The organism is Enterobacter sp. SCRI0065, from assembly GCF_059766475.1.
This window is the reverse complement of the sequence record NZ_JCBAJB010000003.1, coordinates 113129-343814: the sequence shown is the minus strand read 5'-3', so window position 1 is coordinate 343814 and position 230686 is coordinate 113129. Positions and strand designations below refer to the sequence as shown.

Sequence of the window (230686 nt, the reverse complement as noted above, 5' to 3'; positions counted from 1 at the left end):
ACGTTGCGGCACCTAATCACCCGATTCATCAGGAGGCTGAGCCATTATCCGAAGTGACCCGCGTGAAGTATCGCGGCGTGGCGGTGGCGGATACCGCGCGCGAGCGTCCGGTATTGACCGTACAGCTATTGGATAAACAGCCGCGTTTGACGGTCACCTCGCTTGAAGATAAACGTCAGGCGTTGTTGGCGGGCTTAGGTGTGGCGACGATGCCGTATCCGTTTGTCGAAAAGGATATTGCTGAAGGGCGTCTGCGGGTGGTCAGCCCGGAATACAGCAGCGAGGTGGATATCATTATGGCCTGGCGTCGCGACAGCATGGGCGAGGCAAAATCGTGGTGTTTGCGCGAAATCCCTAAGCTGTTCGCCAATAAGTAGTGCGCAAAGTCGGCCCGGCGATCGGTGTGCCGCCGGGCGATTCATCAGGCATTTAATTTTGGATCCGGTCCAAAACGATTTTCACCGGGGGTGCCGTTCTGGCAGTTAAAAATCAGGATCACCAGCCAGCCGATCACCGGGATCAACAGCAACAGCAACCACCAGGCCGAACGGTCGGTATCATGAAGTCGACGGAAAACCACCGCCCATGAGGGCAGAAACACCAGTATTGCGTAAATTGTGGTCAGAATGCCTTCACCACCGGCGCGCTCCCAGCCCAGGATCCTGTCGATAATTCCCAGCACCATCGCGAGGATGAAGTTCACCAGAATGAACATCCAGTACTCTTTGCGGCGGGCGCGGCCACCAAAGCCAACGTAGTTTCTCAGAACTTTTAAATACCAGTCCATATTCCCTTACCTCGATAATCAGTCAATCACTTGTTTTTAAAGCAATCAAGGTAAGGATAGATGCAAATTGTGAATTTAAAAAGGGCATCAATTGATGCCCTGAATAATTAACCGAAACGAACGTCGCGGCCATGCGGCTCATCAAGATCCTGCCAGGGTCCAATCGAAATGATTCCCGTCGGGTTAATGGTTTTGTGGCTGCGATAATAGTGGGTGCGGATATGGTCAAAATCGACAGTGTCAGCGATGCCGTCCATCTGATAAATATCGCGCAGGAAACCGTAAAGATTGAGGTAATCGCTGATGCGGTGTTTGTCGCATTTGAAATGGGTGACATAAACCGGGTCGAAGCGTACCAGCGTGGTCCACAGGCGAATATCTGCCTCTGTCAGGCGATCGCCCGTCAGATAGCGATGCTGACCCAGGATTTGCTCCAGACGTTCAAGCGATTCAAATACTTTCTCGACCGCTTCGTCGTAGGCTTCCTGGCTTGTTGCAAAACCCGCTTTGTAGACGCCGTTATTCACGTTGTCGTAGATCCAGCTGTTTATCTCGTCGATCTTATCGCGCAACGCTACCGGATAGTAATCTCCGGCGCGGGCACCCTGTGCGTCGAATGCAGTATTGAACATGCGGATGATTTCCGCCGATTCATTACTGACAATGGTCTGGTTTTTCTTGTCCCACAACACGGGAACAGTGACGCGCCCGGTGTATTGCGGGTCAGCACGCAAATAGAGCTGATAGAGAAAATCATGATGATAAAGGTCATCGCCGGTAGCCGCCGGGAAATCGCTGTCGAAGGTCCAGCCGTTTTCCAGCATCAGCGGATTGACGACGGAGACAGGAATCAAGGATTCGAGTCCTTTGAGTTTGCGCACGATCAGCGTGCGATGGGCCCACGGGCAGGCGAGGGAAACGTACAGATGGTAACGATCTTTCTCAGCCGCAAATCCGCTTTCACCATTAGGGCCCGGCGCGCCATCGGCTGTAAGCCAGCTGCGGAAGGCCGAAACGGAACGCTTGAAACGTCCTCCAGTGGATGTGGTGTCATACCAGGTATCTTGCCAAACGCCGTCAACGAGTTGTCCCATTTTTTTCTCCTCTGGAAAGCAAAAAGCGAGGAGAAATCTCCTCGCTTTGTTTAATCAGTATAGCGTGATTACCACTTTTTATTCAGTACACGGTCGATGCTGAACGCGCCTGGACCGGTGATAGCCAGCAGCAGGAAACCGCCTGCGATGGTCAGGTTTTTCATGAACATCAGGGAGTTCATGCCTTCCGCAAAGTTGCTGTGGAAGATAAACGCGGTCAGCAGGGTGAAGCCTGCGGTAAACAGCGCGGTGGTGCGGGTGAGGAAGCCGAACAAAATCGCCAGACCGCCGCCGAACTCAAGCAGAATGGTCAGCGGCAGCAGGAACCCCGGAACGCCCATTGCTTCCATATATTGTTGTGTACCTGCGTAACCGGTGATTTTGCCCCAGCCTGCGGTAATGAACAGAATAGGCATCAAAATGCGCGCGACCAGTACACCAACATCTTCTAATTTTTTCATTTTACTCTCCAGGGAACCACAATGGCTGCTGATTTTTATTTGTGTGCAAAACCGGGGGGATACCGAGTGTTTGCTGTCGATGGAGAGGATAATAAACGTGACGAGTGATAATTGTTAGCAAGGAAAACTGTCAATCTTCTTCAAAGATATTGAGTGAGTGCGCGCAAAACAAAAAACGGTAACCTGAGTTACCGTTTTGCTTTTATCACCGCAATTGCTGCTGACGCATTGTGGCTTTCACCAGCCGCCAGGCGCTCCAGGCACCGAAACCACGTCTGGCCCAGCGGACAAACATGCTGGGATGACGTACCGTCCAGATAGCCATAACGCTACTGCCAACCAATGCCCACGAGCGTAAGCTGAGAAGCGTGCTCCAGCCACGATCGTAAGAACGCGTCACTTCGAGCCAGTCGCGACGACTGGCTGACAGATCCAGCCGCTGTTGCTGTATCTGGCCTAACAACTGCGCTTTACGCTTTCGAAGCTCGATTTTGCTGCTCACGGCTTGTCGTCCTCCAGCAGTGTCCGGTCATTGGCCAGCTCTTGACGAGTGTGGCGCAATAACGTTGAACTGCGCGCTTTTCGCATGGTCCAGATCCCGCCAATCAATGCCGCAACCAATAGCACAACGGTGGTGGCTATCATCGCGTTTAAACGATATTGCGGATCGATGGCCCAGATGATTAATACCATCAGGCTCATCAAACCAAACGCGGCGAAGAGCATGGTGAGTCCTAACATCAGCAGCATCTGGAAGAGGTTAGCTTTCTCCTCTTCCAGCTCGACTACCGCCAGCCGGACGCGCGTTTCGGCAATACCAACCAGCGTGGTTAACATACGCTGGCCGATGCCGAGGACGTTTTTTGCAGGCCCCTGTGCGTGACGAGGATCTTCCATAATCAGCGACGCGTCAGCAGAACGCCCAGTACCACACCCACTGCGGCACCAATGCCAACACCCGTCCACGGGTTATCGCGAACGTATTCGTCAGCGCGTGCTGCGGCTTCGCGGGTCTGTTTCGCCAGCGCATCACCGGTTTCACCCAGGCGATAGCGGCTATCTTTCAGCGCACTTTCTGCTTTGCTGCGCAGTTTGCTCAACTCTTCTTTCGATTTATCGGTTGAAGAGTTCAGCACCTCTTCCAGGGTATCCGCCAGGGATTTCAACTCAGCGCGCAGGTGTTCTGAAGTAGTATCTTTAGACATGATTTTCTCCTGTGTGATTTCCGTTAACTCAATAATCGCGAGCTTCAAGGGCTTTAAGTTCTTCCTGAGCCTCTTTCAGCTTTTCCTCGCGCTTGGCAATCTTATCCGCATCACCTTTCTCTTTTGCTTCTTTCAGATCCTGACGACGTTCTTCAATTTCGTCTTTTTGCTCAGCGATTTTTTCCTTATGTTCGGCGCGTAACTTGCTGTCCGTACAGTTGGATTTCACTTCGCTAAGTGCCTTTTTCAGGCCGTCGATGCGGTGCTGATTGTTATGCTTCTCGGCATAACCGATCTCGCGCTGGATTTCCTGCTCCTTTTGCTGACACAAAGTGTTAGCGAAGGATGCGGTGCTGATTGAAAAAAGGGCTATGGCAAGAGTAATGCGGTATTTCATTATTGAAACCTTCCATTGTGTTAGGGCATTCCCGAAGAAACACCGCTATTCCAGTCACTACGCGGAGAACATCTGTCGGTGCTCCGCGTACTTAAGCATAGTAAGTAAACGGCAAAATCACCAAAGTGAGTGAAAATATTCAGAATCTTCGTAATTAACCGAATCGATGCGAAGTATCGCGCAGACGCGTTAACCACAACGCCGTCCGGCTATCGTCGTCCTGCAACGCAATAATGTAACCGTGAGGTAAGGAGCTTTCTAAAACGACTTTTGCTGCCGCACTTTGCGCGCTGGAGTCAAATTTGATCAGTAAGATATCGTCTTGCGGCGTAATGCTTTTGAAACGGATGCCGTTGGCATCAAGATGGTGCCAGACAGAAAACCCATCCGGCACGCTGACACCCTGACCAATCGGACGAATGGCCAGCGTGGACTCCTGATGCTGAACCGCTGTCCATACCAGAATTGTTGCACTCAGGATCAGCAGCGCAATTAAGGCATAGGACAAACGGCGCACGGAGAGAGGCGTGATGACCATGTTAACCCCGGGTCCCGTATTTCTTTTTCAACAGGACGTACAGCGAACCGAGCAGCCCAAAGACCAGCAGCACAACAGGCAGTAGCATCAGGCATGACATCAACTGGTCCTCGTATTTCAGGAATACCGGGGTTTTGCCCAGCAGATAACCCAATGAGGTCAGAATCAGGACCCACAGCAGGCCGCTCATCCAGTTAAAGAACTGAAAGCGCGCGCTGCTCAGGCCGGACAGGCCCGCGATGGTCGGCAGCAGGGTGCGGACAAAAGCGATAAAACGGCCAAGAAGGAGTGCGGAAAGGCCGTGCTTATGGAAAAGATGATGCGCGCGCTGATGATAATGTGCAGGAAGATGCGAAAGCCAGTTCTGGACGATACGCGTATTGCCCAACCATCGCCCCTGGATATAGCTCACCCAGCAACCAAGGCTTGCGGCAATCGTCAGCAGAATAACCGTTTGCGGAAAGGCCATTGCACCTTTAGCACACAACACACCCACCAGTACCAACAGGCTATCGCCAGGCAGAAACGCGGCAGGAAGCAGTCCGTTCTCAAGGAACAGAATCATAAACAAGACGAAATAGAGCATGCCAATCATGGACGGGTTGGCCAGGGTTTCAAAATCCTGAGCCCATAAGGCATTAAGCAGTTGGGTCAAAAGTTCCATTCAGTATTCCTGGAAATCGGTTAACGTTTTGCCTGTTATCCGGGTCATACAGCACAGCGACGTTGTTTTATGATTTCATTATGGTCGCTAGCGGACACATTGTGGTGGCCAGAACTGTTCCGTGTTAAATGGCTAGGTAAGCAAGCACTAACTAAAGAAAATGCATTTTGCATCCAATTGTAACAAAGCCCAACGTTCTGCGTCAGACAATTTGCATTCTGCCGGGTAAATGATTTTGGCTTAACAAACGGAAGGGACGCGAGGTTTTTTACACAGGCTGACACTATATATGTTTGCTTACCCACATACAGTAAAGGGCGCATCGGTGCGCCCGGCAGCGTAAAGGGGAACTATTTTGCCTGACTGGAGGCGGTATCGAGATGAACAACCGGATTATCGGCAAAAAGATAGCGGTCCGCGTTGAATTCGAAGTCGTCGCTCGTTTCATTGAACAGCATCAGCTTGGTGTTCTCAAGGTGCTGCCACATCGCCAGTTTCGCGGCGTGCGGATCTTTACGAATCAGCGCTTTAAGAATCTGGTCATGGTCGTCACACCAGTTATCTACGGTGCGCAAATCGATATGATCGTGCAATTTCTTCCAGTACGGGTTGTGAACGCGCTGAGTCCACATTTTTTCAACGATTGCCGCCAGCGCCGTATTTTGCGTCGCCAGTGCAACCTGAACGTGAAACTGTAAATCCCATTCTGAATCGCGGAAGCATTTTTCCTTGCGCGCATTATCCTGGATTTCCATCAGCTTCATGATGTCCTGCTTGGTCACCTGAGTCGCCGCAAATTCCGCAATATTACTTTCGATTAACTGACGCGCCTGGAGCAGTTCGAAGGGGCCGTAGCTGGCAAACTCCAGATTCTCATCCGGGACCGGAGAATGTTTTGGAATATTGGAAATCACATGGATGCCGGAACCTTTGCGCACTTCAACATAGCCTTCGACTTCGAGCATGATAATCGCTTCACGAACCACGGTGCGGCTTACGCTCTTCTCATCAGCAATAAAGCGCTCGGCCGGCAGTTTGTCACCGACAAGATAGACGCCTTGCTCGATGCGATCTTTCAGCTCGGCAGCAAGTTGCTGATAAAGACGACGGGGTTCAGTGATTTCCATATGCGCTCCAGGCAGGGTACGGCGGATTATTTGTTATACCACTTTTGTGCGCCAGTCTCCAGATTTCCCCATGAAAAAAGCCGCCCTGCGGCGGCTTCCTTCGAGTACGGTAAAAGCGCTAACTTTGTGTCGCAGGCCTGCCGAGCGACTCCCGTTCGAGCTCTTCCGCTGACTTGCTTTTCAGCACCGTCCAGATGACCACTGCCCCCATCAAGTCGAAGATAGCCAGTACGGCGAACAGTGGGCTAAAGCCAATGGTATCAGCCAGCGCACCGACGACCAGCGCGAACATGGTGCTGGCGGTCCAGGCGGCCATTCCGGTCAGACCGTTTGCCGTCGCCACTTCGTTACGACCAAATACGTCGGAGGAGAGCGTAATCAGCGCACCGGACAGGGACTGGTGAGCAAAACCACCAATACACAGCAGGCCAATCGCGATGTATGGGCTGGTGAACAGACCGATCATGCCTGGGCCAATCATCAGCACTGCACCCATGGTGACCACTAATTTACGCGAGACAATCAGGTTCACGCCAAACCAGCGCTGGAACAGCGGTGGCAGGTAGCCGCCGACGATACAACCCAGGTCAGCAAACAGCATTGGCATCCAGGCGAACATCGCGATCTCTTTCAGGTTAAAGCCGTAGACTTTAAACATGAACAGCGGGATCCAGGCGTTGAATGTCCCCCAGGCCGGTTCTGCCAGGAAACGTGGCAGCGCGATGCCCCAGAACTGACGGGTGCCCAGAATCTGCCAGACCGTCATTTTCTTGCCATTGTTGGTCTGATGCTGAGATTCCTGACCGCTAATGATGTAATCGCGTTCTTCATCAGACAATTTCTTCTGATCGCGCGGGTGTTTGTAGAAAATCAGCCAGGCCATAGCCCAGGCAAAGCTCAGCACGCCGGAGATAATAAACGCCAGCTGCCAGCTGTGCATCACGATAGCCCACACCACCAGCGGTGGAGCAATCATCGCACCAATAGACGAACCGACGTTGAAGTAGCCGACCGCGATAGAGCGCTCTTTCGCCGGGAACCACTCGGAGCTGGCTTTCAGACCCGCAGGGATCATTGCGGCTTCTGCCGCACCGACCGCACCACGCGCCAGTGCCAGTCCACCCCAGCTTCCTGCAAGCGCGGTGGCACCACAGAAAATTGCCCAGGTCACTGCGAAGACGGCGTAGCCCACTTTGGTGCCCAGCACGTCCAGAAGGTAGCCCGCAACGGGCTGCATGATGGTATAAGCCGCGGAGTAGGCCGCGATAATGTATGAGTATTGCTGTGTGGAGATATGCAGCTCTTCCATTAGCGTTGGCGCAGCCGCGGCTATGGTGTTACGCGTCAGGTAACCCAGCACGGTGCCGAGCGTCACCAGTGCAATCATGTACCAACGTAACCCTTTAATTTTACGCATGTAAAACCTCATCGTTATATTATTGCCGCGCCGGAGCACGGTAACATCTCGACCGTTTCCGGGAGCTGTCTTGTAACGGGAGGGCGTAACGGGAAGTCAATCCCGGAACGGCCCGAACCTTGCCATAAGTAATCGTGCATAAGTCGGTATCCGTACCGCTAATTCCGATGTTTAAACACCGGTAACGCATTCCGTCGGCTTATATGTTGCGACGGCGAAAAGATAACTTGTCATACAACTTTAAAAGGTGAGTGACATCACAAAAGTGTGAATCTTTGTGTGGGCATTATTAACGTTACGCGGAGCCAGAGGTGGCGCGGGTTGGGGAAGGGTTTACTCCTTTGAGGGTAATTTATTTGTCGACGTTTATTGATCTAACTCACGAAAAAAACTTCGGCCGCTGGAAATTGGTGTGATAACTTTGCAGCATCTGAACATAAGCTTTAGCTTTCTGACGCTCTCGTTATAGAGGAAGACGATAATGACGCCGTTTATGACCGACGATTTTCTATTAGATACCGAATTTGCCCGCCGTCTGTACCACGACTATGCAAAAGACCAGCCAATTTTCGACTACCACTGCCATTTACCGCCGCAGCAGGTTGCCGAAAATTACCGTTTCAAAAACCTGTATGACATCTGGCTGAAAGGTGACCACTACAAATGGCGCGCGATGCGCACCAACGGCGTGGCCGAGCGCCTGTGTACCGGCGATGCAACCGATCGTGAGAAGTTTGACGCGTGGGCAGCGACGGTTCCGCACACCATCGGTAACCCGCTGTATCACTGGACGCATCTGGAGCTGCGCCGTCCGTTTGGCATCACCGGCAAGCTGCTGTCTCCGTCCACCGCAGATGAAATCTGGAACCAGTGTAACGATCTGTTGGCGCAGGATCAGTTCTCCGCGCGTGGCATCATGAAGCAGATGAACGTCAAAATGGTTGGCACCACCGATGACCCGATTGACTCTCTGGAGCACCACGCGGTTGTCGCGAAAGACACCTCTTTTGACGTCAAAGTGCTGCCGAGCTGGCGTCCGGATAAAGCGTTCAATATCGAACAGGCAACTTTCAATGACTATATGGCGAAGCTGGCCGAGGTCTCTGATACCGATATTCGTCGTTTCAGCGATCTGCAATCTGCGCTGACCAAACGTCTGGATCACTTTGCCGCTCATGGCTGTAAAGTGTCTGACCATGCGCTGGACGTCGTGCTGTTTGCTGAGTCAAACGAAGCGGAACTGGACAGCATTCTGGCGCGTCGCCTGTCTGGTGAAGCATTAAACGAGCATGAAGTCGCGCAGTTCAAAACCGCCGTGCTGGTGTTCCTCGGTGCGGAATACGCCCGTCGCGAATGGGTACAGCAGTACCACATTGGCGCGCTGCGTAATAACAACCAGCGTCAGTTCAAGCTGCTGGGCGCTGATGTCGGCTTTGACTCCATCAACGACCGTCCACTGGCGGAAGAGCTGTCAAAACTGCTGAGCAAACAGAACGAGCAAAACCTGCTGCCAAAAACCATCCTCTACTGTCTGAACCCGCGCGACAACGAAGTGCTGGGCACTATGATCGGGAACTTCCAGGGCGAAGGGATGCCGGGCAAAATGCAGTTCGGTTCCGGCTGGTGGTTTAACGATCAGAAAGACGGTATGGAACGTCAGATGACGCAGCTGGCACAGCTGGGCCTGTTAAGTCGCTTTGTGGGCATGCTGACCGACAGCCGTAGCTTCTTGTCTTATACCCGCCATGAATATTTCCGCCGCATTTTGTGCCAGATGATTGGCCGTTGGGTCGCTGCGGGTGAAGCGCCAGCAGACATTCAACTGCTGGGCGATATGGTCAAAAACATCTGCTTTAACAATGCGCGCGACTACTTCGCCATTGAACTGAACTAAGGCCGTTTGAGGTTGATATGCAATACATCAAGATCCATTCGCTGGATAACGTTGCCGTAGCGCTGGCAGATTTGGATGAAGGTACAGAAGTGACCTTCGATACTCAGTCGGTTACGTTACGTCAGGCCGTTGGGCGTGGGCACAAGTTTGCGCTGATCCCCATCACCAAAGGGGAGAACGTGGTGAAGTACGGTTTGCCCATTGGCCACGCGCTGGCGGATATTGCCCCGGGTGAATACATTCACTCCCACAATACCCGCACCAATCTCAGCGATCTGGACGAGTACAGCTATCAACCTGACTTTCAGGCAGAAGTTGAGCAAGCGGAAGATCGTGACGTGCAGATCTACCGCCGTGCCAGCGGTGAAGTTGGGATCCGTAACGAACTGTGGATCCTGCCAACCGTTGGTTGCGTGAACGGGATCGCCCGTCAGATTCAGACGCGTTTTCTGAAAGAGACGAATGATGCCGAAGGTACCGACGGCGTGTTCCTGTTTAGTCACACCTATGGTTGCTCGCAGTTAGGCGACGACCACATTAATACCCGTACCATGCTGCAAAATATGGTGCGCCACCCGAACGCGGGCGCGGTGTTGGTGATTGGTCTGGGCTGCGAGAACAACCAGGTTGATGCCTTCCGCGAAACGCTGGGCGATTTCGATCCCGATCGCGTCCACTTCATGGTGTGTCAGCATCAGGACGATGAAGTGGAAGCCGGTCTGGAGCAATTGCATCAGCTGTATGACGTGATGCGCCACGACAAACGTGAGCCGGGCAAGCTCAGCGAGCTGAAGTTTGGCCTGGAGTGCGGCGGGTCCGATGGCCTGTCTGGCATTACCGCAAACCCTATGCTGGGACGCTTCTCGGACTACATGATTGCGAACGGCGGCACCACGGTATTGACCGAGGTTCCGGAGATGTTCGGCGCAGAACGCATCCTGATGAGCCACTGCCGTGACGAAGAGACGTTTGAAAAAACCGTCACCATGGTGAACGACTTCAAACAGTATTTCATCGCGCACAATCAGCCGATTTACGAGAACCCATCGCCGGGTAACAAAGCGGGTGGGATCACCACGCTTGAAGAAAAATCCCTCGGCTGCACGCAAAAAGCGGGCGCAAGCCAGGTGGTCGACGTGCTGCGCTACGGCGAACGTTTGAAAACCCACGGACTAAACCTGTTAAGCGCACCGGGGAATGACGCCGTAGCCACCAGTGCGCTGGCGGGCGCGGGCTGTCATATGGTGCTGTTCAGCACCGGTCGCGGAACGCCTTACGGTGGCTTTGTACCGACGGTCAAAATTGCCACCAACAGCGAACTGGCGGCGAAGAAAAAGCACTGGATCGATTTTGATGCAGGCCAGCTTATTCACGGTAAGGCCATGCCGCAGCTGCTGAATGAGTTTGTTGAAACGATCGTAGAGTTTGCCAACGGCAAGCAGACCTGTAACGAGAAGAACGACTTCCGTGAGCTGGCAATCTTTAAGAGTGGCGTGACGCTGTAAGTCGTTATGTTTAAAAAAAACGGCGTTTCCCTATGGAACGCCGTTTTTTTATGGTTATTAACGCTGAAATCAAACCCCTACCCCCGTAGTGGGACTAGGTAAAGTGATTTCAGTCGCAAAATGGGACTGTCAGGACTAGCCGCGCAAAGCATTCTTCGCTAAACGCGCATCTTCCGCCTGGCACACCGCGGCGGTAAACATCACGTCGGTCGACGAGTTAATGGCGGTTTCGCAGGAGTCCTGCAATACGCCGATGATGAAGCCTACGGCCACGACCTGCATGGCGATTTCGTTCGGGATGCCGAACATATTACAAGCCAGCGGGATCAACAGCAGCGAGCCGCCGGCCACGCCGGATGCACCGCAGGCGCACAAGGCCGCCACTACGCTCAGCAGCAGCGCAGTCGGAATATCCACTGGAATACCCAGCGTGTTCACTGCCGCCAGCGTCAACACCGTAATGGTGATTGCTGCGCCCGCCATGTTCACCGTTGCGCCCAAAGGAATGGATACGGAGTAGGTATCGCGGTCCAGGTTAAGCTTCTCGCACAGCGCCATGTTCACCGGGATATTTGCCGCCGAACTGCGGGTGAAGAACGCCGTCACGCCGCTTTCGCGCAGGCACAACATCACCAGTGGATACGGATTGCGGCGAGTTTGCAGGAACACCAGCAGCGGGTTAATCACCAGCGCCACCACCGCCATACAGCCAACCAACACCAGCAGCAGCTGGGCATAGCCCCACAGCGCGGAGAAACCGGTGGTGGCGAGCGTGGAAGAGACCAGGCCAAAAATACCAATTGGCGCAAAGCGAATCACCAGCTTCACGATAAACGTCACCGCGTCGGAAAGGTCATTGATCAGATTTTTAGTGGTCTGATTACTGTGACGCAGGGCAAAGCCCAGGCCCACGGCCCACACCAGAATGCCAATGTAGTTGGCATTGATCAGCGCGTGAATCGGGTTGGCAACAACGCTCATCAACAGACTATGCATCACCTCAACAATGCCTGCGGGTGGCGTAATATCGGTCGCGCCCGTCGCCAGTTGCAGCGTGGAAGGGAAGATAAAGCTGACCACTACTGCGGTCAGCGCCGCAGAGAATGTGCCCAACAAATACATCCACAGAATAGGGCGGATATTGGTTTTTTGTCCGTGCTGGTGGTTGGCAATGGAAGCCATTACCAGCGTTAACACCAGTATCGGTGCCACCGCTTTCAGCGCGCCAACAAATAACGTGCCGAGCAGGCCGGTGGCGATGGCGGCAGGTTTGGATACCAGCGCCAGCAGGATGCCCAGTACCAGGCCGATCAGGATTTGCTTCACGAGGCTGCCTTGCGCCAGGCGCTTGAACAGACCCGAAGATTGCACGGTCATAGTGATTCCTTAAGTGAAATTGTGTTCCATCCTGGATGTGCTCGATGTCACATTTATGTCCGGATGTAAGTAAATGTTTGCCTGAATGAGTATAAGGAATGCGGGCGGAGGGGGAAGCGTAAAATGCTGGATTTTACGAGTTGCATCATATTATTTAACTGTTAGTTTACATATTTGCCGGTTGGCATGCTTTAAAAGCCCGGCAAGCGAAGCGCCGCCGGGCAAAAGCAAACTTACTGAATCTGCTGTTTCTTGTCGTTACGATGGTTAACCCATGCGTTAATCACCAGCGTCAGCGCCAGAATACCAAACACGATACCCAACGAAATGGCGATCGGAATGTGGTAGAAATCGACGATCAACATCTTGATACCGATAAACACCAGAATCACCGAAAGACCGTATTTCAGCATCGTGAAGCGCTCCGCCACGCCAGCCAGCAGGAAGTACATCGCACGCAGGCCGAGGATCGCAAACAGGTTAGAGGTCAGCACGATAAACGGATCGGTGGTCACCGCGAAAATCGCCGGAATACTGTCGACCGCAAAAATCACGTCGCTCAGTTCGACCAGAATCAGCACCAGCAGCAGCGGCGTGGCAAACAGCAGGCCGTTTTTGCGTACGAAGAAATGCTCGTTATCGATAGTGTCGGTCATGCGCAGATGGCCGCGGATCCACTTCACCAATGGCTTCTCGCCAATACCGGTTTCGTCCTCTTTCGCCAGCGCCATCTTGATACCAGTGAACAGCAGGAACGCGCCGAATACGTACAGCAGCCATTCGAACTGGGTAATCAGCCAACTGCCGGCAAAGATCATGATGGTACGCAGGATAATCGCACCCAGCACGCCGTAGACCAGCACGCGACGCTGCAGGGCAGCAGGAACGGCAAAGTAGCTGAACAGCATTAACCAGACGAAGACGTTATCGACGGCGAGGGCTTTTTCAATCAGATAGCCGGTGAGGAACGCCAGCGCCTGAGGATCGGCCACCGCGCGGCCTTCGGTTGAGGCCAGATACCACCAGAAGGCGGCACAGAACAGCAGAGAGAGGGTGATCCACACCAGTGACCAGGCGGCGGCCTGTTTCATGGTCATGCCATGTGCGCCGCGACGGCCCTGCAAAAAGAGGTCGATCGCCAGCATGATGACCACGACCACTGCGAATCCGCCCCATAACATTGGAGTGCCGACAGAGTGCATATTTTTTTCCTTACGCGTAAAAAACAAAACGGCTAACGTCAGAAGACGATAGCCGTTGCGTTTTTTATGCAGGGACCTCGCCTTCCGGCAAGGTCTCACTTACAACTAAAAAGAACACGATAGCGTGACTCTCTTTCGTTGCCCGGCGACCGGATGCGGTATAACACGCATCGTAATGACGACCCACCGGCAATGAAGTTACTCCCCTTTGCAGGTAACAAAATATGTCAGATCATGAGTTTCGTCAATGCCTGACAGGATCCTATTACACAGCTTTACGCGATTGCTTCCGCGCTCACGCCATCTGCCGGGAAGACTACGCCAGTCTGGCGACGGATTTCCGTTTGCAGTTTGGCCGTGGTGCGACTCACGGCAAGCCCAGGGTGATTCACTTCATTGTTCTCTACCAGACGCGCGAAGACCTCTGCCTCATAGAGCATAGTGTTAATATGCTGAGGCTGCGTCAGCTCCTGTGGCTTACCGCCGCGTGGTACAAAGCTGACCTTCTGGCATTCAGAGATTTTCTCGATAACCATTGAACCAGCTTCGCCCTGAATCTCGCTCGGTAACACCGAATCGCTGACTTTGGAGTGTTGTAGCGTGACGCTGAAATCACCGTAATCCAGTACCACGACACCGTGCGCGTCTACGCCACTGTCCAGCAGGCTGGCCGTTGCACTCACGCCGTGCGGCTCACCCCACAGCGCCACAGCGGACGCCAGGCAGTAAAAACCGATATCCATAATCGACCCGTTAGAGAAGGCCGGATTAAAGGTATTGGGATTTTCGCCGTCCAGATAGCGCTGGTAGCGCGAAGAATATTGGCAGTAGTTAATAAAGGCTTTACGCACCTTGCCGAGTTTTGGCAACGACTGCTGCAACAGCAGGAAGTTAGGCAGGCTGGCGGTTTTGAAGGCCTCGAACAACACCACCTGATTTTCGCGCGCCAGCGCAATGGCGGCTTCGACTTCCTGAATATTTGATGCCAGCGGTTTCTCGCAAATCACATGTTTTTTATGTGCGAGGAACAGCAAGGTTTGCTGAGAATGCAGTGAATTGGGGCTGGCAATATAGACCGCGTCAATCGCATCGCTTTGAGCCATCTCATCAAGCGAGGTAAACAGATGCTCGACGAGATAATCGTTCGCGAAAGTCTGCGCCTGTTCAAGGCTGCGAGAATAAACTGCGGTGAGCTTATATTTGCCGGTTTCATGGGCGGCGTCGACGAACTGGCGTGTTATCCAGTTTGTACCAATAACTGCGAAACGTATCATAAACGTTTACGTACTCCGTAGCGGGGAACCTTTTGTCACTGTAGCACGTGTTTTTTGCAAAACCAGTGCGCTATTCCGCATTACCTTTTAACGATAAATGCGTTAGCCACAACCGCGTATCAAACTCCAGCTGGTGATACTGTGGCTCCATATGACAGCATAAAGAATAGAACGCCTTGTCGTGTTCTTTCTCTTTCAGATGCGCCAGCTCATGCACCACAATCATGCGCAAAAATGCTTCCGGTGCGTTGCGAAAAACGGTCGCCACGCGGATCTCTGCTTTGGCCTTCAGCTTGCCGCCCTGCACGCGCGAAATGGCGGTGTGTAAACCTAGCGCGTTTTTCAACACGTGGATCTTGTTGTCATACATCACTTTATTGATTGGCGGGCCGCTCTTCAGATATCGGTTTTTCATATCCTGCGTATACTGCCAAAGGGCCTTATCGGTCGCGAAATCGTGGGTGCCTGGATAGCGTTTTTCCAGCACTGTTCCCAGCTTTTGCTCGGTGATTAACGTGCGAACCTGAGTCAGTAAATTCTCCGGATAGCCCTGGAGATAAGTTAGTTGGTTCATCAAAGCCCCAAATGAAGATGAAAACGGGTATACTCACGCACCCTTTTCAGGGATACGCCAAATTTTACCATTCAGGAGGGCCGATGAGCCACTTAGACAACGGTTTCCGTTCACTCAACCTTAAACGTTTCCCGGAAACGGACGACGTTAACCCGCTGCAGGCGTGGGAAGCGGCGGATGAATATTTGCTGCAACAGTTGGATGACACCGAAATCAGCGGCCCGGTTCTGGTCCTGAATGATGTTTTCGGCGCGCTGGCCTGTGCGTTAGCCGAGCATACACCTTACAGCATCGGCGATTCTTATCTCAGTGAACTCGCCACCCGCGAGAACCTGCGCCATAACGAGATTGCTGAATCCAGCGTCAAGTTCTTAGACAGTACTGCGGAATACCCGCAGGCGCCGGGCGTAGTGCTGATTAAAATCCCTAAAACGCTGGCCCTGCTGGAACAGCAGCTGCGCGCACTGCGTCTGGTCGTGACGCCGCAAACGCGCATTATCGCAGGCGCAAAGGCGCGTGATATTCACAACTCCACGCTGGAGCTGTTCGAAAAAATTCTCGGTACCACCACCACTACGCTTGCCTGGAAAAAGGCACGTCTGATCAACTGTACCTTCAGCGAGCCTGCGCTGGTTGATGCACAGCAGATGTTAAGCTGGAAGCTGGAAGGCACCGACTGGACGATCCACAACCACGCGAACGTCTTCTCCCGCACCGGGCTGGACATTGGCGCGCGCTTCTTCCTTGAAAATCTGCCTTCTAACCTGGAAGGCGAAATTGTCGATCTCGGCTGCGGTAACGGCGTGGTCGGCCTGACGCTGCTTGAGAAAAACCCGGAGGCGAGCGTCCTCTTTACCGATGAATCGCCAATGGCCGTTGCCTCCAGCCGTCTGAACGTTGAAACCAACATGCCAGAAGCGTTGGATCGCTGCGAGTTTATGATCAATAACGCGCTGTCAGGTGTAGAGCCGTTCCGCTTTAACGCCGTGCTGTGTAACCCACCGTTCCACCAGCAGCATGCGCTGACGGATAACGTCGCGTGGGAGATGTTCCACCACGCCAGACGCTGCCTGAAAATCAACGGCGAGCTGTACATCGTGGCGAACCGTCACCTGGATTACTTCCACAAGCTGAAGAAGATCTTCGGTAACTGCACCACGATCGCCACCAACAACAAATTCGTGGTGCTTAAAGCCGTGAAGCTAGGCCGTACTCGCTAGATTTCCAGCGCTAAACGGGTGCCCTGCGCAATCGCGCGCCGGGCATCCAGCTCCATCGCCACGTCGCACCCGCCAATCAAATGCACTGTTTTGCCCGCCCTTAACAGCGGCTCCGCCAGCTCACGACGCGGTTCCTGCCCGGCACACAAAATCACGTTATCCACGCGCAGTAACTGTGGTTCTCCGCCGATCAACACGTGCAATCCTTCATCGTCGATCTTCTGATAGCTCACCGCTGGGATCATCTTCACACCGCGTGAAAGCAGGGTGGCGCGGTGGATCCAACCGGTGGTTTTGCCCAGTCCATCGCCCGGCTTGCTGGCTTTGCGCTGGAGCATCACAATCTGACGCGGGCTTTTTGGCAACTGTGGCCCTTCCGGGCGCAGTCCGCCCGCCTGATTCAGGCTGGTATCGATACCCCATTCCACGCAAAACTCGGCGATATTCTGGCTGGTGGCCTCGCCCGGCTGGCTTAAGTACATTGCGGTATCAAAGCCGATCCCGCCGCAGCCGATAATCGCCACCTTCTCGCCCACCGGCATTTTGTCGCGCAGCACGTCGAGATAGCTCAGTACCTTTGGATGATCGACACCCTCGATCTCTGGCGTGCGCGGTGCGATCCCGGTGGATAAGATCGTTTCATCGAATTCGGCCAGATCGCTGGCGGTGACAAACTGGTTAAGACGCAGATCTATGCCCGTCAGCTCGATCATGCGGCGGTAATAGCGCAGCGTTTCGTAAAACTCCTCTTTGCCGGGGATCTGCCTGGCGATAGTAAACTGCCCGCCGATCTCGGCTGCGGCGTCAAACAGCGTCACCGAATGGCCGCGTGACGCAGCGTTGACGGCAAACGCTAACCCTGCCGGACCCGCACCGACTACGGCCAGGCGTTTCTTTGTCATCGCGGGAACAATGGGCATTTTCGTTTCATGGCAGGCACGCGGATTCACCAGGCACGAGGTCACTTTGCCGGCGAAAATCTGATCCAGACAGGCCTGGTTACAGCCGATGCAGGTGTTGATCTCATCCGCCCGGCCGCTCTGCGCTTTGGACAGCAGTTCCGCATCAGCCAGGAACGGGCGCGCCATTGACACCATATCGGCATCACCGTTTGCCAGTAGATCTTCCGCTACCTGCGGATCGTTAATCCGGTTGGTAGTGACCAGCGGGATCGACACTTTGCCTTTCAGCTTGCGCGTCACCCAGCTAAACGCCGCGCGCGGCACGGCGGTGGCGATGGTCGGAATGCGCGCCTCATGCCAGCCGATGCCGGTGTTGATGATGGTGGCTCCGGCGGATTCAATCGTCTGCGCCAGCTGCACGGTCTCTTCAAAAGTGCCGCCGCCCTCGACCAGGTCGATCATCGACAGGCGAAACACGATGATAAAATCGATGCCGACACGCTCACGCACCGCGCGTACCACTTCAACGGCGAAGCGCATTCGGCGTGCATAATCGCCACCCCAATCGTCGTCGCGGTGGTTGGTACGGGCAGCCAGGAATTCGTTAATCAGATAGCCTTCAGAACCCATCACCTCGACGCCGTCGTAACCCGCTTCACGCGCCAGCGCGGCGCAGCGAGCGAAATCGTCGATGAGCGTCAGGATCTCGTCATGGGTCAGGGCATGGGGTGTAAAGCGGTTAATCGGTGCCTGAATGGCGGACGGTGCCACCAGATGCGGCTGATAGCTGTAGCGCCCGGTATGCAGGATTTGCAGCGCGATTTTGCCGCCTTCTTTGTGTACCGCGTCGGTCACCATTCTGTGATGGGGTAACTGTGCCACATCGTTAAGCACCGCACCGCCCTGCATGGTCACGCCGGACGGCGCGGGCGCGACGCCGCCGGTGACGATAAGCGCTACGCCGTGACGGGCGCGCTCGGCGTAAAATGCCGCCAGACGCTCGGCCCCGTCGGGACGTTCTTCCAGTCCGGTATGCATCGAGCCCATCAATACACGGTTTTTGAGGGTAGTGAACCCTAGATCGAGCGGGGCAAACAACGACGGGTAGCAGCTCATAATCTCTTCCAATGTAAAATTATTGTTATGTGGTCGGATGAGTTATTAATTTAGCCAGTCGCGAGGAAAAGGGAAAAGGGGAGTGTGGTGAATGTGATGGGATTCAAAGATTGGGTGCGGTCTGGGCCCCTCACCCTAACCCTCTCCCCATGTCCCCGGACCGTACACCCCAAAGGGGAGAGGGTTAGGGTGAGGGGCGAATGGCACGCACCAGCCCCGGAGCCTGCCACATCGACGTGGTTAGCCCGCTGTCCACCAGACCGAGCTGGTCGGCGTACACCGCCTGCCATTTTTGCATCATCCCGTCGTACAGGTCGCGGTGTTCAAGATTCGGCGTAAACTCCCGGCTCCATTTCACCAGTCGTTCTCCTGTGCTGGCCATATCGCTGAACAGTCCAGCGCCCGTACCTGCCGCGATCGCGCAGCCCAGCGCGGTGGCTTCTTTTACTTCCGGTACGCGCACCGGCAGACCGGTGACGTCGCTCAGAATCTGACTCCACAGCGCGCCTTTTGCGCCGCCGCCAGCGAACACCAGGCCTTCAAACGTCACGCCGGAAAAACGCGAAATCTGCGTCAGATTACAGGCCGAGACAATCGCTGCGTTCTCTTCCAGCGCACGGAACAGCGTGGCTTTGTTGCATTTTTCCGGGTCGATGGAGAGGTTAATAAACGACGGCGCGGCGTGATACCACTGCTTAAAATGCATCGCATCGGAAAATATCGGCATCACGCCGTGAGAGCCTGCGGGAACCCGCGCGGCCATCTCTTCGAGCAGGGCATAGGCGTCCATCCCCATCCGCTCGGCAATCAGTTTTTCTTCCGCGCAAAAGGCGTCGCGGAACCAGCGCATCGTCAGCCCGGTAAAGAAGCTGATCGACTCTGCCTGCGCCATGCCGGGGATCACATGCGGATTCACGCGGATGTTCATCTCCGGATCGGTACGCACCTGCGGCAGATTCACCACCTGCTGCCAGAAAGTGCCGCCCAGCACGGCGGTTTGGCCCGCGCGTACCACGCCCAACCCCAGACAGCCCAACTGCACGTCGCCGCCGCCCATGACGACCGGCGTACCTTCACGCAGGCCGCATTGTTGCGCAGCCGCCTTCGTCACCGCACCAAGAACCGTGCCCGTTTCTTTTACCGGAGAGAGAATATCGGCGCGAAGCCCAGCCATATCCAGCAGGGCTGGTCGCCAGTCGCGGCTGAACAGATCGAGCATCCCGGTGGTGCCTGCGTTGGACGGATCGACAGCCAGCTCGCCGGAAAGCTTCGCCGCCAGCCAGTCGCTAATCATGGTGATGGTGGCGGCCTGGCGATAAATATCCGGGCGATGGTGCGCCAGCCACAGCAGGCGCGGCATGGCGCTCAGGGCTAGCGTCTGGCCCGACACGTCATACACTTCGGATTCAAAACGGAAGTCGTGGATCTCTTTAAGCTCCGCGACCTCGCGGCTGGCGCGCGCATCCACGTTGGCGCAGGCCCAGATGGCATCACCGTTACGATTATATAAAACGATACCTTCGCGCATGGAACAGCAGGCAACGGACTGAATATCCGCCGGGCTCAGGCGCGCGCGTTCCAGCGCCTGATAAATGCACTGGCAGGCCAGCCGCCAGTTGGTGTCGAGATCGAACTCCATCGAGCCGGGGACATTCTCTACGCTCAGGTGCTTCCATTCCGCCTGGCCGACGGCAATCTGGCTGCCGTGTAAATCAAAAATCACAGCGCGAACGCTGCCCGTCCCTGCATCTAACGCTAAAAGGTAACTCATGAGCTTGCCTCGTAGTTGGCACAGGGCGGGCGGCTTATTTCGCCAAATCCAGCACCGCGCGGGCTGTCGTCTCCTCCGTCACCAGGCCGTTGATCAGGCGGCCTTTCAGTGCGGCATAAATCGCCTCTGTTTTTTCTTCCCCTCCGGCCACGCCAACGATGGTGGGCAATTGCGCCAGTTCATCGAGCGTGACGCCCAGTAATTCACGGTGAATATCCAGATCCTCAACGCGTTCACCCGCTGCGTTCAGGAAATAGCCGAGGATATCGCCGACCGCACCTTTGCGCGCAAACATCAGCTGTTCACCTTCGCTGATATAGCCGGAGCGCAGGATAGTGGCATCATGGTGCTGGTTTATCGCACCAATGCCGACCACGGCCACATCGGCGGCGGTGGCGGCGAGGATCACATCCCGCACGCTGGTCTCACGACGCAAAATCCCGGCGACTTCTGCTGACGACACGCGCAGCGGCGCGGGGATCATGCTCACGCGACAGGCCGCATCCAACTGACCAATCCCGGTCATATAGGGGCCAACGCCGCCCGAGAGCGTCACCAGCCGTACCTGCTGAGAGCTAATAAAGCCGCTTAAGTGCTGCAAACAGCTCATGGTGGTTTCACCAAATCCCACTGCCAGCAGCTGGCCCGGCTCCAGCACGCCCATCAAAGACTGCGCCGCACCGATGCCCAAACGCACGTTCATCGGCGGCGTGTTGAGCGCCGGTAAGACGCGCGCCAGCTTCAGCCCAAAGCGCTGTTGCAGCTCGGTTTCCAGCGCCAGACAGCCCTCGTAGCGAGAATTTATCTGCACGCGGATCACGCCCGACTGGCGTCCTTTTTCCAGTAAACGAGAAATCTTGAGGCGTGGCAGACCTAAGCGCTCACCAATATCGTTCTGCGTCAGGCCATCGTGGTAGTAACACCACGCCACACGAGCGACCAGTTCCTCTTCTGCCAGCGCCAGCCCGGCAAACCGGCTCTCCTCTGCAATGCGTTTATCGCTCATATTTGAACTCTTATAAAAATTTAGATCATATGTTCGTGTTGACGCGGGCTGAAAATGTGAGCCACGCGGCAAATCGGATCTTTTAAAATGATTCTGCTCTATCTGGATCTTAATCGATGAAACTGTGATCCCTGCACGGTTGTAAATATAGTTCACCGTCTACGCTTTTGAACATTATTAAATTAAAAAATCATTTGTTCAAAAGCGGAGCGATGATGACGGCACTGATTGAGGCTCGCGGTATCCACAAACAGTTCTCGGGGATACCGGTACTGAAAGGCATTGATTTCACGCTGCTTTCCGGGCAGGTCCATGCGTTGATGGGCGGTAACGGTGCGGGTAAATCGACGCTGATGAAAATCATCGCCGGGGTGGAAAACGCCGACGACGGTGAACTTTACGTCGAGGGCAAGCCTTTTGCGCGTCTCAAGCCCGGTCAGGCGCATCAGTTGGGTATCTACCTGGTGCCGCAAGAATCCATGCTGTTTCCCAATCTGACCGTGCGCGAAAACATCCTGTTTCGCCTGCCACGCGATAAAAACCTCGAACAGCGCCTCGGCGATAAACTCCAGCAACTTCAGTGCCAGCTCAATCTTGACGCCTCTGCCAGCACCTTAGAAGTGGCGGATCAGCAGATGGTGGAGATCCTTCGCGGGCTGATGCGTGAGGCCAGGATCCTGATCCTCGACGAACCCACGGCTTCTTTAACGCCCGGCGAAACCGAACGCCTGTTTCGCCAGATCCGTGCGCTACAGGAGCAGGGTGTAGGAATTGTATTTATCTCGCACAAATTGCCCGAGATCCGCCAGCTTGCCAGCCACGTCTCGGTGATGCGCGACGGGGCGATCGTGCTAAGCGGGGAGACCGCAAAGTTTGATGACAACGCGCTGATCGCCGCCATGACGCCGGTCAGCCGGGAGCAGGGTCTGAGCGATACGCAAAAGCTGTGGCTCGCGCTGCCGGGTAATCGACGCACGCAGGCGCAGGACTTCCCGGTTCTGCGGGTTGAGGATCTAACGGGCGAGGGGTTTATCGATCTGAGTCTTGAGATCTACGCGGGTGAGATCGTTGGCCTTGCCGGGCTGGTAGGATCCGGGCGCACTGAATTTGCTGAAACGCTGTACGGGCTGCGCCCGACGCGCGGCGGGCGAATCTGGCTGGAAAATCAGGAGATCGGCGGGGATTCGGTGCTTTCGCGGCTGGAGAAAGGTCTGGTTTATCTGCCGGAAGACAGGCAGGTTTCCGGCTTGTTCCTCGATGCGCCCATTCGCTGGAACACCGTTGCGCTCAATGAACCCTCCGTATGGCAGCAACGTCAACGCGAGGCGGCGGTGGTTGAACGTTATCACCGCGCACTAGGGATCAAGCTCAATCACCCGGATCAGCCCGTGCGCACGCTGTCCGGCGGCAATCAGCAGAAGGTGCTGCTGGCACGCTGTCTGGAGGCCAATCCGCTGCTGTTGATCGTCGATGAACCCACACGCGGCGTGGATGTCTCCGCCCGGGCAGATATCTATGCGCTTCTCAAAAGCGTGGCGGCGCAGAACGTGGCGGTACTAATGATCTCAAGCGATCTCGATGAATTCCCCGGCCTGGCCGACCGCGTGCTGGTGATGCATCAGGGGGTGCTCAGCGGTGAACTGCCGCGCCACGCCGTTAGCCTTGACCGCATGATGGCGCTGGCCTTCGGAGGGCAACCATGAAGACGTTACTGAAAAATCGTGAACTGAGCGCTTTCCTGGCCATTCTGGCGCTATTCGGCGTGCTGGTGGCGCTGAACCCGGCTTATTTGAGCTTTCAGACGCTGGGGATGATCTTTGCCAGCTCGCAGATTCTGATCCTGCTGGCACTGGGTGCGACGCTGGTGATGCTGACGCGCAACATCGACGTGTCCGTAGGATCGACCGTCGGGCTGTGTGCGATTGCGGTCGGGGTGGCGCTAAACAACGGCTATAGCCTGCCAATTTCGATGCTGTTTGCGCTGTTGATTGGCGCGCTGGCAGGAGCCTTTAACGGCCTGCTGGTCGTCGGCTTGCGTATTCCGGCGATTGTCGCGACGCTCGGCACGCTCGGGCTGTATCGCGGCGGCATGCTGCTGTGGACCGGCGGAAAATGGATTGAAGGATTACCGCCCAGTCTGAAATCGCTTTCGGAGCCGATTGCGGTCGGCGTGTCGCCGCTCGGTTGTTTGGTGCTGATCCTGTCCGGCGTTAGCGCCTGGCTGTGGTCGCGCACCGCCTTTGGCCGGGATTTCTATGCCGTCGGTGATAACCTGGCCGCCGCGCGCCAGCTCGGCGTGGCGGTGAACCGCACGCGCATGATCGCCTTCACGCTGAACGGCATGCTCGCCGCCTGCGCGGGGATCGTCTTTGCGTCGCAAATCGGGTTTGTGCCCAACCAGACCGGCAGCGGCCTGGAGATGAAAGCCATCGCCGCCTGCGTGCTGGGCGGCATTTCCTTGCTCGGCGGCACGGGCACGCTTGTCGGCGCGTTTCTCGGCGCATTCTTCCTCACCCAAATCGATACCGTGCTGGTGCTGTTCAGGCTTCCGGCGTGGTGGAACGATTTTATTGCTGGTTTAGTCCTGCTGGGCGTCCTGGTGCTCGACGGGCGATTGCGTCAGGCGTTGACGCGTCATCAGCGGGCGCTGAAGTACAGCCGGTTCCAGCCGGGCAATAAAGGGGGGAAGCACGTCACCCCGTTTCCCAAACGCAAAAAAGAGGTGGCGTAAATGAAGCTTAACTGGGAAATCACGCTGCTGATATTGCTGGTGCTGGAGATCCTGCTCTTTGGCGCGATTAATCCACGGATGCTGGATATCAATATGCTGCTGTTTAGCACCAGCGATTTTATCTGCATCGGCATCGTGGCGCTGCCGCTGACGCTTGTGATTATCAGCGGCGGGATTGATATCTCTCTGGGTTCTACCGTCGGCCTGTGTGCGATTGCGCTGGGCATGATGATGCAGTCCGGTCTGCCGATGATGATTGCCGTCCCGCTGACGCTACTGCTCGGCCTGCTGTGCGGATTGTTTAACGCGGCGCTCATCCACTACACCGGCATCAGCCCGCTGGTGATAACCCTCGGTACGCTGTATCTCTACGGCGGCGGGGCGCTGTTGCTTTCCGGCATGGCTGGCGCAACCGGATACGAGGGCATTGGCGGCTTCCCGGACCGCTTTACCGCGTTTGCGAATCTCACCGTTTTGGGCCTGCCAATCCCGCTGGTGCTGTTTGCGGTTATCACGTTCTTCTTCTGGCTCATTACCCATCGCGGGCGCTTTGGTCGACATCTGTTCCTGATTGGGCAAAACCCGCGCGCGGCGCGCTATGCGGCGCTGTCGGTCAACGGCATGCCGTATGCGCTGTATGGGCTTGTTGGCGTGGCGTCGGCGATTGCTGCGCTGGTGATGGTCTCCTATTTCGGCTCGGCGCGATCGGATTTGGGGCGCGACCTGTTGATGCCGGCGCTCACCGCTGCTGTGCTTGGCGGGGCCAATATTTATGGTGGTTCAGGTTCGGTAATCGGTACTGCACTGGCGGCGCTGCTGGTGGGGTATTTGCAACAGGGTTTACAGATGGTCGGCATTCCTAACCAGGTGTCGAGCGCGCTGTCAGGGGCGCTGCTGGTTGTCGTGGTCATGGGACGCTCTCTGAGCTTGCACCGCGAATGGGTGCGTACTTTCCTCACAAAACATACCCGGAGCTTAAGATGAAAACAAAACTGATAGTGCTGGCGATAGCGCTTAGCGTGGCGTCGGCCCAGGCCGCGGATCGTATTGCGTTTATCCCGAAACTGGTTGGCGTCGGCTTCTTTACCAGCGGCGGTAACGGTGCAAAAGAGGCAGGCAAAGATCTGGGCGTGGATGTGACCTACGACGGCCCGACCGAGCCGAGCGTGTCCGGGCAGGTGCAGCTCATCAACAACTTCGTTAACCAGGGCTTCAACGCCATTATCGTCTCCGCCGTATCGCCAGATGGCCTGTGTCCGGCGCTCAAGCGCGCGATGCAGCGCGGCGTGAAGGTGCTGACCTGGGATTCTGATACCAGGCCTGAATGTCGCAGCATTTACATCAATCAGGGCACGCCGGAACAGCTTGGCGGCCTGCTGGTGGAAATGGCCGGAAAGCAGGTGACTAAACCGAATGCCAAAGTGGCATTTTTCTACTCCAGCCCCACCGTTACCGACCAGAATCAATGGGTGAAAGAGGCGAAGGCCAAAATCGAAAAAGACCATCCTCAGTGGCAGGTCGTGACCACCCAGTTTGGCTATAACGACGCCACCAAATCCCTGCAAACCGCCGAAGGGATCTTAAAAGCCTATCCGGATCTGGATGCGATTATCGCGCCGGATGCCAACGCGCTGCCCGCTGCGGCCCAGGCGTCAGAAAACCTGAAGCGCGAAGGGGTGGCGATTGTGGGCTTCAGCACGCCTAACGTGATGCGCCCTTACGTCGAGCGCGGCACGGTCAAAGCCTTCGGCCTGTGGGACGTGGTGCAACAGGGCAAAATTGCGGTCAATGTCGCCGATCGTTTACTGAAAAAAGGCGATCTTAACGTGGGCGACAGCGTGGACGTAAAAGGCGTTGGCGTGCTGAAAGTCGAGCCGAACAGCGTGCAGGGCTACCAGTATGAGGCGAAGGGCAACGGCATCGTGCTGCTGCCGGAGCGCGTGGTGTTTACCAAAGAGAATATCGACAAATACGACTTTTGACGGGGGACAAAATGGCTGATTTAGACGACATCAAAGACGGTAAAGATTTTGGCATCGGCACGCCGCAGCAGAACGTGCCGTTCACCCTGAAAGGCTGCGGCGCGCTGGACTGGGGCATGCAGTCCCGGCTGGCGCGTATCTTCAACCCAAAAAGTAACCGCACGGTGATGCTGGCCTTTGACCACGGTTATTTTCAGGGGCCAACCACCGGGCTTGAGCGTATCGATCTCTCCATCGCGCCCCTGTTCGCCGAAACCGATGTGCTGATGTGTACGCGCGGTATTTTACGCAGTCAGGTGCCGCCCGCGACTAACAAACCGGTGGTGCTGCGCGCATCCGGCGGTAACTCCATTTTGGGCGAGCTGTCGAACGAGTGCGTGGCGGTAGCCATGGAAGATGCCCTGCGCCTGAACGTCTGCGCGGTGGCGGCGCAGGTCTATATTGGCAGCGAGTTCGAGCATCAGTCGATCAGCAACATTATCAAGCTGGTGGACGCGGGTAACCGCTACGGTATTCCGACCTTGGCCGTCACCGGCGTGGGCAAAGAGATGACACGCGACGCACGTTATTTCTCGCTTGCCAGCCGCATCGCCGCAGAAATGGGCGCGCAGGTGGTGAAAACCTATTTCGTTGAGGAAGGATTCGAAAAGGTCACCGCCAGCTGTCCGGTGCCAATCGTGATTGCCGGGGGCAAAAAGTTGCCGGAGCACGAGGCGCTGGAGATGTGCTTCCGCGCTATCGATCAGGGTGCATCCGGCGTGGATATGGGGCGTAACATCTTCCAGTCCAGCGCCCCGCTTGCCATGCTCAAGTCGGTAAAAAAAGTGGTACACGAGAACATGAGCGCCCGCGAGGCGTTCCAGTTCTGGCAGGAAGAAAAACAAGGAGAGGTGAAATGAACGTGACGTTAGTCGAAATCAATATTAAGCCGGAGCGCGTGGACGAGTTTCTGGACGTGTTTCGTGCCAACCACGAGGGAGCGATCAAAGAGCCGGGCAACCTGCGCTTTGACGTATTGCAGGACCCGCGGGTGAAAACCCGGTTCTTTATTTACGAGGCCTACAAAGACGACGAGGCGGTACTGGCTCATAAGAAAACGCCTCACTACCTGGCGTGTGTCGATAAGCTGGAAGCGCTGATGTCGGAGCCGCGCAAGAAACGCAGCTTCGTGGGGTTGATGCCGGAGTAGGTTAATCCCCGATGACGTGCTTTCGCTCGTCATCGGGGAGAGGAAATGTTGGATTCAACCTTTGGCTTTCTGGATCGCCATGATTAATGCATCGGAGGATATTTTTCCAGACATAACGCTAATTCTCTGAATAACGGGGTTTTCTTCCTGAGGCAGGACAATAAACGCAGGTATATTTGTAAACCCGACCTGCTTGAGTAGCATCATATTGTCCTGGAATGCTTTTTCTGAAGATCCGGCCGCAGGCAATTTTTTAAATATAAAACGGACATCCGGGTTGGCATCAATGAGCGCTTGTGTAACGTTGCAGTTCACGCACTTTTCGTCCACGAAAGAAACCACGACAGCTTTCGCTTGCTTAGGCCCGACATCGGGGTCGCCGGCGGCAAGTAACCGATCGCGATGGATAACGACATTTTGCACGATAGCCTGCTGTTGCGCTATCTGCTGACGCTGGCGCAGACTTTCACCGGCGGCAACCAAAAACTCAGGATGTTCGGCAAGATACGTCGCGATGGTTTCCCCGATTTGCTCCGGGTGGGCAGCAAAATACGCTTCCGCTAATTTTCCTGTTTGTTCTACCTGAATCGGCGTGGCGGGTTCTGCACGCGTGATTGCGGGAAATGCGAGCATGGCGAACAGCAGCGGTGAAACACGGCAGAGGAAGGTTGAAACGTTCATGATGTTATTCCGTCAAAAGGGGGAGAAGTCGCTGACTACGGCACAAGGGTTTGCGTTTTTACAGGCATAATGCGGCCGTAATCATTAATCGTTTGCCAGCGAATCTGGCATGTTTTCGTGGTCTGACAACCGTCCAGTAAACGCTGGCTGAAGGGCGCAACGATTCCTGCATCATCGATACTTTTGTCCCCGATCCTCAGGTTAAACAGCGTGATGTAATAGGGGGTCGGGTTGTTAATTGTTACCTTCGACTGGCTTCTCGACCAGCTTATGGCCTTCCAGGCATCATCTGGTGGTCCGGTCAGCCCGGCGGGGCGATAAAAAAGCTTGAAGCGTGAGCGCACTGCCATTTGCACGCCTGTCGAGTGGTTGTTGCTGGAAGGGATCGCAGCAACGATCAAGGTGAATAGCGTCTCACGATCGGCGGGCAAACCTCCGCCGGTAAAAATCAGTCGTACCGTATTCTCCCGCGCTGGATGTACCGAGAAAAGTTGCGGGGTGGCCACGAAGGCGGTGTGTATTGACGGCGGTGCATCTGCCCCCTGCCATGCTCCACCGGGTTCGACTTTGGTGTATATCAGATAGGATTGCTGAGAGGGGTTACGTACCGAAAAGCTGATGGACTTTTCCCCTTCGGGATAGACAAAACGCGTTCCACCGATCGTTACGCCTGCATGAACCTGGAGGGCTACAGTCCATAAAAGCACGGCAAGAATTCCCGTTCTCACGATGGCGGTGTTATGCATAGTTCAGGATAAAGGTTGACGTGGCGTTTGCTGTTCCGGTTGTTACGGTGTCTCCCGTGGCAATATAACGGGCGTAAAAGTGGAGAGCAGCCTCGTTTTGTCCGGGCATAATCAGGGTATCCTGGCTTTTGTTGCCCATCGGAATCATTGTTTTATCCTGGTTATAAATCCCTACACCGATGCCCGTTGCATAGGCTTCACCGCCAATTAATGTCAGTAAATTCGGGTTATTCTCGTCAGGTATCCCTTCGAAGCTCACACTGATTGAACCTTCTGTTCCCGCACAGTTTTCGACGTTAATGGTAAAGGGATGATAATCGGCCCCCATGCCGGCCTCTGTGAAGTAGGTGCCTGGTACACTGTCCATCGTCACCGTCAGGTTTTGCGAGTCTGGCGAAATACTGCATGTTTTTTTGGTGATAATACCCGTAATATTAATTGTGCCGTCGTGAGCCAGTGTACATTCAGGCAAGAGTGACGCCACCATAAGAGCGGTGAATAATATTTTTATGTAGTCTTTCATTTCAGCAACCTACTGATAAAGTAAATCAAAATACATAATGGCAGTGGCGTTTCCTGGCGTCACTTCGGGTAGCGTTGATTTATAACGAAGATAAAAGGTTAAGATGTTGGTGCCCTGAACAAGAGGGTAAACGCTGGACTCCTTATTATTAATGCTGACAGGCTGATTATCTGTATCAAGAATTTCCACGCCAACGCCAGTGGCCATTTCGCGCTCTGTCCCTCTTCCAGTATCTCTCAACATTAAAAGATCGGGATTATTAATGTCCGGCGTGCCGCTAAACCAGACTTTTGTTCCGTTAATGGCTCTGGAACAATTATTTAGATCTATTGTGAAGGGCGTTGGCGACGTTGTTGTGCCCGTTGTTGGAAATTCACTGAGATCAAACGCACCAAGGTAAACAGTTTGTTCTTTACTGTTTACATCCACTTCACATGATTCGCCAATAATGGTGCCGAATATTTGAAGATTCGTCGATAAACTGTCATCGGCCTGTGTCGTAGGTAGCCATAACATTATTGCCATGGCGGAAATAAAAGTAAAAATTCTCATTTTATGGCCTTACGCAAAATCAATTCGCAGGCAGGCAAGGGCAGTGAATACACCTTCTGCTGGGGTATTACCCGTTGTGCTGATGGGGTAGGTTTTTAATGTCACATCTGCATGGCCTGAGTCATCGGTAATGAAATCAGCAGTGCTGGAGGTATCATTAGGTATCATGACCGTGCCATCTTCCTTCGCCACCACGACGCCCACATCCGCATTGTCCGTCGCCAGCGCGTCACTGATGCGGCTGTCAGCGTTGGCAACCAGGCGTAGTGTGAGATGAGCCGGTGAGATCACGTCTGCATTGCATTCAATAGGAACATTGAACGTTTTCACAGGGGCGTTAGTGGGTTTTTGTCCTGCCGCGTTAAAGGCAGAACTGTTTAGCTTCCCGAGATCTACAGTAATCGTTTGTCCGGCATTAATGACACAGTTTTGCGGCACGGTGACCGCGCCGCTGTACGTTATTTGATACACAATCGTGTTTAGTGGATCAGTGTTCGTGGTGGTGACATACACACTGAACATCACTTTTTTAGGGATAATCACGGTACCAATAAAGGGTTTGATTATTTTAATTCTGAACACAAGGTTGGAGTCGTAAACAGGGAAGGGAGTATGTGTATCTTCCATATCTACTCTGGCATCTATCCCCATGTGAACATAATCTGCGGGCGGGTAAAAAATGCCGATGTCGGAGTCGGTGATGCGCATTGCACCTGCAATATAAACCGGGTCAAGGTTCATATATTGCCACTGATCTTCAGTAAAGATAACGGGGAACGTCGTTCTATAAGAACGCCAGGTACGTTGATCGCCGTTAGAGTGTGAGGCGCATATGGCATTAACGTTAACATCTTGGGATTTTACCAGCTCTACCGCCTGCCCCATTTGGTTTTGCTCTTTTGTTAATGTCGTTGTTAGATCGTAATTAACCGTCGAGACGGTGCCCGTATAGTTACGGCAAATTACCGCCAGGCAGCTTGACGAAGATGCAAGGGTCAATAAAAAAAGAAAGATACGCAACTTCACTTATCTGCACTCCGCTTTTAAACGCAACAGGGGCTGCTTAGTTTCAGGTAATTGGTAGACGGCAACGCATTTCTTATCGTTGGATTCTCCCCATTGCACATTCAGAGATCCTTGTGTACCCATTCCGGAAAGATAGGCCTCACCGTTATCACCCACAATGGTATCGCCACCCTCATCACTGCGAGCCACGATAGCGCCAAAGGGTACCGGCTGGCCATGATGCATCAGTGTGATGAGCGCGCGTGTTCCGGTTCGGGCTTTAAACGTCGCACGGACAAGCGCCCCCTGGGTTGGGACGACGTGCGTCACCGCCTCATCAATATCAAGGTCATCGCTGAGAGAATTGGTATTCAACGCCATTCGGTTACGATGATAGGCGCTGGCATAAGGCACGACGGCATAACCTCGCCAGTCTGTGTGGATGCCGGGGCCATCTTCAATTTTAACGTTGCTTGCGCCTGGCGCAGCGATCAGAACGTTAGTGTCACCTAACGGCTGGCTGAACGTAATTCCATTCCGGTGAGCGACAATACCACCGCTGAGTCCGTAGTTGACCTGCTGGTAATCACCGTTATCGCTGTAGTTGTAGCCCAGATTCGCATTCCCATATGCGCTGTCATATTCCACGTTGGCTGTACCGCTGGCACCTGCCCCCTGATTTTGATAGCCCTGCTGAAGGCTATAGCTCATATTGTTATCTTCAAGCAGCGTACCGTTGAGCCCGGCGGTATTGGTTACCCTGCCGTCGTTATCGGAACTCATTCCATAGGTGGCATAAATGCTATTGAGTCTTTTGGTGACATCACCACCAGGATGCAGCCACAAGCTCAGTGGGAACGAGAGTGTGAATGAATATATTCGGTCACTTCCACTCATTCCTGGCGCTTTGTTGTAGTTATAGGTCAGGTTATAACTCACTCCCTTAACCGTTCCGCTGTAGCCTAACTGAATCAGCGTGTTTTTTTCGTCAGTGTGCCAGTACGTTTGTTGGCTACCGTTGACAAACACTGAGCCAGCATTGCCAAATTGTTGAGAGATGTTTGCCTGGATTTTCCCTCGTTTTGTGTAATAGAGGTTGTAGTAATCCGTCCAGATAGGGGTGTCATCTTCGTTCTGTTCGTTTGGATTATCCTGACCGACGTAGCCCTTCATCTGCTTGTACGTCGTTTCGTCGAGGGTGTAAAAGCCTGACGTTGAGTAGCGATACCCGAGTAGCTGGAAGTTTGTGCCAAGGTTGTTCAGCGATTTGGCATATAAAAAACGCACGGACTGCCCGCTGTGTGAGCTTCCATCCGCAAGTTCACTTTGTGCGTTAGTGATATCTGCCGAAACGGCACCAAAGTTCCCCAGGTTAACGCCCGTTCCGACTGCAAACGCGGTGTATTTTTCTGTCAGCTGGGTGCCGCCGTAGGCTGTAAAACCTTTAGGAAGGCCCCAGATCAGCGAACCTTGTATGAAGTTGGTATCGTCTTGCTGATCGCTGTTACTGCGATAGCGAGCCACGGTTGCTGAATATTTAATGCTGCCTTCACGTTGTAAAACGGGCACGGCGGAATAGGGGATCGAGTAGGTGTCCACGGTGCCATCAGATTCTTTTACCTCAACGACCAAATCCCCGCTGGAAGAGGTGGGGAACAAGTCATTAATGGCAAAAGCACCAGGAGGAACGTAGCTCTGGTAAATGGTGTAGCCATTTTGTTTGATGGTGACCTGAGCATTTGATTTAGCAATGCCGCGAATCGTCGGCGCGAACCCTTTCATGCTGTCTGGCAGCATATTGTCATCGGAATTAAGCTGCATGCCCCGGAATGGCAAGCTGTCAAAAACCTCTGACGTCGTGTAATTCTCACCGATCGTCAGTTTGCTTTTGAGTTGGATGATGGCGCGTTCCACGTACGTTTTAATGTGTTGCCAGCTGCTGTAGGTCTTAGATCCACTGCCGCTGTAGCTCCAGGTTGAAAAATCCCGCAGACGCCAAGGTCCGAGATTTAATCCACTGTTCAAGCCAAGGAAGTAGTTATCGGTGGTGGACCCGTAATCGCCATCATTGCGGCTATGCGAGCCGGTAAAGTCGTAATTTAGCATCAGGGCGTTGATGCCTTCGTCCCACTGTTCTGGTGGAATATAACCCCGCGCGTTGTTTCGTAAAGCCGCCTGCGGAATGCTGATATCCAGACGCTGATGTTCAAAATCGAACATCGTGCTGGCCGCTGGAATAAGAGAAGAAATATCAACGCAGCTATTTGCGCCGTCACCTTTTAATGCCGGGAAGGCATCGGTATTCACACCCATCGTATCGAGCGCTTTTAGCGTCAGGCAGGGCGACAAGCCGGTATCATCATCCGTCGGTTTTGACGTCTTACGCACGTTGAATGTCATATCGCGCGAGGCCAGAAAATTTTCATTCAGCCATACGTCAATCCGATAGACCCCAGGTGCTTGTCCGGCAGCGCTAAAACGTGATAAATCAGCCACCGCAGAAGGGTCGCTTGAGAGAAACGCGGGGTTAAAATAATAACTTGCGCTTGCGTTGAGGGATGCCATAGCACCCAGCATAGCCAATGTGAGAGAGGCTAACCGGTGAAGGACAATCCTTGTCTTCTGCTTTTTAGACTTCATATGTTTCAGCCTGCTGTAACCCGCTATGATCTAAATTCTTCCTGAAAAACGTTATGCGCCAGGGCATGCCTGAACAGGGGTAATGGCCCCAAAATCATTCACTGTCTGGAAACTCACTTTGCCGCTTTGACCGGCAGGGATATCCACAATCAGGTTGTTCATTGGTGCAACCATCGTGTTGGCTAACTTCGAGGCACCTGCTTTGAACTGCACCAGCGAGACGTAGTAAGGCGAAGGGTTGTTGATGGTGAGTTTTCCATTCGTCATCTGGCAGCGCAGGGTTTTGGGGGCATCAATTGAAAGTGTTGGCAGCTTTTTAGGTCGAATAAAAAGCTTAATGACACTTTGCGTGGCAATTTGCAGCGTATTCCCTTGCAGCTTACTTTTATCCACAGAGGGTATTGCTTTACTGTTGAAATAAAAAACACTTTCTCTGTCTGTTGGTAGATTAGGACCGACATACATGATACGCACGGTGTTTTCTTTCTTAGGATGCATAACAAAAAGAGGAGGGGTGATAATAAAGTCCGAAGACTTGCTTTGGTCTGCATTAGTAACCCATGACTGCACCAAAAAAACGTTACTTTCAGAGGTGTTTGTAACTGGAAGCGATATCTGTTTATCCCCCTGAGGGTAGATAATTCGCGTTGCACCCAGCCCAATTCCTCCTGCTTGAGCCGTTGTCGTCACAGTCGCCGCAATGAAAAGAGTATTTGTTATTAATGTACTCACAAAAGTTTTTCGGGTGAATCGTGTCATTTATTAATCACTTAATTGAATACGTTGGATAAAAAGCTAGGTGACGCCTATGTATTTAATCTATATGAACTGGGTTGAATGCATTAATATGATGAATCTCCTTCGCAAATACATGCGAAGGAGATGGTGGTAATAAGTAATACCAGATTAGGAATAAACCATCTGGAAGGTTGCGGTAGACGCGACATTACCTGGTGTTGCTTCACCTGTTGCGATGTAGTCAACGCTCAGTGGGATAATGTTCTCACCGTTAATTAAACCGACAGCGGAAGAGGTCGTACCCAGATTCAGATTTTTGCCATCTGGTCCAAACAGTTGCAGCGCGACGTTCAGGGCAGAACCTGCACCCGCCGTGTTTGCCATGGCGCCAGGTTGAGTTGCATCCTGCTGTGCGTTAAAGATAACGGCTGCGTTCTGGCTAATTGAGGTATCGCAATCTTCCAGCTTAATATGGAAATCTTCTTTCTGATTCGCCAGCATACCGGCTGCGGTCAGTTTTACGGTGCGTACCTGGCTCAGGATGACGGTTTGGTCAACAGAATCTGCTGCGACTGAACACGCGGCATTAACCACCTGACCAACGAAATTAACGGTACCACCACTTACTGTTGTGCTTTCCGCCTGCGCACTCATGACCATGCCGTTTGCCATAACGGCAGCAACAACCATTGCTAAAACATGCTTTTTCATACAAGTCCTTTTAAGTTAATATTTTTCTGCCAAACTGAAACAATCAATGCCATTCCCGGAGTGTTTGCGTCTATGATGTGTAAAATCAATTTTATTAAGAAATAATTCAACTCGTGTAAAGGTGATTAATAAATAGTGATTTTTGATACACATTAGATTTGCGGTGTTTATTTTAAGGGTATAATAATATTATATCAAGGTATTGCCATGGTATTTGGCATTAGGAATTCTTAAATAGACTTTAACCAATGATTCATAGTTGTCAGTTATGAATATTTCAATTTTACGCCAGTAATGTGGTTTTTTTGAACATTTAAAAGGTTGTTATAAGGTAAAAGCTATTTTTATTAATATAATATTAATTATCTTTTTTATTTTTTTAGGCCATTTTTGATAGTGCCTGATGATGATTTTTTATTACATATACAATATTATCAAGGTTGAAATAAACGCCCCTGTGCATAAGGGGCGTTGAGATCACGCTTCTTCCACGCTCACCCGCAGTGCTGCCAGCGCTTTACGTGTTGCTTTCAGCACCTGCTCACACTGCTCAATGGTCAGCGTCAGCGGCGGTTCGATGCGAATGGTTTTGGAGTTATTAAGCGTTCCCGCGACCAGAACCCGCTGGCGGAACATCTCGCTTGCGAAGCTATAGCCGGTTTCGTTATCGACAAACTCAATTGCCATCAGCATGCCCTTACCGCGCGCATCCTGTACCAGATCCGGATATTCACGGCCCAGTTGCAGAAAACCATCCAGCAGCATGTCGCCTTTTTGCTCGGCTTGCGCAGGCAGGTTTTGATCAAGCAACACGTTGATGGTCGCCAGCGCCGCCGCGCAGGAGAGCGGGTTGCCGCCGAAGGTGGTGGTGTGCAGGAAAGGGTTATCGAACAGCACCGAGAACACCTCTTCGGTGGCGACCGTTGCGCCAATCGGCATCACGCCGCCGCCGAGCGCTTTGGCCAGACAGAGAATGTCGGGGTGAACGTTCTCGTGCTCGCAGGCAAACATCTTGCCAGTGCGGCCCATCCCGGTTTGCACTTCATCCAGGATCAGCAGCGCACCAAACTCATCGCACAGCTTGCGCACCGCGGGCAGATAGCCCAGCGGCGGCAGGATCACGCCGCCTTCGCCCTGAATCGGCTCCAGGATCACCGCCGCGACATCATCGCCAGTTTTACGGCATTCGGTCAGCAGGGTGCGCATCGCGTTAATATCGCCAAAAGGCACATGGCGGAAGCCCGGCAGCAACGGCATAAACGGTTTGCGGAAGGTGGATTTGGCAGTGGCCGACAGCGCGCCCAGCGATTTACCATGGAACGCGCCGCTGGTGGCCACAAAGGTGAATTTGCCGCGCGGCGACTGGTACGCTTTGGCAAGCTTAAGCGCCGCTTCGACCGATTCCGTCCCACTGTTGCTAAAGAAGCTGTATTTCAGTTTGCCAGGCGTCAAGGCTGCTAGCGTTTTCGCGAGCATAGCGCGAAGCGGGTCGAGCAATTCCTGGCTGTGAAGGGGTTGTTTGGCGAGCTGATTCTGTACGGCGGAAACCACAGTTGGATTACGGTGCCCCACGTTGAAAATTCCAAAACCACCCAGGCAATCTAAAAACTCTACTCCCTGAGTGTCGACAAGCGTATTCAGACTTCCCGCTTGCCACTCTACGGCTCCGTAATCCCCGCCAGCGGTAACAGATTTTCGATACTCTAAAAACCCTGGATTCACATGCTCTTTAAAATACTCAATCACCTCTCGGTTAAGTTGTTTCATCTCCTCATGATCAAGCGTTTGCTTTTCAATGAGATTCAATGCGTGCGCGGTACAGGCAAGAGCCGAGGCGCTGGAAGGTAACCTGTTCAAAATAAGCTCCGGGGAATCGCGTATCACATGATACTGATTTAAGTATTGCAGGGATTACGCCACCTTCGATGACTTAACGAAAATCAAGATAAACGCCTGCGCAACCCAATATTGCGCAAAATTTAATCGTGCCGGGAGTGGGAACAGAAGCGTTGCCGCTGGGCTGGCGCGATCGGCTTCTGCGCTCGATTGGGTCAAGTGCACTGATGTGGTGCGTCACATGCTTATTAAGGAGGCGTTAACAGGTAAAGCTTTGTAGGTAATTTCTTAGAGAAAGTATTTCAAATCAATCAATTAGAAAAGCGTACAAAAAGTGCGGTTTAACTGGAATTTGCGATCTCGATCGGATTTAACAACTAAAGATAAACTGTTCACCGCCGAAATAAGATTAATCCACAAAATTAACATTCAAATAACCTGCAAGGGATGCCGATAATGTCCTCTCAACCGTACGTCACTCAGCGCGAGTATCCTCTGAACGACGATACCACCTTAATGTCCACCACCGATCTGCACAGCGTGATGACCCACACGAACGATACCTTTGTGCAGGTGAGCGGTTATCAACTCGATGAACTGCTGGGGCAACCGCACAATCTGGTGCGCCATCCGGACATGCCGAAAGCGGCATTTGCCGACATGTGGTACACGCTCCAGCAAGGTGAGCCGTGGAGCGGCATCGTCAAAAATCGCCGTAAGAATGGCGATCACTATTGGGTGCGCGCGAACGCCGTGCCGATGGTGCGTAACGGTCAGATGACGGGTTACATGTCGATTCGCACGCGCGCTACGGCTGACGAAATCGCGGCGGTTGAGCCGTTGTACAAAGCCCTGAACGAAGGGCGCTGCAAGAAACGGGTTCATAAAGGACTGGTGGTGGGTAAGGGCTTGCTCGGCAAAGTGCCCGCGATGCCGCTGCGCTGGCGGGTGCGCAGCGTGATGGCAGGCCTGTTTGCGGTGCTTGCCGCGACGCTTGTTGCGAGCCATGCGGGATGGGTGGCGCTTGTCGCCAGTGCGGTGGTCATGCTGCTGGGGACGATGTTATTCGAACAGCAAATCGTCCGCCCCATTGAGAATGTGGCACGTCAGGCACTAAAGGTGGCGACCGGTGAGCGCAACAGCGTGGAACACCTTAACCGCAGCGACGAGCTGGGTTTAACGTTGCGCGCGGTTGGCCAACTGGGCCTGATGTGTCGCTGGTTGATCAATGATGTGTCGAGCCAGGTGGTGAGCGTGCGTGACGGCAGCGATAAGCTGGCTAAGGGCAATGAAGATCTTAATGACCGTACCCGCCAGACCGTCGCCAACGTGCAGCAGACGGTGACTACCATGAATCAGATGGCGGCCTCTGTGCAGAGCAACTCTGAAACCGCCGTTGCCGCCGACAAGCTTTCTATGGCGGCGAGCGGGGCGGCAAGTGAGGGCGGTAACGCGATGCAGACCGTGGTGAAAACGATGGATGAAATCGCCGACAGCACCCAGCGTATCGGTTCAATCACCAAACTTATCAATGACATTGCCTTCCAGACCAATATTCTGGCCCTGAACGCGGCGGTGGAAGCTGCGCGAGCGGGTGAGCAGGGTAAAGGTTTTGCGGTCGTCGCGGGCGAGGTGCGTCATCTGGCCAGCCGCAGCGCCAACGCAGCGAATGATATCCGTAAGCTAATCGATGCCAGCGCCAGCAAGGTGCAGTCTGGTTCCGATCAGGTTCATGCGGCGGGACGTACGATGGATGACATTGTCGAGCAGGTGCAAAACGTCACGCGACTGATCGCTCAAATCAGCCATTCGACGTCTGAACAAGCGACGGGTCTCTCCGATCTGACTCGCGCGGTGGCTGAGTTAAACAGCATCACCCAGAAAAACGCCGATCTGGTGGAAGAGAGCGCCCGCGTCTCGGCGATGGTGAAACACCGAGCCGGGCGTCTGGAAGATGCGGTGACTGTGCTCCACTGATTCAATAACGTTCCAGTAAAGCCGTTTATTTCGTTGGGAATAAACGGCTTTTTTATTTCATTTTATGTCTGAATAATGATCGCACATTGTTAAATTAATATTAAATAACTAAAGTAATCGTCAAAGTTATTTATAACAACCTAAGGCAATTTCACCTAATTGTGTTTTGAGATACTTGTCGCAGAGGCTATATAACGATCGATGCGGATAATTCAATAGGTGTGGCCTATCCATAATATGATTATTAAATAAAAAAACGATCAATCTCATAAAGTTAGCGAATCTGTTACCGATAACGAAGATCGTCTGAGAAATAATCACATTGATGGAGTATATATGTTCTTACATGACGTAAAGATCGGCACAAAATTATTTCTGGCCTTTGGGTTCTTTATTGTCTTGATGGTGGCAAGCGCGAGCTTGTCCCTTTTGAGCCTGAATCGGGCCAATAACGGTATGCAATCCATTATTTCCGACGACTACCCCACGACGGTAAAAGCTAACCAGCTGGTCGATAATTTTCAGGAATTTGTCAGCACTCAACAGCTCATGCTACTGGATGACCAGGGAACCTATGCCGGGGAGTCGCAGCAGCGTCTGAAGGCGATCAGCGGGCAGATCACACTCATTCTCAAAGATTTGAACCGGGATTTGCAGGATAAAAAATCACAACAGATCCTGGCCGGGATCGGTGAAGTGCGTCAGCAGTATCTCGACTCTCGCTATCGCATTCTGCAAGCCGTGCAGAACAACGATCGCGCAGGAGCGATTCAGGAGATGATGACCAACACCGTTAACCTGCAACGCGCTTATAAAGCCAAGGTGCAGGAGCTGATCGCAGTACAAAATACCGAGATGCAAAGCGCGGGTAAGCAGGTTGATAGCGACTTCAGCACTAATCGCTTGATGCTGATTTTACTCACGCTGATAAGCGTGGTGGCCGCAAGCGCGATGGGTTGGTTTATCGTCCGTTCGATTACGCGTCCGCTGGGAGAGGCGGTTTCCTTCGCGGAAGCCATCGCGGAAGGGGATTTAACCCGTAATATTTCCACACGCTCCAAAGACGAAACGGGCCTGCTACTGCACGCCTTAATGGAGATGAAAACCCGTCTGCTGGAAATTGTGCAGCAGGTGCAATCCGGCTCGGAGAATATCTCCAGCGCGGCGGCGCAGATTGTGGCAGGCAACCAGGATCTGGCCGCACGAACCGAGGAGCAGGCGAGCTCCGTTGAACAAACCGCAGCCTCGATGGAACAGATTACTGCGACGGTGAAAAATACCGCCGCGCATACGGGAGAAGCGACCACGCTCTCGGCAGATGCTGCCACCGTAGTGAAAAACAACGGCGAGATGATGAAGCAGGTCACGCAAAAAATGCGCCTGATTAATGAAACCTCTAACCGCATGTCTGACATCATCAACCTGATCGATTCCATTGCCTTCCAGACCAATATTCTGGCGCTGAACGCGGCGGTGGAAGCGGCACGTGCCGGTGAACATGGGCGCGGATTTGCCGTCGTTGCAGGTGAGGTGCGTCAACTGGCGCAGAAGAGTGCCTCGTCGGCCAGCGAAATTCGCCAGCTGATTGAAAGCTCAACCAGCCAGACTCAAGACGGGATGAACCTGGTGGAAAAAGCCAGCGGGCTGATTAACGGCATGGTTGGGAACGTGGAGGAGATGGATATGATTCTGCGTGAAATCCGTCAGGCCAGCCACGAGCAGACCGAGGGCATTTCGCAGATCAATAGCGCGATTGGCCTGATTGATTCCACCACCCAGCAGAACTCTGCGCTGGTGGAAGAGTCCGTTGCCGCAGCGGCCTCGCTTAACGATCAGGCGATGCACTTAAAAGAGCTGGTGAAAGTCTTCCGCGTGCGCGGGGACACGCTGGCTTAATCGAGCTGGGCTATCTCCAGCGATGCGCGGTCGATAACACCGATAATGTGTTTGAGCTGCACGTCGCTGAGTCCTTCCTGGTTAACCTTCATATCCAGAACGGCTTTGAAATTATCTAATGCCCGCTTCATCTGCGGGTTTTTGCGTAACTGGAATCCCACGCAGCGGGCTTTTATACGTGCCTGAATGTTCTCAAGCTGTTCCAGGTTTTCATCCAGCCAGTGCTGTCCGGCAACGGTGATGGCAATCTTTTTACGCCCGTTCTCTTCTTCCGTAATGGTAATAAAGGCCTGATCCTGCAGGAAATCGAGCGTCGGATAGATAACGCCAGGACTCGGCGCGTAGTTGCCCTGAGTCATGCTTTCGATCTCTTTGATCATCTCGTAACCGTGGCTGGCACTGCGGGTCAGAATGTCCAGGATAACCAACCTGAGCTCACCGTGACCAAAGAAGCGCTGACGGCGTCCGCTGCCTTCGTGGGAATGTCGCATGTCTTTTCTCTTTAATTTGATATATCTAATTTATATCTAAAATATATTTAGATGCAATCTAAAAATTCTTGCAATCTTGATTATTAGCAATCATTATCATTTAAAACTAATTTAGATATATCGTATTCACTGCATGAAGGGATAAAAATGACCTCTACCCGTTACCCACAGCGTGTCCGTAATGCGCTGCGTTTTCGCGAGCTAAACGTGCTCCGCGTCGAGCGTGTGAGCCCCGGTTTTCAGCGCATCGTCTTAGGCGGCGAGGCGTTGGACGGCTTTAGTTCACAAGGTTTTGACGACCACACCAAAGTCTTTTTCCCGGCACCCGGTGCCACCTTTGTACCGCCGGTTGTCACCGATGAAGGCATTGACTGGGGCGAGGGCGTTCGCCCGCAGGCGCGCGACTATACGCCGCTGTACGATGAGGCGCGTCACGAACTGGTGCTCGATTTCTTCGTTCATGACGGCGGCGTCGCCAGCAACTGGGCGGTGCAGGCAAAAGTGGGCGATAAGCTGACCATCGGCGGGCCGCGTGGTTCTTTGGTGGTGCCGGAAGATTATGCGTGGCAACTGTACGTGTGCGATGAGTCCGGTATGCCCGCGCTGCGTCGCCGTTTAGAAGGGATAGCTACGCTGGCGGTGCGTCCTGAGATCCATGCGGTGGTCACCATAGGCGAAGAAACTTATAAGGACTATCTGGCACATCTGAGCGACTTCCCTATCACCTGGATTGTGGGCCACAGCGAGCAGGCGATTACAGACCATCTGGTGCGGTTAAGCGTACCGGCTGAGGATTACTTTATTTGGCTGACCGGCGAAGGGAAGGTGGTTAAAAATCTAAGCCGTCAGTTTGAAACCGACGCGATTGATCAACACCTGGTGCGTGCCAGCGCATACTGGCACGCGAAGTAGACGCTAAAATTCAGGCTGCGGAATCCAGCTGCGCTTCGCTCACCTGATGTTCGAGCGCGGCGCGCACATCGTGCAGCGCCTTCTCCTGCTGGGCAAAATAGGCTTCCATATTGTTCAGCGAGGAGACCAGCAGCCAGGACTCTTCTTTTTCCAGCTCCGCCAGTTCGTTGACCAGAGTGTCGATTTGTTCGCGCACCTGCGTCATTTTTTTGCGAATACGCTCCAGATCGTTCAGCCTGTCGCTTGCCATCAGTGGTTCGAACCCCTTTTGCAGACGGGCCACCAATGAACGGATCGCTTTTACATCTCCACGCTGTTTGGCCTGGTTGAGCTGCACCATCATGGTATTGGCTTCATCTTTCAAATCGTCGGCCACCAGATCCGGATGGCAGAGTTTGCTCGCCTGACGCCAGAGCCGTTTCAGCTCGTTGCGATCCTCTTCCGAGAGATCTTTGCCCTTACGCAGACGGACTTCGGCATCGTGATGCTGCTCGCGATATTTCTCGTACTCTTCGTTGGCCTCATCTCGCGCTTGTCGGGCGGGTTCTTCTTCACGCGTCAGGCCATTTTCCAGCTCCTGCGCCTCATCCAGCAAATTAGCAATCAGGTTGCTTTGCTGATGAAGCTGCTTGCGAACCTCGCTGGCCTGGACTGAATCAGCGGGAAGGTTGCGCCAACGCTGCGTGAGCGTTGCCAGCACTTCCACTGCCTGTGCCATATATTGCTGGCAACGGCGATAGTCTTCTTCCCGGTGGCGTGCTTCTGCCTGCTGACGGCGCAAATTCAGCTCTGCAAGGGTCTTGCGTAGAGAGAGGATCTGCTTCATCAGTGGACCAAGACGCGAGAAATAGAGATCGTTGAACTCATCAAGCTGCTGTACGCGCGCGTTGCGGCGATCAATCAGATCGCGCAGACGCTCTTCCAGCGCTTTCAGCTCCAGTTTGCTGGCCGCCACTTGCGGATCGCGCCACTGGGTTATCGCCCGCTGGCTCTGCAACCAGTTGACGATGGCGGTGATGGCAGCGGTGTAGTTTTTACTCTCAAGCGCCGTGACGATTGCCTGTAGCTCATCGCCAAACGCTTCGCTTTTCAGCCGTGCCAGCTGGCTCAGGATGATGTCGTCATCTTCCAGCTCGATAGCATTTTTAATGATTTCTAGCCGTTTGATCGGTGTGCTCATGATGCCTTTCGCTTTGGCGCTTAAGTATTTGAGTTAAGGTTAGTTGTTGCCACTACTACAGGAAATAATACACACGGATGATGATCGGCGCGATGGGGGATTTCTTTAGTTTTGACATGCGTTTTGTCTAAGGTGACGAAGGTAGTCGCAGGGCAGGTCGATTTCTTTGCCCGACAGAATCAAAACACCGCCTCTTTTCTGAGAGGAAAGTGTAAAAGTGTTAACGGTCTCGTGGAATTGTCAGCCAATTTAGGTCATACAAGAATCTTATTCGTTACGTGGTTAATTTTAAGGATAAGACTATGCCGGCAGTAATTGATAAAGCTTTGGATTTCATCGGTGGTATGAATACATCTGTGTCAGAGCCACAGTCAATGGACGAAAGTACCGCGAAGGGGATGTTGAAGTATCTGAAAGAGCTAGGTGTGCCCGCAAGCGCAGACGATGTAACAACTCGTGGTGTCCAGGAAGGATGGGATACCGGTTTTACAAATAAGGTGGCTGGCTGGGCTGAAAAGATCGAGTCTGGTCGTCACATTGTTATCAAAAATCCCGAATACTTTTCTTCCTATATGCGTGAGCAACTCCGCGAATTAGTGTGAGTTGAACTGCTACTGATAGTCATCCATCTGGACGCTTTTTATAGCGTCCATTTCATTTTTATTGCTGCCCATTTTGCCTGGCTTGGTAAAAATCTTAAAAAGCGCAGAAACAATCTGATTTTCATTTACTGACATTTACACCATTTACTTTTTGACATAAGTTGCTCGTTTTTTGACAGTCAAGTTTGAAAACGGACTTTGGGCAGGAGCTACGGTGGTGTTAGGGAAAACGTCGGTAATAATCGTGCTGGCAGGCCTTGGCCTGATAGCGTCTTGTGTTGCGCAGGCAGCCCCTTTGTCGCCAGCAGACAGAAATACTATCCAGCAACAGCAGCAGCAACTTCTGAACGAGAACCAGCGTCAGCGCGAAGAGCTAGAACGCAGCGTGGTATTACCGCGCCAGGTTAAGCCAGACGAGGCCACTGCAGCCCAGGGTCCGTGTTTCGTTATTAAACGTATCGAACTGACTGGCACCACTCTGATTACCCCCTCTGCCGCCGCCCGGCTTACTGCACCGTGGATCAACCAATGTCTGGATTTGGCGCGGCTTAATACGCTGACTCATTCCATTTCCGACTGGTATATCAGCCGGGGCTATATCACCAGCCGCGCGTTTTTAACGGAACAAGATCTCTCTACGGGCGTACTGCATCTTGCCGTACTGGAAGGCAAACTCCAGCAAATCCGCCTTGAAGGCGTGCCTGAGCGTACCCTGAAAATGACGTTCCCAGGGCTTGAAGGCAAGATCCTGAATCTGCGGGATATCGAACAAGGTATGGAGCAGCTCAATCGGGTTCGACAAACACCGGTTGAGATTGAAATTTTGCCGGGTGAAAACCCTGGTTACTCGGTCGTTAATTTGACGGCGACGCCCGAATTTCCCCTCAGCGGCTCGGTGAGTTTTGATAATAGCGGGCAAAAAAGCACCGGAACCGGACAACTGAACGGCGCTTTATTCGGCAATAACGTGCTGGGGCTGGCGGATAAGTGGTTTGTGAGCGGCGGAAGGAGTAGCGATTTTTCAAACCGTCAGGATGCGCAAAACTTCGCGGCAGGCGTTAGCCTGCCCTATGGATATGGGCTATTTGATTACAGCTACAGCTGGAGCAACTATCTCAGCACCCTCGACAACCGGGGTTATCTCTGGCGGTCCACTGGTGATAACGAAACGCACCGCCTGGCGGGTTCATGGGTGCTTTTCCGTAACGGGGATATCAAAACCAGCGCCGCTATCGGCTTTACCCACCGCATCAACCATAACTATCTCGATAACGTGTTGCTGGCGACCAGCAGTCGCAGGCTCTCCAGCATTTCGTTTGGCATTAACCACACGCAGAAAATTATCTCGGGCGTTGCCACCTTCAATCCGACCTTCACTCAGGGCGTGCCGTGGATGGGCGCGGAAGATGACCACGATAAGCACGGCGATGTGCCGAAAGCGGAATTTCGCAAATGGAGCGTCAACGGCAGTTATCAGCAACCCATCACGGCCACATTAAGCTGGCTCTCCAGCGCCTATTTCCAGTGGTCACCAGACCGACTGTACGGCAGCGAACGCTTAACGCTGGGAGGCGAGGCGTCCGTGCGCGGTTTTAAAGAACAGTATATTTCCGGCGATAACGGTGGTTACTGGCGTAACGAACTCAACTATTCGCTCTTCTCGTTGCCCTGGATTGGGCAGATCGGGGCTTTGGCGGCATTCGATGGCGGCTGGCTTAAAAAAGACGGCTTTGATCGCTACGCCTCTGGCACGCTCTGGGGCGCTGCGGTTGGGCTGACCAGTGCTAACCGTTGGTTCTCCAGCCAGTTCACGCTAGGAATACCGGTGGATTACCCGGCGTGGTTAGCACCGGATCATCTGAATATTTATTACCGCGTGGCGGTGGCTTTTTAAGGGACAGGGAAGATGGAAAAGGATCAGGTTTGTTTTTCACAGCGCGTGTTGAGCGCGTTGCTAAGCGCGCTGTTAGCCACACAGCCACTGCTTCCCGCCGTCGCGGCGACGCTCACCCCCACCGGAACGACGCAACTGGATAAGGCGGCAAACGGTGTGCCGGTTGTGAATATCGCAACGCCTAATCAGTCCGGGATTTCCCACAACAAATATAACGATTACAACGTCGGGAAAGAGGGACTGATCCTTAACAACGCCACCGGGCAGCTTAATCAGACCCAGCTTGGCGGCATCATCCAGAACAACCCGAACCTGAAAGCCGGGCAGGAAGCCAAAGGCATTATTAACGAAGTGACCGGCACAAACCGCTCGCAGCTTCAGGGCTATACCGAAGTGGCGGGCAAAGCAGCGAACGTGATGGTCGCTAACCCTTATGGCATCACCTGCAACGGCTGCGGGTTTATCAATACGCCGAATGCCACATTGACCACCGGTAAACCGGTACTGGGCACTGATGGCACTTTGCAATCGCTGGATGTCACCAAAGGCAGCATCACCATTGAAGGTGCTGGTCTGGATGGCAGCCAGAGCGATGCTGTCGCCATTATTTCTCGTGCCACCGAGATTAACGCCAGTCTGCATTCAAAAAACCTGAACGTCATTGCCGGGTCCAATCGCGTGGCGGCAAACGGTAGCGTGAGTGCGATGAAAGGTGAAGGTGCCGCACCGAAGGTGGCGGTCGATACCGGCGCGCTGGGCGGGATGTACGCCAACCGCATTCATCTGGTCTCCAGCGAAAAAGGGCTGGGGGTAAACCTTGGCAACCTGAACGCGAGGCAGGGGGATATCAGTCTTGATGCCAGCGGCAAGCTGGTGGTGTACAACAGCCTGTCCAGCGGGGCGTTCACGGCGAAGGGCCAAAGTCTTACCCTGACAGGCGATCACAAAGCGGGTGGCGACATCGTTGCGATCGGACAAGAGGCGCTGGTTCTGAATGGCGCTCAGATTTCTGCGGGTCAGGATCTTCAGTTATCCAGTAGTGGGGGGCTCTCACAGAATGGCGGGTCGCTTTCTGCCGGGCGGGATACGACACTACGCGCAAAGCAACTCACCCAAAGCACAGAGGCTCAGGCCGGGGCCGGGCGTAATCTTGCTGTCACCGCGACGCAAAGTGCGATCTTTGACGGCTCGTTGGTGGCCGGAAATCGGCTCTCGGCGGAAGGTGGGGCGATCACCCAGCGCGGAAATCTGAGCGCCACGGATGTTGCATTAAGCGGTCAGTCTCTTACCCAGGAAAGTAGCGGGAAAACCAACGCCAGCGGTAACGTCACGCTGAATGCGACCGGTAATGCCGCGCTCAACGGCAGCACCGTGGCCGGAAAATCACTTTCATCCACAACGGGTAGCCTCAATACGCGGGGTTCGCTGTCCGCAGGCTCGGATGTCGTCCTCAATACCGGGGTTTTCACCCACGACGGTACCCTTCAGGGCAACACGCTGAGCATCGCGGGGACCGACATCAACAGCACCGGTTCCATGACGAGCGGCAGCACGCTTGTGATTGACGGTCGTAATGTCACCCTGAAAGGTGACACTGGCGCGAAAAGCAACGCCACGATTGTCGCCAGCGGCAAGCTGGATAACAGCGGGAAACTGGTCAGTGACGACATCCTGAACCTGAGTGCCGCGCAACTCAACAACAGCGGTACGCTTTCGGGGGCGAAAGGACTGACCGCAACGGCGGGGACATTCACCACTGGCGCGACGTCGGTCACGCACAGTGACGGGGACCTCACGCTCAATGCCGAAAGCGCATCGCTTGCCGGAGAAACCAGCGCGGGCGGGAAGACCACTGTGAAGGGCCGCGCCCTTCATACCGCGACGACATCCCAGCTTCAGGGCCGGGACGTTACCATTGAAGTACAGACAGCAGAGCTAAACGGCACTCAGAACGCCGTCGGTAATCTTACAATGGCGGCACGCGACGGCCTGACGCACGCGGGTAAAACCTCAGCGGCAACGCTGGTAGCAAACAGCACGACGCTCAGCAACAGTGGTGTACTGACGGCAAACTCACTGCACTTGAATGCGCCGCATATCATCAATAGCGGACTGCTCCAGGGGCAGACAACCTTATCCCTGGTTGCCACCCTGCTGGAAAACCAAAGCAGCGGGATGATCTATTCCCCCTCTGCGCTCTCTTTTGCCCTACAGGATTTGAGAAACGCCGGGATCATCACCAGCGACGCGGGGCTCTCGCTTTCCGGCGCTCAGTTGACCAACAGCGGAGAGTTGAGCGGCAAGTCACTGCTCCTGGACGTCGGCTCACTGAATAATACGTCGGGCGGGCTTCTGCTGGCGCAGGATGCTAACGACATGACGGCGATGTCCCTGACCAACGTGGGAACCGTGGCAGGTAACGCCCTGTCGCTGAAGGCCGATCGGCTTGATAGCCGCGGTTTGCTGCAGGGCGATAACGCTATGACGCTGACGGCGGGCATACTTAATCTTCTGGCGGGTTCACGCAGCCTGACCAACGGCGCACTAACGCTTTCCTCAACCGCCCTCACGACTGCAGGCCAGGTACAGGGAAAAACCCTTAGCCTGACCACAGAGAACTGGCAGCACAGCGGCACCCTGTTGACAACGGGAGCGATGAAAGCGACGGTCAACGACGCGCTTGTCACCACCGGTGACATCATGAGCCAGGGCAATCTGGAGATGAGCACTGCCTCGCTGGATAACCGGGGAAACCTGCTTTCTACCAGCGATGTTAGCGTATCTGGCGTATCAGTCACCAACAGCGGCGTGATGCAGGGCAATACCCTGACCGCTCGCGCCGACACCCTCACGAACAGCGGTACCCTGACGGGTATTGCCGCCCTGACGCTGGCCTCTCGCCTTGAGATGGCTGCTCCATTGTTAACGCTGACCAACAGCGGCAGCGGTGCGTTGCTGACGACCGGTAAGCTAACCCTGTCCTCTGGCGTCATGAATAACGCCGGGCAGTGGCAGGGGCAGCAGATTTTGCTTACCGCCGGTACGCTGAACAACACCGGGGCTATTCAGGCCGAATCGTCACTGAACGCGACGCTGACGGGCAACCTGACCTCAGTGGCAGGGAGTAAAATTACCTCCAACGGCAGCCTGGCGTTATCCGCGTTAAGCATGATTAACGCAGGGCAATGGATTGCCAAAAACCTCACCCTGAAGGCGAATACGCTGACCAGCAGCGCAGAGATAACCGGCGTAGATACGCTTGATCTGACGCTGGCTCAGCGCCTGGAAAACCAGGCCGGGAGCAAATTACTGAGCGCCGGTGCGCTGACGCTGAATGCGAACACTATCGTGAACGCCGGACAAATTCAGGGCAGTGCAACCCGACTGACCGGCAGCACGCTTGATAACAGCGGGCGTGTGCAGGGCGACATCCTGAGCCTGAGTGCCAGTAACTCGCTCAATAACGCGACGGGTGGCGTGCTGGTAAGCCAGAACAGGCTGGAGGTGACTTCGCCGGTGGTGATTAACCGGGGTACTCTTCAGGGCGCTGACACAGCGGTGACTGCCGCGACCATGCTGCAAAACGACGGCAATATCCTTTCTGCGGGCGCGCTCACGCTGAATTCTTCTGAGCTGACTAACGGCGGGCTGATTCAGGCGGTAAAACTGCTCGCTGCGGTAGTGAAGGCCGTTAACACTGGTCGCTTCATTGTGGCTGATAGCGCCGAACTGCGCGGGACCACACTTACCAACAGCGGCACCTTGCAGGGAGCAGACCTGCTTCTGAATTACCAAAATATCGCCAACAGCGGTACGGTGCTGGGCACCTCTTCGCTTGGGGTTAACAGCAATGAGGTGAACAACACGGCCAGCGGCAGGCTCTTCAGTGCGGGCAATCTCTTGCTCGACAGCAGTACGATGCGCGGCGACGGGCAAATTGTCGCCCTAGGGGATGTTACGCTGAAGCTGGTGAGTGCGCTTAACCACGCCAGTACTCTGGCGGCGGGTAAAACGCTGGCGGTCACCTCTCAGGGTGACATTATCAATACCGGCGTGATGCAGGGGAACGGCCTTACGATTAATGCTGGCGGCAAGTTTACCAACGATGGTCAGCTCACCGCAGGGAACGCCAGCAGCACATTCAGCGGGCAAAACATTCTGCTTAACGCTGCCGGAAGTCTTTCGGCGGGCGGCGATGTGGCCTTTACCAGCCTGAGTGACATGACGGTTAACGGTTTCACCGGCACGGCGGGTAGCCTGACGATGACGGCGGCGGGCACCTTGCTCAATACCGCGCTGATCTACGCCGCGAACGACATGCGCCTGTATGCCGATCGTATCCATAACGTCTACGGCGATATCCTGGCGGGTAACAGCCTGTGGATGCAGAAGAACGCGGCGGGCGCAGCGAACAGTGAGGTGGTTAACACGTCGGGGAATATTGAGACGCTGCAAGGCGATATCACTATCAAGACCGCGCATCTGTTGAATGAGCGGGACGGAAGCCATTCAAATACGCAGGTTATTGCTCTCGATAATCCGACCTGGGTGGGGAACGACTCTATTTACCTCAGCCTTGAAGATATGGATAAGGACAGTTTTGCTGTAGTCAAAACCCGAACGCAGGTCCATGTCGGTAGCTGTATGAGCATCTCGATGTATCCTGGCGCCTGCACCATGGACGAGCCTTTCTTCACCACCTCCTGGCGTTTTACGGATGCGGGGAAAACTAAGCGTTTTGCGATTAAAAAAACGGAGGTTGATGTCACTAGCTCCGGAAACGTGGCACGTATCGCGTCAGGCAAAAATTTAGTCATCGCAGCAATGATGCTGGACAATAACGGCAGCACCATTCTGGCTAACCGCGATATCCTCCTGCAGGGTGAACAACTCAATAACCAGAGCTATCAGGCCAGTTCCGAAACAGAATATCTCGTCTATTCGGCATCAACCATCACCTCGGGTGGCGCAACGTATGTACTCTCCGGGCGTGAAATTGAGTCGGACTCCACGGGCGCGGTCGTGCGTGCCGTTATCCAGGCTGGTGGCAATATCACCGCTAACTTCACCCGTGATATCAGCAATACCCTGACTACCGCCAACACGGACGGCTTCAGCAATACGCTTTCCGCGCCAACCCTGAACACACTCAGTAATCAGACCATTGCCAGCGGTGAGCAGGCGCAATCGCTTATCGGCCTGGATTCGCTCGATATCACCACGCCGCAGTGGCGGGATGCTGTGACGGATGCCCTGAAAGATCTCAGCGGCGGCACCTCGCTCGATAACACCACTGGCAAAGGCAGTGATACCAGCGCATATCCGCTGCCTTCCGGCAACAACGGTTATTTTGTGCCCTCCTCCGATCCTGATAGCCCTTATCTCATCACCGTTAATCCAAAACTCGACGGCCTGGGCCAGCTTGATGCTGCGGCATACGATGACCTGTATGCCCTGCTGGGGATGGAGCCGGGCGATGCCCCGCGTGAAACCAACAGCGCATATACCGATCAGAATACGTTCCTCGGCTCGTCCTATTTCCTTGATCGGCTAGGGCTGAACCCGGACCGCGATTACCGTTTCCTCGGTGATGCGGCGTTTGATACCCGCTATGTCAGCAATGCCATTCTCAACCAGACCGGCAGCCGCTACATCAACGGGATTGGATCGGACCTGGATCAGATGCGCTATCTGATGGACAGCGCCGCCGCACAGCAGCAGACGCTGGGCCTGCAGTTTGGTGTGGCCCTGACGGCAGCCCAGATTGCGGCCCTGGACAGTAGCCTGCTGTGGTGGGAAACGTCTTCCATCAATGGCCAGACGGTAATGGTGCCTAAAGTGTATCTGTCACCGAAGGATGTCACCGTTCAGAACGGCAGCGTTATCAGCGGCAACAATGTGCAGCTGGCGGGTGGCAATATCACCAACAGCGGCAGCACCCTTGCGGCATCGAATCAGCTTTCCCTCGACGCCAGCAACAGTATCAGCAACCTGAGCGCGGGACTCATCAACGCTGGAGGTAACCTGAATCTGAGCGCCATTGGCGATATCAATAACATTGGCTCCGCCATCAGCGGTAAGACCGTTGGGCTGGAGAGCGTAACGGGGAGTATCAACAACATCACCCGCGCGCAGCAGTGGAATATTGATGCGGGTAATGTACATATTGCCGGTACCGATGTGGGCGATACCGCGTCCATCACAGCGACTGACGGGCTGGCGATGCGCGCCGGGCAGGATATCAACATCACCGGTGCCAGCGTGTCGGCAGGTAACGGTCTTGGCATGGTGGCGGGGAATGATATCAACATTGCCTCCAATGAGATTGCAACGAGCGAAAGTCGTTCGGGGCGCGGCGTAACGGCAACCGGAACGTCGTCCACCACGAATCAGGGCAGCAGCATTACTGCGGGCGGGGATGCTGTGATGCAGGCGGGTAATAACCTTACCGTGTCAGCGAGCGCCATCGACGCAGGTAAAACGGCCCAACTGGTGGCAGGCAATGACCTGAACCTGAACGCGGCGGGCAACGGACAGACCAGCCGCACGGGCGGCAGCGAAAGCCATCAGAGCAGCGTAGACAGAACCACGATTTCAGCGGGTGATAACGTGACGCTGGTTGCCGGGCGGGATGTCACCAGCCAGGCGGCAGGCATTGCGGCAGAAGGGAGTGTTGGCATCCAGGCAGGGCGGGACATCAATCTGCTGGCAGAGGCGACCACGACAGGGAGCAGCAGTCACAGCAGTAAGAAAACCGTCATCGACGAATCCGTACGTCAGCAGGGCACAGAGATTGCCAGCGGCGGCAACACCACGATGATTGCCGGGCGCGACGTCAATACCGAGGCAGCACAGGTTACCGCCAGCGGCGACATCGGCGTGGCCGCAGGACGGGATGTGAATCTGATTACCGCCACGGAAAGTGACTACCACTACAAAGAGCAGACGAAAACCAAGAAAGGGTTCCTCAGCAGCAAGAAGACCCACACGATAGAAGAAGACAGCGCCACACGCGAAGCGGGCACGCTGCTTTCAGGGGATAACGTCTCCGTGCAGGCGGGCAATAACCTGCTGGTGAAAGGCTCCTCGGTGGCGGGTGACAATACCGTGGCGCTCGGCGCAGGTAACGACGTCGATATTGTGGCGGCCACCAACACCGACTCCTCATGGCGCTTTAAGGAAGAGAAAAAGAGCGGCCTGATGGGCAGCGGGGGGATCGGGTTTACCATCGGCAGCAGTCAATCCACTCACGACCTGCGTGAAGCGGGTACCACCCAGAGCCAGAGTTTCAGCACCATAGGTTCAACGGGCGGTAACGTAACGATTTCGGCCGGAAACCAGGCGCACATTGGCGGGGCAGACCTGATAGCCGGAAAGGATTTAAGCCTGAGCGGCAGCAGCGTCATCATTGATCCTGGTCACGATAAGCGCACCCGTGACGAAACCTTTGAGCAGAAGAAGAGCGGCCTGACGGTGGCGTTGTCCGGGACTGTAGGCAGCGCGATCAACAATACCGTTACGACAGCTCAGAGCACTCATGAAGAAAGTGACAGCCGCCTGAAGGCATTGCAGGCGACCAAAACGGTTCTGTCCGGCGTGCAGGCCGGGCAGGCGGCTGACATGGCCTCGACGAAGGGCGACCCGAACGCGATAGGGGTGGCTTTATCGCTCACGACCCAGAAATCCAAATCAGAGCAGCACGCGCAGAGTGATACGGTGTCGGGCAGCACGCTGAACGCGGGCAACAACCTGTCCATTACGGCTAACGGCAAAAATACCGGGCCGAACAGCGGCGATATCGTGATTGCAGGAAGCCAGCTGAAAGCGGGCGGCGACACGCTGCTGGATGCGAAAAATGATGTGCTTCTCACCGGGGCCGCCAATACGCAGCAGACCAGCGGCAAGAACAGCAGCAGCGGCGGCGGTGTGGGCGTCAGTATTGGCGCAGGTAACGGTGCGGGCATCAGCGTGTTTGCCAACGTTAATGCAGCGAAGGGTAAGGACAAAGGTAACGGCACCGACTGGACGGAAACCACGATAGACAGCGGGCAGACTGTCACTGTCCGCAGCGGAAATGACACCGTACTAAATGGCGCACAGGTCAATGGTAATAAGATTGTGGCAGATGTCGGCCACGACCTGCTGATGAGCAGCCAGCAGGACAGCAACAAATACGACAGTAAGCAGACCAGCGTGGCGGCGGGCGGCAGCTTCACCTTTGGCTCAATGAGCGGCTCGGGCTATATCGCTGCCTCCCGGGACAAGATGAAGAGCCGCTTCGACTCGGTCGGCGAACAAACCGGGCTGTACGCAGGTAAAGGCGGGTTTGATATCACCGTCGGCAATCATACCCAACTGGATGGTGCTGTTATCGCCTCCACCGCCACGGCGGACAAAAACAGCCTGGATACCGGCACGCTGGGCTTCAGTGATATCCACAACGAAGCGGATTTCAAAACCGGGCACTCGGGTATCAGCCTCAGCGGCGGCGATAGCTTCGGGGATAATTTCCAGGGCAATATGCCGGGCGGGATGATTTCGGTGGCGGGCAACAGCGGGCATGCCGAAGGGACAACCCAGGCGGCTGTCGCGAATGGCGCTATTACCCTCCGCGACAAGGATAACCAGAAGCAGGATGTGGCGAACCTGAGCCGCGACACGGAAAACGCCAACGACAACATCAGCCCGATTTTTGACAAGGAGAAAGAGCAGAACCGTCTTGCGGCAGTGGGATTAATTAGTGATATTGGCGCTCAGGCGGCGGATATTGCGCGGACGCAGGGCGAGCTGAATGCGCTGAAAGCGGCGCAGGATAAATATGGTGCCCTACCGGAGAATGCGACAGAGAATGAACGTCAGGCGTATCTGGCGAACCTGCGTGAAACCCCGGAATACAAAAAAGAGCAGGCCAGATACGGCACAGGCAGTGATGTCCAGCGTGGTATTCAGGCGGCGACGGCGGCACTTCAGGGCCTGGCGGGTGGGAATATCGCCGGAGCACTTGCCGGGGCTTCGGCACCGGAGCTGGCGCATCTGCTGAAATCGACAGAGGATAATCCGGCAGTCAATACGATTGCCCATGCGATTCTGGGTGGCGCTATAGCCGCTATTCAGGGTAACAGTGCAGCGGCAGGGGCTGCGGGAGCCGCATCCGGCGAACTGATTGCGAAAGCTATAGCGGAGATTTATTATCCAGGGGTAAAAGCGTCTGATCTTACGGAAGACCAGAAGCAGACCATCAGTTCCCTGGCGAGTATTTCGGCAGGAGTGGCGGGCGGGCTTGCAGGTGGGAATACTGCGGGCGCGGCTACCGGAGCGGCGGCAGGGAAGAATGCGGTTGAGAATAATGCGCTGAGTGATAAGGACAAGTTACCGGTCAATATTTTTGATATCAATCCACTGAAACCAAATGTGCTGGATGCTGACGGAGATCCGCTGAAAGGCGGTGGTGGATCTGGTAAATTTACAATTAATAAAGGGCAGCAGAATAAACATATTGAGGGTACTAATGAGTATAAAACTGCGGCCGCTTCATCAGGCAGTCAACGCAGCATCTTAACGGTTGATCCCCAATCTTTGCTGCCTCAATTAGGAACAGGACAGCAGGTCGGGAAGGTTGAAGTTGGTTTAGCTGGTTCTAAAGAACGGATTGATTTTGGTAAGGCTATTGGAAACTTTGTTGATAAAGATACTGGTTTGTCTGTGCCTACGACAAAGGGAATTGTTCATTATGGTAAGGATGGCGCTCATATAGTGCCTGCGCGCCCATGATCGGGAAGTTATGATGAAAAATAATTACGAATATATAAAAAGATTAAAGTTATCAATGCAATCAGCCCTTCTCGGTGCTGTTACTGAAAATATGAGAAACATAACTGTAGATATCTGTGGAAATAAAATCTTGCTGTGTTTTTTTATTGATGGAGAAGTTCAGGATGATGATAAAGAAAACATCTCTATAATTGAAACAGAGGTCATAGCGGATTTTGAGGATGATTTTGATATAGAGACCATCATAAAAAGGATTGACTGTCCAGAGCCAATAATCCTTAGTCATGGTTATAGTGTTTTTCAAAGAAAAGAAAACTAATTATAAACGAGTCTGCAATAATAAGGGTGTTAAATAAAAAGAAGATCCCGGCCCCTGCGCCGGGATCTTCTTTTTACCCGTCAGCCCTTAAGCACCCGGACACAGCGGACGGCGCTGGCTCCCGCACCCGTGACGAAACCTTTGAGCAGAAGAAGAGCGGCCTGACGGTGGCGTTGTCCGGGACTGTAGGCAGCGCGATCAACAATACCGTTACGACAGCTCAGGACACTCATGAAGAAAGTGACAGCCGCCTGAAGGCATTGCAGGCGACCAAAACGGTTCTGTCCGGCGTGCAGGCCGGGCAGGCGGCTGACATGGCCTCGACGACGGGCGACCCGAACGCGATAGGGGTGGCTTTGTCGCTCACGACCCAGAAATCCAAATCAGAGCAGCACGCGCAGAGTGATACGGTGTCGGGCAGCACGCTGAACGCGGGCAACAACCTGTCCATTACGGCTAACGGCAAAAATACCGGGCCGAACAGCGGCGATATCGTGATTGCAGGAAGCCAGCTGAAAGCGGGCGGCGACACGCTACTGGATGCGAAAAATGATGTGCTTCTCACCGGGGCCGCCAATACGCAGCAGACCAGCGGCAAGAACAGCAGCAGTGGCGGCGGTGTGGGCGTCAGTATTGGCGCAGGCAACGGTGCGGGCATCAGCGTGTTTGCCAACGTCAATGCAGCGAAGGGTAAGGACAAAGGTAACGGCACCGACTGGACGGAAACCACGATAGACAGCGGGCAGACTGTCACTGTCCGCAGCGGAAATGACACCGTACTGAATGGCGCACAGGTCAATGGTAATAAGATTGTGGCAGATGTCGGCCACGACCTGCTGATGAGCAGCCAGCAGGACAGCAACAAATACGACAGTAAGCAGACCAGCGTGGCGGCGGGTGGCAGCTTCACCTTTGGCTCAATGAGCGGCTCGGGCTATATCGCTGCCTCCCGGGACAAGATGAAGAGCCGCTTCGACTCGGTCGGCGAACAAACCGGGCTGTACGCAGGTAAAGGCGGGTTTGATATCACCGTCGGCAACCATACCCAACTGGATGGTGCTGTTATCGCCTCCACCGCCACGGCGGATAAAAACACCCTGGATACCGGGACGCTGGGCTTCAGTGATATCCACAACGAAGCGGATTTCAAAACCGGGCACTCGGGTATCAGCCTCAGCGGCGGCGGCAGCTTCGGGGATAATTTCCAGGGCAACATGCCGGGCGGGATGATTTCGGTGGCGGGCAGCAGCGGGCATGCCGAAGGGACAACCCAGGCGGCTGTCGCGAATGGCGCTATTACCCTCCGCGACAAGGATAACCAGAAGCAGGATGTGGCGAACCTGAGCCGCGACACGGAAAACGCCAACGACAGCATCAGTCCGATTTTTGACAAGGAGAAAGAGCAGAACCGTCTTGCGGCAGTGGGATTAATTAGTGATATTGGCGGTCAGGCGGCGGATATTGCGCGGACGCAGGGCGAGCTGAATGCGCTGAAAGCGGCGCAGGATAAATATGGCGCTCTACCGGAGAATGCGACAGAGAATGAACGTCAGGCGTATCTGGCGAACCTGCGTGAAACCCCGGAATACAAAAAAGAGCAGGCCAGATACGGCACAGGCAGTGATGTCCAGCGCGGTATTCAGGCGGCGACGGCGGCACTTCAGGGCCTGGCGGGTGGGAATATCGCCGGAGCACTTGCCGGGGCTTCTGCACCGGAGCTGGCGCATCTGCTGAAATCGACAGAGGATAATCCGGCAGTCAATACGATTGCCCATGCGATTCTGGGTGGCGCTATAGCCGCTATTCAGGGTAACAGTGCAGCGGCAGGGGCTGCGGGAGCCGCATCCGGCGAACTGATTGCGAAAGCTATAGCGGAGATTTATTATCCAGAGGTAAAAGCGTCTGATCTTACGGAAGACCAGAAGCAGACCATCAGTTCCCTGGCGAGTATTTCGGCAGGAGTGGCGGGCGGGCTTGTAGGTGGGAATACTGCGGGCGCGGCTACCGGAGCGGCGGCAGGGAAGAATGCGGTTGAGAATAACTCGCTGAGTGGTGACCAGGCTCGCGAAGCGGCGAAACAGGTTGCTGAATCCCTGAAAAATCAGGTCAGGGAGAAGCTGGGCGAAGGTACAACCTCTTCCATTGCAAACGGCATTATCAATGCCCTTGCGGAGTCTGGTGACTCGGCAATAGGCGGTGCGGATTACGCAGCGGATGCGGCGATGGCGCTGGCAGCGTGTGCGGCAGGTGACAGCTACTGTAGTAAGGCAATGAGCGACCTGGCCGGGAAGAATCAGTCTGTGGCGGATACCGTTACTGCACTGATGCAGAGCGAAACCTGGTCAGCGGTTGCGGATACGGTTAAAGAGGCGGCAGGCGGAAATCAGGCGGCGCTGGAAGCAACAGGGGGGTTGCTGGCCGGGATTATCCTGCCGGGTAAGAAAGTTCCACATACGCCTAATGCCGGTGCGGTTGGGAATATGGGGGTATTTTTTAAACAGTCTGGTTTTGGTAGCCAAATGAAAGAAAGTGCTCAGAAAACAAGCCAGCTCTTTCAGGAGCAAAGCGTCTATCAAGCGAAGGGGCCTGTTGGAGATTTTATTGCAAAAGGAGATAAGTATTATCTCGATGGGTTACACAAAGATCATATTGAGGTTTTTGATAGCAAAGGAAAAGTTAAAGCTGTCCTGAATATTGATGGGTCTTTTAATGATGCAAAAACTAAGGCCGCCAGAACTGAAGGGCGGAGGTTACCAAAATGATTGATATTAGTATGCTAGATAAATTCAAAGATGCTTATCTGGAGTTGTTAAAACAGAAAGCAGGAAAAGTGCTTGATACAGATGATCTTTATTTGGCAGAAGATTATTCAATAGTTGAGAGTATTCAAAGAGATATAAAAAACCTTAACTTGACAATCGAATTGTTTTTTAATGCGAAAAAAAATAACGATGAGTTGGCAATGCAGGCAGCTTTACTGCGTATATCAACCTTTTTATCAGGACTATATAGCGTTTTTGATCAGACAAAGGAGGATATAGATCGATTTATCTTGCTTCCAGATACGGTAGATTTTCCTGATGATTATAAGATCCCAGAACATTACCATTATCCTTTTAAATAATTCTAAGATCCCGGCCCCAGGGCCGAGATCTTAACTGGTTCTTGCGTTCGAATCTTATCAGTTGCTCTTTAACAATATTGCTGGATAGTGCAACGAACTGAAAAGGCGCGTCGGGGCAAAAGTTGCTGGTCTGGAAGTACAGCAGGGGAAAATGGATGTAACTAACGGAAAATACAGCTAAAAACCGGGTTCATCGCAGCAAGCTGCGTCGGAAAGAGTTGTTATTGAGAATAAATTCCTGAGCGTGTCTGAAAAGACAGATCTTGAATTAGCGAAGCTGAAACCCAACACACAATAGACAGCGGGCAGACTGTCACTGTCCGCAGCGGAAATGACACCGTGTTTTTGCTTGGGAGTATGAAGACTACCAGCCCTAAAACGATAAATCCGAATTCTAATTGTTGGGATTGCTCTTTTAAATATCTGGGGGAAAGTGGAGAACGGGAGCAAAACCGCTTATCGGGGTGTTGCATCCGGTTCAGCGAATGCAACGGGAAAAACTGGTTGTAACCTGCTGAGAAAACAGAGGGAATATGGCTCGGGCGGCTGACTTTGCAACGGATAAAGTTGTTGTTGAGATTAATGCGCTGGGTGATAAAGACAAAAAGCTTTCTGCTGAGCTGCGATAACATGCTGGTCTACGACCTGAAAATTAATATATAGATGCTATTTATCAATCAAGGATTTTAATAAAAACCACAAGCATACAACGACCAGTAATATCAGGTGTTCAAAGCTCTGTTTACCCTCTAAATATATTAAGAGAGCTCGTTATCAACTATATGACCTCTAGATTAATTCCTAAATAATGCTAATTGCAAACCATGTCACGTAAATTTTTATCCATATCTATTATCTTTACGATATCTCATTTTTAAGTATTATTTATGTATCATATTAAGCGGTTGATAACAGGGGTGACGAAATGGAATTTCAACTTTCTCAGTTTTGCCAAGGAAAAGGTTACAGTAAGAATAACTCACCTTTCTGGTCAGATATCTCTGATGCTCTTACTGGGCTTAGGAGAAGTACTGGAAGCATTAATATCGAGATTGTTCAAACTAAAACTATCCTTAATATACAATCTGACGACGGTTTGTTTTTAGTTTTACTGATTGAGCGGAATCATGAAGGACAGACAATCATAAACATAAAGCACCCGCTTTCGATAAAAGAAGGGGAGTGTTTATCTCCAACGCCATTGTGCTGCTCACGCCAAATGATAAGCGATTTTAACTTTGTCTCTGAAATTGCCAGAAAATTTTTTGTGACTGGAAAGATTTTTCGATAAACAACATCTGAAAGTCGGCTTCACTCATGCCAACAACTTCTGCTGAACGACCAAGATCTGGACATGAAAAATCAAGGCTTAGGGTAACAAAAAAGCCACTCTTTCGAGTGGCTTAATCTTATGATTTTAAAGCTAAAATTTGGTGGCCCCTGCTGGACTTGAACCAGCGACCAAGCGATTATGAGAACTATGATAACCAACCAAAAATTAAGCATTTACATATTTATCAATGCATTGCCTTGGTAATAATAGGCAGTATATGTCAATAAACCTGACTTACTGCGACACTTTTGCGACATTTTTGGGTTCATGATAAACATACTCTGCATTATTGAAGGATGTAACGGGGGAATCAGGTGTAAACTTATTCTTGATATTTTGTAGAAAGGAAGCATCACAAAAAATGCCATAGAAATAGTACTCCATGTATAGGCACACACTAATTATAATTAAATCTCCAACTTCTTCAGTTTTGTATTGAAATACCTTGTGCTTACTGTGCATATTTAAGTTTTTTTCTGTTAAATCTTTAAATTCTTGTATGCCAAATGCAAAATCCAATACATCAAAATCTTCATCAAAACCCACAAGGCTCATAGGTATAATGAACAGTTGTTTACTCCATGTATCGCCATATGTTTTATGATAAATCCCCTTCAAAATGCACTCTTGATAAAATTTGTGATCTCCATACACTATATTAACTTCAGAGTTTTCAAAGTTCGGATTGATTAAGGTGAGTTCTTTATTTTTCTTTCTAACAATTCTGGTGTCTTTAGCAAAGTTATTAAATGTCTTCACGTCCCTCAATGTTCCACGGATAACTTTATTCACCAATTTTTTTAAATCTTTATCTTGATGTATCTTCTTGCTTACCCCTACTAAAAACAGGCGCATTCTGTTATCTAAATCTGATTTTTTATTATTATGTTTATTGCATGATGGTACGCTTAAAAGGTTGTAAGTGTATTTCTCTGAGTCAGGGAACAGACCTCGAGGAGGAATATGTTCGCTTGTCGTTGCGGGTTCATTGCAATAATAACATGTTGGCTGAGTAGTCATTACTTATACCTTTAAATTGCTTTATTTAGAGGGTTGAATTTTAGTGCGTCTTGTAAATGGCTAGGTGAGAAATGTGCATATCGCATTGTCATCTTTATATCAGAATGTCCGAGTATTTTTTGTAACACAAGTATGTTTCCACCATTCATCATAAAGTGACTTGCGAAAGTATGTCGTAAAACGTGAGTTAATTGTCCTGCTGGAAGTTCAATTCCTGCACGCTCAAGAGCATTTCTAAATGCGTAATAACATGGAGTAAAAAGGCTTCCATTTTTCCTTGGTAATTCCTCGAGCAATTCGTTCGATATAGGAATTGTACGATTACGTTTCCCCTTAGTTTTTATAAAAGTTATCTTTCCTGCCGCAATCTGTGAACGCTTTAATTTTTCTCCTTCACTCCATCTTGCGCCGGTAGCTAAACAAATTCTCACTATAATTTCGAGATCTTTAGCGTTGCTGTTTCGGCATTCATGTAAAAGAGTTTTGATCTGTTCACCCGTTAGGTAAGACATTTCACTTTCATCGATTCTGAACTGTCTTACGTTTTCTAAAGGATTCGGCGCTTTCCATTCACCCAATCTTTTCAGCTCATTGAATACAGCGAGAAAATAAGCATGTTCAAGATTCATTGTTCGAGGGGAAACTTTGGATACTCGTTTCGTCCTGGCAAATTCACCTTCAAGTCTTTTGGCCCGATACGCAGTGAATAGTTGAGCATTAAACTCTGTAGCCAATGGCGATCCCATACATTCCGCAGCCCACAACATAGAACTTTTGCGTTTCTCACCATCATTCAAAGTGATGCCATGACGATCAAACCAGAGATGCACTAAATCAGACAAGCGGCGGCTGTCTTTGCCTTCTCCAAGCCAAGGGGAATCATCAATTTTCTGCAGTGTATAATTTTCGAAAGCAAGCGCTTCGCCTTTGGTGGAGAACTTTTTGCGGATGCGCTTGCCATCTTTGCCATTGGTACGGTCTACAGTATAAAAATCTGCAATCCATTGGCCATCAGCTAGTTTTCTTACAGGCATAACTTAACCGTTTAGAATTCGTTGTTTTTGCTGTTGGAACTCTTCATCACTTAGAATTCCTTTCTCTTTGAGTGCAGCTAAACGCTCCATTTGAGAGATAAAATCATCTGCCTGTGGTTTAGCTTGCTCAACTTGTTGCGGAGCTTCGTTCTGAGCGTTTCGGGTCGAATTGATCAGGTTTGTGAAAGGAATAACCGATGTCTTCATGACATTTTTGATGGTGTACGTCTGACCGCTTGTGGAGATCATAATCTCACCAAGAATCAGCCCAGTTTTCCCACCAACACTTACAATGTTTTTAAGGTTGACATCGACCTGTTTCACGCCAAAAACCATGCCCTTATCCAGGAAGATGACTCGCTGGTTTGTGAGCGTTATTAGCCAGGTGTTTCCGTCCATCGCCCCACTTGCAACTGCCAGCGGTTGCTCACCTGAATTGAGGATATTGGGTAAGTGGAAAAATTCTTTTTTTGTGCCAAACGTTGAATCAGATACGACCTTTGCAAGGCGTGTGAATTCTTGTTTTAGCTGATCTTTTGATGCTGTTTTATAGTCAATCATTAAGAAGTCCCTATCTTATTTTACAGTTAGCACAACCCTGCCAATAATTTTGATGTCATCGATGGCGCAATCAAATGCCATACCTACACCGCTAATACGTACCTTACCAACTGGGATGCGGGTGAGGGTGCGAATACTCGTTTTTCCTTCCACTTCGACCAACCAGTCATCGTCATAAACTTCGGAGAAAGACTGGTCAACGATGTACTGCATGAAACCATCAATGATGCACATTGGTTTCTGTGGCAGTGGCTTACCCGGTAAGAATGCCACTTTGTCCAGCATTAGCACGCCAGCTTCATAGAGTTGACCATCAACGATCTTTCGGCGTGGGACCTTGAGGATATCTAATTCATCGTCGTCAAACTTAGGGCCTCGACCAGTCGCAAGCCACTCTAAATTTGCACCTGTTTCAGCAGCACATCTCACGACGATATCAGCAGGAAAAATTCCACGCTTATAGCGCGAGGAGAGAGAGCTTGCTGCCATGTCCAGATGTTCCGCGAGCTGTAACTTCTGCGTAAAGCCGTAAGCCTCAATCACTCTATCCAGGATAGGAGTGCTATCTACATCAAGGTCAATTTTGAATTTGCTCATAAAGAATCGACACTTTCAAAATCGAGAATGTGATATTGACACTTCTCGAAATTCGAATTAGTCTGGCTCCGTAGTTTGAATGTTGCCTTATATAACCCTGTATTGCCGTACAGGTTAACTGACGGAGTTTGCACTATGCGCCCCAACATTACAATCATCATACCAGAGCCATACTTGCCATTAGATGAGTATTGCCGCCGTACTGGCACCAACAAAGAAACCGCTAGAAACCTGATTGAATACGGAAAATTGCCAATTAAACCGAAAGGAAAGCAGAAGAAAGGGTTGGTTGAAATCAACATGGCCGCGCTTACCATCCAGGCATTAAGCGAATGTGATATTTCGCTTAATGCGTAAATCATCCTATAGATTAGCTAAAGGCAAAGCATGTTTGATTTTCAAGTTTCCAAACATCCCCACTACGACGAAGCGTGCCGGGCTTTCGCGCAGCGTCACAACATGGCGAAGCTGTCAGAGCGTGCGGGGATGAATGTTCAAACGTTACGTAACAAGCTCAACCCGGAGCAGCCTCACCAGTTCACACCACCAGAGTTATGGCTAGTGACTGACCTTACCGAAGACTCAACACTCGTCGATGGTTTTCTGGCTCAGATCCATTGTCTGCCATGCGTGCCGGTTAACGAACTGGCGAAAGACAAATTGCAGTCCTACGTCATGCGCGCCATGAGTGAACTCGGCGAACTGGCAAGCGGCGCAGTTTCAACTGAACGCCTGACCTCAGCTCGTAAGAGCACCATGATTGAAAGTGTTAATGCCGGTATTCGTATGCTCTCGCTTTCGGCCCTCGCTTTACAGGCTCGCCTTCAGGCTAATCCCGCAATGGCAAGTGCGGTTGATACCGTTAGTGGTATTGGCGCGTCCTTCGGTCTTATGTGAGGTGGCTATGTTGAAAAACGAACCCTCATTCGCCTCTCTTCTCATTAAGCAAAGCCCGGCCATGCACTGCGGTCACGGCTGGATCATAGGGAAAGATGGCAAGCGCTGGCACCCGAGCCGCTCGCAGGCCGATTTACTGGCTGGTTTATCTTCCCGCTATGAGGAGAATTCATGGCTATCGAAGCTGTGCCACAAGCTGCGCCGTTAATGGCCGGTGAGCGCCTGGCCGGTCTCAACTACGTTGCAGAGCTGCGAGCGAAATACTGGGGTGATAGCGGTAAAGAGCTTGAGCGCTTCGTTGCTGATATGCGTGATAAGCGCGATCCGCTGTTTGAAGAAAATAGCCGTGCTTTGTCTGCCATTTTCTATCTGGCGAAAATCCCAAATGCTCGCCATGAACTCAAATTAAGTGAGCTGACTACTGAGGAGAAAAAAGCGCTTATTACCGCGATGAATCATTTTCGCGCAGTAGTGAGCTTATTTCCCAAACGGCTAACCATGCCGAATTAATCCAGACAGAAAAATTAATGGCGTAAACCCGCCGGGCATTTTATTGCCCGAAATCAGGAGAGTTACTTATGCGTAATACCCAATCCCGTAGTTTTAAAACTGACAGCGATGCGCTGGCCGTATTGCTGACTGATGCCAGAAAAGAAGAACGCAAAGACCGCGCCCTCGCTGTTTCGATTCGCCTTGAGGCACTGGCGATCTACATCACCAAAGAGGGCATGAACGGCACCGAAGCCGCTGAATTGCTGCGCCGCGAAGCCTGCCGCTTTGAGAACGAATCACAGGAGTTGCACTAATGGCCGACGCAATGGATTTAGCACAACAGCGCGAGCAGGAAGACCGTGAGCGCCACATCAGCAATGCTCGCAGCCGTAACGCTGCACCGTCTCGCTTGCTGTGCGAAGAATGTGACGCCCCCATCCCGGAGGCACGCCGTATAGCGATTTTAGGTGTGACCTTTTGTGTTACCTGCCAGCAAATCTCAGAGCTTAAATTAAAGCACTATCGGGGGGTATGAATTGGCTATTCAGTTTGCTTACCCGTGGAATACTCCGGGGTCTGCATTAGCCAGCCCATATCTCACCTATGAGCAACAGCACCGCCGCGACAGAATGTTCGCGGCTTTGCTGCATGCGCGAAAGGCGCTTGCCCATCAGCCTGAGTGCGTGCGATTTGAGGTTAACCGCACGGCTACCGTACTGGAGCAAACGCAGGGCAGTGAACGAGCCAATGCCTTTTTAATCAGCTTTTGCAAAAAGGCATTGCCGCGTCTCGAACTGGTTGCCAAAAAATATGAATGTACCGGCATCAAAAGCGACGTTTCCGCCGCTGTTTTCGGTGGTCATTTTGATACTCAGCTTTTGCAATATCTGGCGTCTCGCATGGTGAATATGATTGCCAGATTTAACCGCCTCCCGGATATGTCGCGCGCCGATATTGATCTGCTGGCCGGCGACATTGCGAATTTCATCCGCTCGGAGCTGGCTAATATTGACGACACCGGGTCTGGTGAGCTCAAAACGCTTTATACCTGGTACATGCACGCAGGTTTTATCTCTCAACAATTCAATGTTACCCCTCCTCACTGGGAGCGAGTGACAAAGAAATTTTTCGACAAAAATGACATTGCCCCCGCCGTGATCCGCATGTTTACCGAAACATGGTGGCGTGGCCGTTTGCGTCGTGTTGCGTCTGCGTGGCGCGAACATCTGCAAATTGCTGTCGGTAATGTCAGTAAGAAAAAACACGTCTATGCGAGCAAAAACTGCGTAACAGACTGGCGCGAACAAAAGCGACGGACGCGTGAGTTTCTAAAAGGTCTTGAGCTCGAGGATGAAGAAGGCAACCGGATTAGCCTGATTGAGAAATATGACGGTTCGGTCGCCAACCCTGCGATCCGTCGTTGCGAGCTCATGACGCGCATTCGGGGTTTCGAAAACATCTGCAATGAGCTCGGTTATGTCGGCGAATTTTACACACTCACTGCGCCATCCAAATATCACGCCACAACTAAAGCGGGATACCGTAACAGCAAATGGAAAGGAGCCAGCCCGTCAGATACACAGGGTTATCTCACCAGTCTTTGGGCGCGCATCAGGGCGAAACTGCATCGGGAAGACATCCGCATTTTCGGCATCCGTGTCGCCGAACCGCATCATGACGCGACCCCTCACTGGCACATGCTTATGTTTATGTTGCCGGAGGATGTCGAACGTGTTCGCCGCGTCATCCGGGATTACGCATGGCAGGAAGATAGTCATGAGCTGAAAAGCGACAAAGCCAAAAAAGCACGCTTTCACGCCGAAGCGATTGACCCTGAGAAAGGCAGTGCGACCGGCTATGTCGCTAAATACATCTCTAAGAATATTGACGGTTACGCCCTTGATGGCGAAACCGATGACGAAAGCGGTGAATTACTCAAAGAGACTGCACCCGCTGTTTCTGCATGGGCGGCGCGCTGGCATATCCGTCAGTTTCAGTTTATCGGCGGTGCGCCGGTGACGGTTTACCGCGAGCTACGTCGCCTCGCTGATACAGAGACCGCACACGGTCTGAGCGTTGAATTTGCTGCTGTGCATGATGCCGCTGACGCTGGCGATTGGGCCGGTTACGTTAACGCTCAGGGCGGCCCATTTGTTCGCCGTGACGATCTGCAGGTGCGCACGCTGTACGAATCGCGTGATGAGTTTAACCAGTATGGAGAGGAAACGGTTTGCATCCGTGGTGTTTACGATTCTGAGGTCGGTGCTGGCACTCCAATTTTTACCCGTCTGACGCAGTGGAAGATTGTTCCAAAGCGTGCTGTTGAATTGGCCGTTGACGTTAAGGGCGCAACCGCGCCCTCTCGGAGTTCTGTCAATAACTGTACGGGGAGCGAAAGTGATCTGCCTGAGATGGATTTATCCAAACCTCTGAGCAGGCGTGAAAGGCGGCTATTAACCAATCGTCTGAGAGAGCAAAAGCTCACAGTGAGGCGGAGTTATACTCATGGAACTGTAGAGCAGCAGGCCACAATTGACAGAACCATTGACGAAGTACATGTTAACACCGGCATCACGATCAGCCGGGGCGAAGCTCTGCACCTTATGGCTGGCGGAAAAAGTTGTTTTAACGGGAAATGGTGCAGAGGTTCGTCCATTGGAGACGTATTTGCAGCATCACCATCGTTCCAATCTCAAGCGAAAAAAATAATGAAACGTGTCTCTGAGCTTAAGAGTTTGTCTAAATTGTAATCGTTTAATTCACATCTATATCATGTACATACACAGCGTTTGATTCTTTTTTTACTTCCATAGTTTTATCAACGCGTGCTACTGTATGTTTATACAGTGTCTCGTGACGGAGGATGTGTGAATAGAGAACTGAACGAACTAGTTATGCTTGAGCGAGTAGAAATGATTGCCCGACTAACGGCAGATGGCGTTTGCCAGGAAAGGGATCGTGAAATTGCATTGAATTTGATTGCTGAAATTGCGCGGGGAAACCTCCTTAAAAACAGCTCATTTTCCGTTGTTTTTGCCAAACAGCCCCTTAAACAACGATTAAAAAAAGAGGGTGAGGTACGAATAAATATTACTCTGGATGAGGAGCAGCGGGCTGCGCATAAGGTCATGGATGCCTTTCAGGATGAACTTACTCGTAGAGTAAAGACTGTTTTTCCTATATGCCGAGTCGTTGTGAAAAAGGGGGCAATGACGAGGGTTGAGCTAATGGGCTTTGAAAAAGACTCAGATCGCGAGTTGCTCGACAACATTCTGCAAGAAGTGTGGGAAGATGATAGCTGGCACTAATTAATTATTTGTAATGTTAACCTCATTTTTAGTAAAGTGAGGTTAGTTCATTTATGAATATATATGAGGGGTTTACATGGGGATGTTTGTTAAGGGATTTGAAAAGAATGTTATTATTGATTTAAAAGATGACTTGCTAGCATTGGCGCAGGACACTTCAAATCTATCATTATTACTCTCTCTCCAGTTTAAATTGATAAAGAAAACAATAAGGCAAGAGTGCTTAATTAAGCGTTTAAAGAAAAGGTCGTCGCAGCTTAGAGCTGAGAAAAGGAAAGGTGGCAGAGATAAAAGTCAATCTAAAGAGATTAAAGAGAAAATCAAGTTAATAGAAATGTATCTGGATAATGTGAGATTCAATATATACATATTGAAGATGTTTGGCGATGGCATCGCGTTTTTGTATATTGATAAATTTGATGTGAAGCACCTTTATTATAATGTTGTAGATTACAATCCGAAAGAGCTGGCTGGTCGATTGGGAGGTAAGGAGGGTCTTAAGGAAGAGTGGGCATTGGTAAAAGATGCTTGTAAAAATGATGTTCCAGCTCTACTTAATGATCTTACAATGAGCGTAAGACATGGAGATGTTTGTCTTCTCGGTAGTTCTCCTCCAGCAATTATCGAGGTGAAATCAAGTGCCAATAAAAATAATCGAGTGGAAAGGCAAAGGAAAAACATTGAACAATTGTCGAGTTTTTTTCATGAGGATAAGGCAGAGAATTTTCGTAATTTGCCCTTAGTCCATCGAATGGAAGTTTGCATACCAGAAGTTACTTATGTGGATGAAATGAACTTAGTGTTAGAAAGATGCAATGAGCAAGGCAGTTCTTCCCATATGGTGGAGAATGGTTGTTTTATCATTGCAATACGGCAAGGAAAAATAGAGGATGAGTTAAATAAGCTGAGTTTAAAAAGCAAGGAGATATTGCCTATCTTCCTTAATGAACAAAAAAACAATATGGATTGGTCGCCTTTAACTCCATTCACACTTTCGATAAAAGACTCTGTGGATCTTTATGACTTTATAATTGGTGATTTGACGGTGCTCTGCATTATTGATTTCTTATGTTATAAGGAAATTGCTATGAATGAGGGCTTTGAACTTGTTTTAAATTTATCAGGGGATTATGCATTAATATTTAAAGAGTTTGGTAGTGAAGTGATTTGGGGTGTGTCTCGTCAAGTATTGCTTAGAGTTCCTCTTGAGATGGTTTCATTAGCATGGATCGTAAAGGAAAACATACAAAGATATCGAGAGCTGGTGAAAGATGAGGGTAATATGATTTCTGAAAGTAGCCCTGTACACGTACCATCCATGGCGTTTGACGAGTATCGGCACCTATTTTTAAAATGATGTATGAAAGGCTGTGCATTGACTGGCGCATTAATTTGCATTTTTCAAGCAAGCTCGATGAAATCTCTTCGCATTTAGTCTGGCGTGGCTTGAGGCCGCTGATGCAACTGCATTAAAACCGACCCATCAAGCGGGCAGGCGTGGCGGGGAAAGCATTGCGCGCCAATGGTGGTGACAGCATTTAATTTTAAGCTTCTGTGGGCGTCGTGGCGGCGCTGTCGCTTCGCTGGCCTGCGCTAATGCTATGGCGATGGTTGCGTGGCGTGTGGGGCGTCTGAGGCGGTCGGTGATGATGCCGCCCGGAGGCGGCATTTTGACGGGGTTTATTCTGAATCGAGGTTGTAATCTTTAAAGCGGATCACCTCCATTCCGAGCCAGTCGTTAATCTCTTTAAATCGCTCCTGCAGCGGCGTCAACTCGTTACGCACGAACACCCGCGCCACCTTCTCAACGTCGCCTAATGAGCCGATATTCTCGGGCTTGCCGCCCATCAACTGGAAAGGCACGCGGTGCGCGTCGAGAAGGTCGGCGGCGCTCACCTTTTTGATATTGAAAAAGTCATCTTTTGTGGCGACTTCACTCAGTGGCACGATCTTAATGCCGTCCGGTTTCCCGTTGGGCGCGTAGAAAAACAGATTTTTGAAATTCCCGAGCCCCTTCGAGTTACGCATCGCATCACGCAGCGACTCCACGTCGGTGCTACTTTGCGCCGCGTCGGTGACGTACATTATGTACCCCGCGTGCGCGCCGTTCTGGTAATACTTGCGACGAAACAGCGTGGCGGATTCATTCAGCCAGGCGGAATTGAGTGCGCTCAGGTATTCCGGCATCCCGTAAAGCTCCTGATTAATATCAGGCTCAAGCAGATGGAACACCGAGCCGGGCGCGAATTCGTGCGGGTGCGTGAAGCTCGACACGTACCAGTAAACGCCATCCTCGACGCCACGGCGGGTGTATTTGGCCGGGGAGGTTTCCAGCTTCATGAGCTGGCCGGTGACGCTCATGCGCTTTTCAAGATAGCCGTTGGCAAAGACCAGATAATCGAGCACAAGGCGGCTGAAATCCTGTCGTGACAACAGCGGATGCGGGATGTAGGTGCTCGCCAGAATGTTACGCTTCACGTAAATTGGTGAGCTGTGGTGTACGGCGGCGCGCAGGCTTTTTGCCAGCCCCGAGAAGTTGACCGGCGGCTCGTACCATTTCCCGTTATGAATGCACTCGACATAGTCGAGGATGTCGCGGCGATCCATGACGGCGGAGGGCTCGCCAAAAGTGAATGCCTCCATTTTTTGCGGTGCGCTGGCGGTTTTTTCGGTTGGTTTATGCTTTGCCATCTTAGTAAATTTCCAGAATAGAATTGGAGTGCATCCCGCTCCCGGCGGAAAGCGGTTCGTTTAACAGGGCGTGCATGGTCGCCCACGCGATATCCGCGTGGCTGGCTTCCTCACTGCGACTCGCTTCATAGGTCGAGCTGCGACCGCTGCTGGTCATGGTTTTACGGATTGCCATAAACGACTGCGTGATATCAGTCGCACCGGCGTCATATTCCAGACACCCGCGTCGGATGGTGTCTTTGGCTTTCAGCACCATCGCGGTCTTCATTTCTGGCGTGTAGCGAATGGCGCGCGCCGCCGGGAAGAACGAGCGCACGAGCTGGTAAACACCCTGGCCGATGCCGGTCGCATCGATGCCGATATAGTCGACGGTATATTTTTCAGTGAGTGACCGGATGGCCTCGGCCTGCGCCGCAAAATCCATCCCTTTCCACTGGTGACGCTCAAGGATGCGGAACTTGCCACCGGCAACCAGTGGCGGAGCCAGCACCGCACAGCCTGCGCTGTCGCCAGTGTGTGACGGGTCATAGCCAATCCAGACCGGACGCCAGTTAAACGGACGGTCGGCAAATTGTTCGAAGTCCTCCCACTCCTCCATCGCATCGACCATGCAGCGCTGCAGCTCCTCGAACGGGAACACCGACGCCTTGTCGTCGACAAACTCGCACATGAACAGGTTGCGGAAATCGTCGGCGCTGTTTTCCTGTTTCAGCTGATCCAGATTGAACAGGGTGCAGCCACCGGCGAGCGCGTCCTCGATGGTGACAATCTGCCGCCACTGTCCATCCGGGGACAGCACGCCATCGGCGAGCGCCTGGTGGCTGATATCGATGTCGACCCGTTCGTCGCGGTTGCTGCGTCCCCGGTTAAACAGTTCGCCTGACCAGAACGGATATGCGCCGTGCGCCAGCGTGGATGGGGTTGAGAAATAGGTGGTGCGCAGGTGCGACTGTGACGCCATCCCTGACGCCACTTTGCGCAGCCGCTGGAAATTGGGTATCCAGAAAATTTCATCGACATACAGGTCGCCGTTGTGACTCTGTGCGGTGTTGGAGTTGGTGCCGAGGAAAATCAGCTCTGCGCCGTTGTTACCGATGACAATCGGGTCGCCTGACAGGTCGACGTCAACCAGCCGCGCAAAGGCGATGATGTATTTCCGGAACACATACGCCTGCGTCTTACTGGCCGACAGAAATATCTGGTTCTGCCCGGTCTTCAGCGCGCGCAGCAGTGACTCACGCGCGAAGTAAAACGTCGCGCCAATCTGACGCGATTTAAGGATGTGGCGGATACGGTGCTCAAGCCCGGCCTTATGCCAGTTGAGCTGATACTCAAACGACTGGTCGAGGAAAATCTCCTCCAGCTTCTCGATAGCCTCCTCGCTGAAATAGTTACGTTTCGGTTTTTTGCGATCCCCTTTGTTGCGGCTCGCAATATTGGGGTTTAAATCCACTTCATTTCCGGTCTGGCCGTAGCGGTTGATACGTGCGAACCGTTCCATCTGGCGTGACAGGAAATCAGCGACCTTAAAGTCATGGGGTGTCAGGTCTGGCTTGGCGTAAAGCTGAATCAGTCGCGCCTCAAGTGTCGTTTCCACGCGGTTAAGCGGCGCAGTTTCTTCCCAACCGTCGCGCTGTTTCCAGCTCTGCACCGTCGGGCGCTTCACCTGCAGCGTGTCGGCGATTTGTGGCACAGAAAAGCCCTGCCAGAACAGCAGGCGCGCCTGTCGTCGCGGGTCGTGCAAAAGGGAGAGGTCAGTCGAAATGGTCATGGTTGCCTCGTGTCGGTGAATACGGGGCAAGGCTAAGGAAATCGGCGCAGGGTTTCGCTAAGCCCCTGTTGTGTCAGAGGTTGCACTTCTGCAAGCGGTGGCTGATGCGGGTCGGAGTCGGGAAACTAACCCCGAACCGAAAACCCAACATCAGGACACCTGAACAATGGCAAAGAAAGTTTCTAAATGGTTTCGCATCGGCGTCGAGGGCGACACCTGCGATGGCCGCGTCATCAGCGGGGATGACATTCAGGACATGGCAGACACCTTCGACCCGCGTGTCTATGGTTGTCGCATCAACCTCGAACACCTGCGCGGCATTCTGCCCGACAGCGTGCTTAAGCGTTATGGCGACGTGACCGAAGTGAAAGCGGAAATCATCAGCGATGACTCTGCGCTCAACGGTAAAAAGGCACTGTTTGGCAAAATCGCACCGCTCGACGAGCTGGTAGGCATGGTGCGCGCCGGTCAGAAGGTTTACACCTCGATGGAGATCCGCCCGAACTTTGCCAACAGCGGCAAATGTTACCTCGTGGGTCTGGCGGTGACCGATGACCCGGCAAGTCTCGGCACTGAATACCTCGAATTCTGCAGCCGGGCGACGCAGAACCCACTCGCCGGTAAAAAGGCTCATCCCGATGACCTGTTTTCCGTTGCCACGCTGGCGGAGCTGGAATTTGAGGACGTCCCCGACACCGTACTCAACAGCCTGACCGACAAGGTTAAAGCCATTTTCAGCCGCAAGCAGGCGAGCGATGACGCGCGTCTGGCGGATGTGCATGAAGCTGTCACCACCGTCACTGAGCAGGTGCAGACCAGCCTGACCGCCACCGAAAAGCGCCTGGCTGATATGGAAACCGCGTTCGCGCAGCTCCAGCAGGATGTGACCCGCCAGACCGAAGAAAACGCGCAGGCGTTTACCTCCCTGAAAAGCTCCCTCGATAACACCGAAAGCCAGCACCAGCCGCGCCGCGAACTCTCGAAGGGCGGGACGGGCGACGAGCTGCTGACTAACTGCTGATAACGCGCCGGGCGCGCTGCCCGGCCAGAACCCTATTTCGAAAAACAGGACTATTCATGCGTAAAGAAACCCGCTTTAAATTTAATGCCTACCTGTCCCGTGTGGCGGAGCTGAACGGCGTCGAAACCGATGACGTGGCGAAGAAATTCACCGTTGAGCCGTCCGTGACCCAGACCCTGATGAACACCCTGCAGGTGTCATCCGCGTTTCTGACCCAGATTAACATCGTGCCGGTCGATGAGCTGAAAGGCGAAAAGGTTGGTGTGGGCGTGAACGGCACCATTGCGAGCACCACCGATACCGCAGGGGATGATGAGCGTAAGACCGCCGATTTCACGGCGCTCGAATCCAACCAGTACGAGTGCGCGCAGATTAACTTCGATTTCCATATCCGCTACAAACAGCTCGACCTGTGGGCGCGATTCCAGGACTTCCAGACCCGTATCCGCGACGCGATCATCAAGCGCCAGTCGCTCGACTTCATCATGGCCGGTTTCAACGGCATTGAGCGCGCCGCGACCTCCAACCGTAAGCAGAACCCGCTGCTGCAGGACGTCGCCACCGGCTGGCTGCAGAAGTACCGCAATGAAGCCCCGGCGCGCGTGATGTCAAAAATCACCGGCGAAGATGGGACGGTCATTTCCGACGTGATCCGCGTGGGTGAAAACGGCGACTACAAAAACCTCGATGCGCTGGTGATGGACGCCACCACCAACCTGATTGACGAGATTTATCAGGATGACCCGGAGCTCGTGGTCATCACCGGTCGCAAGCTGCTCGCCGACAAATACTTCCCGATCGTCAACAAGACCCAGGAAAACAGCGAGACGCTGGCCGCTGACATCATCATTAGTCAGAAGCGCATCGGCAATCTTCCTGCCGTGCGCGTGCCGTACTTCCCGGCCAATGCCCTGATGATCACGCGCCTCGATAACCTGTCGATTTACTTCATGGATGACGCCCACCGCCGCGCCATCATCGAGGAGCCGAAGAAAGACCGCATCGAAAACTACGAGTCGATGAACGTCGATTACGTGGTTGAGGCGTATGCGGCCGGTGGCCTGATTGAAAACATCACCCTCGGTAAATTCGCAGCACCGGCTGAGCCTGAAAGTGCTGCTGCACCTGCCGACCAGAACGGCGGAGAGTAAGCCATGACGAGCCCCGCAGCGCTTCACATGATGCGGGTCTCGGCCTCTGAAACCGCGCGGCGGGCTGCTGCTCCGCTGCGCAATGCAACTGCCTATGAGCAGATGCTGGTGAAGCTGGCCGCAGACTGTCGCACGTTAAAACAAATCCGATCCACCGAGCGCAAGGCCGACAAAAAGCGCGAGCTGCTGCCGTTTTATCTGCCGTGGGTGGCGGGTGTCCTTGCGAATGGCAAAGGCGCGCAGGATGACATTGTCATGACCGTCATGCTCTGGCGTCTCGATGCGGATGATATCCCCGGTGCGCTGGAAATCGCCCGTTACGCGATGACGTGGGGACTCACGATGCCGGTCGGCGGTCATCGCCGCACCACGCCGTATCTGCTGGCCGAAGAGGTGGCGCTCGCCGCGCAGCGCCTGCGCGATGCGAAACAGCCGGTCGAACTGGCGAACCTGCTCGACACTCTCGCGCTGACTGAGCGCGCGGATATGCCCGATATCGTGCGTGCGAAGTTGCACAAAATCACCGGCTACGTGCTGCGCGACGCAGGCCAGTTTCCCGACGCACTGGTACACCTGCAGCGTGCCATTCAGCTGGAGCGCACCATCGGCGTGAAAAAGGATATCGAACAGCTTGAGCGAGCGCTGAAACCGAAGCCAGAACCCGCACCAAAAACGAATAAACCGCGCACGCGTAAACCTGCCGCTAAACCGGCGGCACGGCGCGGGCGTCCTCCCAAAGCGGCAAAAGCCGCAGGTTAACCGAACGCTCCCCGAGCCGGGCGGCACGCCGGTCAATGCGGGTATCACTTGCCCTGACTGCGACCGGCGTCCACCGCCCACCCATTATCCGAGGTTGTCATGACGACACTGATTATTGAGCCAACTACCGCGCCGCAGGACGTGCCGGGCGTGGTGATCCCGCCACCGGGCGTGAGCGAGCCGGTGATTAAAAATACGGGCTTTTTCCCTGATGTTGATCCGCAGCGCGTACGCGAAGAAATGCGCCTTGAGCAGACCGTTTCCCCTGTACGCCTGCGCCGGGCGATTAAGACTGCCATCGCCGAAACCAATGCGGAGCTGCGCGACTGGCGCGACCGCCAGCTCGACGCCGGTCACGCCACGCTCGCGGATGTCCCGACCGACGAGCTCGACGGCGAGAGCGTGCGCTGTTTCCACTACTTCAACGCCGTGTGCTCGATGACTACTGCCACGCTGTATGAGCGTTATCGCGGCGTTGACGCGACCAGCAAGGGCGACAAAAAGGCCGACAGCATCGACAGCACCATCGATGAGATGTGGCGGGATATGCGCTGGTCCGTGGCGCGTATTCAGGACAAGGCGCGCTGCATCGTGGGGCAAATCTGATGAAGGTTTATGCGATGCAGGGTGACACCCTCGACGCAATTTGCGCCCGGTATTACGGGCGCACTGAGGGGGTGGTCGAGACAGTGCTGCAGTCGAATCCGGGGCTGTCAGAGCTGGGCGTCATCCTGCCGCACGGCACGGCGATAGAACTGCCCGAGACCGACAGCGCACCGAAAACCGAGACGGTGAATCTATGGGACTGAGCATGGAAAAAATCACGACGTTTGTCGCCTACTGGCTGGCCGTTTTGCTGGCGTATTTCGGGGCGATGTCCCCTGAAAAGCTGGCGCTGTATGTGGGCAGTGCCTGCGCCATTTTTACCGCGCTGACCAACTTCTGGTTTAAGCGCAAAACCTTTCGCTATCTGCAATCCCTCGGACTGGATAAGGGGGCGATTCGTGAACTCAATCATTAAACGCTGCAGTGTGACCGCCGTGCTGGCGCTGGCCGTGCTGATGCCTGACTTTCGTCTGCTGAACACCTCCCCCGAGGGTCTGGCACTGATTGCCGACCTCGAAGGATGTCGCCTGACGCCTTATCAGTGCAGCGCGGGCGTCTGGACGTCAGGCATAGGCCACACTGCCGGTGTCACCCCGAAAGGGGAAATCACCGAGCGACAGGCGGCGGCGAACCTCGTCGCGGATGTGCTGAACACCGAGCAACGGCTCGCGGCGTGCGTTCCGGTAGCGATGCCACCGCGCGTGTATGACGCGCTGGTCAGTTTTGCCTTTAACGTGGGCACCGGCGCGGCCTGTCGCTCGACGCTGGTCTCGTTTATCAAACGTCAGCAGTGGTGGCAGGCGTGCGACCAGCTCACCCGCTGGGTGTACGTGAACGGTGTCAGAAACAAAGGGCTGGAAAATCGCCGCGCGCGGGAACGGGCTTACTGCATAAAGGGGATGCCATGAAAGTGCTGATGATTGTGCTGGCCGGTCTGCTCGCCGTGGTGCTGTGGCTGCGCCACGACAACGCGACTTTATCCCGCTCTTTTGAGCGAGCGAACCGGATCGCCAGCGAGCAAAAAACCACTATCGGGATGCTGAAAAATCAGCTGAACGTGTCACAGCGTATCGCCAGGACGAATGAAAGCGCGCAGGTCAGGCTCAGTGACGAACTGACCGCCGCCGGTGAGCTGGCGGCGAGACGAGAACAAACCATCACAAGGCTGTTAAATGAAAATGAAGATTTGCGCCGCTGGTATCGCGCTGAGTTGCCTGATGCTGTGCGCCGGTTGCACACCCGAACGGCCTGCGCATCCGCCGGTCATTGTTTACAACGCCTGCCCGACGGTGAGCCTCTGCCCGATGCCGGGGAGCGAACCCACAACTAACGGTGACCTGAGTGCCGATATCCGCAGGCTTGAGCACGCGCTCGCCGCCTGCGCGCTCAAGGTCGAAACCATCAAAGACTGTCAGGACAAAACCGATGCAGAAAATGAAAAGCCTGCGCAGGGCGCTCACTGACGCCGTACCGCAGTTAAAAACCAACCCCGAAATGATGCGCATCTTTGCCGATGAGGGGAATATCGATGTGCGCCTCGCGGCCTCGCTGTCTCACGAAAAGATTTACACCCTGAATGTGATCGTCTGTGACTTTGTGGGCGACCCGGATTTGATTTTTGTGCCGGTGGCCGCGTGGCTGCGTGAGAATCAGCCGGATATCTGCACGCTCGATGAGGGACGCAAAAAGGGCTACCGCTTCCAGATGGATTTGAACGACGGGGACAGCGTCGATATCAGTATCAGCCTGCAGCTCACCGAGCGCACGCTGGTCAGGGATGAAAACGGCGCGCTGCACGTTAGCTATGCGCCTGAACCGCCGCTGCCCGAGCCGGTCACGCGACCGACTGAGCTGTATATCAATGGCGAGCTGGTGAGTAAGTGGGATGAGTGAATTCAAACCCTTTGACGATAAGCTGGCCGGGCTGATTGGCGCGCTGTCACCAGCGGGACGGCGCAAGCTCGCCGCTGAGATTGCGAAGGAGCTGCGTAAATCGCAACAGCAGCGTATCAAACAGCAAAAAGCGCCCGATGGCTCGCCGTATCAGGCGCGAAAGCATCAGCCGCTCAGGGCAAAGTCTGGACGTATTAAGCGCGCTATGTTCCAGAAGCTGCGAACGAGTCGTTACATGAAAGCCAGTGGCCGCAATGATGCTGCCTTGGTCGAGTTTAACGGTAAGGTGCAGCGTATTGCCCGCGTTCATCAGTACGGACTCAAAGACCGGCCAAAACCTCATGTGCATGATGTGCAATACGCAGAGCGCCAGTTACTCGGTTTTAGCCAAAGCGATAAGCGACGTATTGAGGAGCTAATGATTAAGCATTATAATAATAAAGTTATTACCTGACAGTCTGTTTAAATAAGTGGTTTTTTCATTCCGTAAGTACGCTGTGAGCAACAAGTGGACGTTGCTTTATTTTTGAGATAAACACCTGTAATAGTAAAATTATTCAGTTAATCACTGGTGTTGCAGTATTGTTAATTATTGTTTCCGCATCAAAAAGAAGCCCGTTTTATTCTCAAGAAAACAGAGTGAGAATAAAGAATAATATAAAATTATATTAACGGGCTTTATCTAGTTATAATATTATGATTTTACTTTTTCAAGTCTAGCTTTGATCTTTGTTAAATCAGCGTTGCTTCGTCTTCTGCCGCCTACCTGTCCATTTTCCTCAAAAGATTCAATTAGTTTTTCAAGCTGATTAACTGATAGCTTATCAAAAATTTCGCTATTAAAAACGAGATCGAATCTGTTATCTGCGTCATCGAATCCTATAGATTTTGAAGCGTACAAAATTACAATGTCATAAACATCTTTTTCACAGTCATGATCATGGTAAATGTCAATAATATATTTAACCTGCAAGAGGGTGATTCTCTTTATTTCATATTCATTAATGCATTTTTGAATGTGTTTGAGATACTCTTGAGCGTTATTAAATAAAAACATGGTTGCGATTTTGTATACGTATTGACTATCATCTTCATCATCACGGTCAAGATATTCTCTTAACCGAGTCTTCAGTTCAGGTGATAGTTTTTTGTAAAAATCAGGATGTTTGCAGAAAAATGAAAATAAATGCGTTAATGGATTTGGCTTAAATGATATATTTTCAAAATAATCTAAGTCATCTTTAATTTTTTCTAATAGCTCGGGTCTCGTTTTTACTTCGGAATATAAATTCATACATGCAATATGAAGAATCCTTCTATGTTTTGAAGATTCTTCATCATCTAATCTAAAGCTAAACTTCCAAAACTCTTTGAATATTTGGTAAATTGCCCCGGCAGTTACTCTTTGACAGTATTTAGATATTAGTGGTTTGATGTTTTTTACAGTGGCATAATACTCACTGTTCTCTACTAAAGTATCTCTTATTATTGGGAATAAATCCTTTCCATAATAATTCTTGCGTAATAAAAAATCATCAAGAGCATTTATAATCATGCTTTTTACTAAGTCTTTATTTGGAGTGTAAAGTACATCATCCTCAGAAAGAATAGGGTGAGCACATAGGTGTCTTTTTTGCTGTATATCTCTAATGTTGGTGATCTCACCAATGCCAATGAATTTCTTTTGTTCGTAGAATCCCTCAAATAACTTTAATTCCCAATCAGATTTAGTGCTGTTTTGACGCTGGGATTTTTCAATTGAAGTAATTTGTTGTGCGGCCCAGCGATCATTAGTCAGATCAACTAAGCGACGGGTTTTGTAAACGGCATCACAAACCAATACAGACCATAAAGAAACTACGGCTGCTCGATAGTTACCATTCAAATAGCTGCTGTAGACTTCTTTAAAATAATGCTTTGTTGAACTTGATTCTATAAGTTCTATCTTATCTTCGATTCCTATATTACTTTTAAACATATAATGCTCATTCCTTAAAGACGTGCGACTAAATGTGTAGATATCGTATTAAAAAAAACGATCTCTTCATAGATTTTCAGTAATCTTTTTTTCAAAAATGAGTTCAAAGTATGCCTTTGAGGGTTAGGATATTCATTTGCATTAGGGAAATACCTACTGAATATAGCTGCTTTACCTTTCAGTTAAATAGTAGTAAACCCGCAAACTCCGCTTCTGGCACAACGCGGACATTCAGATGTAGTAATTGTTGCTATAAGATATTTGAATTAAGACACCTCGCTCCCTAACAGTTGTTTGAGCCCCCACCGAACCCCACTCGATTGCCTCCGGCCTTGCCCGGCGGCATCCTTTCCCCATGAACAATCTAACTTCTCTGCAAGATATCGCTCGTGCGATCCGCAATCTCATCCGCACCGGCATTGTGACCGACGTCGACCCCGTCGAGGGTCTCTGCCGTGTCCAGACCGGCGGGATGCAAACTACCTGGCTTAACTGGCTGGCTTCTCGCGCCGGTAGCTCGCGGGTGTGGTGGGCTCCGTCCGTTGGCGAGCAGGTGCTGGTCCTTGCTATCGGTGGCGAGCTCGATACCGCCTTTGTGCTGCCCGGCATTTTCTCTGATGACCATCCCGCGCCGTCTGCCTCACCTGATGCGTTTCACGTCGCCTTTCCTGACGGGGCGGTTATCGAGTACGAACCCGACAGCAGCTCACTCACCGTGTCCGGTATCAAAACCGCCAACGTCACCGCGTCGGATTCCCTTACCGCCACCGTGCCGGTGGTGCTGGTGAAAGCCGAAACTCGCATCACGCTCGATACACCCGAGGTGGTGTGCACCAACAAGCTCATTACCGGCACGCTCGAAGTGCAGAAAGGCGGGAAAATGTTGGGGGATATCGAGCACACCGGCGGGAAACTGACCTCTAACGGCGTCCAGGTGGATGACCACGACCACGGCGGCGTGAAGCGCGGCGATGACAGAACGGTGGACACACAATGACGGTGCGATATCTCGGTATGAACAGCCACACCGGGCTCAGTATCACTGAGGCCGATCACATCCGGCAAAGCGTGCGCGACATTCTGGTCACGCCGGTCGGCTCTCGGGTGATGCGCCGTGAATACGGCTCGCTCCTGTCGGCGCTGATTGACCAGCCGCAGACCCCGGCGCTGCGTCTGCAGATTATGGCCGCGTGCTACTCGGCTATCCAGAAGTGGGAGCCGCGCGTCACGCTCTCGACCATCACCTTTGAGCGCGGGGAGGATGACGGCGCGCTGTATGTCGATATGACCGGCACGCGAACCACCTCAAACCAGCCTTTTTCCCTCACCATTCCACTGAGTTAAACGCTATGGCTATTGTTGACCTGAACCAGCTCGCCGCGCCCGATGTCGTGGAGGAGCTGGATTTTGAAACCATCCTGACCGAGCGCAAGGCGACGCTGGTCTCGCTCTATCCCGAAGACCAGCAGGAGGCGGTCGCGCGCACGCTGACGCTCGAATCTGAGCCGATGGTGAAGCTCCTGCAGGAGAACGCTTATCGGGAAGTTATCTGGCGACAGCGTGTCAATGAGTCGGCGCGTGCGGTGATGCTGGCGTACGCCGCCAGTCATGACCTCGATAACCTCGGGGCAAATTACAACGTCGAGCGCCTCGTTATCTCGCCTGCTGATGAGACCACGCTGCCGCCGACGCCTGCCGTCATGGAATCGGACACCGATTATCGTCTGCGCATTCAGCAGGCTTTTGAGGGAATGAGCGTGGCCGGGTCGACCGGTGCGTATCAGTTTCATGGCCGCAGCGCTGACGGACGGGTCGCGGATATTTCCGTTATCAGCCCGGAACCGGCCTGCGTGACCGTGTCGGTGTTGTCCCGCGAGAATAACGGCGCGGCGTCCGACGAGCTGCTCGCCGTGGTGCGTGCGGCGCTGAACGATGAGGACGTGCGGCCGGTCGCTGACCGCGTAACCGTCCAGTCAGCGACCATTGTCGACTACACCATCGACGCGGCGCTTTATCTTTACCCCGGCCCCGAAAGCGAGCCGGTGCTCAGTGCGGCAAAAGCGAAGCTGCAGACCTATATCAGCGCGCAGCACCGGCTCGGGCGGGATATCCGCAAATCCGCCATTTATGCCGCGCTCCACGTCGAGGGTGTGCAGCGTGTCGAGCTGGCCGCGCCGGTGGCCGACATCGTGCTCGATGATACGCAGGCGTCCCACTGCACCACCTACAGCGTGAAAGTCGGGGGTAATGATGAGTGAAACCCGTCTGCTGCCGGTGGGCTCGTCGCCGCTTGAGGTGGCGGCGGCGCGCGCCTGCGCGGATATCGAAAATACCCCTGTCCCGCTGCGGCGTCTGTGGAATGCCGACACCTGCCCGGCGAATCTGCTGCCGTGGCTGGCGTGGGCGTTTTCCGTCGACCGCTGGGATGAAGGCTGGCCGGAAGACACCAAACGCGAGGTTATTCGCAGCGCGTGGTTTATCCATGCGCACAAAGGGACGATAGGCGCGGTGCGTCGCGTGGTGGAGCCGCTCGGGTATCTGATTAACGTGACCGAGTGGTGGGAAACGAAAGACCCGCCCGGCACGTTTCGCCTCGATATCGGCGTTTTAGAGACCGGCATCACCGAAGAAATGTATTACGAAATGGAGCGGTTGATTGCCGATGCCAAACCCGCCAGCCGCCATCTTATCGGTCTGAATATTATTCAGGACATTCCGGGTTATCTATATTGCGGAGCCCTGACCTATGACGGCGACATCATCACGGTTTACCCCGGATAAGTGAGAACACCATGACAGTAAAATATAAAACCGTTATCACCAGAGCCGGTGCGGAGAAACTGGCGGCGGCGAGTGTCCCGAACGCGAAGAAAGTCAATTTCGCGGCGATGGCCGTCGGGGATGGCGGCGGGAAACTGCCCGAACCGAACGCCAGCCAGACGAAACTGGTTAATGAGGTCTGGCGTCATGCGCTGAATAAAATCAGCCAGGACAAAAAGCACAAAAATTATATCGTCGCGGAGCTGGTGATCCCGCCAGAGACCGGCGGTTTCTGGCTGCGTGAGATGGGACTTTACGACGACAACGGCACACTGATTGCGGTCGGCAATATGGCGGAGAGTTACAAGCCCGAGCTGGCGGAAGGGTCAGGCCGCGCACAGACTCTGCGTATGGTTATCATGGTTAGCGATATCGACACGGTCGAGCTGTCCATTGATACCACGCTGGTGATGGCAACGCAGGATTATGTCGACGATAAGCTCGCGGAGCATGAGCAGACTCGCCGCCATCCTGACGCTACGCTGAAAGAAAAAGGGTTCACGCAGTTAAGCAGTGCGACCGACAGCACGTCTGAGGCGCACGCAGCGACGCCGAGCGCGGTTAAGGCGGCGTATGATCTCGCAAAGGGAAAATATACGGCTCAGGACGCCACCACAAAGCAGAAAGGCATTGTCCAGCTCAGTAGCGCGACCGGCAGCTCGTCTGAGACCGTCGCCGCGACGCCGAAAGCGGTCAAAGCGGTGCACGACCTCGCCAGCGGGAAATATACGGCTCAGGACGCCACCACGGCGCAGAAAGGGATTGTCCAGCTCAGTAGCGCGACCGACAGCGCGTCTGAGGCGCTCGCCGCGACGCCGAAAGCGGTGAAGGCGGCGAACGAAAACGCCAATGGAAGAGTGCCGTCAGCCCGAAAAGTGAATGGCCGGGCGCTGACGGAAGACATCAACGTCACCGCGCAGGATATTTTTAACGGTCAAACCGTCGGGATTGGTAACGCTGCCGATCTGAATAGCTACACCACGCCGGGACTCTATTACCAGCCAGCGAATGCGCAGGCGCAGACCGGTAAAAACTACCCGGAAAGTGCCGCCGGTTCGCTAGAGGTTGTTAAACACGCGGGTATTACGCAGATTTACCGGCTTTACAGCAGCTCTCGCAGTTATATCCGCACCCTTTATGCCAGCGTGTGGTCAGCCTGGACAAAGCAATATGATGCGGCAAATAAACCTTCCCCGGTGGATATTGGCGCCGTTAGCAAATCAGGCGACACCATGACAGGCACGCTAAAGGTAAATGCCGAAGTGCAGGCGGCCTCCGCTAACGGTTTCCGCATTGCATATGGGGATTACGGAACATTCTGGCGCAATGACGGCGCTAATCTTTATCTCATGCTGACCAGTAAAGGGGATGCTTACGGAAGCTATAACGCATTTCGCCCATTGCGCATAGGCCTTGAAACTGGTGCGGTGTATTCAGAGTCACCATTATCTGTCGCTAACTCGATTACTGCGTCAAAAGAAATCACTGCTGGTTATAGCGGGATATTTGGCTGGGCTAATCAGTACTCAACGAAAGCGCCTTTTTTTAATTCATATGTCACAACTGGCACGAGTGAATATCATCCTGTAATTAAACAAATGGCTACTATATCCGGGAAGAATTCACAAGCCTTTTCGATGGGAACGCTAGTTAGTAATTCTGCGCTTTCATGGCACCTGCATATCAAAGACAGTGCCAGCGGTGATGTTAATTATAAATGGGATACCAACGGCAACTTTACCGCGCCGGGTCAGATTATTGCCGGTAATTATGCCAATTTTGATGTGCGTTATTACACAAAAGTGCAATCTGACGCGGGGTATATGTCCCGCACTGGCGCGTATACCAAAGGCGAAAGTGACGCGCGCTATAACCTCAAAAACACGGCCAGCAAAGCGGCGACGGGGTGGGAAAAAGACAACTCGACAGGCGTGATTAAACAGTGGGGTGTGGCGACGCGCAGCGCGAATGCAACGCGCATTACCTTCCCGACGGCGTTTCCGAATGCCTGTACCGGTGTGCAGTTGACTCTTATCTGGAGGGGCGGTTTCCACGACCAGAATGTCTACGTTCAGAGCCCGGATAAATCAGGTTTCACCTATGTCGCCGACACCGGCGAGGTGACTGCCTACTTTGAAGCTCGAGGTTATTGATATGGGTTATGTTTACCGTCCTATGACGGGCGCATTTTATAACGATGCGCTGGAGGCTGATTATCGTGCGGCGGGTACGTGGCCGGGGTTTTATGTTCGTGTGGCAGATGAGGATTATCGCGCGCTGATGGCCGGGCAGGCCACCGGTAAGGTGATCGCCCCGGATAAAAGTTGTTATCCCGTTCTGGTTGATCCACCGGCACCCACGCAGGAAGAACAGGTAAGACAGGCCTCCACTGAAAAAGCCGCTCTGATGAAAGTCGCCGGTGAAGCGCTTACGCCGCTGATGGACGCGCGAGAGCTCGGGTTAGCTACCGACGAGGAGATAGCGGCGATTGAGCGCTGGAGGTTATACCGTGTCATGTTAAACCGGCTGGATATCAGTACCGCGCCGGATATACAGTGGCCTGAACTCCCTACCTGAATGAAGCCCTCCACCCGGAGGGCTTTTTGCTGGTTGTGTTATCCCCCGTCCAACGCCATTTCATTTCTTGTATCGTTCGCACAACAGAAAATAGTTGCTCCACTTCACCACGGAGTTTAACGGATGAGCGACTATCATCACGGCGTCGAGGTCATCGAGATTAACGATGGCGTGCGCACCATTTCCACCGTCTCAACGGCCATCATCGGCATGGTCTGCACGGCCAGCGACGCTGACGATAACACCTTTCCCCTGAATGAGCCGGTACTCATTACCAACGTGCAAAGCGCCATCGGCAAGGCAGGCAAAACCGGCACGCTGTCGGCCTCCCTGCAGGCTATCGCTGACCAGTGCAAACCGGTCATCGTGGTCGTGCGTGTGGCCGAAGGTGTCGAAAACCCCGATGACCCTGATGCGGCGCAGAAACAAACTATTTCCAACATCATCGGCACCACCGACGAAAACGGGAAATATACCGGGCTGAAAGCGCTGCTGACGGCGAAAACCGTCACCGGCGTTAAGCCGCGCATTCTCGGCGTGCCGGGGCTGGACTCGCAGGAAGTGGCGACCGCACTTGCCGCCACCTGTCAGAGTCTGCGCGCCTTCGGTTATGTCAGCGCGTGGGGCTGCAAAACCATTTCTGACGCCATCGATTACCGCGAGAATTTCAGCCAGCGCGAGCTGATGGTCATCTTCCCTGATTTTCTGGCATGGGACACCGCGAAGAGTGAAACCTCTACCGCCTGGGCGACGGCGCGCGCACTCGGTCTGCGCGCCAGAATCGACCAGACGGTCGGCTGGCACAAAACCCTGTCTAACGTCGGCGTGAATGGCGTCACCGGCGTCAGCGCCTCGGTCTCGTGGGATTTGCAGGAGCCAGCAACCGACGCCAACCTGCTCAATCAGGCCGGTGTCACGACGCTGATCCGCAATGACGGCTTTAAGTTCTGGGGAAACCGCACCTGCTCGGATGACCCGCTTTTCCTGTTTGAGAACTACACCCGCACCGCGCAGGTGCTGGCCGACACGATGGCGGAGGCGCACGCGTGGGCGATGGACAAGCCCATTACCCCGACGCTTATCCGCGACATTGTCGCCGGTATCAATGCCAAATTCCGCGAGCTGAAAAACAACGGCTATATCGTCGATGGCTCCTGCTGGTACGACAGCGACTCGAACGACACCGCGACCCTCAAAGTGGGGAAACTGTATATCGATTACGACTACACCCCGGTCCCGCCGCTGGAAAACCTGACCCTGCGCCAGCGCATCACGGATACCTATCTGGCGAACCTGTCGGAATCGGTCAACAGCTAAGGAGCTGAAAGCATGGCATTACCCCGCAAGCTTAAATATCTGAACATGTTCAACGATGGCCTGAGCTACATGGGCGTCGTGGAGTCCGTCACCCTGCCGAAGTTGACCCGCAAGCTGGAGAAATACCGGGGCGGCGGGATGCCTGGCTCGGTGTCGATTGACCTCGGTCTCGATGACGATGCGCTGTCGCTCGAGTGGACGCTCGGCGGTCTGCCCGACGTTGAGCTCTGGGCGCAGTACGCCTCGCCGGGTGCTGACAGTGTGCCGCTGCGTTTCACCGGCTCGTATCAGCGCGACGACACCGGCGCAATTTCCGCCGTTGAGGTGGTGATGCGTGGCCGTCACAAAGAATACGACGGCGGCGAAAACAAACAGGGTGAAAGCGGGACGACCAAAATGTCGACCGAGTGCGCCTATTACCAGCTCACCATCGATGGCCGCGAAGTCATCGAGATTGATGTCATTAACATGGTGCTGAAAGTCGACGGCGTCGACCGTCTGGCAGAGCACCGCAAGGCCATCGGCCTGTAACCCCTGACCCGGTCAGCGGGGCTGGCCGGGCCTTAAACTTTGCTGAGAGAAAAACATGAAAAATACCAACGAAACCGAAAACCCGAACGTCGTGACGCTCGACACCCCGCTGATGCGCGGCGAGCAGAAAATCGAGCAAATCACCCTGACCAAACCGAACGCGGGAACCCTGCGCGGTGTGTCGCTGGCGGCACTGGCAAACTCTGACGTCGATGCTCTGATTAAGGTACTGCCGCGCATGACGTATCCCGCGCTGGCTGAGCACGAGGTTGCGCGTCTGGATGTGTCCGACCTGATCTCGCTCGCCGGTAAGGTGGTCGGTTTTTTATCACCTGCTTCGGAACGCTAGATTTCCCCGAAAATCTGTCGGTCGATGACCTGATGGCGGATATCGCGGTGATATTTCACTGGCCGCCATCAGAGCTGAATTCACTGAGCGTGACCGAACTCTTCACATGGCGCGAGAAAGCGCTGCAACGTAGCGGAAACCAGCATGAGCAATAACGTCAGACTTGAGGTGCTGCTGAACGCGGTCGACCGGGCCAGCCGACCGCTTAAGGCAATCCAGAACGCCAGCAAATCCCTGTCTGGCGATATCCGCACTTCACAGAAAAGCCTGCGCGAGCTTAACGCGCAGGCATCCCGCATCGAGGGATTCAGGAAAGCCAGCGCGCAGCTTGCCGTCACCGGGCAGTCACTGCAAAAGGCAAAGCAGGAGGCGGCCGCGCTGGCCGTCCAGTTTAAAAACACCCAGACCCCGACGCTTGCACAGGCGCGCGCACTGGATGCGGCGAAGAAATCCGCCGCTGACCTGCAGCTCAAATATAACGGCCTGCGCCAGTCGGTACACCGCCAGCGCACCGAGCTCGCGCAGGCGGGGATTAACACCCGCAAACTGGCGAACGATGAACGGGGGCTTAAGTCCCGCATCAACGAAACCACCGCGCAGCTCAACCGCCAGCGTGAGGCACTGGCGAAGGTCAGCGCGCAGCAGGCGAAACTCAGCCGGGTGAAAGAGCGGTATCAGGCCGGTAAATCGATGGCCGGAAGTATGGCGGCCGCTGGCGCTGCCGGGGTCGGTATCGCCACGACTGGCACGCTCGCCGGGGTGAAGCTGATGATGCCGGGCTATGACTTTGCGCAGAAAAACTCTGAGCTGCAGGCGGTGCTCGGCGTTGAGAAACAGTCGCCTGAAATGCAGGCGCTGCGCAAGCAGGCGCGACAGCTCGGTGACAATACTGCAGCGTCTGCCGATGACGCGGCCAGCGCACAAATCATCATTGCCAAAAGCGGCGGTGATGCGGCGGCCATTCAGGCGGCGACGCCGGTCACGCTGAACATGGCGCTGTCGAATCAGCGCTCGATGGAAGAGAACGCCGCGTTGCTGACCGGGATGAAATCTGCGTTTCAGCTTTCCAACGACAAAGTCGCGCACATTGGCGACGTGCTCTCGATGACGATGAACAAAACCGCCGCTGACTTTGACGGGCTAAGCGACGCGCTGACGTATGCCGCGCCGGTAGCGAAAAATGCCGGGGTGAGTATCGAGGAAACCGCCGCGATGGTGGGCGCGCTCCACGACTCCAAAATCACCGGCTCGATGGCGGGAACGGGCAGCCGTGCTGTGCTGAGTCGCCTGCAGGCACCGACCGGTAAAGCCTATGACGCCATCAAAGAGCTCGGGGTGAAAACGTCGGACAGCAAGGGAAACACGCGCCCGATATTTTCCATTCTGAAAGAAATGCAGCGCAGTTTTGAGAAAAACAATCTCGGTACCGGCCAGAAAGCCGAATACATGAAAACCATCTTCGGTGAGGAGGCAAGCTCGTCGGCGGCAGTACTGATGGCCGCCGCGTCGACCGGCAAACTCGACCAGCTTACCGCTGCGTTTAAAGCCTCGGACGGCAAAACCGAGGAACTGGTTAAAGTCATGCAGGACAACCTCGGCGGAGACTTTAAAGAGTTCCGGTCGGCGTATGAGGCGGTCGGCACTGACCTGTTTGACCAGCAGGAGGGCTCACTGCGCAGGCTGACGCAAACGGCGACGCAGTATGTGCTCAAACTCGATGGCTGGATAACGAAAAATAAGGGGCTGGCGACCACTATCGGTGTGGTGGTGGGTGGCGCGCTGGCGCTGATTGGCGTGATGGGCGGGATTGGCCTTGTCGCCTGGCCTGTGGTGATGGGGATTAACGCCATTGTCGCTGCCGCCGGGGTGATGGGCGTGGTATTCAGCGCCGTCGGTGGTGCAATCGTCACGGTCATCGGTGCAATCAGTTTGCCGGTGGTGGCCGTGGTCGCGGTTGTCGTGGCGGGTGCGCTGCTTATCCGTAAATACTGGGAGCCCATAAGCGCCTTTTTCTCGGGCGTGGTGGAAGGGCTTAAAGCGGCCTTTGCGCCGATCGGGGAAATGTTTGCCCCGCTCGCGCCGGTCTTTGACGCCATCGCGGAAAAGCTCGGCGTCGTCTGGAAGTGGTTTAAAGACCTGCTTGCGCCAGTAAAAGCCACGCAGGAAACGCTCGAAAGCTGCAAAAATGTCGGGGTTATGTTTGGTAAAGCCCTCGCCGATGCGCTGATGGCACCGCTGAATATCTTTAACAGCCTGAGCGGCAAGGTTGGCTGGCTGCTGGAAAAGCTCGGGGTCATCAAAAAGGAATCCAGCGACCTCGACCAGACTGCCGCCAAAGCGGATAAGGCCGCGCCGGGTGGCGGGTATATCCCGGCGACTGCGAGTTATGGCGGATATCAGGCGTATCAGCCGGTGACAGCGCCCGCTGGCCGGTCTTATATCGACCAGAGTAAAAGCGAATACAACATCACCCTGCAGGGTGGCGCTGCGCCGGGCAGCGACCTCGACCGTCAGCTGCGCGACGCCGTTGAGAAAGTCGACCGTGAGAAACGTGCGCGTCAGCGCTCCAGCATGAGACACGATTAAGGGAGAGAAAACATGCTAATGGTGCTGGGCTTTTTTGTGTTTGAACGGCACACCCTGCCGTATCAGTCGATGCAGTATTCGAAAGACTATCGATGGGCGTCAAACGACCGCATCGGCAAGCCACCGGCTTATCAGTTTCTTGGGGAGGGAGAAACCTCCCGCACCCTGTCGGGCACGCTTTACCCTGAAATCACCGGCGGTCGCCTGTCGCTGACAGCGGTCGAACTGATGGCTGACGAGGGGCGCGCATGGCCGCTGATTGACGGTACCGGCATGATCCTCGGGATGTACGTCATTGAGAAAGTGACTCACACCCACACCGAGCTTTTTAGTGATGGCCAGGCGCGCAAAATCGAGTTTAGCCTGTCGCTGAAACGCGTCGATGACTCGCTCGCGGCGATTTATGGCGACCTGAAAACGCAGGCTGACAGTCTGGTCACGTCTGCCGGTAACTGGCTCGGAGGGCTGGCGGGATGATAACGGGAATGCAGGTTCAGGCCGGGGCGCGCATCGCCCCTGCGTATATGCTCACGCTCGATGGCACGGATATCACGCAGAATTTCAGTGACCGGCTCATCAACCTGACCATGACGGACAATCGCGGATTCGAGGCTGACCAGCTCGATATCGAGCTCGACGATGCCGACGGACTGGTCGAGCTGCCACCGCGTGGTGCATCACTGACGCTGTGGCTGGGCTGGCAGGGCTCCGCGCTGCTGAACAAGGGGAGCTTTACGGTCGATGAAATCGAGCACCGGGGCGCGCCCGATACGTTGACTATCCGGGGGCGCAGTGCAGATTTTCGCGGGACGCTCAACTCTCGCCGCGAGCAGTCATGGCATGACACCACGCTCGGGGTGATTGTGGAGACCATTGCGCAGCGCAACAAACTCACGGCCAGCGTGGCTGACACCCTGAAAGCGATCCCGGTGCCGCATATTGACCAGTCGCAGGAATCCGACGCGGCATTTCTGGCCCGACTGGCGGAGCGTAACGGCGCATCAGTCTCGGTGAAATACGGCAAATTATTATTCCTGAAAGCCGGTAGCGCGGTGACGGTCAGCGGCAAGGTTATCCCACAAATGACCGTTGAGCGCGGCGACGGTGACCGGCATCAGTTCGCTATTGCTGACCGCGCTGCGTATACCGGCGTCACGGCGAAATGGCTGCACACCAGAGACCCGAAACCGCAAAAGCAAAAGGTGAAGCTCAAACGCAAACCGAAAGAGAAACACCTGCGCGCGCTGCAGCACCCGAAAGCCGTCAAAGTTCAGGCAAAGAGCCAGGCGAAAAAGGAGCAGGAAGCGCGCGAGGGAGAGTATATGGCCGGTGAATCTGACAATGTGCTGGAGCTGACGACCATCTTTGCTACAAAGGCGCAGGCGATGCGCGCCGCTCAGGCGAAGTGGGACAAGATACAGCGCGGTGTGGCGGAGTTTTCGATTACGCTCGCCACTGGCCGGGCAGATTTATTTCCCGAAACACCGGTAGCGGTGAAAGGCTTTAAGCGCGTCATAGACGAGCAAGCGTGGATCATCAGCCGGGTGGTGCACAGTCTCAACGGGAACGGCTACACGACAGGCTTAGAGCTTGAGGTGAAGATTTCAGATGTTGAATACCTGGCTGAGAATGTTGATTAAATAAATTTCGCAAAAAGAGAATTTTAGGTATCATTCATTCTCTTTTTGAGAATTTGAGGTGTTCATGTTCCATTGCCCAAAATGTCAGTACGCGGCACATGCGCGAACCAGTCGCTACCTTAGCGAGAATACCAAAGAGCGATACCACCAATGTACAAACATAAATTGCAGTTGTACGTTTGTCACAATGGAGTCAATTGAGCGATTTATTGTCACTCCCGGTGATATCACTCCAGTACCACCCCATCCGTCATCCAGTGGTCAGAGACAATTGTGGATGTAACCGAAACCCGCCTTGTGCGGGTTTCTTGTTTTTTAGGGCGCTAAAAAAGAGCTTATGCGATGGAAGGATTTTTACTGCTGCGACACTTTTGCGACACACGGTTAATAGATAACAAAAAGGCCACTCGCGAGAGTGGCCTAAGTGTATGTATCTACTGCTAAAATTTGGTGGCCCCTGTTGGGTTTGAACCAACGACCAAGCGATTATGAGTCGCCTGCTCTAACCACTGAGCTAAGGGGCCGTGGCGGTGAATTATAGAGGAACTCTGCGCCGCAATCCAGCCATTCGCACCTGCCTGCTGTTTTTATAAACAATGCATTATCAATCCTTTATACTGACATGATGATGTATTGATGGGAGTAAATATGATCGACGATATTCTCGCACCTGGACTGCGTGTTGTTTTCTGCGGTATCAATCCCGGAAAATCGTCCGCGCACACCGGTTTTCACTTTGCTCATCCGGGGAATCGTTTCTGGAAGGTGATACATCAGGCTGGGTTTACGGAACGCTTGCTGAAGCCAGAAGAAGAGCAGCACCTGCTCGATACCCGTTGTGGAATCACGATGCTGGTGGAGCGGCCAACCGTACAGGCGAATGAGGTGAACCTGCATGAACTGCGAAGCGGTGGGCGGGAACTGGTCAAGAAAATAGAGGACTATCAGCCTGCGGCGTTGGCAATCCTGGGTAAGCAGGCCTACGAGCAGGCGTTCAGCCAGCGTGGGGCGCAGTGGGGCAAGCAGAGCATCACCATTGGCATGACGCAGGTGTGGGTGCTACCCAATCCTAGTGGCTTGAACAGGGCGACGCTGGATAAACTGGTGGAGGCGTATCGCGAGCTGGATGAAGCGCTAGTGGTCCGGGGGCGTTAATTTAAGACGTGGGTAAAGCCAAAAAAAAGCTCCCTTTTGGGAGCTTTTTGTCGTGTATCGTGTTTAGTCGTCCAGGAAGCTACGCAGCACTTCAGAGCGGCTCGGGTGGCGCAGTTTGCGCAGGGCCTTCGCTTCAATCTGACGGATACGTTCGCGGGTTACGTCGAACTGTTTACCCACTTCTTCCAGCGTGTGGTCGGTATTCATATCGATACCAAAACGCATACGCAGGACTTTTGCTTCACGGGCGGTCAGGCCAGCCAGAACATCGTGAGTGGCGGCGCGCAGGCTCTCAGTGGTCGCAGAGTCCAGCGGCAGCTCGAGGGTCGTATCCTCGATGAAATCGCCCAGATGAGAATCTTCATCGTCGCCGATTGGCGTTTCCATGGAGATTGGCTCTTTGGCAATTTTCAGCACTTTACGGATCTTGTCTTCCGGCATCAGCATGCGTTCAGCCAGCTCTTCTGGCGTCGGCTCGCGACCCATCTCTTGCAGCATCTGGCGAGAAATACGGTTGAGCTTGTTGATGGTCTCAATCATATGCACCGGAATACGAATGGTGCGCGCCTGATCCGCGATAGAACGGGTGATTGCCTGACGAATCCACCAGGTTGCGTAGGTGGAGAATTTGTAACCACGACGATATTCAAACTTATCGACCGCTTTCATCAGACCAATATTGCCTTCCTGAATCAAATCCAGGAACTGCAGACCACGGTTGGTGTATTTCTTCGCGATAGAAATAACCAGACGCAAGTTTGCTTCAACCATCTCTTTCTTCGCACGACGAGCTTTCGCTTCGCCGATAGACATACGACGGTTAATGTCTTTAACCTGCTCGATGGTCAGGCCGGTCTCTTCTTCGATCTGACGCAGTTTGTACAAGCCGCGCTGCACGTCATCTGCAACGTCATGCAGTTTTTCGGACCACGGTTTGTTCATCGCGATAGCAGCGTTGAACCAGGTTTCGCTGGTTTCGTTGCCGGTAAACAGAGTGATGAAGTTCTTCTTCGGCATCTTGCACTGCTCAACACACAGTTTCATGATGATGCGTTCCTGGGTACGCACGCGATCCATCATGACGCGCATACTGTTTACCAGGTAGTCGAACTGCTTCGGTACCAGACGGAACTGTTTGAACACTTCAGAAAGCTGTTTGATCTGTTCCTGCGCAGCGGCGTGGCTGCGACCTTTCGCTTTGATGGTGTCACGGGCCAGTTCGTACTGCGTACGCAGTTCACCAAACTTCTCGCGAGCCAGCTCTGGATCAATGCTGTTGTCGTCTTCTTCTTCTTCGTCTTCTTCGTCTTCTTCTTCGCTCTCTTCACGTTCTTCTTTAGTGAGCTCAGAACCAACGTGAGTCGCTGTCGGGGCGACATCTGCTTCAGCGTTTGGATCGACGAAACCGGTGATGATATCGGAAAGACGCGCTTCTTCAGCTTCGACGCGATCGTACTGCTCCAGCAGATAGGTGATCGCTTCTGGGTACTCGGCAACCGAACACTGAACCTGATTGATCCCATCTTCAATGCGTTTCGCGATGTCAATTTCGCCTTCGCGGGTCAGCAGTTCAACGGTACCCATTTCGCGCATGTACATGCGAACCGGGTCAGTGGTACGTCCGATTTCAGATTCCACGCTGGACAGAACCTGCGCGGCGGCTTCTTCAGCATCTTCATCAGTGTTGTTGGAGTTCTCAGCCAGCAACAGATCATCGGCATCCGGTGCTTCTTCCATCACCTGAATGCCCATGTCATTGATCATTTGGATGATGTCTTCGATCTGATCTGAATCGACGATATCTTCCGGCAGATGGTCATTGACCTCGGCATAGGTCAGATAGCCTTGCTCCTTACCGCGTTGGACAAGAAGTTTCAGCTGTGACTGCGGGTTTTGCTCCATAAGACGGTATCCACACTTAATTCGTTTGATTGGTGTTGGCGGTATTGCTACCAACATTTAAAGCGAGGGCGTACTTATATTTGTGCCGCTGCCTCTCAGAGCGGCTGCCGGGGGCTTCCCGATCGATATTCGGCACTTAAGCCGTTAAATTTATTTTATTTCTTCGCCAGTTCCTGGTTTAACATCCAGAGTTCTCGGCGTTCTTCGTTGCTTAAACCATGTGTGCGCTCGCGAGCGATTAGCTCTTCCTGGCGCAGCTCAAGCATCGAATCAAACATATGGTTGAGTGAGTCGGTGAACGTTTTTTCTGCGATATCCTTATCTGCTATATCGTCCCACATCGACAGTTTTTCAAGGGTGGCGGCCTCTTTTGTGCCGCGATAATGCTCTAAAAGTTGTCCGGTGGTCAGGCCTGGCTGAGACAGACAAGTGTTGACCAATTCTGAAAATAAGCCAAGTCCAGGCAGCTTTTCCTGATTCAAACCCGCCAGCGGCGGCACCTGAGGTGCCAGTTCTGGGTTTTGAACCAGAAGTCCTATCAGTATACGCATGGTTGTGCGTTTTAGCTGTGGAGCAGGGCGAACAGCACCGTTTTCGGACAACTTTGGCATTAAACGTTCAAGCTGGCTGTCATCCAGAATGCCCAGCTTGTTGCCCAATTCCTGACGCAGATAAATGCGCAGGGTCTCGCCCGGGACTTGAGTGATAAGCGGCAGTGCCAGCGTGCTCAGCTGCGCGCGGCCATCCGGCGTACTCAAATCTACCTGCGGCATCAGGCTGTTAAACAAAAACGTGGAGAGCGGCTGAGCCAGCTCCATCCGCGCTTCAAAAGCTGCTTTACCCTCTTTACGCACCAGCGTATCCGGGTCTTCTCCGTCGGGCAGGAACATAAAGCGTAACTGACGCCCGTCGGTCATATAGGGTAGCGCCGTTTCCAACGCACGCCAGGCGGCTTCTCGTCCGGCACGGTCGCCGTCATAACAACAGATGACGTTGTTTGTCGCTCTGAACAACAGCTGGATATGGTCGGCAGTGGTCGACGTTCCCAACGACGCAACCGCGTAGTTGATGTCGTACTGTGCCAGTGCCACCACGTCCATATAGCCTTCGACCACCAGTAAACGCTTGGGTTCAGCGTTGTTCTGTTGGGCTTCATAAAGACCGTACAGCTGACGGCCCTTATGGAAAATATCGGTTTCCGGGGAGTTGAGGTACTTCGGCAGGGCATCGCCCAGCACGCGTCCACCAAAACCAATTACCCGGCCACGCTTATCGCGAATGGGGAACATCACCCGCTCGCGGAAGCGGTCGTAGCTTCGTCCCTGGTCATTGGTGACCAGCATTCCTGCATCGATCAACGATTTACGATCTTCGCTATTGCCGCCAAAACGTTTTAACACGTTGTCCCAACCGGGAGGGGCGTAGCCAATAGCGAAACGCGCAATAACGTCGTCGCTCAGTCCGCGTCGGGTCAGATATTGACGCGCAGGCTCAGCGGCTGATTGCTTTAGAGACTGTTGATAAAACGAGTTCAGGCCTTCCATCAGTTGATACAGCGTTTGCCTTTGATGGCGCTCTATCTGACTTGGGCCGCTACCGGCTTCATAAGGCACTTCAAGGTTGTGCATTGCAGCCAGTTCTTCGACGGTTTCGACGAACTCAAGTTTGTCGTAGTTCATCAAAAAATCGACAGCGTTACCGTGTGCGCCACAGCCGAAGCAGTGGTAAAACTGTTTTTCACCGTTTACGGTGAAAGAGGGGGTTTTTTCGTTATGAAACGGACAGCACGCATGGTAGTTCTTGCCCTGCTTTTTGAGCTTTACCCGTGCGTCGATAAGATCGACGATATCGGTTCTGGCCAGCAGGTCATTGATAAATACGCGTGGGATTCGTCCAGCCATAGGCCCCGTGGTTACACTTCATCCAGTGTGAATGATGTTGTGTAAATCATGATTCATAAACGAAAATAAGCCGCGCATTCCTTTCGGAAGCACGGCCTTACGACTATAACTCGGTCTGTCAATTGAGGGCTGAGGCCCTCAACAGATTAGTACAGACGAGTACGGCGTGCGTTTTCGCGAGCCAGTTTCTTCGCGTGACGTTTCACAGCAGAAGCTTTAGCGCGCTTACGTTCGGTCGTTGGTTTTTCATAGAACTCACGACGACGAACTTCAGCCAGAACACCTGCTTTCTCGCATGAACGCTTGAAGCGACGCAGTGCTACGTCGAACGGCTCGTTTTCACGTACTTTAATTACCGGCATGTAACTCTCACCTTTAATAAATTCGGTTTGCCGCTGGCATCAACGCCAGCTTATTTCAAAATGGTGCGGAATTTTACTGCAATTGCTGCTGCTTTGTAAAGCACCGAAGCGATTTTGAAAGGGACTTTTATAAGGAAAGGGAGTATACACGAGGCAACTTCTTTGGGCGAACAAAGTTTTACATCAACCCGCATTGGTCCTACACTGCGCGGTATTGAAACGAGGTAAAACAAGTCATGCGTGTACTGGGTATTGAAACATCCTGCGATGAAACCGGCATCGCCATTTACGACGACGAAAAAGGTCTGTTAGCCAACCAACTGTATAGTCAGGTGAAATTGCACGCTGATTACGGTGGAGTGGTGCCTGAACTGGCCTCTCGCGACCACGTGCGTAAAACCGTTCCACTGATTCAGGCGGCGTTAAAAGAAGCGGGTTTAACGGCGAAAGATATCGATGCGGTGGCCTATACCGCCGGTCCTGGTCTGGTTGGCGCACTGTTGGTTGGCGCAACCATTGGACGTTCGTTGGCGTTTGCGTGGGATGTTCCGGCCATTCCGATTCATCATATGGAAGGTCATCTTTTAGCGCCTATGCTGGAAGAAAACCCACCTGAATTCCCGTTTGTTGCCCTTCTGGTGTCTGGTGGACATACACAGTTGATTAGCGTGACGGGGATTGGCGAGTATGCGTTGCTCGGAGAGTCCATTGATGATGCAGCCGGTGAAGCGTTTGATAAAACCGCCAAGCTGCTAGGTCTGGATTATCCTGGCGGCCCGATGTTGTCTAAGCTGGCTGCGCAGGGCGTCGAAAAACGTTTTATCTTCCCGCGACCCATGACCGATCGCCCAGGGCTGGATTTCAGCTTCTCGGGCCTGAAAACCTTTGCGGCTAACACGATTCGCAATAACGAAAACGACGATCAGACCCGTGCAGATATCGCCCGTGCCTTTGAAGATGCGGTGGTGGATACGCTGATGATTAAGTGCAAACGCGCGCTGGAGCAGACCGGTTTTAAACGTCTGGTGATGGCAGGCGGCGTGAGCGCTAACCGTACGTTGCGGTCAAAGCTTGCAGAGATGATGCAAAAACGCCACGGCGAAGTGTTCTACGCTCGTCCAGAATTTTGCACCGATAACGGTGCGATGATCGCCTACGCGGGCATGGTGCGCGCCAAAGCGGGTGCAACGGCGGATTTGAGCGTTTCCGTGCGTCCTCGCTGGCCGCTGGCAGAGCTGCCTGCGGCATAATCCCTCGTCCTGGCTCTCTCCCCCATTAGGGGAGAGAGAAATTTACGACTATACCCGCAGCATGCCTTTCTCTTCGATAAACGCAATAATGTTCGCCAGCCCATCGCCCACTTTTAAATTGGTAAACGTCCACGGACGCTCGCCGCGCATGCGGTTGGTATCACGCTCCATCACGTCTAAAGAGGCTCCCACGTACGGTGCCAGATCGGTTTTGTTGATCACCAGAAAATCGGATTTGGTGATCCCTGGCCCGCCTTTGCGGGGGATTTTTTCGCCTTCCGCCACGTCGATAACGTAAATCGTCAGATCCGCCAATTCAGGGCTAAAGGTGGCGCTCAGGTTGTCGCCGCCGCTTTCGACAAAGATCAGATCCAGATTGCCGAATTTCTCGCTCAACGCTTCAACCGCCGCCAGATTCATGGAGGCATCTTCACGGATGGCGGTATGCGGACAGCCGCCCGTTTCCACGCCAACGATGCGATCCGGCTCCAGTGCGCCCGCTTCGGTAAGAATGCGCTGATCTTCCTTGGTGTAGATATCGTTGGTGACAACCGCCAGTTGATAAGAATCGCGCATCGCTTTACATAGCGCTTCCAGCAGTGCGGTTTTGCCCGAACCCACCGGGCCGCCTACACCAACGCGTAGGGGATGTTTGTAATCAGACATTGTGGATCCTCATGATCGAAATAACCGTGAATATTGCGTTTCGTGTCGCGCGGAGGCGATAGCGGAGAGCGGCGTTGCTGCCCCCAGGTCGTCATCTGCGCGTAAAAAAGCCTGTTCGAATCCGGCTGCAAAATGGTCGCTCAGTTCGATAATCAACAGTTGCGCGGCTTGTTGTCCAAACGGCACCAGCTTGACGCCTGCCATGACGGCGCTTTCGATCCAGCTGTAGCCAAGGCTGAGCGCCAGTTCACGTACGTCAATTCCCCAACGCACGCCGAGCCACGCCATGCCGCACAGCTGGCTTTGCGCAAAGAGTGGTAGCCAGTCGGGCGGGCATTCAGGCTCCCAGCTTTTAATCAGCCGGGTAAAGGCCGCGCCGCGATTACACTCTTCTTCACGTAGCTCGCGCGTTTCACGACAGGCGAGCAGATATGCCGTCCAGCGCCGCGCGGTCGCGATGTCGTTCTGCTCGCAGGCGTGATACAGGCGGATGAAAAGCGGCAAATCAACGCAGAAAAAACTGTGCTCCATCTGCTGAATTTGCCAGTCCCTGAACTGGACAGCGGTGGTAAGCCAGCCCGCTTCTACTGCCCATTCCAGCCCCTGAGACCAGGTGAATGAGCCCACCGGCAGGCTGCTGCTGGAAAGCTGCATCAGGCGCAACTGCTGGCGGTTGTGTTCCATTTTATTCCTAATGTGAATGCGCGTGAGAATGACCGTGAGCGTCGCTGGTATAGGCTCCGGCTTCTGGCTCAAAGGGCAGATGCGCAAACGTCACGTCGAGGGCGAACTGGCGCAGCATGTCATCCAGGACGTGATCGTGGTGATAGCGCAGTTCGCCGGGCATGATTTGCAGCGGAACGTGGCGGTTGCCCAGGTGATAGCAGGCGCGGGCGAGCAGGTACGGATCCGTGCAGCGCACGACCGACACGGATTCTGGGGCGGCGATCACTTTGATCACTTCGCTACCATCCTCTGTCGTCAGTAGATCGCCGCCGCGCAGCAGCAGGCCGCGAGGAAGCATCAGGCCCGCTTCGCGCCCGTCGTCCAGCTCCACTCTGGCGCGGCTTTTAACCCGCACGTCAATCGGCAGCGTAACGCTGGCGGTGATAGGGTGCGCGTGGTCAAGGCGTTGGGTTAGGGTAATCATCGTCGCTCCTCAGAACAGAAAATAACGTTGCGCCATCGGCAACACGTCTGCCGGTTCGCTGGTAATCAGTTCACCGTCGATACGCACCTCGTAGGTTTGGGCATCAACGGTGATATTCGGTTGCAGGCTGTTGTGGATCATGTCGGCTTTTTTTACCGTGCGGCAGCCCTTCACAACGGCGATGCTGCTTTGCAGATTGAGCTGCTGCGGAATGCCGTTATCGCGGGCAGTCTGCGAGACAAACGTCAGGCGCGTGGCATGACGCGCCGCGCCCAGCGAGCCAAACATCGGACGGTAATGCACCGGCTGCGGCGTTGGGATTGACGCATTGATGTCACCCATTGGCGCACAGGCAATCATCCCACCTTTAACGATAGTGGCTGGCTTCACGCCAAAGAACGCCGGAGACCAGACCACCAGATCCGCCAGCTTGCCTGCTTCGATGGACCCAACTTCATGCGCGACGCCGTGGGTTAACGCCGGGTTGATGGTGTATTTGGCGACATAGCGCTTCACGCGAAAGTTATCGTTATCCCCGGACTCTTCCGCCAGCGGCCCGCGCTGAACCTTCATGCGGTGCGCGACTTGCCAGGTGCGGATGATCACTTCACCTACGCGGCCCATCGCCTGGGAATCGGACGAGGTCAGAGAGAACGCGCCAATATCATGCAGTACATCTTCAGCGGCGATGGTTTCCCGGCGAATGCGCGATTCGGCAAAGGCCACGTCTTCGGCGATATCCGGATCGAGGTGATGGCATACCATCAGCATATCCAGATGCTCGTCGATGGTATTTACCGTGTAGGGCAGCGTTGGGTTGGTGGAGGACGGCAAAATATTGGGGTGCGCGCAGGCGGTGATAATGTCCGGCGCATGGCCGCCACCTGCACCTTCGGTATGAAAGGTATGTATGGTCCGTCCGCCAATCGCAGCCAGCGTGTCCTCTACAAACCCGGCTTCGTTCAATGTGTCGCTGTGCAGCGCCACCTGAATATCCATCTCTTCGGCAACGCTGAGTGCGCAGTCGATCGTCGCAGGCGTTGATCCCCAGTCTTCGTGGATTTTCAGGCCAATCGCCCCAGCGGCGATTTGTTCGCGCAGGGCATCCGGATTGGATCCGTTGCCTTTACCGAGCAGGCCGATGTTCACTGGTAACGTATCGGCGGCCTGTAGCATGCGCGCGATATACCACGGTCCTGGCGTGCAGGTGGTGGCGTTGGTACCTGCCGCCGGACCGGTGCCGCCGCCGATCATCGTGGTGACGCCAGAAACCAGCGCCTCTTCTGCCTGCTGCGGGCAGATCCAGTGGATATGAGTGTCGATCCCGCCTGCCGTGACGATCTTGCCTTCGGCAGCGATCACTTCAGTTGCCGCACCGATTGGGATCGTCACGCCAGGTTGAATATCCGGGTTCCCGGCTTTGCCGACGGCGAAGATCCGGCCGTCTTTCACGCCGATATCGGCTTTCACGATCCCCCAGTGATCGACGATTAACGCATTGGTCAGAACCAAATCCACGCACTCTACGGCGATCATTTGCCCCTGGCCCATGCCGTCGCGGATCACTTTCCCGCCGCCGAATTTCACCTCTTCACCGTAAATCGTGAGATCGTTTTCGACCTCTATCCACAGATCGGTATCGGCCAGTCTCACCTTATCGCCGGTGGTTGGACCGAACATATCGGCATACGCCTGACGCGAGATTTCAGCCATGGTTTACCTCGCCCATTACGTCGCCGCGAAAACCGAAAATGCGCTGTGCGCCAGCGATTAGAACCAGTGTGACCTCACGTTTTTGTCCCGGCTCGAAACGCACGGCGGTACCGGCGGGAATATTCAGTCGATAGCCTTTGGTCGCTTCTCGATTGAATTTAAGCGCCGGGTTCACTTCATAAAAATGATAGTGCGATCCCACCTGGATTGGCCTGTCGCCGTGGTTTTCGACGATCGTGCGCTGCGTTTCACGCCCCACGTTAATGGCGATCTGCCCTGGTTTGATCTGATACTCTCCTGGGATCATCGGGTTCCCCTACACGATCGGATTGTGAACGGTGACAAGCTTGGATCCATCCGGGAAGGTCGCTTCCACCTGAATATCCGGGATCATCTCCGGCACGCCTTCCATTACCTGTGGGCGCGTCAGCACGTGACGGCCCGCTTCCATCAGGTGCGCCACGGTTTGCCCGTCGCGCGCGCCTTCCATAATAAAGGCGCTAATCAACGCCACCGATTCCGGGTAGTTGAGTTTTACGCCGCGTGCGAGTCGCCGCTCCGCTACCAGCGCGGCAGTAAACAGCAACAACTTGTCTTTTTCTCTGGGGGTCAGTTCCATAACGGCTCTCTCAGGTCTGCCAGATTCGGGGAGGGTGAGGGGCTTTCGCCATGACGTGCGGGCGCAGGTATTGCCAGATATCGCGCATCGCTTTCTGACAAATCAGGTTGTCGTGAGCAAGAAAACGCAGTGATAGCAGGTTATCGGTGAGCGTCGCGCCAGCGAAATTTTCTAATGTTGCCAGTCTTTCCCGCACGCCTTCTAACAACGTATCGTTTGCCGGATAACACAGCAGCGTGCCGATCCAGGGGTGCTCAGCCACCGAAGCCAGATTGCCATCGGACAGATGCTGGCGTTCAATCAACAGCGGTTCGTTGTCGATCCACACCTCAAGTCGGCTTTCGATTGTGCCGTGGCTAAAGGTTTCGTTGATGACCGGTCGGCCCAGGCAAAACAGCTCCCAGGCCAGCAACGTACTGGAGTGATGCAGATGAAATACAGAACGCAGCGCGGCGTGAGCACCTGGGAAAAAAATAGTGTCCTGCGGCAGCCATTCCAGCATTGCGTCTTCTTCTATAAAGAAGCATTGATTCAGACGGGCCTGCGGACCGCTGCTGCGATAGAACTTGCTGGCACCAGGCATGGTGATCAGCACGTGGCTTTTAGGATCAAGCTGGACGGAAATATTGAGTTCATCACCACCGACAATCCCGCCCGGAGGATGCAGCAGATAGAGGTGACAGGTCTGATCTTCCGGGTAAAACGGACGCTGAACGGTGAGGGGACCGACGTGACGCGCTGACTGCAACAGGGTTTTTTCAGGGGTGTAGGAGAACTGCAACGCAAGCGATGCCTGCCAGCCGTGGGTGTGCTTTTTTGCTGGTGAGCCCTGCAAGATTTAGCCCCTGTGAACGCATTCTCGAATGTTCCGAGTATGGATCAGCTACAGGCGTTTTTTGTCATAGGAAAAGCTGATGATGCGGCGGGGAAGTGATAAGCAAAGGCCCGGACGCGCCGGGCGTTATTCTTTCTTTTTTCTCTTGAGCTTGGTCCAGATTTTCGTTTCCTGACGACGCCATAAACGTTGAATATTGTCATGGTGGCGCAGCAAAATCAGGCAGGAAAGCATCGAAACGGGGAAGGTGAACTGGGGCTTGAACCACCAGACGTAGAATGGCGCGATCAGCGCGCTAACAATCGCGCCCAGCGACGAGTAGCCGCTCAATAACACGGTCAGCAGCCAGGTGCCAGCCATGACGCCTGTTAAATCCCAGCCGATAGGGGCGATGGCGCCAAAGGCCGTGGCAACGCCTTTCCCGCCTTTAAAGCCAAAGAATGCTGGCCAAATGTGGCCGAGACAGGCGGCGATGGCGATAAGCCCCAGCCAAAATGGGGTTACGCCCAGAGCATAAGCGCCCCAGACGGGAAGCATTCCTTTCAGAACATCAAAAATCAAAACCGCTACGGCTGCTCCCTTGCCGCCAATTCGAAGTACATTGGTCGCCCCTGGATTCCCGGAACCACTGACACGAGGGTCAGGCAGTCCGGCGATGCGGCAGACCAGAATGGCGCTGGAGATTGAGCCGCAAAGGTAAGCGAGGAAGATCATTCCAGGCGCGATTGCACTCATAACGCTGTTCCGTTTTGAAAATGTATCTGTATTCTCTGCATCTGTGGATAATACGCATAATTCGCCGGAAGTGGTATCCGGTTTAGCCAAAAACCAGGCAGGTCGTGATGGATATTGTATTTATAGAGCAACTTTCGGTAATCACCACAATTGGTGTTTATGACTGGGAACAGACCATCGAGCAGAAGCTGGTGTTCGATATCGAAATGGGCTGGGACAACCGCCTGTCCGCTAAAAGTGATGATGTGAAAGATTGTCTGAGCTATGCGGATATCAGTGAAGCGGTCGTCAACCACGTTGAGGGGCAGCGTTTTGCGCTGGTGGAGCGCGTGGCGGAAGAGGTGGCTGACCTGCTGCTTAGCCGCTTCAATTCGCCATGGGTGCGCATCAAACTCAGCAAGCCCGGTGCGGTGGCGCGAGCGACAAATGTCGGCGTCATTATTGAGCGTGGCCAAAATCTTAAAGGACATCATTAACGTCATCATTGCTAAACCATTTTCGGTTATACCGGTCTTAAAGCTGTATCTTTCGCGGCGTCCCTTGAGGTCAGCCGTTTTTTACATTTTTATAAGGGTTTATTAGATGAGCGATATGCACTCGCTGCTGGTGGCGGCAATTCTGGGTGTGGTCGAAGGATTGACGGAGTTCTTGCCTGTTTCCAGTACCGGACACATGATCATCGTCGGTCATTTGCTGGGTTTTGAGGGAGAGACAGCCAAGACGTTTGAGGTGGTCATTCAGTTAGGCTCTATTCTGGCCGTGGTCGTGATGTTCTGGCGACGTCTGTTCGGCTTAATCGGTATTCATTTTGGCCGTCCGCCGCAGCATGAAGGCGAAGGCAAAGGCCGTCTGACGCTGATTCATATCCTGCTGGGTATGATTCCGGCGGTGGTACTTGGGTTAATTTTCCACGACGCCATTAAATCACTGTTTAATCCGATTAACGTGATGTACGCGCTGGTCGTGGGCGGTGTGCTGCTGATTGTCGCAGAATTGCTAAAACCGAAAGAGCCGAAAGCACCGGGCCTGGACGATATGACCTACCGTCAGGCGTTTATGATTGGCTGCTTCCAGTGTCTAGCGCTGTGGCCGGGCTTCTCTCGCTCGGGGGCGACGATTTCTGGCGGGATGCTGATGGGCGTGAGCCGCTATGCGGCGTCGGAGTTCTCTTTCCTGCTGGCCGTGCCAATGATGATGGGCGCGACTGCACTGGATCTTTATAAGAGCTATCACTTCCTGACGGTCGGCGATATTCCGATGTTCGCAGTAGGCTTTGTGACCGCCTTCATCGTGGCGTTAGTTGCTATCAAAACCTTCCTGCAAATCATCAAACGTATCTCGTTTATTCCGTTCGCCATCTACCGCTTTATCGTGGCGGCAGCGGTTTACGTGGTCTTCTTCTGACCGACGGCCCTCAGTCTTTAGGCTGAGGGCAACGCTTTTCCTTCCAGTCTGTGACCGCCTGAATCCGCCGCTTTGTTAACTCTTCTCGAATTTCGGGTCCTTTAAACCCTGCCTCGACGACCTCTTTTGTCGGTACTGCTTTCGCAATGTCCCAGGCTTCGCGTAGCAAACGCCCTTGCGGATAATCGCAAGCCTCAAATCCGGTGCGCCCGCGTACGTCCGCTTCGCTGGTGAGCGCAATTTGCTCTACGCGCTGTGGCTTGCGCCAGGCGTCAATGCTGTCGAACAGCCTCACGATGGTGGCGGGTTTGAGAATGGGGAAGGTATGGATAAGGTCGTGGAACTCGGCGACCAGTTTTGCCAGATCGCGAATGTCGTTAGGCACGCGCAGGCGCTGGCAAATGCGTTCAACCAGCTTTACGCCCGCCGGGCCGTGCCCATGGTGGCGTGGCCACATCTCTTTCGGCGTTAAGCCTTTGCCCAAATCGTGACACAGCGTAGCAAAACGTACGTCAACCTCCGGGCTGAGCATGGCGGCCATGCTTAGCGTCATCAGCGTGTGGATGCCGGTGTCGATTTCCGGGTGCCATTTCGCGGGCGCGGGCACGCCAAACAGCATGTCGATTTCCGGGAATAAGACCTTAAGCGCGCCGCAGTCGCGAAGCACCTGGAAAAAGACCTGCGGATTGCGAGTGCTCAGCGCATTTTCCGTCTCTTTCCACACGCGTTCCGGCGTGAGGTGTTCCAGCTCGCCAGCCTCTGTCATCGCCGTCATCAACGCCATGGTTTCGTCGGCAATGCGGAAACTCAGATGAGCGTAGCGTGCAGCGAACCGCGCCACGCGCAGGACGCGCAGCGGATCTTCTGAAAAAGCAGGGGAGACGTGACGTAGAATTCGGTTATGCAGATCGTCCTGGCCGCCATAAGCGTCGATGATAGTGCCGTTATCATCCTGCGCCAGGGCGTTGACTGTCAGGTCACGGCGCAGTAAATCTTGCTCCAGCGTGACGTCTGGCGCGGCGTAGCAGGTAAAGCCGGTATAACCGAAACCAGCTTTGCGCTCGGTTCGTGCCAGAGCGTACTCTTCACGGCTTTTGGGATGAAGGAACACGGGAAAATCGCGGCCTACCTGCTGGTAGCCCGCATTAAGCATTTCCTCAGGTGTGGCACCCACCACGACCCAATCTTTATCTTTGACCGGTAAGCCTAATAACGCATCACGTACCGCACCACCGACCAGATACATCTTCACAACTGAACTCCCGTCTTCTCTTAATCGCAAGATAATACGTAAGTCTGGCAGAGAAGACGAATTAGTTCATCCAGCGGTCTTTACGCTTACGGCTTGGGATCAGGAGCGGCAATACCAGACCGAGCACCAGACCCACGCCCAACACGCCTCCGCCATACATAAACCACTGCATGATGATGGTGCGCTGTTTGTCATCGAGCTGCAAATTAGCGGCGCTGACTTTTTTCTGCGCGACAATCAGCTCGTTTTTCAGCTTTTGATTCTCTTCTTTCAAGCCGTTGATCACCCCGTCACTCTGCGCCACTTTCTGCTGCATTTCAGCGGTGCGCTGGTTCCACGTGGTGTCGATGTTAGTCAGCTTATCGGTCAGGGTTTTCACCTGATTTTCCAGATCCGGTACGCGAGTACGCAGGCTAGGTACGTTGCTTAATTCTTTAAGGGGGATCCAGGACGTACGGCCGGTGCTGTCGCGAACCTGACCATAGTTAGTATCCTGGTTAGTCTGGAGCAGAACGACTTCCTCGCCGGCATTAACCGTACCCACGAGGCGATAACTATCTCCAGGGCCGCTGCGTACCCAGGTGTTTAATTCGTCGGAAACGTAACGTTTCTCTTCAGCATGGACCACGGTTGCAGCGCTAAAAGCAAGTAAAGTGAGTCCAATCAGGCGTAATTTAAGCATCATTAGTCGTTATTTTCATAAAAAGTGGAACGATAGTAGTGGCAACAGTGTCTCCACGCAAAGCATTCGTCAGCAATCAGAATCATCTGTGTCACCACTCCACATATTTACGCCCGTCAAATTGCTCATTGCGTGGCAATTTGGCGCAAAATACTATGTACTGACAAATAAATGGCGAGGAAGTTCGCCTTCATTGATGCGTCTGTGACGCAACCATAAGTAGAAATCTATGGCTCAAGAAATCGAATTAAAATTTATCGTCGAAAAAGACAGCGTAGATGCGCTGCGAACTCATCTTCATTCGTTGTCCGGTGAGCACCATGAACCGGTGCAATTGCTGAACATCTATTATGAAACGCCGGATAACTGGCTGCGACGCCATAATATGGGGCTGCGCATTCGCGGCGCGAACGGGCGCTTTGAAATGACGATGAAAATCGCCGGGCGCGTGGTGGGCGGGTTGCATCAGCGTCCGGAATACAATATCGACATTGAAAAGCCAGAGCTGGATCTGTCACGCTTCCCGACGGAAGTGTGGCCGGACGGTGAACTGCCAGAAGACTTGTCCACTCAGGTTCAACCGCTGTTCAGCACCGATTTCTGGCGCGAGAAATGGCTGGTTAATGAGGGTAAAAGCCGCATTGAGATTGCCCTCGATCTTGGTGAAGTGAAAGCGGGGGCGTTCCAGGAGCCAATTTGTGAGCTGGAACTGGAGCTGCTGGAAGGCACTACCGATGATGTACTCAAGCTGGCGCGTAAGCTGGTGGGGCAGTCGGGTTTGCGTCAGGGCAGCCTGAGCAAGGCCGCTCGTGGCTATCACCTGGCGGCCGGAGATGCACCACGAGTCATCAAGCCGACAATGATTCTGAGCGTTGCACCAAAGGCCAGCGTCGAGCTTGGGTTTGAAGCTGCGCTGGAGCTGGCTCTCAGCCAGTGGCAGTACCACGAAGAGTTGTGGGTGCGCGGTGTGAAGGACGCAAAAGCGCACGTGCAGGCGGCGATTGGGCTGGCACGAAACGCGCTGGTGGTGTTTGGCGGGATTGTTCCGCGTAAAGCGAGCACTCACTTACGTGACCTGCTGACGCAGACCGAAGCACTGATGGCGACTGACGTTTCCGCGCAGACTGTGGCCTATAGCCCACAAAATGCAGCGGCAAAACTGGCGTTGACCGAGTTTCTGGTCACGCGCGGCTGGCAGAGTTTCCTGGACGATAAAGCGCAGAAAAAAATCGCCGAATCGTTTAAGCGTTTCTCGGATATTCATATGTCGCGCAGCGCTGCCGAACTGAGAACTATTTTCGATCGCCCGCTTGGCGACCAGTATAGCGATCAGCTGATTCGCCTGAAGCGCGATATCGACAGCATTTTACTGCTGGCGGGCACCTATCAGGGCGTAAAAGCGCAGGCGTGGCTGGAGAACTGGCAGGGTCTTTACCATGCCATCGAAACGCGCCAGCGTATTGAAATTGAACATTTCCGTAATGAGGCTATTTCTCAGGAGCCTTTCTGGCTGCACAGCGGAAAACGCTAACTCAGGCAAGGAACCCCATAATGCCGCTTTCTTCACAGTTACAGCAGCAATGGCAGACGGTTTGTGAGCGTCTGCCGGAATCGTTACCCGCTTCATCGTTAAGCGAGCAGGCGCAGCAAGTGCTCACTTTTAGTGATTTTGTGCAGGAGAGCATTTGCGCCAATCCCGACTGGCTGGCAGAGCTTGATGCCGCGCCGCCTCTGGCGGACGAGTGGCAGCTTTATGCCCGGTGGCTAAACGATGCGCTGGTCGACGTCGCGGATGAAACGACGCTGATGCGCGTGCTGCGCCAGTTCCGTCGCCGGGTGATGGTCCGAATTGCCTGGGCGCAGTCGCTGGAACTGGTGAGTGAAGAAAGTACGTTACAGCAGCTCAGTTGCCTGGCGGAGACGCTGATTGTGGCGGCGCGAGACTGGCTATACGACGCCTGCTGCAAAGAGTGGGGAACGCCATGCAGTGAGGAAGGCACGCCGCAGCCGCTGATGATCTTAGGCATGGGCAAACTGGGCGGTGGTGAGCTGAATTTCTCGTCTGATATTGACCTGATCTTCGCCTGGCCGGAAAAAGGCACCACGCGCGGTGGCCGTCGCGAACTGGACAACGCTCAATTCTTTACCCGGCTCGGCCAGCGCCTGATTAAAGCGCTGGATCAGCCCACGCAGGATGGCTTTGTCTATCGCGTCGATATGCGCCTGCGTCCCTTTGGTGACAGCGGTCCGCTGGTGCTGAGCTATGCCGCGCTGGAAGATTATTACCAGGAGCAGGGACGCGACTGGGAGCGCTATGCCATGGTCAAAGCGCGCATTATGGGCGACAACGGCGATGGGTACGCGAACGAGCTGCGTGCCATGCTGCGTCCGTTCATCTTCCGCCGCTATATCGATTTCAGCGTGATCCAGTCGCTGCGTAATATGAAAGGGATGATTGCGCGCGAGGTACGTCGCCGCGGGCTGAAGGACAACATTAAGCTTGGGGCGGGCGGGATTCGCGAAATCGAGTTTATCGTCCAGGTATTCCAGCTGATTCGCGGTGGACGTGAGCCATCATTGCAATCTCGCTCCCTGTTGCCAACGCTGACGGCCATTGAGCAGCTTCATCTGCTGCCTGAAGGCGACGCGCAAACTCTGCGCACGACCTATCTTTATCTGCGTCGTCTGGAAAACTTGTTACAAAGCATCAATGACGAACAAACCCAAACGCTGCCGGGCGATGACCTGAATCGCGCGCGCCTGGCCTGGGGCATGCGCGTGGACGACTGGGCGGCGCTGACCGAGCGGCTGGAAGCGCATATGGCCGGCGTGCGCCGTATCTTTAACGATCTGATTGGCGATGATGAAAGTGAGTCGCAGGATGACCCGCTATCTGAACACTGGCGCGAGCTATGGCAGGATGCCTTGCAAGAGGATGACACCACGCCGGTTTTGGCTCATCTGAGCGATGACGATCGTCATCGGGTGGTGGCGCTGATTGCCGATTTCCGTCTGGAGCTTAACAAGCGCGCTATCGGCCCGCGTGGACGCCAGGTGCTTGACCATCTGATGCCACATTTGCTGAGCGACGTGTGCTCGCGTGCTGATGCGCCGATTCCGCTATCGCGCTTAACGCCGCTGCTCACCGGCATTATTACGCGGACAACCTATCTTGAACTGTTGAGCGAATTCCCCGGTGCGCTGAAACATCTGATCTCACTGTGTGCCGCGTCGCCGATGGTGGCGAGCAAGCTGGCACGCTATCCGCTTCTGTTAGATGAGCTGCTGGATCCGAACACGCTGTATCAACCCACGGCGACGGATGCTTATCGCGACGAGCTGCGTCAGTATTTGCTGCGCGTACCGGAAGACGACGAAGAGCAACAGCTTGAAGCACTGCGCCAGTTCAAGCAGGCGCAAATGCTGCGCGTGGCGGCGGCAGATATCGCCGGAACCTTGCCGGTGATGAAAGTGAGCGATCATCTGACCTGGCTTGCCGAAGCCATTATTGATGCGGTTGTACAGCAGGCGTGGGGACAGATGGTGACGCGTTACGGCCAGCCAAAACATCTGGCCGATCGTGAAGGGCGTGGTTTTGCCGTGGTCGGTTACGGCAAACTGGGCGGCTGGGAGCTTGGATACAGCTCCGATCTGGATCTGATCTTCCTGCACGATTGTCCGGTTGACGTGATGACCGACGGCGAACGTGAGATTGACGGGCGTCAGTTCTATCTACGTCTTGCTCAGCGCATTATGCATTTATTCAGTACCCGCACGTCATCCGGCATTTTGTATGAGGTGGATGCACGTCTGCGTCCGTCCGGTGCGGCAGGCATGTTAGTCACTTCCACGGAGTCGTTTAGCGATTATCAGCAAAACGAAGCCTGGACGTGGGAGCATCAGGCGCTGGTCCGCGCCCGCGTGGTGTATGGCGACCCGCAATTAAAAATGCAGTTCGACGTGATTCGTCGTGATGTGCTGACCGCCGTGCGCGAACGTGAAACGTTACAGACCGAAGTGCGTGAGATGCGCGAGAAAATGCGCGCGCATCTTGGCAATAAACATCGCGATCGTTTCGACATTAAGGCAGATGAAGGCGGTATTACGGATATTGAGTTTATTACCCAGTATCTGGTGCTCTGCCATGCGCACGATAAACCGAAGCTGACGCGTTGGTCTGATAACGTGCGCATTCTGGAACTGTTGGCGCAAAACGACATTATGGATGAGCAGGATGCGCAGGCGTTAACCCGCGCGTATACGACGCTTCGGGATGAACTGCATCATCTGGCATTACAGGAACAGCCGGGCCATGTGGCGCTAGAGTGCTTTACCCACGAGCGTGAGCTTGTGCGCAGCTGCTGGCAGAAGTGGCTGGTGGACCGTGCGTAACACCACAAGTGTGATATTATCGCGCGCAAATTGTGAACCTTTCTGGAGTCAGGAATGAAAGTAACACTGCCAGAGTTTGAACGTGCTGGAGTTATGGTTGTTGGGGATGTGATGCTGGACCGTTACTGGTATGGGCCAACCAGCCGTATCTCCCCGGAAGCACCGGTACCTGTGGTGAAGGTCGATACCATTGAAGAACGTCCAGGCGGCGCGGCGAACGTGGCGATGAACATTGCCTCTCTGGGCGCGCATTCGCGTCTGGTCGGGCTGACCGGCATTGATGACGCGGCGCGTGCGCTGAGCAAAACGCTGGCTGACGTGAACGTGAAGTGTGACTTTGTTTCTGTTCCGACGCATCCGACCATTACCAAACTCCGCGTGCTTTCGCGTAACCAGCAGCTGATTCGCCTCGACTTTGAAGAGGGCTTTGAGGGCGTGGATCCTCAGCCGTTGCACGATCGTATCAGCCAGGCTCTGGGCAGTATCGGCGCACTGGTGCTGTCTGATTATGCCAAAGGCGCGCTGGCGAGCGTACAGCAGATGATTCAGCTGGCACGTCAAGCGGGTGTTCCGGTCCTAATCGATCCGAAGGGTACCGAGTTTGAACGCTATCGTGGTGCAACGTTGCTGACGCCGAATCTGTCTGAATTCGAAGCGGTGGCTGGCAAGTGTAAAAACGAAGAAGATCTCGTTGAACGTGGCATGAAAATCATCGCCGATTTCGCACTTTCTGCTCTGCTGGTCACACGTTCCGAACAGGGTATGACGTTGCTGCAACCCGGCAAAACGCCTCTGCATATGCCCACTCAGGCGCAGGAAGTGTATGACGTGACCGGTGCCGGTGATACGGTGATTGGCGTGCTGGCAGCAACGCTGGCGGCGGGTAATTCGCTGGAAGAAGCGTGCTACTTTGCTAATGCCGCCGCAGGTGTGGTGGTTGGTAAACTGGGTACGTCTACCGTGTCGCCGATTGAACTGGAAAACGCAGTACGTGGCCGTGCCGATACCGGTTTTGGCGTGATGAGCGAAGACGAGTTAAAAGTCGCTGTCGCGGCGGCGCGCAAGCGTGGCGAGAAAGTGGTGATGACCAACGGCGTGTTTGATATTTTGCATGCTGGGCACGTCTCTTATCTGGCGAATGCACGTAAGCTGGGCGATCGTCTGATTGTCGCAGTGAACAGCGATGCTTCCACCAAACGTTTGAAAGGCGAAACGCGTCCGGTGAACCCGCTTGAGCAACGTATGATCGTGCTCGGTGCGCTGGAAGCCGTGGATTGGGTTGTCTCGTTTGAAGAAGACACGCCGCAGCGTCTGATTGCAGGCATTTTGCCCGATCTACTGGTGAAAGGCGGGGATTACAAGCCGGAACAGATCGCGGGCAGTGAAGAGGTCTGGGCCAACGGCGGTGAAGTGATGGTGCTCAACTTTGAGGACGGGTGTTCAACCACCAACATCATTAAGAAGATCCAGAAGGACAGTCAGTAAATCAAAAACGGGCCAACGGCCCGTTTTTTAATGTTTATTCCTGGCCGTCAACCGGTGGAATAGCCGGAGCCGGTTTGACTTCAGCAGTCGCATTACGGTTTTCCAGCTCCGTCAAACGCTGTTCCAACAGAGCCAGCTTTTCGCGGGTGCGCAGCAGCACCTGCGTCTGTACATCAAACTCTTCGCGACTCACCAGGTCAAGACGCGTCAACTGTGATTGCAGTACCTGACGGATTTTCTTCTCGACATCATCACCAAACTCACGAATCCCCTTCGGCATGGATTCATGGACCTGACGCGCAATTTGTTCAATTTTTTTCGGGTCAATCATTGTGGTTTCCCTTGATGAAAAGGTGTTAACGACCATTGTAGCCTGTAACGTCACGGCATAAACAAGATTTGTTTGAAGCTTATGCATTGCCCAGGGTAATCAATAGCGTTATAGTTATCTCGCTTATTCTCAGGGCGGGGCGAAATTCCCCACCGGCGGTAAATCAGCCTTGCGCTGAAAGCCCGCGAGCGCTTTGGGTGAAAACTCAAAGGTCAGCAGATCCGGTGTAACTCCGGAGCCGACGGTTAGAGTCCGGATGGGAGAGAGTAACGATCCAGTCGGGCACGGCCCGCTCACGTTATTTTTTTGCCGCTTATACGGCGCTCCTAAGACTGCCCTGATTCTGGTAACCATAATGTTAATGAGGTTTTTTTACCATGAATCAGACGCTACTTTCCTCTTTTGGCACTTCAATTGAACGTGTTGAACACGCACTAGATGCTCTGCGCGAAGGCCGCGGCGTGATGGTGCTCGACGATGAAAATCGTGAAAACGAAGGTGATATGATCTTCGCCGCCGAAAACATGACCGTTGAACAGATGGCACTGACCATTCGTCACGGTAGCGGCATCGTTTGCCTGTGTATCAACGAAGAACGTCGTAAACAACTCGATTTGCCGATGATGGTTGAAAACAACACCAGCGCATTCGGCACGGGCTTTACTGTCACTATCGAAGCGGCGCACGGTGTCACTACCGGCGTATCGGCGGCAGACCGTTTGACCACGGTACGCGCGGCAATCGCTGATGGTGCAAAACCATCCGATCTGCATCGTCCAGGCCACGTCTTCCCGCTGCGTGCGCAGTCTGGCGGCGTGTTAACTCGTGGCGGCCACACCGAAGCGACTATCGATCTGGTGACTCTGGCAGGCTTCAAACCTGCTGGTGTGCTGTGCGAACTGACCAACGATGACGGCACCATGGCACGTATGCCAGAGTGCGTTACCTTTGCGCGTCTGCATAATATGCCGGTGGTTACGATTGAAGATCTGGTGGAATATCGCCAGGCGCATGAGCGTAAAGCCAGCTGAAAGGCGACGAGTTGATTGATAAAAAAACCGGGAAATTCCCGGTTTTTTTGTTTTTAGTGATAGTTAATCTTAAACAGTACAATGGTTTCAAAAGGACCGGACTGAATCCCTTTTCCCTCAATTTTATATAGAAAAATTATTATGGGTAACATGATAATAACTAATGCTTTATTTTGTTCCAGAGTAAACTGAATAAAATTGCAGCGTTAATAATAAGTGAGGTAAGTAAAACACCGAGGGAATGTGACACCTTCGCAGGGGTAAAGGTGCCACAAGAAGATCAGCCAATTCCCGCGGCTTGCAACAACACCAGGCTAAAGCCCATGACCGACATTCCACATAGCACACCGTAGCTAGGGTTGTTATTGGGGTCGATCTCTTTTGCCAGAGGCATGAGTTCATCAACCGACAATGCCACCATAATGCCCGCTACCGCCGCCATAATGGCCGCCATAACGATAGGGGAGATTAAGCTTCCCAGTATTAGCCAGGCCAGTACACCACCGAGGATTTCAGCCAATCCTGATACTCCCGCCCAGAAAACAGCGGTGCGTTTCGAGCCCGTCGCGGCATAAACCGGCCCGGCGACGGCAAGTCCTTCAGGAATATTGTGTAATGCCACGGCCAGCGCGACGCCAAAACCCATCTCCAGGTTATTGCTGGCAGTCACATAGGTAGCAACCCCTTCCGGAAAGTTATGCAAGCTGATGCCCAGCGTCAACAAAATAGCGGTGCGCTTAATATTGTGCGGTAACGGCGTGGACTGACTTTGCATCAAATCTTGCGGATGCGCATGGGGTAGCATGCGGTCGAGAGCGAAGTATCCCAGTAGCCCGAACACAAACATACCGTAGCCAAGGACGGGCGGCATTCCTTTCGTACCCAGTGCGGCGGGCAGCATTTCCATCAACGAAATGAGCAGCATGATCCCTGCTGCAAAACCAAGAGAAAAGGCCAACACGCGATTAGAGGGCTTCTTACCCAGCACGCCGAGAAATGCCCCGATAAACGTCGCGGCACCTGCAAGTAGGGTCAGAATCAAAGGGACTGACATTTACTGCTCCTTATGCTTACCACTATATTCAAATTTCCTGATGATGATCTTCATCGTTATCTGGGTTCATCTTAGAAAGATTGCGCGTAATGTAGAACCATCAAATTGACACTTTCTGTAAGGATATCATCATGACTTCTTCTCGTATGCCAGCACTGTTTTTGGGCCACGGTAGCCCGATGAACGTTCTGGAAGATAACGTCTATACGCGTGCCTGGCGTCATTTGGGCGAGACGTTACCACGTCCGAAGGCGATCGTGGTGGTGTCTGCACACTGGTTTACGCGTGGCACTGGCGTGACGGCAATGGAGACCCCAAAAACCATTCATGATTTTGGCGGTTTTCCGCAGGCGCTGTATGACACCCATTACCCTGCACCAGGCTCACCGGCGCTGGCACAACAGTTGGTTGATCTTCTTTCACCCGTACCGGTCACGCTGGATAAAGAAGCCTGGGGATTTGACCACGGCTCATGGGGCGTGCTGATAAAAATGTACCCGGATGCCGATATTCCGATGGTACAACTGAGTATCGACAGCACCAAACCGGCGGCATGGCATCTTGAAATGGGCCGCAAGCTGGCGAAATTACGCGATGAAGGCATCATGCTGGTCGCGAGCGGTAACGTGGTGCATAACCTGCGCACGGCCCGCTGGCATGGCGAAAACACGGCTTATCCTTGGGCGACGTCATTTAACGATTTCGTGAAGGATAATTTAACCTGGCGGGGGCCTGCCGAGCAGCACCCGCTGGTGAACTATCTGGATCACGAGGGCGGTTCACTTTCTAACCCGACACCGGAACACTTCCTGCCGCTGCTGTACGTGCTGGGAGCATGGAATGGTGAAGAGCCGGTGACAATCCCGGTAGACGGCATTGAGATGGGCAGCTTGAGTATGTTATCGGTGCAGGTGGGTTAGAATTCCTCTCCCGATGGGAGAGGAATCAACGCATTACTCTACAAAAATATGCGGGTAGAAGCGGGACAGATCCTGCGTGATCAGCGCGCGATCTTCGCGAATACCGATCCCTGCAGGCTGATCGTTAATGAGCCAACTTCCGATCAGCACATAGCTGTCGCCAAATTTCGGCAGCGGGTAAAATTCCTGAACGATCATGCCTTCTTCGCCGTAAGGACCCTCCGCTGCTTCCAGCGTTTTACCGTTTTCAATGATTGAAACGTTAGCGCCTTCACGGGAGAAAATCGGCTTCACGACGTATTTATCCATTTGTGGATAATCGTCTTCTGCGAAATAAGCCGCCAGCAGGTTTGGATGGTTCGGGAACATTTCCCACAGCATCGGCAGTAGCGCTTTGTTAGAGATAATGCTCTTCCAGGCAGGCTCCAGCCAGCGAACGCCAGCATCTTCCAGCTTGGTCGAAAACACTTCGCGCAGCATGTATTCCCACGGATAAAGCTTGAACAGGTTACTGATGACCTGGTCTTGCGTATCCGTAAACTGGCCGCGTTCGCCTAAACCGATATCTTCGATATACAAAAATTCAGTCGCGACTTCTGCTTCAGCGGCGCAGTCCTGTAAATACTGAACCGTTCCACGATCTTCGACGGTGTCACGGCAGCAGGCAAGATGCAGCAGATTAAAACCATGCTGTTCGCGCAGCTCGGCAAAACGTTCGATCAGCTTTTCTTGCAGGCTATTGAACTGGTCACTGCCTTCAGGCAAGTTGCCCGCCGCGACCTGATCTTCAAGCCAGATGTACTGGAAGAATGCCGCTTCATACAGCGAGGTTGGCGTATCGGCATTATTTTCCAGCATCTTAGGATCGCCCACGCCATCCCACGCCAGATCGAGGCGTGAATATAATGAAGGCTGTTGGGTTTGCCATGCGTGACGCACAAAACCCCAGGTATGCTTCGGGATGCGGAATTTGGTCATCAGCTCGTCGCTGGCGACCACCTTTTCCACCACCTTCAGGCACATCTGATGTAGTTCGGCAGTCACCTCTTCAAGCTTATCCACCTGAGCGAGCGTGAGCTTGTAGTAGGCATCTTCACACCAGTACGGTTCGCCGTACATGGTGTGGAAGTTAAAACCGTATTCGGTGGCTTTTTCGCGCCAGTCCGGGCGCTCAACAATACTGACTCGTTCCATTATCAGCCGCCCATTGAGCGTGTTGAAGAACCCGTCGCGCTACGCTGCATGGTGGATTGTTTGGCAACAGATTCGCCAAAGCCGCCACGGGTGACCGTGCTGGTGGTCGCCGGTTTTGGCGCCATCGCGGTTTTCGGAACCGTCATGCTGCGGCCTGGCTGTGCCGCACCGTAGTTTTTACCACCTGCATCGGTGTATTTGCCGTAGGCTGGACTTGACGGGTTTTTCGAGCTGAACAGCGGTTGCTGCTGGAAGCCCGCGCCGCCGCTCATCATTCGGCCCATCATGTAGCCTGCCATCAACGGCATCCAGAAGCTGCCGCTGGATTGCGTTTGCGCCTGGTTTTCCGGTGCCATGCCCGCCTGGGCTGGTGCCTGCTGGCACTGGCCTTCACCGAATTCAGCGATACAGTCTTCACGAGATGCATATTTTGGCGCGGTACGTTCAGCTTCTTTCAACGCATTGTTGTAAGCCGTAGTACATTCCGCGCTCTTGCCGGTTGCCGTCGAGCAGTCATCGGCATTTTGGTACATCGAGACCGTTTCGTCGGATTGCTCACAGCCCGCCAGCATAAATACCGCGGTTATCGCCAGTGCGACAGGGGTGAGGTGACGTGCGTTCCAGCTTTTGCGGAACGAAGCGTGATTAATCGTTTTTGTCCGTTTCATTTTTGTCTTCCAGGACCCAGTGGTAGAACGTAGGAAATAAGGCTTAGGATAGAGGATGAGTGGTCGAAAATGAAGCGCAGAGGGGGAGTCAGGGGGATCTTTACGTTGGCTTACGTTCGAATGTGACTTTGCGCCGCGTGGCGATGCGCTGACCGAGCCTACACGATCGTAGGCCCGGTCAGCGAAGTGCCATCGGGCAAGACTTAATTACGGAACGGATTGTTACCGGAGCTGGCAGGCGCTGCGGTACGCGCGGTCGCTGGCTGTGCGGCAGGCGCGCTGTTGTTACCGTCGAAGTTATCAACGGCGGCAACCTGCTGCGGATTTTCCGGCGCGACGTTTTCTGGCGTCGTAGAGATAGGTTTGCCAAGCGTGCTGTTCAGCATCTGCAGATCCTGCTCGTTCAACGTACCCAGCGCTGATTTAATATTCAGCTGGTTGATCAGGTAGTTGTAACGTGCGCTGGAGAGCTGCTGTTTCGCGTTGTACAGCGTGGTCGTTGCATCCAACACGTCAACAATCGTACGGGTACCCACTGAATAGCCCGCTTCCATTGCATCCAATGAGCTCTGCGCAGACACAACGGCCTGTTTGTAAGCGTTGATGCTGCTGATAGAGGCATTCACGTTGTTAAAGGAAGAACGTACGGTTTGAACGACGTTACGATGCGCTGTTTCCAGCTGCTCGCTTGCGCCAACAAAGTTGTACTGTGCTTGTTTAACCTGTGAGTTCACCATCCCACCCTGATACAGCGGCAGGGAGAAGGACAGTCCGACCTTATTCTGACCCATGTTGCTATCATCGTACTGCGAGGTATTGGTTTTGGAACCACTGTAGCTGGTGTCAGATACGCCGGTGGAAGCGGTTAAACCGATAGTCGGTAAGTGACCATCCTGCGCCTGGCGGATTTGCTCGCGAGCCAGATCCTGGCTCAGACGTGCCTGTAACAGCGCCAGGTTACGGTTTTCCGCTTCTTTCAGCAGCGCATTCACCGCCTGCGGTTTATCCGTTTTGAAGCTGTCAACGTTCAGTGAAGCCAGTTCAGGGTAGTAATTACCGGTCACCTGACGCAGAGATTCGAGTGCGTTATCAAGGTTGTTACGGGCAGTGACTTCGTTCGCCAACACGCTGTCGTATTGTGAACGGGCGTTCTGCACGTCGGTGATCGCCACCAGACCCACGTTGAAGCGCTGGGTGGTTTGATCTAACTGACGGTAAATCGCTTGTTTCTGCGCTTCGGTGTAGGAGAGCGAATCGATCGCGCTCAACACATTAAAATAGGCCGTAGCGGTGTTCAGAATCAGCGTTTGCTGGTCTGTCTGATAAGTGACGTCCTGAATACCGGCGCTTTTTTCCTGCAGACTCAGCGCGCGCCATTTGGACATATCAAACAAGGTTTGCGTTAATTGCAGGGATGCGCTGGTGGCGTTGGAGTCCACACCGTTTGCATCGCGGAAGCCATTGCTGTAGGTATAATCTGCACCTAAGCCCAATTGCGGCAGCAGTGGACTACGTGCTTCGTTGATTTTTTCGAACGCAGCATCACGGTCGGCAGCTGACTTACGCAGCTCAGGGTTGCCCAGACGTGCTTGCTGATAAACCTGCAACAGGTTTTCTGCCTGGCTCATCGCGCTGAAGCCCGTCAGGCTCAGGCCGATAAGGATGGGGAGCAATTTCTTCATTTGCATTCCTTGTTGTGAAGCAGTATTAGCGCTGATCTAATTAAAAATAATTGCCGATTCTAACAGAATCTTGCACGCCAAAAGGTTGGCGTTACGTGCCATCTGGCGGTAATTTGCACCAATCTATCATACAGCCTTTGAAACGGCAGCCAAACAGCCTTGAAATTCATGATTTCATCATGATTGTTACCAGGATAACGCCATGCAAAAACCAGAAAAGTTACCAGTGACTTTCACCAAAAACGATGTAGAAATTATTGCACGAGAAAAGTTATATAGCGGTTTTTTTTCATTAGAACTTTACCGTTTTAGGCATCGCCTGTTTAACGGTGAAATGAGCGGCGAGGTCCGACGCGAAATTTTTGAGCGCGGTCACGCCGCAGTCTTGCTACCCTTTGACCCAGTGCGCGACGAAGTTGTGCTGATTGAGCAGGTTCGCATTGCGGCGCTGGATACCAGCGAGAGCCCGTGGTTGCTGGAGATGGTCGCAGGGATGATTGAAGAAGGCGAAACGCCGGAAGATGTCGCCCGTCGTGAGGCGCAGGAAGAGGCCGGGCTGATCGTGGGCCGGACAAAACCTGTGCTGAGCTATCTGGCAAGTCCTGGCGGCACCAGCGAGCGTTCGTCTATCCTGGTGGGCGAAGTGGACGCCACGACCGCGGAAGGTATTCACGGTCTGGCAGATGAAAACGAAGATATTCGTGTTCATGTGGTAAGTCGGGAGCAGGCTTATCAATGGGTAAATGAGGGGAAAATCGACAACGCTGCGTCTGTCATCGCTTTGCAATGGCTCCAGCTGCATTATCAAGACTTACGAAACGAGTGGATAAAATGAAGCGCTATACACCTGACTTCCCAGAAATGATGCGTCTGTGCGAAACCAACTTCGCGCAGTTACGCCGCCTGTTGCCGCGTGAAGATGCGCCTGGCGAAACGGTAAGCTATCAGGTGAGTAACGCGCAGTATCGGTTAACGATTGTTGAATCAACTCGTTACACAACCCTGGTAGAAATAAAGCAAACGGCCCCCACAATCAGTTACTGGAGCCTACCGTCGATGACGGTTCGGCTTTATCATGATGCGATGGTCGCTGAAGTGTGTTCAAGTCAGCAGATCTTCCGCTTCAAAGCACGGTATGATTATCCTAATAAAAAGTTGCATCAACGCGACGAAAAGCATCAAATTAACCAGTTCTTAGCTGACTGGCTAAGATATTGTTTAGCACATGGAGCAATGGCGATTCCGGTTTGTTAGCGCATAAACCTACCTAAGGACACCATTTGGAAAGCCTGTTGAACCTGACTGTTGCTGGTGGGGCGCCAGTCAGGATATTGCAAATTACTGATACTCACCTGTTTGCCGAAAAACATGAAACGCTGCTGGGTGTGAACACCTGGGAGAGTTATCAGTCTGTACTGGACGCCATTCATGCTCAAAAGCGCGAATGTGATTTGATTGTCGCTACGGGCGATCTGGCACAGGATCAAAGCGCCGCGGCCTATCAGCATTTTGCTGAGGGGATCGCGAGCTTCAGCGTGCCTTGCGTCTGGTTACCGGGCAATCATGATTTTCAACCTGCGATGTACAGTGCGCTTCAGGATGCGGGGATCTCTCCGGCCAAGCGCGTTTTGGTGGGCGAGCATTGGCAAATTTTACTGCTAGATACCCAGGTTTTCGGCGTCCCACACGGCGAGTTGAGCGATTTTCAGCTGGAATGGCTGGAGCGAAAACTGATCGCCGAACCTGAACGTCAAACCTTGCTGTTACTGCATCATCATCCGCTGCCGGCAGGATGTAGCTGGCTAGATCAGCACAGCCTGCGTAATTCAGCTGCGCTGGATCGCGTGCTGATGAGGTTTACGCAAGTGAACACTTTACTCTGCGGGCATATTCACCAGGAGCAAGATCTCGACTGGAATGGCCGCCGACTGCTGGCGACGCCCTCGACGTGTGTGCAGTTCAAGCCGCACTGCACCAACTTTACGTTAGATACGATTGCGCCGGGCTGGCGTTGGCTGGATCTTCACGCCGATGGTTCACTGACTACAGAAGTCTGCCGACTGGAAGGCGCGCAGTTCAGCCCCGACACGGCATCAGAAGGATACTGATGGCTACGCTTCTTTATCTCCATGGGTTTAACAGCTCGCCACGTTCTGCAAAAGCGACACAGTTTCGCCAGTGGCTGAACGAACACCATCCACATATTGACATGATCGTGCCGCAATTGCCGCCGTACCCGGCTGAGGCTGCGGAAATGCTGGAATCCATTGTCATGGCACAGGGCGGGAAATTGTTTGGCGTGGTTGGCTCTTCGTTGGGCGGATATTACGCCACCTGGCTCTCCCAATGCTTTATGGTGCCAGCGGTGGTCGTCAACCCCGCAGTACGGCCTTTTGAGCTGTTGAGGGACTATCTTGGCCAAAACGAGAACCCCTACACCGGACAACAATATGTGCTAGAGTCACGCCATATTTACGACCTCAAAGTTATGCAGATAGACCCGCTGGACGCGCCAGATCTCATCTGGCTGCTGCAACAGACGGGTGACGAAGTGCTGGATTACCGCCAGGCAGTGGCGTATTACGCTTCTTGCCGCCAAACTATAGAAGAGGGCGGAAACCATGCTTTCACGGGCTTTGAGAATCATTTCACCCAGATTGTCGATTTTCTTGGACTGCACAGCCACTGACAATCACTGCGAATTGCTAGTTAAATCATGACGCAAACCTATAACGCTGATGCCATTGAGGTACTCACCGGGCTTGAGCCGGTTCGCCGCCGCCCGGGGATGTATACCGATACTACGCGCCCAAACCATATGGGCCAGGAAGTTATTGATAACAGTGTGGATGAAGCGCTGGCAGGCCATGCCAAACGCATCGACGTTATCCTCCATGCTGACCAGTCGCTGGAAGTCATCGACGACGGACGCGGTATGCCGGTGGATATCCATCCGGAAGAGGGCGTACCGGCCGTTGAGTTGATCCTTTGCCGTTTGCACGCGGGTGGTAAATTTTCTAACAAAAATTACCAGTTCTCCGGCGGCCTGCATGGCGTTGGGATCTCCGTGGTTAACGCCCTGTCCAAACGCGTAGAAGTCAACGTAAAACGCGATGGACAGATCTACAACATCGCCTTTGAAAATGGCGATAAAGTGCAAGATTTGCAGGTTGTGGGGACTTGCGGTAAACGCAATACCGGGACCAGCGTTCACTTTTGGCCAGACGAAAGCTTCTTCGATAGTCCGCGTTTTTCCGTCTCTCGCCTGACGCACCTGCTGAAAGCAAAAGCCGTGCTCTGTCCTGGTGTCGAAATCACGTTTAAAGATAACGTGAACAACACCGAGCAAACCTGGCGCTACGAAGGCGGGCTGAGCGACTACCTTGGCGAAGCGATTAACGGCCTGCCAACGTTGCCGGACAAACCGTTTATCGGCAATTTTGCGGGTGATACGGAAGCGGTTGACTGGGCGCTGTTGTGGCTGCCAGAAGGCGGTGAGCTGCTCACCGAAAGCTACGTTAACCTGATCCCAACGATGCAGGGCGGTACGCACGTTAACGGTCTGCGTCAGGGCCTGTTAGATGCCATGCGCGAGTTCTGCGAATATCGCAATATTCTGCCGCGTGGCGTTAAGCTGTCTGCGGAAGATATCTGGGATCGCTGCGCATACGTCTTATCCGTGAAAATGCAGGATCCGCAGTTTGCCGGACAGACCAAAGAGCGTCTTTCTTCTCGTCAGTGTGCGGCGTTTGTTTCGGGCGTGGTTAAAGATGCCTTCAGCCTGTGGCTGAACCAGAACATTCAGATCGCTGAAATGCTGGCGGAAATGGCGGTTTCAAGCGCCCAGCGCCGCATGCGAGCGGCGAAGAAAGTGGTGCGTAAAAAGCTGACCAGCGGTCCGGCGTTGCCGGGTAAACTGGCTGACTGTACTGCCCAGGATCTTAATCGTACCGAGCTGTTCCTTGTCGAAGGTGACTCGGCAGGCGGATCCGCCAAGCAGGCGCGCGACCGTGAATTCCAGGCGATCATGCCGCTAAAAGGTAAGATCCTGAACACCTGGGAAGTCTCCTCCGATGAAGTGTTAGCTTCGCAAGAAGTACATGATATTTCGGTGGCGATCGGTATCGATCCAGACAGCGACGACCTCAGCCAGCTGCGTTACGGCAAGGTCTGTATCCTCGCGGATGCGGACTCCGATGGTCTGCACATCGCCACGCTGCTCTGCGCGTTGTTTGTGAAGCACTTCCGCGCGCTGGTTAAAAACGGCCATGTTCACGTTGCGCTGCCGCCGCTGTACCGTATCGATCTGGGTAAAGAGGTCTTTTACGCGCTGACGGAAGAAGAAAAAGCGGGCGTGCTTGAACAGCTTAAACGCAAGAAGGGCAAACCGAACGTCCAGCGCTTTAAAGGACTGGGCGAGATGAACCCGTTGCAGCTGCGCGAAACCACGCTCGACCCGAATACCCGCCGTCTGGTGCAGCTGATTATCAGCGATGAAGACGAGCAGCAAACCAATGCCATGATGGACATGCTGCTGGCTAAGAAGCGTTCTGAAGACAGACGTAACTGGCTGCAAGAAAAAGGCGATATGGCAGATATCGAAGCCTGATTTTACGCCCTGCGATGCAGGGCTTTTTTACATCAAAAATCCATCTTCACCGTCAACTGCACTTCGCGAGGATCGCCAATCTGGTTGCCCAGGTTATTGGTACCAATCGAGGACGTGTAGTAGGTCTTATCAAACAGATTCTTCACGTTTACCTGTAGCGTCACCGGGTACTGCCACTTCATTTTATAAGCCGCAAACGCGTCCGCGACAACGTAACCAGGCAGATAATAGTCCGCGCCGTTGGTCGCTGAGCGACGGCTAACGCCATGCCCACCGCCGCCAAGCGTCAGCGTATTTCCGCCAATCACATTTTGAATATCGTAGGTCAAGAACAGAGAGCCGGTATGGCGCGGTACGTTGGGTAAAGGTTTACCCGCGTAGTCCGGATCTTCCAGCACCTTTGCATCCGTGTAGCCGTAGCTGGCAATGATATTGGTGTTCTCGGTTAACGAACCGGCTATATCCACTTCCACACCCTGCGAACGCACGCGTCCCGCCGTTTTGGCGACGGTTTCATCCCCTACGCTTTCGGTGTACAGCACGTTGCGCTTGTGGATATCAAACAGCGCAATATTGGCAGTAATACCGTCGAACACGTCAAACTTTGCACCCACTTCGTAGGCATTCGACGTTTCGGGTGGCAGATTACCGATATAGCTGGCGATGGACGATTGCGGCATAAACGTTTGCGAATAATTGGCGAACAGCGACACCGATGGGGTGAGCTTGTAAACCAGGCCCGCTTTAGGCGTCCACTGGTCGTCGCGGCTGTCGGTGTTGACGTTAAACGGACGGCCTTTGCCCGCGTACTGGGTGTAAGACTGATAACGAATGCCGGTGACTGCGATCCATTGATCCGTCAGATAAAGCGCATCCTGGACATAGGCTGAATAGCTCTCCTGCTTGATCGTCTGGTCGCTATCGGCGGCCGACACGGTGGTGCATTTACTGAGATCGCCATACGACGGGTTATAGATATTGAAACCTTTCACGTTTTTACAGCGGATCATATCCGTGCGCAGCAGATCGTAATTCTCATACGACACGCCGGTCAGGATCTCATTGTAGAACCCCGCGATATCAACGTTACCCTGGAGATCCGCGCGGGTAGAGTGCATGCGCTGGGTCGATCCCTGCGTGGCATCCACGCGGCGCGTCAGATCACCGGTTGTCGAATCATAGGCCATTACGCGGGCCTGATTATCCGAGTATTTATCCTGACTAAAGCTGTAATCGAATTTAGCGGTCCACTGGCTGTTCAGGCGGTATTCCGCGTTCAGCTGCGCCAGATCGGATTGCCCGTCAGTTATGTTAAACGGCTCGTCAAAACGCGTTTTGCGATCCACGTCCACCGGTCGTTTGGTGGTGAGATCGAAGATAGTCCCGCGATCGAAAGGCGCCTGATAATCGCGATGGGAATAGAGCACCGTAACGGTCGCATCATCGCCGAACCAGGTCAGCGATGGCGCAATAAAAGTGCTGCGCTCTTTGCCGAAGTTGCGCCAGTAATCTTCATTCTGATATTCGCCGGTCAGGCGATATGCCAGACGCGTGCCTTCAATCGGGCCGGTGACGTCCAGTTGCCCGGTGCCGCCGCCAAAGCTGGTGGACGTTGCAGAAACTGACCCGCCAAATGTCTTCTCCGGGCGTTTGGTCACGACGTTGATCAGACCACCCGGATCGAGGATCCCGTACAGCGTCGACGCCGGACCTTTTAGTACTTCCACGCGTTCGGTTGATGCGTTAAAGCTGCGCGGCAGCACGGTGCGCAGGCCGTTGGTCATGATCGACCCGTCGCGGTTTGCGCCAAAGCCGCGGCGCACAAACGCATCCTGCGTACCGCCCAGCGTGTTGGTTTGCACCACGTTGCTGACGTTATACAGCGCTTCATCAAGCGTGGTGGCGTGTTGATCTTCCAGCACCTTGTCACTGACCGTATTGACCACCTGCGGGATATCCAGCATCGGCATAGTGGTGAGCGTGGCGGTGGAGGTATTCAGCGGTTGATAGCCGTTAGTGGCTTCCGCTTTCGCATTGGGATCGGCAATGACGGTTAACGTCTCGCCATCTTTTGTCGTTGTATTTTCTGCCGCCTGCGCCAGCGGCACAATAAACAGCAGAGAAAAGAGCGCACGCCCTTTTACCCCAGAGAATGAAGTTGTGAACTTAACCATTTAATCGTTATCCCGAAATACCCGGCGAATGCTCGCGGGTGAAGCTGGTGTGTCATTGCCCGTCACGCGCTACCCGTTCGCCTGTGTGGGTTCGGGTATGTAATTAAGAATCATTCAATCATGCGGGAATGTAGTAGTAAATGGAAAAAAGAAAAAATCAGCTACAGAAAGTTAGCCGGGTAACTTTATGGGTTTTTTACAGATTAACATCATGAAAAATATCAATTAAATTTACAATGAGTCAGGTGATGTAGCGAGGTTTACCCCTGGTTTTATTAGGGTGTTTATCCTCTTGACTACTACATAGTGCAGCGGCAAACTCTCAAAGGAGAATGAGTTTTATTTTTATTTGTCTGTAATTTGATTAAGTTGGCATACACGTGGCTCAGAACGCGACAGAGCAGGGGCTGGTTCTCGAAAACCTCACTGCTGGCTATCAGAAAAAAATCATCGTCGATGATATTACCCTCACCATTCCTCCTGAAAAAATGACCGTACTGGTCGGGGCGAACGGGTGCGGAAAATCGACCCTACTCAGTACAATCGCCCGCCTGCTGCAACCGATGGGCGGAGCGGTTCGACTGGATGGTCACGTCATTCATGACCAGCCCACCAAAGCGGTCTCGCGCAGACTCGGCATTTTGCCGCAATCACCGCTGCTGCCAGAAGGTCTCACCGTCTTTGAGCTGGTATCGCGCGGGCGCTTTCCATGGCAAAACTTTATGCGCCAGTGGACCGACGCCGATGAGTTGGCCGTTGAAGAGGCGCTGCGCTTAACCGGTACGCAGGATTATGCTCATTTGCCTGTAGAGAGCCTCTCGGGTGGGCAGCGTCAGCGATGCTGGATTGCAATGGCCCTGGCGCAGCAAACCCCTTACATTTTGCTTGATGAGCCGACCACCTTTCTCGATCTGCGCTATCAGGTCGAAATACTTGAACTTCTCCACGACTTAACTCGCCACCACGGACGTACCGTCGTCGTGGTCTTGCACGATCTGAACTTTGCGGTGAACTACGGCGATACGCTGGTCTTTTTACGCGAAGGTAAGGTGCAGGGTGTACTCAATGAAGACGATGTGTGTACCCCCGCGCTGATCAAAGCGGTGTTCGACGTTGACGTGCAAATGTCGATAAACCCTATGACCGGCAAACCGTTCTTTATGCCATGCCGTCGCAGGGATAAGTTGTGATGCGCGCGAGCCTGGCGTCGGTTGTCTTCATCGGTTTACTGCTTCTGGGCGCGATTGTGCATCTTGGGATCGGGGCGCGTTATATTCCTGCGCAAACCGTCGTGCAGGCTTTTCTCGCCTTCGATCCGCGCAGTTTTGACCATAACGTGATCGTCAATCTACGCCTGCTGCGCCTGCTTGCTGCTCTGATTACCGGGGCCGCACTCGGCGTGGCGGGCGTGCTGTTGCAGGCGGTGATCCGCAATCCTCTTGGCGAGCCGCATATTCTGGGGCTAAACGCGGGGGCAGCGCTGGCGGTGGTCATCACCAGCGCGCTCGGGCTGACGTTACCCTTTGGTCGTCCGCTAATTGCGGCGGTCGGCGCAGGGACCTTATTTCTGCTGGTATTAACGCTGTCGTCTGCCGGGCGTTCCGGGCTGACCCCGATGAAAGTCACGCTTTGCGGCGTGGCAATCTCAGCGTTTGCCTCGTCAATCACCGCTGCGGTGCTTATTCTCGATGAACAAACGCTGCTGGCGATGCGCACCTGGCTGGCGGGCGATTTAGTGGGCCTGAACTGGGCGACGACGCGGAGCGCCGCCTGGATTGCCGCGACTGGCCTTGTGCTGGCGGTCTGGCTTGCCCCTTCGGTGAACATGCTGGCGCTGGGAGACCGCATGGCGCAAGGGCTGGGCGTCTCACTGCTTCGCACGCGCATTGTAGCGTTGCTGTCGATTGCACTGCTTTGCGGCGCGGCGGTGTCCATTGCCGGGCCGATTGGGTTTATCGGCCTGGTGGTGCCACAGACGATCCGTCGTCTGGTGTCGACTGATATACGCGTGATGGTACCGCTGTCGGCCTGCTGCGGAGCGCTGGTGTTACTGCTGGCGGATATCGCGGCCCGTACGCTGTTTGCCCCCCACGAGCTGGCAACGGGCGTAGTAACCGCGCTGGTGGGCGCACCGGTATTTATCATCATGGCGACGAGGATGTTCAAATGAATCGAGCGATTCTGCGCGCTGGCCTTCGCCCGCTGCGCCTTGGCACCTTTTCAGCCGTGGTCAGACCTAAGGCGCTGCTACTGCTGGGAATGTTGATACTGCTTGCACTGGGCATGATGCTTTACGGTCTCACCCACGGTTCGTTACCCATTCCTGCATCGGCGATGGCGCGGGCGCTATTTTATCCTGACGCGCTGAGTGCAGACGCGCGTTACATCGTCGAGGATATTCGTCTGCCGCGCCTGATGATGGCGCTGCTGTGCGGAGCCATGCTCGGTGTCGCGGGAGCCGCCATGCAGTCCATCACCCGTAACGGCCTTGCCGACCCGGGTTTGATTGGCGTGAAGGAAGGGTGCAGCGTGGCGGTATTACTGCTGATATTTCAGTTCCCGGCGCTGGGCATAGTCTGGCGGCCAGTCATCGGTATGGCAGGCGGTTTGATGACGGCGCTGCTGGTTGTTGTGCTGGCGCGCGATATCTCGCGCCCGCGTTTTATTCTGGTCGGCATTGGTGTGTCGTGGGCCTTTGCGGCGGGAATGGGGGTCTTTATGACCACCGCCGACGTGCGTGACGTCCAGACTGCGCTGCTGTGGCTGGCCGGGAGTCTGCATGCGGCAAACTGGACGCTGGTGATCGTTGCCGCTGGTTGGGCGCTTCCTGCATTTGCGCTACTGCTGTTCACCGCCCGGGCAGCAGATGTCTCGCTGTTAGGCAATCAGGCCGCAACCGGACTGGGCGTACGCACCGCCAGGCTGGCATTGTTGCAGGTCATCGCCCCCGTTTTATTGACTGCCGCCTGCGTTTCTTGCGTGGGGAGTATTGGATTTGTGGGGTTAATCGCGCCGCACATGGCGCGCTTTTTACTGCGCGGCGGCCAGACCACGCTGCTTGCGGGCAGTGCGGTACTCGGTGCGCTGCTGGTTTTGCTGGCGGATAACCTCGGACGGCTGGCGTTTCTGCCGTTGCAGTTGCCTGCGGGAATTATTGTTTCGCTGATTGGCGGGCCGTTTTTCCTGGTGCTGCTCTGGCAGCGTCGGGATCGCTTTTAAAAAGGGAAAGAGCTATGCGCATACTGTTATCTATGCTGATTCTGGCGAGTGTGACCGCCAGTGCCGCAGCACCTGTTCAGACCTTCACCGATGATTTAGGTCGAACGGTGGAAGTCCCGGTCCACCCGACGCGCATTGTGTCGCTACACGACCTCGATATCACGATTCCGCTGATTGAACTGGGCGTGCCGCCCATTGCCAGCCACGGCCGGACCCGACCTGACGGCAGCCATTTTATCCGCTCCAGCGGCATGTTAACCGGCGTTGATTTTGATAATTCCGACATCCAGTTTATCGGCACGGCGGATATCAATATCGAAGCTATTGCAGCTGCAAAGCCGGATCTGATTATTACCGAGCCCACCCGCAACACGCCGGTTGAGCAACTGGCGCGTATCGCCCCCACGGTGAGCATCGACCATCTTGACGGTGGCGCACCGGAAATCTATCGCAAGCTGGCTCAGCTGACCGGTACGCAGGCCCGACTGAGCATTCTTGAGCGCCGCTATCAGGAACAGATTAACGCGCTGAAAGCCACGATCGACACCAGTAAGATCTCCGTTTCCGTTATTCAGGCCAACCAGGGGAAAATCACCGCCATGCATAGCTACCATTCTCTGGGCCGGGTGCTGCGAGACGCGGGTTTCACCTTCCCGCCGCTTATCGAGAGTATTCCGGACGGCGGACGTATTGACGTCAGCGCCGAACGCCTGCCGGAGCTGGATGCCGATTTTGTCTTTGCGACCTGGCGGGGCGATACCGGCGGTAAGCCGCAGGACGAGTTGGCGGCCATGGACGCGGTGATGCCCGGCTGGTGCCAGTTCCTCAACGCCTGTCGCACCGGGCATTACGTGCTGATCTCTCGCGAAGAGGCAATTTCTAACTCCTTTGCCTCGCTGGGGCTGATGGCGGCGCAGGTACAATCGCACATCGCGGGCCGTCCGCTGCCGGAGCTGAAATGATCCGTAAAGAGAAATCTCGCGTGGATGTCTACGGCGAACGCTTTCGCGCCCGCGCACACCAGTTGACGCCTCGCCTGCTTCAGGTCGCCACCTACATCAATGAAAACCGCGAAGCGATGATGGAGCAAACGGCGATGGAAATTGCCGCGCTGCTCAAAACCTCCGATGCCACGGTGGTGCGCGCGATTCAGGCGCTGGGATTTGCCGGGCTGCGGGATTTGAAAAGCACGCTTGAGCACTGGTTTGGCCCAGCGATCAGCTCCAGCGAAAAGATCTCCACCACGGTCAATATTCTGACCAGCGACGTCAATTCCAGCATCGACTTCGTGCTGGAAGGCCATCAGCACACCTGCGAAGTCTTGTCGGAGCCAGCCAATCGCTATGCCATGGCGCAGGCGGTGGCGCTGCTGAGCGAGGCGCGCCAGGTGGCCATTTTTGGCATTGGCGCGTCGGGCATTCTGGCGGAGTATACCGCGCGTATGTTTAGCCGGATGGGGCTGCCCGCCACGCCGCTCAACCGCACGGGAATTGGGCTTGCGGAGCAACTCATTGAACTTCAGCGCGGTGATGTGCTGGTGATGATGGCGCAAAATTCGGCGCATCGTGAAGGGCAGACGACGCTGCGCGAGGCAAAACGGCTGGGCATTCCGACCATCTTATTAACCAACGCGCTGGATTCTCGATTTAGCAAAGAGGCTAACGTGGTTATCCACGTTCCGCGCGGCGGCGAAAAAGGCAAAGTTCCGCTGCACGGTACGGTCCTGCTGTGTCTGGAGATGCTCGTGCTGTCGGTGGCGTCCACCACGCCTCAGCGCAGCATTAAATCCATCAAGCGTATTAACGAATTCCATCGCGGCTTAAAGCCCGGGAAGAAGAGTCGCTAGATGATTCTTTCGGTACTGTAGGGGTGTCTCACCGATACCCTTTTTGAACGCGCTGATAAAGTAGGTGACATCAGAAAACCCGACGCGGGTGGCGATATCCCGCACGCTCGCATCAGAATGCAACAGACATTCACAGGCTTTACGCAGCCGCAATGTGTTCAGGTAATCGTGAATTTTCTCGCCCGTCTCGGTGTGGAATTTTCGTGAAACGTAGCTGCGGGATTTGCCTAACTCTTCTGCCAGACGCGCGAGGCTGAATTTTTGCCGGTAATTCTCGTCGAGCCAGAACATCACCTGGCTGGCAATACCGTGGCTGCTGCCGGGCGCGCCGTCGTTGTCATCCGGAAGCATCGCAAACAGGCTAATCAGCAGGCTGGCGACGTTCTCGCTGTTCATCGGTAACGGATAACAGCCCAGCAGATGGTCGATGTGAGTATGGCAATGCGCGACATCGGCGACCCAGGCTGCTCCTCCGCGCTGCGACAGCTTTTGCAAACGCTGCTGGGCCTGCGGGAAGTCGCGCAGCGCTTTCAGCACCGCGTGGTGATCCAGATGAATAATAGTGCGGCGATAAATTGCTTCGGCCTGTTCGTCCACCATCACCTTGTGGAGCGTAAACGGCGGGAAGAAAAACAGCCGTCCAGGACGCATGGTGTAATGGCGGTTATCGACAATCGCGACACCGAAACCTGCTTCCACATACAGTATTTCCAGACACTGATGCCAGTGATGGTATCGCACGGTATTGGCAAACAGTCGACTGAACGACACGATGGTGTCGTTTAAGGTTATCAACTCCAGACGGTCGGATTTTGGCGTCTCACGCATAGTGCAATAAAACTCAACTTTTACGCTTCTGTTTGTCTTTATAAACCACCTTTTTAAATTTTCTCAACTGCGGGTTTATTCATCTCTCGCAGCTGTGACGCGGGTAACATTTCTACGCCGTAGGGATTCACTATTCTTTGCCGCAGATGATTATGAGGACGAGCGTATGTGTGCGGCAAACAAAGAAACATCAAATCCGTTGTCTTCCCGCCAGGACGTGGCGGCAGAATTAAACGCAATGCTGGGCGCGCTGGATAAACAATTCCCGCAAGGAAGTTCGCGCTTTTCGCTGGGTGAAACCTGCGCGCACTACGCCACGGACGTGGCTCAGATGGAAGGGCTATCCCGTGTGTTGTGGGGGCTATTTCCGTTAATGGCGGCGGGCGATACCACCCCGTACAGCGATAAATACATCGCGGCTATCAAGCAAGGAACCGATCCGCAAAGCCCTGGCTACTGGGGCGAAACCGCACCCTACGATCAACGTCTTGTCGAGATGGCAGCGTACGGGCTGGGGTTGTCGCTATTGCAGGATAAGCTGACCGACCTGTTCAGCGAGCGTGAAATCATCAATCTGCACGCGTGGCTCAACCAGATAACCGACGCGCAAATGCCGGACAGCAACTGGAACTACTTCGCCATTATGGTCCAGCTCGGGTTCAAACGCGCCGGGCTGCCCTACGACCAGCGGGTAATCGACCGCCGCTTTACGATGATGGACGCCTATTATCTCGGCGACGGTTGGTATTCCGACGGTATAGGCCGCCCAAAAGATTACTACATCTCAATGGCCTTCCACTTTTACGGCCTGATTTACGCCACGCTCAGCGGTGACGAGGAGAGGGCGAACGCGCTGCGCGAGCGCTCACGGCTGTTTGCCAATGATTTCATTTATATGTCCGCCGCCGATGGTGCATCGGTGCCGTTTGGCCGCAGCCTGACCTACCGTTTTGCGATGGTGGCCTTCTGGAGCGCGGTGGCCTTTTCCGGGCTGGATGTGTTCACGCCGGGCATCGTCAAAGGCATTATTTTGCGCCATCTTCGCTGGTGGCAGCAGCAGCCTATTCTCGATCGTGACGGTATCCTGACGCTCGGGTTTACTTATCCGAACCTGGCCATGTGCGAAGACTATAACTCGCCGGGATCGCCGTACTGGGCGCTCAAAACTTATCTGATCCTGGCGCTGCCGGAAGCGCATCCGTTCTGGCAGGCGCAAGAACAACCGTTGCCTGCGCTTGTCGAGAAACACGTCATTGCACACGCGCAGCAAATCCTGATGCACGCCGATAATTCGCAGCACGTCACGATGCTCACCGCTGGACAGCTTGAGCTAAACAACTACGTCAACACCGAGGCGAAATACACCAAATTTGCCTACTCCAGCCGCTTTGGTTTCACCATTGAGCGCGGTCGGTTTGGTCTGAAACACGCTGCCTGCGATTCGATGCTGCTGCTCGCCGATGGTGACAGTTATTTCCGTGGGCGTCGGGAGTGCGAAGCGGTGCGCGTGGATGAAAATTACATTTTCTCGCGTTGGTCACCGTGGCATGACGTTCACATCGATACCTGGCTGGTGCCGTTTGGCGACTGGCATCTTCGTTTGCATCGCGTGAACAGCGCGCGAACGCTGCAAACGGTGGAGGGCGGTTTTGCGGTGATGAAAGCAGAGCCTGAGCTGGGTGGACGGGGGAGCCGAATCAATGCAGAAAACGGCAGCAGCGTGATTGTCGATCTGTCGCCCGTTATCCAGCGCGTGCCGGACAGCGTGGTGACCCCCCCAAACAGCAGCATCATGTTTGCCGAATGCGCCTCCATTCCGATGCTCACCACCACCCTCCCGCAAGGAGAAAGCTGGCTGTGCTGCGCGGTGACTGCTGCGGGTCAATCACCGCACACCTCGGTCACTCCGCTGCTTCATATCAATAACAATCAGGTTGTTATTCGCCAGCCTGATCATGAACGTCAGCTGTCGTTCTTTTTATAACACTCTGGCCCCCCTTTTTGGCGAGGATAGTATGGAAAAGACATCAACGAATAACAGAACCGAATATTACAAAATCAGCACCTTTATCTTTCTTTACTTCTTTACCTGGTCGGCCAGTATTGGCCTGCTGGCAATCTGGCTCGGACAAAAAGCCAATCTTAGCGGCTCGGTAATCGGAACGGTATTTGCCGTTAACGGGATCTTCTCCGTTATTTTAAAGCCGATTTATGGTTACATTCTCGATAAAATCGGTATGAGCAAATATCTGCTCTATTTCGTTGTCGCCATGTCGGCGCTGATGGCACCGTTCTTTATCTACGTATATCAGCCGCTGTTATTATCCAATACCATGCTGGGTATTATTATTGGTGCGCTCTATTTAAGCTTTGCCTGGTATGCGGGCGTGGCGGCGTGCGAATCCTATTCCGATCGTTTCAGTCGTCTGAACGGCATGGAGTTTGGTCAGATTCGCATGTGGGGTTCCCTTGGCTGGGCGGTGGCGTCGTCGTTCTCCGGACTGCTGTTTAACCTCTCTCCGTCGTATAACTTTATTATGGGCAGCGTGGCGTCGGTCATCATGCTGATTGTCCTGCTCAATCTGAAAGTGAACACTAACTCCGTTCACGCCGGGGATGTCCTGACCAAAGAAAAAATTGCGCCTGCGGATGTTTACGCGCTGCTGCGTAGCCGTAAGTTCTGGGCGTTCTGCCTGTACGTGGCGGGCGTGGCGTGGATGATGTTTATCGCCGAGCAGCAGTTCTCGCGCTACTTCGTCACCTTCTTTGACGATATCCATCAGGGCAACGCGGTATTTGGTTATTTAGGTACCGTGCAGTCGGGAATGGAATTCGTCATGTATATGGTGATCCCGCTGTTCGTGAACTTTATCGGTGCCAAACGTGGATTACTGATTGTCGGATTAATTGTTGGTGCGCGTCTGATTATCTCCGGTATGTGCGACTCGCACTTATTAATCTCGGTCCTCAAACCGTTATACGGTCTGGAAATCTGCCTGCTGCTGGTGTCGGTATTTAAATACATCGCCGAGCATTTCGATAAGCGCGTGAATGCCACCATGTATTTATTAGGCTATCAGGCCATGCTGTACGTGGGTAACGTAGTGATCTCTTCACCGGCAGGTTATATGTACGACCGCATCGGCTTTGAGCAGACCTATATCATTATGGGCGCCACCGCGCTGACCTTTACCCTGATTTCTGCCTTTACGTTATCCGCATGCCAAAGCAAATGGCGCGGTACGTCGGCGATATCCATAGCAGAACACCATCCATCTCGATAATTTACGCCGTCAAAGAAGGAACCGAAATATGTTAAGTCATATCGTAGAGGAACGTTTGAGCGCTATTCCTGCGCCCGTCGATGCACACGCGTTTAGCGATGAATTACGCTCGGCGCGTCACCATGTCCTCGACCTGATTAGCCGTCATTTAACGGAGTTCGGTGAAAAATTCCCGGCTGAGACCTGCAAAGAGGGATATTACCCGCTGACCGAGAACGTCGAGTGGACCACCAGTTTCTGGACCGGACAGCTGTGGCTGGCATGGGAGATGAGCGGGGATGAGAAATTCCGCACAATGGCAGAAAAAAACGTGCGGTCGTTTGGCCTGCGCATCGCCGGGCGCAGCGACACCAATACTCACGACTTAGGGTTCCTGTATACGCTCTCGTGCGTGGCAGCCTGGCGGTTGACGGAGAACCGCGAGGCGCGCGGCTTCTCGCTGCTGGCGGCTGAAGCGCTGCTCGAACGTTTTCACCAGAAAGCGAAGATCATCCAGGCGTGGGGCGATCTGTCCGATCCCGACCAGGCCGGGCGAATGATCATCGACTGCAATATGAACCTGCCGCTGCTGTACTGGGCGACGGAACAGACGGGCGATCCGCGCTTTGCCGAAGCCGCAAAAGCCCACGTTGCCCAGGCGGCGAAATACCTGATTCGCGAAGATGCTTCAACGTTCCACACCTATTACATGGACGTGAAAACCGGCGCACCGCGCTACGGCAACACCCAGCAGGGCTACGCCGACGACTCCTGCTGGTCACGTGGACAGGCGTGGGGGATTTACGGTTTCCTGCTGAGCTATATCTACACCGGCGATGAAACCATGATTGCCCTGTCGAAACGGCTGGCAAACTATTTCCTCAACCGCCTGCCGGAAGACAGCGTGTGCCACTGGGATCTGGCGCTGGTGGGCACCGACGCGCTGCGTGATTCGTCCTCGGCGGCGATTGCAGTGTGCGGCTTGCTGGAGCTGGTCAAACATCTCCCGGTGACCGATCCGGATCGTGAACGTTATCTGGAATGGGCCAAAGGCATCATGTCCTCTTTGACCAGGCACTACCTGATGGGCAAAGAAGAGAAGGGCAACGGCCTGCTTAAGCACTCGGTTTACCATCTGGCGAGCGATAAGGGCGTGGATGAATGTGCAAGCTGGGGGGATTATTTCTACGTCGAGGCGCTGGTGCGGTTCACGCAAAGCTGGAAGTTGTACTGGTAGTTTATCCCCTCACCCCAGAGGGGAGAGGGGACTGCTCGGTGCGGGCTTTTCTCCCTCGCCCCTCTGGGGTGAGGGGCAAAAAACCTAAACCCCTTGCTCCAGAATACGGATATGCGTTTCCAGAACGTTGCCCTTTACCGCGTCGCCCCAAGCTTTCATGTGTGGCGTTTGCAGGTGTGCTTCCAGGTGTGCCACGGTTTCCCACAGCTCAACCATGATGATCGAGTCAGGCGCGGTGGTCTGGAAACTCACGCCAGCGGCGGTGTCCACCATCGGCGCATAGCCGTGACAGCCTTCTTCATTTAACACGGCCGGGATAATCTTCGCGAACTCATCCAGCACCGCCTGGCGGTGATGTTGACCTGGACGGGTACGGATTTCAGCAATAACGGTAAGCATGGTTAACTCCTTTTCTTTCCAGGCGACCAGTTAAGCAAAAATCTCGGCGAGATGCTTGCGATATTCTGCGATATAACGCGGGACGTCCGGCATTTTAATGACGTCGTTGACGATAAACGTCGGCAACGGTTCCATTGCCAGGAACTGGTTAGCCTTGTGGAACGGCAGGTAAGCACCGTCAACACCGACGCCGTGGAAGAACTGATCTTCGTCGGTAAATGCATCCAGCGGGGCATTCCAGGTCAGAGATAACATGTATTTTTTGCCGTGCAGCAGGCCGCCGGAACCGTATTTTTTCGCCCCGTCAGAACGGGTGCGACCATCGCTGGCGTACAGGGAACCGTGGCCTTCGGTGAACACATCGTCCATGTACTTTTTCACGGTCCACGGTGCGCCCATCCACCAGCCCGGCATCTGCCAGACCACCACATCGGCCCACAGGAAGTTCTGCACTTCTGCCGGAATATCGTAGTCGCCGTCGGTACGCACGACTCTAACATCATGCCCGGCGTCGCGCAGGAAACCGTCCGCGACCTCGGTCAGGGTGTCATTAAGCTGGCCTTTCGAATGCGCGAATTGTTTCGCACCGTTGATAATCAGAATGTTGCTCATTATGGGGTCTTCATCGTTGAGAGTATGTCCGCGATTCTACGCGCGACAGCGATGCGGAAAAATAAGCAAAATGTATAAAGTCTTTTGCTGTTTACGCAATAATTCTGCTACCAACCGACTTTGGCCTCGAAGCCGCCTTCCCGCGCATTGCCCAGCGAGACGTGCATTCCATGCAGCGCGGCAATACGTTTCACGATGGACAACCCCAGCCCGCTGCCGGTTTCATCCTGGCCCGGCGGACGATAAAAACGCTCGCCAAGACGCGCCAGCTCGGCGGGCGCAATGCCCGGTCCGTTATCGCGCACGGTAAAGCTGCGCGCATCCAGCGTCACGTCCACCACGCTACCGCGCGGACTATAACGCACGGCGTTATCCAGCAGGTTACGCACCAGCAGGCTCAGCAACAGCTGCTGGCCGGGGCGCGTGACCTGTGGCGCGTTCACGTTTAATCGGATTTCAATACCTGCAATCTGCGCCGGATGATAAATATCCATCACCGCAGATTGCAGGAGATCGGCCAGCGGGATCGGTTCGATATCGTCGAGATTGTCCAGCGAGTCCAGCCGCGACAGGGTGAGCAGTTGCTCCACCAGTCGAGAGGCCCGGTCGATTCCCGCGTGCAACTGCATCAGTGCTTTTTCCTGCGCCGCGGGATCGTCGAGCGACAGTTGCGCGACCTCGGTTTGTACTTTCAGCGCCGTCAGCGGGCTGCGAAGTTCATGAGCCGCATCGGAAGTAAAGCGGCGCTCGCGGGTCATCATCTCCTGAGTGCGTTCAAACAGATGATTGAGCGCATCAAGCAGTGGACGCACCTCTGCGGGGACACCTTGTGTAGAAAGCGTATCGGTCGCGTCGGGTGAGCGAAGACGCAGCGACTGGGCAAGTTTTTTTAACGGGCGTAGCTCGCGGCTCAACAGGACGATCAGCAATAACAGCATTAACGGCAGGGCAATCAGCCACGGCGTGAGCTGTGAGGTGACAACATCTACCGCCATATCCTGACGATATTCCCACTCCTGGCCCACGACAATGCGGTATTTGCCATTCGGCGCGGTCAACCACAGGAAGCGCCACTCGTCTTTGTCACCCTTAAGCTGCCCGTTATCAAAGCCGTCGCGGCGATAGTCATACGGAATATCCTGACCATTTTCGCCATCGTGCAGCAGCATCTTTCCGTCGGTGGAATAGATCGCGAATGCCAGCGCATCGTCGTCCAGATGCCCGTGCTTTACCTTTTTCGGGATGTCGCGCATGCGAGCGGGGGCTTTTAGCTCATCAATATCCATCGTCAGCAGACGTTTGGCGAACAGCATCTGCTGGGTATCAAAAAGCTTATCGAGCTTATTCGTGGTTTGCTGCCAGGCGACCACGCTTGCTGCCATCCAGGCCGCCAGCGACAGCAGTAAAAAGAGTAACGTCAGGCGTAGCTTTAGGCTTAAACGTTGCGTCAGTTTCATGCGTCACCCAGGGTATAACCAATGCCATGCACGGTACGGATAAATCCGCTGCCAAGCTTGCGGCGTAAATGATGGACGTGGACTTCGACGGCGTTACTGGAAACGTCGTCATCCCAGTTGTAGAGTTTTTCTTCGATGAGCTTACGCGGTAACACGCGGCCCGCGTTACGCATCAGTAGCTCCAGCAGGGCGAACTCTTTCGGCTTGAGCGCCAGCGTTTCGCCATCGAGTGTTGCCACCAGGCTGACCGGATCCAGCGTGACCTTTCCGTGACGTAATTCACGGCGCGTCTGACCGTGGCTGCGGCGCACCAACGCTTCAAGGCGGGCTGCCACTTCTATTAAGGCAAAGGGTTTACACAGATAGTCATCGGCACCAAGGCGCAGGCCTTCGACCCGCTGATTAAGTGCATCGCGGGCGGTGAGGATCAGTACCGGCTCGCTGCGACCGCCTTCGCGCCACTCGCGCAGGATCTCTAGCCCATCCATGCCGGGTAGCGTGAGGTCCAGCACCACCGCATCATACGGCGCTGAATAAAGCGCGGCTTTTCCGGTACCGCCATCGGTGAACCAGTCAACGCTAAAACCCATTTTGGTTAGCCCGGCTTTGATACCGTCGCCGATAAGCTTGTCATCTTCTACCAGTAATATGCGCATTTTCCCCTCCGTGATGATGCAGTAAACCCTCTGGATGAGCTTACTGTACAGAAATAATAAATAAATTTTCCCCTTAAGAAGTTGTTAAGGTTTACCCTGTTTAATGGAACTCGAAACCACATTAAAGGGAGAGAATACGATGAAAAAATTCGCTGCAATTACAGCAATCATGATGATGACCACGGCACCGGTTTTCGCCGCTCAAGGCGGATTTAACGGCCCGTCAGCGACGCCAGCCCAAACCCAGACCCAGGCGCAAACTCAGCAGGGTGGGTTCGTGGACACCAACGCCAACCTGACTACGGCGGCAAAGGTTAAGGATCAGAAGGACGACAGCTGGGTGAAGCTGCGCGGTAATATCACCGAACGCCTGTCTGACGACCGTTACCTGTTCCGCGATGAAACCGGCACGGTCAACGTCGAGATCGACCACAAACGCTGGAACGGTCTGACCATCACCCCGCAGGATAAAGTCGAAATTCAGGGTAAGGTTGATAAAGAGTGGAATGAGTTTGAAATCGACGTCAAACAGGTCATCAAGCTGAACAAATAACGTCAAAAAAGGGCCGACTCATCGGCCCTTTTTCTTTGTGACTCAACTCGCCAGATAGGGTAGTATCTGCGGCAATATTGCCTGAAACCCACAGGTTTCTGAGTTGAGGAATCACAATTAATGAGCGATATGGCAGAGCGCATCGCGCTACATGAATTCACTGAAAACGCCTATCTGAACTACTCCATGTACGTCATCATGGACAGGGCATTGCCGTTTATCGGTGATGGCCTGAAGCCCGTTCAGCGCCGCATCGTCTTTGCGATGTCCGAGCTGGGCCTGAGCGCCAGCGCCAAATTCAAAAAATCCGCCCGTACCGTGGGTGATGTTCTCGGTAAATACCATCCGCACGGCGACAGCGCCTGTTATGAAGCGATGGTATTAATGGCACAGCCATTCTCCTATCGTTATCCGCTGGTCGATGGCCAGGGAAACTGGGGGGCACCGGACGATCCGAAATCCTTCGCAGCGATGCGTTACACCGAATCACGCCTGTCCAAATACGCAGAAGTGCTGCTGGGCGAACTGGGGCAGGGGACGGTCGACTGGGTACCGAACTTTGACGGTACGATGCAAGAGCCGAAAATGCTGCCCGCGCGTCTGCCGAATATTCTGCTGAACGGCACCACCGGTATTGCCGTGGGGATGGCGACGGATATCCCGCCGCACAACCTGCGCGAAGTGGCTAAAGCGGCGATTACGCTGATTGAAAAACCGAATACCACCCTTGATGAAGTGCTGGATATCGTGCAGGGGCCGGATTACCCGACCGAAGCTGAAATCATCACTTCGCGTGCTGAAATTCGCAAAATCTATCAGAACGGTCGCGGCTCGGTACGTATGCGCGCGGTATGGACCAAAGAAGACGGCGCGGTGGTGATTACCGCACTGCCGCACCAGGTCTCAGGCGCAAAAGTGCTGGAGCAGATTGCTGCCCAGATGCGCAATAAAAAGCTGCCTATGGTTGACGATCTGCGCGATGAGTCGGACCACGAAAACCCGACGCGTCTGGTGATCGTGCCGCGCTCCAACCGCGTGGATATGGAGCAGGTAATGAACCACCTGTTCGTCACCACCGATCTTGAAAAAAGCTATCGCATTAACCTGAACATGATCGGCCTGGACGGTCGCCCGTCGGTGAAAAACCTGCTGGAGATCCTGAACGAGTGGCTGGTGTACCGTCGCGATACCGTGCGTCGCCGTCTGAACTATCGTCTGGAAAAAGTGCTCAAGCGCCTGCATATCCTCGAAGGTTTACTGGTCGCGTTCCTGAATATTGACGAAGTCATTGAGATAATCCGTACCGAGGACGAGCCAAAGCCTGCGCTGATGTCGCGCTTTGGTATTAGCGATACTCAGGCGGAAGCGATCCTCGAACTGAAACTGCGCCACCTCGCCAAGCTGGAAGAGGTAAAGATTCGCGGTGAGCAGAACGAGCTGGCAAAAGAGCGCGATCAGCTGCAGGCGATTCTGGCGTCCGAGCGCAAGATGAGCAATCTGCTGAAGAAAGAGCTGCAAGCTGATTCCGATGCGTTTGGTGACGACCGTCGCTCGCCGCTGCACGAGCGTGAAGAAGCCAAGGCAATGAACGAGCACGACATGCTGCCATCTGAACCCGTGACGATTGTCCTGTCTCAAAGCGGCTGGGTGCGTAGCGCCAAAGGCCACGACATCGACGCGCCTGGATTAAGCTACAAAGCGGGTGACAGCTTCAAATCGGCGGTGAAAGGCAAGAGCAATCAGCCGGTGGTGTTTATCGACTCCACGGGGCGCAGCTACGCCATCGACCCGATTACGCTGCCATCGGCGCGCGGGCAAGGTGAGCCGATCACCGGCAAACTGACGCTGCCACCGGGTGCCAGCGTGGACCATATGCTGATGGAAAGCGAAGAGCAGAAGCTGCTGATGGCCTCCGACGCGGGTTATGGCTTCATCTGTACCTTCAACGATCTGGTGGCACGTAACCGTGCGGGTAAAGCACTGATTAGCCTGCCGGATAACGCGCATGTCATGCCGCCGCTGTTGATTGAGAACGAGACAGATATGCTGCTGGCGATTAGCCAGGCAGGGCGTATGTTGATGTTCCCGGTAAGCGATCTGCCGCAGTTGTCGAAAGGCAAAGGCAACAAGATAATCAATATTCCGTCAGCGGAAGCAGCAAAAGGCGAGGATGGTCTGGCGCATCTGTTTATCCTGCCGCCGCAAAGCACGCTGACCATTCACGTCGGCAAGCGCAAAATTAAACTGCGTCCGGAAGAGTTACAGAAAGTGATTGGCGAGCGTGGACGCCGCGGTTCGCTGATGCGTGGTCTACAGCGTATTGACCGCATTGAGATCGACTCGCCAAACCGACCAAAATCGGGCGATAGCGAAGAGTAAAATAGCTTCTCCCCCTTCTGTTCAGAAGGGGGTTCTCGCTAAAATTTCCGTTATATAAAACATAATTCTTACCCGGCGGCAGTTGCAGTATACTTGTCAGCTGTTAGGGCTTCTGAGGTCGCTATGCTATTAATTGTTCGCTTAATTCTTACCGTTATCTACTGCATTCTGGTTTGCGTGTTCGGGTGTATTTACTGTCTGTTCAGCCCACGTAACCCAAAACATGTCTCCACCTTTGGCCGCATGTTTGGCCGCCTCGCACCGCTGTATGGCATGAAAGTGGAAACCCGCTTACCTGAAGGCGTGGAACATTTCGGCAACGCCATCTATATCGGCAATCATCAAAATAACTACGATATGGTGACCGCCGCGGCTATTGTGCAGCCGCCAACGGTTACCGTGGGTAAAAAAAGCCTGCTGTGGATCCCTTTTTTCGGGCTGCTTTACTGGCTCACCGGTAACTTGCTGATCGACCGTAATAATCGCGCCAAAGCGCACAGCACCATCGCTGAAGTCGTGAGCCATTTTAAGAAACGCAAAATCTCTATCTGGATGTTCCCGGAAGGAACTCGTAGCCGTGGTCGTGGGCTGCTGCCGTTCAAAACAGGCGCGTTTCATGCTGCAATTGCGGCAGGCGTACCGATTATTCCTGTGTGCGTTTCCAATACATCTAATAAGATTAATCTTAATCGCTTGAAAAACGGGCTGGTGATTGTTGAAATGCTCCCGCCTGTTGATACCAGTCAATACGGTAAAGACCAGGTTCGCGAGCTGGCAGCGCATTGCCGCGACCTGATGGCCCGTCATATTGAAATGCTCGACAAAGAAGTTGCAGAAAGAGAAGCCGCCGGAAAGCTTTAAGCCGGAATTAAAGGGAAAACGAATTCCCACGTAGTTAGCCGTTTTACATGGAGCAAATATGTCATTCAGTCGGCGTCAGTTTATTCAGGCTTCGGGAATCGCCCTTTGTGCAGGTGCGGTTCCGCTGACAGCCAACGCCGCCGGGCAGCAGCAACCGCTGCCCATTCCGCCGTTGCTCGAATCCCGTCGTGGTCAGCCGCTTTTTCTGACGATGCAGCGTTCTCACTGGTCCTTCACCCAGGGAACTCGCGCGTCGGTATGGGGCATTAATGGCCGCTATCTCGGCCCAACTATCCGCGTCTGGAACGGCGACGACGTGAAGCTGATTTACAGCAACCGTCTGACGGAAAACGTCGCGATGACCATTAGCGGTTTGCAGGTGCCAGGCCCACTGATTGGCGGTGCGGCGCGTATGCTGTCGCCGAGCGCCGACTGGGCGCCAGTGCTGCCGATCCGCCAGAGTGCCTCAACGCTGTGGTATCACGCCAACACGCCAAACCGCACCGCGCAGCAGGTTTACAACGGCCTGGCCGGGATGTGGCTGGTGGAAGATGAAGTGAGCAAATCGCTGCCTATCCCGAACCATTATGGCGTCGACGATTTCCCGGTCATTATCCAGGACAAGCGTCTGGATAACTTCGGCACGCCAGAATACAGCGAGCCGGGCAGCGGTGGATTTGTTGGCGACATTTTGATGGTGAATGGCGCGCAAAGTCCTTACGTTGAAGTTTCGCGCGGCTGGGTCCGTCTGCGTCTACTGAATGCGTCAAACTCGCGTCGCTATTTGCTGCAAATGAGCGATGGTCGCGCCCTGCATGTGATTTCTGGCGATCAGGGCTTCTTGCCTGCGCCCGTGTCCGTCAAACAGCTTGCGCTGGCTCCGGGCGAACGTCGCGAAATCCTCGTGGACATGACCAACGGTGATGAAGTGTCGATCACCTGCGGCGAGGCGGCGAGTATTGTTGATCGAATTCGCGGCTTCTTTGAACCCTCAAGTATTCTCGTCTCCACGCTGGTATTAACGTTGCGTCCGACAGGCCTGTTGCCGCTGGTGACGGATAACCTGCCGATGCGATTGTTGCCGCAAGAAATCCTGAGCGGCACGCCGGTTCGCACGCGTGATCTTAGTTTGGGCGACGATCCGGGCATCAACGGTGCGCTGTGGGATGTGAATCGCATTGATATCACCGCTCAACAGGGGACGTGGGAGCGCTGGACGGTGCGCGCGGAAATGCCGCAGTCGTTCCATATTGAAGGCGTGAGTTTCCTCATCCGCAACGTCAACGGGGCGATGCCGTTCCCGGAAGACCGTGGCTGGAAAGATACCGTCTGGGTCGATGGGCAGGTTGAACTGCTGGTCTATTACGGGCAACCTTCCTGGGCACACTTCCCGTTCCTGTTCCACAGCCAGACGCTGGAAATGGCGGATCGTGGTTCAGTGGGGCAGTTGCTGGTGAATCCAGCGCCGTAAAAACCTTCCCCCTCACCCTAACCCTCTCCCCGTGTACGGTCCGGGGTGAGGGGAAACATACCTGCCACATTAACCCTTCATTTCCCGCATTGATCCAGCGTATAATCCCCGCCCTTTGTTTATTTTTTCTTCGGAAGCATTATGAGCGCAATATCCTTGATCCAGCCGGATCGAGACCTCTTCTCCTGGCCGCAGTACTGGGCGGCCTGTTTTGGGCCGGCACCATTCTTGCCGATGTCCCGCGAAGAGATGGACCAACTGGGCTGGGACAGCTGCGATATTATTCTGGTGACTGGCGATGCATACGTCGATCATCCGAGTTTTGGCATGGCCATCTGTGGGCGCATGCTAGAAGCGCAGGGCTTCCGCGTCGGGATCATTTCTCAACCAGACTGGAACAGCAAAGAGGCGTTTATGAGCCTCGGCAAACCCAATCTGTTCTTCGGCGTGACTGCGGGCAACATGGACTCCATGATCAACCGCTATACCGCCGATCGCAAACTGCGTCATGACGATGCTTACACCGCTGATAATGTCGCCGGTAAGCGTCCGGATCGTGCCACTTTGGTTTACACCCAGCGTTGTAAAGAAGCATGGAGAGACGTGCCGGTCATCCTGGGTGGAATCGAAGCGAGCCTGCGTCGTACCGCGCACTATGATTACTGGTCTGATACCGTGCGCCGCTCGGTGCTGGTGGATTCCAAGGCTGACATGCTGATCTTCGGCAACGGTGAACGCCCGCTCGTAGAAGTGGCGCATCGTTTGTCCCAGGGCGAGCCGGTTTCCAGCATTCGCGACGTGCGTAACACCGCAATTATGGTGAAAGAAGCGCTGCCGGGCTGGAGCGGTGTCGATTCCCGGATCATTGATATGCCGGGCAAAATCGACCCGATCCCGCATCCGTACGGTGAAGATCTGCCGTGTGCCGACAACAAGCCTGTCGAGCCAAAGAAAGCGGAGGCGAAAGCCGTCGTCGTACAGCCACCGCGTCCTAAGCCGTGGGAAAAGACCTACGTGCTCCTGCCGTCCTTTGAAAAAGTGAAAGGCGACAAAGTGCTGTACGCTCACGCGTCGCGCATTTTGCACCATGAAACCAACCCCGGCTGCGCCCGTGCGTTGATGCAAAAACACGGCGAGCGCTTTATCTGGGTTAACCCACCGGCCATCCCGCTCTCGACCGAAGAGATGGACAGCGTATTTGCCCTGCCGTACAAGCGCGTGCCGCATCCGGCGTACGGTGATAGCCGCATTCCAGCGTATGAGATGATCCGTTTCTCAATCAACATCATGCGTGGCTGCTTTGGTGGCTGTTCTTTCTGTTCGATCACCGAGCACGAAGGCCGCATTATTCAGAGCCGATCCGAAGACTCGATCGTCAATGAGATCGAAGCCATTCGCGACTCCGTTCCTGGCTTTACCGGCGTGATCTCCGATTTGGGTGGCCCAACGGCAAACATGTACATGTTGCGCTGCAAGTCGCCGCGCGCGGAACAAACCTGCCGTCGTCTGTCGTGTGTCTATCCGAGCATCTGCGAGCACATGGACACCAACCACGAGCCGACGATCAACCTTTATCGTCGTGCGCGTGATCTGAAGGGCATCAAAAAGATCCTGATCGCCTCCGGTGTGCGTTACGACATCGCGGTGGAAGATCCTCGCTACATCAAAGAGCTGGCAACTCACCATGTGGGCGGATATCTGAAGATCGCGCCAGAACATACCGAAGAAGGCCCATTATCGAAGATGATGAAGCCGGGCATGGGCAGCTACGATCGCTTCAAAGAGCTGTTCGACACCTATTCCAAACAGGCGGGCAAAGAGCAGTATCTGATCCCGTACTTTATCTCCGCGCACCCAGGCACGCGTGACGAAGACATGGTAAATCTGGCGCTATGGCTGAAACAACGCCGCTTCCGTCTGGATCAGGTGCAGAACTTCTATCCGTCGCCGCTCGCTAACTCGACGACCATGTATTACACCGGCAAGAATCCGCTGAGTAAGATTGGTTATAAGAGTGAAGATGTGGTGGTACCGAAGGGGGATAAACAGCGTCGTCTGCATAAAGCGCTGCTGCGTTACCACGATCCAGCAAACTGGCCGCTGATTCGTCAGGCGCTGGAAGATATGGGTAAAAAGCATCTGATAGGTTCACGCCGCGATTGTCTGGTACCTTCGCCAACGCTTGATGAAATGCGCGAGGCGCGCCGCCAGAACCGCAACACGCGCCCGGCGCTGACCAAGCACACGCCGATTGTGCATCAGCGTTCGAATGCGAATGCCAGTGCGAAGAAGCCTGTGAAGCGCAAAGCGTAAAATGAAAACCCCGGCAAGCCGGGGTTTTTTATTTAACCGCCAAACTGATCCGGGTCCGGCCCTAAGCGCTTGCCCTGGTCCAGCTTCGCAATCTCGCTTAGCTCGTCCTTATCCAGACGGAAATCCCAGACGTCGAAGTTCTCGGCGATACGCGACGGCGTGACTGATTTCGGAATCACGACCAGCCCACTATCCAGATGCCAGCGGATGACAATCTGCGCGACGGTTTTACCGTACTTTTCAGCTAAATCGCGGATGATTTTCTGATCGAAAACACCTTCGCCACCCTGTGCCAGCGGGCTCCAGGATTCGGTTTGAATTTTGTGCGTGGCGTTCCAGGCGTGAAGCTGGCGCTGTTGCATCAGCGGATGAAGCTCGATCTGGTTAATCACTGGCGCAACGCCCGTTTCATCAATCAGTCTCTGCAAATGATGAATCTGGAAATTACAGACGCCGATACTCTTCACCAGCCCAGCCTGCTGGAGTTCGATCAGCCCTTTCCAGGCCTCGACGTAATGATCGATTGCCGGAACTGGCCAGTGCATCAGATACAGATCGACGAAATCCAGCTGGAGTTTCTCCAGACTTTCTTGCAGGGCTTCGCGTGGACGTTTTTGATCGTCATTCCACAGTTTGGTGGTGATAAACAGATCGTCGCGCGAAACACCGGCGCTGGCCAGCGCTTTGCCGACGCCGTCTTCATTTTTGTACGCAGCAGCGGTGTCTATCGACCGATAGCCGACTTCCAGTGCTTTGTGAATGGCGGATACGACCTCGTCGTTACCGGCTTTCCATACGCCGAGCCCCAACTGGGGCATTATGTTGCCATCCTGAAGCTTGATTACGGTTTGGTTTGCCATCTTTCCTCCTCCATTTGCTCATCACCGAGGGAGCCCCCGGTGATGTGGTGTGCATTAAGTCTGGACGAAAAGTCAAAAAACGAAAGGCTGGATGGTAAAACGCTTAGCGTGCCGCTTCGTAAATGCGACGGCTCACGTCCAGGGTAATGTCTTGATGTTCACCCAGTTGCGTCATACCGTGCGCTTCCAGTTTTGCCAGCAGGGCCGGGATTGAGCTACCGTCCAGGCCATAGCCTGAGAGGCGAGTCGGAACACCCATCTGCTCGAAGAAACCGCGAGTGGCTTCAATCGCTGCATCGATACGCGCGTCTTCAGAACCTTCTGTAATGTTCCATACACGCTCGCCATATTGCAGCAGTTTGGCGCGTTTGGTGTCGCGTTTTTCATTCCACAGGGCAGGCAGAACCACCGCCAGCGTCTGAGCATGATCCAGACCGTGCATTGCCGTCAGTTCGTGACCCAGCATATGCGTCGCCCAGTCCTGCGGCACGCCAGCACCAATCAGGCCGTTCAGCGCCTGGGTGGCAGCCCACATGACGTTGGCACGCACGTCGTAGTTTTCTGGCTCCTGCAAGGCTTTCGGGCCATCTTCGACCAGCGTCAGCAGAATACCTTCTGCGAAACGATCCTGAATTTTGCCGTTTACTGGATAAGTGACGTACTGCTCAACGGTGTGAACAAACGCATCCACGACACCGTTGGCAACCTGACGCGGTGGCAGGGTGTAGGTATAAACCGGATCCAGAATCGCAAATACCGGCTGAACGTGATCGTTCATGAACGCTTGTTTATCACCGGTGGTTTTACGCGAAATCACCGCGCCTTTGTTGGATTCTGAACCGGTTGCAGGCAGCGTCAGCACGGAGCCCATTGGGATCGCGCTTTTGATGTCATTTCCACGGGTTTCCAGAATATGCCATGGATCGATACCGTCAGGATAATGTGCAGCGGCAGCGATAAACTTGGTGCCGTCCAGTACGGAACCACCGCCGACCGCCAGCAGGAAGGTGATGTTTTCTTTACGGGCGATTTTGACCGCGTTCATCAGCGTTTCGTAAGACGGGTTCGGCTCGATACCGCCAAACTCACGCACGTCAACGCCTTCCAGGGCGCTGTACACCTGATCCAGCACGCCCGTTTTCTTCACGCTGCCGCCGCCGTAGGTGATCAGTACGCGGGCACCGGCTGGGATCTGATCGCGCAGATCGGCGATAGCATTTTTGCCAAACAGAATGCGGGTTGGGGTATGCAGATTAAAGTTGTTCATTGCTCGTTCCCTTATGTGGGTGAAAAATCGTGGCGGCGAGAAGGCTGCCTGATGGTGCTCATTGTGGCTATCGGACGCCATCCCCTCAATGCACATTTCTGCCGTTGTCTTGCCCATTTCTACAGAGTGCTGGAGAAAATGCGAAAAACTGCGCACACTGACATCGTCGGAAACCGTATCTGGAGCGAGCACTCATGAACCGTGAAGAGATTTGCCTGCAACTGACGCAGCAAATTAATAGATTGAAAGATAAAGAAAATAGTCTCAGCGAGCTGCTGCCAGATATCCGGTTGTTATACGGCACACAGCCCGGTACGCGCACGCCGGTGATGTATCAGCCTGGCATCGTATTTCTCTTTTCTGGTCATAAAATTGGGTATATCAACGAGCGTGTGTTCCGCTACGACACCAACGAGTACTTACTCCTGACAGTACCTTTACCCTTCGAATGTGAAACTTTCGCGACAGAGGCCGTTCCGCTGGCGGGGATTCGTTTGAATGTCGATATCCTCCAGCTCCAGGAACTGCTGATGGACATCGGGGAAGATGAGCTTTTTCAACCCGCGATGTCGGCAAGCGCCATCAACTCTGCCACGCTTTCCGGGGAAATTCTTTGTGCGATAGAGCGTCTGCTGGACGTCATGGAGCGGCCGCTGGACGCGCGCATACTGGGCAAACAGATTGTCCGCGAAATCCTCTACCACGTACTGTTGGGGCCGGGTGGCGGTGCGCTACTGGCGCTGGTCAGCCGTCAGACCCATTTCAGCCTGATTAGCCGTGTACTAAAGCGTATTGAAAGCCAGTACACCGAAAACCTGAGCGTGGATGAGCTGGCATCAGAGGCGAATATGAGCGTCTCGGCTTTCCACCATAACTTTAAATCGGTGACCAGCACCTCGCCGTTGCAGTATCTGAAAAGCTACCGACTGCATAAAGCCAGAATGCTGATGATTCACGACGGCATGAAGGCCAGCGCGGCTGCGATGCGAGTGGGCTACGAAAGTGCCTCGCAGTTTAGCCGGGAGTTTAAACGTTTCTTTGGCGTGACACCGGGCGAAGACGCGGCGCGAATCAGGATGATGCAAGGGGTTTGATGAAAGCCCTCCCGGACGAGAGGGCGCACGATCAGGCGCTACAGTATTTCTTTTTGATAACCACCGCGATGGTGCCCACCAGCCCTGCAACCAGCAGGAACATCGGCAGAATCATCAGGAACGTCATGACCTGATCTTCGTGGCGTTTCACAATCGGGATCATGCTGATCGCATAACCTAATGACGTCACCACGCCCACCCACAGCAGTGCGCTTAGCCAGTTAAAGAACTGGAAGCGACGATTCGACAGGCCCGAGATCCCCGCCATGGTTGGCAGCAACGTGCGAACAAATGCCAGGAAACGTCCGGCCAGCAGTGCCAGCAGTCCGTGTCTGTCGAACATGCAGGTTGCCCGCTCGTGATACTTAACGGGCAACTGCGATAGCCAGCTTTTGACCACGCGCGTGTTACCGAGCCAGCGGCCCTGCAAATAGCTTAACCAGCAGCCAAGGCTGGCGGCGGAAGTGAGGATGACCACGGTAGAAGCGAAGTCCATAACGCCTTTACCGATTAATGCACCCGCGAGCAACAGCAAGCTGTCTCCCGGAAGAAATGACGCTGGCAGCAGACCGTTTTCCAGAAACAGGGTCGCGAACATCACGAAATAAACAATACCCACAACGTGTGGGTCCGCCAGCGCAGCAAAATCATGTTGCCAAAGCGCAGCGATAATATCTTGAATAACAGCCATGGACTTTCCTGTGGAACAGCATACATGCGTGATATGCGGCTATTGTACTCCTGATTTCACCTGCTGGGGTTGATCGCGGGCGCAACAAATGCAGACATTTTTATCGTGAGTGTCTGGAAATCGGTCCAGGAGGACTATTTTCCCGCACTCTACACGATACGCTCAAAGCCCGCCGCTAAATCCGCTATCAGATCTTCAACGTTTTCTAAACCGATATGCAGTCGAATCAGCGTACCGGTAAAGTCGACTTCCCCACCGGGACGCAGAGCCGCAATTTGCTCTGGCTGGTTGGGCAGAATCAACGATTCAAAGCCGCCCCAGGAGTAGGCCATGCTGAACAAGGAGAAGTTATCCAGGTAGGCTGCCAGTTCGTCATTGTTCAGTCGTTTTTTAAGAACAAACGAGAACAAACCGCTGCTACCCGTAAAGTCACGTTTCCAGAACTCGTGGCCTTTACTGCCGGGTAGGGCAGGGTGATTCACGCGGGCTACCTGCGGATGCTCTGCCAGCCACTCTGCCACCTTCAGGCTGCTTTCATGGTGCTGACGCAGCCGTACGCCAAGCGTGCGAAGGCCGCGGCTGGTCATATACGCGGTATCGGCATCGACCATCTGACCCATCAGGTAGGCATTTTCGCGAAGCTGATCCCAGCAACGGGCGTTAGAAACGGCCGTGCCGATCATGCCGTCGGAATGGCCAATCAGATATTTGGTGGCGGCCTGAATGGAAATATCAATATCAAAGTCGAGCGCATTAAACAGCACGCCTGCGGCCCAGGTATTGTCGATCATTACGATCGCTTCCGGTGCTTTACGGCGTACGGCTTTTACGATAGCCGGAACGTCATGTACTTCCATCGTGATGGAGCCGGGTGATTCCAGGAACACGATGCGCGTGTTGGGTTGAATAAGGTCGGCAATGTCCTCGCCAATCAGCGGATCGAACCATCCTGTGGTGACGCCAAGTTTAGTGAGGATTTTGGTGCAGAAATCCTGGCTCGGCTCGTAGGCCGTATTGGTCATCAGGATATGATCGCCCTGCTCGACGAACGCCAGAATAGTATTAGCAACCGCCGCCGCGCCGCAGGGGAACAGCGCACAGCCAGCACCGCCTTCCAGTTCGCACATCGCTTCCTGCAATGAAAAATGAGTCAGCGTACCGCGGCGTCCGTAAAATAACTCACCTTTGGCGCGATTGCGGGTAGCTTGCTTTTTGGCTTCGACAGTCTCAAACACCAGTGAGGAGGCGCGTTGAATAACGCTATTTACCGAACCCTGAGTATACTTTTTACTGCGTCCGACCTGGACAAGCCGGGTATCAAGATGCTTCTCTGTCATGTTCGCTAAACCTGTCATTTTTATCCGTCTGGACGTCCAGACTACCATGAAAGTAAAAATGGTCACGCTAATGGTAGTGGAATAAGGCGAAAATTTTTTAAACTTGGCTCTCAGGAAATTTTTCCTGCGTAAGCGCAAGGAAAAAGAAACGAATTTACGGCAGTATGTAAATACTAATGAGAACTACTATCAATTCGACGTGGTTTTGATATTATTATGCTCAGATTTTGTGATTTTGGTCCTGGAGATACAGAGTGGGTAATAATTTGATGCAGACGGATCTCTCCGTTTGGGGCATGTATCAACATGCTGACATCGTGGTTAAGATTGTGATGATCGGCCTGATTCTGGCGTCTGTGATCACCTGGGCTATCTTCTTTAGCAAAAGCGTAGAATTGATGACTCAGAAGCGTCGTTTGAAGCGCGAACAGCAGCAACTGGCTGAAGCACGCTCTTTGAATCAGGCTTCTGACATGACGTCATCCTTCCATGCCAAAAGTTTGACTTCGCTTTTAGTGAACGAAGCTGAGAACGAACTGGAACTTTCCGCAGGCAGTGAAGACAACGAAGGTATTAAAGAACGCACCGGCTTCCGCCTGGAGCGTCGTGTCGCTGCCATCGGTCGTCACATGGGACGCGGTAACGGTTATCTGGCAACAATCGGTGCGATTTCACCGTTTGTTGGTTTGTTCGGTACGGTATGGGGCATCATGAACAGCTTCATCGGCATCGCTCAGACGCAGACGACCAACCTTGCAGTTGTTGCCCCTGGTATTGCAGAAGCGCTGCTGGCGACCGCTATCGGCCTGATTGCTGCTATTCCTGCGGTGGTCATCTATAACATCTTCGCCCGTATGATTGGCAGCTACAAAGCGACTCTGGGTGACGTTGCTGCGCAGGTTCTCCTGCTGCAAAGCCGCGATCTTGACCTCAGCGCCAGCTCCGCGAAGCCGGTTCACTCCGCATCGAAACTGCGCGTAGGTTGATAAACAATGGCAATGCGTCTTAACGAAAATCTGGACGATAACGGTGAAATGCATGAAATCAACGTGACGCCGTTTATCGACGTTATGCTGGTTCTGCTGATTATTTTCATGGTTGCCGCGCCGCTCGCAACGGTCGACGTCAAGGTCAATCTGCCCGCGTCCTCCAGCCAGCCGCAGCCGCGTCCGGAAAAACCGATCTATCTGTCGGTAAAAGCGGATAACTCCATGTTCCTGGGTAACGATCCGGTGACCGATGAGTCTGTGATCCCGGCGCTGGATACGCTGACCGGTGGCAAGAAAGACACCACAGTCTTCTTCCGCGCGGACAAAACCGTCGATTACGAAACCATGATGAAGGTCATGGACACGCTCCATCGAGCGGGTTACCTGAAGATTGGACTTGTCGGCGAAGAGAAAGCGGCAGCCAAATAACAGCAAAACGGCAACCTTCGGGTTGCCGTTTTGGTTTTTGTCCCATACCCCGTGGGTTGAGGAATAGCCAGGATCTAGGGTTCAGTGCAATCGCCGCTGCCCTGGCAACCCGGGCTCACGGCAAGAAAATCGTCGCTTTGCGATGCCTTCCAAGTCCCAGCACCCTTAGCCCAAATGTTCCCCACCACATACACCGTGCACTTCTGCTGTGACATAGCTTGATTCCTGACTCGCCAGATAAACATAGACCGGCGCAAGCTCCGCAGGCTGCCCTGCACGCTTCATCGGCGTCTTCTGACCAAACTGTGGGATCTTCTCCTGCTTCTGGCCACCAGAAATCTGCAACGCCGTCCAGATTGGGCCAGGCGCCACCACATTCACGCGGATACCTTTCTCTGCCACCTGTTTCGCCAGGCCGCGACTGTAGTTCAGGATAGCCGCTTTCGTCGAAGCATAGTCCAGCAGGTGCGGGCTTGGCTGGTACGCCTGAATAGAGGACGTCGTCACGATACTGGACCCGGCAGGCAGCAGCGGGATGGCCTCCTGAGTTATCCAGAACAGTGCGAGCACGTTCACGGCATACGTCTCTTTGAACTGCTCGGTAGTGAGATCGGCAATCTTCTCGACGGCGGTTTGTTTGCCGGCTACCAGGGCCAGCGTATCCAGCCCGCCCAACGCTTCACGCGCTTTATGCACCAGTGAGCGAGCAAACTCTTCATTGCTCAAATCGCCCGGAAGAAGCACCGCCTTGCGTCCGGCCTCTTCAATAAGCTGCTTCACCTGCTGTGCATCTTCTTCTTCAGCCGGAAGATAGTTAAACGCCACGTCAGCGCCTTCGCGCGCATAAGCAATCGCCGCCGCACGTCCGATACCGGAGTCACCCCCGGTGACCAGCGCCTTACGATCCTGAAGCCTGCCGCTGCCCTTGTAACTCTGTTCACCACAGTCCGGTACAGGCGTCATCTTTGACTGCACGCCTGGAGCAGGCTGCTTTTGCTTAGGATAGTCGCCGGTGTAGTACTGAGTCGTTGGGTCCTGGATTTTCGTCTGGTTATTAGCCATCGGGAATCTCCTTGCTTGCGGGTTAAAAGAGTAAGCTTAGATGATTCATCTGGTGGACAGGACGAATTCAGGATAATCCTTAATTCATAACGGCAGAGGTTTGCAGCGGTATTTTGATTATGGCGAAGTGGGTGGGGTATCTGTTTTTGTGGCAATCGCGTCTTCATCCAACGCCACGGTGGTGACATTTGACGCATGGTATTCGCCATCTGCCAGTTTACGGGTCAGACGTAGGGTGGCTGTTTCGCGAGCCAGCAAGTGCTGATAATTACTCTCAAGACGCGCCATTATTTTATCTTTAAGCTCGGGCTTGAGTTCCATTACCGCATTAATCATGGCGCCGTAGATCTCTTCTTTCACCTGCAGAGAATATATTTCGCGACGGTTGTGCCATTTCAAACGCACCAGCGCTGCCGGGATCGATACCAGGTCTTGCGCGATGCGGGTCATCTCTTCATTTTTATATTTTATTAGCGCATCGAGATTTTGCTTTAAGATAAACTCATCACTTTTATGGTTATCTAAAGTCAAATAAACGTTGTTGTCTTCAACATCTTTCACGTTAATCATCCTCTAGTTTATAAAATATTGGATTGTTTTTTTCGCGGGTAATAAGATTAAGCCAAATTTCGTTGCCTGCTTCATTTATTTCTTCTGTTTTTTTTGCCATTATTTGACTTAATGCCTGGGCATCTATTTCGCCTTCGGCCTGCAGGTCGTTAAGCAGATGGGCAAAGGCTTCAATCTTGACGAAACGAAACAGCCGATCTTTTATATGGCGGTCATGCTCTTCCAGCAGCATATTACGGGATTTACCGGTACGGGTAACACCAATTAATATGTCAGACTCGAAATCTGAGAGCGTTCTTTTTCCCTGAGTGAAATTAGCATTCTTTTCTGCTTCCGCCGGTTTTGGGTCCACAGAGGCGATGTGGTACCTGACCGGAACGAGATTCTCGGGCAGCATTTTAATATCCTTTGATTTCAACAGGGTAGGATTGATTAAGACGTGAGATTCGTTGACAATAACATGAGGCAAATTTAAAATCAAAAAAAATGGAGCCAACCCATGAACAGCATTTTTTATTCTGTCATTACTTTACTATTGCTTACCGCTGGTGTTCTTTTATTGATGCGAGAGTTCAATAAAACGAAAGACTTACAGCAAACTAATGAGTCTCCACCGCCTGTTCTTATGACCAAAGAAGAGGGGGAGGATCATTTTTCGCTGCTGATGAATGCGATAACACCGGTGTGGTACTGGCGGGTCAATCACGAATATATCGACTTTCTTCACGCGACAATTAAGCGAATGAAGATGACGGAAATAAATGATACGCCGGGACTTTTCGACGCTCAGCGCCGCTGTAGCGATCTCAACTCGGCGGTCTATAAATATTACGACAATATCAAGAAGCGCTGTCTTAACGGCGAGAAAGTGTCACATTCCGACCTTGATGTGTTGAACCTGCGCCAGTGTTTTCGCGAGTTCAGCCTGGAAGCCTACCCTGAGCTGGTGGTGATCGTCTGGCCTGAATATGCGCGCCCTGTGGTAAATCCTTCGGAAGTGTAGGCCTATTGTTGGTTAGTTGTTGCAAACAGTTTATCCCGGTGAGGTATACTGCGTGCTGGTTTCGTTTGCTGACAGGACACTATGGAACGCTTTTTTGAAAACGCAATGTATGCCTCACGCTGGCTGCTGGCACCCGTCTACTTTGGTCTCTCTCTGGCTCTGATCGCGCTGAGCATTAAGTTTTTTCAAGAGATCTTCCACGTCTTGCCCAACATTTTCACGATAGCTGAATCGGACTTGATTCTGGTGCTGCTATCGCTGGTGGATATGACGCTGGTGGGTGGACTGCTGGTGATGGTCATGTTCTCCGGCTATGAGAACTTTGTGTCGCAGCTTGATATCGCTGCACATAAAGAGAAGCTCAGTTGGCTGGGGAAAATGGATGCGACGTCGTTGAAGAACAAGGTTGCGGCATCTATTGTGGCAATCTCGTCCATCCACTTGCTGCGCATATTTATGGATGCCCGTAATGTTCCGGATAACAAGCTGATGTGGTATGTCATCATTCACCTGACGTTTGTCTTATCCGCGTTTGTCATGGGATATCTGGATAAGATCAGTAAGAAGTAATGGCCTGACGCTGGGGTGCGGGCATTTGCCCGCACCGTGTCTTATTTATCCGACGATGCTTGCCATAAATTCAGCTGCCCGTCCGCAACGTGCTGGTCAATTCTTCTCAATTCATCCTCGCTAAAGCGCAGATTATTCAGCGCCTGCACGTTCTCTTCGAGCTGCTCCGGGCGGCTGGCGCCAATCAATACTGACGTGACGCGTTCATCCTTAAGCAACCAGCTAAGCGCCATTTGCGCCATCGTCTGGCCGCGCGCCTGGGCCATTTCATTGAGCAAGCGCAGGCTGTTCAGGTTTTCGTCGGTCAGCATTTTCTCGGTTAACCCACGCACTTTTTTGCCCTCTCGCTGCATACGCGAGCCGTCGGGAATACCGGCCAGGTATTTTCCGGTTAACAGGCCCTGCGCCAGCGGCGTGAAGGCAATACAACCGGTACCGTTCGCGACCAGCGTATCCAGCAAGCCGCTGTTGTCCACCCAGCGGTTAAGCAGGTTGTAGGAGGGCTGATGGATCAACAATGGGATTTTCCACTCGCGCAGCAGGTCAGCCATTTTCTGCGTACGCTCCGGTGAATAAGACGAAACCCCCACGTACAGCGCTTTACCGCTCTGTACCGCGTGAGCCAGCGCAGAGGCGGTCTCTTCCATCGGTGTGTTTTCATCTACCCGATGCGAGTAGAAAATATCGACATACTCCACGCCCATGCGCTTCAGGCTTTGGTCGAGGCTGGCGAGCAAATATTTACGCGAACCGCCGGAACCATACGGGCCTGGCCACATGTCGTAACCGGCTTTGGTGGAGATAATCAGCTCATCGCGATAGGCCGCGAAATCTTCGCGCAGCAGGCGACCAAAATTTTCTTCGGCGCTGCCCGGAGGTGGGCCGTAGTTATTGGCGAGGTCGAAATGGGTGATGCCTAAATCAAAGGCTTTACGCAGCAGGGCGCGCTGGCTGTCGAGAGCCTGAACGTGACCAAAACTGTGCCACAGGCCGAGTGACAGCGCGGGCAGGCGCAGACCGCTTTTACCGCAATAACGGTACTGCATGTTTTCGTAGCGGCTGGGGTAGGCGTTCCAGGACATGATGTCTCCTTTCGTGTCGATGAATTTTTCGAAACAGCGTTTTCATTCTATCCTTATACCATCACAATTCCGGGAGATATGCGATGCCGCGCCTGACCGCCAAAGACTTTCCACAAGAATTGCTCGATTACTACGACTTTTATGCCCACGGCAAAATCAATAAACGTGAATTTTTGAGCCTGGCAGCACGCTATGCCGTTGGGGGCGTGACGGCGCTAGCGCTGTTTAATTTGCTCAAACCCAACTACGCGCTGGCCGAGCAGGTGAAATTTACCGATCCCGATATTGTGCCCGAGTACATTCGCTATCCATCACCCAACGGGCATGGAGAGGTACGCGGCTATCTGGTTAAACCTGCCAAAGTGACGGGAAAAGTGCCCGCCGTGGTCGTCGTGCATGAGAATCGGGGCTTGAATCCCTATATCGAAGACGTCGCCCGGCGGGTGGCAAAGGCCGGATACATAGCGCTTGCACCCGATGGGTTAAGCTCGGTGGGCGGTTATCCGGGTAACGATGAAGAAGGAAAAGTGTTGCAGCAGAAGGTCGACCCGACAAAGCTGATGAACGATTTCTTCGCTGCCGTCGAGTTTATGCAGAAGCATCCTGATGCGACGGGCAAAGTGGGGATCACCGGATTTTGCTACGGTGGCGGAGTCTCAAATGCAGCGGCGGTGGCCTATCCTGAGCTGGACTGCGCGGTGCCGTTTTATGGTCGCCAGCCTGCAACAGCGGATGTAGAAAAGATTAAAGCCCCAATACTGCTCCACTATGCGGAGCTGGACAAAAATATCAATGAAGGCTGGCCGGCGTATGAAGCGGCGCTGAAGGCCGGTAACAAGGTTTATGAAGCCTATATCTATCCCGGCGTGAATCACGGATTCCATAATGATTCCACGCCACGCTATGACGAGGCCGCAGCTGAACTGGCCTGGAAGCGCACTCTGGCGTGGTTTGAAAAGTATTTACGCTAGCCAGAATGCCGGGCTTACGCCCGGCCATTCCGTTACTTAAAAGCTGTAGCTCATACCAGCCTGCACGCTGGCGTCGTTATCGACATCGCCCGTTCCGACATACACACCCGTATTGAGCGTGAAGTTGTGGGCGATGGTGGCGTTCACGCCTGCGCCGAAGATCCCCATCGCGTTGTTATGACCGGCGGTGTTGTGATAATCCGCCGCCTGGATATCGGTATCATCGCTGAACTCTTTCTGGAACCGGGCGTCGATCCATGGCATCACCTGAACGTTTTTGTTCAGGTCGCGAATTGTGGTGGTCAGACGCACACCCGCGCCGCCGTTCCAGGAGGAAACCTGGCTGTCGGCAAAGGTGACTTCGCTGTCGGAGAAGCCGTTGGCTTTGGTCTGATCCCAGCCGAGCACCGCATAAGGTTGCAGCAGGGTTTCGCCTGGCAGAATCACATTCACGCCGCTACGCGCCTGAGCCAAATACAGGCTGCCATCCGTCGAGCCGTTCAGCGCTTCGGCCATGCCGCTGGTATCGCCCGTCACGTTGTTAGCGGACAGGGAATAGCGCATATCGCCATAGGTGAAGCTACCCTCTGCAAACAGGCCCCAGGTTTTTCCGTTGAGCGCCTGCTGCCAGCCGCCGTAAAGGCTGTAGTAATTACCGTAAACGCTGTCTTTGAAGCTGTCTGCACCGTCGCTGGTGTCCTGCACACGGCTGCGCGTCCATGCCAGCGCGATACCGCCGGTCACGCTATCGCCATTGTTCAGATGTGAGGTCCAGTCCACGCCGCCCTGCGCGCCCTGGGTAATACTTTTGTAGTCGACGTCGTTACTGAAGTTCCCGTTCTGATACAGGAAATCGCCCCACACCTGTGCGCCATCCTGCTGTTCACCGAAAAGGCTCGCCAGATGGACCTGGTTCATGTGGTTGCTGATGTCATCGGCAACCTGATGTCCGGCCTGCTCTGCGGCGTCCAGACCGGCGACCAGTCCCTGAACGTCGCTGGCGAGGGAGCCTTTTGAGCTGCTGAACATAATATTCCAGTTCTGGGTATTATCAGCGGCAAGCATGGTTTGCGGGGCAGTGTCGGCGGCCACAATATTCAGGTTGTTATCGTAGTTATAGGCACCGCTGCGGTTTTCGACCGCCTGCTGGCCATTCGAGAATGCGGCGTTGGCGTAATTCTGCGGCGCGTCATTTCCTGAAGTACTGAATGACCCCAGAACAACATTGCTCTGATTTTGCGCAGAGGAAGTAATGGTGCTCACCACCACGGCGTTATTTTTCCCGGTAATCGTGCCGAAATTAACGGTGCTGTCGGTGCTCATATTCACCATGGCATTACTGCCAGTGGTGGTGGCAACCAGCGTTGAACCGTTTTGCAGATCCCAGCTGGTCGCATCGTTAATTTTATCGATGCTGATGCTGTTATCGCTGGTGGTATTGACCGTCTCGAACTGATTAATCTGCCCGGAAATAGAACTCCCGGCATCCATTGAAAGCGTATCGCTACCGTCACCGCCGCTGACATTACCCGTGACGTGCGAGTTATTGGTCAGCACCACCGTATCGTCACCTTTCCCGGTGGTAATATCCCCGTTCACATTCGCATTATTTTGCAGGGTAATGGTGGAATTACCGCTATTCTGGCTAGTGTCCACATTGCCATTAATCGTGCTGTTATCCATCAGGACAGAATTGGTTGAATTACCGTCAACGGTCACATTGCCGTTGACCACACTTTTATTGGTAAAGGAAAGCTGGGTCTGACCATTTTCGTTGATGACGCCGATATCGCCCGTGACGGTACTATTATTCAGCGCCAGCGTATCCTGGGTGGTGCCATACATTGCCACGGCTACATCGCCAAAGGCGTCGACATTGATATTACTGAACGGTGCGTAAGTGCTGAGTTTTTCAGCCAGCGTATCGATGTTTTTCGCGATTTCGCTGTTGCTGGCATCCACGGTGGCATTGGTGAGCGACAGCGTGGTATCGGATTTATCGCTACCGGCATAAATACCGCCATTATCCATGATGCTATCGCTCATTGTGATATTTTGCGCACCGGTTCCGGCACTGATAATACTGCCGTGCAGCGTGCTACCGTTACTGATATTCACGGTGTGATAACCCTTGTCGAGCGGGTCAATATAAATTGCCGACCCCATCATGTAGGCCTTATCACGTGCATAATCACCCGAGGTATTCTCGCCATTTAGCGTGGCATGATCGACGGTGACGGTGGTATTTGTCGTCTTGCCAGCGGCTCCTACTTCAATCATGTCGGCAGTGGCATTGTTATTAAGCGTAATATTGGCCGTACCGCCGTTGCTTCCCTGAATATAGTATCCGGACATGTCCGTACCCGATACGGTCAATGACTGGGTATCACCCGCCTGACGCTGTCCATCCATAAAAATATTGGTCGCGGTGGCATCTGCCATGACGGCATCGGTCACGCCTGGATTCTGGTAATTATTATTGTCCGTATATTTTGTCAGGCCGCAAGTTTGCGAGGTGCTACCCGTCTGGCAGGGTGTCGCTGGCGTACTGGCGGCATTTGCGCCAAAAGAGGTCAATGCAACTAATATACATTGTGACAGGATTGAACGTTTAACTGAATTGCGCATTTTATATTCTCTAAATTAGGCGAGTGAAGACGGCCTCTTTTTAAAGTATTTTTCGCGAATTAAGAATATTCGCACCCATAAAGGATGTAATAAAATATTGAATCTATATTCGTTTGTTTATGGTTCGTTTAAATAAAATAAACAAATAAATCAAGCCAAATGCATTCATCGCATGGATGTTACGGTTTAATTAGCGTGCAAAGTATGAGGGTATTTAGACGTTATAAGATTATTCATAGATGAAATCATGAGGCCAGCTAACCCTTTAGGGTTACGTGGTTAATGTAAGGTGCGACACCTTTACATTTCCTCATCTGCTGAAAAATTAGAACATGCATTTATGGGGGAGGTTTTCCGCTCAGCGATTATCGTTTTTCTGCAAGCGTAAGGGGAGTGAGAATTTTTATAAAAATAATCACGAAAGATTATAACTTCCCCCTTTTCCTGCCGATAACCACGGTAAGGCCTACCTCTGGCAGGTCTCCTAACGGCAAGGAACACTTATGCAGATACTACGTAATTTTACTATTCGGTTCGTCATGCTGGCGATTCTGGGTATTTTTTGTTTGATGTGGGCGGGTGTCGGCTTGTACAGCACCTGGTCGCTTTCCAGGGTTTCGGATGGTAATGACGTTGATCGACAACTCGTTAAACAAATGACGATTTTAAGCCAGGGTAACGATCAGTATTTTCGCTTTGTTACGCGTCTGAGCCGCGCGATGGACTCGAAGGCTTCGGGCGGTACGCCCGATTTAGCGCCCGTTCAACAAGCGCTGGATAACATGGGCAAAAAGCTCACCGAGATGAAAGCCATCTCGCCTGGGCCGATGGATGAGAGTGTCTCTGCTGAAGTCATCAGCAGCTGGCAGGCTCTGCTGGATCAAGGCGTTATGCCGCTAATGCAGCAGGCACGGCAGGGTTCCGTTGAGGGCTATCGTCAGCAGGCCAACAATGTCACGCCACCGCTCAGTCGCGCGTTCGGTGCGGCGGCAGAAAAATTCAATAAAGCGGCAGACGCCACACTCGACACTACGCGCATAGTGGTCGATGGCCTGACCAACATGACCCGCACGGTCATTATCGGCGCAACGCTGATTGGTTTGCTCATCCTGCTGTTCACCGATCGCTATCTGGTGGCGATGCTGGTCAAACCGCTGGACCGCATCCGCGAGCATTTCCGCCAGATTGCGCAGGGCGACCTTAGCCAGCCCATCGAGCCATTTGGCCGCAACTGCGTGGGCCGTTTGGTGCCATTGCTAAGCGCTATGCAGGACAGTCTGCGTGAAGCGGTGAGCACGATTCGTTCCGGCAGCGAAAACATCTGGCGTGGGGCGACTGAGATTTCCAGCGGCAACAACGATCTCTCCTCGCGAACGGAAGAGCAGGCTGCCGCGCTGGAAGAGACCGCAGCCAGCATGGAACAGCTCACGGCCACCGTGAAGCTGAACGCCGAGAATGCGCGTCAGGCGAGCCAACTGGCTGATGTTGCGTCAACCACCGCGAGCCGTGGTGGTTCGCTGGTCGAGGATGTAGTCACCACCATGACCGGGATTTCCGACAGTTCGAAGAAAATCGCGGAGATCACCACCGTCATTAACAGCATCGCTTTCCAGACCAATATTCTGGCGTTGAACGCCGCGGTGGAAGCCGCTCGAGCAGGTGAACAGGGCCGTGGATTTGCTGTGGTGGCGGGTGAGGTGCGTAATCTGGCGAGCCGCAGTGCCAATGCCGCGAAAGAAATTGAAGGGCTGATTGCCGATTCAGTTTCGCGCGTGGAGCAGGGATCGCAGCTGGTGAGCGATACGGGCACGACCATGGAGGCGATCCTGCGCGCGGTGACAGAAGTCACCACCATCATGAAGCAAATCGCGTCGGCATCGGAAGAGCAAAGCAAAGGCATTTCTCAGGTCGGCGTGGCGATTACGCAGATGGACGGCGTGACGCAGCAAAACGCCTCGCTGGTGGAGCAGGTTTCCGCTGCTGCCTCGGCGCTTGAGCGCCAGACCGAAGATCTACAGCGCTCGGTGCAAAAATTCCGCCTTTCCGCGCAGGAATCCCCAGGCGTGATTGCCGCGTCTCCGCTCAAATCCCCGGTGCGAGCAAAGCCTGCGGGCACCCCCGACGAGTGGGTATCGTTCTAAATCCTTCTCTTACAAGGCCGCCCTGCGCGGCCTGACTTCCTTCACGCATCGGTTCCGGTACGAGAAATCGAGATCAGCGTCGAACCAATCGCCACACCGTTTTTCCCGGTATGTTTAATCTGGTACATCGACTGATCGGCCCGTCGTAGCGCATCCACAAAATCATCCTGCGACTGCACTTCATCAATGCCGATAGAGGCACCCACCCGCGCTTCACCGTTGTCCAGTTCAAACGGCGACAGGGCGGCGCGAAGAGAGTTATGTGCCGTGCTGTTGACCAGCAGACTGGTGAGTGGAAAGGGCAGCAGCAGGACAAACTCATCCCCGCCCAGACGGCCCACAATCGATCCCGGCGGACAGGTATCGCGCAGGCGCTGGCTTAACTGGATCAACAGTTCATCGCCACTACGGTGACCGAAGGTATCGTTCACCGTTTTAAAGTCATCGAGATCGATAAACGCCACGCACAGCGGCCCGCAACTTTTCAGGTCGGCGAAGTGTTTGATTAAGGCATGACGGTTGGCCAGCCCGGTGAGCGGGTCGTGATTTGCCAGCAGCGCGAGCTGTTCCTCGTACTGCTTCTCTTTGGTCATATCAATATGGGTACCGGTGACCTTGAGCGGACTACCGTGTTCATCCCATTCGCTGACGCGCCCGCGATCCAGTACCCAGGTAATCTTGCCATTTTTATGCTGCATGCGGTGCAGCGCTTCGTAGAAGGGGGTTTTGCCGTGGAGGTGATCGTAAAACGCATCCAGTACCTGCTGCCTGTCTTCATGATGGAGATGATCGCGCCAGACTTCAAACTGGGCATTCATCTCTTTAGGCTGATAGCCGAGCATCGAACCCCAGCGGCGATTATAGATAATCAGCTTGCCGCTTGGCACGTCGAGCTGCCACAAACACAGGCCTGTACCGTCCAGCGCTGCGCTCAGTTTGCTGCGGGCGTCACGCGCCAACCTGGCAAGCCGGGCGTTATGCTTCTTCAGATTCTGGATCTGTTGCTTCAACGCCTGTTCAGACATGCGAATTTTCTTAGAGAAATAAGAATGATTCTTGCCAGTTTAGCGGGTGGTTGTAAATATGCTGTTGAAAAAAGAGAGTGCCTTTTATACGCGACGCTCCACCAAAAGGATAAAGGTGGGATTTACCCTGCCAATTTTTGTTATGGCAGCGTTTTCGGTAAGCGATTCGTTGAGCGCAGGATGCCATTGTCCATCTCAATGAGTTTCTGCTTACGAAGTATGGCGAGATATTTCATTATCCCGCTGCGGGAAAGGTGTGTTCTTTGATGAATGTAGTCATAGGTACTGGTGCTAGCACGCACAAAGTCTGGCTCATCGATTAATGCATTTAACTGATTACAAATGATGGACCAGGAATCGCGAACGCCCAACGCACTATGTTTACGAAACTGCTCTGCAGCAATAAACATGGTGATATCCAGTAGGGATTCCCAAAGATTGAGACAGGCAATACGAGTGTAAAAACAGGAAGCAGGAATTATCTCGAAATCAACATCGGTTATCGCTTCAAGAAAGGCTTGACCGCATAAGTCCTGATAGGTGTTAAAACCAAAGACGGTGGGACCGGTGAGGTTACCAATAATAAGCTGGTCTTCCGGTCGACGCAGTAGCAGGTAACCTTGATGAATAAGGAAACACTCAGGTTCGGGTAACGTATTGAAAGAGATAAACCCGCCTTTATTGACTCTGACTATTTTTTGAGGATCAGATAGTGCGTCGAAAAGCATTACGATGCTTTTCGTGAGTTTTTCACTTTCGTTCATAGAACGCCTGTTCAGTGAATGATGAATAACACATTCTGACGGCAATTCATGATCACGCACAATGAGTAATCAATCCAAATTTAGAGTTGTAACCGGGTCAATATTTTAACGGCAACTTATAAATCTGCATCAATACGCCACGTTGCAGATCAATATGGCCGCCTTTTTTCAGATCGCCCAGCATTTTCATAATTCCGCTACGCGACAGCATGGTTTTTTCCTGAATATAATCACAGGCAGTGGTGGCGAGGCGCAGCTCCTCGGTCTCTTCCATTAACGCCTGGAGATTGTTTCGTACCAGATCATAAGTTGATACGCCGGTGGCAACAAAATGGTTTTCCAGCAACTTCCTGGTTCCGAACATATACATATAGGCCAGACTTTCCCAAAGGTTGTGCTCGCTAACGATACTGGAGAATACCGATTGGGGTATGATTTCATAGCGAATCGCCCCTCTGGCCTGGAAATACATATTCTGGTTTTTTTTAACCAAAAAATTGACTCCAATGATAATAGGGGGCTTAAGGTTTGCTAAAAGCAGATGATCCTGACCTCGATACCATCCAGCGACGCCTTCATGAAGAATAAAAGTCATTGGTTCTTCATATTGCACCAAAGAGATTATTTGCCGTTCACGGCCATTTTGAATTCGTGAAGGGTCTGAAATCGCCTTGATTAACGTAATAATATGTTCTTTAGGTTTCATAAGTGTTGTTCCATCTAGCGGCTACTGATTCAAAGTTTATCAGAGTCCACAATAAAATGTTAGTCTGGACAACATCATCATTTTACTAATGGATTCATGAAGTTAATTGATTTTAGAGCGTTTATCCATCTTGCCAGTCTAATAATAGATTAAGTTGCAATTGAAACTAACACTAATTTATTTATTCTTATATTAATAAAGTTTTTTCTTTCAAAGATATTACCTATGCCTAAAAATAATTTTAAACGTGCACTGCTTTGCGAGTCACGCTTACTCTACCGTAGTGCCGCGCGCTTTAGTCTGGAGAAAAATGCCTATAATGTGCTCGAGATTAGCCCCCACCAGTTGCTTGAAGAAGCTTGTGGATACAATGGAAAGGATCAACTCATTGTCATTGGTATTGGTGGTGTTGGCAGCGAGATAAGGACGCTGCTGCAAGCGATCTATCGTCTGACATTTTTCACTAGCAACATTATCGTCTCGTTACCCGGAGATAATGACCATCTCTCTGTTTTCATGAAAGGGTTAGGCGTTAGTCACATCATCCCAGAAGACCTACTCTGCGAGACATTATCGACTTATATCAATGTGGCATCTGTTCTCCCTTCTCGCTCTGAGCTCACAGACAAGTCGCATTATGGTTTGCTGGCAGGAAGAATATCTACTTGTGAACTTAATACTTTGCTCGATTTTTCACGTGGGATGAGTGCTAATGAAATCGCTAGCTTTCGTCATATCAGTTACAAAACGGTATTCACACACAAACGTAATGCTGCGTTACGTATGAATATTAAAACATCTCTACAGTGGCTGGAGCTTCTCGTACAGATAGAAAAAATTCATTCTTTGTAGCATTAAAGGAGTCTATGTTTACTTATTCTATTTTATCGCCTAATACTACGTCGACTCATCTATGTGGGTTGAAGCGATGCTTTGATGAAATCGCGCACACTAACCCCAACTGGGGATATCAGTTTCTCTTTGAGGAGAAAACTGAGCTAAATCCTCATCTCATCATTCTTGATCTTACGCTTTACCAGGATCTCACATTACTTTCCTCTGATGAAGTCGGCTATTTGAATCAGGACAAAGGCTATAAGGTACTTGTGCTATTAAAAAAAACACAAATGCACATTGCCGATGTGCTTTTGCGTGAAAACCGTTGTTCATTATTGTGTGTGGATGAGCGTCTTTTTCGACTAAGGGAGGTCGTTGAAAGCAGTCTAAAGAAACGGCGTTATATAAGCGCTTCGATTTTGAGCAAGCAGCTGACGTCTAAACCGCAAGAGCAAAAAGTCGACTTTACGGGTGCTGAGTTACGTGTTCTCAAAGGCTTATGTATGGGCAAAAATGGGGTAGAAATCTCACAAGAAATTTTCCGTAGTCAGAAGACGATTAGCACCCATAAACGCAATATTATGAAGAAGTTAGGCGTGGATAATGATTTTGAGCTGATTATGCAGGTAGCAAAATTAGATAGTAGTAACACCAACTTCAATATTAATGAAAAATGAAATTTAACGCTTTGTGATTAATCACGGCATCCCCTTTTTTAATTCTAAATATATGTTTAGATCTAAAAATGGAACTTGTTATGATTCCTATCATAGTTCGCAGTTGTTAAAGTTCTCCACAGAAACATTAGTTCGAAACAGCTTATTAATAATAGGCGTCTTATTAATGTTCGTTAAGTAATTTACCCTCCTCGAACATATTTTTTGAAGGCAAAGAAATGAAAAAGAATGTAATTGCATTGATCGTCACAGCTGTAATGGCCAGCGCAGCAATGGGTTCGGCATTGGCTGCAGCCCAGGATGTAACGGTTAACGGTGGCACCATTTATTTTAAAGGGACTGTCGTTGATGCTGCATGTTCTGTTGTCACCGGCAACGATGGCGACGGTCAGACGGTGAATCTGGACCAGGTTCGTACTGTCAAGCTTGCAGAAGCAGGTGCTTACGCAAACCAGAAACAAGATTTCCATATTGATCTCAAAGATTGTGACCCAACAGTAAGCCAGAATGCTGCGGTAATCTTTAATGCTCAGGAAGATACTGATGTAGCGGGTGCAATGGCGAACACCGCAGGCGCAGGTAGTGCAACTAACGTGGCTCTGCAGTTGTTTGGACCAGACGGTAAGGTACTGGCAATTGGCGATGAGTCTTCAGCTGTAACCATCGATGCGGCTACCGTCCGTATCCCACTGGCTGTGGACTATGTTGCGACAGCGGGCGCAGCTACTCCTGGTGACGTTGCTGCTACGGCAACCTTTAAGATCCATTATTCCTGATTAGAAGTTTCCCCTCTTCGGAGGGGAGTTTCTTCCGTTATCTATTTCCTCAGGGAACAGGAACCGATAACAATGTTATTCAATTATAAAAGTAATGCGTTTTTAATTGGCCTTTTATTGACGTCATGCTTCTGCCATGCAGAAAATGTGACGATTAATGGCGGAGAAGTGAAATTCCACGGTCTGGTCGTTGCGGCTCCTTGTAGCGTAAAAGCTGACGATATTAATAAAACCGTAGAGATGGGGCAGGTTCGCACCAATAACTTTCCAACCAAAGGAGCCTGGTATGATCCGGTTGCATTTCAGATCCACCTGGAGGATTGCGATACTACGGTACTGACAACCGTCGCCGTGCGATTTGATGGCATTAGTGATGCCAACGACCCGCAGGTTTTCCAGACAGGATATGGCGCAGGTGCTGCGCAGGGGATTGGGTTAGGTATATTTGATTATACTGGCCGACTCCTTGTTCCAAATACACAACCGAAAAACTATTTCCCGTTAACCGACGGTGAAACAGTTTTACATTTTACCGCCAAATATCGTTCTACGCTTAATCATGTTCAGTCTGGTGATGCGTCGGGTACCGTTTGGTTCAAGATGATTTATCAATAGTGTCGGGATATTCCCGGAGCTATTAACTTCTGGATATCTTTTATGACTATTGTAATGAATAAAATGAAGCGTTCTCTTATTTCTACAGCCGTTGCTGCCACGATGATTTGCGGATTTATCTCTTCTGCGAATGCAGGTGGTGTCGCTCTCGGCGCTACACGTATTATTTATCCTCAAGGTGAGAAACAGATCTCACTGCCGATTACGAACAGTGATTCAAAAGATGTATTTCTCATTCAAAACTGGGTGTCAGATTCCGCAGGGAATAAAATTAATGATTTTGTTATCACTCCTCCTTTATTCGTTATTCAACCGAAAAAAGAGAATGTCCTGCGCATCATGTATGTCGGGCAAGATAATTTACCGCAGGATCGCGAATCTGTTTTCTATTTAAACAGTAAAGCGATCCCCTCTGCGGATAAAAGTAAGCAGGGCGGCAGTTCGTTACAAATCGCTACGCAGAGCGTAATCAAGCTTTTTGTACGCCCTAAAAAATTACCCACAGCGGCCATCGACTCGCCGAAAACCCTGCGTTGCCAGCTATCAGGCAGCAACCTGACGGTGACTAATCCTTCACCGTATTACGTCACGCTGGTTCAACTGCACGTGGGGGATAAAAAGCTTGAGAACGACATGGTTCCACCCAAAGGCAACAAAGTGATTAACACCCAGGGCGCCAGCGGTGGCGTGACGCTTCAGACGATGAATGACTACGGCGCGATGACGGCCAAACAAAGCTGCGGCAGCTAATTCCACATAAGCCTATTAAATAAAAATAATGTACGGGTTAAAAATGCAACGCTTCAAATATAAGCCACTCGCTATTGTATTATTTTCGATGCTAACGGTTCCTGCGGTTCAGGCAGACAACTATTTTAACCCGTCATTTTTATCCGACGATCCCTCTGCCGTGGCCGATCTTTCTAAATTTGAAAAAAATGGCGGTCAGATTCCGGGTACCTACCGGGTGGAGATATATCTAAACGATCAATTTGTGGCGACGAAAGATGTCAAATTTATCGCACCAGAAAATAAAGCCACTAGCGGTCTGCAACCCTGTCTGACACAAAAGAACCTGGTGGCACTGGGGATTAACATTCAGGCTATTCAGTCGCTGGTAAAAAATCCCCCTGCACAAGATGCTTGTCTGGATTTGGCAGCACTGGTGCCGGATGCCAGTACTGTTCTTGATTTCGAACAGCAACGTCTGAATATCAGCGTGCCGCAGGCCATGATGAATAACAGTGCGCGCGGTTATATCCCACCGGAACAATGGGATCAGGGAATTTCCGCGCTGCTGTTGAACTATAACTTCACGGGTTCTAACAGCGGTGGCAGTGACAGCTCGGCGTCTAATAACTACTTCTTAAATTTGAGTAGCGGCCTCAACTACGGCGCATGGCGCCTGCGTGATGTGTCGACCTGGAGTTATAACAGCGGTAATGGTGACAACCAGAACGACTGGCAGCACGTTAGCACTTATGCGGAACGGACGATTATCCCTTTGAAAGGGGAATTGATTACGGGTGATAGCAGCACGCCGAATGATGTGTTTGATAGCTTGAGTTTTCGCGGAGTGCAGCTGATTTCCGATGACAACATGCTGCCGGATAGCCTGAGAGGCTTTGCCCCGACCATTCGTGGGATTGCCAAAAGCAACGCAAAGGTCACGATTAAACAAAATGGATATGTGATCGACCAGCGTTACGTATCGCCTGGGGCATTCGAGATTAACGATCTCTTCCCGACCTCCTCGAGCGGTGACCTGGAAGTGACTATCACTGAGACCGACGGCAGCGTACAGCGCTTTACCATGCCGTACTCGTCGGTGCCTATTTTGCAACGTGAAGGTCGACTGAAGTATGCCTTTACCGGCGGTAAATTCCGTACCAGTAATGACGATCAGGACGAAGTGGGGTTTGGTCAGGGGACGCTGATATACGGGCTGTCGCATGGGATGACGGTCTATGGTGGCACGCAGGTCAGCAGTGATTATCAAGCGTATGCGTTGGGGCTAGGGTTCAACCTGGGGCAACTGGGCGCAATTTCATTTGATGCGACTCAGGCCAGCAGCATTTTGCCAGATGACAGCCATCATCAGGGTCAGTCTTATCGTTTCCTGTACGCCAAATCTCTGAACGAGTTAGGGACTAACTTCCAACTGGTAGGTTACCGCTACTCTACGTCCGGGTTTTATACGTTGGATCAGACCACTTATAAGGGAATGCAAGGGCATAGCGTTCAGTACCAGGATGGTACACGAGAGGAAGAGTCGGACTGGACCGATTATTACAATCTCTACTACGCCAAGAAAGGGAAGTGGCAGGTCAACGTTTCTCAGCAGGTTGGTAAGATTGGCTCGCTGTTTGTGACGGGGACTCAACAAAGTTACTGGCACACGGATGATACCGATATCACGCTCCAGACCGGTTTTAACACTACGGTCTATGACGTGAACTACAGCCTGAGTTACAGCTTCAACAAAGCGGCGGGCGGCTATGAAGATGATCATATGTTTTCGCTCAATGTGTCGCTGCCGATTGGTAAATGGTTGTCTTCGCGCACTGATGACATCCAGAAACATAATGACGCGTATGCAACTTATAACGTCAATACCGACAACCACGGCAATACCAGCCAGACGGCGGGGCTGACCGGCACGCTGCTGGAGGCTAATAACCTCAACTACAGCGTGCAGGAAGGTTACGCTAACAAAGGAAACGGTAACAGCGGCAGTGCGAGCCTGAACTATCAGGGAACCTACGGGAACGCTAACGTTGGTTACAACTACAGCGGCAATGGTGGTTACCAGCAGGTTAACTACGGCCTGAACGGTGGCGTGATACTGCATGAGAATGGTGTGACGTTGAGTCAGCCATTAGGGGACACCAACGTGCTGATCGCTGCACCGGGTGCTGATGGTGTCAGCGTAGAAAACGGCACCGGGGTGAAAACGGACTGGCGAGGATATGCGGTGCTGCCGTACTCCACAACTTACCGCACCAACCGTATTGCGTTGGATACCAATACGCTGGGGAACAACGTCGATATCGATGATGCGGTAGTGGATGTAGTACCAACGCAGGGCGCACTGGTACGTGCAAAATTTAAGGCCAACGTGGGTGTTCGCGCACTACTGAATCTGGTGAAAGGTGGCAAGCCGGTACCGTTCGGCGCAACGGTATCTCGTGCTGATGCAGAAAACGTCAGCATGGTGGGTGATGATGGGCAGGTATATTTCGCTGGATTGCCCTTAACAGGAACGATTAAAGCCGTCTGGGGGAGTGAACCCGGCCAGCAATGTACCGCGAAATATACACTGCCAGCAGATAGCCTGAATAAGGCGATTGTGAAGGCGAAAGTTAATTGTGATTAAAAATGTCTAAATAATAATTAGTCTGAAATTTACCTCCACCATCGATGTAGATAATGCTACTAATAAGTTTTTTATTATGAATATTATTATCTTTCATAATAGCACGGTAACGATCTTGCCACGGGGTACAAAATGAATCATTTTTTATTTAGTTGTGTGTTTATATTGATGGCTTGTTCTGATTGTTCATGGGCTGAAGATCCTTTAGCTTATGCGAACCTTAAAATCACTGGGAATATTATTGCTGAAAGTTGTGACGTTGATACAGCTAACCTAAATGTTCATATTGGTGATTTTCCACAAAACAGCTTTGAAACTGTTGGTGCTGTCAGTCCATCGCGAGAATTTGATATAAAATTACTAAATTGCTCTCCAGGAATTAGTGGGACTTACATTACCTTTAGTGGAATTAGTGATGCCAATAATGCCGATTTATTGGCATTGAGTGATACAAGTGAAAGTGGAGGTATGGCGAGTGGTGTAGCTATCCAGGTACTTGGTAATACAAATGCCCCGATAGCCTTAAACAAACCGTCTATGTTGTTAAGTTTGGTTGCAGGTGACAACGATCTGAAATTCAAATTACGCTATAAAGCTACTGCGATTCCAGTTAAACCTGGCAATGCAACCTCCGTTATGTATTTTGATATGACCTATCAGTGACAGGTGCAACAATGAAAAAGAAACGTACGGCCATTTGGTTGATGATATTTGCCCCTTTATCACTGGCAATACAAAACACTGCATTGGCATACGATGGCCAAATTAATATCACCGGCACGATCCAGAGCAATACTTGTATTGTTGATACCAACTCACAAAATATGACAGTCGATATGGGCAATGTGGCCAGTAAGCAATTTTATCAGGCAGGTGCAACCGCAGTCGCACAGTCATTTGTCATTAAACTGGTCAAATGTGGCGATGCCGCTAGCGGCGTTAGTGTGACATTTAGTGGGTCTGTTGATAGTTATGATAATAGGTTGTTGGCAATTGAAAGTAACTCAGTATCAGCAACAGGAATCGGGATTGCAATTTTAGATAGCACTCACCAAATCATTCCATTAAACAACAAAAGTGTGAAATATCCACTTACACCAGGTGCATCGATAGTGAATCTGAGCTTCTTTGCAGAATATATGGCAAATGGTGAGACTGTTAAATCTGGTGATGCAAATGCTACTGTAACATTCATGTTGAATTATGCCTAGTTGTCTAAATTTAGATCTGATTAGAGATCTTATAATTGTTTTATGTTTCGTATTCGCTGTGTATAATTTGAGCGAATCTGATGGCCTGAGATTATTTATTCGACCATTAACTTTACTCTTTAATTATAAAAGATGATTTTATGCTTAATAATTTTTTGTCTTGTATTGTGCTTGTTAAAAATCGAATTATTTATATTTTGAATAAAAATCAACTTCGAATACCTCTCTCTATGATTTTAATAGTGTGTTGTAATAATTATGCCATTGCTGGTCCCTGCACACCTCAGAGTGGTACCCCTGTTACTGGCAGTGTTGATGTAAGTCAGTTTGTCTCATCATCAAGTAATGATTACGTTGGATATACCCATCAGTATAATATATCGCAATCTGTTCCATCGGTACCAGTTACATGTGAATGCCAGAATGGATATATTGCTGGTACTGGTTTTTGGGATTGGACCAGTTTTTTAGTACCCACTGAGAATGTTAGCGGTATTACGTACGGCATTTTAAATGATTATATAGGGATCGCCGTAATGCCAAGACCAGATACTAATACATGGGTTCCTTATTCTGATATGACGTCAACTACATTCAATAGTTGCGGCACGCAACCTTCTGGCGGTGGAGCGGGGATTGCACAACTAATCGTTCGTAAAAAAATAATCGGAACTGTTGTTGCACCCAATATTTTATTTTATCAGAAAGGGGTGAATACTTATCAAGGAGAGTCATATCGAGTGCCTGAAATACAATTAAAGTTCTATGGGGCTATTTCTGTTCCTCAAAATTGTGAACTTGATGCCGGTGAGGTTATTAATATTGATTTAGGTGATGTGTGGTCAGGTAAATTTGATATAAAAGGGCAGAAAGCAAAAGGATTCTCTCCTGTAACACGAAGTATCGCAGTCAAATGTAGCGGTGGTGTAGATGCGAATGCAAACCTAACCGTTCGTTTTCAGTCAACACCAGATAGCAATGTCAGTAATGCAATTAAGACAGATAATCCTGATGTTGGCATTATGATTACGGACCAAAATGGTCGTGTTGTAACACCGAACGCTGGGGTGATCCCATTTCAGTTAAACAATAGTCAAGCAACATATACGTTTCAAACGTATCCAGTGAGTACAACGGGTAATCCACCAACTGAAGGTCGTTTTACTGCACTTGCCTATATGCGGGTTGACTTTGCTTGACAGGTGTAAAATGCAATATGAACAATCTATTAATAGCGCTATTGTTTTTTATGCAGATCGTCTCAGCACAAGCAGGCGTCGCCATCGGCGGCACTCGTTTTGTTTACGAAGAGAACAATCCGCAGCTTAATATCACGCTGGAAAACAGTGACTCGCGCGCCTATCTGGTGAAAACACAGATTCAGCCGCCCGTCGCGTTTCCAGGCGCTGCACGTACGGCCGATTCCCCCTTCGTTGCTACGCCACCGCTTTTTGTGCTCGCTGGTGGCAAACAAAATAAAATCCGACTGGTCTCAGACGGCGGGGCACTGGCAAAAGATAAAGAAACATTGTTTGATTTGGTCATTACGGCGATCCCCTCCTCGGAAGAGAAAACGCCGGGCAATACCGTTCAGGTTGCCATTCGTTCACATCTGAAACTGTTTTATCGCCCGGCAAATCTACCGGGAAATCCTGAAAAAGCGTACCAGCAATTAAGATGGGCGCACACAGGAAAGGGCGTGAGCGTGAAGAACACTACACCATATTACGTCACGTTGTTTGGCGTCGTAGTCAATAACACAGCAATAAATAACCCAGGTGTGGTTGCGCCATTCGCTTCGCGAAAATTGCCGTGGTGCAATGAGGGCAAACGTTGTCTTATTCAGTGGCAGTCTATCAATGATTTTGGAAAGGTATTACCGCCCCAGCAATTCTCGCTTTGATAGCAATAACCGAACTCCAATATTAGACCATTTTCAGCAGGATAATTTTTGGCTGGCTTATTAGCATACTTTTATTATTTTACTGAATGGACGAACTATGAATCACTTCTCTAATATCGTTAAAGAAACCCTTGCCGTTCTCGCACTAACGTTACTCTGTGCTTTTGCGGCGCATGCAACCGATCATTCCGAACGGCGTCACGATGCGCGTGATACGCGACAAGACTCGCGTCAGTCTGCACGAGATACCAAACAACACTGCGTGGTAGATGACAATAAGAGCAACCACCACTGCCGTCAGGACAAGCGCAATACCAAGCAGGATGGACGTCAGGAAGCACGAAGAATTAAGTATTGATCCGTTTTGCGAGGCGGCTTCAGGTAATGCCTCTTGCCGCCTTGATGGCCCCGCAGTATTCTCTCGCCACGCCTGCAAAATCAGGCGTCGGGATTGACCTCCTGGAATAGTTACAGGCGACGTGGGAAACTATGTCGTGCGCACGGTTTCACCTCAATGGCGGACCGGGCGGGGGCGTCGCAAGATGCGCCGGTTTCCTGTAACGCCGGTAAGGTCAACCTCGTCTGGTTCCGCCACCCGTGAGATTGACCTCTCCGATGGCGGAAATATAAACCGTTACAGGAGGCTGCCATCATGGCTACTACCCCAACCCTTTATCACTCGATTTTCACTGCTCCCTTTTCAAATACCACCGATTTCACCGAACTCGCGTCCCACTGCGACCAGTTCGCGCAAACGTTGGTGGAATGCGACAACCCGACCGAAAAACTCGCGCTGTGCGGACGTCTTTCCGCTTGTCTTGCGCTGCTGCAACCCACGCTCAACGACCCCGTGCCGCCCCATCTGGTCGATGAACTCACCGTCGACGACCTGCCCACCCGTTTACCCGCGTTCGATCCTGAAAGCGATCAACTGGGCCACTACTGCCAGGTCTTGACTCAATTACTGATGACCCGCGCATTACCCGCAGACATGGCGCGGGTGATCGAAGATTTACTCGGTGAGCTGGTGGGGTTTTATGCCGATATGCTGCACGCGCCGCGCTGGATAAATACCCCAGAGGGCCGCGTGTTGATTGATGATTTGATTCACTGAGAAAAACTGAGGTGAGTGCGGCATATTTCCCCTCACCCTGGCCCTCTCCCCATAGGGAAGAGGGGATATTCCGTGCACAGATTTGAACTCTTCCCAAGGGATATATTTATTTGTCGTAATGTAACAATATATTTGGCATTTTCTGCACCACCGAAATAACCGACGCTCATTTTCACTTAAGCTTTCTTTGGCATAATTACTTCCGTTATTTTTTTTGGGAATGATATCTATGATGAAAATAAGCGTTATTTTACTGGCAGGGCTCACGATGGCGGGTTCTGTCATGGCTCAAAGTGTGACCGTGGATGTGCCAAGTGGTTATAAGGTGGTGATTGTTCCATCCTCCACCACGGTCCCTGAGGCGGTGAGCGTCACGCCTGCACCGGCACAAACGGTGTATGCCGCACCGGCCACTGCCCCAGCCCCTGTGGCGGTATACCATCCACGCGCGCGGCATATTGCCGGTGTGGCGGAAGGGATGGTGATTGAACATCAGTATGACGATCACCATTGATCCGCGAGCCACAAGCAAAGATTAAAGCGTCTGAGTGGTATCCCGTTTCCCTCCCCAAGTGTGGGGGGGGATTTATTCCGACCGGAACCCACTCTTCCCTCAGTATATTTTTTTGCTGTCTTTTTTTGGATGTGTTTTTAGTTGAATAAATTGGCTTAAGAATTATCTTGAGCACATTTTCCATATCAACATCATGCAACGGATGCTATGAATTCTTTCCCCATCATCTTTCTCTATGAATCCCGTGTTTTATTACGCGAAGGGTTAACCGCGCAACTCCAGCAAGCAGGCCACCAGGTGGTGGCATGTCTGTCTATGGAACAGTTAACCGAGGAGATCTGCCAGCAAACCGAACGTCCGAAGATCCTGCTCGTGGGTGCGGGCGGCCTGGGGGATAAGCTGTTTAACGTCCTGCGCACGCTGCATTTTACCCAAAAGCTGTCGCTCAAAACGCTGGTCTATCTTCCCGGTTCTGACGATATGTTAAGTCGAGTGTTTATGGGGGCGGGCGCATGCCATTGTTTAACAGAGGATAAGCTGGGCAATGAGATTCTGCCGCTCTTGCAGGATCCCATCGTGAAATACTGTCGCGGTCAGCGTTTTTCGCCTTCTGAACTGAATATCCTGATTGATTTTGCGTCGGGATTGCATACGCCGGAAATTGCGGCTCGTCGCAACTGCCACCCTAAAACGGTCTACACCTTTAAACTCAATATTCGCACACGTTTAGAAATAGACACCAAAAATGGATGGTTCGATCTGCTGTCCCGAATTGCCCAACTTAGATCGTTATATGAATAAGGATTATTATGGTTACCAGTCAAATTCGTTACGTTGCCTGCAATAATATTTATCTTTCCGGTCTTCGTTCGGGTCTGGAAGCGGTCGCAAAAAATAACCCAGCCTGGCATTATCAACTGGTTGAATACTCTTTACAGGATAATAGTGATATTCAAATACTGGTGATGGATGCGACGGAATATCATAGCGTGAGTGATGTGCCGCCCGATCAGGCGAAGGCATTGGATAGCCGACGTACGCTGGTGCTGGTCAGCGCCTGGAAAAGAATGCTTATTAGCCAATTGGCGAATGACTTTCGCTGTTCCGTATTGTGCGTGGATGAGCGGAGTTTTCCCATGCGCGACATTATCCAGCTGACGATGAAAAAGAAACGTTATCTCAGTCCGATGATTATTCGCCGCCTGTCTCCTGCGATTCCGGTGGAAAAGGCTGGATTTACGCCTGCGGAAACTACCGTGCTCAAATACCTGAGCAAGGGATGGTCAGGGGCAGAGATTTCAAAAATGCTGTTTCGCAGTGAGAAAACGATCAGTACGCATAAGCGCAATATTATGGGGAAGCTGGGTGTGAGGGATGACTTTGAGCTGAGCCAAAAAATCCACGCGTGAATGGTAGGCCGGGCAGCGTCGCAGCCCGGCCAGGTGTTATCAGTGCGTCGCCTGCCCGATCAGCCCGCCGGTACCGGCCCCGACTGCCGCGCCTTTCAGTACGCTTTTACCCGTCACCGCTGCCGCACCTGCGCCCACGACCGCGCCCACCGCACCGCCTTTACGTGCCGCTTTACCGGTGTCGCCGTGTTTCATCATGGCGCCTGCACCGCCGCCGACCACCGCGCCGCCGACCGTGGACTTCACGCTTTTGCCGGTGGCCGCACCAATGGCCGCGCCCGCGACGGCACCGACGGCGGTTTTATCCATCGCCATGCCTGAAGCGGAGAAAATGAGTGTGCTCAGAATTAACGTTGTTTTGATGAATTTCATGACAGTTCCTTTGTAGTAATACCAGGTTGATAGTTCGCCTCGCTCACCCAACTGGCGAGAAGTTTCCAGGATACTGCCAGCAGAACCGGGCCAATCATTAGGCCAATCATGCCCCAGGTCAGCATTCCGCCAATCACACCGGCCATGATCAGCATCAGCGAGGTATCCGCACCGCGCTTGATCAGCATCGGTTTCAGGATGTTATCCAGCGAACCGGCAATAAATGTCCAGATTAACAACAGCGAACCCGTCCAGTGGTGGCCACTGTAAAACAGCCATACGGCGGCAGGCAGCATGATGATGACCGGGCCAAGCTGCATCAGGCACAGCATAAAAATAATGCCGGTCAGCAGCGCGCTTGAGGGGATCTGGCAAACAAAAAGCCCTAGCCCAGCAACGGCGGACTGGATCACCGCGGTTAATACCACGCCCATTGCCACAGCCTGCACGGTTTTGCCCGCAAGCGTAATCGCCAGGTCGCCGCGTTCGCGCGCGATTCGCCACGCGAACTGACGCAGCCCTTTTGCAATGGTTTTGCCGTGCAGGTAAAACACCAGGCAGGCCGCCAGCATCAGAATGCCGTTCACGAACAGCGCGCCAAACTGCGACAGCTCTTTTAACATCATGAAGGCCACTTTGACGATCCACGGCTTCATTGTGGCAAAAAAGTTAGCTGAATGGGTGGCTAAAAAGTGCAGCCAGGCGTCGTGAAGACGTGCACCGATGCGGGGAATATTCAGCAAAAAATCAAACGTGGGTAGATGCTGTCTGTCGATATGCATCAGCCAGTTCAGCGCTTTTTCCATTGCCAGCGACAGCATCCCGGCGCTGAAGATAATCGGCACCAGAAAGATGACGCTGAGAAAAACCATCATCACGGCAATCGCTGCACCTTTGCGGCCGTTCAGTCTGCGCTTGACCAGCATGTATAGCGGCCAGGTGGCAATGACGATTAACCCCGCCCAGACTACGCTCAGCAGAAATGGATGCAGCAGCCAGAGCGCGCAGCACAGCAGAGTGAGGATCATAATGATGCTGAACAGCGTTTGCGGCAGATCGCGCGGTTGTTTCATCGCGTCCATTAATGGGTCAACTCCTGGGTGTTTTTCAACACGCGCAGGTCGTGCATATGCACATCCATTTGCGGATACGGCATTTGGATCTGATTGGCGTCCAGCGCGTTTTTGATGTTTTCCATCAGGTCGTAATAAACGTCCCAGTAATGTTTATTATCCGTCCAGACGCGAATGACGAAATTCAGCGATGAAGGGGCGAATTCATTAAGTCGAATGGTATGGCCTTTATCGTGTTTAATGCGCGGGTCGAGGAGCACCACTGTTTTAATGACGCTTTTAAAATGTTCGATTGAGGTGTTATAGGCCACGCCGAGTGTAATATCCACACGGCGCTCTTTCTGCCGTGAAAAGTTAGTGATTTCACCCGCAATAATTTTACCGTTGGGCACCACCACCATTTTGTTATCGGAGGTACGCAGCGTGGTGGAGAAGATATGTACTTCTTCGATAACGCCCGCCACCGCGCCGACGCTGGCGTATTCACCCGCGCGAATGGGGCGCAGCGACACCAGCAGTACGCCAGCTGCGAAGTTCGCCAGCGACCCCTGCAACGCCAGGCCAATCGCCAGGCCAGCCGCGCCGATCACCGCAATAATAGATGAGGTTTCAACGCCAATACGTCCCAGAGCGGCCACCACGGCGAAGACCAACATCGCGTAGCGCAGCAGGGCGCTACAGAATTGAGTAATGGTTTTATCGACGTTGCGGCTTAACAGGAGTTTTTTAAATCCGGCGCTGGTAATACGGGCAATAAAGACCCCGATACATAATAGAAAAATCGCACCAATCAGGTTAACGATCCCCTGCACGATGGCGGATTCATTATTCACGACCCAGTAGATCAACTGCTTGATCCCGGGGAAAGCTTCGAACGTCATTGCGGTGTTTCCTGTGAATGAAAGCCGCTAGTTTAATAATCTGATGACGATTCTGACCGATCTTGTTTGTCTAATATTGGAGCGGGTTTCACTACCCATTCATATATGGCTCTGTCGAGGGGGCGTGCGGGGGAGACACACCGAGCGGCGTACCGCCCGGTTGATAACTACGACTGACGCTTATCTTCGGTATTCGTATCAAAATCGCTCGCCGCGTGGCGTTCATGTAACTGCTCGCTCGGCTCGCCAAACGTGCGGTTCACGATGCGCCCGCGTTTCACCGCCGGACGGTTGGCAATCTCTTTGGCCCAACGCTGCACGTGCGTGTATTTTTCCGCATCCAGGAACTCGGCGGCGTTGTATACGTTGCCCAGCACCACGTTGCCAAACCACGGCCAGATGGCGATGTCGGCAATGGAGTACTCATCACCCGCCACGTAACGGCCACGCGCCAGCTGCTTATCCAGCACGTCGAGCAGACGTTTGGATTCCATGGTAAAGCGGTCAATCGCGTACTGAATCTTCACCGGCGCATAGTTATAGAAGTGACCAAAGCCGCCGCCGAGGAAGGGTGCAGACCCTTGCAACCAGAACAGCCAGTTCAGGGTTTCGGTACGGCCCGCCGGATCTTTTGGCAGCAGGTGACCAAATTTCTCAGCCAGATACAGCAGGATATTGCCGGATTCAAAGACGCGCGTCGGCGGGGTGGTGGAATGGTCGCTCAGCGCCGGAATTTTTGAATTAGGGTTCACGTCCACAAAGCCACTGGAGAACTGATCGCCTTCGCCGATGCGGATCAGCCACGCGTCGTATTCCGCGTCCGTCACGCCGAGCGCCAGCAGCTCTTCGAGCATGATCGTCACTTTCTGGCCGTTGGGCGTACCCAGCGAATACAACTGCAAAGGGTGCGAACCGACCGGTAATGCTTTCTCGTGCGTGGCCCCCGAAATCGGGCGGTTGATGTTGGCGAACGCGCCGCCGTTACCGTTCTGCTCCCATTCCCATACTTTTGGCGGCTGATAGGTGTTGTCTGACATGTTGATCTGCCTTTTCGAGTGATGTGTTGAGGCAGTGTAGCAGGCAATTCGTGAAGCATTTAACGTTGCGAGCGTAATAGATTCGCGGCTATTCCTTCTGGCGCTTATATATATCAAATTGAGTATAAGCTTAATCGAAAATCGCATTTTCATTATTAATGCGAAATAGTGAAAAGCTGAATATGATGCTGTGACATAAATAGAAATTTCCAGTCGTAAATACTTTATCAGGCAAGGAGTTAGTGAGATGCGTAAGCTTCTGTTATCGGCAGTGGTAGTATCGCTCGCGTTAGGTCTGGCAGGCTGTGATGATGCGAAAAATAAAGAAACCAAAGCTGCGCCAGCGGCAAAAAATGATGCGCCAAAAGAGGGCGGTTCGCTGATAATTGGTATTACCTCCGGCGACCCGCTGGCCGTGAACCCCCTTTACGCCAGCGATCGCACAACCTTAACGATTATGCAGGCGCTCTATGCTCCGCTGTATAGCTTTAATGACGGCAAAATTGAGTGGGGCCTGGCGGAAAGCCTGACCCCTTCTGCAGATAACCTGAACTACACCCTGACCTTAAAACCGAACCTGAAATGGCAGGACGGTCAGCCGCTGACCGCTGACGACGTGGTCTTCACCTTCAACAAACTGCTTGAGGCCAAACAGCACAGCTTCTTTCGCAGCATGTTCACCTACGGCGGCAAGCCGGTGGCGGTGAGCAAGGTGGACGATCGCACTGTTAAGTTCACATTGCCGCAGGTCAGCGCCGCCTTTACCGGAACCCTGGTACAGATCTACCCGATCCCGCAGCACGTCTTTGCCAATGAAGGCGACCTGGAAAAAAGCACCAAAAACGATGCGCCCGTGGGCTCTGGCCCGTTCAGGTTCAAAGAGTACCGCGCCGGTCAGTATTACGCGCTGACCCGTTTTGACGATTACTGGAACGGTAAGGCGAAGCTCGATTCCGTGACCTACCGCTTTGCCAAAGACAGCAACTCTGCCAACCTTGCGCTGCAAAACGGTGAGATCAATCTGAAGATGGTCGATCCGCAGGACGTGTCGCGCCTGAAAAACACCGGCAAGTTCGATTTCGTGGTCTATCCGGAAGGGCGTCTGGCCTACATGACCTTTAACCAGAACGTGCCGGTGATGAAAAGTAAGGAGCTGCGTCAGGCCATCGCGTATGCCATCAATAAAGACGAGCTGACCCAGACCGCCTTTACCTCGCTGGACTATGCCAAACCGGCTAGCTCCTTCCTGACGCCGGACACCCTGTACCAGACCGGCGACGTGGAGCAGTACAAATTCGATCAGCAAAAAGCCAAAGATCTGCTGAAAAATGCCGGTGCCCCGGCAAACCTGAAGCTGCGTCTGGCCTACGTCAACACCAACAAAACCCAGGAGAGTATGGCGCTGTATATTCAGCAGGCGCTGAAGGGGGTTGGTGTGAACGTCGAGCTAATGCCGCTGGATTCAAACGCCATGTCCCAGCGCAGTCTGGACATGAACAACACCGCGTGGGAACTGAACCTGGGCGGGTACATCATGGGCGCTGAGCCGGACGGCTACAAATCGCTGTTTATGAGCAACGAAGCTTATAACTACGCGCACTACAAAAATCCGCAGTTTGATGCCCTGTGGGATAAAGGCGCAGTGGAAACCGATCCCGCGAAACGTGCTGATATCTACAAGCAGATCCAGCAAACCGTCGCCAACGACATGACCTACTACCCGATCTCTTATACCAATGCCACCGTCGCCGTGGATAAACGCTTTGGCGGCACTAAAGAGGCTGAACCTAAGCCGGTGTATATGTTCCAGGATCTATCAAAAATCTATCAAAAATAAGAGGTTGCCCCGGTCGAGAGAGCGGGGCCTTTTTTAAGGGCACGTCGTGAACACATTATTGACGCGTCGGCTGCTGCAACTGCTGCCGATGCTTTTCTTTATTTCACTGGTGGCTTTTCTGCTGGTGAAGCTCGCGCCGGGCGATCCGGTGGCGGCGTACATCACGCCGCGCATGGCGCCGGAAGATATCGAGCGCATTCGCCAGAGCCTGGGGCTGGATAAGCCGCTGGTCACGCAATACGTCCTGTGGCTGAAAAACGTGCTGCAGGGCGATCTCGGCTATTCGCTGATTTATCACCGTCCGGTGCTGGAGATGATTGGCGAGCGCATTCCGGCCACGCTGGGGCTGATGGGCGCGTCGCTGCTGATGGCGATTGTGCTGGCGATTCCGCTGGGCCTGTTAGCCGGCGCGTTCAAACACCGCTGGCTGGATCATGTTCTGAACCTGTTCGCCTATATCGGCATTTCCGTGCCGATTTTCTGGTTCGGTATTCTGCTGATTACCGTTTTTGCCGTGCAGCTTAACTGGTTCCCTAGCATGGGTATGCGCACCATCGGCGTGGAGGATAACTGGCTCGACGTGGTGCGCCACGGCGTGCTGCCGTGCATCGCGCTGACCTTTTATAATCTTTCCAGTTACGTTCGCTACATCCGCTCGAATACCATTTCCCAGCTTTCAGCAGACTATGTGCAAACGCAGATCGCGTACGGCGCCACGCGTTCCAGCATTTTGTTCCGTCACGTGCTGAAAAACGTCCTGCTGCCAGTGATCACGCTGTTTGGCCTGTCGTTTGGCGAGCTGGTGGTGGGGGCATACGTCACGGAAAGCGTCTTTTCCTGGCCGGGCATGGGCCTGCTGGGGATCCAGTCGATCACCTCCCTGGATTACCCGCTGATCATGGCGATCATTATGCTGTCGTCGATGATGCTGATCGTCGGTAACCTGATCGCCGACCTGCTGTATCGGTTTGCCGATCCCCGCATTCGTACACTGAGGTAGCCCCGGATGAGCAGACGCTGGCAGCAAATTCGTCACCAGCTGCGCCGCAACCGTCCGGCGCAGTTCGCTTTATTTGTCCTTTTCATTTTTGTCGTCGCCGCACTGTGCGCCGGGCTGAGCCCCTACGATCCGGATCGGATGTCGCTGGGCGCGCGCACGCTGCCGCCGGACGGCACGCACTGGTTTGGCACCGACGAGTACGGGCGGGATTACTTTACCCGCGCGCTGTACGGCGGGCAGATTTCGCTGATGGTTGGCTTTCTGGCGATGGTATTTTCCACGCTAATCGGCACGGTTGTCGGCACCCTTAGCGGCTATTTTGGCGGCTGGCTGGATAACCTGATGATGCGCGCCGTCGACATCCTGATGGCGATCCCGGCCTTTTTCCTGCTGCTGGTGGTGAATGCCTACCTGAAGCCAGGCGTGGATAACATTATCCTGATTATCAGCCTGCTGACGTGGATGAGCATGTCGCGGCTGGTGCGTGCTGAAACGCTGACCGTGAAAGAGCGCGAGTATGTGCTCTATGCGCGCGCATCGGGCGAGCATCCGCTGCGTATTATTCTGCGGCACATTATTCCCGGCGTGCTGCCGACGATCATCGTCGCCGCCACGCTGAATATTGCTTCCGCCATTTTGATGGAATCCACGCTCAGCTTTTTGGGGCTGGGTGTTCAGGCACCGTCGGCGTCGTGGGGCAGCATGCTCAACAACGCCCAGTCGTATATTGGCGAAGCCTCGTGGCTGGCGATGTTCCCCGGCATTTTGATCCTGCTGACGGTGTTCAGCTTTAACGTATTGGGCGACGTGTTCCGCACCGCCTTCGAGCCGGGAGCGAACCGCGATGAGTAACTTATTAGCACTTGAAAACCTGCAAACCACCTTCCGCACGCGGGATGGCGACGTTCACGCGGTGCGCGGCGTGAGCTTTCAGGTGCAGCCGGGGGAACTTGTTGGCATCGTTGGGGAATCCGGGTGCGGGAAAAGCGTAACCTGTAAGTCGATAATCCAGCTTCTCGGCAATAACGGGCGGATAACCGGCGGCAGCATTCGCTTTCAAAACGACGATCTGGCGCAGAAAACCGCCGCGCAAATGCGCGCTATTCGCGGCAACGAGATCGCCATGATTTTTCAGGATCCTATGACGGCGCTTAACCCGGTGCTCACCATCGGCAGACAGATGTCGGAAATCCTGATGCGCAACAAACGGCTGGCGAAAAAAGCCGCCAAATCAGCGGCCATCGCCATGCTGGAACAGGTGGGGATTGCCGATGCGCAACGTCGGTACGACCAGTATCCTCACGAGTTTAGCGGGGGAATGCGCCAGCGCGTGATGATTGCGATTGCGCTCTCCTGCCACCCAAAACTGCTGATTGCCGATGAACCCACGACCGCGCTGGACGTGACCATTCAGGCACAAATTCTCCGCCTGCTGAAAAGCCTGCAACAGCAGACGCAGACCGCCATTTTGCTGGTGACCCACGATTTGGGCGTGGTGGCGCAGGTGTGCAGCCGCGTGGTGGTGATGTACGGCGGGCTGGTGATGGAGGAAGGCAGCGTCGAGGACATTTTTTATCGTCCCGCACACCCCTACACCCAGGGGCTACTGGCCTCATTGCCGCGCTCGGATCAGGTCAGCCATCGTTTGTCTCCCATAGACGGCACGCCGCCGGGCCTGATTAACCCGCCGCCAGGCTGTCCGTTTGCCGAACGTTGTCCAAAACGTATGCCGCAGTGCGACCGACAGCCTGCATTTTACGCCGTGGGCGAAGGGCATCGCGCCGCGTGCTGGCTGTGGACTGGTTTGGAGGTTCGGGCATGAGTGAGAAAAATAGCCCGCTAGTGAGCGTGCAAGAACTGCGCAAACATTATCATCTTAACGGCGGACTGCTTCGCAAAGGCGTCGCGGTTAAGGCGGTGGATGGCGTCAGTTTTGATATTCAGCGTGGGGAAACCTTTGGTCTGGTCGGCGAGTCCGGCTGCGGGAAATCCACGCTTGGGCGCGCCATTCTGCGCCTGTTCGACATTACCTCGGGCGAGATTCACTTCGCCGGACAACCGATCGCGCAGGCCAGCGAAAAGCAGCTTAAGCCGCTACGCAAGCGGATGCAGGCGATTTTTCAGGATCCCTATTCCTCGCTTAATCCCGGTATGAACGTGCAGCAGCTGGTGGCTGAGCCGATGCAAATCCACGGGTACAGCCGGGAGGAGCAGCGGGAACGTACTGAAACCTTGCTTTATAAAGTTGGGCTCAAGCAGGAACATTTGCAGCGCTTTCCGCATGAGTTCAGCGGCGGACAACGCCAGCGCATCAGCATTGCCCGTGCGCTGTCGGTGCGCCCGGAGTTCGTGCTGTGCGATGAACCGCTCTCGGCGCTGGACGTGTCGGTGCAGGCGCAGGTGGTGAATATCCTCCAGGATCTTCAGCAGGATCTGGGGCTGACGTACCTGTTTATCGCCCACGATCTGTCGATGGTGCGCCACATCTCCAGCCGTATCGGGGTGATGTACCTTGGTAAGCTGGTGGAAGTGGCCCCGGCAGGCGAGCTGTATCAGTACCCGGCTCATCCGTATACCCGCGCGCTGTTGGCCGCGGTTCCGCAGCCCGATCCGCGCATCCGCAACCTGGAGCAGGCCACGCTGCGCGGTGAAAACCCGGGCCCGACGTCAGCATTGCCCGGCTGCCATTTTTGCAGCCGCTGCCCGCACGCGATGCCGGTGTGTCAGGCGCAGGAGCCCGCCATGCTGGAGATATCGCCCGGGCATTTTGCGGCGTGCTGGCTTTTTAAGGTGTAAGATAAACGTCCCCTGTCTGATTAATCACAATGTGCAGACGACGACAACCCTTCTAAAAATTGCCGCCTGCCTGTATTAGGTTGGAAACATGCGTAAAGGAAAGTTAAGCAGTGACGCTCCGTTTGGGACGTTGTTAGGTTATGCGCCGGGTGGCGTGGCGATTTACTCCTCAAATTACGACAGTCTGGATCCGCGCCGTTATCCCGAAGACGCGGAATTCCGCAGCTATATCAGCAACGAATATATGGGACACAAGTGGCAGTGCGTCGAGTTCGCGCGTCGCTTTTTGTTCCTCAACTACGGCTATGTCTTTACCGACGTCGGCATGGCGTGGGAGATCTTCTCACTGCGTTTCCTGCGTCAGGTGGTGAACGACAACATCTTGCCGTTACAGGCTTTTGCCAATGGTTCAAAGCGCGCGCCCAAAGCCGGCGCGTTGCTTGTCTGGCAAAAGGGCGGTGAATTTAACGAGACCGGGCACGTTGCGGTTATCACGCAACTGATGGGCGATAAAGTGCGTATTGCCGAGCAGAACGTGCTGCACGCGCCGTTACCCTTTGGGCAGCAGTGGACCCGCGAGCTGCGCCTGAGCGTCAATGACGACGGCTATACCCTGCACGACACCTTCACCGATACCACGATTTTGGGCTGGATGATCCAGACGGATAACACCGAGCACAGCCTGCCGCAGCCGCAAATTGACGGTGAACGCCTTAAAATCAGCGGGGCGCGCCTGCACAATAAACGTCAATTCGATGGTAAATGGCTTAACGAGAACGATGCGCTCCAGCAAGCGTACGTTAAGGCCAACGGTCATTTTATCAATCAGGATCCTTGCCAGTATTTCACCATCACCGAAAGCGCCGAGCAGGAGCTGATTAAGGCGACCAACGAACTGCATCTGATGTATCTCCATGCCACTGACAAAGTGCTGAAAGACGACAGCCTGCTGGCGCTTTTCGACATCCCGAAAATACTCTGGCCGCGCCTGCGCCTTTCATGGCAATGGCGTCGTCACCATATGATCACCGGTCGTATGGATTTCTGTATGGATGAGCGCGGGCTGAAGGTCTACGAATACAACGCCGATTCGGCCTCTTGCCATACCGAAGGTGGATTGATCCTCGAAGAGTGGGTGAAAAATGGCTATCGCGGCACCGGGCATAACCCGGCAGAGGGCCTGCTGGAAGAGTTGACCGGCGCGTGGAAGCACAGCAATGCGCGTCCGTTCGTACACATCATGCAGGACAACGATATCGAAGAGGATTATCACGCCCTGTTTATCCAGCGTTCGCTCATGCAGGCCGGGTTTGAAACCAAAATCATTCACGGCCTGGGGGCGATGAGCTGGGATACTGCCGGGCAGTTAATCGATGATGAAGGTCGTCATGTGAACTGCGTATGGAAAACCTGGGCGTGGGAAACGGCAATTGAGCAAATCCGCGAGGTGAGCGAAACCGAATACGCCGCCGTGCCAATCCGCACCGGCCATCCTGAAGGCGAAGTGCGTTTGATTGATGTCCTGCTGCGCCCGGAAGTGCTGGTGTTCGAACCGCTTTGGACGGTCATCCCCGGCAACAAGGCCATTCTGCCGGTGCTGTGGCAGTTGTTCCCGAATCATCGCTATCTGCTGGATACCGATTTTGAGGTCAACGAATTACTGGCTAAAACCGGCTACGCGGTAAAACCTATCGCCGGGCGCTGCGGCAGCAATATCGACCTGATAAGCCCGCAGGATGAGTTGCTGGATAAATCGAGCGGTAAGTTTGTGGACCGCAAGAACATTTATCAGCAGCTCTGGTGTCTGCCGAAGGTCGATGGTAAGTACATCCAGGTGTGTACCTTTACCGTCGGCGGCAACTATGGCGGCACCTGTCTGCGCGGAGATGATTCGCTGGTGATTAAGAAAGAGAGTGATATTGAACCCCTGATGGTGGAAAAGGAAAAGTAACGCCAGCCAGACGACGCGATTTACCCCGTACATCCGCAAGTCCCCTTGCGGATTTTTTTTGCCTGAACGTTGAGTGACATGGGGAGAGGTTGGGATTTATTAGTAAAGAAGGAATAGTCTGAATAAAACGTGTTTTGATTGTTATTGTTCTGTGTGTTTTTTCACAATTGGTTTTAATGTCCTTCTGTAGTTGTTTTGGCGATATTATATAACGATATGACATTTTGTGCGGCATACTGTACTGCTATAACGCCACAATCCAGATTTTTGCCCCATTGGGAATGCCCCTGCAAAGAAACTCGACAATTCTTTGAAAATCTTTGTGTCAGATCCCTTGCGAAATTAACCCAAAAATGTGCAGCAGCCCGTCGAAAATATCTTCTTTAATTACAATGTAGTTAATAGATGAGCTTGGCTTATCAATTTTACCCTATTGTCGAGAAACCTCAGATTTTTCCCTGTTATTAACATGCTTGTAACATTGCAGGGATAGTTCCACTTAAGACATTTTGTTATGCTCCAGATCAAATAATTTAATAAATAAGCAATTTCTTATTTGAAAATCAGTTTTAGAGGGTGGTGCCTATTAATGGGTACATCCTTAGGGGGTGGAATAGAACGGAGGTGTCACATGAAGCACGTTATATTTTTTAAATTTCCACTAGCACTGGCCTTAATTACGGGGTCCATGACGATGGCCTGGGCATATAACGGCCCGACCGGGTCAGCGGCTGTCCCGTCGACGTCATTAAAAGAAAGTATTTTATTTGCTTTCGACCGCGATCCTTCCGTGACCCAGCAGGCGGCACAGATGGGTATCGGTCAGGCGCAAATAGATGAAGCGCGTAGTGGATGGATGCCGCAAATATCACTTAGCGGTAATACCGGCCATAGCCAGACCACCGACTCCAGCGGATCGCTGAGCAACTCTGCGGCATGGGGCATGAGCCTGACGCAGCTGGTTTATGACTTTGGCAAAACCAATAACGCTATCAGCCAGTCCTCTGCGCAGACCGACAGCTACCGCTATCAGCTGATGGGGACGTTATCTTATGTCGCGGAAAAAACCGCGCTGAGTTACGTGGAAGTGAAGCGCTATACGGAACTGGCGCAGGCGGCAAAAGAGAACGTACAGGCGCTGAAAAACGTCCAGCAGCTGGCAAAATTACGCTCGGATGCGGGGGTCAGTTCCACGTCGGATGAGCTGCAAACGCAAACCCGAATTGCGGGAATGCAGGCAACGCTTGAGCAATATAACGCGGCCCTGAAAAGCGCGCGGGCGCGGCTTTCCGTCCTGACGGGAATTGATGCGAAGCAGCTTTCTGCACTCCCTCAATCCCTTGAAGTTAAACAAGAACCACTGGATAACATTGACTACTCCTTAATCCCAACCGTGCTGGCCGCGCAGACCATGGAAACCTCCGCGGAGTATGGCATTAAGCGGGCCAAGTCACAGCACTGGCCGACCGTGAGCCTGAAAGGCGGTCGCACGCGCTATGAGTCGAACAATCGTTCGTATTGGGACGATCAAATTCAGCTGAACGTTGACGCACCGCTTTACCAGGGCGGGGCGGTTTCAGCACGGGTGCGTCAGGCGGAAGGTGCCAGAGCAATGGCGTCCTCCCAGGTGGATCAGGCGCGCTTTGATGTATTGCAAAAAGCCTCGGTGGCACAGGCTGACTGGGCGGGGGCACACGGCAGAATGGAGGCCGGAAGGTTACAGCTCGAAAATGCGCTGCGCACGCGTGTTGTGTACAAGAATGAATATACGTTGAGTAAAAGAAGTATTAACGATTTGCTCAGCGTGGAACAGGATGTCTGGCAAGCAACGTCATCGAAAATAATGGCGGAATATGATGGCTGGAGTGCGGGAGTCAATTACGCATCGGCTGTCGATAATTTAATGCCTCTCATCGGAATAGAGAAGAACGCCTCAGCGAAATTACCTGACCTAAGCTAGAAAAAAAGCGCGGTTTCTGCCGCCGATATACAGCTAATAAACAATGGGGAATCTTCCTCAGGAATTGTTGCATCCATTCGGTAGAAATACGCGCAGGAACCCGTACGCCTGCAAGGAGATAAAAATGAGTAAAGCTAAAGTTGTTGATGTCATCATTCGTAAAACAGCAGAAAAAACGGTATTAACCGGAGAAGGAAATCTGTCGGTATCGGTTTCTGCGCCAAGCGTTATCGAAATTCACGGCTCTGCCCAGGACGTGGTGCGTTATATGCGCCAGGGCAAAGATCTGCTGATCTACATGAAAGACGGCAGCGTGATTCGATGCAATAACTATTTTATCGAAGATCCTGATACGCAAAACCAGTCTGAACTGGTGTTTAACGACGGACAGGAACTGACTCATATTTCTTTTGCGGATACGGGCGAGACGGCGGGCCTGGCGGCTACCGAACTCACGGCGCAAGCCACGCCAATTGCCAGCATTGAACCCTTCATCGCACAGGAAAGCCTCCTGAGCGATGCCCCGTGGGGCTGGATGGCGGGTGCTGCACTGGGCGGCGGGGCTATCGGCGCGTTGTTGGCGCACGGCGGCGACGGTGAAACCAAAACCAGGGTCATCGACAACACCAAAGAGGTCGAAAGCGCGACGCCGACCTTTATGGTCACGGATAAAGCGGGTGATAAGCAGGGTGTGCTGGCGGCGAAAGAAATAACCGACGATAACACTCCAACCTTTAGCGGCACCGGCCAGCCTGGCGCGACGATTCAGATCAAGGACGGCAGCGGCAGCACTATCGCCAGCACAATGGTCGGTAAAGACGGCTCCTGGACCGTTAAGCTTCCGACCCAAACTGACGGGGAACATACCTGGTCAGTCGTGCAAATCGACGGCAGCAAAACCACCGCTGCGGGCAGCATTACCGTCACGGTGGCAACGGCAGACGCCACCGTGACGCTGGCGACAACCGCAGGCGATAACGTGATCAACGCCAGCGAGCAGTCGGCGGGCTTTAGCTTGTCTGGCGTCAGCAAAAATCTGGCGCAGGGCACCGGGCTGACCGTGACGCTGAACGGCAAGACCTATACCGCCGAAGTGGGCGCGAACGGCGCCTGGAGCGTCAACGTTCCGGCGGCCGATGCAAAGGCGCTGACTGACGGCACCTGGACGGTGGCCGTGAGCGGTAAAGACGCAGCGGGCAATACCGTGTCGGGCAACCAAACCCTGAACGTGGACACGCACGCGCCAACGCTCTCCGTGAACGCGATCGCCCAGGACAACATCATTAACGCCGCCGAGCATGGTCAGGCGCTAACCCTGAGCGGCACCACCAACGCCGAAGCCGGACAAATCGTCACCGTCACGCTGAACGGTAAAAACTACACCGCGACCGTGGGCAACGACGGCACATGGTCACTCAACCTGAACGCCAGCGACGTCAAAGCGCTGGCCGAAGGCGATCATACTCTGACGGTAAACGTCAGCGATAAAGCGGGTAACCCGACATCCACCACCGCGGATTTCAGCGTGGATACCGTGGCACCGGTCGTGACGGTCAACACCGTGGCGGGCGATAACGTGCTCAACACCAGCGAGCAGGGTCAGGCGCATATCGTTTCTGGCCAGGCACAGGGTGCAGCGGCGGGCGATGTGGTCACCGTGTTGATTGGCGGGAAAAGCTACACCGGCGTAGTGCAGGCAGACGGTAGCTGGAGCATCGGCGTACCGGCCTCGGCGCTGGGTGCGCTTGGTGAGGGCAATCATACGATCTCCGTCTCGGTGACCGACGCCGCGGGCAATACCGGCAACGCCACCCACAACGTGACGTTGAGCGGTGCGCCGCCTGAATTTACCGTCGATGCCATTAGCCAGGATAACGTACTCAATGCCCAGGAGGCGATGCAGCCGCTGAGCTTAACCGGCACCAGTAATCTGCCGAACGGCAGCGCGGTGACCGTTACTCTCAACAATGTCACCTATCAAACCACCGTTGAAAACGGCGTGTGGTCCGTGCAGGTTCCGGTCACCGACGTGCTGAATCTGGCGAATACCCTCTACACCGTGAACGTGAGCGGCACCGACAGCGTGGGCAACAGCGGTTCCGCTGAGGCCAACCTGCTGGTGGACACCACGCTTCCGCAAATCATTATCAACACCTTCGCGGGCGACAACCTGGTCAATAACGCTGAAGTGGCGGTCGATCAAACCCTGAGCGGGCGCGTGACGGGCGCAGCGGCGGGCGACACGGTGTCCATCACCGTGGGTGGCAAAAGCTACACCGCGACCGTCGACAGTGACCTGACCTGGAGCGTGACCATCCCGGCCGCCGATCTCGCGGCATTTGGCGATGGCAATCTGACCTTCAATGCCTCGGTAACCAATGCCCACGGCAACACCGGCACCGGCGAGCGCGATATTAATATCAACGCTGAGCTTCCGGGCCTGCGCGTCAACACCATTTCTGGCGATGACGTGGTAAACGCCATCGAGCAGCAGCAGGATTTAACCGTCACCGGTTCCAGTAGCCATCTGGCACAGGGCACGCAGATCACCGTGACCATCAACGGAGTCGATTACCCGACAGTGGTCGCGGCAAACGGCAGCTGGCAGATCGGCGTACCGGCAGCGGATCTGCAAAACTGGACAGCGGGCGAGATCGTCGTCACAGCGGGCGCTGAGGATGCGTGGGGCAATATCGTCTCCGTTGAGCATCCGATTGAACTGGACCTGAACGCCGTGGCGGTCACCATCGATACGGTGACCAGCGATGACATGCTCAATGCCGCCGAAAAAGGCGCGGACCTGACGCTTTCCGGCCAGACGCAGGGCGTGGAAGCCGGGCAGACCGTAGTGGTGAAATTTGCCGACCAGACCTTTACCGCGCAGGTGCAGCAGGATGGCTCCTGGAGCCTGACGGTTCCGGCCAGCGCCATGGACGGGTTAACCGACGGTCGCACGCCGGTTAGCGTCAGCGTAACCAACGTCAACGGCAACAGCGCGGACGCCGCGCGCGTGGTGACGGTAGATACCCTGGCACCGACCATCGCTATCGATAATCTTACCGACGACAACATCATTAACGCCGCCGAGGCGCAGCAGGATCTGGTGTTGACCGGTAGCACCAACGCAGAAGCGGGCCAGACCGTCACCGTCACCCTGAATGGCAAACAGTACCAAACCACGGTGCAGAACGACGGCACCTGGCAGCTGAGCGTGCCTGCGGCTGATATGGGCGCGCTGGCTGATGGGATCATGACCGTCACCGCCAGCGTCAGCGACGTGGCAGGCAACAGCACCAGCGCGGATCGCGTAGGGCTGGTGGATGCCACCGTGCCTCAGATAACCATCAATGATTTCGTAACCGACACCAACACCGTAAACCAGGCTGCACATGGGCAGGCGCAGATCCTGAGCGGTTCTGTGACCGGCGCGGCGGCGGGCGACATCGTCACCGTGACCATTAACGGCACGGATTACACCACGGTCGTTGATGCGGCGGGCAACTGGAGCCTGGGCCTACCGGCGCCGGTCGTTCAGGGCCTGACGGACGGCACCTGGACCGTTGGCGTTTCCGTCACCGACTCATCCGGCAACACCGGCAGCAATGCGATGGACGTGGTCGTGAATACTTCCGTTCCAGAGATTGCGCTCAATACCATTGCCATCGATGACGTGATCAACGCCACCGAGAAAGGCCAGGATCTGCTGCTTTCGGGCACCAGCAACCAGCCGGAAGGGACCGCCATCACGGTGACCCTGAACGGTATCAACTACACCGCGACCACCGTGGCAGATGGCAGCTGGAGCGTCACCGTTCCGGCCTCAGCGGTCAGTGCGCTGGGCGAGGCAAACTACACCGTCAGCGCCGCCGTAACCGACAGCGTCGGCAACAGCGCGTCCACCACCCATGACGTGCAGGTAGACACCTCCCTGCCGGTAGTCACCATTAACACTCTGGCGGGCGATAACATCGTTAACGCCGCCGAAGTGGCGGCGGGCCAGACCCTGACCGGTAAAGTGGCGAACGCCGCGGCGGGCGATATCGTCACCATCACCCTCGGTGGACAGACTTACACCGCGATCGTCCAGGACGACCTCACCTGGAGCCTGCCGCTGAGCACTGACGTGCTGACGGCGCTGGGCAACGGCGACCTGACCGCGTCCGCGACGGTCACCAACGTTCACGGCAACACCGGCTCCTCTTCGCTGGACTTCAATATTGACGCGAACCTGCCGGGCCTGCGTATTGATACCGTGGCGGGCGACGATGTCATCAACATCATCGAGCACAACCAGAACCTGATTATCTCGGGCAGCAGCACCGATCTGGCGGCAGGCAGCATCGTCACCGTCACCATCAACGGCACCGACTATGCGGCCACCGTGCTGGCGGACGGTACCTGGCAGGCTGCGGTCCCGGCGGCGGATGTTTCGCAGTGGACGGCTGGCGAGCTGGACATCAGCGCCAGCGCGCAGGATGTCTCCGGCAACCCGGTGAACATCGGCAGCATTATAGACGTCGATCTGGCCGCGGTAGCGATCAGCATCAACAGCGTCACTGACGATAACGTGCTGAACGCGGCAGAGAAGGGCCAGGATCTGGTGCTCTCCGGCACCACGGCGGGCGTGGAAGCGGGTCAGACTGTGACCGTCACCTTTGGCGGCAAGTCTTACACCGCCACCGTGGATGCGGACGGCAACTGGACCACCACCGTGCCATCTGCTGACCTGACAAACCTGAAAGACGGCGATGCCAGCGTGCAGGCCAGCGTCACGAACGTGAACGGCAACAGCGCGAATGCGGCGCTGGAGTACAGCGTGGACGCCACCGCGCCGACGGTGACCATCAATACTGTCAGCAATGACAACATGCTGAACGCAGCAGAAGCGGCGGCAGACCTGACCCTGAGCGGCACCTCAAGCGCCGAAGCGGGCCAGACGGTCACCGTGACCTTCAACGGCAAGCAGTACGCGGCGCAGGTTCAGGCCGACGGCAGCTGGACGCTGGACGTTCCGGCAGCGGACATGGCGGGCATTGCTGATGGTAATTCAGCCATTACTGCCTCCGTGACCGATAAAGCGGGTAACCCGGCGAGCACCGGTTCTTCGGTTCTGGTTGACGTCACCGTGCCGCAGATCACCTTCAACACCGTCTCCGGCGATGACGTGATCAACAGCACCGAGCACGGCCAGGCGCTGACGGTGTCCGGCTCCGTGACCGGCGCGCAGGCAGGCGACGTCATCACCGTGACCCTGAACGGCAAAGACTACACCGCCATGCTGGATGCATCCGGTAACTGGAGCATTGGTGTCCCGGCGGCGGACGTAGGCGCACTGAACGGCGGCGACTACACCCTCTCTGCATCCATCACCGATAAAGCCGGTAACGGCACCAGCGCCACCCACGACGTGGCGGTAACGCTGACGGCACCAGAGATTGCCATCAACACTATCGCTATCGATGACGTGATCAACGCCACCGAGAAAGGCGAAAATCTGCTGCTTTCGGGCACCAGCAACCAGCCGGAAGGGACCGCCATCACGGTGACCCTGAACGGCATCAACTACACCGCGACCACCGCGGCAGACGGCAGTTGGAGCGTCACCGTTCCGGCCTCAGCGGTCAGCGCGCTGGGCGAAGCGAACTACACCGTCAGCGCCGCCGTAACCGACAGCGTCGGCAACAGCGCGTCCAACACCCATGACGTGCAGGTAGACACCTCCCTGCCGGTAGTCACCATTAACACTCTGGCGGGCGATAACATCGTTAACGCCGCTGAAGTGGCGGCGGGCCAGGCCCTGACCGGTAAAGTGGCGAACGCCGCGGCAGGCGATACCGTCACCATCACTATCGGTGGACAGACTTACACCGCGACCGTCCAGGACGATCTCACCTGGAGCCTGCCGCTGAGCACTGATGTGCTGACGGCGCTGGGCAATGGCGACCTGACCGCGTCCGCAACGGTCACCAACGTTCACGGCAACACCGGCTCCTCTTCGCTGGACTTCAATATTGACGCGAACCTGCCTGGCCTGCGTATTGATACCGTGGCGGGTGACGATGTCATCAACATCATCGAGCACAACCAGAACCTGATTATCTCGGGCAGCAGTACCGATCTGGCGGCAGGCAGCATCGTCACCGTCACCATCAACGGCACCGACTATGCGGCCACCGTGCTGGCGGACGGTACCTGGCAGGCTGCGGTCCCGGCGGCGGATGTTTCGCAGTGGACGGCTGGCGAGCTGAACATCAGCGCCAGCGCGCAGGATGTCTCCGGCAACCCGGTGAACATCGGCACTATCGTCGACGTCGATCTGGCCGCGGTAGCGATCAGCATCAACAGCGTCACTGACGACAACGTGCTGAACGCGGCAGAGAAGGGCCAGGATCTGGTGCTCTCCGGCACCACGGCGGGCGTGGAAGCGGGTCAGACCGTGATGGTCACCTTTGGCGGCAAGTCTTACACCGCCACCGTGGATGCGGACGGCAACTGGACCACCACCGTACCATCTGCTGACCTGACAAACCTGAAAGACGGCGATGCCAGCGTGCAGGCCAGCGTCACGAACGTGAACGGCAACAGCGCGAATGCGGCGCTGGAGTACAGCGTGGACGCTACTGCACCGACGGTGACCATCAATACCGTCAGCAATGACAATATGCTGAACGCAGCGGAAGCGGCGGCAGACCTGACCCTGAGCGGCACCTCAAGCGCCGAAGCGGGCCAGACGGTCACCGTGACCTTCAACGGCAAGCAGTACGCGGCGCAGGTTCAGGCCGACGGCAGCTGGACGCTGGACGTTCCGGCAGCGGACATGGCGGGCATTGCTGATGGTAATTCAGCCATTACTGCCTCCGTGACCGACAAGGCGGGTAACCCGGCGAGCACCAACACCTCCGTGCTGGTCGACGTTACCGTACCGCAGATCACCTTCAACACTGTCTCCGGCGATGACGTGATCAACAGCACCGAGCACGGCCAGGCGCTGACGGTGTCCGGCTCCGTGACCGGCGCGCAGGCAGGCGACGTGATCACCGTGACGCTGAACGGCAAAGACTACACCGCCATGCTGGATGCATCCGGTAACTGGAGCATTGGCGTCCCGGCGGGGGATGTTGGCGCGCTGAACGGCGGCGACTATACCCTCTCTGCCTCTGTCACCGATAAAGCCGGTAACGGCACCAGCGCCACCCACGACGTGGCGGTAACGCTGACGGCACCAGAGATTGCCATTAACACCATCGCCATCGATGACGTGATCAACGCCACCGAGAAAGGCGAGGATCTGCTGCTTTCCGGTACCAGCAACCAGCCGGAAGGGACCGCCATCACGGTGACCCTGAACGGTATCAATTACACCGCGACCACCGTGGCAGACGGCAGCTGGAGCGTCACCGTTCCGGCCTCAGCGGTCAGCGCGCTGGGCGAAGCGAACTACACCGTCAGCGCCGCCGTAACCGACAGCGTCGGCAACAGCGCGTCCACCACCCATGATGTGCAGGTCGACAGCGCGCTGCCAGTCGTGACCATTAACACCATCGCTGGTGACGACGTGGTGAACGCCGCTGAAGTGGCGGCGGGTCAGACCATCAGCGGTAAAGTCACCAATGCGGAAGCGGGCAACACCGTGACCGTGACCATCGGCGGCAACACCTACACCGCCACCGTGCTGGACGATCTGAGCTGGTCGGTGAACGTGCCGGAAGCGCTGCTGACGGCCATCGGTAACGGCGATTTGACCGTTGAGGCGAGTGTGACCAACGGCGTTGGCAACACCGGCTCCGGCGAGCGCGATATCGTTATCGACGCGAACCTGCCGGGCCTGCGTGTCGACACCGTGGCGGGCGACGATGTGATCAACAGCATCGAGCACGCACAGAACCTGATCATCACCGGCTCCAGCGACGGCCTGAGCACAGGTACACTGCTGACCGTCACCGTAAACGGCAAAACCTATCCGGCAACGGTGCTGGCAGATGGCACCTGGAGCGCAGCGGTTCCGGCGGCTGACGTCAGCGCGCTGGCGGCAGGGAATGTCACCGTCACCGTTGAAGGCCAGAGCACCGCGGGCAACCCGGTTTCCATCAGCCACGACGTGACCGTGGATCTGGCGGACGTGGCAGTCAGTATCGACGCTATTTCTACCGACGACGTGATCAACGCGGCTGAAAAAGGCGTGGATCTGGTGCTCTCCGGCTCCACCTCCAACGTAGAAGCGGACCAGATCGTTACCATCACCTTTGGCGGCAAGTCTTACACCGCCACCGTGGATGCGGACGGCAACTGGACTGCGACCGTACCGTCTGCTGACCTGACAAACCTGAAAGACGGCGATGCCAGCGTGCAGGCCAGCGTCACTAACGTGAACGGCAACAGCGCCTCGGCAGGCCGTGAGTACAGCGTAGACGCGACCGCACCAGCGGTTTCAATCGACATTATCAGCGACAACAACATCATCAACGCCGCCGAAGCGCAGCAGGATCTGCTGGTCAACGGAACGACCAATGCTGAAGCCGGGCAGACGGTGACCGTAACGCTGAACGGCGTGGATTACACCACTACCGTTGATGCGAGCGGCAACTGGAGCGTGACGGTTCCGGCGGCTGACCTGAGCGCCATCGGCGACGGGAGCTACACCGTCAGCGCCGCCGTATCCGACAAGGCGGGCAACCCGGCTTCGACGGCGCGTGATGTGCTGGTCGACATTACCGTGCCACAGTTGAGCATCAATACCGTTTCCGGTGATGATGTGATTAACAGCACCGAGCATGGTCAGGCGCTGATCGTCAGTGGCTCTGCCACTGGCGCGGCGGCGGGCGATGTGGTCACCGTGACCATCAATGACAAATCCTACACCGCGACGCTTGACGCGGCGGGTAACTGGAGCGTGGGTGTACCGGCAGCGGATGTCGGCGCGCTGACCGCCGGGGATTACACCATCACTGCGGCCCTGACCGATAAGGCGGGCAACAGCAACAGCAGCACGCACAATGTGGAAGTAAACCTGACCGCGCCGGTTCTGACCATCGACACCGTTTCCGGTGACGATGTGATTAACAACACCGAAAAAACGCAGGATCTGACCATCAGCGGTACCGCGACAGGCCTTGCGACCGGTGCGCTGGTCACCGTCATGCTGAACGGCAAAGCTTACAGTGCGACGGTCGACGCGAACGGTCAGTGGACCACGACCGTCCCGGCGGATCAGGTTGGTGCGCTGGGCGAAGCCCTGTACGACATCAGCGCGTCTGCGACAGACAGCGTGGGTAACAGTTCCAGCACCAGCCACATGGTAAACGTGGAGTCCGTTCTGCCTGGCGTCATCATCAACACCATCGCTGGTGACGATGTGATTAACGCAGCTGAAGTGGCGGCAGGTCAAACCATCAGCGGTTCGGTCGTCAATGCGGAAGCGGGCAACACCGTCACCGTGACCATCGGTGGCAACACCTACACCGCGACCGTGCTGGACGATCTGAGCTGGTCGGTGAACGTGCCGGAAGCGGTACTGACGGCGCTGGGCAACGGTGAATTGACCGTAGAAGCGAGCGTGACCAACGGCGTGGGCAACACCGGCTCCGGCGAGCGCGATATCGTTATCGATGCGAACCTGCCGGGCCTGCGTGTCGACACCGTGGCGGGCGACGATGTGATCAACAGCATCGAGCACGCGCAGAACCTGATCATCACTGGCTCCAGCGACGGCCTGAGCGCAGGCACTCTGCTGACCGTCACCGTAAACGGCAAAACCTACGCCGCAACGGTGCTGGCAGATGGCACCTGGAGCGCAGCGGTTCCGGCAGCAGACGTCAGCGCGCTGGCAGCAGGTAATGTGACCGTCACCGTGGAAGGCCAGAGCACCGCGGGCAACCCGGTTTCCATCAGCCATGACGTGACCGTGGATCTGGCGGACGTGGCAGTCAGCATTAATGCGATTGCAACCGACGACGTGATCAACGCGGCTGAAAAAGGCGCGGATCTGGTGCTTTCCGGCACGACTTCCAACGTGGAAGCGGACCAGACCGTCACCATCACCTTCGGCGGCAAGTCTTACACCGCCACCGTCGATGCGGACGGCAACTGGACTGCGACCGTACCGTCTGCGGACCTGACCGGTCTGAAAGACGGCGATGCCAGCGTGCAGGCCAGCGTCACTAACGTGAACGGTAACAGCGCGTCGGCAGGCCGCGAGTACAGCGTGGATGCCACCGCACCGACCGTCACCATCAGCACCATTGCGGCGGACGACATTCTGAATGCGACCGAAGCGCAGGCTGACCTGACGATTAACGGCACCAGCACCGCCGAAGCAGGGCAGACGGTCACCGTCTCCCTGAACGGCAAAGACTACACCACCACCGTCGGGGCAAACGGCACCTGGACGCTGGACGTACCGGCAGCCGATCTGGCCGCCCTGACCGACGGCAGCGTGACTGTCAGTGCCAGCGTGAGCGACAAGGCGGGCAACCCGGCTTCTGTTGATCACAACCTGACCGTCGACGTGACCGTGCCGGTGGTGACCATCAACACCATCGCGGGCGATGATGTGATCAACGTGGCTGAGCATGCTCAGGCGCAGATCGTCAGCGGCTCTGCGACTGGCGCAGCGGCGGGCGACAAGGTCACCGTCACCATCGGCGGCCAGTCTTACACCACCGTACTGGACGCGGCGGGTAACTGGAGCGTCGGCGTACCTGCCAGCGTGATTTCAGCGCTGCAGGACGGCACCGTGACCGTCAGCGTTAGCGTGACCGACGCGGCGGGCAACACCGGCAGCGGCACGCACAACGTGACCGTAGACACCGGATTACCGTCCGTGGGCTTCGACGCCATCAGTACGGATAACGTATTGAATGCGGTCGAAAAAGGCCAGGATCTGAGCGTGAGCGGCACCAGCGCCAACCTGTCCGAAGGCACGACGGTGACCGTGACCCTGAACGGCAAGCAGTACACCGCGACCACCGCCGCAGACGGCAGCTGGACCCTGACGGTTCCGGCCGCGGATCTGGCCGCGCTGGGCGAGGCCAGCTACACCCTGAGTGCGAGTGCCACCAGCGATGTGGGCAACAGCATCAGCAACACCGCGAACCTGCAGGTGGACACCGCGCTGCCTGGCGTGACCATCAATACCGTGGCGGGCGATAACGTGATTAACGCCGCCGAAGTGGCGACGGGTCAGGCGATCAGCGGTCAGGTGACTAATGCGGAAGCGGGCAACACCGTGACCGTGACCATCGGCGGGAACACTTACACCGCGACCGTACAGGACGATCTGAGCTGGTCGGTGAACGTGCCGGAAGCGGTATTAACGGCGCTGGGCAACGGTGAATTGACCGTTGAGGCGACCGTGACCAATGGCGTCGGCAACACCGGATCCGGCGAGCGCGATATCGTTATCGACGCCAGCCTGCCGGGCCTGCGCGTGGACACCGTGGCGGGCGACGATGTGATCAACAGCATCGAGCACGCGCAGAACCTGATCATCACTGGCTCCAGCGACGGCCTGAGCGCAGGCACTCTGCTGACCGTCACCGTAAACGGCAAAACCTACGCCGCAACGGTACTGGCAGATGGCACCTGGAGCGCAGCGGTTCCGGCAGCGGACGTCAGTGCGCTGGCAGCAGGTAATGTGACCGTCACCGTGGAAGGCCAGAGCACCGCGGGCAACCCGGTTTCCATCAGCCATGACGTGACCGTGGATCTGGCGGACGTGGCGATCAGTATCGACGCTATTTCCACCGACGACGTGATCAACGCGGCTGAAAAAGGCGTGGATCTGGTGCTCTCCGGCACGACGTCCAACGTGGAAGCGGACCAGATCGTCACCATCACCTTCGGCGGCAAGTCCTACACCGCCACCGTCGATGCGGACGGCAACTGGACTGCGACCGTACCGTCTGCTGACCTGACAAACCTGAAAGACGGCGATGCCAGCGTGCAGGCCAGCGTCACTAACGTGAACGGTAACAGCGCGTCGGCAGGCCGCGAGTACAGCGTGGATGCCACCGCGCCGACCGTCACCATCAGCACCATTGCGGCGGACGACATTCTGAATGCGACCGAAGCGCAGGCTGACCTGACGATTAACGGCACCAGCACCGCCGAAGCAGGGCAGACGGTCACCGTCACCCTGAACGGCAAAGACTACACCACTACCGTCGGGGCAAACGGCACCTGGACGCTGGACGTCCCGGCCGCCGATCTGGCCGCCCTGACCGACGGCAGCGTGACCGTCAGTGCCAGCGTGAGCGACAAGGCGGGCAACCCGGCCTCGGTCGACCATAACCTGACCGTCGACGTGACCGTGCCGGTGGTGACCATCAACACCATCGCGGGCGATGATGTGATCAACGTGGCTGAGCATGCTCAGGCGCAGATCGTCAGCGGCTCTGCGACCGGCGCAGCGGCGGGCGACAAGGTCACCGTCACCATCGGCGGCCAGTCTTACACCACCGTGCTGGATGCGGCGGGCAACTGGAGCGTCGGTGTTCCGGCCAGTGTGATTTCAGCACTTCAGGACGGCACCGTGACCGTCAGCGTTAGCGTGACCGACGCGGCGGGCAACACCGGCAGCGGCACACACAACGTGACTGTGGACACCGGATTACCGTCCGTGGGCTTCGACGCCATCAGTACCGATAACGTATTGAACGCGGTCGAAAAAGGCCAGGATCTGAGCGTGAGCGGCACCAGTGCCAACCTGTCCGAAGGCACGACGGTGACCGTGACCCTGAACGGCAAGCAGTACACCGCGACCACCGCCGCAGACGGCAGCTGGACCCTGACGGTTCCGGCAGCGGATCTGGCCGCGCTGGGCGAGGCCAACTACACCCTGAGCGCGAGCGCCACCAGCGATGTGGGCAACAGCATCAGCAACACCGCAAACCTGCAGGTGGACACCGCGCTGCCTGGCGTGACCATCAATACCGTGGCGGGCGATAACGTGATTAACGCCGCCGAAGTGGCGACAGGTCAGGCGATCAGCGGTCAGGTAACTAATGCGGAAGCGGGCAACACCGTGACCGTGACCATCGGCGGCAACACCTACACCGCCACCGTGCTGGACGATCTGAGCTGGTCGGTGAACGTGCCGGAAGCGGTATTAACGGCGCTGGGTAACGGCGACCTGACCGTTGAGGCGAGCGTGACCAACGGTGTGGGCAACACCGGCTCCGGCGAGCGCGATATCGTTATCGACGCGAACCTGCCGGGCCTGCGTGTCGACACCGTGGCGGGCGACGATGTGATTAACAGCATCGAGCACGCACAGAACCTGATTATCACCGGCTCCAGCGACGGCCTGAGTGCGGGTACCACGTTGACCGTGACCGTGAACGGCAAAACGTATTCCGCTACCGTGGCGGCAGACGGCACATGGCTTGCAGCAGTACCGCAGGCTGACGTCAGCACGTGGGCAGAAGGCCCGGTCATTATCAGCGTTGAAGGCCAGAGCACCGCGGGCAACCCGGTAAGTATCAGCCATGACGTGACCGTGGATCTGGCGGACGTGGCAGTCAGCATTAATGCGATTGCGACTGACGATGTGATCAACGCGGCTGAAAAAGGCGTGGATCTGGTGCTCTCCGGCACGACGTCCAACGTGGAAGCGGACCAGATCGTTACCGTCACCTTCGGCGGTAAGTCCTACACCGCCACCGTCGATGCGGACGGCAACTGGACTGCGACCGTGCCATCTGCGGACCTGACCGGTCTGAAAGACGGTGATGCCAGCGTGCAGGCGAGCGTCACTAACGTGAACGGCAACAGCGCCTCGGCAGGCCGTGAGTACAGCGTGGATGCCACCGCGCCGTCAGTGATCATCAGTACGATCGCAGCAGATGACATTTTGAATGCGCAGGAAGTGCAGGCTGACCTGACCATCAGCGGCATCAGCACTGCCGAAGCAGGGCAGACCCTGACCGTGACCCTGAATGGTGTGGATTACATCACCACGGTAACGGCTAACGGTAGCTGGAGCGTCATCGTTCCGGCCGCCGATCTGGCCGCCCTGACCGACGGCAGCATGATCGTCAGTGCCAGCGTGAGCGACAAGGCGGGCAACCCGGCCTCGGTCGACCATAACCTGACCGTCGACGTGACCGTGCCGGTGGTGACCATCAACACCATCGCGGGCGATGACGTGATCAACGTGGCTGAGCATGCTCAGGCGCAGATCGTCAGCGGCTCTGCGACTGGCGCAGCGGCGGGCGACAAGGTCACCGTCACCATCGGCGGCCAGTCTTACACCACCGTGCTGGACGCGGCGGGCAACTGGAGCGTCGGCGTTCCTGCCAGCGTGATTTCAGCGCTGCAGGACGGCACCGTGACCGTCAGCGTTAGCGTGACCGACGCGGCGGGCAACACCGGCAGCGGCACGCACAACGTGACTGTCGACACCGGATTACCGTCCGTGGGCTTCGACGCCATCAGTACCGATAACGTATTGAACGCGGTCGAAAAAGGCCAGGATCTGAGCGTGAGCGGCACCAGTGCCAACCTGTCCGAAGGCACGACGGTGACCGTGACCCTGAACGGCAAGCAGTACACCGCGACCACCGCCGCAGACGGCAGCTGGACCCTGACGGTTCCGGCAGCGGATCTGGCCGCGCTGGGCGAGGCCAGCTACACCCTGAGCGCGAGCGCCACCAGCGATGTGGGCAACAGCATCAGCAACACCGCAAACCTGCAGGTGGACACCGCGCTGCCTGGCGTGACCATCAATACCGTGGCGGGCGATAACGTGATTAACGCCGCCGAAGTGGCGACGGGTCAGGCGATCAGCGGTCAGGTAACTAACGCGGAAGCGGGTAACACCGTGACCGTGACCATCGGCGGCAACACTTACACCGCCACCGTACAGGACGATCTGACCTGGTCGGTGAACGTGCCGGAAGCGGTGCTGACGGCGCTGGGCAACGGCGATTTGACCGTTGAAGCGAGCGTGACCAACGGTGTGGGCAACACCGGCTCCGGCGAGCGCGATATCGCTATCGACGCGAACCTGCCGGGCCTGCGTGTCGACACCGTGGCGGGCGACGATGTGATCAACAGCATCGAGCACGCACAGAACCTGATCATCACCGGCTCCAGCGACGGCCTGAGCACAGGTACTCTGCTGACCGTCACCGTAAACGGCAAAACCTACGCCGCAACGGTGCTGGCAGATGGCACCTGGAGCGCAGCGGTTCCGGCGGCTGACGTCAGCGCGCTGGCGGCAGGTAATGTCACCGTCACCGTTGAAGGCCAGAGCACCGCGGGTAACCCGGTTTCCATCAGCCATGACGTGACCGTGGATCTGGCGGACGTGGCAGTCAGCATTAATGCGATTGCAACCGACGATGTGATCAACGCGGCTGAAAAAGGCACTGATCTGGTGCTTTCCGGCACGACTTCCAACGTGGAAGCAGACCAGACCGTTACCATCACCTTCGGCGGCAAGTCTTACACCGCCACCGTCGATGCGGACGGCAACTGGACTGCGACCGTACCGTCTGCTGACCTGACAAACCTGAAAGACGGCGATGCCAGCGTGCAGGCCAGCGTCACTAACGTGAACGGCAACAGCGCCTCGGCAGGCCGCGAGTACAGCGTAGACGCGACCGCACCGACCGTTACCATTGATACCGTGGCTGGCGACAACGTCATTAACGGCAGCGAAGCTGGCGCAGGCGTGGCGATCTCCGGCACCACCACAGCAGAAGTGGGGCAGACGGTCACCGTGACGCTGGGCGGCAATAGCTACACCGCGCAGGTGCAGCAGGGCGGTATCTGGAGCGTCAGCGTTCCGGCAGCCGATCTGGCCGCTCTGAGCGACGACGGCTACAGTGTGCAGGTGAGCGTCAATGATGCAGCGGGTAACCCGGGCAGCGCCGATAAGGCGATTACTCTGGACACCACGCCGCCGGTCATCAGCTTTAACATTGTGGCGGGTGACGACGTGATTAACGGCGTTGAGCATGGGCAGGCGCAGATTGTTAGCGGTACAACAACGGGTGCCGCGACCGGCGATAAGCTGATTGTCACTATCGGCAGCAGCCAGTACACCACGACCGTAGATGCGAGCGGCAACTGGAGCGTGGGCGTTCCTGCCAGCGTGATTTCAGCGTTGCAGGACGGTACCACGACCATCAGCGCGACCATTACCGACAGCGCGGGTAACAGCAGTACGCAAACCCATGATGTTGTGGTCAACACGGCGTCCGTTTCACTGACTGTCGGCACCATCAGCGGCGACGACGTGATTAACGCCACTGAGGCAGGCAGCGCGCTGGCGATTAGCGGCTCAAGCACCCAGTTTGCCAGCGGCACACAGGTCACCGTCACCTTCAACGGTAAGAGCTACACCGCGACGATCCAAAGCGATGGCTCCTGGACCACCACGGTGCCCGCCGCAGATGTGGCGGCTCTGGCCGATGGCGCGAGCTATCAGGTCTCGGTTTCGGCGCAGGACGTTGCGGGTAATAGCGCGTCGGCAACGCATAACGTCAGCGTCGATACCACTGCGCCTGTCGTGAGCATTGCCACGCTTTCCGGTGACGATGTGCTGAACGCTGTTGAAGCGCAGCAGCCGCTGACCGTAAACGGTTCTTCCAGCGCGGAAGCGGGCCAGACGGTCACGGTTTCTCTGAACGGTAAAACCTACACCGCGACGGTGGCGAACGACGGGACCTGGACGCTTAGCGTTCCGGCGACCGACCTTGCCGCGCTGAGCGAAGGCGCGCTGACGGTCACCGCATCGGTGAACGATAAAGCCGGTAACAACGGCCAGACCACGCACACGCTGACGGTCGACACCGTGGCACCAACCGTCACCATCAATACCGTGGCGGACGATAACATTGTCAACAATACCGAGCAGTTGGCGGGGCAGACCATCAGCGGTACCACCACTGCGGAGCAGGGCCAGATTGTGACCCTGACCTTCAACGGCCATAGCTATCAGGCGACGGTCGCAGCAGATGGAACCTGGTCTGTGTTCGTTGCGGGGCGCGATTTCCTCGGCCTGAGCGACGGGGATTACACCCTCTCTGCAACGGTGAGCGATAAGGCGGGCAACCCGGGCAGCGCAACGCACGACGTGACGCTGAACGGTGATGTGCCGGTCATCAGCATCAACACCTTTGCAGAAGATGACATCGTCAACGCTGCCGAACACGGCACGCCGCTGGTTGTCAGTGGGACTACCGACGCGCCTGTGGGCCAGACGGTGACCATTACGCTGAACGGTAAAACCTACACGACGACCGTGCAGGCAGACGGCAGCTGGAGCACCACCGTGGGCAGTGCGGATGTCACCGCACTGGCGGACGGCGGCTCGTATGCCATCCATGCTCAAGTGAGCAATACCATTGGTAACAGCGCCAGCGCCGATCACACCGTGACCGTCGATCTGACGCCGCCATCAATGGGCATCAGCATCGATTCGCTGCAAAACGATACCGGCCTGAGCGCGAGTGATTTCATCACTAACGACGCCCAGGTGGTGGTGAACGGGTCGCTGACCGCGCAGCTCGGCAATAACGAGAAGGCGCAGATCAGTCTGGACGGTGGTACTACCTGGATTGACCTGACGGTGACCGGCACGACATGGCGCTATGCCGATGGCCGTACCCTGACCGACGGCACCTATGCGTACCAGGTTCGCGTGATAGATAACGCGGGCAACGTGGGGGCAACGGACAGCCAGGATGTGGTGATCGATCTCACCGCACCGGTGGCCACGACCATCACCGTTGATGCGGTGACGCAGGATACGGGGCTGTCAAATAGCGACTTTATCACCAGCGACAACCAGATCAGCCTGAACGGGACGCTTAGCTCGGCGTTGGGCAGCGGCGACCATGCACAAATCAGCCTCGACGGCGGCGTAACCTGGACTAACGTCAGCGTTAGCGGCCTGAGCTGGACTTACGTGGATGGCCGCACCCTGGCCGATGGTGATTACAACTACCAGCTGCGGGTCATTGACGACGCGGGCAATATCAGCGCGACGGCAAGCCAGGTTGTGACCATTGATACCACCGTACCGGACGCCAGCAAGACGATCGCCATTGACAGTATTAGCGACGATACGGGCCTGAGCAGCAGCGACTTTATCACTAACGATACGTCGCTGACGGTGAACGGTTCGCTCGGGGCTACGCTTTCTGACGGTGAATACGCGCAGATCAGCACCGACGGCGGCGTGACCTGGCAGAACGTGAACGTCACCGGTAATACCTGGTTCTACGTTGATGGACGCACGCTGGATAATGCGACCTATACCTACTACGTGCGGGTGGTGGATGCTGCCGGTAACGTCGGCTCCAGCGCGCAGCAGCAGGTGACTGTTGACACCGTTGCGCCTGATGCGGCGATCACGGTCAGCGTTGATAACATCGCTGTGGATACCGGCTTTGATAACAACGACTTCCTGACCAGCTCAACGTCGTACACTCTGAACGGTACGCTCGGCGCGCAGCTTGGCGCAGGCGAATATGTGCAGGTGAGCCTGGACGGCGGCACGACCTGGGTTTACGCCACGGTCAATGGCACCCAGTGGAGCTACAACGACACACGCACCCTGACTGACGGTAGCCATAACTACCAGGTCCGCGTGATCGATCAGGCGGGCAACGTCGGGGCAACGACCTCGCAGGCGGTGACCGTGGATACTCAGGCACCGCAATATGGCATCACCATTGATTCCATTAGCGAAGATACCGGGCAGTCCAGCAGTGATTTCATCACCATGGACACCACGCTGACGGTGAATGGCTCGCTCGGCAGCGCGCTGGCCAGCGATGAACGCGTGCAGATTAGCCTGGACGGCGGCAATACCTGGGTGGATGCCAACGTCACCAACCAGCGCTGGAGCTATACCGACACGCGCGATCTGGCCGACGGTGATTACACCTATCAGGTGCGGATCATCGATCAGGCGGGCAACGTAGGTTCTACGTCCCAGCAGGTTGTGACAGTGGATACCACGGTACCTGATACCCTGGGAACGGTGGTTAGCTACACCGACTCGGAAGGCGAACGCCAGGGAACGTTTGGTTCTACGGTGGCAACGGATGACGCCTCGCCGCTTATCAGCGGGACGCTTAACCGCGCGCCGGACAGCGGTGAGATTATGCAGCTCTATCGCGACGGGATCCTGCTGGGTCAGGTCACGATGAACGGCAGCGCCAGCTGGACCTTCCAGGACAACGGCCTGAGTGATGGTAACCACACCTACGTGCTGCGTGTCACCGATACGGCGGGCAACTACACCGAATCTGCGGGCTTCGTACTGAAGGTGGATACCAGCGTGCCAACCACCACGGTGTCGGTTGCCGCGCAGACCACGTCGGATACCACGCCGATTGTTGGCGGCATTGTGTCAGCCGATCTGGAAAACGGTGAATACCTGGAAGTGAAGGTAAACGGTAAAACCTACACCTCGCAGACCGGCGGCGCGGTGGTGGTTGACCCGGATCACAACACCTGGTATTTGCAGATCCCGGATAGCGATGTGTTGAGCGTAGCCAGCTATGACGTAACAGCGCAGGTGAAGAGCAGCGCGGGCAACGGTAACAATACTGGCATCACCACCGGTAGCCTGGTGATTGACACCACGACGGTGAATACCGACTGGGCGACGACGGCGGGTAATGCCAATAACTCGACGATGACGGTGGGCATGAACAGCAGCGGCCTGTGGAATATCATTGCCAATGGACAGTCCTATTCCAGCAGCGATGACTCAACCTATGCTGCAAACGCGCTGACCAACACCCGTAACTTCTACACGGTGAGCCAGACCGCCGCTGACTTCGACCGTAACGGTACGCAGGATATTTTCGCGACGGAAAACACCTATGCTGGTTCCACGCAGGTGATGTGGACCTACGATGGCAGTACCTATAATGCCAGCCAACTGGCGTTGGGAACTACCATTTGGTACGGCGGGGTAATCGCGTACGACAAAACGGGCGACGGCTATCTTGATCTGGCATATGGCGATGCGGGTGCAGACTCCATTACCTATCTGATCAACAACAACGGCGTGCTGACACCGGACGGCACCAACGGCGGTGCGGGCTTCTGGGGGCAGTTCAACACGATGCGTGAAATCTCCAGCGTCGATATTAACAACGACGGCACCGTGGATGTGGTGCAACACACCAACCGTAGCGGCGCGTACTCGCTGACCGTAATGAACAATAACGGCAACGGGACCTTGTCCATCGGCCAGAACCTGACCAACGTGTTTGTGGTTAACGCCTCGAACACCACCACTGCGGCATCCATGACGTGGGCGGACTTCAATGGCGACGGCTATATGGATCTGTACCTCGGCAGCAGCTACAACAACAACGGCGGTGTGATCTACTACAACAACGGCGCGGGGCAGCTTTCTGCTACCAAGAGTGCGGTGGAAGCCTCTAACGCCACGGCGGGTTACCTGTCGGTTGCGGTGGACTGGAACGGCGATGGCCAAATGGACATCATCAAGCTCAGCACCTACGGCACGTCGCAGACCGCAACCTTGTTCACCAACAACGGCTACGGTTCGACCTGGACCTCAAGCCAGCTGGGATCCGGGTTGAGGAACGTGACGGGTGTTGCTGCGGTAGACTACAACTGGGACGGCACGCAGGATCTGCTGGTATCCCTGCAGGCGGGCTCGATGACGCTGGTACAAAATACCACGAAGATTGCTGACGGCACCGCGATGCATCTGCATATCGTCGACAGCGAAGGCATCAACGCTTACTACGGGAATACGGTGAACCTGTATAACGCCTCGGGCGTGCTGGTGGCATCGCAAATCCTCAACGCCCAGTCCGGTATCGGCTCGAACGATACCTCTGCGTTAGTGAGTTTCTACGGGCTGGATCCGAATGAAACCTACTCGGCGCAGATAGTGAAGATCACCAACGGCGTGTCGGATAACGTCACCTGGACCGGTCTGGACGCGGGCAACGGCAAAGAAGGCTATGTGCTGACTGCCGAAGCAGCGACGGGCGGTCACAGCGGAACCATCACCGGCACCGGGTATAACGACACCTTTATCGCAGAGGATGGCACCTATACCTATAACGGCTCCGGCGGCTGGAATACCCATTCCGATTACGACACCTGGAGCAATACCGGTGGGATGGACGTGGTGGATTATCGCAACGCCACCTCGGGTATCACCGTCGACCTGCGGCTTTCCACCGCCCAGGACACCGGTTTTGGTACCTCGCGACTGCTCAACATTGAAGGCATTGCAGGCTCGAACTACGACGATGTGATCACCGGCAACAGCGGCGATAACCAGTTCGAAGGACGCGGCGGTAATGACACCTTCAATATCGGCAGCGGCGGCCACGATACGTTGCTCTATAAGCTGATCAACGCCTCGGACGCCACCGGGGGTAACGGCAGCGACGTGGTAAACGGCTTCACCGTCGGCACCTGGGAAGGCACGGCAGATTCTGACCGTATCGACCTGCGCGACCTGTTGTCTGACAGCAGCTACACCGGCACCGGCTCAGCGAGCTACGTGAACGGCGTGGCGACGCTGGACGGCAGCGCGGGAAATATTGCCGACTACATCCGCGTGGTGCAGAACGGCAGTAACACCGAGATCCAGATCGACCGCGACGGAACGGGTAGCCAGTTCGACCCAACCACCGTGGTGACGCTGAACGGCGTGCAGACGGATCTGGCCACCCTGTTGGCGAACCATCAGCTGTTAATTGCGTAAAAAAGCAGCCGCGAGGAGCAATCCTCGCGGCCTTTTGCGTTTCTTTACATTAATGGGTTTAACCATAGGTTTAATAAGGTATTTTTGCGCGCTCGTTTAGAAACCGTTCGATTTCTAATCGTCAGACAAAGGTATCATTTCAGTGCGTAATTAACGCCCTGAACAGGACGTAGCATTATGAAGACTCACCCACAGTACGAACCCTGGCTACAGGCCATGCTTCTCATCGCGAAGCACTATCGGCTGGACTTTTCTCAGGAAAATGTTCGTGTCACGATCAATCACGAGAGCCAGTCTCCGCGTCAGCAGGTGCTGAACGACATGGCTCGCCAGCTTGGGCTGGGACTGCGTGATGCGCCCGTCGAGGCGGCGTTAATCGATCCCTGGCGTTTGCCGCTGCTGGCCGAGTTTACCGGCGGGCAAATCGCGGTTATTAACCGCATGGATAAAGACGGTAACGTCAGCCTGCAGTTCAGCGGCGATGGCGGGCTGGAAACGGTCCTGACGCGTGAAGAGCTAGGCTCGCGGCTGAAAGGCCTGATGGTGCTGCGCCCACTGGAGTCTACGCCCGACGCGCGCGTGGATGACTACATCAAACCTTATAAGAAAAACTGGTTCTGGGAGCTGGCGCTGAAAGACTGGCGTCGTTACAGCGATATCATGCTGGTCGCCCTGGTGGCAAACGTGCTGGCGCTCTCCGGTATGGTCTTTTCGATGCAGGTGTATGACCGCGTAGTGCCGTCACAGTCGGAAGCCACGCTGTGGGTGCTGTTTGGCGGTGTAATGGTCGCCATCATCTTTGAATTCATCATGCGCATGCTGCGCGTACACATTTCAGATGTGATCGGCAAACGTGCCGATCTGCGTATTTCCGATCGCGTGTTCGCCCACGCGCTGCGCATCAAAAACGGCGCGCGGTCCAAATCGACCGGCTCGTTTATCGCCCAAATCCGCGAGCTGGAATCGGTGCGTGAATTGATCACCTCGACCACCATTGCGGCGATTTCCGATCTGCCGTTCTTCCTGCTGTTCGTCTTTATCCTGTGGATGATCGGCGGCCCGCTGGTGCTGGTGGTACTGCTGGCCGTTCCGCTGCTGTTGATCCCGGGGCTGCTGGTTCAGCGCCCGCTGGGGAAACTCTCAAGCGAAGGGATGCGCGAGTCGGCCATCCGTAACGCCACGCTGGTTGAAGCCGTGCAGGGTCTGGAAGACATCAAACTGATGCGCGCCGAGCAGCGCTTTCTGAATCAGTGGAACAACACCAACGACGTGGCGGCTAACGTCAGCATGAAGCAGCGCTGGCTAACCGGTCTGCTGCTGACCTGGACCCAGGAAGTGCAGTCCATCGTCTACGCCGTGGTGCTGCTGATTGGTTGTTATCTGGTGATTAGCGGGGATATGACGACCGGCGCGTTGGTCGGGACCTCGATTCTGGCCTCACGCACTATTGCACCGCTGTCGCAAATCTCCGGCGTGCTGTCGCGCTGGCAGTCGGCGAAGGTCGCCCGCAAAGGGCTGGATGACCTGATGCAGCGCCCGATAGACGATCCGCAGCAGGGCAAAAAAGTGCATAAGGCGCATATCAAAGGGGATTACCTGCTTGAGGACGTCGGTTTTTACTATGACGAAGAAGAGAAGCTGAACGTGCTGAACATTCCTCGTCTGCACATTAAAAGCGGGGAACGGATTGCCCTGCTGGGCCGTAACGGCTCGGGTAAAAGTACGTTGTTGCACCTGCTGGCAGGCATGCAGGAACCGCAGCAGGGCAGTATTTTGCTGGATGACATCGCGCTCAATCATCTCGATCCGGCGGATGTACGCCGCGATATGCAGTTGCTCAGCCAGCAGGCGCGTCTGTTCTTTGGCTCGGTCCGCGACAACGTGGTGATGGGTAATCCTCTGGCAAACGACGAGGAGATCCATCAGGCGCTGGTAAACAGCGGGGCGCTGGAGTTCGTCCGTAAGCAGAAGATGGGGCTGAATTACGTCATCAATGAAGGCGGTGCAGGCTTGTCCGGCGGCCAGCGTCAGGCGCTCTTACTTGCGCGTGCGCTGCTTACCGCGCCGAATATCCTGCTGCTGGATGAACCGACGGCCTGGCTTGATGAAGTGAGCGAGAAGCAGTTCATTCATCACCTTAAAGGCTGGCTTGGCAAGCAGCGAACGCTGGTGGTGGCCACCCATCGCCTGCCAATCCTGGAACTGGTCGATCGCATCATTGTGCTGGAAAACGGGAAAGTGATCATGGATGGTCCGCGTGACGCCATTCTGAATCAACACGGTATGGCTGCGCAGAAGCCAGCGCAGCGGACCGTGACGATGAAGAAAACCGCCGTGGAGGGGACCGCATGAGTGATTTTTCCCGTTTTAACAGCCGTTTAAAAGAACCACGCCTGCCGCGTTCAACGTGGGTTGCGTGGTCACTCTTTGCTTTACTGGCCGTGTTTGTGACCTGGGCCAGCCTGTTTCACCTGGATGAAGTAACCACCGGAACCGGGAAGGTTGTCCCATCCTCTCATGAGCAGGTCATTCAGTCTCTGGAGGGCGGGATCATCCATAAACTGCTGGTTCGTGAAGGGGATATCGTGGAGCAAGGCCAGCAACTGGCCCAGTTGGATCGCACCAAAACCGAGTCCACCGTGCTGGAGAGCGAGTCTCGTCTGAACGCGGCGCTGGCAACCGCGGCGCGCCTGAATGCCGAGGTGAATGACAGCGAGCTGGTTTTCCCTCCTGAGCTGGACGACGACGTGGAGCTGGTCCAGCAAGAAACGGCGCTGTACCAGTCCCGCCGCGACAGCCTGGAAAAAGGGCTGGCGGGTTTACGCCAGGGCGCAGCACTGGTCCAACGCGAATTGGGGCTGACCCGCCCACTGGTTAACCAGGGCGCGGCCAGTAAAGTCGAAGTTTTGCGTCTTGAGCGTCAAAAAAATGAGCTTGAGAGCAAAATCACGGAAATGCAAAATCAGTATTACGTTCGCGCACGTGAAGAGTTGGCAAAAGCGAATGCTGAAATTGAAGCGCAGCGTTCCGTTATGCGAGGGCGTGAAGATTCTCTGACCCGCCTGACGTTTAACGCGCCAGTTCGCGGTATTGTCAAAGATATTGACGTGACCACCGTTGGTGGCGTGATTCCACCCAACGGTAAATTAATGACCCTGGTGCCGCTTGACGACCAAATGTTGATTGAAGCCAAAATTTCTCCGCGAGATGTGGCCTTTATTCATCCGGGTCAAAAAGCACTGGTAAAAATCACGGCATATGATTATTCAATTTATGGCGGACTGGAAGGCGAAGTGACAATAATTTCCCCGGATACCATTCAGGATGAAGTCAAACGAGACGTTTACTACTATCGGGTCTATATCCGCACGGACAGAAACCATCTGACGAACAAGCAAGGAAAAGATTTCCCCGTTTTCCCGGGAATGATTGCGACGGTGGATATTAAAACCGGAAGTAAAACGATTATCGATTACCTGCTGAAACCGTTGAACAAAGCGAAAGAGGCATTACGGGAAAGATAATAAAAGGGCGGTCGGATAACCGACCGCCTGTTTCAGGAGAGTGCGGCGCTAAAACTGATAGCCGCCAGCCGCTCTTTAGGATGAAGATTCAAATAATGTGTAATGTAAGCAAAATACAATCCGGCATAGTTTTCAACTAACTCAATAAAACTGGGGTAAATGGTCATGAATCCATTTTCTCGATCTTTAAGATACCCGGCTTCTTGCGCTAATTTCATCATCCTGTTCACGTGAATGCGCGATACATAAAATTCTTTGGCTAACACGCTGGCGGAATACTCAATGACCGCGCCATGTGGATTTCTATTTTTCGTTGCCTGCAGATAAAGATAAAGCATGATCATGCGTCCACCATCTTTATCAATAAACAATCCCACCTCGGGCAAGATTTTCTTAAACGTCACGCCGCGAAACAGGTATTCAGCGGCGCGATGGAAAAAACTATGCCGTAAAGCGTTGTTATCTAATAGATTGATATTTATGTTGTAATCTGGATATAGCGTGCTAATGGGTTCTAGTGCTCCTGCCATGTAACGCTTGAGTTCATCCAATCCCTTTTGCGTCGGTTCAATGAGCATCTTTCGTCGATCCTCCGTACAGCGCATGGTCTTTATTCGACCGGTTGTTCTAAGCAAGGTAATGATTGCAATAACGCTGTTTGGGCTTGCCATTTTATAGCGCGTACACAACTCTTTTACTTCCGATACTGAACCAGCCTGGTTGCCAAAAATAAAGCAACACATAGACATGACGATAGTAAACCGGGATTCCTGAAGCATGGTTTTGTAGAAGAGCGGCTGTTTTTTATAAATTGAATCATTAATGGCAAAGTGTTGCCTTATTGCTTCACTGAAACGCGGATTGTTTTTAATCACATCCCTTCGGTGTAGCAGTGCCTTGGATGAAATATTTTTATCCATGCGGTTGCCCTATTCTGAATGAGCTGAGTGTAATGGTGTGCATCGCTGTGCTCAGTAGCGAGTCATTATTATACATGTGATGAATGAAATTTACTTTTGGTATTTGCAAAGATTATTAATTAATTGCTTATGGAAGGGGGTGATCGAAAAGTGAGGTGTTTAGCTCAAGGTGAGTAAAAAATAATTGCGTTAAGCACGCTGGTGAATAAACGCAAAAATGTGCATTTTTACCGACTAAAGTTAATTTGATGTTACTTGGTGTTTTTGTTAAATAAATTTGACACACCTGTCATTTACCTTTTTTTATTATTAGATCTATGGTTATAACATTATTTGTTTGTTATGATTGCGGCATAATGTTGAAAGTCACACTCTCGCTTGAGAGACGCCTCACGCGCGTTTTCTGTGATTTTGTTAATATTTGTTTCTGGAGGGTCTGATGGCCTGGAATACGTTCGTCAATGACCCGAAGCTGTATAAACGTCGATATGTCATTGCTGCCTGTAGCTATACCTATAAAGGCTATGAAGCCCTTCTTGAAAATAGCGGGATCAGCACGTCACGTATTATGATTCATCATGATGAGATAACCGGTGATGAGGTCGATGCTATTAATCGGGATGCCGATGGGGAAATCTCCGTCTTCCTGAAAGGGGATATCTGCGCCATCTTAAGTACGTTAAAGAAGACGGTATCCCTGCTTAATGCGTTAACGGAGAAGCGGCACGTTATTATTTACTGCCGTCTTCCGGTTAGCTGGTTGTACAGAATGTTGCTGACGTTAGTGGTGAATAAACACAAGCTAGAAACGGTTCGGATCGCGAGCTTATCGCTCTCTTGTCATGATGTTGTGGCTGGGGGTTTTCCCGTACTGGAAGACGCCGCCAGAATTGAAGAACGTCTAACGGGTTGTTTGGCAAAGGGACTTTCGTTGCGTGAACTGGATGTCGTGCTCAATTTCTATCGCGGAAACTCGGTCAAAGTACAATCCGGGATGTTCGGTTTAGCCATTAAAACGATATACACCCATCGGCAAGAAGGGCTGCGAAAACTGCAATTTATTCAGCCGTGGCTGAATGATGCAGGGGTGATCCGTGGGGTCAATAAAACGCAAAACCCGATCAAAACCAGTCTGCCGGTCAAAGAGTCTGAGTTTTATAGTGCGTTAGTCAGAAAAGAGATTTTTCCCGTCTATCAAATTATTACTGATAGACATAAAAAAGGAACAGGATTTGAAATTCTCCTGCGCTGGAAAAGACATGATAAGACACTGAAACCTGCTGATTTTTTAAAGAATCTGCACAACAAAAATATATGGCTTCAGTTAACGGCATTAGTTGTTGATGCCGCCGTGCGTGGGATTAATAAATATAACGGGAAATTTTATTTCTCCGTCAATATCCCACCAGAGTTAGCATCGGGTAGCGCGTTACCAGGCATGGCGAAAAAGGCCGTGGAGATGTTGATCCGTCCTGAATGGGCGCAGAAATTAGTCTTTGAATTTGCTGAAACAATTGATGTCACGCGTAATAAAGAGATACCGGAAACCATGCAAGGCATACGTCAGACCGGCTGTCGCCTGTTTCTGGATGACTGCTTCTCAAGCGATCATGTCATGTTCCCTGTCAGACAGGTCGAATTCGACGGACTCAAGCTGGATCGAGATATCGTCGATAAGTTTGTCGCCAATGAAAGTGATTACAATCTGATCAAGGCGATGCAGTATTACAGTGATATGACCGGCGGGATTTGCGTTGCAGAAGGCGTCGACAGTGCTGAGAAATTCGACATGCTGGCGGCCTTAGGATTGAACAGTTTCCAGGGATATTATCTTTCTAAAGCGGTGGTCGAAAACGAACTGGATCGCATGGTTCGTCAATTTAGCTAGAACTTCTCGGCGACGATCTCAAGATGGCGTCAACTGATAACATCCGCAGGGTTTCCTTACGGATGTTTTTTTATGGGTGAGCGAAACCTTCAGGTGTTAGCGTGCGAACTAGTATTCATAAAGCACACTTTTCCCCTGATGGAGTCAACCATGAAACGTTTGAAATCCTTGTCTGCCGCCGCCGCCGCACTCAGTCTTTCCCTGTTTGCCATCAACGCGCACGCCGCCCTGGAAGCGGGGGCTAAAGCGCCTGATTTCAGCTTGCAGGGTGCGCTGGGCGGTAAACCCCTGACGTTCTCGTTGCTGCAGGCGCTGCAAAAAGGCCCGGTGGTGCTCTATTTCTTCCCTGCGGCGTTTACCAAAGGCTGTACCCTTGAAGCACATGCATTTGCCGAAGCGAGTGATGATTTCAAAAAGCTTGGCGCAACCGTGGTAGGCGTCACCGCCGGGAATGTCGATCAGGTGGATGAATTCTCGAAGCTGGAGTGTCGCGATAAATTTGCCGTGGCGGCAGATCCCGGTGCGAAAGTGGCCGCAGAATATGAAACGCTGATGCAGATGAACGGTAAAACCGTTTCCGATCGTACCTCTTTCGTCATCGCTCCGGATGGCAAAATCCTGCTTAGCTATACTGATCGTAACCCCGATGAGCACATTCAGAAAACGATGGATGCCGTGAAAAAATACGCGAATTCGCACTCGTAATATTGCCGTCGGAGTTCGCCATGTTAACTGCCATTCTGGCCGCCTTTGCTGGCGGCATTATTCTCAATTTTATGCCGTGCGTTTTTCCGGTCATTTCCTTGAAAGCACTGGGGCTGCTGCGCCATCAGGGCTACCGAGCCACGGCGCGTACCGAGGGGTTAGGTTTTTTGCTTGGCGTAATTTTCACCATGCTGGCACTGGCCGCGGTGCTGTTGGCGCTCCGTGCGGGTGGCACCGCCGTAGGTTGGGGATTCCAGCTCCAGTCGCCGCTGGTGATTGCTATCCTGGCGTTGATCATTCTTGGGGCGGCGCTCAATCTGCTGGGCGTATTTGAAGTGGGGCTGTCACTCCAGCGGGCAGGGGAGATAACCGGCGGCCGGGGCGCGTTTGTGCGTTCGGCGCTGACGGGCGCATTGGCAATTGTCGTGGCAACGCCTTGTTCAGCACCCTTTATGGCGGGAGCGATCGGCTATGCGCTTGTCCAACCTCCTGTGGTCTCACTGGGGATTTTCCTCGCTCTGGCGCTGGGATTTGCTGCACCTTTTACCCTGATATCACTGTTCCCGGCGATTGCCGAGCGGCTCCCTCGCCCGGGGGCCTGGATGGATCTTCTTAAGCGTGGCCTCGCTTTCCCCATGTTTGGCGCATTTGCGTGGCTGGTTTGGGTGCTGGCGCAGCAGGCGGGCACTACCGCGCTGGCGGCCATGTTGGCCTGCGCGGTAGTGGTGAGTTTTGCAGGCTGGCTTTACGGTATCGCCCAGCGCAGACGTTATCTCGGCCATTCGTATAAAGCGTTGCTGGCCGTCACGGTGGTGCTTTTCATTGCCGCGATTAGCCCGCTTCCGGGCGTAATGCATACGCAGCCGACAGAATCTGAGGGCGTGACGGCGCGCGGTGTGATGCCGGTGAAGTGGTCACCACAGAGCGTGGAGGACAGGCGCGGTCAGGGTAAAGCTATCTTTGTGAACTTTACGGCATCGTGGTGTATTACCTGCCAGGTTAACGATCGCACATCGTTGTCTACTCAGGCGGTGAAACAAGCAATAGAACGTACTGGAACGGTCTATATGGTGGCGGATTCCACCAAGTTTAACGCCGACATTGACGACGCGATGAACACTTTTGGGCAGGGCGGATTACCCCTGTACGTGGTCTATCCCGCCGATGGCGGTCCACCAAACGTATTGCCACAAGTATTAACGCCGTCGATTGTGGTCAACGCGCTGGATAAGGCATCCGGTAAAAAAGCATGAGGTAACTATCCTGGCGAAATATGGATAACGACATCGCTCCACGTGAAGCATGGCCCGCACTCATGGCACGCGCCCAGATGGGCGATCGTCATGCCTACACGCAGCTATTACGGGCGATCGTTCCGGCGATCCGCGCCATCGCGCGTAAACAAATAGCCGACCCTGTACTGGTTGAGGATGTCATCCAGGATGTGCTGCTGACCGTGCATCGGGTGCGCCACACATACGATCCTGCTTATCCCTTTTTGCCCTGGCTAATGGCGATCGCTCATGCCAGAGCGATCGATGCCCTACGCCGCCGGGGGCGTTATCTTCATCATGAGACGGACGAGGGGGCAGAGTGGGAATGGGTGTCATCGGACAAGGGGGATCGTCAGGACGTCGAGGAGGAGCTGGCAATGATTTTAGAGCAATTGCCTTCTCGTCAGCGAGAAATTGTGGAGCATATTCATCTTCAGGAAATGAGCCTTGCAGAGGCGGCAGCGCACAATAACCTGTCGGTTTCTGCCGTGAAATCATTGCTCCACAGAGCATTAACGAATCTTCGCCGGATGGGAGCGAATCATGGTCGATCATGAGTTATTAATCGATAAGCTGAGCCGCGACGCGCAGCCGGTGAAGCGTCCGTGGACGGGCGGGTGGCGGGTATTTGCCTGGACGGCGATGGCGTTGCCGTCTGGCGCGTTAGCCACTTTTCTGCTGCCGCGTGCCGCCACCGACTGGTCGCAATCGGGCGCAGGGTGGACGCTGTTGCAACTGGTGCTGACGTTTGTAGTGGGGGTGCTCGCCATGCGTAATGCCTTTTTGCTCAGTATCGCCGGGCGCAGTGCGCTGAGCTGGAAATGGTTTACCCCATTGGCAGTGCTCTGGCTGACGGGTGTGCTGGTGAATCTCGGGGCGGGCTACGCGGGCGCTGCGCATCGTGATGAGGTTAATTGTTATCTGTTTATGATGGCGGTGAGTGCGCCGATGATGGCGATCGCCATCGGCTATTTACGTCGGACCCGCGCGTTGTATCCATTACGCAGCCTGGCTGCCGCAGGCGTGGGTGTCGCCTGTATGGCCTTGACGCTACTGCTATTCTGCCATCCCGTTGAGGTTCATCCACTGGATTTTGCACTGCACGTTGCAGCCGCAGTATCGATTGTGGCGTTAACGGTAGCGCTGGGGAGGCGGTGGGTAGCCGTTTAAGTAGGGTTTCAGATATGACGGCGAAATAGCGCTTCACCAGTCCACTGACCTTCGTTCTGCTCCTCCCCCCTTCGCTTCAACATGAAGATGACTCATCTTGTAATGAATTTAAGTCGCTATCACTCGTTCAATGGCTCTGGCATAACATATGTAATGTTAACGTATTAGCAACATAGAATGGGAAGCGATAACGCTATGAATAAAGATTTCACATTTACGATTAAGCACAGTCGTTTCGATGAAAATTATAATCCATCAGAAAATACGCGTATCACAACTAACTTCGCCAACCTGGCAAGAGGGGAGCGTCGCCAACAGAACTTGCGCAATACGTTAGCGATGATTGATAACCGATTCAATGCGTTAGCTCATTGGGATAATCCCAAAGGTGACCGGTATTCCGTCGAGCTTGATATCATCTCTGTTGAGATGAATATTGGCTGCGCTACTTTCCCGGCAATCGAAATATTGAAAACCAATATTATTGATAAAAAAACGCACGAGCGCATTGAAGGTATTGTCGGGAATAACTTCTCATCCTACGTTCGCGATTATGATTTTAGCGTCTTGCTGTTGGAACATAATAAAAGTCAGTCAGCGTTTAGCACTCCAGAGGGGTTTGGTGAACTACATGGCAACATCTTCAGGCATTTCGCCAGTTCGAGCGAATACCAGGAGAACTTCAGTAAACCTCCGGTGATTTGCCTCAGCGTTTCTAATAAAAATGCCTATCATCGCATTGGCAATGAGCATCCGGTTTTAGGTATCGAATATCAACAAAAGGGCTCATCGCTGACTGAAGCTTATTTCAAAAAAATGGGTTTGCAGGTTCGTTATTTTATGCCGCCAAATAGCGCTGCGCCTTTAGCCTTCTTCTTCTCTGGCGATTTGCTGAGCGATTACACTTTTCTTGAACTGATCGGCACCATCAGCACCATGGAGACATTCCAGAAAATTTATCGCCCAGAGATTTACAACGCTAACTCGGTTGCGGGACAGCATTACCAACCTGACCTGAATAACCAGGATCATTCATTAACAAAAATTGTTTACGATCGAGAAGAACGTAGCCAGTTAGCGATTGAGCAGGGAAAGTTTACTGAAAAGCATTTCATCACACCTTACAAGAATATTCTTGAGCAATGGTCTGCTAACTGCGTTCTTTGATTAACTAAAAATATAAGGTTACCTGCTATGAAAACATTGCTCCCCACCTCGACGGCTGGCAGCTTACCCAAGCCTTCCTGGCTGGCACAGCCCGAGACGCTGTGGTCCCCCTGGAAACTGCAAAATGAGGAATTAGTTGAGGGTAAACAAGACGCGCTGCGTTTATCCCTGGACGATCAGCTGCGGGCGGGCATTGATATCGTTAGCGACGGTGAGCAAACGCGCCAGCATTTTGTCACGACGTTTATTGAGCACCTCAGCGGCGTTGATTTTGAAAAACGTCAGGTCGTTAAAATTCGTAATCGCTATGATGCGAGCGTGCCGACCGTCGTGGGTGCTGTGGCGCGCCAGAAGCCCGTGTTTGTCGACGATGCCAAATATCTACGTCAGCTTACGACACAACCCATTAAATGGGCTTTGCCTGGCCCGATGACGATGATTGATACGCTGTACGATAATCACTATAAAAGCCGTGAAAAGCTGGCCTGGGAATTTGCTAAAATTCTTAACCAGGAAGCCAGAGAATTAGAGGCTGCGGGTGTCGATATTATCCAGTTTGATGAACCTGCCTTTAACGTGTTTTTTGACGAGGTGAATGACTGGGGAATTGCTGCCCTGGAAAGAGCCGTCGAAGGACTGAAATGTGAGACAGCGGTGCATATCTGTTATGGATATGGCATTAAGGCGAATACGGACTGGAAAAAGACGCTGGGATCGGAGTGGCGACAATACGAAGAAGCGTTCCCGAAACTGCAAAAATCGACGCTCGATATTATCTCGCTGGAGTGCCATAACTCGCGAGTGCCCATGGATCTGCTTGAACTGATTCGCGGTAAAAAAGTGATGGTAGGAGCCATTGACGTGGCGACTGACACCATTGAAACGCCGGAAGAGGTCGCCCGTACTTTACGTGCAGCCCTGCAGTTCGTCGATGCCGACAAGCTCTATCCTTCGACCAACTGCGGGATGGCCCCCTTATCGCGTCGGGTCGCCAGCGGCAAACTTGATGCCTTAAGCAAAGGTGCGGAGATTATTCGTAGAGAACTTGCGAGCAGATAACGCGCTTAACAATAGCGAAATAAAAATGGCCGTTTCGACGGCCATTTTATTTATTGAGACAATGCGCGCTGTGCTTCTTTCAGTTCTTCCTGCGCGTCTTCCAGTTTCTTCTGCTTTTTACTGATCTTATCCAGACGTCCAATTTCTTTTGCTTCCTGAAGCTCAGCAAGGCGTTCGTTTACTTTTTCCTTTTTTTCGTTCACTTTCGCTGTACGCTCTTTGAGAAGTGACTCATCGGTGCAATGATCCTGTACTTCCGTCAACGCCTTCTCAAGCCCATTAATTTGATTCTGGTTGTTATGGCTTTTGGCGTATTCAAGCTGCGTCTGAATTTCTTGTTTTTTAGCCGCGCAACCCGTGAGCGCTGCTGCCGCACTTGTCTGCGAGAATGCCAGTAATGATAACGCGATAATAATTTTAAGATTTTGTTTTGCATCGAATAACATTGATAATAAACTCCATGTAATACATCAGATGAATTTATAGTTTTAAAAGTGGACCGCTATTATTAATGAAAGTAGGGTTGATGGCAATATGTACAAAATTGGGTTTATTTCATAGCCGATTATTATGATGTGGATTTATTATGTGCTGATCAAATAAAGATAAATTGAAATATGAAGTGAGTAATAATAAATCGTTCAGATGCCAGGCGTGGGGAGGGGGGTTATCTTGACCAAGAGTCACATTCATTGCGAGCCTCAAAAGCAAAAAACCCGCCATAGGCGGGTTCTTCTGAATGTGGTGCCCGGACTCGGAATCGAACCAAGGACACGGGGATTTTCAATCCCCTGCTCTACCGACTGAGCTATCCGGGCAACGGGCGGCATTAAACCCGATCCGCCTCTTTCCGTCAACGAAATTTGTTGTTTTCGTTACAGACTGCACAAAGTCTCGCCACGTTGCGGGAAACTCAGGCAAAAAAGTGCGTCCAGAGCGCAGAGAGCGGCATGGCGAGCACCAGCGCGGGCAACATATTCACCACCGCAAACATCTTAATGCCGCAGATGCGCAAGCCCGTTGCCAGCAGTAATAGGCCACCGACCGCAGTAAAATCGGCCATCATGGCGGGTGTGGTCAGGGGGAGTATCAATGTGGCGCAGGTCGCGAGGGCGAGCTGAATCATCAGCATCGGTACGCTAATGGCGGCAACGGCGATGCCCAGCGTGGTGGCGAAAATGGTGGCGGTGAAGAAATCGAGAAAAGCCTTAGCAATCAGAATGCTTGGGTCGCCGGTCATCCCTTCCTGCATCGAACCAAATATCCCCGTTCCGCTGGCGCAAAACAGAATAATGATCGCGACGTAGTTTTGAACAAACACTTCATGCGTGCCATTTTTAACTTTGTTCGGGTGAGAAATCAGGTTCTTCGCTTTGCTCACCGCGCCGTTAATGCCTTTTTCCAGATAGCAAAACTCACCAATCAGAGCACCCAGCAAAGTGGCCAGTACCATCACCGGCAGGTTGGCGCATTTGATAACCAATAGTACGCCGATACCTAGCGAGGCGAGGCCAAAGATGGAAGGCATCGACGCGCGAATACGCTCCGGTAATCGCTGGCTTAATACCGCGCCAAGCACGCCGCCAAGAAGCACGGCCCCGGCGTTGATAAACGGTCCTACAACCACGGTAAGCTCCTGTTATTTAATCATTGATATTGCATTATTATGGCACGAGTACGCCGACGACAGCTTAACTTTAGATGATGTAATGCATAAAAGTTCAGTCTTGCGCGGTCAGGTCAATAATGACATTATTGCGCGAATTTTCTCCTCCCGGATAACGAGGCCGCCAATGATAAGAGAGCTTACCGCTGCGCGAATGCCTGCTTGTCTCAACGCTTTAGTCTCCTGTCTCCCCTGAAACGGGTATTTGCACATATGAAATCACTAAAAATTGCCGTCAGCCATGAGCTGATTTCTGCTCTCTCCACGCATCGTGAATTAGTGACGCTGGACAACACCGATTTCACGGATGTGGCGGCAGTCGTCATTACCGTTGTGGAAAGCCGCAGCGGGATCCTGGCGTTATTGAAACGAACGGGTTTTCAGCTTCCCGTGTTTATCTTCTCCGACGAGCAGATTGATGTTCCCGAAGGTGCCACTGCGGTCATCAACGGCAAAGCGCAAGAGTTCCTGGAACTGGAAGCGGCGGCCTGCTGCTATGAAGAGAACTTATTGCCACCCTTTTTTGACACGCTGACCCAGTATGTTGCGATGGATAACAGTACGTTTGCCTGTCCTGGGCATCAGCATGGCGCGTTTTTCAGAAAGCATCCGGCAGGACGGCAGTTCTATGACTTCTTTGGCGAGAACGTATTTCGCGCCGATATGTGCAACGCCGACGTGAAGCTTGGCGATTTGCTGATTCATGAAGGTTCCGCCAAGCATGCGCAAAAGTTTGCGGCGAAAGTGTTTAACGCCGATAAAACCTACTTTGTGCTCAACGGCACGTCAGCCGCCAACAAAGTCGTCACCAATGCGTTATTGACGCGTGGCGATCTGGTGCTGTTCGATCGCAACAATCATAAGTCTAACCACCATGGTGCGCTAATTCAGGCGGGTGCGACGCCGGTCTATCTGGAAGCGGCGCGTAATCCGTTCGGCTTTATTGGTGGTATTGATGAGCATTGTTTTGACGATGGGTACCTGCGCGAACTTATTCGCGAGGTGGCTCCTGAAAAGGCCATGGATGCGCGTCCGTTTCGCCTGGCGGTGATCCAGCTTGGCACTTACGACGGCACCATCTACAACGCCCGACAGGTGATCGACAAGATCGGCCACCTGTGCGATTACATCCTGTTTGACTCAGCGTGGGTAGGCTACGAGCAATTCATCCCGATGATGTCCGACACTTCGCCGCTGCTGCTGGAACTTAACGAGAACGATCCGGGCATTTTCGTGACCCAATCGGTGCATAAGCAGCAGGCTGGGTTCTCTCAAACCTCGCAGATCCATAAAAAGGATAATCATATTCGCGGTCAGGCACGCTTTTGCCCGCACAAGCGCCTGAACAACGCGTTCATGCTGCATGCGTCTACCAGCCCGTTTTATCCGCTGTTTGCTGCGCTGGATATCAATGCCAAGATCCACGAAGGCGAAAGTGGGCGCAGGCTGTGGTCAGAGTGCGTCGAGCTGGGTATCGAGGCGCGTAAAGCGATCGTGGCCAACTGCAAGATGATCAAACCGTTCATTCCGCCTGTGGTGGCCGGTCGTCCGTGGCAGGATCACCCGACGCACGCGATAGCCCGCGAGCGTCGTTTCTTCAGCTTTGAGCCGGGCGCGAAATGGCACGGCTTTGAGGGATACGCCAGCGAGCAGTATTTTGTTGATCCCTGCAAGCTGCTGCTAACCACGCCGGGCATTGATGCCGAAACCGGGGAATACACCGACTTTGGTATTCCGGCGACGATCCTTGCCCATTACCTGCGTGAAAACGGTATCGTGCCAGAGAAGTGCGATCTCAACTCGATCCTCTTCTTGCTCACTCCCGCAGAAAGCGCCGAGAAAATGGCGCAGCTGGTGGCGATGCTTGGACAATTTGAGCAGCATATTGAAGACGACACGCCGCTTGCCAACGTGCTGCCGACCATTTTCAACAAATACCCGGTGCGCTATCGGGATTACACCCTTCGCCAGCTTTGTCAGGAGATGCACGACCTGTACGTCAGCTTTAACGTTAAAGATCTGCAAAAGGCGATGTTCCGCAAAGAGGGATTCCCTGCGGTAATGATGAATCCTCAGGATGCCAATCAGGAGTATATTCGCGGCAACGTGGAGCTGGTGCGCATTAGTCAGGCTGAAGGCCGAATTGCCGCAGAAGGCGCGCTGCCGTATCCACCGGGCGTGCTCTGCGTGGTGCCTGGTGAAGTCTGGGGCGGGGCGGTGCAGCGTTACTTCCTGGCACTGGAAGAGGGTGTCAATCTGCTGCCGGGCTTCTCGCCGGAACTGCAGGGCGTTTACAGCGAAAAAGATGCTGATGGGATTAAGCGGCTGTATGGGTATGTTTTAAGATAGGAATGCCCCTCATCCTGGCAGACTCCGAACGGTCCCTTCTCCCTTTTGGGGAGAAGGTTAGGATGAGGGGATCAAATCGCACGATCTTCACGCCTCTGCCCGCCTGTACATCCTTCGCGGATGCCCAATTTTCCCGTATAACATCTCCACGCTTAAAAACCCCGCCTCCACGCAGTGTTCCAGATACCTGCGGGTGGTCGTTTTGCTTAAACCCGTCTCACTCACCACTTCATCTACTGAAAAACAGTGTGTGACTTTGTCGTTAAACAAAGCCTGCACCAGCCCCAGCGTGTTCTCTTCAATTCCTTTGCTGCCATTATCCTGGCGATAATTTTTTGCCTGAAGTTGATACAGCGAATCCACGTTCTGCTGATCGACGATCTTCCATACCCGCTGCTGTTCGGCGAACTGAACAAAACGCTCCAGCGACTGGCTGAGACGCTTCCATGACACGGGCTTGAGAATATAGTCAAATGCGCCGTTACGGATCGC

The 230686-nt window shown here is 53.9% G+C and carries 200 protein-coding genes, 2 tRNA genes, 3 pseudogenes and 1 riboswitch (2 of these 206 cut by a window edge); of the genes and pseudogenes, 123 read left to right on the top strand and 82 right to left on the bottom strand.

All coding sequences use genetic code 11. From position 1 onward, the window contains the following. A protein-coding gene (locus tag AC6EMZ_RS11675; protein ID WP_498402656.1) for a LysR family transcriptional regulator crosses the window boundary here: on the top strand, positions 1-377 show its final stretch. It extends 520 nt beyond the left edge of the window; 377 of the gene's 897 nt are visible here — the last part of the coding sequence; its start codon lies off the left edge, out of view; the stop codon is at positions 375-377. A 44-nt stretch (positions 378-421) separates the two neighbouring features. Here the strand turns inward: AC6EMZ_RS11675 and AC6EMZ_RS11670 are convergent, their stop codons facing one another. The 11 genes from AC6EMZ_RS11670 to AC6EMZ_RS11620 all read right to left on the bottom strand — a co-directional run bounded on the left by AC6EMZ_RS11670 (position 422) and on the right by AC6EMZ_RS11620 (position 7690). Next, complete coding sequence (locus AC6EMZ_RS11670) at positions 422-787, bottom strand: DUF805 domain-containing protein (RefSeq protein ID WP_498402655.1); 366 nt, start codon at positions 785-787, stop codon at positions 422-424. A 107-nt stretch (positions 788-894) separates the two neighbouring features. Continuing rightward, entirely contained in the window at positions 895-1881 is a 987-nt protein-coding gene (locus AC6EMZ_RS11665) for a glutathione S-transferase family protein (protein ID WP_498402654.1), read from the bottom strand. Between the two features lie 68 nt (positions 1882-1949). Beyond that, positions 1950-2342: a DoxX family protein gene (locus AC6EMZ_RS11660; protein WP_059177397.1), complete on the bottom strand. Its 393-nt coding sequence runs from the start codon at positions 2340-2342 to the stop codon at positions 1950-1952. Between the two features lie 205 nt (positions 2343-2547). Next, positions 2548-2844 carry a YqjK-like family protein gene (locus AC6EMZ_RS11655; protein ID WP_498402652.1) on the bottom strand — a complete coding sequence of 99 codons (297 nt, stop codon included), beginning with the start codon at positions 2842-2844 and terminating at the stop codon, positions 2548-2550. Continuing rightward, positions 2841-3239: a phage holin family protein gene (locus tag AC6EMZ_RS11650; RefSeq protein ID WP_498402651.1), complete on the bottom strand. Its 399-nt coding sequence runs from the start codon at positions 3237-3239 to the stop codon at positions 2841-2843. Before AC6EMZ_RS11650 ends, AC6EMZ_RS11655 begins: the two co-directional genes overlap by 4 nt. A gap of 2 nt (positions 3240-3241) precedes the next feature. Beyond that, positions 3242-3547, bottom strand: a complete 306-nt coding sequence (locus AC6EMZ_RS11645) for an ElaB/YgaM/YqjD family protein (RefSeq protein WP_015960536.1) — start codon at positions 3545-3547, stop codon at positions 3242-3244. A 28-nt stretch (positions 3548-3575) separates the two neighbouring features. Then, complete coding sequence (locus AC6EMZ_RS11640) at positions 3576-3944, bottom strand: DUF1090 domain-containing protein (protein ID WP_498402650.1); 369 nt, start codon at positions 3942-3944, stop codon at positions 3576-3578. A 154-nt stretch (positions 3945-4098) separates the two neighbouring features. Next, a complete protein-coding gene (gene mzrA / locus AC6EMZ_RS11635) occupies positions 4099-4482 on the bottom strand; it encodes an EnvZ/OmpR regulon moderator MzrA (protein WP_498402649.1) in 384 nt (127 codons plus the stop codon). Between the two features lies 1 nt (position 4483). Further along, positions 4484-5146, bottom strand: a complete 663-nt coding sequence (gene yqjA / locus AC6EMZ_RS11630) for a DedA family general envelope maintenance protein YqjA (RefSeq protein ID WP_498402648.1) — start codon at positions 5144-5146, stop codon at positions 4484-4486. A 350-nt stretch (positions 5147-5496) separates the two neighbouring features. Then, a complete protein-coding gene (exuR, locus tag AC6EMZ_RS11625; RefSeq protein WP_498402646.1) occupies positions 5497-6273 on the bottom strand; it encodes a transcriptional regulator ExuR in 777 nt (258 codons plus the stop codon). A 118-nt stretch (positions 6274-6391) separates the two neighbouring features. Then, positions 6392-7690, bottom strand: coding sequence for an MFS transporter (locus AC6EMZ_RS11620; RefSeq protein WP_498402645.1), 1299 nt, complete (start codon positions 7688-7690; stop codon positions 6392-6394). Positions 7691-8171: 481 nt separating this feature from the next. Between AC6EMZ_RS11620 and uxaC the strand changes: the two genes are divergently transcribed. Both uxaC and AC6EMZ_RS11610 read left to right on the top strand, forming a co-directional pair. Next, the gene (gene uxaC / locus AC6EMZ_RS11615; protein WP_498402644.1) at positions 8172-9584 is read left to right on the top strand and encodes a glucuronate isomerase; all 1413 of its coding nucleotides are present in this window, start codon (positions 8172-8174) and stop codon (positions 9582-9584) included. Positions 9585-9601: 17 nt separating this feature from the next. Continuing rightward, the gene (locus AC6EMZ_RS11610) at positions 9602-11089 is read left to right on the top strand and encodes a UxaA family hydrolase (protein ID WP_498402642.1); all 1488 of its coding nucleotides are present in this window, start codon (positions 9602-9604) and stop codon (positions 11087-11089) included. Between the two features lie 135 nt (positions 11090-11224). Here the strand turns inward: AC6EMZ_RS11610 and sstT are convergent, their stop codons facing one another. From sstT to AC6EMZ_RS11590, 4 genes are all read right to left on the bottom strand, one after another. Then, positions 11225-12466, bottom strand: coding sequence for a serine/threonine transporter SstT (gene sstT, locus AC6EMZ_RS11605; RefSeq protein WP_498402641.1), 1242 nt, complete (start codon positions 12464-12466; stop codon positions 11225-11227). A gap of 233 nt (positions 12467-12699) precedes the next feature. Then, the gene (locus AC6EMZ_RS11600; protein WP_498402640.1) at positions 12700-13668 is read right to left on the bottom strand and encodes a TerC family protein; all 969 of its coding nucleotides are present in this window, start codon (positions 13666-13668) and stop codon (positions 12700-12702) included. Between the two features lie 275 nt (positions 13669-13943). Then, the gene (locus tag AC6EMZ_RS11595; RefSeq protein ID WP_498402638.1) at positions 13944-14942 is read right to left on the bottom strand and encodes a Gfo/Idh/MocA family protein; all 999 of its coding nucleotides are present in this window, start codon (positions 14940-14942) and stop codon (positions 13944-13946) included. Between the two features lie 70 nt (positions 14943-15012). After that, positions 15013-15516 (bottom strand): M48 metallopeptidase family protein, encoded by a 504-nt coding sequence (locus AC6EMZ_RS11590; RefSeq protein ID WP_498402636.1) that lies wholly within the window; start codon positions 15514-15516, stop codon positions 15013-15015. A gap of 83 nt (positions 15517-15599) precedes the next feature. Here AC6EMZ_RS11590 and rlmG point away from each other — a divergent pair, with 83 nt between their 5' ends. After that, positions 15600-16736 (top strand): 23S rRNA (guanine(1835)-N(2))-methyltransferase RlmG, encoded by a 1137-nt coding sequence (gene rlmG / locus AC6EMZ_RS11585; RefSeq protein WP_498402635.1) that lies wholly within the window; start codon positions 15600-15602, stop codon positions 16734-16736. Here rlmG and AC6EMZ_RS11580 read toward each other — a convergent pair. The 3 genes from AC6EMZ_RS11580 to lsrR form a co-directional block, all read right to left on the bottom strand. Next, positions 16733-18754 carry an oxidoreductase gene (locus AC6EMZ_RS11580; RefSeq protein ID WP_498402634.1) on the bottom strand — a complete coding sequence of 674 codons (2022 nt, stop codon included), beginning with the start codon at positions 18752-18754 and terminating at the stop codon, positions 16733-16735. The genes rlmG and AC6EMZ_RS11580 overlap by 4 nt on opposite strands. Before the next feature lie 184 nt (positions 18755-18938). Then, positions 18939-20525 (bottom strand): autoinducer-2 kinase, encoded by a 1587-nt coding sequence (gene lsrK / locus AC6EMZ_RS11575; protein WP_498402633.1) that lies wholly within the window; start codon positions 20523-20525, stop codon positions 18939-18941. Between the two features lie 34 nt (positions 20526-20559). After that, entirely contained in the window at positions 20560-21531 is a 972-nt protein-coding gene (gene lsrR / locus AC6EMZ_RS11570; RefSeq protein ID WP_498402632.1) for a transcriptional regulator LsrR, read from the bottom strand. Between the two features lie 215 nt (positions 21532-21746). Here lsrR and lsrA point away from each other — a divergent pair, with 215 nt between their 5' ends. The 6 genes from lsrA to lsrG are packed head-to-tail and all read left to right on the top strand — an operon-like array spanning position 21747 to position 27433. Further along, entirely contained in the window at positions 21747-23234 is a 1488-nt protein-coding gene (gene lsrA / locus AC6EMZ_RS11565) for an autoinducer 2 ABC transporter ATP-binding protein LsrA (protein WP_498402825.1), read from the top strand. Continuing rightward, positions 23231-24262 (top strand): autoinducer 2 ABC transporter permease LsrC, encoded by a 1032-nt coding sequence (gene lsrC, locus AC6EMZ_RS11560; RefSeq protein ID WP_498402631.1) that lies wholly within the window; start codon positions 23231-23233, stop codon positions 24260-24262. The genes lsrA and lsrC overlap by 4 nt, the downstream gene beginning before the upstream one ends. Further along, positions 24263-25246, top strand: coding sequence for an autoinducer 2 ABC transporter permease LsrD (gene lsrD, locus AC6EMZ_RS11555; RefSeq protein WP_498402630.1), 984 nt, complete (start codon positions 24263-24265; stop codon positions 25244-25246). It begins immediately after the preceding gene. After that, positions 25243-26244 carry an autoinducer 2 ABC transporter substrate-binding protein LsrB gene (gene lsrB / locus AC6EMZ_RS11550; protein WP_498402629.1) on the top strand — a complete coding sequence of 334 codons (1002 nt, stop codon included), beginning with the start codon at positions 25243-25245 and terminating at the stop codon, positions 26242-26244. Before lsrD ends, lsrB begins: the two co-directional genes overlap by 4 nt. Before the next feature lie 11 nt (positions 26245-26255). Beyond that, positions 26256-27143 carry a 3-hydroxy-5-phosphonooxypentane-2,4-dione thiolase gene (gene lsrF / locus AC6EMZ_RS11545; RefSeq protein ID WP_498402628.1) on the top strand — a complete coding sequence of 296 codons (888 nt, stop codon included), beginning with the start codon at positions 26256-26258 and terminating at the stop codon, positions 27141-27143. Next, complete coding sequence (gene lsrG, locus AC6EMZ_RS11540) at positions 27140-27433, top strand: (4S)-4-hydroxy-5-phosphonooxypentane-2,3-dione isomerase (protein ID WP_498402627.1); 294 nt, start codon at positions 27140-27142, stop codon at positions 27431-27433. Before lsrF ends, lsrG begins: the two co-directional genes overlap by 4 nt. A 54-nt stretch (positions 27434-27487) precedes the next feature. Here the strand turns inward: lsrG and AC6EMZ_RS11535 are convergent, their stop codons facing one another. The 9 genes from AC6EMZ_RS11535 to ygjG all read right to left on the bottom strand — a co-directional run bounded on the left by AC6EMZ_RS11535 (position 27488) and on the right by ygjG (position 36886). Further along, positions 27488-28114 (bottom strand): hypothetical protein, encoded by a 627-nt coding sequence (locus tag AC6EMZ_RS11535; protein ID WP_498402625.1) that lies wholly within the window; start codon positions 28112-28114, stop codon positions 27488-27490. Positions 28115-28149: 35 nt separating this feature from the next. Continuing rightward, positions 28150-28821: a fimbrial biogenesis chaperone gene (locus tag AC6EMZ_RS11530; RefSeq protein WP_498402623.1), complete on the bottom strand. Its 672-nt coding sequence runs from the start codon at positions 28819-28821 to the stop codon at positions 28150-28152. A 31-nt stretch (positions 28822-28852) separates the two neighbouring features. Then, positions 28853-29383, bottom strand: a complete 531-nt coding sequence (locus tag AC6EMZ_RS11525) for a fimbrial protein (protein WP_498402622.1) — start codon at positions 29381-29383, stop codon at positions 28853-28855. 9 nt (positions 29384-29392) lie between these two features. Further along, positions 29393-29935, bottom strand: a complete 543-nt coding sequence (locus AC6EMZ_RS11520) for a fimbrial protein (protein ID WP_498402621.1) — start codon at positions 29933-29935, stop codon at positions 29393-29395. A gap of 9 nt (positions 29936-29944) precedes the next feature. After that, positions 29945-30961 (bottom strand): fimbrial protein, encoded by a 1017-nt coding sequence (locus tag AC6EMZ_RS11515; protein ID WP_498402619.1) that lies wholly within the window; start codon positions 30959-30961, stop codon positions 29945-29947. Further along, positions 30962-33580, bottom strand: coding sequence for a fimbrial biogenesis usher protein (locus AC6EMZ_RS11510; protein WP_498402618.1), 2619 nt, complete (start codon positions 33578-33580; stop codon positions 30962-30964). 51 nt (positions 33581-33631) lie between these two features. After that, a complete protein-coding gene (locus AC6EMZ_RS11505) occupies positions 33632-34339 on the bottom strand; it encodes a fimbria/pilus periplasmic chaperone (protein ID WP_498402617.1) in 708 nt (235 codons plus the stop codon). A gap of 147 nt (positions 34340-34486) precedes the next feature. Next, the gene (locus tag AC6EMZ_RS11500; protein WP_498402616.1) at positions 34487-35029 is read right to left on the bottom strand and encodes a fimbrial protein BcfA; all 543 of its coding nucleotides are present in this window, start codon (positions 35027-35029) and stop codon (positions 34487-34489) included. Between the two features lie 477 nt (positions 35030-35506). Further along, on the bottom strand, positions 35507-36886 hold the full coding sequence (gene ygjG / locus AC6EMZ_RS11495; protein WP_498402615.1) for a putrescine aminotransferase: 1380 nt from the start codon (positions 36884-36886) through the stop codon (positions 35507-35509). Between the two features lie 435 nt (positions 36887-37321). Here ygjG and AC6EMZ_RS11490 point away from each other — a divergent pair, with 435 nt between their 5' ends. Both AC6EMZ_RS11490 and AC6EMZ_RS11485 read left to right on the top strand, forming a co-directional pair. Beyond that, positions 37322-38842, top strand: a complete 1521-nt coding sequence (locus AC6EMZ_RS11490; RefSeq protein WP_498402614.1) for a methyl-accepting chemotaxis protein — start codon at positions 37322-37324, stop codon at positions 38840-38842. Positions 38843-39178: 336 nt separating this feature from the next. Next, a complete protein-coding gene (locus tag AC6EMZ_RS11485) occupies positions 39179-40738 on the top strand; it encodes a methyl-accepting chemotaxis protein (protein ID WP_498402613.1) in 1560 nt (519 codons plus the stop codon). Here AC6EMZ_RS11485 and AC6EMZ_RS11480 read toward each other — a convergent pair. Continuing rightward, entirely contained in the window at positions 40735-41229 is a 495-nt protein-coding gene (locus tag AC6EMZ_RS11480) for a PadR family transcriptional regulator (RefSeq protein ID WP_498402612.1), read from the bottom strand. The two genes, AC6EMZ_RS11485 and AC6EMZ_RS11480, sit on opposite strands and share 4 nt — an antisense overlap. 147 nt (positions 41230-41376) lie before the next feature. On the opposite strand from AC6EMZ_RS11480, the gene AC6EMZ_RS11475 reads away from it, so the two are divergent. Then, a complete protein-coding gene (locus AC6EMZ_RS11475; RefSeq protein ID WP_498402611.1) occupies positions 41377-42141 on the top strand; it encodes a siderophore-interacting protein in 765 nt (254 codons plus the stop codon). A gap of 10 nt (positions 42142-42151) precedes the next feature. On the opposite strand, the gene AC6EMZ_RS11470 is transcribed toward AC6EMZ_RS11475, so the two are convergent. Further along, positions 42152-43321, bottom strand: coding sequence for a DNA repair protein (locus AC6EMZ_RS11470; RefSeq protein ID WP_498402610.1), 1170 nt, complete (start codon positions 43319-43321; stop codon positions 42152-42154). Positions 43322-43623: 302 nt separating this feature from the next. Between AC6EMZ_RS11470 and AC6EMZ_RS11465 the strand changes: the two genes are divergently transcribed. The 9 genes and pseudogenes from AC6EMZ_RS11465 (at position 43624) to AC6EMZ_RS11425 (ending at position 60322) form a co-directional block, all read left to right on the top strand. Next, positions 43624-43923, top strand: a complete 300-nt coding sequence (locus tag AC6EMZ_RS11465) for a DUF1889 family protein (protein WP_498402609.1) — start codon at positions 43624-43626, stop codon at positions 43921-43923. Positions 43924-44140: 217 nt separating this feature from the next. Further along, positions 44141-45817: a ShlB/FhaC/HecB family hemolysin secretion/activation protein gene (locus AC6EMZ_RS11460; RefSeq protein WP_498402824.1), complete on the top strand. Its 1677-nt coding sequence runs from the start codon at positions 44141-44143 to the stop codon at positions 45815-45817. A 12-nt stretch (positions 45818-45829) separates the two neighbouring features. Continuing rightward, positions 45830-46939: pseudogene (locus tag AC6EMZ_RS11455) on the top strand (filamentous hemagglutinin N-terminal domain-containing protein); the annotation flags it as partial. 1260 nt (positions 46940-48199) lie between these two features. Continuing rightward, positions 48200-55186, top strand: a pseudogene (locus AC6EMZ_RS11450) (hemagglutinin repeat-containing protein); the annotation flags it as partial. A 42-nt stretch (positions 55187-55228) separates the two neighbouring features. Then, positions 55229-55588 carry a polymorphic toxin type 50 domain-containing protein gene (locus tag AC6EMZ_RS11445; RefSeq protein WP_498402823.1) on the top strand — a complete coding sequence of 120 codons (360 nt, stop codon included), beginning with the start codon at positions 55229-55231 and terminating at the stop codon, positions 55586-55588. 10 nt (positions 55589-55598) lie between these two features. Beyond that, positions 55599-55907 (top strand): MafI2 family immunity protein, encoded by a 309-nt coding sequence (locus tag AC6EMZ_RS11440; protein ID WP_498402608.1) that lies wholly within the window; start codon positions 55599-55601, stop codon positions 55905-55907. Positions 55908-56017: 110 nt separating this feature from the next. Next, a pseudogene (locus tag AC6EMZ_RS11435) lies at positions 56018-58669 on the top strand (hemagglutinin repeat-containing protein); the annotation flags it as partial. Beyond that, a complete protein-coding gene (locus tag AC6EMZ_RS11430; RefSeq protein WP_498402607.1) occupies positions 58666-59031 on the top strand; it encodes a hypothetical protein in 366 nt (121 codons plus the stop codon). The pseudogene AC6EMZ_RS11435 and the gene AC6EMZ_RS11430, both read left to right, overlap by 4 nt. 925 nt (positions 59032-59956) lie before the next feature. Then, entirely contained in the window at positions 59957-60322 is a 366-nt protein-coding gene (locus tag AC6EMZ_RS11425; protein ID WP_498402606.1) for a DUF6911 family protein, read from the top strand. A gap of 276 nt (positions 60323-60598) precedes the next feature. Here AC6EMZ_RS11425 and AC6EMZ_RS11420 read toward each other — a convergent pair whose 3' ends face one another. Genes AC6EMZ_RS11420 through AC6EMZ_RS11405 form a run of 4 tightly spaced genes read right to left on the bottom strand, consistent with a single transcriptional unit; the run spans position 60599 to position 63576 of the window. Further along, entirely contained in the window at positions 60599-61384 is a 786-nt protein-coding gene (locus AC6EMZ_RS11420; RefSeq protein ID WP_498402605.1) for a hypothetical protein, read from the bottom strand. An 11-nt stretch (positions 61385-61395) separates the two neighbouring features. Further along, positions 61396-62418: a phage integrase gene (locus tag AC6EMZ_RS11415; protein WP_498402604.1), complete on the bottom strand. Its 1023-nt coding sequence runs from the start codon at positions 62416-62418 to the stop codon at positions 61396-61398. 3 nt (positions 62419-62421) lie between these two features. After that, positions 62422-62979 carry a PH domain-containing protein gene (locus AC6EMZ_RS11410; protein ID WP_498402603.1) on the bottom strand — a complete coding sequence of 186 codons (558 nt, stop codon included), beginning with the start codon at positions 62977-62979 and terminating at the stop codon, positions 62422-62424. Positions 62980-62994: 15 nt separating this feature from the next. Beyond that, complete coding sequence (locus tag AC6EMZ_RS11405) at positions 62995-63576, bottom strand: phage repressor protein CI (RefSeq protein ID WP_411500639.1); 582 nt, start codon at positions 63574-63576, stop codon at positions 62995-62997. 135 nt (positions 63577-63711) lie between these two features. Here AC6EMZ_RS11405 and AC6EMZ_RS11400 point away from each other — a divergent pair, with 135 nt between their 5' ends. The 9 genes from AC6EMZ_RS11400 (at position 63712) to AC6EMZ_RS11360 (ending at position 69630) form a co-directional block, all read left to right on the top strand. After that, positions 63712-63933 carry a regulator gene (locus AC6EMZ_RS11400; RefSeq protein ID WP_139883480.1) on the top strand — a complete coding sequence of 74 codons (222 nt, stop codon included), beginning with the start codon at positions 63712-63714 and terminating at the stop codon, positions 63931-63933. 30 nt (positions 63934-63963) lie between these two features. Beyond that, complete coding sequence (locus AC6EMZ_RS11395; protein ID WP_498402602.1) at positions 63964-64473, top strand: phage regulatory CII family protein; 510 nt, start codon at positions 63964-63966, stop codon at positions 64471-64473. 7 nt (positions 64474-64480) lie between these two features. Then, complete coding sequence (locus tag AC6EMZ_RS11390) at positions 64481-64681, top strand: phage filamentation protein Fil family protein (protein ID WP_498402601.1); 201 nt, start codon at positions 64481-64483, stop codon at positions 64679-64681. After that, complete coding sequence (locus tag AC6EMZ_RS11385) at positions 64645-64983, top strand: DUF5347 domain-containing protein (protein WP_313848136.1); 339 nt, start codon at positions 64645-64647, stop codon at positions 64981-64983. Before AC6EMZ_RS11390 ends, AC6EMZ_RS11385 begins: the two co-directional genes overlap by 37 nt. A gap of 68 nt (positions 64984-65051) precedes the next feature. After that, entirely contained in the window at positions 65052-65279 is a 228-nt protein-coding gene (locus AC6EMZ_RS11380) for a DUF2732 domain-containing protein (RefSeq protein ID WP_106995029.1), read from the top strand. After that, on the top strand, positions 65279-65500 hold the full coding sequence (locus AC6EMZ_RS11375; protein ID WP_102067837.1) for a TraR/DksA family transcriptional regulator: 222 nt from the start codon (positions 65279-65281) through the stop codon (positions 65498-65500). The genes AC6EMZ_RS11380 and AC6EMZ_RS11375 overlap by 1 nt, the downstream gene beginning before the upstream one ends. 1 nt (position 65501) lies before the next feature. Beyond that, the gene (locus AC6EMZ_RS11370) at positions 65502-67715 is read left to right on the top strand and encodes a replication endonuclease (RefSeq protein ID WP_498402599.1); all 2214 of its coding nucleotides are present in this window, start codon (positions 65502-65504) and stop codon (positions 67713-67715) included. Between the two features lie 117 nt (positions 67716-67832). Further along, positions 67833-68273: a DinI-like family protein gene (locus AC6EMZ_RS11365; protein WP_498402598.1), complete on the top strand. Its 441-nt coding sequence runs from the start codon at positions 67833-67835 to the stop codon at positions 68271-68273. A 76-nt stretch (positions 68274-68349) separates the two neighbouring features. Further along, positions 68350-69630: a hypothetical protein gene (locus AC6EMZ_RS11360; protein ID WP_498402596.1), complete on the top strand. Its 1281-nt coding sequence runs from the start codon at positions 68350-68352 to the stop codon at positions 69628-69630. A gap of 323 nt (positions 69631-69953) precedes the next feature. Here AC6EMZ_RS11360 and AC6EMZ_RS11355 read toward each other — a convergent pair whose 3' ends face one another. Continuing rightward, positions 69954-70964, bottom strand: coding sequence for a phage portal protein (locus AC6EMZ_RS11355; protein WP_498402595.1), 1011 nt, complete (start codon positions 70962-70964; stop codon positions 69954-69956). 1 nt (position 70965) lies between these two features. Continuing rightward, positions 70966-72735, bottom strand: coding sequence for a terminase ATPase subunit family protein (locus AC6EMZ_RS11350; protein WP_498402594.1), 1770 nt, complete (start codon positions 72733-72735; stop codon positions 70966-70968). A 166-nt stretch (positions 72736-72901) separates the two neighbouring features. Here AC6EMZ_RS11350 and AC6EMZ_RS11345 point away from each other — a divergent pair, with 166 nt between their 5' ends. From AC6EMZ_RS11345 to AC6EMZ_RS11295, 11 genes are all read left to right on the top strand, one after another. Beyond that, positions 72902-73756 (top strand): GPO family capsid scaffolding protein, encoded by an 855-nt coding sequence (locus AC6EMZ_RS11345; RefSeq protein WP_498402592.1) that lies wholly within the window; start codon positions 72902-72904, stop codon positions 73754-73756. A gap of 56 nt (positions 73757-73812) precedes the next feature. Beyond that, positions 73813-74907, top strand: a complete 1095-nt coding sequence (locus AC6EMZ_RS11340; RefSeq protein WP_498402591.1) for a phage major capsid protein, P2 family — start codon at positions 73813-73815, stop codon at positions 74905-74907. A gap of 3 nt (positions 74908-74910) precedes the next feature. Next, positions 74911-75666 (top strand): phage terminase small subunit, encoded by a 756-nt coding sequence (locus AC6EMZ_RS11335; protein WP_498402590.1) that lies wholly within the window; start codon positions 74911-74913, stop codon positions 75664-75666. A gap of 99 nt (positions 75667-75765) precedes the next feature. Continuing rightward, on the top strand, positions 75766-76272 hold the full coding sequence (locus AC6EMZ_RS11330; protein WP_498402589.1) for a head completion/stabilization protein: 507 nt from the start codon (positions 75766-75768) through the stop codon (positions 76270-76272). Beyond that, positions 76272-76475, top strand: a complete 204-nt coding sequence (locus tag AC6EMZ_RS11325; RefSeq protein WP_174348467.1) for a tail protein X — start codon at positions 76272-76274, stop codon at positions 76473-76475. Before AC6EMZ_RS11330 ends, AC6EMZ_RS11325 begins: the two co-directional genes overlap by 1 nt. After that, positions 76466-76687: a phage holin family protein gene (locus AC6EMZ_RS11320; RefSeq protein ID WP_498402587.1), complete on the top strand. Its 222-nt coding sequence runs from the start codon at positions 76466-76468 to the stop codon at positions 76685-76687. Before AC6EMZ_RS11325 ends, AC6EMZ_RS11320 begins: the two co-directional genes overlap by 10 nt. Beyond that, positions 76671-77180 (top strand): lysozyme, encoded by a 510-nt coding sequence (locus AC6EMZ_RS11315; protein ID WP_498402586.1) that lies wholly within the window; start codon positions 76671-76673, stop codon positions 77178-77180. The genes AC6EMZ_RS11320 and AC6EMZ_RS11315 overlap by 17 nt, the downstream gene beginning before the upstream one ends. Beyond that, entirely contained in the window at positions 77177-77602 is a 426-nt protein-coding gene (gene lysB, locus AC6EMZ_RS11310; protein ID WP_498402585.1) for an Rz-like lysis system protein LysB, read from the top strand. Before AC6EMZ_RS11315 ends, lysB begins: the two co-directional genes overlap by 4 nt. Further along, on the top strand, positions 77490-77735 hold the full coding sequence (gene lysC / locus AC6EMZ_RS11305; protein WP_498402584.1) for an Rz1-like lysis system protein LysC: 246 nt from the start codon (positions 77490-77492) through the stop codon (positions 77733-77735). The genes lysB and lysC overlap by 113 nt, the downstream gene beginning before the upstream one ends. After that, positions 77698-78165, top strand: a complete 468-nt coding sequence (locus tag AC6EMZ_RS11300) for a phage tail protein (RefSeq protein WP_498402583.1) — start codon at positions 77698-77700, stop codon at positions 78163-78165. Before lysC ends, AC6EMZ_RS11300 begins: the two co-directional genes overlap by 38 nt. After that, positions 78158-78619 (top strand): phage virion morphogenesis protein, encoded by a 462-nt coding sequence (locus tag AC6EMZ_RS11295; protein WP_498402582.1) that lies wholly within the window; start codon positions 78158-78160, stop codon positions 78617-78619. The genes AC6EMZ_RS11300 and AC6EMZ_RS11295 overlap by 8 nt, the downstream gene beginning before the upstream one ends. 240 nt (positions 78620-78859) lie before the next feature. On the opposite strand, the gene AC6EMZ_RS11290 is transcribed toward AC6EMZ_RS11295, so the two are convergent. Beyond that, positions 78860-80143, bottom strand: coding sequence for a hypothetical protein (locus AC6EMZ_RS11290; protein ID WP_498402580.1), 1284 nt, complete (start codon positions 80141-80143; stop codon positions 78860-78862). A gap of 355 nt (positions 80144-80498) precedes the next feature. Here AC6EMZ_RS11290 and AC6EMZ_RS11285 point away from each other — a divergent pair, with 355 nt between their 5' ends. The 14 genes from AC6EMZ_RS11285 to AC6EMZ_RS11220 all read left to right on the top strand — a co-directional run bounded on the left by AC6EMZ_RS11285 (position 80499) and on the right by AC6EMZ_RS11220 (position 92246). Then, the gene (locus tag AC6EMZ_RS11285; RefSeq protein ID WP_498402579.1) at positions 80499-81140 is read left to right on the top strand and encodes a phage baseplate assembly protein V; all 642 of its coding nucleotides are present in this window, start codon (positions 80499-80501) and stop codon (positions 81138-81140) included. Next, complete coding sequence (locus AC6EMZ_RS11280) at positions 81137-81487, top strand: GPW/gp25 family protein (protein ID WP_498402577.1); 351 nt, start codon at positions 81137-81139, stop codon at positions 81485-81487. The genes AC6EMZ_RS11285 and AC6EMZ_RS11280 overlap by 4 nt, the downstream gene beginning before the upstream one ends. A gap of 5 nt (positions 81488-81492) precedes the next feature. Continuing rightward, the gene (locus AC6EMZ_RS11275; RefSeq protein ID WP_498402576.1) at positions 81493-82401 is read left to right on the top strand and encodes a baseplate assembly protein; all 909 of its coding nucleotides are present in this window, start codon (positions 81493-81495) and stop codon (positions 82399-82401) included. After that, a complete protein-coding gene (locus AC6EMZ_RS11270) occupies positions 82394-82924 on the top strand; it encodes a phage tail protein I (protein WP_498402575.1) in 531 nt (176 codons plus the stop codon). Before AC6EMZ_RS11275 ends, AC6EMZ_RS11270 begins: the two co-directional genes overlap by 8 nt. Positions 82925-82935: 11 nt before the next feature. After that, entirely contained in the window at positions 82936-85116 is a 2181-nt protein-coding gene (locus AC6EMZ_RS11265; protein WP_498402574.1) for a phage tail-collar fiber domain-containing protein, read from the top strand. 1 nt (position 85117) lies between these two features. Beyond that, positions 85118-85540, top strand: coding sequence for a tail fiber assembly protein (locus tag AC6EMZ_RS11260; protein WP_498402572.1), 423 nt, complete (start codon positions 85118-85120; stop codon positions 85538-85540). Between the two features lie 123 nt (positions 85541-85663). After that, positions 85664-86857 (top strand): phage tail sheath protein, encoded by a 1194-nt coding sequence (locus AC6EMZ_RS11255; RefSeq protein ID WP_498402571.1) that lies wholly within the window; start codon positions 85664-85666, stop codon positions 86855-86857. Between the two features lie 12 nt (positions 86858-86869). Continuing rightward, complete coding sequence (locus AC6EMZ_RS11250; protein WP_106995003.1) at positions 86870-87388, top strand: phage major tail tube protein; 519 nt, start codon at positions 86870-86872, stop codon at positions 87386-87388. 55 nt (positions 87389-87443) lie between these two features. Next, positions 87444-87737, top strand: a complete 294-nt coding sequence (locus AC6EMZ_RS11245; protein WP_498402569.1) for a phage tail assembly protein — start codon at positions 87444-87446, stop codon at positions 87735-87737. Positions 87738-87769: 32 nt separating this feature from the next. Further along, the gene (locus AC6EMZ_RS11240; RefSeq protein ID WP_498402568.1) at positions 87770-87892 is read left to right on the top strand and encodes a GpE family phage tail protein; all 123 of its coding nucleotides are present in this window, start codon (positions 87770-87772) and stop codon (positions 87890-87892) included. Beyond that, positions 87882-90323 carry a phage tail tape measure protein gene (locus AC6EMZ_RS11235; RefSeq protein WP_498402567.1) on the top strand — a complete coding sequence of 814 codons (2442 nt, stop codon included), beginning with the start codon at positions 87882-87884 and terminating at the stop codon, positions 90321-90323. Before AC6EMZ_RS11240 ends, AC6EMZ_RS11235 begins: the two co-directional genes overlap by 11 nt. A 12-nt stretch (positions 90324-90335) precedes the next feature. Beyond that, positions 90336-90800 (top strand): phage tail protein, encoded by a 465-nt coding sequence (locus tag AC6EMZ_RS11230; RefSeq protein ID WP_498402566.1) that lies wholly within the window; start codon positions 90336-90338, stop codon positions 90798-90800. Next, a complete protein-coding gene (locus AC6EMZ_RS11225) occupies positions 90797-91963 on the top strand; it encodes a phage late control D family protein (protein ID WP_498402565.1) in 1167 nt (388 codons plus the stop codon). The genes AC6EMZ_RS11230 and AC6EMZ_RS11225 overlap by 4 nt, the downstream gene beginning before the upstream one ends. A 64-nt stretch (positions 91964-92027) precedes the next feature. Next, positions 92028-92246: a DNA-binding transcriptional regulator gene (locus tag AC6EMZ_RS11220; protein WP_174348485.1), complete on the top strand. Its 219-nt coding sequence runs from the start codon at positions 92028-92030 to the stop codon at positions 92244-92246. A gap of 165 nt (positions 92247-92411) precedes the next feature. On the opposite strand, the gene AC6EMZ_RS11215 is transcribed toward AC6EMZ_RS11220, so the two are convergent. Then, a tRNA-Ile gene (locus tag AC6EMZ_RS11215) sits at positions 92412-92487 on the bottom strand. Positions 92488-92611: 124 nt separating this feature from the next. Between AC6EMZ_RS11215 and mug the strand changes: the two genes are divergently transcribed. Then, positions 92612-93118, top strand: a complete 507-nt coding sequence (gene mug, locus AC6EMZ_RS11210) for a G/U mismatch-specific DNA glycosylase (RefSeq protein WP_498402564.1) — start codon at positions 92612-92614, stop codon at positions 93116-93118. A gap of 63 nt (positions 93119-93181) precedes the next feature. Here the strand turns inward: mug and rpoD are convergent, their stop codons facing one another. From rpoD to rpsU, 3 genes are all read right to left on the bottom strand, one after another. Further along, positions 93182-95020 (bottom strand): RNA polymerase sigma factor RpoD, encoded by a 1839-nt coding sequence (gene rpoD / locus AC6EMZ_RS11205; protein WP_498402563.1) that lies wholly within the window; start codon positions 95018-95020, stop codon positions 93182-93184. 155 nt (positions 95021-95175) lie between these two features. Beyond that, positions 95176-96921: a DNA primase gene (gene dnaG / locus AC6EMZ_RS11200; RefSeq protein WP_498402562.1), complete on the bottom strand. Its 1746-nt coding sequence runs from the start codon at positions 96919-96921 to the stop codon at positions 95176-95178. Between the two features lie 146 nt (positions 96922-97067). After that, the gene (rpsU, locus tag AC6EMZ_RS11195) at positions 97068-97283 is read right to left on the bottom strand and encodes a 30S ribosomal protein S21 (protein ID WP_001144069.1); all 216 of its coding nucleotides are present in this window, start codon (positions 97281-97283) and stop codon (positions 97068-97070) included. A 236-nt stretch (positions 97284-97519) separates the two neighbouring features. On the opposite strand from rpsU, the gene tsaD reads away from it, so the two are divergent. Next, positions 97520-98533, top strand: coding sequence for a tRNA (adenosine(37)-N6)-threonylcarbamoyltransferase complex transferase subunit TsaD (tsaD, locus tag AC6EMZ_RS11190; RefSeq protein ID WP_498402561.1), 1014 nt, complete (start codon positions 97520-97522; stop codon positions 98531-98533). A 48-nt stretch (positions 98534-98581) separates the two neighbouring features. Here tsaD and ureG read toward each other — a convergent pair whose 3' ends face one another. The 8 genes from ureG to plsY all read right to left on the bottom strand — a co-directional run bounded on the left by ureG (position 98582) and on the right by plsY (position 104251). Next, a complete protein-coding gene (gene ureG, locus AC6EMZ_RS11185) occupies positions 98582-99199 on the bottom strand; it encodes an urease accessory protein UreG (RefSeq protein WP_498402559.1) in 618 nt (205 codons plus the stop codon). A gap of 9 nt (positions 99200-99208) precedes the next feature. After that, positions 99209-99883 (bottom strand): urease accessory protein UreF, encoded by a 675-nt coding sequence (locus AC6EMZ_RS11180; protein WP_498402558.1) that lies wholly within the window; start codon positions 99881-99883, stop codon positions 99209-99211. 7 nt (positions 99884-99890) lie between these two features. After that, entirely contained in the window at positions 99891-100349 is a 459-nt protein-coding gene (gene ureE, locus AC6EMZ_RS11175; RefSeq protein WP_498402557.1) for an urease accessory protein UreE, read from the bottom strand. 9 nt (positions 100350-100358) lie between these two features. After that, positions 100359-102062: an urease subunit alpha gene (gene ureC / locus AC6EMZ_RS11170; RefSeq protein WP_498402556.1), complete on the bottom strand. Its 1704-nt coding sequence runs from the start codon at positions 102060-102062 to the stop codon at positions 100359-100361. Next, positions 102055-102369, bottom strand: a complete 315-nt coding sequence (locus AC6EMZ_RS11165) for an urease subunit beta (protein WP_498402555.1) — start codon at positions 102367-102369, stop codon at positions 102055-102057. The genes ureC and AC6EMZ_RS11165 overlap by 8 nt, the downstream gene beginning before the upstream one ends. A gap of 9 nt (positions 102370-102378) precedes the next feature. Continuing rightward, positions 102379-102681 (bottom strand): urease subunit gamma, encoded by a 303-nt coding sequence (locus tag AC6EMZ_RS11160; protein WP_498402554.1) that lies wholly within the window; start codon positions 102679-102681, stop codon positions 102379-102381. A 10-nt stretch (positions 102682-102691) separates the two neighbouring features. Further along, positions 102692-103516: an urease accessory protein UreD gene (locus AC6EMZ_RS11155; RefSeq protein ID WP_498402553.1), complete on the bottom strand. Its 825-nt coding sequence runs from the start codon at positions 103514-103516 to the stop codon at positions 102692-102694. 126 nt (positions 103517-103642) lie between these two features. After that, the gene (plsY, locus tag AC6EMZ_RS11150) at positions 103643-104251 is read right to left on the bottom strand and encodes a glycerol-3-phosphate 1-O-acyltransferase PlsY (RefSeq protein ID WP_498402551.1); all 609 of its coding nucleotides are present in this window, start codon (positions 104249-104251) and stop codon (positions 103643-103645) included. A gap of 107 nt (positions 104252-104358) precedes the next feature. On the opposite strand from plsY, the gene folB reads away from it, so the two are divergent. Together folB and bacA are read left to right on the top strand one after the other, a co-directional pair. Next, positions 104359-104727, top strand: a complete 369-nt coding sequence (folB, locus tag AC6EMZ_RS11145) for a bifunctional dihydroneopterin aldolase/7,8-dihydroneopterin epimerase (RefSeq protein ID WP_498402550.1) — start codon at positions 104359-104361, stop codon at positions 104725-104727. A gap of 106 nt (positions 104728-104833) precedes the next feature. Then, positions 104834-105655, top strand: a complete 822-nt coding sequence (gene bacA, locus AC6EMZ_RS11140; RefSeq protein WP_498402549.1) for an undecaprenyl-diphosphate phosphatase — start codon at positions 104834-104836, stop codon at positions 105653-105655. Positions 105656-105665: 10 nt separating this feature from the next. Here bacA and AC6EMZ_RS11135 read toward each other — a convergent pair whose 3' ends face one another. Together AC6EMZ_RS11135 and AC6EMZ_RS11130 are read right to left on the bottom strand one after the other, a co-directional pair. Beyond that, positions 105666-106907 (bottom strand): multifunctional CCA addition/repair protein, encoded by a 1242-nt coding sequence (locus AC6EMZ_RS11135; RefSeq protein ID WP_498402548.1) that lies wholly within the window; start codon positions 106905-106907, stop codon positions 105666-105668. Positions 106908-106968: 61 nt separating this feature from the next. Next, a complete protein-coding gene (locus AC6EMZ_RS11130) occupies positions 106969-107589 on the bottom strand; it encodes a TIGR04211 family SH3 domain-containing protein (RefSeq protein ID WP_498402822.1) in 621 nt (206 codons plus the stop codon). Positions 107590-107818: 229 nt separating this feature from the next. Here AC6EMZ_RS11130 and AC6EMZ_RS11125 point away from each other — a divergent pair, with 229 nt between their 5' ends. The 3 genes from AC6EMZ_RS11125 to hldE are packed head-to-tail and all read left to right on the top strand — an operon-like array spanning position 107819 to position 113466. After that, on the top strand, positions 107819-109120 hold the full coding sequence (locus AC6EMZ_RS11125; RefSeq protein WP_498402547.1) for a CYTH domain-containing protein: 1302 nt from the start codon (positions 107819-107821) through the stop codon (positions 109118-109120). A gap of 17 nt (positions 109121-109137) precedes the next feature. Further along, positions 109138-111981, top strand: a complete 2844-nt coding sequence (glnE, locus tag AC6EMZ_RS11120; protein ID WP_498402821.1) for a bifunctional [glutamate--ammonia ligase]-adenylyl-L-tyrosine phosphorylase/[glutamate--ammonia-ligase] adenylyltransferase — start codon at positions 109138-109140, stop codon at positions 111979-111981. Between the two features lie 54 nt (positions 111982-112035). Beyond that, a complete protein-coding gene (hldE, locus tag AC6EMZ_RS11115) occupies positions 112036-113466 on the top strand; it encodes a bifunctional D-glycero-beta-D-manno-heptose-7-phosphate kinase/D-glycero-beta-D-manno-heptose 1-phosphate adenylyltransferase HldE (protein ID WP_498402545.1) in 1431 nt (476 codons plus the stop codon). A gap of 34 nt (positions 113467-113500) precedes the next feature. On the opposite strand, the gene ubiK is transcribed toward hldE, so the two are convergent. Next, positions 113501-113797 (bottom strand): ubiquinone biosynthesis accessory factor UbiK, encoded by a 297-nt coding sequence (ubiK, locus tag AC6EMZ_RS11110; RefSeq protein WP_498402544.1) that lies wholly within the window; start codon positions 113795-113797, stop codon positions 113501-113503. Positions 113798-113918: 121 nt separating this feature from the next. Continuing rightward, positions 113919-114069: riboswitch (FMN riboswitch) on the top strand. A gap of 105 nt (positions 114070-114174) precedes the next feature. On the opposite strand from ubiK, the gene ribB reads away from it, so the two are divergent. Beyond that, entirely contained in the window at positions 114175-114828 is a 654-nt protein-coding gene (gene ribB / locus AC6EMZ_RS11105; RefSeq protein ID WP_498402543.1) for a 3,4-dihydroxy-2-butanone-4-phosphate synthase, read from the top strand. Positions 114829-115108: 280 nt separating this feature from the next. On the opposite strand, the gene zupT is transcribed toward ribB, so the two are convergent. After that, on the bottom strand, positions 115109-115882 hold the full coding sequence (zupT, locus tag AC6EMZ_RS11100) for a zinc transporter ZupT (RefSeq protein WP_498402542.1): 774 nt from the start codon (positions 115880-115882) through the stop codon (positions 115109-115111). A gap of 131 nt (positions 115883-116013) precedes the next feature. Here zupT and ygiD point away from each other — a divergent pair, with 131 nt between their 5' ends. Then, positions 116014-116802, top strand: a complete 789-nt coding sequence (gene ygiD / locus AC6EMZ_RS11095; protein ID WP_498402541.1) for a 4,5-DOPA-extradiol-dioxygenase — start codon at positions 116014-116016, stop codon at positions 116800-116802. Positions 116803-116835: 33 nt separating this feature from the next. On the opposite strand, the gene AC6EMZ_RS11090 is transcribed toward ygiD, so the two are convergent. The 3 genes from AC6EMZ_RS11090 to tolC form a co-directional block, all read right to left on the bottom strand. After that, positions 116836-117996, bottom strand: a complete 1161-nt coding sequence (locus AC6EMZ_RS11090) for a glutathionylspermidine synthase family protein (protein WP_498402540.1) — start codon at positions 117994-117996, stop codon at positions 116836-116838. A 2-nt stretch (positions 117997-117998) separates the two neighbouring features. Beyond that, entirely contained in the window at positions 117999-118664 is a 666-nt protein-coding gene (locus tag AC6EMZ_RS11085) for a DUF1190 family protein (protein ID WP_498402539.1), read from the bottom strand. 203 nt (positions 118665-118867) lie between these two features. Further along, a complete protein-coding gene (tolC, locus tag AC6EMZ_RS11080) occupies positions 118868-120346 on the bottom strand; it encodes an outer membrane channel protein TolC (RefSeq protein ID WP_498402538.1) in 1479 nt (492 codons plus the stop codon). 202 nt (positions 120347-120548) lie between these two features. Between tolC and nudF the strand changes: the two genes are divergently transcribed. Genes nudF through parE form a run of 5 tightly spaced genes read left to right on the top strand, consistent with a single transcriptional unit; the run spans position 120549 to position 124955 of the window. Next, positions 120549-121181 (top strand): ADP-ribose diphosphatase, encoded by a 633-nt coding sequence (gene nudF / locus AC6EMZ_RS11075; protein ID WP_498402536.1) that lies wholly within the window; start codon positions 120549-120551, stop codon positions 121179-121181. Next, positions 121178-121600 (top strand): DUF1249 family protein, encoded by a 423-nt coding sequence (locus AC6EMZ_RS11070; protein WP_498402535.1) that lies wholly within the window; start codon positions 121178-121180, stop codon positions 121598-121600. The genes nudF and AC6EMZ_RS11070 overlap by 4 nt, the downstream gene beginning before the upstream one ends. 26 nt (positions 121601-121626) lie before the next feature. Then, positions 121627-122454 carry a 3',5'-cyclic-AMP phosphodiesterase gene (gene cpdA / locus AC6EMZ_RS11065; protein ID WP_498402533.1) on the top strand — a complete coding sequence of 276 codons (828 nt, stop codon included), beginning with the start codon at positions 121627-121629 and terminating at the stop codon, positions 122452-122454. Further along, positions 122454-123035, top strand: a complete 582-nt coding sequence (gene yqiA / locus AC6EMZ_RS11060) for an esterase YqiA (protein WP_498402531.1) — start codon at positions 122454-122456, stop codon at positions 123033-123035. Before cpdA ends, yqiA begins: the two co-directional genes overlap by 1 nt. Before the next feature lie 27 nt (positions 123036-123062). Further along, positions 123063-124955 carry a DNA topoisomerase IV subunit B gene (parE, locus tag AC6EMZ_RS11055; RefSeq protein ID WP_498402530.1) on the top strand — a complete coding sequence of 631 codons (1893 nt, stop codon included), beginning with the start codon at positions 123063-123065 and terminating at the stop codon, positions 124953-124955. 32 nt (positions 124956-124987) lie between these two features. Here the strand turns inward: parE and AC6EMZ_RS11050 are convergent, their stop codons facing one another. Beyond that, a complete protein-coding gene (locus AC6EMZ_RS11050; RefSeq protein WP_498402529.1) occupies positions 124988-127129 on the bottom strand; it encodes a TonB-dependent siderophore receptor in 2142 nt (713 codons plus the stop codon). A 380-nt stretch (positions 127130-127509) separates the two neighbouring features. Between AC6EMZ_RS11050 and AC6EMZ_RS11045 the strand changes: the two genes are divergently transcribed. The 5 genes from AC6EMZ_RS11045 to AC6EMZ_RS11025 are packed head-to-tail and all read left to right on the top strand — an operon-like array spanning position 127510 to position 132194. After that, on the top strand, positions 127510-128319 hold the full coding sequence (locus AC6EMZ_RS11045) for an ABC transporter ATP-binding protein (protein WP_498402528.1): 810 nt from the start codon (positions 127510-127512) through the stop codon (positions 128317-128319). Beyond that, positions 128319-129299: a FecCD family ABC transporter permease gene (locus AC6EMZ_RS11040; protein WP_498402820.1), complete on the top strand. Its 981-nt coding sequence runs from the start codon at positions 128319-128321 to the stop codon at positions 129297-129299. Before AC6EMZ_RS11045 ends, AC6EMZ_RS11040 begins: the two co-directional genes overlap by 1 nt. Positions 129300-129310: 11 nt before the next feature. Beyond that, positions 129311-130348: a FecCD family ABC transporter permease gene (locus AC6EMZ_RS11035; protein WP_498402819.1), complete on the top strand. Its 1038-nt coding sequence runs from the start codon at positions 129311-129313 to the stop codon at positions 130346-130348. Between the two features lie 14 nt (positions 130349-130362). Continuing rightward, complete coding sequence (locus AC6EMZ_RS11030; RefSeq protein WP_498402527.1) at positions 130363-131310, top strand: iron-siderophore ABC transporter substrate-binding protein; 948 nt, start codon at positions 130363-130365, stop codon at positions 131308-131310. Further along, positions 131307-132194 carry a MurR/RpiR family transcriptional regulator gene (locus tag AC6EMZ_RS11025; protein ID WP_498402525.1) on the top strand — a complete coding sequence of 296 codons (888 nt, stop codon included), beginning with the start codon at positions 131307-131309 and terminating at the stop codon, positions 132192-132194. The genes AC6EMZ_RS11030 and AC6EMZ_RS11025 overlap by 4 nt, the downstream gene beginning before the upstream one ends. Here AC6EMZ_RS11025 and AC6EMZ_RS11020 read toward each other — a convergent pair. Beyond that, entirely contained in the window at positions 132168-133022 is an 855-nt protein-coding gene (locus tag AC6EMZ_RS11020) for a helix-turn-helix transcriptional regulator (RefSeq protein ID WP_498402524.1), read from the bottom strand. The genes AC6EMZ_RS11025 and AC6EMZ_RS11020 overlap by 27 nt on opposite strands. 166 nt (positions 133023-133188) lie before the next feature. Between AC6EMZ_RS11020 and AC6EMZ_RS11015 the strand changes: the two genes are divergently transcribed. From AC6EMZ_RS11015 to AC6EMZ_RS11005, 3 genes are read left to right on the top strand one after another with little or no spacing between them, the layout of a single operon-like run. Continuing rightward, entirely contained in the window at positions 133189-135006 is a 1818-nt protein-coding gene (locus AC6EMZ_RS11015; RefSeq protein ID WP_498402522.1) for a DUF2264 domain-containing protein, read from the top strand. Between the two features lie 31 nt (positions 135007-135037). Further along, positions 135038-136306: an oligosaccharide MFS transporter gene (locus AC6EMZ_RS11010; protein ID WP_498402520.1), complete on the top strand. Its 1269-nt coding sequence runs from the start codon at positions 135038-135040 to the stop codon at positions 136304-136306. A 28-nt stretch (positions 136307-136334) separates the two neighbouring features. Next, positions 136335-137522 carry a glycoside hydrolase family 88 protein gene (locus AC6EMZ_RS11005; protein ID WP_498402519.1) on the top strand — a complete coding sequence of 396 codons (1188 nt, stop codon included), beginning with the start codon at positions 136335-136337 and terminating at the stop codon, positions 137520-137522. A gap of 84 nt (positions 137523-137606) precedes the next feature. Here AC6EMZ_RS11005 and AC6EMZ_RS11000 read toward each other — a convergent pair whose 3' ends face one another. The 4 genes from AC6EMZ_RS11000 to qseB all read right to left on the bottom strand — a co-directional run bounded on the left by AC6EMZ_RS11000 (position 137607) and on the right by qseB (position 140646). Beyond that, complete coding sequence (locus AC6EMZ_RS11000; protein ID WP_498402518.1) at positions 137607-137921, bottom strand: putative quinol monooxygenase; 315 nt, start codon at positions 137919-137921, stop codon at positions 137607-137609. A gap of 30 nt (positions 137922-137951) precedes the next feature. After that, positions 137952-138533 carry an NAD(P)H-dependent oxidoreductase gene (locus tag AC6EMZ_RS10995; RefSeq protein WP_498402517.1) on the bottom strand — a complete coding sequence of 194 codons (582 nt, stop codon included), beginning with the start codon at positions 138531-138533 and terminating at the stop codon, positions 137952-137954. Between the two features lie 107 nt (positions 138534-138640). Beyond that, the gene (gene qseC, locus AC6EMZ_RS10990) at positions 138641-139990 is read right to left on the bottom strand and encodes a quorum sensing histidine kinase QseC (protein ID WP_498402516.1); all 1350 of its coding nucleotides are present in this window, start codon (positions 139988-139990) and stop codon (positions 138641-138643) included. Then, complete coding sequence (qseB, locus tag AC6EMZ_RS10985; RefSeq protein WP_498402515.1) at positions 139987-140646, bottom strand: quorum sensing response regulator transcription factor QseB; 660 nt, start codon at positions 140644-140646, stop codon at positions 139987-139989. Before qseB ends, qseC begins: the two co-directional genes overlap by 4 nt. 139 nt (positions 140647-140785) lie before the next feature. On the opposite strand from qseB, the gene AC6EMZ_RS10980 reads away from it, so the two are divergent. The 5 genes from AC6EMZ_RS10980 (at position 140786) to AC6EMZ_RS10960 (ending at position 148223) form a co-directional block, all read left to right on the top strand. Further along, complete coding sequence (locus tag AC6EMZ_RS10980; protein WP_498402514.1) at positions 140786-141199, top strand: YgiW/YdeI family stress tolerance OB fold protein; 414 nt, start codon at positions 140786-140788, stop codon at positions 141197-141199. A gap of 120 nt (positions 141200-141319) precedes the next feature. After that, entirely contained in the window at positions 141320-143578 is a 2259-nt protein-coding gene (gene parC / locus AC6EMZ_RS10975; protein WP_498402513.1) for a DNA topoisomerase IV subunit A, read from the top strand. A 123-nt stretch (positions 143579-143701) separates the two neighbouring features. Then, positions 143702-144439, top strand: coding sequence for a 1-acylglycerol-3-phosphate O-acyltransferase (plsC, locus tag AC6EMZ_RS10970; protein WP_498402512.1), 738 nt, complete (start codon positions 143702-143704; stop codon positions 144437-144439). Positions 144440-144497: 58 nt separating this feature from the next. Further along, a complete protein-coding gene (ftsP, locus tag AC6EMZ_RS10965) occupies positions 144498-145910 on the top strand; it encodes a cell division protein FtsP (protein ID WP_498402511.1) in 1413 nt (470 codons plus the stop codon). 141 nt (positions 145911-146051) lie between these two features. After that, on the top strand, positions 146052-148223 hold the full coding sequence (locus AC6EMZ_RS10960; protein ID WP_498402509.1) for a YgiQ family radical SAM protein: 2172 nt from the start codon (positions 146052-146054) through the stop codon (positions 148221-148223). Between the two features lie 32 nt (positions 148224-148255). Here the strand turns inward: AC6EMZ_RS10960 and dkgA are convergent, their stop codons facing one another. Continuing rightward, positions 148256-149083, bottom strand: a complete 828-nt coding sequence (gene dkgA / locus AC6EMZ_RS10955) for a 2,5-didehydrogluconate reductase DkgA (RefSeq protein ID WP_498402508.1) — start codon at positions 149081-149083, stop codon at positions 148256-148258. 103 nt (positions 149084-149186) lie between these two features. After that, positions 149187-150350 carry an alcohol dehydrogenase gene (yqhD, locus tag AC6EMZ_RS10950; protein ID WP_498402507.1) on the bottom strand — a complete coding sequence of 388 codons (1164 nt, stop codon included), beginning with the start codon at positions 150348-150350 and terminating at the stop codon, positions 149187-149189. A gap of 194 nt (positions 150351-150544) precedes the next feature. Between yqhD and AC6EMZ_RS10945 the strand changes: the two genes are divergently transcribed. Next, positions 150545-151444 (top strand): AraC family transcriptional regulator, encoded by a 900-nt coding sequence (locus tag AC6EMZ_RS10945; protein ID WP_498402506.1) that lies wholly within the window; start codon positions 150545-150547, stop codon positions 151442-151444. Between the two features lie 31 nt (positions 151445-151475). Here AC6EMZ_RS10945 and yghB read toward each other — a convergent pair whose 3' ends face one another. Together yghB and metC are read right to left on the bottom strand one after the other, a co-directional pair. Continuing rightward, a complete protein-coding gene (yghB, locus tag AC6EMZ_RS10940; RefSeq protein WP_498402505.1) occupies positions 151476-152135 on the bottom strand; it encodes a DedA family general envelope maintenance protein YghB in 660 nt (219 codons plus the stop codon). 149 nt (positions 152136-152284) lie between these two features. Further along, positions 152285-153472, bottom strand: coding sequence for a cystathionine beta-lyase (gene metC / locus AC6EMZ_RS10935; RefSeq protein ID WP_498402504.1), 1188 nt, complete (start codon positions 153470-153472; stop codon positions 152285-152287). 254 nt (positions 153473-153726) lie between these two features. Between metC and exbB the strand changes: the two genes are divergently transcribed. Then, the gene (gene exbB, locus AC6EMZ_RS10930; RefSeq protein ID WP_498402502.1) at positions 153727-154458 is read left to right on the top strand and encodes a tol-pal system-associated acyl-CoA thioesterase; all 732 of its coding nucleotides are present in this window, start codon (positions 153727-153729) and stop codon (positions 154456-154458) included. Positions 154459-154464: 6 nt separating this feature from the next. Continuing rightward, positions 154465-154890, top strand: coding sequence for a TonB system transport protein ExbD (exbD, locus tag AC6EMZ_RS10925; protein WP_498402500.1), 426 nt, complete (start codon positions 154465-154467; stop codon positions 154888-154890). Positions 154891-155055: 165 nt separating this feature from the next. Here the strand turns inward: exbD and AC6EMZ_RS10920 are convergent, their stop codons facing one another. The 3 genes from AC6EMZ_RS10920 to AC6EMZ_RS10910 all read right to left on the bottom strand — a co-directional run bounded on the left by AC6EMZ_RS10920 (position 155056) and on the right by AC6EMZ_RS10910 (position 156919). Continuing rightward, complete coding sequence (locus AC6EMZ_RS10920; protein WP_498402499.1) at positions 155056-155952, bottom strand: SDR family oxidoreductase; 897 nt, start codon at positions 155950-155952, stop codon at positions 155056-155058. A 117-nt stretch (positions 155953-156069) separates the two neighbouring features. Next, on the bottom strand, positions 156070-156513 hold the full coding sequence (locus AC6EMZ_RS10915) for a cytoplasmic protein (RefSeq protein WP_498402498.1): 444 nt from the start codon (positions 156511-156513) through the stop codon (positions 156070-156072). 1 nt (position 156514) lies between these two features. After that, on the bottom strand, positions 156515-156919 hold the full coding sequence (locus AC6EMZ_RS10910) for a hypothetical protein (RefSeq protein WP_498402497.1): 405 nt from the start codon (positions 156917-156919) through the stop codon (positions 156515-156517). Positions 156920-157021: 102 nt separating this feature from the next. On the opposite strand from AC6EMZ_RS10910, the gene AC6EMZ_RS10905 reads away from it, so the two are divergent. Together AC6EMZ_RS10905 and AC6EMZ_RS10900 are read left to right on the top strand one after the other, a co-directional pair. Next, positions 157022-157525, top strand: a complete 504-nt coding sequence (locus AC6EMZ_RS10905; protein ID WP_498402495.1) for an ESA_00282 family adhesion-associated protein — start codon at positions 157022-157024, stop codon at positions 157523-157525. Positions 157526-157606: 81 nt separating this feature from the next. Further along, positions 157607-158095 carry a TIGR00645 family protein gene (locus AC6EMZ_RS10900; protein WP_498402494.1) on the top strand — a complete coding sequence of 163 codons (489 nt, stop codon included), beginning with the start codon at positions 157607-157609 and terminating at the stop codon, positions 158093-158095. A gap of 41 nt (positions 158096-158136) precedes the next feature. On the opposite strand, the gene AC6EMZ_RS10895 is transcribed toward AC6EMZ_RS10900, so the two are convergent. Beyond that, positions 158137-159177 (bottom strand): aldo/keto reductase, encoded by a 1041-nt coding sequence (locus AC6EMZ_RS10895; protein WP_498402493.1) that lies wholly within the window; start codon positions 159175-159177, stop codon positions 158137-158139. Between the two features lie 83 nt (positions 159178-159260). Here AC6EMZ_RS10895 and yghX point away from each other — a divergent pair, with 83 nt between their 5' ends. Next, complete coding sequence (gene yghX, locus AC6EMZ_RS10890) at positions 159261-160148, top strand: YghX family hydrolase (protein ID WP_498402492.1); 888 nt, start codon at positions 159261-159263, stop codon at positions 160146-160148. 36 nt (positions 160149-160184) lie between these two features. Here yghX and AC6EMZ_RS10885 read toward each other — a convergent pair whose 3' ends face one another. After that, positions 160185-162776, bottom strand: a complete 2592-nt coding sequence (locus AC6EMZ_RS10885; RefSeq protein WP_498402491.1) for an autotransporter domain-containing protein — start codon at positions 162774-162776, stop codon at positions 160185-160187. Between the two features lie 503 nt (positions 162777-163279). Between AC6EMZ_RS10885 and AC6EMZ_RS10880 the strand changes: the two genes are divergently transcribed. After that, positions 163280-164917, top strand: coding sequence for a methyl-accepting chemotaxis protein (locus AC6EMZ_RS10880; RefSeq protein ID WP_498402490.1), 1638 nt, complete (start codon positions 163280-163282; stop codon positions 164915-164917). Between the two features lie 41 nt (positions 164918-164958). Here the strand turns inward: AC6EMZ_RS10880 and AC6EMZ_RS10875 are convergent, their stop codons facing one another. The 3 genes from AC6EMZ_RS10875 to AC6EMZ_RS10865 all read right to left on the bottom strand — a co-directional run bounded on the left by AC6EMZ_RS10875 (position 164959) and on the right by AC6EMZ_RS10865 (position 167412). Then, positions 164959-165942, bottom strand: coding sequence for a diguanylate cyclase domain-containing protein (locus tag AC6EMZ_RS10875; protein ID WP_498402488.1), 984 nt, complete (start codon positions 165940-165942; stop codon positions 164959-164961). Between the two features lie 140 nt (positions 165943-166082). After that, entirely contained in the window at positions 166083-166706 is a 624-nt protein-coding gene (locus tag AC6EMZ_RS10870) for a helix-turn-helix domain-containing protein (RefSeq protein ID WP_498402486.1), read from the bottom strand. A gap of 97 nt (positions 166707-166803) precedes the next feature. After that, on the bottom strand, positions 166804-167412 hold the full coding sequence (locus AC6EMZ_RS10865; RefSeq protein WP_498402485.1) for a helix-turn-helix domain-containing protein: 609 nt from the start codon (positions 167410-167412) through the stop codon (positions 166804-166806). A 225-nt stretch (positions 167413-167637) separates the two neighbouring features. Here AC6EMZ_RS10865 and AC6EMZ_RS10860 point away from each other — a divergent pair, with 225 nt between their 5' ends. From AC6EMZ_RS10860 to AC6EMZ_RS10790, 15 genes are all read left to right on the top strand, one after another. Further along, positions 167638-168264, top strand: a complete 627-nt coding sequence (locus tag AC6EMZ_RS10860; RefSeq protein WP_498402484.1) for a hypothetical protein — start codon at positions 167638-167640, stop codon at positions 168262-168264. Positions 168265-168278: 14 nt separating this feature from the next. After that, complete coding sequence (locus AC6EMZ_RS10855) at positions 168279-168926, top strand: helix-turn-helix transcriptional regulator (protein WP_498402483.1); 648 nt, start codon at positions 168279-168281, stop codon at positions 168924-168926. Between the two features lie 218 nt (positions 168927-169144). Then, the gene (locus AC6EMZ_RS10850) at positions 169145-169702 is read left to right on the top strand and encodes a fimbrial protein (RefSeq protein WP_498402482.1); all 558 of its coding nucleotides are present in this window, start codon (positions 169145-169147) and stop codon (positions 169700-169702) included. 72 nt (positions 169703-169774) lie between these two features. Beyond that, positions 169775-170317, top strand: coding sequence for a fimbrial protein (locus tag AC6EMZ_RS10845; protein ID WP_498402481.1), 543 nt, complete (start codon positions 169775-169777; stop codon positions 170315-170317). A gap of 42 nt (positions 170318-170359) precedes the next feature. Then, positions 170360-171067 carry a fimbria/pilus periplasmic chaperone gene (locus AC6EMZ_RS10840; protein WP_498402480.1) on the top strand — a complete coding sequence of 236 codons (708 nt, stop codon included), beginning with the start codon at positions 170360-170362 and terminating at the stop codon, positions 171065-171067. 43 nt (positions 171068-171110) lie between these two features. Then, on the top strand, positions 171111-173693 hold the full coding sequence (locus tag AC6EMZ_RS10835; RefSeq protein WP_498402479.1) for a fimbrial biogenesis usher protein: 2583 nt from the start codon (positions 171111-171113) through the stop codon (positions 173691-173693). A 132-nt stretch (positions 173694-173825) separates the two neighbouring features. Beyond that, entirely contained in the window at positions 173826-174356 is a 531-nt protein-coding gene (locus tag AC6EMZ_RS10830) for a fimbrial protein (protein ID WP_498402478.1), read from the top strand. Positions 174357-174367: 11 nt separating this feature from the next. Beyond that, complete coding sequence (locus tag AC6EMZ_RS10825; protein ID WP_498402477.1) at positions 174368-174904, top strand: fimbrial protein; 537 nt, start codon at positions 174368-174370, stop codon at positions 174902-174904. Between the two features lie 140 nt (positions 174905-175044). Continuing rightward, positions 175045-176103: a fimbrial protein gene (locus AC6EMZ_RS10820; protein WP_498402476.1), complete on the top strand. Its 1059-nt coding sequence runs from the start codon at positions 175045-175047 to the stop codon at positions 176101-176103. 17 nt (positions 176104-176120) lie between these two features. Next, the gene (locus AC6EMZ_RS10815) at positions 176121-176807 is read left to right on the top strand and encodes a fimbria/pilus periplasmic chaperone (protein ID WP_498402475.1); all 687 of its coding nucleotides are present in this window, start codon (positions 176121-176123) and stop codon (positions 176805-176807) included. Positions 176808-176904: 97 nt separating this feature from the next. Beyond that, on the top strand, positions 176905-177165 hold the full coding sequence (locus AC6EMZ_RS10810) for a hypothetical protein (protein ID WP_498402473.1): 261 nt from the start codon (positions 176905-176907) through the stop codon (positions 177163-177165). 294 nt (positions 177166-177459) lie between these two features. Next, positions 177460-177921, top strand: a complete 462-nt coding sequence (locus AC6EMZ_RS10805) for a hypothetical protein (protein ID WP_498402472.1) — start codon at positions 177460-177462, stop codon at positions 177919-177921. 232 nt (positions 177922-178153) lie between these two features. Then, positions 178154-178435, top strand: coding sequence for a hypothetical protein (locus tag AC6EMZ_RS10800; RefSeq protein ID WP_498402818.1), 282 nt, complete (start codon positions 178154-178156; stop codon positions 178433-178435). A 207-nt stretch (positions 178436-178642) separates the two neighbouring features. Then, positions 178643-179236 (top strand): LuxR C-terminal-related transcriptional regulator, encoded by a 594-nt coding sequence (locus AC6EMZ_RS10795; RefSeq protein ID WP_498402471.1) that lies wholly within the window; start codon positions 178643-178645, stop codon positions 179234-179236. A gap of 8 nt (positions 179237-179244) precedes the next feature. Further along, positions 179245-179844, top strand: a complete 600-nt coding sequence (locus AC6EMZ_RS10790; RefSeq protein WP_498402470.1) for a helix-turn-helix transcriptional regulator — start codon at positions 179245-179247, stop codon at positions 179842-179844. Positions 179845-179883: 39 nt separating this feature from the next. On the opposite strand, the gene AC6EMZ_RS10785 is transcribed toward AC6EMZ_RS10790, so the two are convergent. The 4 genes from AC6EMZ_RS10785 to yghU all read right to left on the bottom strand — a co-directional run bounded on the left by AC6EMZ_RS10785 (position 179884) and on the right by yghU (position 183207). Next, entirely contained in the window at positions 179884-180216 is a 333-nt protein-coding gene (locus tag AC6EMZ_RS10785; protein WP_498402469.1) for a glycine zipper family protein, read from the bottom strand. Next, a complete protein-coding gene (gene ydiK / locus AC6EMZ_RS10780; protein ID WP_498402468.1) occupies positions 180213-181298 on the bottom strand; it encodes an AI-2E family transporter YdiK in 1086 nt (361 codons plus the stop codon). Before ydiK ends, AC6EMZ_RS10785 begins: the two co-directional genes overlap by 4 nt. After that, positions 181298-182170, bottom strand: coding sequence for a small-conductance mechanosensitive channel MscS (mscS, locus tag AC6EMZ_RS10775; RefSeq protein WP_498402467.1), 873 nt, complete (start codon positions 182168-182170; stop codon positions 181298-181300). Before mscS ends, ydiK begins: the two co-directional genes overlap by 1 nt. Positions 182171-182337: 167 nt before the next feature. Further along, positions 182338-183207 carry a glutathione-dependent disulfide-bond oxidoreductase gene (yghU, locus tag AC6EMZ_RS10770; protein WP_498402465.1) on the bottom strand — a complete coding sequence of 290 codons (870 nt, stop codon included), beginning with the start codon at positions 183205-183207 and terminating at the stop codon, positions 182338-182340. Between the two features lie 247 nt (positions 183208-183454). On the opposite strand from yghU, the gene AC6EMZ_RS10765 reads away from it, so the two are divergent. The 10 genes from AC6EMZ_RS10765 to AC6EMZ_RS10720 all read left to right on the top strand — a co-directional run bounded on the left by AC6EMZ_RS10765 (position 183455) and on the right by AC6EMZ_RS10720 (position 217996). Beyond that, positions 183455-185044, top strand: coding sequence for an ABC transporter substrate-binding protein (locus tag AC6EMZ_RS10765; RefSeq protein WP_498402464.1), 1590 nt, complete (start codon positions 183455-183457; stop codon positions 185042-185044). 46 nt (positions 185045-185090) lie between these two features. Beyond that, a complete protein-coding gene (locus AC6EMZ_RS10760; protein WP_498402463.1) occupies positions 185091-186044 on the top strand; it encodes an ABC transporter permease in 954 nt (317 codons plus the stop codon). Positions 186045-186050: 6 nt separating this feature from the next. Continuing rightward, the gene (locus AC6EMZ_RS10755; RefSeq protein WP_498402461.1) at positions 186051-186896 is read left to right on the top strand and encodes an ABC transporter permease; all 846 of its coding nucleotides are present in this window, start codon (positions 186051-186053) and stop codon (positions 186894-186896) included. After that, a complete protein-coding gene (locus tag AC6EMZ_RS10750) occupies positions 186889-187866 on the top strand; it encodes an ABC transporter ATP-binding protein (protein WP_498402460.1) in 978 nt (325 codons plus the stop codon). Before AC6EMZ_RS10755 ends, AC6EMZ_RS10750 begins: the two co-directional genes overlap by 8 nt. Next, entirely contained in the window at positions 187863-188840 is a 978-nt protein-coding gene (locus tag AC6EMZ_RS10745) for an ABC transporter ATP-binding protein (RefSeq protein WP_498402459.1), read from the top strand. The genes AC6EMZ_RS10750 and AC6EMZ_RS10745 overlap by 4 nt, the downstream gene beginning before the upstream one ends. A gap of 88 nt (positions 188841-188928) precedes the next feature. Then, on the top strand, positions 188929-190791 hold the full coding sequence (gene gss / locus AC6EMZ_RS10740; RefSeq protein ID WP_498402457.1) for a bifunctional glutathionylspermidine amidase/synthase: 1863 nt from the start codon (positions 188929-188931) through the stop codon (positions 190789-190791). Positions 190792-191479: 688 nt separating this feature from the next. Continuing rightward, positions 191480-192751, top strand: coding sequence for a TolC family outer membrane protein (locus AC6EMZ_RS10735; RefSeq protein ID WP_498402456.1), 1272 nt, complete (start codon positions 191480-191482; stop codon positions 192749-192751). A gap of 124 nt (positions 192752-192875) precedes the next feature. Beyond that, a complete protein-coding gene (locus tag AC6EMZ_RS10730) occupies positions 192876-214472 on the top strand; it encodes an Ig-like domain-containing protein (protein ID WP_498402455.1) in 21597 nt (7198 codons plus the stop codon). 177 nt (positions 214473-214649) lie between these two features. Continuing rightward, complete coding sequence (locus AC6EMZ_RS10725; protein WP_498402453.1) at positions 214650-216824, top strand: type I secretion system permease/ATPase; 2175 nt, start codon at positions 214650-214652, stop codon at positions 216822-216824. Next, positions 216821-217996, top strand: coding sequence for an HlyD family type I secretion periplasmic adaptor subunit (locus AC6EMZ_RS10720; protein ID WP_498402452.1), 1176 nt, complete (start codon positions 216821-216823; stop codon positions 217994-217996). The genes AC6EMZ_RS10725 and AC6EMZ_RS10720 overlap by 4 nt, the downstream gene beginning before the upstream one ends. 32 nt (positions 217997-218028) lie before the next feature. On the opposite strand, the gene AC6EMZ_RS10715 is transcribed toward AC6EMZ_RS10720, so the two are convergent. Next, positions 218029-218916 (bottom strand): MarR family transcriptional regulator, encoded by an 888-nt coding sequence (locus tag AC6EMZ_RS10715; RefSeq protein ID WP_498402451.1) that lies wholly within the window; start codon positions 218914-218916, stop codon positions 218029-218031. A gap of 439 nt (positions 218917-219355) precedes the next feature. On the opposite strand from AC6EMZ_RS10715, the gene AC6EMZ_RS10710 reads away from it, so the two are divergent. The 7 genes from AC6EMZ_RS10710 to AC6EMZ_RS10680 all read left to right on the top strand — a co-directional run bounded on the left by AC6EMZ_RS10710 (position 219356) and on the right by AC6EMZ_RS10680 (position 226179). Continuing rightward, the gene (locus AC6EMZ_RS10710) at positions 219356-220804 is read left to right on the top strand and encodes an EAL domain-containing protein (protein ID WP_498402449.1); all 1449 of its coding nucleotides are present in this window, start codon (positions 219356-219358) and stop codon (positions 220802-220804) included. Between the two features lie 150 nt (positions 220805-220954). After that, the gene (locus tag AC6EMZ_RS10705; protein WP_498402448.1) at positions 220955-221509 is read left to right on the top strand and encodes a peroxiredoxin; all 555 of its coding nucleotides are present in this window, start codon (positions 220955-220957) and stop codon (positions 221507-221509) included. Between the two features lie 20 nt (positions 221510-221529). Beyond that, complete coding sequence (locus AC6EMZ_RS10700; protein ID WP_498402447.1) at positions 221530-222762, top strand: protein-disulfide reductase DsbD family protein; 1233 nt, start codon at positions 221530-221532, stop codon at positions 222760-222762. A 20-nt stretch (positions 222763-222782) separates the two neighbouring features. Further along, positions 222783-223340, top strand: coding sequence for an RNA polymerase sigma factor (locus AC6EMZ_RS10695; protein WP_498402446.1), 558 nt, complete (start codon positions 222783-222785; stop codon positions 223338-223340). Then, positions 223327-223953 (top strand): DUF1109 domain-containing protein, encoded by a 627-nt coding sequence (locus tag AC6EMZ_RS10690; protein ID WP_498402445.1) that lies wholly within the window; start codon positions 223327-223329, stop codon positions 223951-223953. Before AC6EMZ_RS10695 ends, AC6EMZ_RS10690 begins: the two co-directional genes overlap by 14 nt. 195 nt (positions 223954-224148) lie before the next feature. Continuing rightward, positions 224149-225120, top strand: a complete 972-nt coding sequence (locus tag AC6EMZ_RS10685) for a DUF1852 domain-containing protein (protein ID WP_498402444.1) — start codon at positions 224149-224151, stop codon at positions 225118-225120. Positions 225121-225147: 27 nt separating this feature from the next. After that, a complete protein-coding gene (locus AC6EMZ_RS10680; RefSeq protein ID WP_498402443.1) occupies positions 225148-226179 on the top strand; it encodes a methionine synthase in 1032 nt (343 codons plus the stop codon). A 50-nt stretch (positions 226180-226229) separates the two neighbouring features. Here the strand turns inward: AC6EMZ_RS10680 and AC6EMZ_RS10675 are convergent, their stop codons facing one another. From AC6EMZ_RS10675 to AC6EMZ_RS10665, 3 genes are all read right to left on the bottom strand, one after another. Next, positions 226230-226625 carry a DUF1090 domain-containing protein gene (locus AC6EMZ_RS10675; RefSeq protein ID WP_498402441.1) on the bottom strand — a complete coding sequence of 132 codons (396 nt, stop codon included), beginning with the start codon at positions 226623-226625 and terminating at the stop codon, positions 226230-226232. A 296-nt stretch (positions 226626-226921) separates the two neighbouring features. After that, positions 226922-226997 (bottom strand) — tRNA-Phe (locus AC6EMZ_RS10670). A gap of 95 nt (positions 226998-227092) precedes the next feature. Continuing rightward, positions 227093-227806: a DUF554 domain-containing protein gene (locus AC6EMZ_RS10665; protein ID WP_498402440.1), complete on the bottom strand. Its 714-nt coding sequence runs from the start codon at positions 227804-227806 to the stop codon at positions 227093-227095. Positions 227807-228058: 252 nt separating this feature from the next. Between AC6EMZ_RS10665 and AC6EMZ_RS10660 the strand changes: the two genes are divergently transcribed. Continuing rightward, positions 228059-230194: an ornithine decarboxylase gene (locus AC6EMZ_RS10660; protein ID WP_498402439.1), complete on the top strand. Its 2136-nt coding sequence runs from the start codon at positions 228059-228061 to the stop codon at positions 230192-230194. A gap of 87 nt (positions 230195-230281) precedes the next feature. Here AC6EMZ_RS10660 and AC6EMZ_RS10655 read toward each other — a convergent pair whose 3' ends face one another. Next, on the bottom strand, positions 230282-230686 hold the 3' portion of the coding sequence (locus tag AC6EMZ_RS10655; RefSeq protein ID WP_498402438.1) for a response regulator. Its footprint extends 288 nt past the window's final position; 405 of the gene's 693 nt are visible here — the last part of the coding sequence; its start codon lies off the right edge, out of view; its stop codon occupies positions 230282-230284.

Bases quoted from the DNA above. Each gene is read 5' to 3' on its own strand.
- AC6EMZ_RS11670 (WP_498402655.1), bottom strand. From the start codon at position 787: ATGGACTGGTATTTAAAAGTTCTGAGAAACTACGTTGGCTTTGGTGGC.
- AC6EMZ_RS11665 (WP_498402654.1), bottom strand. From the start codon at position 1,881: ATGGGACAACTCGTTGACGGCGTTTGGCAAGATACCTGGTATGACACC.
- AC6EMZ_RS11660 (WP_059177397.1), bottom strand. From the start codon at position 2,342: ATGAAAAAATTAGAAGATGTTGGTGTACTGGTCGCGCGCATTTTGATG.
- AC6EMZ_RS11650 (WP_498402651.1), bottom strand. From the start codon at position 3,239: ATGGAAGATCCTCGTCACGCACAGGGGCCTGCAAAAAACGTCCTCGGC.
- AC6EMZ_RS11645 (WP_015960536.1), bottom strand. From the start codon at position 3,547: ATGTCTAAAGATACTACTTCAGAACACCTGCGCGCTGAGTTGAAATCC.
- AC6EMZ_RS11640 (WP_498402650.1), bottom strand. From the start codon at position 3,944: ATGAAATACCGCATTACTCTTGCCATAGCCCTTTTTTCAATCAGCACC.
- mzrA (WP_498402649.1), bottom strand. From the start codon at position 4,482: ATGGTCATCACGCCTCTCTCCGTGCGCCGTTTGTCCTATGCCTTAATT.
- yqjA (WP_498402648.1), bottom strand. From the start codon at position 5,146: ATGGAACTTTTGACCCAACTGCTTAATGCCTTATGGGCTCAGGATTTT.
- exuR (WP_498402646.1), bottom strand. From the start codon at position 6,273: ATGGAAATCACTGAACCCCGTCGTCTTTATCAGCAACTTGCTGCCGAG.
- AC6EMZ_RS11620 (WP_498402645.1), bottom strand. From the start codon at position 7,690: ATGCGTAAAATTAAAGGGTTACGTTGGTACATGATTGCACTGGTGACG.
- uxaC (WP_498402644.1), top strand. From the start codon at position 8,172: ATGACGCCGTTTATGACCGACGATTTTCTATTAGATACCGAATTTGCC.
- AC6EMZ_RS11610 (WP_498402642.1), top strand. From the start codon at position 9,602: ATGCAATACATCAAGATCCATTCGCTGGATAACGTTGCCGTAGCGCTG.
- sstT (WP_498402641.1), bottom strand. From the start codon at position 12,466: ATGACCGTGCAATCTTCGGGTCTGTTCAAGCGCCTGGCGCAAGGCAGC.
- AC6EMZ_RS11600 (WP_498402640.1), bottom strand. From the start codon at position 13,668: ATGCACTCTGTCGGCACTCCAATGTTATGGGGCGGATTCGCAGTGGTC.
- AC6EMZ_RS11595 (WP_498402638.1), bottom strand. From the start codon at position 14,942: ATGATACGTTTCGCAGTTATTGGTACAAACTGGATAACACGCCAGTTC.
- AC6EMZ_RS11590 (WP_498402636.1), bottom strand. From the start codon at position 15,516: ATGAACCAACTAACTTATCTCCAGGGCTATCCGGAGAATTTACTGACT.
- rlmG (WP_498402635.1), top strand. From the start codon at position 15,600: ATGAGCCACTTAGACAACGGTTTCCGTTCACTCAACCTTAAACGTTTC.
- AC6EMZ_RS11580 (WP_498402634.1), bottom strand. From the start codon at position 18,754: ATGAGCTGCTACCCGTCGTTGTTTGCCCCGCTCGATCTAGGGTTCACT.
- lsrK (WP_498402633.1), bottom strand. From the start codon at position 20,525: ATGAGTTACCTTTTAGCGTTAGATGCAGGGACGGGCAGCGTTCGCGCT.
- lsrR (WP_498402632.1), bottom strand. From the start codon at position 21,531: ATGAGCGATAAACGCATTGCAGAGGAGAGCCGGTTTGCCGGGCTGGCG.
- lsrA (WP_498402825.1), top strand. From the start codon at position 21,747: ATGACGGCACTGATTGAGGCTCGCGGTATCCACAAACAGTTCTCGGGG.
- lsrC (WP_498402631.1), top strand. From the start codon at position 23,231: ATGAAGACGTTACTGAAAAATCGTGAACTGAGCGCTTTCCTGGCCATT.
- lsrD (WP_498402630.1), top strand. From the start codon at position 24,263: ATGAAGCTTAACTGGGAAATCACGCTGCTGATATTGCTGGTGCTGGAG.
- lsrB (WP_498402629.1), top strand. From the start codon at position 25,243: ATGAAAACAAAACTGATAGTGCTGGCGATAGCGCTTAGCGTGGCGTCG.
- lsrF (WP_498402628.1), top strand. From the start codon at position 26,256: ATGGCTGATTTAGACGACATCAAAGACGGTAAAGATTTTGGCATCGGC.
- lsrG (WP_498402627.1), top strand. From the start codon at position 27,140: ATGAACGTGACGTTAGTCGAAATCAATATTAAGCCGGAGCGCGTGGAC.
- AC6EMZ_RS11535 (WP_498402625.1), bottom strand. From the start codon at position 28,114: ATGAACGTTTCAACCTTCCTCTGCCGTGTTTCACCGCTGCTGTTCGCC.
- AC6EMZ_RS11525 (WP_498402622.1), bottom strand. From the start codon at position 29,383: ATGAAAGACTACATAAAAATATTATTCACCGCTCTTATGGTGGCGTCA.
- AC6EMZ_RS11520 (WP_498402621.1), bottom strand. From the start codon at position 29,935: ATGAGAATTTTTACTTTTATTTCCGCCATGGCAATAATGTTATGGCTA.
- AC6EMZ_RS11510 (WP_498402618.1), bottom strand. From the start codon at position 33,580: ATGAAGTCTAAAAAGCAGAAGACAAGGATTGTCCTTCACCGGTTAGCC.
- AC6EMZ_RS11505 (WP_498402617.1), bottom strand. From the start codon at position 34,339: ATGACACGATTCACCCGAAAAACTTTTGTGAGTACATTAATAACAAAT.
- AC6EMZ_RS11500 (WP_498402616.1), bottom strand. From the start codon at position 35,029: ATGAAAAAGCATGTTTTAGCAATGGTTGTTGCTGCCGTTATGGCAAAC.
- AC6EMZ_RS11490 (WP_498402614.1), top strand. From the start codon at position 37,322: ATGTCCTCTCAACCGTACGTCACTCAGCGCGAGTATCCTCTGAACGAC.
- AC6EMZ_RS11485 (WP_498402613.1), top strand. From the start codon at position 39,179: ATGTTCTTACATGACGTAAAGATCGGCACAAAATTATTTCTGGCCTTT.
- AC6EMZ_RS11480 (WP_498402612.1), bottom strand. From the start codon at position 41,229: ATGCGACATTCCCACGAAGGCAGCGGACGCCGTCAGCGCTTCTTTGGT.
- AC6EMZ_RS11475 (WP_498402611.1), top strand. From the start codon at position 41,377: ATGACCTCTACCCGTTACCCACAGCGTGTCCGTAATGCGCTGCGTTTT.
- AC6EMZ_RS11470 (WP_498402610.1), bottom strand. From the start codon at position 43,321: ATGAGCACACCGATCAAACGGCTAGAAATCATTAAAAATGCTATCGAG.
- AC6EMZ_RS11465 (WP_498402609.1), top strand. From the start codon at position 43,624: ATGCCGGCAGTAATTGATAAAGCTTTGGATTTCATCGGTGGTATGAAT.
- AC6EMZ_RS11440 (WP_498402608.1), top strand. From the start codon at position 55,599: ATGATGAAAAATAATTACGAATATATAAAAAGATTAAAGTTATCAATG.
- AC6EMZ_RS11430 (WP_498402607.1), top strand. From the start codon at position 58,666: ATGATTGATATTAGTATGCTAGATAAATTCAAAGATGCTTATCTGGAG.
- AC6EMZ_RS11425 (WP_498402606.1), top strand. From the start codon at position 59,957: ATGGAATTTCAACTTTCTCAGTTTTGCCAAGGAAAAGGTTACAGTAAG.
- AC6EMZ_RS11420 (WP_498402605.1), bottom strand. From the start codon at position 61,384: ATGACTACTCAGCCAACATGTTATTATTGCAATGAACCCGCAACGACA.
- AC6EMZ_RS11415 (WP_498402604.1), bottom strand. From the start codon at position 62,418: ATGCCTGTAAGAAAACTAGCTGATGGCCAATGGATTGCAGATTTTTAT.
- AC6EMZ_RS11410 (WP_498402603.1), bottom strand. From the start codon at position 62,979: ATGATTGACTATAAAACAGCATCAAAAGATCAGCTAAAACAAGAATTC.
- AC6EMZ_RS11405 (WP_411500639.1), bottom strand. From the start codon at position 63,576: ATGAGCAAATTCAAAATTGACCTTGATGTAGATAGCACTCCTATCCTG.
- AC6EMZ_RS11400 (WP_139883480.1), top strand. From the start codon at position 63,712: ATGCGCCCCAACATTACAATCATCATACCAGAGCCATACTTGCCATTA.
- AC6EMZ_RS11395 (WP_498402602.1), top strand. From the start codon at position 63,964: ATGTTTGATTTTCAAGTTTCCAAACATCCCCACTACGACGAAGCGTGC.
- AC6EMZ_RS11390 (WP_498402601.1), top strand. From the start codon at position 64,481: ATGTTGAAAAACGAACCCTCATTCGCCTCTCTTCTCATTAAGCAAAGC.
- AC6EMZ_RS11385 (WP_313848136.1), top strand. From the start codon at position 64,645: ATGGCTATCGAAGCTGTGCCACAAGCTGCGCCGTTAATGGCCGGTGAG.
- AC6EMZ_RS11380 (WP_106995029.1), top strand. From the start codon at position 65,052: ATGCGTAATACCCAATCCCGTAGTTTTAAAACTGACAGCGATGCGCTG.
- AC6EMZ_RS11375 (WP_102067837.1), top strand. From the start codon at position 65,279: ATGGCCGACGCAATGGATTTAGCACAACAGCGCGAGCAGGAAGACCGT.
- AC6EMZ_RS11360 (WP_498402596.1), top strand. From the start codon at position 68,350: ATGGGGATGTTTGTTAAGGGATTTGAAAAGAATGTTATTATTGATTTA.
- AC6EMZ_RS11355 (WP_498402595.1), bottom strand. From the start codon at position 70,964: ATGGCAAAGCATAAACCAACCGAAAAAACCGCCAGCGCACCGCAAAAA.
- AC6EMZ_RS11350 (WP_498402594.1), bottom strand. From the start codon at position 72,735: ATGACCATTTCGACTGACCTCTCCCTTTTGCACGACCCGCGACGACAG.
- AC6EMZ_RS11345 (WP_498402592.1), top strand. From the start codon at position 72,902: ATGGCAAAGAAAGTTTCTAAATGGTTTCGCATCGGCGTCGAGGGCGAC.
- AC6EMZ_RS11340 (WP_498402591.1), top strand. From the start codon at position 73,813: ATGCGTAAAGAAACCCGCTTTAAATTTAATGCCTACCTGTCCCGTGTG.
- AC6EMZ_RS11335 (WP_498402590.1), top strand. From the start codon at position 74,911: ATGACGAGCCCCGCAGCGCTTCACATGATGCGGGTCTCGGCCTCTGAA.
- AC6EMZ_RS11330 (WP_498402589.1), top strand. From the start codon at position 75,766: ATGACGACACTGATTATTGAGCCAACTACCGCGCCGCAGGACGTGCCG.
- AC6EMZ_RS11325 (WP_174348467.1), top strand. From the start codon at position 76,272: ATGAAGGTTTATGCGATGCAGGGTGACACCCTCGACGCAATTTGCGCC.
- AC6EMZ_RS11320 (WP_498402587.1), top strand. From the start codon at position 76,466: ATGGGACTGAGCATGGAAAAAATCACGACGTTTGTCGCCTACTGGCTG.
- lysB (WP_498402585.1), top strand. From the start codon at position 77,177: ATGAAAGTGCTGATGATTGTGCTGGCCGGTCTGCTCGCCGTGGTGCTG.
- lysC (WP_498402584.1), top strand. From the start codon at position 77,490: ATGCTGTGCGCCGGTTGCACACCCGAACGGCCTGCGCATCCGCCGGTC.
- AC6EMZ_RS11300 (WP_498402583.1), top strand. From the start codon at position 77,698: ATGCAGAAAATGAAAAGCCTGCGCAGGGCGCTCACTGACGCCGTACCG.
- AC6EMZ_RS11295 (WP_498402582.1), top strand. From the start codon at position 78,158: ATGAGTGAATTCAAACCCTTTGACGATAAGCTGGCCGGGCTGATTGGC.
- AC6EMZ_RS11290 (WP_498402580.1), bottom strand. From the start codon at position 80,143: ATGTTTAAAAGTAATATAGGAATCGAAGATAAGATAGAACTTATAGAA.
- AC6EMZ_RS11285 (WP_498402579.1), top strand. From the start codon at position 80,499: ATGAACAATCTAACTTCTCTGCAAGATATCGCTCGTGCGATCCGCAAT.
- AC6EMZ_RS11280 (WP_498402577.1), top strand. From the start codon at position 81,137: ATGACGGTGCGATATCTCGGTATGAACAGCCACACCGGGCTCAGTATC.
- AC6EMZ_RS11275 (WP_498402576.1), top strand. From the start codon at position 81,493: ATGGCTATTGTTGACCTGAACCAGCTCGCCGCGCCCGATGTCGTGGAG.
- AC6EMZ_RS11270 (WP_498402575.1), top strand. From the start codon at position 82,394: ATGAGTGAAACCCGTCTGCTGCCGGTGGGCTCGTCGCCGCTTGAGGTG.
- AC6EMZ_RS11265 (WP_498402574.1), top strand. From the start codon at position 82,936: ATGACAGTAAAATATAAAACCGTTATCACCAGAGCCGGTGCGGAGAAA.
- AC6EMZ_RS11260 (WP_498402572.1), top strand. From the start codon at position 85,118: ATGGGTTATGTTTACCGTCCTATGACGGGCGCATTTTATAACGATGCG.
- AC6EMZ_RS11255 (WP_498402571.1), top strand. From the start codon at position 85,664: ATGAGCGACTATCATCACGGCGTCGAGGTCATCGAGATTAACGATGGC.
- AC6EMZ_RS11250 (WP_106995003.1), top strand. From the start codon at position 86,870: ATGGCATTACCCCGCAAGCTTAAATATCTGAACATGTTCAACGATGGC.
- AC6EMZ_RS11245 (WP_498402569.1), top strand. From the start codon at position 87,444: ATGAAAAATACCAACGAAACCGAAAACCCGAACGTCGTGACGCTCGAC.
- AC6EMZ_RS11240 (WP_498402568.1), top strand. From the start codon at position 87,770: ATGGCGGATATCGCGGTGATATTTCACTGGCCGCCATCAGAGCTGAAT.
- AC6EMZ_RS11235 (WP_498402567.1), top strand. From the start codon at position 87,882: ATGAGCAATAACGTCAGACTTGAGGTGCTGCTGAACGCGGTCGACCGG.
- AC6EMZ_RS11230 (WP_498402566.1), top strand. From the start codon at position 90,336: ATGCTAATGGTGCTGGGCTTTTTTGTGTTTGAACGGCACACCCTGCCG.
- AC6EMZ_RS11225 (WP_498402565.1), top strand. From the start codon at position 90,797: ATGATAACGGGAATGCAGGTTCAGGCCGGGGCGCGCATCGCCCCTGCG.
- AC6EMZ_RS11220 (WP_174348485.1), top strand. From the start codon at position 92,028: ATGTTCCATTGCCCAAAATGTCAGTACGCGGCACATGCGCGAACCAGT.
- mug (WP_498402564.1), top strand. From the start codon at position 92,612: ATGATCGACGATATTCTCGCACCTGGACTGCGTGTTGTTTTCTGCGGT.
- rpoD (WP_498402563.1), bottom strand. From the start codon at position 95,020: ATGGAGCAAAACCCGCAGTCACAGCTGAAACTTCTTGTCCAACGCGGT.
- dnaG (WP_498402562.1), bottom strand. From the start codon at position 96,921: ATGGCTGGACGAATCCCACGCGTATTTATCAATGACCTGCTGGCCAGA.
- rpsU (WP_001144069.1), bottom strand. From the start codon at position 97,283: ATGCCGGTAATTAAAGTACGTGAAAACGAGCCGTTCGACGTAGCACTG.
- tsaD (WP_498402561.1), top strand. From the start codon at position 97,520: ATGCGTGTACTGGGTATTGAAACATCCTGCGATGAAACCGGCATCGCC.
- ureG (WP_498402559.1), bottom strand. From the start codon at position 99,199: ATGTCTGATTACAAACATCCCCTACGCGTTGGTGTAGGCGGCCCGGTG.
- AC6EMZ_RS11180 (WP_498402558.1), bottom strand. From the start codon at position 99,883: ATGGAACACAACCGCCAGCAGTTGCGCCTGATGCAGCTTTCCAGCAGC.
- ureE (WP_498402557.1), bottom strand. From the start codon at position 100,349: ATGATTACCCTAACCCAACGCCTTGACCACGCGCACCCTATCACCGCC.
- ureC (WP_498402556.1), bottom strand. From the start codon at position 102,062: ATGGCTGAAATCTCGCGTCAGGCGTATGCCGATATGTTCGGTCCAACC.
- AC6EMZ_RS11165 (WP_498402555.1), bottom strand. From the start codon at position 102,369: ATGATCCCAGGAGAGTATCAGATCAAACCAGGGCAGATCGCCATTAAC.
- AC6EMZ_RS11160 (WP_498402554.1), bottom strand. From the start codon at position 102,681: ATGGAACTGACCCCCAGAGAAAAAGACAAGTTGTTGCTGTTTACTGCC.
- plsY (WP_498402551.1), bottom strand. From the start codon at position 104,251: ATGAGTGCAATCGCGCCTGGAATGATCTTCCTCGCTTACCTTTGCGGC.
- folB (WP_498402550.1), top strand. From the start codon at position 104,359: ATGGATATTGTATTTATAGAGCAACTTTCGGTAATCACCACAATTGGT.
- bacA (WP_498402549.1), top strand. From the start codon at position 104,834: ATGAGCGATATGCACTCGCTGCTGGTGGCGGCAATTCTGGGTGTGGTC.
- AC6EMZ_RS11130 (WP_498402822.1), bottom strand. From the start codon at position 107,589: ATGCTTAAATTACGCCTGATTGGACTCACTTTACTTGCTTTTAGCGCT.
- AC6EMZ_RS11125 (WP_498402547.1), top strand. From the start codon at position 107,819: ATGGCTCAAGAAATCGAATTAAAATTTATCGTCGAAAAAGACAGCGTA.
- hldE (WP_498402545.1), top strand. From the start codon at position 112,036: ATGAAAGTAACACTGCCAGAGTTTGAACGTGCTGGAGTTATGGTTGTT.
- ubiK (WP_498402544.1), bottom strand. From the start codon at position 113,797: ATGATTGACCCGAAAAAAATTGAACAAATTGCGCGTCAGGTCCATGAA.
- ribB (WP_498402543.1), top strand. From the start codon at position 114,175: ATGAATCAGACGCTACTTTCCTCTTTTGGCACTTCAATTGAACGTGTT.
- zupT (WP_498402542.1), bottom strand. From the start codon at position 115,882: ATGTCAGTCCCTTTGATTCTGACCCTACTTGCAGGTGCCGCGACGTTT.
- ygiD (WP_498402541.1), top strand. From the start codon at position 116,014: ATGACTTCTTCTCGTATGCCAGCACTGTTTTTGGGCCACGGTAGCCCG.
- AC6EMZ_RS11090 (WP_498402540.1), bottom strand. From the start codon at position 117,996: ATGGAACGAGTCAGTATTGTTGAGCGCCCGGACTGGCGCGAAAAAGCC.
- AC6EMZ_RS11085 (WP_498402539.1), bottom strand. From the start codon at position 118,664: ATGAAACGGACAAAAACGATTAATCACGCTTCGTTCCGCAAAAGCTGG.
- tolC (WP_498402538.1), bottom strand. From the start codon at position 120,346: ATGAAGAAATTGCTCCCCATCCTTATCGGCCTGAGCCTGACGGGCTTC.
- nudF (WP_498402536.1), top strand. From the start codon at position 120,549: ATGCAAAAACCAGAAAAGTTACCAGTGACTTTCACCAAAAACGATGTA.
- AC6EMZ_RS11070 (WP_498402535.1), top strand. From the start codon at position 121,178: ATGAAGCGCTATACACCTGACTTCCCAGAAATGATGCGTCTGTGCGAA.
- yqiA (WP_498402531.1), top strand. From the start codon at position 122,454: ATGGCTACGCTTCTTTATCTCCATGGGTTTAACAGCTCGCCACGTTCT.
- parE (WP_498402530.1), top strand. From the start codon at position 123,063: ATGACGCAAACCTATAACGCTGATGCCATTGAGGTACTCACCGGGCTT.
- AC6EMZ_RS11050 (WP_498402529.1), bottom strand. From the start codon at position 127,129: ATGGTTAAGTTCACAACTTCATTCTCTGGGGTAAAAGGGCGTGCGCTC.
- AC6EMZ_RS11040 (WP_498402820.1), top strand. From the start codon at position 128,319: ATGCGCGCGAGCCTGGCGTCGGTTGTCTTCATCGGTTTACTGCTTCTG.
- AC6EMZ_RS11030 (WP_498402527.1), top strand. From the start codon at position 130,363: ATGCGCATACTGTTATCTATGCTGATTCTGGCGAGTGTGACCGCCAGT.
- AC6EMZ_RS11025 (WP_498402525.1), top strand. From the start codon at position 131,307: ATGATCCGTAAAGAGAAATCTCGCGTGGATGTCTACGGCGAACGCTTT.
- AC6EMZ_RS11020 (WP_498402524.1), bottom strand. From the start codon at position 133,022: ATGCGTGAGACGCCAAAATCCGACCGTCTGGAGTTGATAACCTTAAAC.
- AC6EMZ_RS11015 (WP_498402522.1), top strand. From the start codon at position 133,189: ATGTGTGCGGCAAACAAAGAAACATCAAATCCGTTGTCTTCCCGCCAG.
- AC6EMZ_RS11010 (WP_498402520.1), top strand. From the start codon at position 135,038: ATGGAAAAGACATCAACGAATAACAGAACCGAATATTACAAAATCAGC.
- AC6EMZ_RS11005 (WP_498402519.1), top strand. From the start codon at position 136,335: ATGTTAAGTCATATCGTAGAGGAACGTTTGAGCGCTATTCCTGCGCCC.
- AC6EMZ_RS11000 (WP_498402518.1), bottom strand. From the start codon at position 137,921: ATGCTTACCGTTATTGCTGAAATCCGTACCCGTCCAGGTCAACATCAC.
- AC6EMZ_RS10995 (WP_498402517.1), bottom strand. From the start codon at position 138,533: ATGAGCAACATTCTGATTATCAACGGTGCGAAACAATTCGCGCATTCG.
- qseC (WP_498402516.1), bottom strand. From the start codon at position 139,990: ATGAAACTGACGCAACGTTTAAGCCTAAAGCTACGCCTGACGTTACTC.
- qseB (WP_498402515.1), bottom strand. From the start codon at position 140,646: ATGCGCATATTACTGGTAGAAGATGACAAGCTTATCGGCGACGGTATC.
- AC6EMZ_RS10980 (WP_498402514.1), top strand. From the start codon at position 140,786: ATGAAAAAATTCGCTGCAATTACAGCAATCATGATGATGACCACGGCA.
- parC (WP_498402513.1), top strand. From the start codon at position 141,320: ATGAGCGATATGGCAGAGCGCATCGCGCTACATGAATTCACTGAAAAC.
- plsC (WP_498402512.1), top strand. From the start codon at position 143,702: ATGCTATTAATTGTTCGCTTAATTCTTACCGTTATCTACTGCATTCTG.
- ftsP (WP_498402511.1), top strand. From the start codon at position 144,498: ATGTCATTCAGTCGGCGTCAGTTTATTCAGGCTTCGGGAATCGCCCTT.
- AC6EMZ_RS10960 (WP_498402509.1), top strand. From the start codon at position 146,052: ATGAGCGCAATATCCTTGATCCAGCCGGATCGAGACCTCTTCTCCTGG.
- dkgA (WP_498402508.1), bottom strand. From the start codon at position 149,083: ATGGCAAACCAAACCGTAATCAAGCTTCAGGATGGCAACATAATGCCC.
- yqhD (WP_498402507.1), bottom strand. From the start codon at position 150,350: ATGAACAACTTTAATCTGCATACCCCAACCCGCATTCTGTTTGGCAAA.
- AC6EMZ_RS10945 (WP_498402506.1), top strand. From the start codon at position 150,545: ATGAACCGTGAAGAGATTTGCCTGCAACTGACGCAGCAAATTAATAGA.
- yghB (WP_498402505.1), bottom strand. From the start codon at position 152,135: ATGGCTGTTATTCAAGATATTATCGCTGCGCTTTGGCAACATGATTTT.
- metC (WP_498402504.1), bottom strand. From the start codon at position 153,472: ATGACAGAGAAGCATCTTGATACCCGGCTTGTCCAGGTCGGACGCAGT.
- exbD (WP_498402500.1), top strand. From the start codon at position 154,465: ATGGCAATGCGTCTTAACGAAAATCTGGACGATAACGGTGAAATGCAT.
- AC6EMZ_RS10920 (WP_498402499.1), bottom strand. From the start codon at position 155,952: ATGGCTAATAACCAGACGAAAATCCAGGACCCAACGACTCAGTACTAC.
- AC6EMZ_RS10910 (WP_498402497.1), bottom strand. From the start codon at position 156,919: ATGCTGCCCGAGAATCTCGTTCCGGTCAGGTACCACATCGCCTCTGTG.
- AC6EMZ_RS10905 (WP_498402495.1), top strand. From the start codon at position 157,022: ATGAACAGCATTTTTTATTCTGTCATTACTTTACTATTGCTTACCGCT.
- AC6EMZ_RS10900 (WP_498402494.1), top strand. From the start codon at position 157,607: ATGGAACGCTTTTTTGAAAACGCAATGTATGCCTCACGCTGGCTGCTG.
- AC6EMZ_RS10895 (WP_498402493.1), bottom strand. From the start codon at position 159,177: ATGTCCTGGAACGCCTACCCCAGCCGCTACGAAAACATGCAGTACCGT.
- yghX (WP_498402492.1), top strand. From the start codon at position 159,261: ATGCCGCGCCTGACCGCCAAAGACTTTCCACAAGAATTGCTCGATTAC.
- AC6EMZ_RS10885 (WP_498402491.1), bottom strand. From the start codon at position 162,776: ATGCGCAATTCAGTTAAACGTTCAATCCTGTCACAATGTATATTAGTT.
- AC6EMZ_RS10880 (WP_498402490.1), top strand. From the start codon at position 163,280: ATGCAGATACTACGTAATTTTACTATTCGGTTCGTCATGCTGGCGATT.
- AC6EMZ_RS10875 (WP_498402488.1), bottom strand. From the start codon at position 165,942: ATGTCTGAACAGGCGTTGAAGCAACAGATCCAGAATCTGAAGAAGCAT.
- AC6EMZ_RS10870 (WP_498402486.1), bottom strand. From the start codon at position 166,706: ATGAACGAAAGTGAAAAACTCACGAAAAGCATCGTAATGCTTTTCGAC.
- AC6EMZ_RS10865 (WP_498402485.1), bottom strand. From the start codon at position 167,412: ATGAAACCTAAAGAACATATTATTACGTTAATCAAGGCGATTTCAGAC.
- AC6EMZ_RS10860 (WP_498402484.1), top strand. From the start codon at position 167,638: ATGCCTAAAAATAATTTTAAACGTGCACTGCTTTGCGAGTCACGCTTA.
- AC6EMZ_RS10855 (WP_498402483.1), top strand. From the start codon at position 168,279: ATGTTTACTTATTCTATTTTATCGCCTAATACTACGTCGACTCATCTA.
- AC6EMZ_RS10850 (WP_498402482.1), top strand. From the start codon at position 169,145: ATGAAAAAGAATGTAATTGCATTGATCGTCACAGCTGTAATGGCCAGC.
- AC6EMZ_RS10845 (WP_498402481.1), top strand. From the start codon at position 169,775: ATGTTATTCAATTATAAAAGTAATGCGTTTTTAATTGGCCTTTTATTG.
- AC6EMZ_RS10840 (WP_498402480.1), top strand. From the start codon at position 170,360: ATGACTATTGTAATGAATAAAATGAAGCGTTCTCTTATTTCTACAGCC.
- AC6EMZ_RS10835 (WP_498402479.1), top strand. From the start codon at position 171,111: ATGCAACGCTTCAAATATAAGCCACTCGCTATTGTATTATTTTCGATG.
- AC6EMZ_RS10830 (WP_498402478.1), top strand. From the start codon at position 173,826: ATGAATCATTTTTTATTTAGTTGTGTGTTTATATTGATGGCTTGTTCT.
- AC6EMZ_RS10825 (WP_498402477.1), top strand. From the start codon at position 174,368: ATGAAAAAGAAACGTACGGCCATTTGGTTGATGATATTTGCCCCTTTA.
- AC6EMZ_RS10820 (WP_498402476.1), top strand. From the start codon at position 175,045: ATGCTTAATAATTTTTTGTCTTGTATTGTGCTTGTTAAAAATCGAATT.
- AC6EMZ_RS10815 (WP_498402475.1), top strand. From the start codon at position 176,121: ATGAACAATCTATTAATAGCGCTATTGTTTTTTATGCAGATCGTCTCA.
- AC6EMZ_RS10810 (WP_498402473.1), top strand. From the start codon at position 176,905: ATGAATCACTTCTCTAATATCGTTAAAGAAACCCTTGCCGTTCTCGCA.
- AC6EMZ_RS10805 (WP_498402472.1), top strand. From the start codon at position 177,460: ATGGCTACTACCCCAACCCTTTATCACTCGATTTTCACTGCTCCCTTT.
- AC6EMZ_RS10800 (WP_498402818.1), top strand. From the start codon at position 178,154: ATGAAAATAAGCGTTATTTTACTGGCAGGGCTCACGATGGCGGGTTCT.
- AC6EMZ_RS10795 (WP_498402471.1), top strand. From the start codon at position 178,643: ATGAATTCTTTCCCCATCATCTTTCTCTATGAATCCCGTGTTTTATTA.
- AC6EMZ_RS10790 (WP_498402470.1), top strand. From the start codon at position 179,245: ATGGTTACCAGTCAAATTCGTTACGTTGCCTGCAATAATATTTATCTT.
- AC6EMZ_RS10785 (WP_498402469.1), bottom strand. From the start codon at position 180,216: ATGAAATTCATCAAAACAACGTTAATTCTGAGCACACTCATTTTCTCC.
- ydiK (WP_498402468.1), bottom strand. From the start codon at position 181,298: ATGGACGCGATGAAACAACCGCGCGATCTGCCGCAAACGCTGTTCAGC.
- mscS (WP_498402467.1), bottom strand. From the start codon at position 182,170: ATGACGTTCGAAGCTTTCCCCGGGATCAAGCAGTTGATCTACTGGGTC.
- yghU (WP_498402465.1), bottom strand. From the start codon at position 183,207: ATGTCAGACAACACCTATCAGCCGCCAAAAGTATGGGAATGGGAGCAG.
- AC6EMZ_RS10765 (WP_498402464.1), top strand. From the start codon at position 183,455: ATGCGTAAGCTTCTGTTATCGGCAGTGGTAGTATCGCTCGCGTTAGGT.
- AC6EMZ_RS10755 (WP_498402461.1), top strand. From the start codon at position 186,051: ATGAGCAGACGCTGGCAGCAAATTCGTCACCAGCTGCGCCGCAACCGT.
- AC6EMZ_RS10750 (WP_498402460.1), top strand. From the start codon at position 186,889: ATGAGTAACTTATTAGCACTTGAAAACCTGCAAACCACCTTCCGCACG.
- AC6EMZ_RS10745 (WP_498402459.1), top strand. From the start codon at position 187,863: ATGAGTGAGAAAAATAGCCCGCTAGTGAGCGTGCAAGAACTGCGCAAA.
- gss (WP_498402457.1), top strand. From the start codon at position 188,929: ATGCGTAAAGGAAAGTTAAGCAGTGACGCTCCGTTTGGGACGTTGTTA.
- AC6EMZ_RS10735 (WP_498402456.1), top strand. From the start codon at position 191,480: ATGACGATGGCCTGGGCATATAACGGCCCGACCGGGTCAGCGGCTGTC.
- AC6EMZ_RS10730 (WP_498402455.1), top strand. From the start codon at position 192,876: ATGAGTAAAGCTAAAGTTGTTGATGTCATCATTCGTAAAACAGCAGAA.
- AC6EMZ_RS10725 (WP_498402453.1), top strand. From the start codon at position 214,650: ATGAAGACTCACCCACAGTACGAACCCTGGCTACAGGCCATGCTTCTC.
- AC6EMZ_RS10720 (WP_498402452.1), top strand. From the start codon at position 216,821: ATGAGTGATTTTTCCCGTTTTAACAGCCGTTTAAAAGAACCACGCCTG.
- AC6EMZ_RS10715 (WP_498402451.1), bottom strand. From the start codon at position 218,916: ATGGATAAAAATATTTCATCCAAGGCACTGCTACACCGAAGGGATGTG.
- AC6EMZ_RS10710 (WP_498402449.1), top strand. From the start codon at position 219,356: ATGGCCTGGAATACGTTCGTCAATGACCCGAAGCTGTATAAACGTCGA.
- AC6EMZ_RS10705 (WP_498402448.1), top strand. From the start codon at position 220,955: ATGAAACGTTTGAAATCCTTGTCTGCCGCCGCCGCCGCACTCAGTCTT.
- AC6EMZ_RS10700 (WP_498402447.1), top strand. From the start codon at position 221,530: ATGTTAACTGCCATTCTGGCCGCCTTTGCTGGCGGCATTATTCTCAAT.
- AC6EMZ_RS10695 (WP_498402446.1), top strand. From the start codon at position 222,783: ATGGATAACGACATCGCTCCACGTGAAGCATGGCCCGCACTCATGGCA.
- AC6EMZ_RS10690 (WP_498402445.1), top strand. From the start codon at position 223,327: ATGGTCGATCATGAGTTATTAATCGATAAGCTGAGCCGCGACGCGCAG.
- AC6EMZ_RS10685 (WP_498402444.1), top strand. From the start codon at position 224,149: ATGAATAAAGATTTCACATTTACGATTAAGCACAGTCGTTTCGATGAA.
- AC6EMZ_RS10680 (WP_498402443.1), top strand. From the start codon at position 225,148: ATGAAAACATTGCTCCCCACCTCGACGGCTGGCAGCTTACCCAAGCCT.
- AC6EMZ_RS10675 (WP_498402441.1), bottom strand. From the start codon at position 226,625: ATGTTATTCGATGCAAAACAAAATCTTAAAATTATTATCGCGTTATCA.
- AC6EMZ_RS10660 (WP_498402439.1), top strand. From the start codon at position 228,059: ATGAAATCACTAAAAATTGCCGTCAGCCATGAGCTGATTTCTGCTCTC.